Below are 230,686 nucleotides of genomic sequence, written 5' to 3'. Positions count from 1 at the left end.
AAGTAGATGGAGAGCCACGCCTGAGACGATTGTCCATCCTCGCGAAGACTCTCTCGCCTTGCCCTGGGGATCTATGACATCAGCTGGACCTTGCCGCTTGCCAGATCATAGACGGCTCCCTCTACCCTTACCTTCCCCGAACGGACCGTCGGCGCAATGACAGGTTCGAGCGTACGAAGGCGTTCCACGGATCGCCGCACGTTAGCGCGAATAGCATTCTCAAGCCCATCTCCGGGCTTGTCCTTGCTCTCAAGGACAGCGGGCTTTATGGTGTTCACAAGGTCATTGATTGCTCCGGGAAGAGCATCGTTGTCGTGAAGGTGCTGAATGGCAGCCTTGACCGCTCCACACTGGCTGTGACCAAGAACCAGCAGGAGCGTGACGCCAAGCTCGGCAACAGCGTACTCCAGCGAACCCTTCACCGAGGCGCCGGCGCCACTCACGTAGTTCCCCGCAACACGAATGATGAAGAGATCGCCCACCCCCTGGTCGAAAAGAATCTCTGGAGGCACACGAGAGTCGGCACAGCCAAGAACCGCGGCAACAGGATTTTGTCCCAGTGCAAGAGCAGTGAAGTCTTTCGGCGATCGGCCAGAATGCGTCAGAGTCCCCGCGACGAAATGCCGATTGCCCTCGACGAGTCGGTTGAGAATAGCATCTGGCCGGCGATCGGATGGTCCATGCGACTGACCATCCAGGGGAGTATCGAAGAACGCCGGAGCAACAAAGGCCGCACCGGCAGAGAGCAGAAAACGACGGCGGGATGAATAGTCCACGGCGGGATTCCCCTTTGCTTTTTGCTCGCAAATTTCCTGTGAAAGAGCATAGCCCTTCCACCGCAAGACGCAATAAGGAAAAGGCACCTTATAGTGCGTCGCAGTCTCAGTAACCAGCGGCTTTGCCGAAGTCTCTGCGCGAATCATGGCCTCCCAGCAGCTCGCCTGTCTTCAGGTCGACCTCGATCAGCTCACTGTCGCCCCATACACCGGGGTTCTTCTCGTCGGCTACGGCAAGACGGTTGATGGTATAGCCCATCGCCTTGAGCTCCTCGGCAGGAGGTACCGGAAACTTCTTTTCCAGATCGAGCCGATCCGGAAGGTACTGGTGGTGGAAGCGCGGCGCGTCAGCCACCTGCTGGATGTTGAGGCCATTATCAATGGCGCTGATAATGTCGTTGGCAACCGTGGTGATAATGGTGGAGCCGCCCGGCGTTCCCATCACGTACGCAAGCTTGCCACGCCTGAACCAGTGACCACGCGTGGTGATGATGGTGGGCGTCATGGCCGAGAGAGGACGCTTGCCCGGTGCGATGGCGTTGGCCGAGCTCTGAATGAGTCCATAAACGTTAGGCACGCCGACCTTCGAGGTGAAGTCGTCCATCTCGTTGTTCATCAGGAAGCCCAGGCCCTCGATCGTAACCCCCGACCCGAAACCGCCGTTCAGCGTGTAGGTGCTCGAGACCGCAGTTCCGTCCTTATCGACAATCGAGAAATGCGTTGTCTGGGTCGACTCCTTTACAGACGCAGCCTGCGGGGGCGGAGGCATGAAGTCTGCCGGACGTACCAGTGACGCGGAAGGAGTGGGTTTCACCGGATCAATCGAGCTGCGCCAGGCCGCAGCATACTTCTCGTTCGCCATCTGCTTCAGCGGAAGTGTGTTGAAATCCGGATCGCCGAGATAATCGCCGCGGTCCATGTAGGCGCGACGGAAGGCTTCAGTGATGATGTGGACCTGCGCCGCGCTTCGATCTGCACCTATCCTGGGAAGGTCAAACCCGGAGAGGATGTTCAGAATCTCAACCAGGACGATCCCTCCTGAAGACGGTGGTGGAGCTGTAACGATGTCGTAGCCGTGATACCTGCCTTTGATCGGCTTCCGTTCCTTCACCTGGTAGGCCGCGAGATCCTCCGCCGTGATCAGGCCGCCACCCGCCTTCTCAAAGTCGGCAATCTGCTTCGCCATCGCACCCTTGTAGAAATCCGTCGGATCCTTGGCAATGCGGCGCAGCGTTTCGGCCAGCTCTGGCTGCTTGAAGGTGTCGCCTTCTTTGTAGAAGTTTCCATCGCGCTGAAAGATCCTTGCGGACGAGGGAAATCGCGTCAGATTCTTGCTCTCGAGCGCGCGTGCCTCGGCAACGGAGAGCACGTAACCCTCGCTCGCAAGCCGGATCGCCGGAGCCATATCCTGCGCCAGGCTCAGCTTGCCATAGTGCTTCTGGGCATAGGTCAGCCCAGCCACCGATCCAGGCACGCCCGACGCCTTGTACCCCACCAATGACATACCCGGAATCACATTGCCCTTCGCGTCGAGATACATATCGCGAGAGGCTCCCGCCGGGGCCTTCTCCCGGTAGTCGAGAAAGTGTGTCCTGCCATGCCTGTCACGAATCAGCATGAAGCCGCCGCCGCCGATGTTTCCCGCAAACGGGTAGACCACGGCAAGTGAGAAGCCGACCGCAACCGCCGCATCCACGGCGTTTCCGCCTTGCTTCAGAATCTCCACGCCGGCGTCCGAGGCATCGTGGTGGATCGTCACGACCATCGCATGAGCCGCGCGTGTCGGCTCCAATCCAGGCTGTTGCGCCTGTGTCGACGCGCCGAGTAGCGCCGTCACCGCAACAAAGGCGGCCACACAAAGACAGCTCGGGGAGAAGGTATTCGACGACGGGGGCCTGACTGCAAGGCGGAACAAGGTCAAGAAAGTTGTCTCCACGGGTGGCGGTGGAGTGATGATAAATGCCTTTTCCGCAGGTCCGCGAACAATTCGCCGCGCAGACGATCTACGGATGCTCGTGCTTGCCGGAAGGTGGCGGCGGAGGCGACTGCGGCACCTTCGCTGTCGTCTTCAAGAGCTCCGCCCTGACCTCGGACCCATCCGGATTCCGGAAATAAAACTCCGTTCCATCGATGGCGTACTCCACCTTTGCTCCAACATCTGCCTTTGGCTTATTCACCGAAGGCACACTAGCCGGGATCCGAACCAGGTAGAGCTTCGTGCCCGAAGAGATGGTGTAGTACATCCAGCTCGAGCGCGGGCTTGAGCGTCCAGCCGGGGCGTCTGTGGGCGAGCCGTCCCTTTCAGGGTTGCCGTCGCTTTCGGTATAACTCCGTGGCGGCTGCGCAACGTTTCCTGGGTCATCTTTGCGCTCCAAAGAGACGAGGATGCCCGTCTCCCATTTGCGCTCTACAGAGAATCCGGTGAGTGGAAGACTCAGCAGAACCAGCAGGACAGCGACAACACGTCTTACGACCATGGCACGCCCCCAAAGGTTGGCGATGGCAAGCCATGATACGCCTGATCGAAGACATGAGGCCGAAGAGGCGAAGGCATCCGCCACCTGATCCACGTAGAATCGAACTCGCATGTCTACGCGCGTCCGCTCCTATTCCAAGATCAACCTGGGGCTTGCCATCGGTCCCTCTAGGCCCGACGGCTTCCATGGGCTGACGACGTTTTACCAGACTCTCGAGCTGCACGATCTTGTAACCGTCGAAGCGAAACGCGCCAGTGCAACCACGATCACACTCGCCTCCAACGACGAACGAGTTCCACTTGATAACAGAAATACAGCATGGCGAATGGTGGAAGGAGCACTCAGCCGGCTGGAGATGACTGCCGCCGTCTCTATCCATATAGAGAAGCTCCTGCCCGTACAGGGAGGCATGGGTGCAGGAAGTGCAAACGCTGCAGCCGCACTGATCGGACTCGAGCGCGAGCTGGATACCTCGCTGCCTGGAGCCGACCGCTTGCGTCTGGCTGCGGAGGTCGGCTCGGACGTGCCTCTTTTTCTTCTCGGCGGTTCTGTTTTGGGCCTTGGGCGAGGGGAACAGGTCTATCCTTTACCGGATATGCCCTGCGTTTTCTGCGTTGTATCGGTTCCTGAGGTAGGAGTTTCGACACCCCAGGCCTTCCGGGACTGGGACGCGCTCGCATTGACGCAGCACGGGAAATCCGATAGACTAAGGGAGTTGAGTCTCGCTTACGCATCTATTTCTGCGGAGCCAGGCACTTCCGGTATCATCCGTGGCTCGAACCCTGGAAACCAGCAGGGAGGTTCTGACAAAGGTCAGAGCGGCCAAGTGGATGATCTGGCGGAGAATACCCTTCTCTCGCTTGTCCGCACCGGGGTAGAAAACGACTTTGAACAGGTCGTCTTTCCTGCTTATCCCTCCTTGCGTGAAATCAAGCGTCAATTGATGGGTACCGGCTCCGAGGCAGCGCTCTATGCTGCGCTCTCGGGTTCGGGTTCGGCTCTGTTTGGACTTTACCGGTCTGAAGCGGATGCACGAGCGGCTCAACAGCGCGTTCAGAACGCGGGAGTCAAGGCGCTGATGACGAAGACCTTGCCCCGCAGCATGTACTGGACGACAATGTTCGCAGGGTGACCGGCCGGGTAAACGAAACGCGGCTGATTTTATGGTTTCACTGGGCGATCGACTAACGGTAGGTCAAGTGCCTTTGACGCACTTTGTCTAGGTTCGAATCCTAGTCGCCCAACCAAAGTCTTTCGCCACGCGAAGTGAGTGAGTTTTAGGGATTTTGCGGCAGCAACTTGCCGCCGAAGTGAAACGAGATGAGTTCCTGCGGCCCGCAGAAAAAACAACGAAATGGGCCGGCACGAGGAACCAGGAAGTTTTGAAGGACAGTCTTACGTAGTTTCAGGGATTCGCAACAAGGATTTTTGAGCAGTACGGAACCGCAACAAGGTTCCGATAGACAACGCAGCAGGAACTATTCAAGGTCAACCAGCCTGGAGGTTTCATCGTGAACGAACAAGACGCGACTGCAGTTCTTTCCCCTATTGAAGGTCAGGTTGAGGAGGCGGAAACCAGCTCCCAACCTGCACCGGCGCTCTCCGACAAGAATCATTCCGGCGGACAGCAGAAGGCAGCGGAGAAAAAGCGCGCTCCGCGGCAGAGTGAGAATAAGCGCATGAAGATTTTTTGCGGATCGTCCAACATCGCCTTGTGCGAGGAGATCTGCAGGTTCGTTGGAGTGCCGATGGGCGAGAGCCGCCTGCAACGGTTCTCCGACGGAGAGGTTCACTTTCAGCTGCTCGAGAACGTTCGCGGTGCGGACGTCTTTCTCGTGCAGCCCACATGTTTTCCTGTTGACCAGCATCTTGTCGAGCTGCTGATCATGATGGACGCGCTGAAGCGCGCATCCGCCGGCCGTATTACGGTCGTGGTTCCGTACTACGGCTACGCCCGGCAGGACCGCAAGGACCGGCCCCGCGTTGCGATTACGTCGAAGCTGGTTGCCGATCTGCTTACCACCGCCGGTGCAAACCGCGCGCTGCTGGTCGATCTGCACGCAGCGCAGATTCAAGGGTTTTTCAATATCCCGGTGGATCACCTATTTGCCAGCCCGGTGCTGGTGAGCTACTTCCGGGAGATGAACCTGCCGGACCTGACGGTGGTCTCACCCGATGCCGGCGGCGTGGAAAGGGCGAGATTCTTCGCCAAGAAGCTGGATGTACCGTTGGCCATCGTCGACAAGCGGCGGACCGACATCAATATCACCGAGGTGATGAACGTCATCGGCGATGTACGCGGCCGGACGTGCCTGATCCTCGACGACATCATCGATACGGCTGGAACGCTAGTGAAGACGGCCGATGCCCTGCTCGAACAGGGGGCGAAGAAGGTTTACGCGTGCGCGACACATCCGGTGCTCTCGGGTCCGGCGATCGAGCGCATTGCGGAGTCACGGTTGGAGCAGGTCATCGTGACCAACACCATCCCTCTGCGCGAAGAGGCGCAGAAGGTGGGCAAGATCAAGGTGCTCTCCATTGCCGGGCTTTTGGGCAGGGCGATTGAAAGCATTCACATGGAGACGAGCGTCAGCTCGCTCTTCAACTAAAGTTTGGTTCCGCAGAGGTCGGGCGAAGCCAGCAGGTAGCAGGCGCTGTACAAATCACGCGGCTTGAGCCGCAAAGGGAGCGGAGACAAAAGTTCTTCGTGCCCGAAAGGAAAGCAGACATGGCAGTAGCAACGTTCGATGCAGTGGTCGCCACGCCCCGCGAGGGCAAGTTCAACAAGAATGCGGCCCGCCGCGTTCGCGTCGCCGGCAAGATTCCCGCAGTCGTTTATGGAGCGGGTCAGGATGCGGTCGCCGTTACGGTCGATCCCAAGATCATCACCAAGATCCTGCACTCCGAGTCAGGCCACAACACCATCTTCGACCTCAATGTCGAGGGAAGCCCTGCCGCTAAGGCGATGATTGTCGATTGGCAGAATGAGCCTATCAAGGGCCGCCTGCTGCACATCGACCTCAAGCGCATCGCCATGGACAAGGCTATGCGTGTCTCGGTTCCCGTTCAGCTCATCGGCGTTCCGACCGGCGTGAAGACTCAGGGTGGAATCCTTGACCACGTTCTGCGTGAGGTCGAGATCGAGTGCCTCCCCGCCGACATTCCGAGCCACATCGACGTCGATGTCAACGGCCTCGAGCTGCACGGCGCAATTCACATCTCCGACCTGCCGCACTCCGGCTCGATCAAGTACCTCGGCGAAGAGACGGCGACGGTCGCACACGTAACCGTGATCAAGGAAGAGGCTGCACCGGCCGACGCGCTGGTTGCTGCACCGGCCGAGCCTGAGGTTGCGAAGAAGGGCAAGACTGAAACCGCAGCCGCTCCGGCAGCTGACACGAAGAAGAAGTAACTTGGTGGCGGTCCTGATTGGATTCAGGACTGCCGCTCATTTGTACGGAAGGAAACGTTCGAGTGAAGCTGATCGTCGGGCTTGGAAATCCAGGGATCGAATATCAGTTCACACCGCACAACGCCGGGTTTCTGGCCGTCGATCGCATCGCAGAAGATTGCGGCGTGGTGGTCACCAACCGGCGAGGCAAGGCGCTCACGGCAAAGGCAAGGCTTGCAGGACAGGATGTTCTGCTGGCCAAACCCGAGACCTTTATGAACCTGAGCGGGCTTTCGGTAGCCGCGCTGGTTCGGGAGCTTGAGATCGAGCAAGTCTCCGAGGATGTCATCGTCCTCTACGACGAGCTGGCATTTCCGCTGGGCCAGTTCCGAATCTCCCAGCGTGGTTCGGCGAACGGGCACAACGGAGTGAAGTCGGTCTCCGGCGCGCTGGGAACGGAAGAATGGATTCGCATCCGCATCGGCATTGGCAAGCCGCCGCTTGAGGATGGCAGAGAGATCAAGGCGGGAGGCAGGGACTACCTGCTGACGCCGATGCGCAAGCTGGAGCTTGCGGTGCTGGATGAAGTGCTCGACCGCGTGAAAGTCGCAGTCGAAACGGTGCTGACCAAGGGTGTCAGCGCCGCGATGAACGAGTTCAACCGTCGTCCGGACCCTGAAAATGGCTCGGGCGAAGGGAAGTAGCACGGGCAGTTGATTCCATACCGGACCGGCAGACCAGCGCCGGGCGGTGCGAAGCAGAACTTCGCAGAAAGAAGTGAAACGCATGAGCCGCACTTATGAAGTGATGTACATCGTCCGTCCGGACGCGGAAGAGGCAGACCTCGACAAGCTGGTCGAAGGTTTCGAGAAGAACGTCACCGACGGTGGCGGAGAGATCAAGTCGACCGAGAAGATGGGCCGCCGCCGCCTCGCCTACACGGTTCGCAAGTTCAACGACGGCATCTATGTCCTGATGACGATCATCGCCGACGGCTCCCTGGTTGGCGAGATCGAACGCCGCCTTCGCGTCTCCGAGCAGGTGATCAAGTTCATCACCGTCCGGATCGACGAAGAGGAGAAGCGTCTGGCCAAGATCAAGGCTATCCGCGATACCAAGGTGAAGCGCAGCGCACTGCCGGTTGCGAGCAACGTAGAGGCTCCAATAGCCGAGATTCCCGCGACTGAGGCTCCTGCGGCTGAAGCCGCCGCGGTCTAGCGATCTTCCCATGGAATAAGATCTGCGGCGCCTGAAACCGGGCACCGCATAACGCACCACCAATCGCTTGAACCCGCTTCCATGCAGCTCTTCCGGGGCGCATGTCCAGAGACTCCACCGCGTGTCTGGAGCGGCAAGGGCCACCAACGAGGAAAGAGGAAATCAATCATGGCTGATGAGACGACCAGCACGCAATCCACTGAGCACCACCATGCTCCCGCATCCCGCCCCGCTTCGGCAGGCCCCGGCGGCCCGCGCCCACCCCGTCCCGCAGGCGGACCTGGTGGCGGACGCAAGTTCTTCCGTCGCAAGAAGGTTTGCAAGTTCTGCACCGAGAAGATCGATGCCATCTCCTATCGCGACGTTCGCCTGTTGCAGGGCTTTGTCGCTGAGCGTGGCAAGATCGTTCCGCGCCGCCTGACGGGCGTCTGCACCCGCCACCAGCGCCGCCTCTCGCTGGCCATCAAGCAGTCGCGCAACATCGCCCTGCTTGCGTTCGCCACGCGCTACTAACTATCGCTTATCGCCAGGCTGCTGCCCTTGCTGCGCGGCCTGAGAACGGAGACATTGCAATGGAAGTTATTCTGAAGGAAGACGTCAACAAGCTTGGACACCGCGGCGACGTTGTTAAGGTCGCCGACGGCTACGGGCGTAATTACCTGCTGCCGCAGAAGCTCGCCATCGAGGCGACTCAGGCGAACAAGGCCGTCATCGACCAGATGAAGGCATCGGCGGTCCGCAAGTCCGCCAAGGAGAAGGTCGAGGCCGAGGCGTTCTCGACCCAGCTCAGCGAAGTCGAGCTGGTCTTCGAGCGCAAGGTCGGTGAGAACGATCACCTCTTCGGGTCCGTCACCTCGGGCGATATCGCGCACGAGCTGGAAGCGAAGGGTTACACCATCGACCGCCGCAAGATCGCGCTCGACGAGCCTCTCAAGTCTCTCGGCGAGTATCACGTACCCGTGAAGCTCCACCGCGAAATCACCAGCCACGTAAAGGTCACCGTCAAGAGCGATCAGCCCGAGTCAGAGACCGTTCCCGCAGCTGCGGTATAACCGCACGCATCAGTAGTTCCAAGGCATCCAGCCCTCCAGGCTGGATGCCTTTTTTTGATCTACCGCCCCTCCCCCACATTCCGCGCAAAATATTCAAAACAAATATCTTAGCCTGTAACCCCTTGCGCGAAACCAAAAGGGTCCTAGGTCGCCTATCCGCGGGGAGAGTAAGCGGGCACTCCTTCCATTCGGATGGATATGTCTTTTCTTTCGCGGAGTTCTGCGAGAGTGCGATCAACTTGCGAGGATTCTTCGCTGCGTTCAGAATGACGTGGAGATACGCCGTTTTTAGAACTGTTCCAGAGCTTGTACTTTAATTTTAGACAATTCCCCTGAACTGATCGGCACTCCTGGCGCATCTTATCTTCGTCGGCTAAATCGCTTTCTTTGTGCCGTTTGCACGACATCCGCCGGCATTCTGCCGGCTCGGGCCCCTTGACAACATTTTTTCCGAGAGACACGAGCGAAGCGCTCTACGTTTGCTGCTGCCTTCCCTGGCGTGGGGTACCAGCATGGAGAGGGCGTCTTCCAGATGGAGGATATGTGAGTACACAAGCGAGTGGTCCGACACCAGACCACATCATGCAGACTGGTCTCGCGTTCTGGGCGTCGAAGACGCTTCTGAGCGCGGTTGAGATGGGAGTCTTTACCGAGCTGGCCGACGGCCCGGGGGAGTTCGACGACCTGAGCGGAAGGCTTGGCCTTCATCCTCGTTCCGCGCGGGATTTCCTCGATACCCTGGTCGCCCTCGGCTTCCTGCAGCGCACCGGCGACATCTATTGCAACACGCCGGAGACGGACCTGTTCCTCGATCGCCGAAAACCGAGTTACCGAGGAGGCATCCTTGAGATGGCCAACTCCCGGCTCTATGGGTTCTGGAATCACCTGACTGAGGCGCTCATGACGGGCCTGCAACAGAACGAAGCCAGGAATGGCTCCATGGCACCTACGTTCGAGGCACTGTATGCGGACCCCGCCCGATTGCGGGGATTTCTCGCGGCAATGTCGGGCATAAGCCACGGAGCAAACATCGCAATTGCGAAGCAGGCGCCGTGGGCGAAGTACATGAGCTTCGCAGACCTGGGAACAGCACAGGGCGATCTCGCGGTACAGATCGCACTTGCGAATCCACATCTGAAGGGCATCGGGTTCGATCTTGCCGAATGTGGTCCTATCTTCGAGGAGTACGTTGCGGCCAACAAGGTAAGCGCTCGCGTGAGATTTCAGCCCGGCAATTTCTTCAAAGATCCGGTGCCGCAGGTGGATGTCATCACGATGGGACACATTCTTCACGACTGGAATCTTGAAGAGAAGAAGATGCTGGTGAAGAAGACGTTCGATGCCCTGACGCCGGGAGGCGCTCTGGTGGTCTACGACTCCATCATCGACGATGACAGATCGCAGAACTCCTTCGGTCTGATGATGAGCCTTAACATGCTGATCGAGACCCAGGGTGGCTTCGATTACACGGGAGCCGAGTGCATCGGCTGGATGAAAGAGGCTGGCTTCCGCGAAGCCTACGTCGAACACCTCGTGGGACCGGACTCCATGGTAGTTGGAATCAAGTAGCCGTTCCAGGTTCTCATCGCGAGCGTAGACTGGTGCCGATCTCGGTTGGCTCTGGTGCTCGCGATGAGACTTGCCCCGACACGGAAGAACATCCGCTTTTACCAGCGGCGAATGCGCCAGGCGCGCATGGTCGCACGTGCGCTTCAGTCGAAGCACCATCCTGTGCTCGCGCACATTATCCCCATGCGACGCTGCAACCTGTCGTGCGCCTACTGTAACGAGTACGACAAGGTCTCGGCTCCGGTATCAACGCAGGAGATGTTGCGCCGCATCGATCTGCTTGCACGCCTTGGGACGCAGATCATCACCATCAGCGGAGGCGAGCCTCTGCTGCATCCCGATCTCGACGAGATTCTTCGCGCGATTCGTTCGCATGACATCATCGCCACCATCATCACGAACGGATACCTGCTCACCCCAGAGAGGATCGAGCGACTAAACAAAGCGGGCCTGGAGCATCTGCAGATCTCGATCGACAACGTGAACCCCGATGATGTCTCGAAGAAGAGCCTGAAGGTTCTCGATAAAAAGCTCGAGTGGCTGAAGGAGCATGGCGACTTCGATATCAATATCAACTCCGTGCTGGGCGGCGGAATTGCTCATCCCGAAGACGCTCTGACGATCACGCGCCGCGCCCTCGATCTGGGGTTCGAGACGACGGTCGGCGTCATCCACGATCATGGCGGACAACTGCAACCTCTCAGGGGCGAGGAGCGAAGAGTCTACGATCAGATTCTCTCCGAACGACGGCCGGGCCTCTTCGCATTCGCTTACGACAATCTCTTTCACAAAAACCTGACGATGGGGCAGCCGAACGAATGGCAGTGCGGAGCCGGCAGCCGTTACCTCTACATCTGCGAAGACGGCCTCGTTCACTACTGCTCGCAGCAGCGCGGGTATCCGGCGATCCCTCTCGAGAAGTACACCGTGGAGGACATCGATCGCGAGTATTCGACGAAGAAGCCCTGCGCTCCTTTTTGCACGGTATCGTGCGTGCACCGTGTCGCCATGCTCGACATGATCCGCAACGATCCACGTGACTCCCTCTTCCGTCTCTTCCCTCCTCTAACACCCGGCGGCCCGCCCTCGTATCCGCCTATCGTGCGTGCACTCAGCTCGATCTTTCTTCCTGAACCGAACGGCAAGCCGCCCGGCCTTGCGCGTCGTCTTACGACCGGCATGGCCATGCGCGCCTTCGGCCTGAAGAGGACGGATAAGAGTCCCTTGCGCGACAACCTATAGATACTTGTAGCTGGCAAGGAAGACGATAAGTGCCGTGACCGCGCCCAGCAGCACATCGAGCGCGTAGTGGTACCGTCCAACGACCGCCCCTAACGAGATCAGGATAGCGATCACGAGAAAGATCAATCCGATCCATGGAGCGTAGTACAGCAGAGTAAACGCGATGGCAAAGGCAGAGGCGACGTGCGCGCTCGGAAAAGAGATGGCGTGGATGCTGCCGTGGTGGAGTATCCAACCGTTGAAGAGGCGGCCCTTGTTTGCCTTCTTCAGCGGTTCCTTCGCAGCTGGCTGATCACCGGTAACCGAGCGCGGAGGAAACGCGGGGACCAGCGGCGTGATTGCATAACAAAGATAGGTCGACACCAGCAGCACCAGCCAGAAACCATCGACCTTAGCGCGCAATCCGGCAAGGTAGACTGCCGCCAAAGCCAAAGGCACGAGTGGATAGCAGGAGAGATATGCCATCTCCAGAATGAAGCCGACGGAGTTGCGCTCCGTGCCCGACTTCGCTGCGATACCGGGCAGCAACCATCGATCGAAGGCCATCAGACGATCTTGAATCTGCGGGTTCGGTTTAAGAAAGAACTGCCCCGTCTGCCAATATGGCACCAGGAACAACGTGACCGTAAGGCCGTCGAGAAGAATGAGAAACTGTTCCGGCGAAAGATACGAAGCGCACAGATGGACAAGTGCGACGGCCACAACTGCGAACGCCGCGAGCCCCGTAACGATCCACCGCCGTCGCAAAGGGAGTGGACGTGAGGTAAATCCCGTAGCCCATGCGGCGATGGAAAAGACTACGGCAAAGCCGATTTGTATCCACTCGGAGGTCCGCAACGCAGGGTACTCCCTGATTCGATCTGGTCGACAGGTCCCGTGATGCGATCATTATCCCTTGTCTTCAGCAGGATAGGAACATCATCTTGCGGCTAAGTCCTGCGGATGCCCTCTTTAAACGCGGACTCGAATATTTTCATCTCCTCTCAAGATTTCCAACAAATCTTCTTCCCCTGAGAAAACTGTTAATCGACAGGGGTCCAACGCCACCGATTACGAGTGCAACGAGGCAAGCGAGGTACAACAGATCGCATTCGTAGCCGGGTGGTCCGAACTGCGCACCTGCAGCCGTAACGGCCTTCAGCTTGATCGAGCTGAAACCATACGGGAGATGCACGGTGAAGATAGCTGTCAGCAGAACGGCCGCCATCGGCACACTGGCAGCCGTCACGAAAGCTCCAACAAGAACCGCTAGTCCGCCGAATATCTCGGTCAGTAACGTGAGCCACGCCATCAGGTGCGGAAGGGGCACGCTCATCGCATGAAGAATTTCTGCGAAGGCGTCCGGACCTCTGCCCAGCTTGGCAAAGCCGTGCTGCATAAATCCCAGCCCGACCATCAGGCGCAATGGAATGGGCGCCCATCGCATCAAATGAAGTCTATTTTCGTTCATCGACTTATTGGAGTGCCGCACCTGAGGGTCGGTCACATCCTTCCCGTCGAAGGACCTGGGGCGGCGGCCCGACTGAAATCTCTCGTCTTGTCAGACAGCAGGGCTCGCCATCGCTACTGAACCACTTGGCGAGCCTGCATTGTCTTGCGCCGGCTTGAGGAACCGATGGGCAGAATCATCGGCACGCGGCGCCGATACTCCGCATACTCTCCATGAGCTCGAACCAGATCGCGCTCCTCAAATTGAATCGCTATCAGAATGTAGGCGGTCGTCGCGAGGGCGAAGACAAGATGCGCGATCGTCATTACGGGCGCAGACCAGAACACCATCAGCCAACCAACGTACAGCGGATGCCGCACCAGCCGGTAAGGCCCGGGCGTCCCGAAGGCGAGCTGCGTATAGGGCCGGCCTGTCAGATATAGCCATACCTGGCGTAGTCCGAACAGATCGAAGTGGTTGATGAGAAAGGTCGTCACCAGCACTGTCAGCCATCCCAGGCCATACAGAGCAATTAACGCCGCCCATGCGGAGATGCTTTCAACGCGCCATACAACGCCGCCCATTGGCTGCCACTTCCAGAACAGCAACAGCAACGCGAGGCTTGAAAACAGGACATAGGTGCTGCGCTCGACGGGCATGGGCACAAACCTCGTCCATGCCTTCTTGAACCACGGCCGCGCCATCACGCTGTGCTGAACCGCAAATAGACCCAGCAGCCCAAGATTGATTGCCAACGCGTACAGAAACGGCATCTGCGGACCGGAGTCAATCGACTTCGGAACCCAGAAGTTTCCTAGAAAGCCAATCGCGTAGAGAAATGACGCCAGGAAGGCGAGATAGCAAACAACACCATAAAGAAACGCTGTGATTCGACCGAACATATCTACTCCTTCACCTTTAGAGAATCTCCGGGCTGAAACACGAAGTCGGCAGACGAGCCATGCAGGAACGGGCGACGTTGTCCCATATCGATCGAGACGGGAAAGACGAACTCCCCGAGAAAGGCAAGAGCGCATAAGCCACCGCAGATCCCGAGATAGCAGGCGGTGCCCAACAAAAACCCATGGCCGCGATTCAGCATGTCTCTTTCAACTCCTCCTGTCGGTCGCATTCCGGGAAGCGGAACGCTGCCTGCAAACAGCTTCGGATGCATTCATTACGCGCTATCCAAAGCGTCGCCGTCCTTTGGCGGGACTGAGTTTTTTCTGCTATTTTTCTGACAGAGTGACCATCGACTCGACGAATATCGTCTACGAGTTTGGTCCCTTCCGCCTGGAGCTGAATGAGCACCGGCTACTCCGCGAGGGCCACTCCATTCCCCTCACCGGCAAGGCATTCGACACGCTACGTGTTTTGCTGGAGCGGCACGGAACCCTCGTCTCAAAACAGGACCTCATGACTGCGGTGTGGCCTTCCACGCAAGTGGAAGAGAACAATCTGGATCGCAACATCTCGGCACTTCGCAAGGCACTGGGCGGACAGGCAAGCGGCAAACCCTTCATCGAAACAGTTCCTCGCGCCGGCTACCGTTTTATCGCTCCGGTCGCGGGCATTCCTCTCACGGCCATGAACCGTCGTGCTGAGGATCGCGCCAAGGAGATGTCACCACGGCAGGAGATCCGCTTCTGCCTGACGCCGGATAATGTGCGCATCGCGTACGCCACGGTTGGCTCCGGTCACCCGATCGTGCGAGTCGCAAATTGCTTCAATCACCTCGACTTTGAGTGGGGCAGCCCCATCTGGCGTCACTGGGTCAGAGATCTCGCGAAGGGACACAGCATCGTGCGCTACGATGGGCGCGGGAATGGGCTCTCCGAACGCGACGTCGAAGACTTTTCGCTCGCAGCCTGGGTTCAGGATCTCGAGACCGTCGTCGACGCTGCCGGTCTCGACACCTTTGCCTTGATGGGACACTCGCAGGGCAGCGCTGTTGCCATCGTATACGCCGTCCGCCATCCGGAGCGCGTCAGCCACCTCATCCTGTGTGGCGCGTACTCTCGCGGAGCATGCCACCGCGAAAAACCCGACTTACTGGAAGCACGCCGCGCACTCGAAAAACTGGTCGAACTTAATTTCGGTGAGAGCAATCCATCTTTCTTCCAGCTCGTGACCAGTTTCTATATTCCGGAAGGAGCCACACCCGAAGAGCAGGACTGGTTCAAAGATCTGCAGCTCATCTCCGTCTCGTCCGCGAATCTCGTGAAGTTTATGCGGGCCTGCGATGAGATCGATGTGCGTGCGCTGCTACCGAAGGTGTCTGTACCGACGATCGTCTTTCACAGCGATGGCGATCGCGTGGCGCCGCCCGAAGAAGGCCGCATCGTCGCCACCGAGATCTCCAATGCCAGATTCGTCCCGCTCTCGAGCGGCAACCACTTCCTTCTCTCTGAAGAGCCCGCTTGGAAGAGTTTTCGGGAAGAGCTTGCTTCCTTCCTCAAATCGACAGACCTCTCCCGCACGGGAACCTGAACCACCGACTCTTGCAGACAGATTTCGACCCCGCAAGCCCCTCATCCGGACCGGTCGATTATCCTTGTCTCTGGCACAAGTCATGACCGAACCCACCAGCACCGCCCCCGAGCCCACCGTCGCCACCATCGCCTCGCTCTCGCAGCACGAAGGCCAGACCGTCACCCTGCGTGGCTGGCTCTACAACATCCGATCCTCGGGCAAGCTTTTGTTCCCCACCTTCCGCGACGGCACCGGCACCATCCAGGGCATCGTCCCCAAGGCGGCCGTGTCCGAGGAGGTCTTCGAGACCCTCAAGAACCTCCAGCTTGAGTCCTCCCTCACCGTCACCGGCAAGGTCCGGGCCGACTCTCGCGCCCCCTCAGGCTACGAGCTCGACGTCGAGAACATCCACGTCATCTCCGCCGTCTCCCCGAACGAGCCCTTCCCCATCACGCTCAAGGAGCATGGCGTCGACTTCCTCATGGAGCATCGCCACCTCTGGCTGCGCACCCCGCGCCAGTCCGCGATCCTGCGGGTCCGCGCCACCATCATGCGCGCGGCCTCTGAGTACTTCGACACCAACGGCTTCATCCGCACCGACCCGCCGATCTTGACCCCGAATGCGTGCGAGGGCACCAGCGAGCTCTTCGAGATGGACTACTTCGACGACGGCAAGGCCTACCTCACGCAGTCCGGTCAGCTCTACATCGAAGCCACCGCACTCGCCCTCGGCAAGGTCTACAGCTTCGGCCCCACCTTCCGCGCGGAGAAGTCGAAGACTCGCCGCCACCTCACCGAGTTCTGGATGATTGAACCCGAGGTCGCACACCTCGAGCTCGACGGCCTGCTCGAGCTGGCAGAAAACTTCATCTCGCACATCGTCATGCGCGTGCTCGAACAGCACCGCGCCGACCTGAAGGTCATCGGCCGCGATGTCTCCAAGCTAGAAACCATCAAGGCTCCCTTCCCTCGCGTCAGCTACGATGAGGCCCACGCCATGCTCGAAGACGCCTTCGCCAAGGGCCTCATCGAGAACCGCCACAAGGAAGGCGATGACTTCGGCAGCCCCGACGAGACCTACATCTCCTCGCAGTTCGACCGCCCCGTCATGATCCACCGCTACCCCGCGGCCATCAAGGCCTTCTACATGCAGCCCGACCCCGCCGACCCCACCAAGGCTCTATGCGTCGACGTCCTCGCCCCCGAGGGCTACGGCGAGATCATCGGCGGCTCCCAGCGCGTCGACAGCTACGACCTGCTCAAGCAGCGCATCGACGACCACAACCTCCCGCTGGCCGCCTTCCAGTGGTACCTCGACCTGCGCAAATACGGCAGCGTCCCCCACGCCGGCTTCGGCATGGGAATCGAACGAGCCGTAGCCTGGATCTGCGGCCTCGACCACGTCCGCGAAACCATCCCCTTCGCCAGAACTCTGAACCGTATTTATCCATAAGAACAGCAGTATGCTCGGCCATCGCGTTTTAGAACTAAGCGAAATTCGACGGGTTGACAAAAAGCAAGAGCAATCAATCCTGTATTTTGATGACAATTATCTAGCCTAACCTCTGCTACCATTCCGATGAATAAGTCGCAAAGCGGAGTTGCAGAACGTGGGAATGAACAAGTTCGTTCGGGGCACTTTTGTCTCGTTTTTCTGTCTGGGTTTTTCGGTTTTGCTCGGGTGCGGTGGCTCTCAGTTTACGGGTTCTCTTACGGGGCGTGATGGTGGTGATGGAACCGGGCCTCAACCAGCGAAAGGTCAGGCTCAGGTCACTTCGCTTAGCCCAAGCACAATCGCGGCTGCGGCCCCTTCTTTCACACTCACCGTAACCGGCTTAAACTTCGTGCCCACGACCACTGTTATGTGGGACACCACGCCCCTGACGACGACCTACGTCTCCTCGACGGTTCTGCAGGCACAGGTTCCCACCGCTTTGCTGGGTATACCTGGTAGTACTGAATCGATCACTCCTTCTCCGGTCGGAACATTCAACTACGGAGTGAACTTCGCGATTACAGCACCACAGCTGGATGGTAATAAATCCTTCACCGTCTCCAAGAGTGCAGTTCAGGCCAACGACATGGTCTGGTCTCCCTCCGATTCTCGGTTTTATCTTGCGGTGTCAAGCAGAGATACAAGCAAGCCAAACACAGTCACATCTCTCGATCCGCAGAGTGGTCTGTTCGGCTCCTCGATACCGACGGGAAGTAATCCGGCCAAGCTTGCCATATCCGCAGATGGAGCCTATCTCTATGCCAGCTTGAATGACTCCTCCGCTGTCCAGCGATATACTTTGCCGGCTTTGCAGTCCGACATCACTATTCCGCTGGGGGTAGGCTCCTCTCCGAACTACTTTGCAAGCGATTTGCAGGTTCAGCCAACAAATTCTCATGCACTCGCTGTCGCGCGAATGGCTTCCAATACGAATTATCCCGATCAAGGAGATGTCGTCATCTACGACGACACAACTCCTCGTGCACAAACAACCTCTTCCCCCACGAACCTCAAAATCAATGAGCTCCTTTGGAACACCAACGGACAAAATCTGTATGGCATCACCTCCATCGCCGCAATAAACCTATACATTATGTCGGTCGACAGCACTGGACTTCAGATAAAGACGAGTCCGGGAATTACCGCCTCTCTCAACGGAGGTCTCCACTTCGACTCGCCCACCGGGTATATCTACAGTGACGACGGCATTGTTCTTGATCCTCAAAATGCTGGTCTCGTCGCCAATTTTCCGCTAGGTGCTTTGCAGAGTGGATTAAACTCTGGTTCGCTTATGATTCCAGACAGCAAGCTGAATACTGCATATTTTCTTGGTCGTACGATCGATGGTCCCGGACCGGGCAACTATGTGATCGAGGCATTCGACCTTACCCATTTCAATCTTTTAGGCACCGCTTCCATTCCAAATGTATCGGGAACTCCCTACAGATTCGTTCGTTGGGGAAGCAATGGCCTCGCTTTTCTGACCACTGACTCCAACGGCACGGGTGCAGCTGGAGGTGTCTATTTAGTCAGCGGAGACTTCGTCACTTCTCCTGCACCCTAAGAACCACCAACCGTCGGGTGCCGGGTGCCCCATTCATGCAGTCTTATCGCATGAGTGGGCATTCGCGCCAAGCGCGAATCGCTCTTCAAAGCCTGTAAGAAATCGCACCCTCGAGTCCCCGCCGGAAAGTCCTTAGGCTGCACAAGAGCAAACTCCCACCTAAAACCTCGATCGAACCTGACCACGACCCCTTGAACTTCACCCATGCCGCTAAGCGCCGCAATATCAATGGGCCTGAGGTCAACGCCTTCCCTCTGCGTCACGATTCATACTTTTCAACACCCCACCCTAGGCATCTCCGCGCCGAAGAGAGTAATTTATCTCTGCACGCAACTACCTCGGATGAGGCACTCGGCAGCCTTCAACCCTTCTCTCAGGTTCCGGACTCACTCAAGAGCGACCGAACCATACCACCTGCCGCGTGCACGCCGTAAACCTCCACCTCCACCCACATTCTTGAGGTGAACATCATGGCAGACCAAGTCTCGTACATTCCCAAGGACTACAACTCCATCACGCCTTACCTGGTCGTCAGGGGCGCGTCGCAAGCCATCGATTACTACAAGAAGGTCTTCGGAGCCACCGAAATCATGCGTATGCCCGGCCCCGACGGCACGATCGGTCACGCCGAGCTCAAAATCGGCAACTCGCACATCATGCTGGCCGACGAAAATCCCAGCATGGGCGCGGGATATACCAGCGCCGCCACCATCGGTGGCAGCCCGGTGAGCCTCTACGTCTACCTCCCCGATGTCGACGACGTCGTGAAGCGCGCAACCGCAGAGGGCGCGAAGCTCCTCAAGCCGGTTCAGGATCAGTTCTATGGAGACCGCTCCGGCTTCATCCAGGATCCCTTCGGACACCTGTGGGGCGTCGCCACCCATATCGAAGATGTAGCACCCAAGGACATGGAAGAACGCATGAAGAAGTTCACGCAGGCAGCATAGCTCGATGCGGCAGGAGGCAGAGCAGCCACGCCCTGCCTCCGCCGGGTGCCCCATTCCTGTGAGGAGCGCTGATTCACCACGCGATGCGAGCACCGATCGAGCATTTGTAAGCGGGTCCAGAAAGCGAAAACAGCGCCGAGTCCCCGGAACGGCGGAATATTTCGTGCGAAGGGCAGCAACTCTTGTAACAGGCAAGCGCGTTTGAACCTGGTGACGGTTCATCTCTCGTAGAAGGCAGTTCACACTTGCGATCACGCCTTCGCTGCATGACTTGTATCATTTTTCTTCTGTTCCCCATCCTGCTCAGCAGCTGCTCTGATTCCGGGAATGCCGTTGCCTATATTGCCCCACCGCCGACGCCTCAGTGGGTCGTCGGCTGGGGGAGCTTTGCCGCAGAATGCATTGACAACATCAACGAATGAGGGAGGCAGCGAGCAGAGCTTCCGCTCATCGTTGTGCCCACCATCGGCGGCAACCGGGAGCGGGTGCGCTTCTCCAATTATTTCGGCGCCACAGCCATCACTATTGGCTCAGCGCGCCTAGCTATCGCCTCAGGCTCAGGTCCGGCAATTGATGGCGCACACGATGCGTCGCTCACCTTTTCCGGCAACCAATCGGTGACGATTCAGCCGAACCAGGAGGTGTATTCCGATCCTGTAGACATCACCTATACCTACGGCCAAAAGCTTGCCGTCTCCGTTTACATGCAGGGCTCGTTTCCAGCCTTGACGGAGCATGACTCGGAATCCGGAACGAGCTTCACAACCGCTGTTGGAGCGGGCAATACAACGAATGACTCCGCTGGCGCTTCTTTCACGGCGACCACCACGGAATGGTTCTTGATCACAAACGTGGACGTCTACGGGGAGTACGACGGCACGGTGGCCGTCTTCGGAAGCTCGTCTGTTGATGGTCATAATTCCAACTTCGGAGATACAAATTCCTATCCCACGGGTAACGCTCCAGTCGCGGGGCAGGACCACGAACGTCCGTCCGACTGGTTGGGCAAGTCCCTGAATGCAGCAGGCATTCCTGTAGGTGTTCTCAACGCCGGCATCCTGGCCGACCCCGCAGGCCAAAATGCGACTAACGCCTCAGGCGGTCTTGTTGCCACAGCTGGCATCGACCGCATCGATCATGACGTTCTGCAGCAGCCCGGGATCAAGGCCGTCGTGATCTATATTGGCGGCATCGACCTGCATTCCGACTGTCTGCCGGCCACCACGGTTGCGGGAAGTCTCACCACCATCGTGGCGAAGGCACACGCTGCCGGGGTGCGGGTCATCCTGGCGACGCTTCCTCCTTCCGAGTACTGTGTAACAGGATCTCCACTGCCGTCGTCCGCCGATCCTTACGCCGGTGACATCAATCCGGGCCCGGAGAACCCTGGTTCGACGCAACGCAGGGCGCTGAATGCCTGGATCCGCATCGCCGGATCGCAACTTCCAGGGGTTGTTCCATTGCTGATTTCGACGCTGCGCTCGCTGATCCTGCTCACCCTGACTTCATGATTCCGAACCTGAACTCCGGAGATAACTTTCACCCCAACGGGACTGGATATGGTGTGCAGAACAGTGCGATTGATATAACGGCAATCCTGGGAAAGTAGATTCGGCAGGATAGCTACATGCGGCAGCGATCTGTGGGGCTTGAAAGGCACTCCGGTTAGAATCTGTGACGGGTGGCCCATACATCAAACTCACACTTCGGATGCTGGGTGTCCCATTCATGCAGTCTCATCGCATGAGTGGGACATTCGCGCAAAAAGCGTGAGCCGCTTTTGCGCTGATCCCCCAAAAACATGACAAACCGCCCGCAAAAGCGTCTCATAGTGTTGGAGCACTTGCACCACCGGAGCAAACCATGGCAATGAACGACTACCGCATGAATAGCTACAACAGCTACCCCACCACCATCGACGTCCCCCGCGAGGAGACCACCTCGCTGCTGGCCAAGGTGCTCGGCATTACCTCGCTCGGCTTCTTCATTACTGCCGTCGGTGTGGCTACCTCGCCCCCATGGGGAACTCTGCCCGGCCTGATCATCGTCCTGGGCCTCGTCTTCGCCATCAGCTTCGCCCGCAAGGCCAGCCCTGCCCTCGCGCTTGGACTCTTCCTCACCCTCACCTACTTCATGGGCTGGGAGATCGGCCCGCTCATCCAGCGCTACATCCGCACCTTCGGCACCGGCATGGTCTTCAACGCCGCCGCCACCACCGGCGCCGGTATGGCCGTCATGGGCTGCGTCGCCTATCTCTTCAACATCAATTATCGCCGCATCGCCGGAATCGGCTTTGCCGCGCTGCTGCTGCTGATCATCGCCGGAATCGCCAGCATGTTCTTCCACTTCCTCACGCCGGACACCTACTCCTGGCTCACCCTCGGTGTCTTTACCCTGCTCACCGTGGGCGACTTCGCCCGCATCCGCGCCGGCGGAGACGGCCGCTCTGCCGTCTCGCTCTCCCTCTCCATCTATCTGGACGCCATCAACATCTTCCTCGCCGTGCTTCAGCTGATGGGCGGCCGCCGCAGAAACTAAGACGGGCGCATGGGCGGCATCGGACTCACGCTGAGCACGGTGCCGTCCCGTGAGTCTTCCTGTCTCGGGGCTCGAGGTGAATCCATTTTTCGCTTTGAGACGATTTCCTCAAACCCGCCTCAAAGTGTCATGCTGAAGACATGAAGCGTGAAACCTTGCTACGAACCTTCGCGGGATTGCTCCTGACCTGTTGCCTGACGACAACACATGCGGAGGAGAGGGGCTACTGGCGAGCGGCAAGCTCATCGGCCCGAAATATTACCGGCGACCTCACAGTCGCCGAAGAAAAGCTCACCATCAACTTCTACAGCACCACGATGTCCCGCATCCGCGCCCTCGAAGCCGCAGAGGTCAGCGCCGTCTTCGATACGGATTCAAGCGCCGGAGGCACAGGGAGCCTCTATCGCCTGAACATCCCCGCCGCAAAAAAATTCCAGCACAAGAACAGTCTCTGCGGCTCTGAGAATGTCCAGTGGATGGCCGCTTACGCCGCGGGAAACTCCTTGCAGCTGGCCTTCTTCTCCGGAGATAAACCTCCTGTATTTACCTTCGACGCCATCGCGAGTTCAACGGACCGATGCGGCACATTTTCCTATGTAAGGTAAATCGGGTTGCCGAGTCCCTACTTCTGTTTCATCGCACGGACGACACTTTCCCTGTGAAACGATTTTCTCTTCCCACCACTTACCGAGGGAAACCTACTTTCCTCCGCGTAGCCGTCCTCAGCGCAATCCATTCAAAAATCAGCGAGTAAGCAGCGTCTGCACTGGTTGGCACGTCGATTGCATCTATGGAATGCATATGCAAACTCCGTAATCGGCGTGAGAAAGTAGGTAGCCATGGCGGCAACCGCAACATTTACCTGCGTTTGTGGGGTCCAGAAAAAGGTGAGCAACCACTGGATCCTCGCAAAATGCACTACAGCTCGTCTTGAACTGATGCCCTGGGACCACTACCTCGCTTTAGAGGATGACATCATTGTCCTTTGCGGCGAGAGATGTGCAACGGCCCTCCTAAGCCGCTGCCTGGGCGACTGGAAGCAAGCCGACTCCGTCAGTGTCGCGAATGAGCCCATGTTGGTGGGAGCGTAGCGGAGATACAGCCCTCCGAATTGTGGCGAGTGCCCGTCGGCCGTTTCTCTGGCACTCGCTTTCAAGGCACTACTCAAGGAGCCCTCGTCCTAGTATCGTGGTCTGTCATGTCCACTCGAACCACGCTTCTCGCCACCTTGATTCTGACGATTACGACCGCCGCCATCGCGCAAGCGCCTAACACCCTGACCGCGAAAGAAAAGGCTCAGGGCTGGCATCTGCTCTTCGATGGAAAGACTTCCAATGGCTGGCGCGGCGACCATAGCGCCACGTTCCCCACCACCGGCTGGGAGGTCAATGACGGCATGATCTCCGTCACCGAGCATGGCGGCGAAGAGGGAGGCAACGCCGGCGACATCATCACCACGCGCACGTACGCGAACTTCGAATTGGAGGTCGACTTTCGCATCACGCCCGGAGCCAACAGCGGCATCAAATACTTTGTCGATCCCGACCTGAACAAAGGCAAGGGCTCGGCTATCGGCTTCGAGTACCAGATCCTCGACGACGCCGTTCATCCCGACGCCAAGAAGGGCGCGAACGGCGACCGTACAATGGCCTCGCTCTACGACATGATTCCGGCGGCGAAGAATAAGCCGGTCCGTCCTATCGGCGAGTGGAATACCGCCCGCATCGTTATTCAAGGAGCCCACGGTGAGCACTGGCTGAATGGTGTGAAGGTGGTCGAGTACGATCGCTTCACCCCGCAGTTCCGCAAGATGGTCGCGGACAGCAAGTATCACGTGTGGCCTAACTTCGGCGAGGCCCACGATGGGTATATCCTGCTGCAGGACCACGGCTTTCCCGTCTCCTTCCGCAACGTCAAGATCCGCGAACTGCCGCCGGTGAAATAGCGAAATCATTGTTGAACGGTTAGGCCGGAGCTCCTGTATCTAGCTGGCGGAGCAATCGATGCACAAAGGCTCGCATCTAAACCTCGCATGGTAGACATCGATCTGATCGTCAAGCAACTTCGCGAGAACGGCCACACCGTTGAAGATGTTCACGTGGTGCCACCCGATGCCGGCGAATATGCATTCACCGTGGACGGCGAGGCCGTCAACCTTGAGGGGGCACGCCTCATTCTGGAGCGGGACGCAGCGAGGTCGCAGCGTCCCGCGTGATTCTCACGTCGACGCTTTCGCTTTAAAGACCGACGGCTATTTCCCAGGGTGTGGCCGTGTCCACCATCGGGCTTAATGGCAGTGCGAAACACCGCATCGAGATGAGCCGGGTCGAACTTCGCAATATCAGGTCGCAGCAGCGCGGCTAACGGTATCTTCTGTTCCCCAGGGACTCAATACGCATCTCGCCAGCTCATATGCCCCGCAGCTATTGAAGTGCGTATTGTCCTTCAGCTCCTCGGTCTGACCGAGAAGCCTTTTCGCCGGATAATAGAGTTGATTCACCGAGCAATCTAACAAATATTTTCCAATGGGAATGAAATCGGGAACTCTTGATTGCGCTTCCGGGCAAAGTAAGCTTGTTCTATGAATCCTCTTGTCTCCGTCTCGTGGTTGGCTGGCCGTCTCGATGATCCGCAAGTGGTTGTGCTCGACGCTACACTTCCCCCGGTGGGCGTGGTTCCTGCGGTCGACACGCGTGGGCGCTATCTCGAAGCCCACATTCCGGGAGCGGTCTTCTTCGATATCGATGAGCTTTCTGACCACTCCACCCCATTGCCGCACATGCTGCCCAATGAGGAAGAGTTCTCGCGGAAGATGGCGGAGATGGGGGTGGGAGATGGAATGACCCTCGTCGTGTATGAACAGGCCGGCGTCTTTTCGGCTCCGAGGGCATGGTGGATGCTGCGCGGCTTTGGCGTGCGCGAGGTTTATGTTCTCGATGGCGGACTGGAGGCATGGAGCAAGGCGGGGATGCGCGTAGAAGCAGGGCCAGTGCAACGCAGCAAGGCAGGCTTCACCGCCAGGCTCGATGCCGGAGGGGTGAAGGACTTCGAGCAGGTCCAGCAAAGGATTGCGGCCCGGGATCAGATTCTGGACGCGCGTTCGGCGGCCCGGTTTGCAGGCACTGCGCCGGAGCCCCGGCCCGGGATCAGCTCTGGTCACATGCCCGGCGCAACCTCGGTTCCATTCACAGAGCTGGTTGCCGACGGGCGCCTGAAGGACGCCGAGAGCTTACGCGAGATCTTCACGGCGAAGAGGGTCGACCTCGATAAGCCGATCACGACGACCTGCGGGTCGGGCGTAACAGCGGCCGTGATTGCACTGGGACTGGAGATTGCGGGGGCGAAGCAGGTCAGCCTTTACGACGGCTCGTGGGCCGAATATGCGCAAAAGCCAGAGGCCGTGATCGAGAAGGCACAGTAACGCTCGAGGACGAGCTAGAAGATTTCGGATATCAGGCAGGGACCGTGACGAAGTAACGGTTGCGCAGCCAGAAAGCCACGTTGACGAGCGCAATCAGCGCGGGCACCTCGACGAGCGGTCCGACAACTCCGACGAAAGCCTCGCCCGAGTTGAGGCCGAAGACGGCAACAGCGACGGCGATTGCCAGCTCGAAGTTGTTGCCGGCAGCCGTAAAGGAGAGCGTTGCCGATTGCGCGTAGTTTGCTCCAAGACGCTTGCCCATCCAGAAACTCAGCAGAAACATCGCTGCAAAGTAGATGACAAGCGGGATTGCGATTCGGACCACGTCGAGCGGCAGACGTACGATGAGGTCGCCCTTGAGGGAGAACATGACCAGAATCGTAAACAACAGCGCCACGAGGGTGAGCGGGCTAATCCGCGGAATAAATCGCGTTCGATACCACTCTTCTCCCTTTGTCCGGAGCAGGATCGCCCTCGTCAAAACGCCGGCGGCAAAGGGCACTCCCAGGTAGATGCCAACGCTCTTCGCCAACTCGCGTATACCGACATGGACGACTGTGCCCTGCATTCCAAACCACACGGGAAGCACAGTAAGGAAGAGCCACGCGTAGAAGCTGTAAAAGAGCACCTGAAAGAGGCTGTTCAACGCGACCAGTCCAGCCACATAATCGGTGTCCCCTTCGGCGAGCTCGTTCCAGACGAGTACCATCGCGATGCAGCGGGCGATGCCGATGAGGATGAGGCCTCGCATGTAAGCCGGTGTGCCGTGCAGAAATACGATGGCGAGCAGGAACATCAGCGCAGGGCCTATCAGCCAGTTTTGCAGCAGCGACAGACCAAGCACCTTCTTGTTCCGAAAGACTCCTCCCAGTGCCTCATAACGCACCTTCGCCAGCGGCGGATACATCATGACGATGAGCCCGATGGCGATTGGGAGGTTGGTGGTTCCGACCTGAAAACGATTCACGAACCCAGCCGAGGCAGGCACGAAATGACCGATCGCAACTCCGATGGCCATCGCCAGGAAGATCCACAGTGTAAGGAAGCGGTCAAGAAACGAGAGTTTCTTCCGTGCCGCTGGCGAACATATCGGCGCTTGCGACAACGACGTTGGCGACATCAGCAAGCCTCGCCGCAGGGCTCTTCAATCGCGACAGGTAAAGGTGCACCCTCGAGAGCCGCAGGCTTTTTCGGAGCACAGCATGCCTTGGTGAGACGAGCACGATCTGCCTGCATGGCCTTCTCCTCTTTCAGCGCCGAGAGTGTCTGGCGAAGAATCTGTGTCGCCCCAATGTGGGGTGGCATCACAATCCGGTAGTGCATCCACTTCCCTTCGCGCCGGGCGGATACGATCTCCGCACGCCGGAGGTAGGCAAGGTGGCGCGAGATCTTCGGCTGCGGTTGGTCCAGGATCTCCACAAAATAGCAGACGCAAATCTCCTGCTCCCCCATCAGATTGAGCAACCGCAGTCGCGTTTTGTCCCCAAGTGCCTGAAAGAAGCGTTCGAGATCGAAGCTGGATTTTGCCGCCATGCATACATATTCGCATTGACGCATGTACACGTCAAGAATATATTCGCTTAAGCAGATGCATGGCGTGGTCGCTCCAGTGGAAGGACCCTGCCGCAAAAGCCAGTCTGCTGAAGATTGAGGATAGCGAATGAGGACTTTCATCTTTGCATGCGTTCACAACGCCGGGCGATCTCAAATGGCCGCGGCCTTTTTCAACCGGCTCGCCGATCCTCGCCTGGCTCACGCCATCTCCGCAGGGACACAACCGGGCGAGCGCGTTCACCCTGTAGTGGTCGAAGTGATGGGTGAGGTTGGCATCGATCTGTCGCAGGCCATACCGCAAAAGCTGACACCCAAAGTAGCGAACGGAGCCGAGATGCTGATTACGATGGGTTGCGGTGAGGAATGTCCTTTTGTTCCGGGGGTCCAACGCGATGACTGGCCCCTGCCAGACCCGAAAGGTAAGGCTCTTGAGCAGGTTCGGTCGATCCGCGATGAGATTACGGCGCGTGTTCAAACGTTGATGCAGGACAAGGGTATCGTTCCTGTACCGACGGCGGCCGCACACTGAGCGGCAGTTGGCTGCGGCGCTGAAGATGTGGCGTTGAAGCGGAAGCGGTTTCCAAGGCGTCCGTCCTCCGCGCAGCCGCGGCTATCTTGTGACGGCCAGCTCGGGCTCGATTGGGGAGGCCTGCTTCCATTCTCCGAGGGAACGGCTCAGCAGGGAGGCTGCGCAGCCTTCTCCGCAGAGGACGATGATGTCGTCGCTCTGCGCGAGTCTCCAGTCCCAGGGCATGAAGCTGATTCCAGATGGAGTAACCGAGGCGAGAACCCAGTGATTCGTGGACTTCTTCTGAATTCCGCAGAGGCATGTAAACACAGGCGTGACTGCCATGGCCGTCCTCCTTTCCTCGCCGGTCGTGAGACAAAACTCTACATCCGCCAGATCGAGGAGAGATCGGATCCTTAGTGATTTTGCTGTCATTGGTCCTGACCCGATATCTATGGGACGCAGGAAAGTGGGGATGGGTTCACTGTGAAAATGAAATCTTTTTGTTAATAGAAGGTGATAGGGCGTATACCGGAAGCGGCGACCTACTTTGGGTCGTGCGGAAGGCGGATGGAGTGCCGGAATGGCTTACCCGGAGGGGGATCGACGGGAGCAGCAGTGGCGAATATGGCGAGGCCGGTGAAGGATTCGAGGCGTTGCAAAAGGTAAGAGACCTCGATGTTGGCGTAACGGTCGTGGCTCTCCCTGACCTCGGAGCGCTTTCCAAAGAGGGCATCCGCCTCATCGAAGAAGAGGATCGAACGGGAAGAATCGGCGGTCGCAAAGATGCGGTCGAGGTTCTTTTCGGTCTCGCCGACGTATTTGGAGGCGACGGCTGCAAGATCGATCCGGAGGAGTGTGCGGTCTGTGTCGTGGGCGATGGCCTCGGCGGCTGCGGCGGAGCTGGAAGGGTTGCCTGTGAGCAGGACGCGGTTCGCGGTAGTGCCGATGCTGATTGAGGCGGCGATGTTCTGGAGCTTTCCCAGGGTTTCAGGCGGAAGAGTAAGAGCAGAGAGCGGCTGGGCGGGCTTGATGGGGCGGGGGAAGGTCATTACGGCCTCCTTGTGGGCTGGAGACAAGATAGTGGAGGTCCTGGGCTGATAGTGGATTTCTTTTGGGAGTCGTGGCTGTGCAGGCGAATACTGGGATTCTTCGCCTTACGGCTCAGAATGACGGTTGAGGGGATTTGAAGGATAAAAGGAAGAAGCCCCGAACTTTGCCGGGGCTTCTTCCTTGCTGCGGGTGTGCGATTAGTTCTTTGCTGCGAGCTGACGGAGGACGTACTGCAGGATGCCACCGTTCTGGTAGTAGAGGATCTCCTGTGGGGTGTCGATTCGGACGGTCGCGGAGAACTCGATCGTCTTGCCAAGGTCGGAGTCGGCAAAGACGGTGATGGTCTTGCCGTTCGCGAATTTGCCGTCGAGCATGGCCTTCAGCTCGCCGGGCTGACCGACGCGGAAGACCTCTTCGCCGGTGAGGTGTAGGGATTCGACGTTCTGCCCCGGCAGGAACTGGAGCGGGAGGATTCCCATGCCGACGAGGTTGGAGCGGTGGATGCGCTCGTAGCTCTCGGCGACGACGAAGCGGATACCGAGCAGCCGCGGTCCCTTGGCTGCCCAGTCACGCGAGGAGCCGGAGCCATACTCCTTGCCTGCGAGGATAGCTAGAGGTGTGCTGCGTTGCGCGTAGGCGACGGAGGCATCGTAGATCGACATCGGGATGTCGTCCGGAAGCAGGCGGGTCACGCCGCCCTCGGTACCGGGGGCGAGTTTATTCCGCAGTCGTACGTTTGCGAACGTCCCGCGCACCATGACCTCGTGGTTGCCGCGGCGCGAGCCGTAGCTGTTGAAGTCGGCAGGCTTGACGCCGTTGTCGGTGAGGTACTTGCCTGCGGGTCCGTTGAGCTTGATGGAGCCAGCGGGAGAGATGTGGTCGGTGGTGACGGAGTCGCCGAGGACAGCCAGAACGCGGGCTCCGGCGATATCTTCAATGGGCGAGGGCTGGGCCTTCATGCCGTCGAAGTAAGGAGCCTTGCGGATGTAGGTGGAGTCGGGCTCCCAGCCGTAGGTCTTGCCCTCGGGGAATTTGAGTCCTCGCCAGTTCTGGTCGCCCTGGGTGACGCGGCTGTACTCGTCTTTGAACATCTCGGAGTCGATCGAGGCTCCGACGGCGTCGGAGACCTCCTGCTGGGTAGGCCAGATGTCGCGGAGAAAGACCGGCTTGCCGTCCTTGCCTTTGCCGATCGGGTCGCTGTCGAAGTTGTGGGCGATGTGGCCGGCGAGAGCGTAGGCGACGACCAGCGGCGGGCTCATCAGGTAATTGGCGCGAACGTCGGGAGAGATACGGCCCTCGAAGTTGCGGTTTCCGGAGAGCACGGAGACGGCGACCAGGCCGTGATCCTCGATAGCCTTCGAGACGTCGGTGGGCAGCGGGCCGGAGTTGCCGATGCAGGTGGTGCAGCCATAGCCGACGGTCTGGAAGCCGAGCTTGTCGAGGTACGGCATGAGGCCGGCCTTCTCGTAGTAGTCGGTGACGACGCGAGAGCCGGGAGCGAGCGAAGTCTTCACCCAGGGCGGCGTGCTGAGGCCCTTCTCGACGGCTTTTTTGGCCAGCAGGCCAGCGGCGAGCATGACGTAGGGGTTAGAGGTGTTGGTGCAGGAGGTGATAGCCGCAATCACGATAGAGCCGTGGTCGAGATAGGGCTCCGGATTGATGCCGTAGCGGCCCTGGATGGAGACTGCCGGGGCTTCAATGGTCGCAACCGCGGAACCGGCGGAACCCGCCTCCGGAGCGCCGGCGCTGCTGGCGAGATCGCCGCCGAGTGAAGCGTGGCCACCCTCTCCTTCCCAGCGCAGCATCTGGCGGACCTCGTTGCGATTGGCATTGGGGCCAAGCAGTGCGGGAAGCTGCTGCTTGAAGCTAGGCCCTGCCTGCGAGAGCGGAACGCGGTCCTGCGGGCGCTTGGGGCCGGCGACGGAGGGCTCGACGGTCGAGAGATCGAGAGCGATCGTGGTCGAGTACTCGGCTTCAGCCGCGCTCGCGGTGTGGAACATGCCCTGCTCGCGGTAGTAAGCCTCGACCAGAGCGATCTGGTCTTCGCTACGGCCCGTAAGGCGGAGGTAGCGAAGCGTCTCGGTGTCGACCGGGAAGATGCCGCAGGTGGCGCCGTATTCAGGGGCCATGTTAGCGATGGTGGCGCGGTCGGCCAGTGGAAGCTCGGAGACGCCGGGGCCGTAGAACTCGACGAACTTGCCGACGACGCCGAGTTTGCGGAGCATCTCGGTGACGGTGAGGACGAGGTCGGTGGCGGTGGTGCCTTCCTTGAGCCTGCCGGTGAGCTTGAAGCCGACGACCTGCGGAACGAGCATGGAGACGGGCTGGCCGAGCATGGCAGCCTCGGCCTCGATGCCTCCGACGCCCCAACCGAGGACGCCCAGACCGTTGATCATCGTGGTGTGGGAGTCGGTTCCGACGAGGGTGTCGGGGTAGGCGAGGTTGTCGTCGGTCGTGAAGACGACGCGGGCGAGGTGCTCGAGGTTGACCTGGTGGCAGATGCCCATGCCGGGAGGAACGGCGGAGAAGTTGCGGAAGGCGGTCTGGCCCCACTTAAGGAAGGCGTAGCGCTCGCGGTTGCGCTGGAACTCGAGCGCGGCGTTGATGTCGTAGGATCCGGAGGTGCCGAACTGGTCGACCTGGACGGAGTGGTCGATGACGAGCTCGGCAGGCTGGAGCGGGTTGATGCGCTCGGGGTCTCCGCCGAGGGCGCTCATGGCATCGCGCATGGCGGCAAGGTCGACGACGGCGGGAACGCCGGTAAAGTCCTGCATGAGGACACGGGCGGGCATGTAGGCGATCTCGCGGGAGGGCTCGGCCTTGGGGTCCCAGGTGGCGAGGAACTTGATGTCGTCGGCGGTGACGGTGCGGCCGTCTTCGTGGCGCAGCAGATTCTCGAGCAGAATGCGGAGTGAGAAGGGTAGCCGGGTGAGGTCGACGCCGGCAGACTTTAGCGCCTCTAGGCGGAAGATGGTGTAGTTCTTCGAGCCGGACTTGAGGGTGGACTTGCTTTTGAAGGAGTCAGGATTATTGGGCGAGCTGGACATCTCTTTTATCTCCGAGGGGAGCGCGCCGGGCGCGCTGGTTGAAAGGCCTGGGGCTGGCCAAAGCAGCCCCGGTCCGACGGGAAAAGCGTATCAAAAATTGGAGAGCGTCGGAGTAAACGCTGGTTCAGCGTCCACGATCGGGACGGCCGTGACGGAAACGCTTGAGAATGGGACGACGTTCTGCCATCGCGTCCATTCTACGACTACGGTTCCGGCTGTCTCAAGTCGCTTGCTTAGCGAGGGAAACGGCGAGGCGGAACGGCTAATTTCGCGGAGGATTTCTTTCGCCCACATGAAGACTGACCGTCTGGCCCGGGTCCACAGAGAGGAGGAACGTCGCGACGGTTCCGCTGACTTTGCCGGGAGCCGGGTCGGAGTCAACCTGCCATCCCCTGGGAACCGTTTGGTCGAGAACGAACGTCGTCGGCTCTTGGGTGGGATTATGGAACGTGAAGGTGTGTTCCCGGATGGCTACGGAGACGCGCTTGCGTTGGGAGTTGACGATGTCGGTTTCGGGACGGGAGGAAAAGTGTTCCGTGTCGACAGCGCAGATGCCACGGTCCCGGTAGCTGTGCGGCTGGATTCCTTGAGCACCTGCAATCGTATCGTGGATCCGGCAACCGCCGTCCACGTGAAACTCTCCGGGAGAGGCCACGTTTTGAGACGCCAGAGGTGCGGAGACAGAAGACTTTTGACTGTAACCGTTCCCTGGATTGCCAAAGGAGAGAACTAGAAAGAAGATCGTAGAAACAATCCCGTCACGCATGCGGCAATCCTCTCAGGGGCCCAGCGCGGAGACAAGATCCGGCGCAAAAAAATTTATCTTCTTGAAACGAAGCAGGATGTTCGGCAAAAGGATAGAGGGTTCCTATCCATCCGCATCTCACTTGGAGGAACGGTGTTTATACAGTACGAGGAGCTAACGATTGCACGTGAATAAACAAGTTAAAAGTCGTATCCGGGCCTCAGCTTCACGATTTTTCCCGGCCTTTTTTTTGAGCTCCACGCTTTTTGTGGGAGCAGGGTTCCTGGGCTGTCACTCTTCGTCGGCAAGTGCCCAGTCGGGATCGGTCTCCGATCAAGGCCCCGATCCCGCGGACGCCAATATGGCGCCGGAGGCCGGCGATCCGTACGCGCAGGCCGCGCGGCAACCGGGCGAAGTGCAGCCGTCGACACAGGCTCAACCGCAGCAGACGGCCCCTCCGCCCGCTTCGGGAGTGCAAAATGAGAGCATTCAGCGGGCACAGGAATATCAACGGACTGGGGCACAAGAGGGGGCGCCGCCGCCAGACCAGCAGCAAGACCAACAGCCAGACCAGCAGCAAGACCAACAGCAAGACCAACAGCAAGATCAGCAGCAAGACCAGCAGGCACAGCAGCCAGAGCAACAACAGGCTCCCGTTTCGGCACAGGGCGCATACGGCGGCGCGCAGGCAAATCCTGACGACGAGGCCGGCTATGACGAGTTGGAGGCACAGCAGCCGCCCCCAGCTATGCCAACCTATGACCAGCCTCTCGCGCCCGAACCGAACTACATGTGGACTCCGGGTTACTGGGGTTACGCTCCGGCAGGCTATTACTGGGTTCCCGGCGTCTGGGTAGCATCCCCATGGCCCGGTGCTCTGTGGACCCCTGGATATTGGGGCTTCTATGGCGGCCGCTACCGTTACCATCGCGGTTACTGGGGCCGGTACATCGGCTTCTACGGCGGGATCAACTATGGCTTTGGATATCCCGGCTATGGCTTCTACGGTGGTTACTGGAGGGGAAACAGCTTCTTCTATAACCGCGCCGTGACACGTGTGAATGTCATGCGCATCACAAATGTGTACAGCCGCACCGTGGTGGTCAATCGCACCTACATCAACAACACCCGGGTCGCGTACAACGGCGGTCGTGGAGGCATCCAGGTTCGACCGCGGCCTGCGGAGATCTCGGCGCAACGCCAGCCCCGGCTCCCTCCGATGAACACACAGCTACAGGTGCGCCAGCAGGCGGCACAGAACCGGCAGCAGTTCTACAGCGCGAATCGCGGCAGGCCGGCGATGGTGGCCGCGCCAGGTCCGATTCAGGCTGACCGTGGCATTCAGCGTCCGGTGGGGCAGCCGCAGGTTCGGCCGGGCCAGTTTCAGGTGCGGTCGGTGCAGCCTCAGCAGCAGATGCGGTCCTCTCCAGAATCGATGCAGAGGCCGACACAGCAGGCGCAGCCGAGGCCAATGCCACAACAGGCTCCCCGTCCTGCTCCTATGCAGCAACCGCGAGCCATGCCACAACAGGCGCCCCGGCCAACGCCACAGCAGGCTCCGCGCCCGGCCCCTATGCAGCAACCGCGAGCCACGCCGCAAATGGCGCCACGTTCTGCCCCTATGCAACAGCCTCGACCGGCTCCCACGCCGCAGCAGGCTCCAAGGTCTCATGAGGGTGGAGGAAATCACGGGGGCGGAGGACACGGACGGTAACCTGCCTCAGGGGTCGCACATGCGGCCCCTGACTTCTTCTACGCCTGCTCCCGGTTTGACTTCACCCGCTGCCATGCCTAGCCTCGAAGGTGCCAATCAAATATCAGCGGGAGCATAGACAGAGCAATTATGAAGGTTTTGGTCATCGGTGGTGGAGGGCGCGAGCACGCCCTGGTGTGGGCGTTGCACAAATCTCCTTCGGTGACTGAGATTGTCGCCGCTCCGGGCAACGGCGGGATGGGTGAGCTTGCGCGCTGCCTTCCTGTCGATGTCAACAATCTGCATACGATGGTGGATCTCGTTGCGGTGGAAAGACCCGATCTGACGGTGATCGGCCCGGAGGTTCCGCTTGCGCTTGGGCTGGTCGATGAGCTGGAGAGCCGGCGTTACCGCGTCTTCGGCCCGACGAAAGATGCGGCACAGCTTGAATCGAGCAAGGCCTTTGCGAAGACGTTCATGCAGCGACACGGTATCCCGACGGCGGAGCATGCGCTCTGCACGACCCTCGATGAAGTTCGGGAGTCGTTGCTCCGCTTCTCTGTGCCCGTAGTGGTGAAGGCCTCAGGGCTGGCAGCAGGCAAGGGCGTGGTGATCTGCAATACACGCCTCGAGGCCGAGAGGACTGCGGCGCAGATGTTCTCGGGCGTGCTGCTGGGTGCGGCTGAGACCGAGGTCGTCCTCGAGGAGTTCCTTACCGGCGAGGAGGTTTCGTTCTTTGCCCTGTGCGATGGCAAACACGCTGTGCCTATTGCAGCCGCGCAGGACCACAAGCGTGTGGGAGAAGGCGACACGGGGCCGAATACCGGCGGGATGGGAGCGTACTCTACCGATGGGCTGCTCACGCCCGCGATGCGGCAATGGATCATGCACAATGTCGCGCAAAAGGTTGTGGATGGCATGGCGTCAGAGGGGACGCCGTTCAAGGGCATCCTGTTTATCGGCCTGATGATGACGCCGCGCGGGCCGATGGTGCTGGAGTTCAATACGCGCTGGGGCGACCCGGAGACCGAGGCGATTGTGTTACGTCTGGAGACGGACATCCTCGACCTGTTCAATGCATCGATCGACGGCACCGCAAACACGGTCGTCATCCGCATGAAGCCGGGGGCCAGCGCCACGGTGATTGCGGCCAGCGGAGGCTATCCGGGGAAGTATGTCTCGGGCCTGCCGATTACGGGGCTCGATCAAAGCGACGACGATGGCGTGATCGTCTTTCATGCAGGAACGGCCATCAAAGACGGCCAACTGGTCACTGCGGGCGGACGGGTTCTGGCCGTGACGGCTGAGTCTGCCGATCTGCGCGATGCACTTAACAAAATTTATGAGCGACTGAAGACGATCTCATTCGATGGAATGCAATATCGAAGAGACATCGGCCACAGAGCGTTGCGGAGTTGATTCCCCGGTCGATCAAGGAGCAATTGGATGGATCGCGAACACGGTCTGACAGCAATTCTTCCCTCGAACGATCTCGAGGCTTCCGAGGCTTTTTACAAACGTCTCGGCTTTCAACGGCCGGACGAGGACCGTCCTGCAAATCCCATTGATGACGGCTACCGCATTTTGAGCGATGGCAAGGGTGGCCACCTTCACCTGACGAATGCGGTCGAGGGATGGCTGATTCCGGGGCGGAATACCTTCGGACTCTATCTCTACACCGAGAACGTCGATGAGCTGGCAGAGAAGTTTCCCGGTGAGATCCTGGGCAGGGAGAGCGTTCCTGAGGACAAGCCCTGGGGCATGTACGAATTTTCCCTGAGCGATCCTGATGGAACACTCGTGCGCATTGGCTGGCCTACGAGGTTGCGCATTACCCTCGCGCAGCCAGCCGCAATTGAGGAGAAGTGACGATGAACGAACCGATGTTGACCGCGACAGAGGCTCTCAATTGGAACCAGACGACAAGCGCGAGCTGGCGCAAGCTGCTGGCCGCACATCCTGAGATTCTTGCGCTGCCATGCGACATCGCGCGCACGGCGACCGTGGCTCAGCTTCTGCAGCATATCGTTGCGGTGGAGCTGCGGTATGCGGAGCGTATCGTTGGCCTGCCTGAGACGGACTACGCTAATGTTCCGTACGATTCAGTAGAGGCGATCTACGCGACCCATGATCGAGCCATGGAGTTCTATCGGCAGGCGCTCGATTCTGAGACAGCTTGGGCAGAGCAGATCGAGTTTCAGACCCGAAGTGTCGGCGTCCTTCTTACTTCACGCAAGACCGTGCTGTTTCACGCTGTCTTTCACGGCATTCGCCACTATGCGCAGCTGGGCACTCTGGTCAGGCAGCATGGTTACAAGACCGACTGGTATGGAGATTATCTGTTCATGGGTGCTACCCGTGCGCCGTCCGCGGGTTGAGCGCGTGGAGTCGTGAACTCTAGACCACGCGGGAGTAGACGTACCCACCTGCATCCAGGACCGCGAGAAGCTCGTCGACCTGTTCGCGGCCGCGAGTCTCAAGGGTGATGTCGATAGTCGTGTCACCAAGATTCACACCATAGTAGGCGCGGTTGTAGAGCGTATCGACGATGTTGACGCGATGATGCGCGATCAACTTCGTCAGCTCGGCCAGCGCTCCGGGCTTGTCCAGCAGATGGATGCGCAGACGAATCATACGGCCGTCCTGCACAAGACCACGCTCGATGATCCGGCTGAGCAGCGTGACGTCGATGTTGCCGCCGCCTATGATCACCGCCGTGCGCGCGCCCTTCAAAGACGTCCGCTTCTGGAGCAGCGCCGCAAGTCCCGCAGCTCCCGCGCCTTCGGCGAGGGTCTTCTCGCGCTCCAGGAGAACCAGGATGGCGGAGGCGATCTCGTCCTCGTCGACGGTTACGATCTCGTCGACGTAGCGCTCGACGACGGGAAGCGTAACCTCGCCTGCGCGTCGTACCGCGATGCCATCGGCAATGGTGGTCGCGGGCGGAATGGTGACCGGATGGTGGTGCTCGACCGCAACTGCCATCGATGGCAGCCGTGAGGTCTGTGCGCCGATGACCTTGATCTCGGGACGAGACTCCTTGATCGCGCATGCTATGCCACCAATGAGGCCGCCTCCACCGATGGGCACGACTACGGCTTCAAGATCCGGAATCTGCTCGAGCAACTCGAGCCCGATGGTTCCCTGACCGGCCATCACCGCCGGATCATCGAAGGGGTGGATGAAGGTCATGTTCTGCGCGGTGCAGATGCGGCGAGCCTCTTCATAGGCCTCGTCGTAGTTGGCGCCATGCAGCACAACCTCGGCGCCAAAGCCTCGCGTGGCCGTGACTTTGACGAGTGGAGTCGCCAGCGGCATAACGATGATCGCTTGGATTCCACGCGAGGTCGCGTGATAGGCAACGCCCTGCGCGTGATTTCCCGCGCTTGCGGCGACGACTCCGCGCGACGCCTGCTCCTGTGTCAGAAGCGCGATGCGGTTCAGCGCTCCGCGTTCTTTGAAGGAGCCGGTCATCTGCAGGTTCTCAAGCTTGAGAAAGACCTGCTGGTCGGTCAGCGCCGAAAGCACCTTCGAGTGCGCGCACGGAGTGTAATAGATTGCGTCGCGCAGCCGCGCCCGCGCAGCCATCACGTCAGCGAGGCTGATGTTCAAACTGCTCCGTGCTGCCTGTTCGGTCGGACTCAAGATGCCACTCCTTGCCTTGAAAGGCTGAAAATCTAACGCCGCACGCGGAACTGATTGGCCAGGGCGAACTCGTCGCGCAGCTCCGGCGTGCGCAGGTTCTCCCGTACATGACCGAGACGCTGCTCGAGCGCAAGTAAGGTTTCGGCGATGGGGGCGGTGTTGGTCATGGCGACGTCGCGCCACATGCTGTAAGGGCTCGCTCCGAGGCGGGTGGTCTCGCGAAGAGCGCGTCCGCCGATCGCCGCGATCTCGGGCGCGTCGCCGAACTTTTCCTCCAGCAGCGCCGCCAGAGCGGTCGAGAGCATCTGCGGAAGATGGCTTACCCAGGCACACATCTCGTCGTGACGCTTCGGGTCCATATCGAGCGTCCGCGTTCCAAAGAAGCCGACCCAGCTCCGCCACTCCTTCTCCATCTCCGTTGGAGTCTGGGAGGCAGGAGTAAACAGCCACATCGCGCCCTGAAACAGGCTGGCTTCAGCCAGCAGCGCTCCCCCGGACTCCTTGCCGGCCATCGGATGTCCTGCAAGGAAGGCGGCCTGATTCTCGCTGCCGAAGAGAGAACACGCCAGCTCGGTGATCTCGAGCTTGGTGCTGCCTACATCGGTGATCAGCTGGCCCGGACCTGTGGCTGCCGCCAGCTGCTGCATCCAGTCCTTGATGGCAAGCACGGGCACGGCGAGCACGATGACGTCGGCCTGACGTGCCAGCTCCAGCGCGCCCCACTGATTGCCGGCGACGCCATCGACCGCCCCCATCTCGAGGGCGGCGCGCAGCTCCAGCAGGCTCTGGTCCCATCCATCAATGCGTCCGCCAAAACCGGCGGCACGCAGGGCCAGGCCGGTCGATGCGCCGATCAGCCCCGTTCCGATGATGAGTACCCGTTCCATCATGCCAGCAGCCATTCCCTTATGCGACCGTACGCCCGACGACGGGAGCAAGCTGCCGCAACTGCGCAACCAGCTTCTCCAGCTGTTCGGGATACATACTCTGCGCGCCGTCGCTCATCGCCTTGTCCGGATTGGGATGCATCTCCATCAACAGACCATCGGCTCCCGCGGCCACGGAGGCCAGCGCCATGGGAGGAACGAGGTCGCGGATGCCTACGCCGTGTGACGGATCGCCGAGCACGGGAAGGTGGGTCAGCTTCTTGAGCACCGGGATCGCGGAGATGTCCATCGTGTTGCGGGTCGCAGTCTCGTAGGTGCGAATGCCGCGCTCGCAGAGCATCAGGTCGTAGTTGCCGCCGGAGAGGATGTACTCGGCGCTTAACAGGACCTCTTCAATCGTGGCCGAGATGCCGCGCTTCAGCAGACACGGCTTGCGCACATGGCCAAGCTCGCGCAGAAGGTTGAAGTTCTGCATGTTGCGCGCGCCAATCTGGAAGACGTCGATGTACGGAAGCATCACCTCGATTTGCGAGATCTCCATCACCTCGGTGATCACCAGCAGGCCAGTCTCGTCAGCTACCTCCCGCAGCAGCTTCAGGCCCTCGACGCCCATGCCCTGGAAGCTGTACGGCGAGCTGCGTGGCTTGTACGCTCCTCCGCGCAGGAACTTCGCTCCTGCTGCGGCAACCTTCTTCGCGCTGTCGAGAATCTGCTCCCGCGATTCGACCGAGCACGGGCCAGCCATGATGACCACCTCTTTGCCACCGACGACCACACCGTTGGGGAAGGTAATCTTTGTGCCCTCGGGGCGGAAGTTGCGACCAGCCAGCTTATAAGGCGAAGAGATGCGGTAAGCGTCGTGAACGCCCGCCAGCACCTTGAACTCGGCGACGTCGAAGTGCTCCGGGGTGCCCACGCCGGCCAGAATCGTCTGCGCGGCTCCGGTGGTGCGGTGGACTCTGAAACCGAGCTCGACCATTCGCTCGATCACAAGCTGTATATGTTCTTCGGTTGCCGTGTCCTGCATTGCTACGATCATCGTCTTCGTTTCGCTTTCTTGAGATGGAACGGAATAAGTTACAAACTGTAAAAAAGGTTTCTAGTCTGGGTTTTTCTGAAGAGCGCGCATCACATCGATGATGCGCTCGAAGATGTCGACCACCTCGTTGTCAGAGAGAGGTCCGGGGTTCGAGCGGCGGACATGCTCGAAGACAACCTGCTCCCGCTTCGGTTCATAGACCGGAAGGCTGGACTCCTGCTTAAGCCGACCGATCGCCTTTGCAGCCTCAGCACGCTGGTTGATAAGGCGAACGATCTGCTCGTCGAGCTCGTCGATCTTTTGCCGCCAGTCAGAGATCTCCATCGATATTCCTCACGCAGCATTCGCTGCTGGTTATGTTGGTACGACTGATGATAAATGGACGATTCTTCCCGCCCGAGTTCATCCTGGAGTGTCACGTTCATGCGCGCAGCTCCGATATCAGAGTTCCTACAGCCGCTGCAGCTTCTTCGGGTGGGGTTCTTTCAATCAGTTGTACCAGTGCGCTGCCCACAACTGCGGCATCGGCAAATTCGCCCACGGCACGGACATGCTGTGCGTTGGAGATGCCAAAGCCCACTGCGATGGGAAGCTTCGTAAACTGCCGCAGGCGACTCACCACCTGCGAGGCATCTTCGGTGAGGCTCGACTGCGTCCCCGTAATTCCGACACGGGAGATGGCGTAGACGAACCCCTGCGAGCACTCGGCGATAGCCTTCAATCGCGCATCGGGGCTTGTAGGCGCCGCAAGAAACACCGGGGCAAGTTTGTTCGCGTGCATCGCGTCAAGATATTCGGCGGCCTCTTCGACGATCATGTCGGTCAGCAGAACGCCATCTGCGCCTGCCTCGGAGGCCCGCGCACAGAACTCCTGCATACCCAACCGGAGGACGGGATTTAAGTACGAGAAGAGGATGATTCCGGCCTGAGGGCGTGCGGAGCGAAGCTCTTTGGCGAGAGCGAGTACATCGGTCAGCCGCGTGCCTTTCGCTACGGCGCGCTCGCTGGCTCGCTGGATGACGGGGCCGTCGGCGAGCGGATCGCTGAACGGGACGCCCAGCTCGATCACATCTGCGCCATTGTCGATTGCGGCAAGCGCGATGTCGCGTGTGGTCGCCAGGTCAGGATCGCCAGCGGTGAGATAAATCACCAGGCCGGGCTTCGTCTTGAACTCAATCGCCATCGTCTCTTATCCCTTCACCGATACGCTCTGGAGATCGAGCTCTCTTGCCAGAATTCCCATGTCCTTATCGCCTCTTCCCGACAGGTTCACCATCAGCACGTCCGTCTTCGCCATCGTCGGTGCCAGTCGGATCGCCTCTGCGACCGCATGCGCACTCTCGAGCGCCGGAAGAATGCCTTCGGTGCGCGCCAGTGTGACCGTCGCCTTGAGGGCTTCATCGTCGGTGGCCATGGTGTAGGTGGCGCGGCCGGAGTCGTGCAGCATGGCGTGCTCGGGGCCGACGCTGGCGTAATCGAGCCCCGCGCTGACCGAGTGTGTCGCGGCGATCTGTCCGGCATTGTCCTGCAGGACGTAACTGTAGGTTCCCTGCAGCACACCGGGAACACCGCCGCCTGTCTTCATAAAGCGAGCGGCATGCTCGCCGAGTGCGGTTCCGCGTCCGCCCGCTTCGACTCCGATGAGCTGCACGTTCGTGTCGTTCAAGAACTCGTAGAAGGCTCCGATAGCATTCGACCCGCCGCCTACACAGGCAACGATCGCGGTGGGCAGTTTGCCCTCCTGCTCCAGGATCTGGCGCTTGGCCTCTTTGCTGATCACGCGATGAAAGTCACGCACGATGGTGGGGTACGGGTGCGCACCGAGCGCCGAGCCGAGAATGTAGAAGGTCGTGCGAACGTTGGTGACCCAGTCGCGCATGGCCTCCGAGATCGCGTCCTTCAGCGTCGCAGAACCCGCCGAGACGCCGCGCACCTCCGCGCCCAGAAGGCGCATGCGCAGAACGTTCAGCTCCTGCCGCCGCATGTCCTCTTCGCCCATATAGACGACGCATTCCATGCCCAGCAGTGCGCAGACGGTGGCGGTGGCCACGCCATGCTGGCCGGCTCCAGTCTCCGCGATGATGCGCTGCTTGCCCATGCGCTTCGCCAGCAGGCCCTGGCCCAGCGCATTGTTGATCTTGTGCGCGCCGGTGTGGAGCAGGTCTTCCCGCTTCAGGTAGATCTTCGCTCCGCCGAGGGTCTCGGAGAGGCGCTTTGCGAAGTAGAGCGGCGTTGGCCGCCCGCAGTAGTGGTGCAGCAGGTCGGCCAGTTCTGCCTGAAACGCCGCGTCCTTCTGTGCGTCTGCATAGGCTGCTTCCAGCTCTTCGAGCGCGGCCATCAGGGTCTCGGGAACGTATCTGCCGCCGTAGACTCCAAACCGGCCCACTCCCGACCTCACGGGTCCTGCCGGACTCACCATCGCCGCTGTCGTGCCACCTGTCGCCTCGCCCATCGTGTACTCCCTTCAGCGCAAAACAAAAGCCGCAACCTTGGTCGGTCGCGGCTCGTGTGGATGTCGATCTTGTCTGAACTCAGCTTGCTTTCTTCAGCTAATCCGTCAGAAGACCCTACTCCGCCGATGCCGCTACCGGATACCAGTAGCGGTAAATAAAGCTGATAAATCGGCTGGAATAAGAAATCATCTTGTCTTCAAAGATACATGGCATCACAAGCGGCTGCAAGGTGTTTGCCGGACAGTTAACCGGATTTGGTGGCCGAAACCCTTTTAACACGACCGCTTACGGCTCCAACACGAACTTGCGAATGGCAATCTGTGCACCGGTTCTTGCGCGGGCTGGCGCGGTCTTTACGACAACGGTGATCTCGTCGAACAGAACGCCGTCCATCGCCGCGGGAACGGGGAACTTCAGCCTTTCTTCGGTCGGGTTGGAGGTTCCCTGGCCCCGGAGGATCAGCGGCTGCTCGCTGGATGGGATCGCCGCCGTGCCGAGGTAATGGATGGGCTCTGCGACGCGGAAACTGCCCTTCTGCGGTGCCGTGGACCTCTTCCTGACCCACAGCTCCAGCGCGATCGCGCCTTCGTTCCTGTCGGCGTTCTCGACCACAAGCTCCATCCCGCTGCAGCAGCCAAGATCGATGGGGGTATCGAGCTTCTGGTGGGCCTCCATCAGCAGCGGGTAGCGGTCCGACGAGCGGATCTGCGTCTTCGTCGAGCTCCCACGCACAACGTGAGCCGTGGGTCGCGGCTGTTTGTCGGGAGCCTTGAAGTACCAGTACGCCCCGGTAAACGGAATCTCAAACGGCTCCGCTATCCTCCCGCTGAAGCTCGGGACGAGCTCCCGCTTTACCGGCGCGACGATCTTCTTTTGCTCATCGCTGAGCGGTAAAAGAATGATGCCGATGTAGCCGTCGCTACTTGCAGCCTGTCCTTTCTGAGTACTGGCGGCAGCCTTCGAAACCTTTTGCGTTCGGCTGAAGATACCCAGTCCCTTTGAGAATGGAGAAACCTTCAGGAAGGGCAACAACGCGATCACAGTAAAGACGAAGGCCGCAGCAACGACCGCTGTCTGCCTGGGAGCCGAGAGCACAACCCGCTGCCCGGCGACTGGCCTGGCCTTCGATGCTGCGCGCCAGCCGAGAATGGCGACGCACGTTCCGCACAGAATGGAGGCCGTCGTGAACCACCGTGCGCCTACCAGAATCACCGAAGCCTCCACTAGCAGCGCCAGCAGAAGCGACGGCAAAATCATCCGGCGAAAGGCCCCCGGCTCAAACTGGAAGGGCATCCACGATGAGTTATGCGGGGCTGACGGTACCGTTACAGTGGTATCGACCGTGCATCGCTTCATCAGGATTCCAAGGCTTGCCAGGCATAGGCATCCAGCGAGAAGCATCAGCAGCGACCACGTCTCGACGAAGAGCACCCATGCGGGAATCCACAGCGCCGTCAGGCAGGCAGCCCGCACCACCGGTGTGATGACCCTCTGACCGCGGGGTACGAGCCGGAGATAGATCGTCCGTACGACAAAGCCGCACACCATGACCGCGGTGAATAGAAGCAATACTGCGACGACGAGCAAGCCGAATCGTGGAAGGGTTCCTGGGTGCAGCAGCCACGGGCTGACGAAGTCCAGAGCGAAGGCTGCAGCCACGACGCCAGCAACCATCGGCCACACGGGCAACTCGCGAGACAGCGAATCCTCCGTGAGGACAGCTTCCTGATCGGTCCTTCCCTGCTGCCAGCTCTCTTGCGGCATCGGTGCCTCAGGATGTTCGGCTGAGAGAATAGCAGAGGCCCAACAAAAGGCAATCCAAAATTAAGCGGGGTTACGCACGAAATTCTCCGACAACTTTTTAGTTCACCGCAGCCAACTTTTCTCCAGATTGTCGAAATTAATCTTTGCTCGAACGAGCGATTCTCCCGGAAGGAAGGGACGGGCCCGGCATCCAACGGTTCTGGAACAGCGAAAGCTTCAGGAGGATAAGGATGAACCTGAACCGTATCGTCGGAGTTGCTGTACTGAGTTCGATCATGAGTGTCCCGGCTACTCTCGCATACGCTGGCCCTCAGGAGACCTCGCAGGCTGCCCACGATCGTGCCGAACGGGAACAGACGGAAAAGGATCATCGCAAACACACCGGAGCTAAAGTGGTTGGTGGAACCGCCGCAGGAGGCGCAGTCGTGGGCGCCCTTGCCGGAGGAGGAAAGGGCGCGCTGATCGGCGGCGCAGCAGGAGCAGGTGCAGGCGCAATTGCCAACAAGGTACGCAAAGACAAGGCCGTCAAAAAGCGCGAGCAACAGGAGCAGCGCGAAGATCCGCGCTGAAGCATCTACTCCACAGGAGAGGGCTTGCCCCAGTTGAAGCGCCGGCCGACGATCGCCTTCACGATGAGGTGATCGGTGGACGCCGTGGAACCCATGCCGACCCCGAAATTAAGCTCCCACTTCGGCGAGACGTTCAGGTCGGTGACCGCGAAGATCTGCTGCTGTTGATCGTGCAGTGGACTGAAGGACCACACGCGCCCGAAGTTGCCGTAGTACTCAAAGCCGCCACTCACCTTCCGGGAGAAGTCGTACCCGACCTTCGCCCCTGGCGCGAAGCCGACTCCCTGGGAGGTATCGGGCCCGTGCCATGTCCGCTCCAGGGCAGGATTGACGGCGAGATACCACCGACCGATCGATTTATCGACGATGGGCCGGATCTCCCACGTCCAGGTGTCGGGCGAGTACTGGGAGCGTTGATAGCCAACCTCGGTCGAGAGACTCACGCCCACCGGCCAGTGCCACGAGTCCGGCACGCGGACACGGGGGCGGATGTGGTCACCGACCCATTGCACGCCGTGACCGTCCTGCCAGCTGGTAAAGAGATAGAATCCGACCTCCGACCAGCTATTGAGGCCCTGCGTAATTTCGAGGGTTTCGTGAAGTTGATGATTTGTTGGATAGGTTCCGTCGTCTGTCGACGTCGACCCCTTTGGAGTGAAGTTGGAATGCAGCTCCACCATCGTGCTCTTCGGGGCGACGGTGTCCGATCCGTAGACCTGGACCTCGTAGTTGCCTTGCGCCTTCGCATCGAGCACTCCTGCGCTCAGTAACGCGAAGAATACGAATAGATACAGCAGTCTCTTTGGGTTTCCCAAAACGAGTTTCCCGTATTCAAGCAAAGGGTTCAGGAGCACAGGAAGAGCATCATGAAGCCCATGTCCATGTGGTCCTGTTGGTGGCAGTGAAAGAGCGTCAGACCCGGGCGGTTTGCGGTGAACTCAACCTCCGCCTCTGTACCTGCGCTCACCAGGAGTGTGTCTTTCAAAATACCCTGTGTCTCTCGCCCAGCCAGTCGCCGAAGCTCAAACGTTTGACGGTGCAGATGCACGGGATGGTCATCCATACTTTTGTTCTTCAGCACCAGCCGATAACGCTGGCCCTGCTTCAGCGCCACCGTCTCGGTGTCGGGAAACGATCTTCCGTTAATCAACCAGCGATCCATGGCTCCGTGCCCTACGAACTTGGACTGAAAGACCAATGGAATCACAGTGACATTAATCTCCGCTGAAGGTTCGCCGCGTGCAGATTCGATTGGCCCGGGGGCAGAGAACCACAGGTAGTCCCACTCGAGAGTTTGCGGCTGCTGCCAGACGGGCTTTCCGGAACGGTCCGCGTATTCGACTACGATGCCCATGCCGGCGGCCATCACGTGTTTGCGGACCTCACCCAGAACCCATACTCCGGGATGATTCATCTCTACTTCGGCGGTAACCCGTTCGGCGGGGGAGAGGCGCACCATCGAGACCGCCTTCGGTGCGGGTACCGGGTTGCCATCGAGTGCGACCACACGCAGTTGGTGGCCGGCCAGGGCCAGCCAGTGCACATCGGTAGCGCTGGTGTTGACGATGTGCAGCAGAACGCGCTGACCCTGCTTCACCCGCAGCGGCTCGCCGAAGCCGAGGGTCTTTCCATTGATGGTCGAGGAGTCGTAGACCGCGCTCATCGAGCCATCGTCGCTCCCCACCATGCTTGCTCCCCAGTCGTGCAGGGCGAGAAAGAACTCCTGATCGTATCGCGCCGGATTCTCGCGCGGTTCCACCATCAGAAAGCCATGTTGGCCGGAGTAAAGGCCTTTCTTCAGGTCGCGGCCGGCAAAGGTGTGGGTGTGGTACCAGCGAAATCCCGGAGGAGTCGGGGTAAAGGTATAACTCGCGGAGCTACCGGCAGGGATATGAGGTGTTCCCTCCTCCATTGCGCCGTCCACCTCGGGCGGAAGAAACAGACCGTGCCAGTGCACGATCTCGTCATCGCTGCTGCGGTTGGTTACGCCGATCGTGACGGGCACGCCCTCCCTGAGACGCAGCAGTGGCCCCGGAACCTGTCCGTTGTACGCGATCGTTTTGATGAAGCGGCGCGCCGAGATTTCGAGCGAATAAGGAGCGATGGTAAGGGTGTGATCGGGTCCGGCTTCCGCCATAGCCGGAACTGTTTCGAGGGCCGATGCGATTGCAGTCATCCCTGTAAGTTTCAGAACCCTTCGTCGAGTGAGCGAACCGAGCATTTCAGACAAACGCGAACAACCTCCGTCAGATCTTCTGCACGCGTTGGACTTCGCGGACGCCGGAAACGCGTCGCAGACGTTCCACCAGGCGATTCAGATGACGCACGTCCACGGTCTCGATCACAAAGTCCACCACGGCCATGCCGTCCGGAAGCGGCTTTGTATCCACACTCCGAATGTTGGTGCCGTCGTCGGAGATAATGGCGGTGAACTCCTTCAACATGCCGGTCCGATCTTCGCAGATGACCGTCAGCTTTACTGGATATGTCTGAGCCTTCATAGACCCCCGTTCTGCTGGCGTCGGCGCCCACTCCACCTGAATTCTGCGATCGGATTCGTAAAGCAGATTCTGTACGTTTGGACAGCTCCTCGCGTGGACCGCCACGCCCTTGCCGCGCGTGACATAACCGATGATCTCTTCGCCGCGGATCGGGTTACAACATCGTGCCCGGTAGACTAGCAGATCGTCCTGACCTTCTACCTGTAGCGACTCCGAGCCTTTTCCGAAGAAGACGCGCTTCACCGCGTCGGACATCTGCCCGATCGCATTGCCAACCGTTCCATGCTCCGGTTGCGCAGGCTCGGGAGTCATGCTCGATCCCGGCTCCAACTTGTTGAGCACCTGCCGGGAGGAGAACTTGCCGAAACCAATCCCCGCGAGCAACTCGGCTTCGGAGGTCAGGCCATACTCGGTGGCAACGCGATCGTAATCTGCGGTCCCGTACTTGTTGAGCGCGAGCTTGTACTTGCGCGCTTCGCGGTCCAGCAGCTTGCGCCCGATCTCCATGGCGCGCTGGCGCTGATGTTCGTTCAGCCAGTGCTTGATCTTGTTGCGTGCCTTGGAGCTCTTGGTAAAGCTCAACCAGTCCCGACTGGGAGTATGTCCGGTCTGGGTCGAGATCTCGACGATGTCGCCGTTCTTGAGCCTGGTGCGCAGCGGAACGATGCGCCCGTTTACCTTTGCTCCCACCGTCGTATTTCCAACCTCGGTATGGATGGCATAGGCGAAGTCGATGGGACTGGCGTCCTTGGGAAGAACGACCACCTTGCCCTTGGGAGTGAAGGTGTAGACCTCCTCCGGGTACAGGTCGATCTTCAAGGTCGACATGAACTCGTTGGGATCGCTCATCTCGCGCTGCCACTCCATCAGCTGACGAACCCAGGCGAGTCGCTGCTCGTCCTTGGCGCTGACGTTGTCGTCGGCCTTGTACTTCCAGTGCGCGGCGATGCCCTCTTCGGCCACACGGTGCATGTCCTCGGTGCGGATCTGTACCTCGAACTGATGTCCCCCGTCGGCGATCAGCGTGGTGTGCAAGGACTGGTAGAGATTCGGTCGCGGCATCGCGATGAAGTCCTTGATGCGGCCCGGCACCGGTCGCCAGATGGAGTGCAGCAGACCCAGCAGGGCGTAGCAGTCCTGAACCGTGTGCGTGATCACGCGGATGGCGAGCAGATCAAAGACCTGGTCGACCGGAATCTTCTGGTCCTGCAGCTTTTGCTGGATGGAGTAGAGACGCTTGATGCGCCACTCCACGCGGCCTTCGATCTTGAACTCGCGCAGCTTCTCTTCGAGCCGGGTGACGATCTTCTTGAGGAACTCTTCGCCGGCCCCGCGTAGCGCGTCCACTTCGTTCGAGACCTGCTCGTAGGCAAATGGATCGGTATAGCGGAAGGCGAGGTCTTCAAGCTCGCCGCGCAGCTTGCCCATGCCGAGCCGGTGCGCAAGAGGAGCGTAGATCTCCAGCGTCTCCCGCGCGATCTTCTGCTGCTTTTCCGGCTTCAGGTGCTCGAGCGTGCGCATGTTGTGCAGGCGGTCCGCGAGCTTGATGATGACCACACGAACGTCGGTGACCATCGCCAGAAGCATCTTGCGGATGTTCTCCGCCTGATGGTCTTCGCGGTTGGCGAACTTGATCTTGTCGAGCTTGGTGACGCCTTCGACGATGTGCGCGACCTGCTCGCCGAAGCGCTTGGCGATCTCAGCCGACGTCACGTCCGTATCCTCGACTGCGTCGTGCAGCAGACCCGCGGCAATGGCGGTCGAGTCCATCTTGAGCTCCGCCAGAACTTGCCCAACTTCGAGCGGGTGAACCACATATGGCTCTCCGCTGGCGCGCTTCTGCCCCTCGTGCTGCTGCAGGCAGAACCCCCATGCCTTGCGGATGATCTCGAGGTCGTCCCCGGGCCGGTTCTCGTGAACGGTGTCGAGCAGCTTCTGAAATTTGTCGTCGATGATCTTGATGTCGCCTGTCGACAGCCCCGCAAGGTGCGATGCGGAGGACTCCTCCCCGCCAGCAGCCGGGACCATCCCGGGAGGAGCAGACGCACCCATGGTCAGCGGAGTCGCATTCGACTCGACGCTGGCATCGATCTCGGAATTCTCCGATTGACCCTTAGCTTCTTTGTGCGGATCTGGCTCGGAGCCGACCTGCTGAGAGGCCGGATTTGCGATTGCCATAGGCCATTATAGGCTGTAACGGTAACCTTTCCCAGATGTTTGGCAGACCGGAAGGGGAACGGGAGGGAGGGTCTTGGCGGCCTGTATTCCAACCCGGAAATCGGCGAAAAAATAGTCCCCAAATTGCCGAGACTGAATATCTAAACGGAGCGTATACTTTTTTCGCCTCCCGGTACTGTGGCGGAATGACAGACCGGAAGATAGAAGGGCCGGTGCTTTATGAAGACGGTCTCGATTATTGCAGTAGCGAGTTTGATGGTCGTGCTGGCGGGCGGGCGGGCGGTGGCTCAGGATCAAAGTTCGGCTGCGGCGAATGCGCAACAGCCCGACCCTACGAGCCTCAAGCCTGTACCCCACGCGAGTGTGATTGAATCGCCTGTCGTCGCCAGGGAAAGTGACGGAGCTGGACCAGGCGATTCGCACGTGCGGATCGTGCGGCTAAGCCAGGCCCAAGGGAAGCTGGGGCTCGATCGCGGCACCGGCACGATCGAGGCCACAATGCAGAACATGCCAATTGTCGAGGGCTCGCGGCTGGCAACCTCCGAGGGCTATGCCGAGGTCGAGTTTGAAGACGGAAGCACCCTGCGCCTGGCTCCAGAATCGCAGGTCGACTTTCCGCAGCTGATTCTGCGCAGCACCGGAGTAAAGGCCTCGACCGTGAAGCTGGTAAAAGGCACGGCCTACGTGAATCTCGAAAAGACCAGGGACAATGAGTTCACCGTGAAGGCCGGTGATGCCGTTATGAAGGTCACGCCGGGAACCCACCTGCGTCTGGAACTGGACGGCAAGAAGGCCGTTCTCGCGGTCTTCAATGGCGAAGTGGAGATGAACGCAGGCGCGGCGTCGGCGATAGTCTCGAAGAAGCGCACGGCGACGCTGGACGACACGACCGCCTCCACCGCTGGCAGGATCGACGTAAAGAAGGACATCGAAGAAGCCGACTACGACGAGTGGGATGAGAACTCGCAGGACTACCGACATCGCTATGCCAGCGCGAAGCCCTACGGAAGTTCGCTCTACTCCTATGGCATCTCAGACCTGAACTACTACGGCGGTTTCGTGAATGCGGGCGGCTGCGGTTCGATGTGGAGACCGTATCTGGCAAGCAGCGCCTGGGACCCATATGGCAATGGAGTATGGGCGTGGTATCAGGGTGCGGGCTATTCATGGGTCTCTCCTTATCCGTGGGGCTGGCTGCCCTATCACTCCGGAGCATGGTCGTTCTGCCCGGGCGTCGGATGGGGCTGGCGTCCCGGTTCGGCATGGATGGGCCTCGCCAATGGGTTCCCCATCATGCAGGGAAGACCCATTCCAGACAAGCCGGGAGTTCCAGTACAGGGATTCGCACGCGGCGGAGTGACTCTTCGGCCTCCAGGACCGGAACGTCCCACGGGAGTGCCCCACTCCACCCTGCTGCTGTCGAATCGCACACCGCTCGTCTTTTCAAAGGTCGACCGGCCCGGAAACTTCGTCTTTCAGAAGAACTCGGCAGGCCTCGGTGTTCCTCGTGGTGCACTGGGAAATCTGCATGGAATCTCGAACCATGTAGACCGGAGCGGATTCGTAAACCGCCAGATCTATACACAGCCCTCGATGCCTGCGGGTGTCGCGAGTGAGCGAGGCGCTTCCATGGCCTCCCGGTCGGGAACCCTGAATAATAACCGTTCCGGGAGCTTCAACCCTCAGTCGGGCATCAATGCGCAGTCGTTCCGCCGAGGAGCCGATGGCCAGGCTGGCTCATTCCAGGGAAGTCCGGGCGGCAACGCGGCGGCGACAGCGTTCCGTCAGAGCCAGAGCAGCGGCGGCGCGGGCGCATCCGGCGGATTCCATAGTGTCGGCCCTGGCGCCTCCGGATCAATGGGCGGCGGCGGAGGAGGAGGAGGAGGTTCTTCCCGCGGCGGTGGAGGAGGTGGGAGCGGCTCGATGGCCGGTGGTGGCGGTGGTGGTACTGCTGGCGGCGGTGGTGGATCAGGCGCATCCAGTGGCGGTGGCGGACGCAGATAGAACAGCCGAAATCTCCTGAGGAGCGACCTTCTCCACTCGGGAGATTTCTGCCCCGACAACGATGGATGTGGATACAGTCTTCCGCGTCAGGCTCACAGTCGTACACACGATGGAGAAACCAGAAACGAAGTTTCTCCAGAGCGTGTCCGGAGGCTGGCCTCCGATCCTATCGAGCTTAAGAGCCTGCTTGAGATGGGCGAATCGATCGAAGCCACAAGGTATTGGCCGAAGGGCATGTGAACGCCAGGGACCTGCATGCTGGATCACGCAGATCCTCTCTTTGCGAGACACGCAAACGATTCCGTCGGCTCAGCGAGACGCCACAGTTCTGCTGTTTCTTGCCTTGCAGGCAAGGGGAACATTCGTCATCTGCTTCGCTAAGAGGCGATAATCCATGTTTCCAGACCGCAACGTGGACCAATAGCCAGAATTGGACAACAGTGGCTTGTGCTGATCGATGATCTGGTTCTCAAGAATCTTCACGCCGCATTCGAGATTGTTCTTCGGTTGCAGAATTGTCTTGTCCGGGTCGTCGTGCTTCATCGTTTTATCGTGATCCCAGTCGAAGTCGCATCCGTACCGCCGCTGATCTTCGTAGGTCAGCTGCAGAAGTCCCTCGCTCCGCACCGCGCGTCCGCTCACCTTGTCGATCACGGCTACCTCTGGCTCCGTATGTCGTACTCGGGTGGTCGGATCGAGCCCTGCCTCGGCACCGGCCAACGCCTGAAAGAAGTACGCCCAGAAGGCGCGCTTATCAACCTCAGCCATCTCGTAAAACCGTGGACAGAAACGCTGTACATCGCGAGGAACCTGGCGCGTGAGCATCGCTGGAGGCAGCGCCAGCTCGACGATCTTGTCCCATTCCGGATCCCACGTCTCACCACCCAGCTCGATCCGTTCGGTGTGGATGGGAGTCGCAGGTGCAGGCTTCATCTCCGGTACCTTCACTGGGGCTACGGGTGCAGTTGCATGCGCCTCTTCGCGTTTGCCGCAACCCACTAAGGTCATCACGCAGCCCAGCGTAATCGCTATAGCAACAGCATTCCTTACGCGCTGTGCTCCGCTGGCCATGGACGTGCGTGCTCCTTGTACCTCTGTTAGAGCCGCTGCACCGTCCCCGGGTCTTCTCTGCCCGAAAAATATTTATCGAGAGCCTGACTGAAGATCAGGTCCTCTTCAGAGATCGTCGCTGCCTGTGCAAACAATGTCATACTCGAATGAAATTTCAGGTTGTCGGGATAGCCAAAGATCTGTTCCGCCGTCCGGCCTTCGAGAGCAATCACGATGCTTGTGCATTCGCGTATCCTTTGGCCCAGCACAGGATGCTCAAGATAGGCGTGTGCTTCCTCGATCGAGGAGATAGCGTAACGAACCGCCATCTCGCTCGATCCCAGGCCGTGAATCTGGGGAAAGATGAACCACATCCAGTGGCTCTGCTTCATTCCGGCGCGAAGCTCGGCGCAGGCCCGTTCGTAGACACCGGCCTGCGCTTCGAGGAACCGCTCCAGATCGTACTCGCCTTTTGCTGAAGCCATGCGGGCTCCTTGTTGAACTACTTCTCGCTGCTCGGTGGAGCGATCCCCTTCAACCTTAGATAGAGCGCCAGCGTCGCGTACTGCTCGTTGTCATGCGAGACCGTTCCCCACACAACTCCGATGCGCGAACGCTTGCCCTGTCCCACCGTCACCATCTCCAGCAGGATCGCGTCCGTCAGGGAGGCGAAGGCTTTGTCGCACTCCGCAAAGGACGCCTTGAGTGCGGTTACGACCGCATCTTTGTCCGCGGTCTCCGGTGGAACCTTCGCCAGCTTATCGGCGGGCGTTCCATTCAGCGCACCACAGCTACGCAGCTGTGCCTCACTGATGTGGTTCACAACGCGGGCGTATGTGCGGACATCCGGAACCGGTTTGTAGGTGTAGTCACCCGCAGGCATCTTATCGGCCGACTTCAGAATGTTGGCCTTCACACCTTCATAGCTGTGTTGTACTTCGGCCACAGCACCCGCCGGCGCCTGGGCCAATGCTCCGCCGCACATCATCACCCATGCCACCGCACAGCCTGCAACGCTTCGACGCATCGTTTCTCCTCGTGCCCAGTGTCACCAGACTAGCTGCTGCATGGTGAGCGTCACAAGCTCGTGACAATTAATTTGCAAGGCAATTAGAACTTCTAATCGTCCATAAGAATCTTTATAGCGTCTTCGAGACCATGCCCCACGTCTAACGGGGAACAAGGAGAGTCATGGAACCCCGTACGACAGCTCGTACCCTGTCCTATCTGATCGTTATTGCGCTTGTCGGTTTTGTTGCAATTCAGTTTGTGAGGCCACGGCTCGATAACCCTCCCGTCACCGCGGAGATTCAGGCACCCCCGGAGGTAAAACGGGTTCTCAAAAACTCCTGCTACGACTGCCACTCCAACGAGACCAGGCTTCCCTGGTTCGATCATGTGGCGCCTGCCTATTGGCTGGTCACTGCCGACGTGGAGGAGGCCAGGAAGCACGTCAACTTCTCGGAGATCGGTAAGCTTCCTGCCGCTCAGCAGAAGGGCATACTCTACGAAGCGGTCAACCAGGCGCAGATGGGGGCGATGCCTCTGCCTCGTTACACCATGATTCATCCGCACGCGCGCATCACGGCGGAAGACCTCGCGGTCCTCAAGAACTACCTCAACCCGCCCGCACCTGCGCCTGCACCGGACGACGCCGCGAAGGTGGCCGCCGACACCCAGTACGACAAGTGGATTCATGCCAGCAGCGCCATGCTGAACGTGCAGCCCGAACTCAATGGCATCCGGTACTTCCCGGACTATCGCAACTGGAAGGTCCTCAGCACAACCGACCGATTCGACAACCACACGCTTCGCATCATCTTCGGCAATGACATTGCCATGCGCGCCATCGCCGAGCACCACATCAATCCCTGGCCCAAAGGCACGGTCTTCGCCAAAGCCGCGTGGGCCCAGCAGGTGGATGCCAATGGCGACACGAAGACCGGCAGCTTTATTCAGGTGGAGTTCATGATCAAGGACAGCGAGAAGTACGCCTCCACCAAGGGCTGGGGGTACGCCCGCTGGCGCGGTACCGACCTGAAGCCCTATGGCAAGGATGCGGACTTCGCCAACGAGTGCGTCGGTTGCCACAATCCTGTCCGCCACAACGACTATGTCTATAGCTTCCCGCTCGCGGGGCAACAGTGAGTCCTGTCATGAAAGCTCTCCTCCTGACCATCTCGTCGCTGTTCGTACTTACGGGCTGCCAATCCACCAACAAGCCTGAGCCTGCCTCAATCAATCAGCAGGCAGCACTCACGGGAAAGCTTCCCTATAACCCGCTGGCGTGGCGTGTGGTTACCTCCTGGACGAATCAGCGTCAGGGCACAATGTCCACTCTCTACGGCAACGACGTCGCGGTCGAGCACGCGCGGTCCAGCCCCGATCCCACCTATCCTGCGGGCGCGGTTCTTGCTTTGGTGACGTGGTCGCAACGGGAGGATCCACACTGGTTCGGTGCAAGGATTCCGTCCACGCCACAGTCCGTGGAGTTTGTCACGATGCCTTCTGCCGCTGGGCAAGGTCCCGCCTACGAGCGATTCCAGGGTGCGCCCCTTGCCCGCGCAGGTAACGTCGATGCCGATACAGCCTCAAAGCGCATCGACTATGTGCTCTCGCAACGGGCAGCGGTTATGCCTTAGCACGCTTGCGATTCGTGCGCAGAATCAGGTAGACACTGACGAGGACCAGAGCCGCGCCCATCACAACGTGTGTGGTAATGGGCTCGCCGGCTGCGAAGTAGCCCAGCGCTACGGCGACCACCGGGTTCACATAGGCGTAACTTGATACCTTGCTCGCGGGCATTCTGCCCAGCAGCCATACATACGCGGTAAATGCCAACACTGAACCAAAGAGAATCAGGTATGCCAGCGCCAGTGCAGCACTTCGCGAGACGTGGGGCCACCGATGCAGCTCGCCGAAGGCTGCGGACAACATCAGCAAAACTGCGCCGCCGATCATCATGGAGCCGCCGGAGGTCACCGGTCGCGACTCCGGCAAGACAAGCTTTTTGCTCAGCACCGTGCCGAGACACCACCCGGAGGTTCCCAGCAGGATCGCCACGCAGGGAACGATCGGCAGGGACTGGTGTGGATCGGGCAATAGCAGCACGCCCACTCCGCAGAAGCCCAGCAGGACAGCGCCCACGAGGCTCCAGCGGAACGGCTGCATGCGAAAGGCAAGCATCTCGAGCGAAATCGTCATCAGTGGCACCGTGGCCGACAGTACTGCAGCAATGCCCGAAGGCACGTACTTCTCCGCCCAGAAGAGCAGGCCATAGTCCAACACGAACATCAACGACCCAAGGATCGCCAGATTGCGCCACTGGAGCGCCGTCGGCCGCGAAGCGCCGCGAAGCCACATGAAGCTGAAGAGAATCACTCCGGCCAGAAACATCCGCGTTCCGGCCGCAAACAGCGGCGGTACTTCGCGCACCGCAATCCGGATGGCGAGGAAGGTTGTTCCCCAAAGAATGTAGATGGAGAGGAACGCCAGGATCACACGCAGATCGAAAGATCCTCGTTCGCTTGCTCGCTCTCTGCTAACCACTGTACTCGTCATAGCTGGTTACCACTTTACAGATCCACCGCTAACCTGTAAAGATGTTTTTGGCGGTTAGCAGGAGAAAATGTGACGAAATCCTTCGAACTCATTGCGGGCCAGCCGGTGCTCGATCTGGTGAACACGCTCGACTGGCGTTTCCGCGAATCCGGCCCGGAGGAGTTGCTGGACTCCTACGACGATCTTCTTGGATTCGCTGAGCAGAGTGGACTTCTCAGCCAGCGTGTGGGCCGAAGCCTGCGCCGCGCAGAGGCTGCGAGCGCTGCGCGTGCGCTGCAGCAGGCAAAGGATCTGCGGGAGTGCGCGGCGCAGATTCTCTATGCCCTCGTGGATGATCTGGAGCCGCCCGTTGAGGCGGTCCTGAAGCTGGAGCGGCACCTGCACACGGCCGAGGCGAACCGCACGCTCCGATGGACCTCGTCGCGGATCAGGTTCCTGTGGCCTTCCGAGGATGATCCCCGGCTTCCACTGTGGATGCTGACGCAGTCTGCCGTGAATCTCATCACCTCTGCGGGCGCGCTCTCCGTCCGCGCCTGCGCGGCCCCTGACTGTCGCTGGCTCTTTCTTGACACCAGCAAGAATCACACCCGCCGCTGGTGCGATATGAAGGTCTGCGGCAATCGCATGAAGGTTCGCAGATTCAAAGTCCAGCACCGCGCCGGCTGATGCCGCTCTCCGCGAAGGCGGGTGCATCGACTATCCTGTAAGAGACAGCTTTTTTTAGAGCCCGAACGAGCTCGAACATACAGAGGAACTTCCCTTGCCATTGAACTGCGGAATCGTCGGCCTGCCCAACGTGGGCAAGTCCACCATCTTCAACGCCCTTACCTCGGCCAAGGCCCAGGCGGCGAACTATCCCTTCTGCACCATCGATCCCAACACCGGCACGGTTACGGTTCCCGATGAGCGGCTCGATCAGATCACGAAGCTGGTGGTGCCGAACCGCACCGTCCCGACGACGATGGAGTTTATCGATATCGCCGGACTGGTCGAGGGAGCGAGCAAGGGTGAAGGACTCGGGAATCAGTTCCTCGGACACATCCGCGCTACCGATGCTATCTGCCATGTCGTCCGCTGCTTCGACGACCCCGAGGTGGTTCATGTGGCCGGTGGAGTGAACCCGCTGCACGACATCGACATCATCAACACGGAGCTGCTGCTGGCCGATCTCGATACGGTCGACAAGCGCGCGCAGCGCGTCGAGAAGCTGGCCCGCAATACCCAGGACGCGAAGATCAAGGCCGAGGCGTCGGCTGTGGCGAAGCTGAAGGCGGTTCTGGACGCAGGAAGGCCTGCGCGTACCGCGGACCTCACCGATGACGAGCGCATCGCCGCACGCGATCTCTTCCTCATCACCGCCAAGCCGCAGCTGTATGTTGCCAATGTGGACGAGGCCGCACTCACCGTGGGCAACGCCTACACCGAGGCGGTTGAGAAGCGAGCCGAAGAAGAAGGCGCGCAGGTCGTTCGCATCTGCGGGGCGCTCGAGAGCGAGATTGCACAGCTCGAACCGGCCGAGCGCACGGAGTTTCTTGAGTCCGTCGGTCTGAAGGAGCCCGGTCTGAACCGGCTGATTCACTCCGCTTATCGTCTGCTCGATCTGATCACTTACTTCACCGCCGGTGTGCAGGAGGTTCGTGCGTGGACGATTCGCCGCGGCACGAAGGGGCCTGGAGCTGCGGGGGTGATTCACTCCGACTTCGAGCGTGGCTTCATCAAGGCCGATTGCTACTCGTGCGACGACCTGTTCAAGTATGGAAGCGAACAGGCGGTGAAGGAAAAAGGCCTGCTTCGTTCGGAAGGCAAGGAGTATGTCGTGAAGGACGGCGACATTCTCTTCTTCAAGTTCAACGTTTAGAGATCAGAGCCCTTCGCGGAAGCCTTGTCTCCAACTGCTCCACTTTGGGGTCCAGTTGAGTTCCTTGCGCGCCTTTGCGTTGGAGACTCCGCGAATATCGTTCATCAGGGCGACAGCATGCTCGCCGACGGCCGCTGTCGCCAGCCAGTTGGGGATATGCATGGGTGGCTTTGCGTTGACGCACTGGGCCAAGAATGGGAGCCATTCGAGGACAGGAGCCGGGTCGTCGTCGACGATGTTGTAGATGCCATGCTGCGCATGGGTGAGCGCGGCGACGGTTGCGGTGGCGGCGTCGTGCAGATGTAGAAACGACCAGACTCCGGTTCCCTGTCCGATGAGCGGGATCTTGTGCATCCGAAGGTCTTCGACCATGGTGCCGTCGGAGGCGATGGAGCTGTGCGGGCCGTAGAGGGGACCATAGCGCAGGACGATGCCGGTGAATCCCCGCTCACGAAGGACGGTGTGCTCGAGGGCTTCTATGGCGTCGAGCATGGCTTTCATTTTGGGTGGCGGTGTGGGGTCGAGATCGTCTTCTTCGGTCTTAAGGATGATTCCGCGGCGAGCATAGGGCCAACCGGCGAAGCTCTGGGCAATGAACTTCTCTACACCTGCGTGAACCGCAGCAGTGGCGAGGTTGCGGGTTCCTTCGGTGCGGAGGCGGTTGGTGGGCTCGAAGTCGCGATCGATGTGGCGAAGATCGAGATGCGCAGGGATCGCGGTGAGCTGGTGAATGACGACTTGCGGCTGGATCTCGCCGAGGATGTGGTTAACGGCCTGTCCATCGAGGGCGTCGAGGACGACCGGGGTGGCGCCAAGAGATTGGACACGTTCTTGATGCGCGGGATTACGGAAAGCCCCGTAGACTTCGTGCTGCTCTTGAACGAGGAGGGGGACGAGGGTTCGACCGATGGCTCCGGATGCGCCTGCCAGGAAGATTCTCATGGGCAACCATTTTCCCACGGTTTGGGATCAGGCCCAAGCTCTATGAATGACAGGTAGTGGATCAGTTTGAACACCAGGGCATCCAAAGTCACCTATAACCCCGTTTTTACGTGCACTACAAAAAGTTAGTCCGTGCAGAGCGTTTTTTCGGGACTAACCGCGACGCTGGCGAGTGCGTGAAGAATGGACTTCGGCAACTTGCAGCGCGGATTCATAGCAAGAAAGGTATGGTAAACCTGCATGTGCGCCACACGGTCGCGAAGCTCTACTTATTGTTTAGGCACAGTCCAGTGAAATCCGAACGTCGGTTTCCTTGGATGGAGGAATCTAACCTTGCAGGCTTGCTCACGAAACGGCCTTACGGAGATGTCGTGAATTGGTAAAACTTTTTTGGAGTCTTGCAGCCGTCTTATTTGCTTCCTCTCCCGAGCTTGGGTTTGGGCAGAGCACACCTCCGCTTCGCGGTGCAGAAAAGTCTTCCTGGTACATGTATTTTGGGGACCATCCGATCACAAAAAACTATGGTGTTCACCTAGAGGGTCAGTATCGGGCGCAAGGTGTTGGACAAGAACCAACTCAGCTCCTGCTGCGTCCCGGCGTTGTCCGGTACTTTCCGAAAAACATCATGGTGTCTGTGCTGTATGCGTATGTACGCGATTACCCTTTCCAGGGTGGACCGCTTGCCGACCCTCGACGCACCGGGCCTCAACCGGAGCATCGGTTAGCCGAGGAGTTTCGCTGGACACACACATTGGCGAAGTACGCAGGCAAGCGGGCGACGTTGCAGCATCGGTTTCGACTGGAGCAGCGTTGGCTTGGTCAGAGTAGCGAAGGACAGGGAGTATACGATTGGCATTTCGGCGAGCGTGCCCGCTATCGCCTCTACACACAGCTCCCACTGCCTTTCAACACGAAGAACGCCTGGCCCGATTATATTGCGGCATACAACGAGGTGTTTGTTCGTTTCGGACCTCATGGTGGGACATCTGCAATCGATCAGAACCGGACGTACGGTGCCTTGGGGTGGAGACTTTCACCTGAATTCAATCTTGAAGTCGGATACATGCACCAATACTTTCCGAGGCCAAATGGATTCGTTGGCGAACATAACAACACTTTTCAGTTTTCCATAACTTCTACCGCGCCGCTACGAAAGTTATTTGGTCGATAAAAGGTATCGCCCGCAGCGTGCCGCGAGACGATCGTAATGAGGAAAGGACATGTGCGTCCTGAACGGCATTTCACGCACCAGACTTATTCGGCCTAAACCTTTTTCAATGTGTAGAAGATCTCTCCGTTGAGGAACTTGTCCCACAGCTACGAGTTGTGTCGTCCGAAGAGCAGCAGGTAGGTTTCACTAACTGCTGCAGGAAGGGCAAGAGGATCAGTAACAGGAGGTCGCCTTGTGGGAAGTAATTTCAAAGCGCCCGCAATGTTTGGATGGATAAGTCGGCTTTTCTGAAACTTCAGTCATTCAGTCCAAAAATGACCAACTACCGAATGACCCATTTCCTTGGCTTCGTCCGGGTCGAGAAGCCAAATTTGCGCGGCTTGAAGGTTCCAATGGTTCGATGGACCTGATGTTGTGGTGTAATGTCGGTCGCGGGCCCGGCGTGAGAGTTTCTCCATTTGAAGCAAGAGGTGCGGATTATGAAGCATTTTCTGTTGAGCGCAATCCTGTTTTCGATTTCGGGCGTGGGGCTTTCGGGGCAGGCTCCAGCGACGCCACCGCCTGCCAAGCCTGGGCTGACGTTGACGACCTCGGCGTTTGAAGATGGCGGGATTATCCCCATCAAGTACACGCAGGCAGCAGCGCCGGCAACCCCGGTCTCTCCCGAGCTGGCCTGGGCGCATGTGCCGGAGGGCACCGTGAGCTTCGCTTTGGTTCTGGATGATCCGGACACATCTTTGAATCGCACGACGGAAGAGGTTCTGCACTGGCTGGTGTTCAACATCCCGGGAACGGCGAAGAGCCTTCCGGAGAATGTCGGCGACCAGGCTCAGCTTCCCGATGGTTCGATCCAGGCATTGAACCGGCAAAAGAAGGTGGGCTATCTGGGGATGGGGGCGCCCGCTGCCGGACCTTATCACCACTACACGTTTCAGTTGTACGCACTGGATACCAAGCTGAGCCTGGGACCGGATGCGACACGCGCCGACGTGATGAAGGCGATGGATGGCCACATTCTGGGCAAGGGCGTGGTGGTGGGACGGTTCCATCGACCTTAGCCGGCTTCGCAATCCTGAATAGGGGGCGTACCCCCCCATATTCCCTGGCGAAGATCGGCCTCCCGGACGTGCGCGCCTTGCCTCAAACTGAAAGGACAATGAAGAAAAAGCAGCGTATCGGAATCCTCTTCGGCGGGCGCTCCGGAGAACACGAAGTCTCGCTCCTCTCCGCAGCATCGATCCTCAAGGCCATCGACAAAAAGAAGTACGATGTCGTTCCCATCGGAATCACCAAGCAGGGCCAGTGGGTCACGGCCTCCGATGCGGAGGCGCTACTGACCGGCAAGCAGGCTCCGGAGAATCCGCGCCTCGCCGGAGACCCCGCGACGACTGCAACCGCTGCCGTTCTCAAACGCGGCGAGGCCATTATCATCCCACCGGTTCCAGCGCAGTCGCTTCAGCCGCTGCAGCTCAGCGCCGGCAGCGAATTGGCCGCGTCGAGGCAGGTGCTCGATCTCGACGTGATCTTTCCTGTGCTGCATGGGACCTTCGGCGAAGACGGAACCATCCAGGGATTATTCGAGCTGGCCGATATCGCCTACGTCGGCTCGGGCGTTCTGGGCTCGGCCGCCGGGATGGACAAGGCCGTGATGAAGAAGCTCTTCGCTGCCGCGGGGCTTCCGCAGACACCGTGGATCTCGGTGCTCCGGAGTGAGTGGCGTACGAAACCAAAGGCCTGCACGAAGAAGATCGAAGCAACGCTGAGGTATCCCGTCTTCGTAAAGCCCGCCAACCTCGGCTCCTCGGTGGGGATCAGCAAGGTTCACGACCGCTCGGAGCTTGCCGCTGCGATGGACGAGGCCGCGAGCTTCGACCGCAAGCTGGTGATCGAGCAGGGGGTGGGAGGCAAGGGCGCGAAGCCGCGCGAGCTTGAGGTGGCGGTGCTCGGCAACGACACGCCCGAGGCGAGTGTAGTCGGCGAGATCGTTCCCGGAGCCGAGTTCTACGACTACGAGGCGAAGTACCTCTCCGATGCGAGCGTTCCCATTATTCCTGCAAAGCTGACCGCGGCAGAATCGAAACAGATTCGCCAGATGGCGATTGAAGCCTTCAAAGCCTGCGACTGCGCTGGACTGGCGCGCGTCGACTTCCTGATGGAGCCGCCCCCGCCCGCGAGGAAGGGGAAACCCGGAAAGAAGCCGCGCATCTTCCTCAACGAGATCAACACGCTTCCGGGCTTTACCAGCATCAGTATGTACCCGAAGCTGTGGGAGGCATCGGGACTGCCCTACAAGCAGCTTATCGACCGCCTCATCCAGCTTGCAGTGGAACGTCACAAGGAGAAGCAGCAGACTCAGTTCTCCCGCAGCTAACTACTCCGTCTCGTTGACTTTACGACGGCTCCCCGGTAAAGTGGCGCTCGATGAGAAGATCGTTCGCACTTGCACTTCTATTCGCTTTCGCTACTCTGGGCTGGTCGCAGCAGCGGCCCGCGATCACCGGCATTGCCTTCGTTCGCGTATATGCGAGCGACGCTGCCGCCTCGGCGGACTTCTATGGCAAGACGCTCGGTTTCAGCTCGAGCAAGGACGGCAAGGTGACCCGCTATCCGGTCAACGATCTGCAGTGGATTGAGGTAACGCCGCTTCCCTCACCTGCTCCGGCTTCGCGGCTTGAGGCGGTCGGTTTTATGACGCGGGATGCGCGAGCGCTTGAGAGCTACCTGAAGGCACACTCGGTCGAGATCGTCGATCCGCTTCGCAAAGGGCGGTTCAGCGTGCGCGATCCTGAGGGCAACCTGATCGTCTTTGTGCAGCAGGTGAAGGGAGCGGCGGTTCCACCGGCTGTGCCCGCGACCGCGGTTTCTCGGAGGATGATTCATGCGGGGTTGGTCGTGAAGGACCCCGCCGCAGAAAATCGGTTTTACCGGGAGATTCTTGGCTTCCGGCCCTACTGGCACGGTGGAATGAATGACACCACGACCAGCTGGGTGAGCCAGCAGGTTCCCGATGGGTCGGACTGGCTGGAGTACATGCTAAACGTCAGCCCCAATGCGACGCTGAAACAGATTGGCGTGATGGACCACATGTCGCTGGGGGTAGCGCACATGAACGACGCCATCGCCGCGCTTGAACGCAACCACTGCGAAGGACCGAACTGCACCGCGGCGAAGACCGGGCGGGACGGTAAGGTGCAGGTCAACCTTTACGATCCGGACCTGACGCGCGTGGAGATGATGGAGTTCGAGCCGGTGGAAAAGCCCTGCTGCTCGGAGTTCACCGCGAAGCATCCGACCGAACAGGAACCCCGGTAAAACAGGACGACGATGATGACGACACGCCGCGAATTTCTTCGCCTCTCCGCCATGGCCGCAGCAGCAGGTTGCACCCTGCGCGCCTCGAATGCATTCGCAGGAAACCACGATGGCATGGCCTATGGAGTGCAACTCTATATGGTGCGGAAGGAGGCGCCGGCCGATCTCGCCGGCGTGCTCAAAAAGATTCGCGCGACGGGCTTCACGCAGGTAGAGCTGTATCCGATTGCCTACACGCACCACGCGTCTGAGCTGAAGAAGATGGTTGAGGACGCGGGCCTCGGCCACGACTCCGGCCACTTCGACTACGACAGCATTCCGGACAGGATCGGCTACGCCAAGGAGCTCGGCCTGAAGTACATGGTGTGCAGCATACTGCCGGAGAATCACTGGGGCTCACCGGGAGGATTCAAGTCCGCAGCGTACAACCTGAACCAGTGGGGCAGGCTGGTGCGCAACGCCGACATGCAGCTCGTCTTTCACAATCACAACTACGAGTTCAAGCAGTTACCTGACGGAGAGACAGGCTTTGACGTGCTGATGAAGAACACGGACTCCGATCTGGTTAAGCTTGAGCTCGATCTCTATTGGCTGGTGCAGGGAGGACAGGACCCTGCGGCCATGATGAAGAAGTACAAGGATCGCCTGGTGATGATCCACCTGAAGGATCGCGTTGCAAACTCTCCGGTGAACTACTCGCCGCACGACGAGCAGCACATCGTGGAGCTGGGCAAGGGGAGCATCGACTGGAAGCCGCTGATCTCGCAGGCACGCGCGCAGGGCGTGAAGCTGGCGCTGCTTGACCAGGACGAGACGAAGCTTCCCGTCTTCGAGAGCATGAAGATGAACTTCGATTATTTGAGCAGCCTGAAGCTGAGTTAGCCCACGCTTGTGGTTGCGGGAAGAATTTCGTCGACATCGACCCACTGGGTGGGATAGTCGCCGGTGTAGCAGGCAGTGCAGAAGTCGCCGGGCTCCAGACCGTGGAGCGGCTCGCCTTTCGTGCATGAGTGCGTCAGGCCGACGAGCGAAAGGTAGGCAAGCGTGTCTGCTTCGATGAACTGACAGATCTCGGCAACAGACTGATTGGCTGCGATCAGGTCCTTCTTGCTCGGGGTATCGACACCATAAAAACACGGTGAGATGGTCGGCGGACACGAGATGCGGAGATGGACTTCCGTTGCACCGGCTGCACGCACCATGCGAACAATCTTGCGCGAGGTGGTTCCGCGGATAATCGAGTCGTCGATCAGGATGACGCGCTTGCCCTCAAGCAACGAACGTACCGGATTGAGCTTCATGCGGACGCCGAAGTCGCGGACGCGCTGCTCAGGCTGAATGAAGGTGCGGCCGACGTAGTGGTTGCGGATGAGGCCGAGGTTGAAGGGGATGCCTGATTCGGCTGCGTAGCCGAGTGCAGCGGTCACGCCGGAGTCGGGTACGGGGACGACGAGGTCCGCGTCGACGTGGGACTCGCGCGCGAGCTGGCGGCCCATCTCCTCGCGGCTCTTCTGGACCCAGCGACCGAAGATGCGGGAGTCGGGACGTGCGAAGTAGACGTGCTCGAAGATGCAGCTGGCCTGACGGGTCTTGGTGTCGAAGTAGCGGCTGGTCACGCCGTCTTCGGAGACCATGACGAGCTCACCGGGCTTCACGTCGCGCTCGTACTTGGCATGCAGAAGGTCGAAGGCACAGGTCTCCGAGGCAAAGACGAAGGTGTCGGGCGCGCCATCAACTCCGGGGATGCGGCCCATCGAGAGCGGACGGAAGCCGTGCGGGTCGCGCGCGGCGAAGATGCGGTTGCGCGTCATCATGACGATGGAGAAGGCGCCGTCGACCTGCGAGAGCGAATCGGCGATGCAATCGACCAGCGTGGAGGCCTTGGAGTGCGCGATGAGCTGGATGATGATCTCGGAGTCGGAGGTGGTCTGGAAGACCGCGCCGTCGCGCTCGAGGCGCTCGCGGGAGTTGCCGAGGTTGACGAGGTTGCCGTTGTGCGCGATGGCGATGAGGCCCCTGATGCTCTCGACCGAGATGGGCTGCGCGTTCAGCAGAGCGGAGTCACCGGTAGTGGAGTAGCGGGTGTGGCCGATGGCCATGTGGCCGGGAAGCTTGGCGAGGACTTCGTCGGTGAAGATCTCGGAGACCAGGCCCATGCCCTTGATGTCGTTCACGTTCTGGCCGTCGGCCGAGGCGATGCCTGCGGACTCCTGCCCGCGATGCTGCAGCGAGTAGAGCCCCCAATAGGTCATGCGCGCAGCGTCGGGGTGGTTGTAGATGGCCATCACGCCACACTCTTCGCGCAGCTTGTCGAAATGCTCGTCGGCTTCGCGGGGAGTCGCGTCGTCGTCTTCGTCAAACGATGGGCCACTGTTTCTCTGCAATGCAGCGTTGGAAGCTGACACTCCAAGTTCGTTCGTTACGAGTTCGTCTTGCAACAGGAGATCGCTCATGCCGTCACCACCTCACCGGCCAACTGCTCCTCCAGAGCCCCAGCCCACACCGACTTCAAGTCCGATATCTCCGAGTCGATCAACTCGTTGTCGCCCGCGAAGATCTCGACCCTGCCTTCCATGGTTTCGCCCAGATCGAGCGGCCAGTACGATCCTTCTTCATCGAGAAGCATGCACACCTGGCCGTAGTCTTCGGGCGCACAGGTCACGATCACTTCCCCGGCATTCTCCATGAATAAAGCAGTAATCGAACCTTCTGCGCCTAGAGATCCGAGGTTCACATGCACACCGACATTCCTGCGGAAACAGCTTTCGGCAAGCGCCACCGCGAGGCCCCCGTCGGATACATCTTTGGCCGAGCGAATGAGACGGCGGTCGGCGAGTTTTCTAAGTGCCCTGTGCAAGGCAGCTTCGCTCTGGATGTCGATCCACGGAGGAGTTCCCCAAAGCTCGGAGTGAATCGCCTTCGCATAATCCGAGCTACCGAGCTCGCGGACTTCGGAGCCTTGCGTCTCCGTCGTTGATTGAAGAAGGAGCACCTTGAGGCCTGCTTCCTGAAAACTGCTCGGCACTGCCTTTGTGACGTCGTCAATAATGCCGACGATGCCGAGTACCGGGGTTGGATAGATTCCCACACCCTTGGTCTCGTTGTAGAGCGAGACGTTGCCACCGGTGATCGGGGTTCCGAGAGCGGTGCAGGCTTCGGCGATTCCGTCGATGGCGGCGGACAACTGCGCCATGATCTCCGGCTTCTCGGGGTTGCCGAAGTTCAGGCAGTTCGTGGCCGATACAGGAGTCGCGCCGGTACAGGCTACCTTGCGCGCGGCCTCCGCTACGGCGTGCATCGCGCCGAGTTTGGGGTCGAGGTATGTCCAGCGGCCGTTGCCTGCGAGCGCCATCGCGAGACCACGCTCCCCTTTGCGGGGAGGATTCGTTCCGGTGAATGCGTGCGAGGCATCGGGCGCTACCACTGGATTCGCGGCGTCCTGGTTACCGGTCGCGATGGTCGCTGCGCCCTGAGGGGTGGATTCGGCGATAGCGGTTGCAATCTTGCCGGTTACGCTGTGCTGGAAGGCGAGCGGATCGAGATCTGTGGTCGGTGAAGCATTCCTGACCGCAGATCCTTCGACTTCGCCTGCGGCTCCGCTCAGGATGACACTTTGATTGCCAGCGATGGAACCGCCGGTGCCCTTGATGCGCATGACGCCTGCCTCGCCGCCGGGGCCCTGCACCGTGTTGGTCTGGACCATCGAGTCGTACTGCTCGTAGACCCAGCGCTTGTCGCAGATGTTGGCGCTGGCCAGCAGTTTTTTGAGGTCGGCGGTGTAGTCGCGTGGCTTCTGCAACTCTGCGAGGACGTGCGCAGGGGGATCGAGCGGAACCGGAGCATTCCACGTGCCTACGGGACGGTGATAGACGGGTGCGTCGTCGGTGAGGGACTGGTTGGGGATGTCCGCCACCAGAACGCCGCGCTGGGTGATGCGCATGCGCGGCTCGGCGGTGACCTCGCCCACGATGGAGGCATCGAGGCCCCACTTAGAGAAGACGTCGAGCACCTCGACGGCGCGGTTCTTATCGGCGACCAGAAGCATGCGCTCCTGCGATTCGGAGAGCATGATCTCGTAGCTGGTCATGCCGGTCTCGCGCTGGGGAACGCGGTCGAGCTCGACGGTGAGGCCTAGGCCGCCGCGTGCGCCCATCTCGCAGGTGGAGCAGGTGAGGCCCGCCGCTCCCATGTCCTGAATCCCGAGGACGGCGCCCGTAGCCATGGCTTCGAGGCAGGCCTCGAGGAGGAGCTTCTCCATGAAGGGGTCGCCCATCTGTACATTGGGGCGCTTCTGCTCGGAGCCCTCGGTGAACTCTTCGGAGGCCATCGTGGCTCCGTGGATGCCGTCGCGTCCGGTCTTCGCGCCTACGTAGATCACTGGATTGCCGACGCCGACAGCCTTGGCGTAGAAGATCTCGTCCTTCTTCACGAGGCCGAGCGCAAAGGCGTTCAGCAGGGGGTTGCCGGAGTAGCAGGGCTCAAAGCGGGTCTCGCCGCCGAGGTTGGGGACGCCGAAGCAGTTGCCGTATCCAGCTACGCCGTGCACGACGCCTGTCGCGACCTGATGATTTTTGCGCCGCAGAGCCTCATCCGGCTCGGTTTCGTCGAGCGGGCCGAAGCGGAGAGAGTCCATGACGGCCAGCGGGCGGGCGTTCATGGTGAAGATGTCGCGCAGGATTCCGCCGACGCCCGTGGCCGCGCCCTGATAGGGCTCGATGTAGCTGGGATGGTTGTGGCTCTCGATCTTGAAGGCGCAGGCCCAGCCGTCGCCCACGTCGATGATGCCGGCGTTTTCTCCCGGTCCCTGCACGACGCTTCCGGGGCCGGACTTGCGCTCGCCCTTGGTGGGGAGGCGCTTCAAGTGGACACGCGAGGACTTGTAGGAGCAGTGCTCCGACCACATGACCGAAAAAATCCCCAGCTCCGTCAGGCTGGGGGTACGGCCAAGTGCCTCTTCGATTCGCTTGTACTCATCCGGGGTAATGCTGTGCTGCTTCAACAGCTCCGGAGTAATGGTCGCTGGGGAGGGTACGACTGTGGGATGTTCCTCTTGCAATTTGGCCATGGCTGCAAGGTTAATTGTACGTGACATGGCGGCCATCTGCGGATTCAGCGCATTTGACGCGAGTGGCGCGAAGTGACCATGGCGTGCAGCAGAGAAATGGGCAGTGCAACAGGGATAAGCAGTATGCTGCCAACGACTTCTAGACGCCGGTGCTGCCGAAGCCCCCGGCTCCGCGCGTAGCCTCACCCAGCTCTGCCACCTCTTCGAAGCCGGCCTCGATCCGCTGGACGATTCGGAGCTGGGCGATCCGGTCGCCAGGCTTGATCTCGACCGCCGCTGCCCCGAGGTTCGTTACGACCACACGAATTTCGCCGCGATATCCGGGGTCGATCACGCCGGCCAGAGTGGTTACGCCCTTGAGCGCGAGCCCGGAGCGGTCTTCGACGAGCGCGCCGTGGGTGGAGGGGAACTCCATTGCGATGCCTGTGGGAACCGCCACGGTAGAGCCGACCTCGAGGAGGAGACCTTCGGAGGCGTAGAGGTCCGCCGCCAGATCACCGTACTCGCCTACATGCGCATAGCACGGAAGCCGCGCCTCTTCCACCAGTTTTTTTACTTTGATCCGTACGGCCGAACTCATCCCTGAAAGGTCCCTCGTTCATGAAAAGTCTTTCAGCGATCATCGCCGGGCCGCTATCGAAAAGCAAATGCCGGAGGGTAAAGCCATGCGGGAAGCTAAAATCGAATCACGATGCTTCAACGCCTCTGGACGTGGATGAAAGCGGAGGACTCACGCGCAGAAGGCGATCCCCGGGCACCGTGGCGCCTCTTCTGGGTCGCCTTCGCGATACGCGTCTTGTACATGACGCTCGCGCACACCTACCGTATCCGTCCTTTTGCCGATCACTTTCAGTTCGGATGGGAGGCAGGGCGTATCGCGCGCGCTCTTGTCTCCGGGCATGGTTACGCCAATCCGTTTCAGATTACGTTTATGGGGCCGACTGGACCCACGGCGTGGGTTCCGCCTGCCTACCCGCTGCTTATCGCCGGAGTGTTCAAGTTCTTCGGTATCTATACGAGCGCGTCGGCATGGGTCCTGCTGTTCATCAACTGCATCCTGTCGGCGTTTACAGCCATGTTTGTCTGGGAGATCGCGTACCGCTGCTACTCACGTGCAAATGCAGTCTGGTCGGGCTGGCTTTGGGCGCTCTACCCCGCGGCGATGCAGTATGCGGTTCGCTGGATATGGGAGATGACCCTGACCACGTTTCTCTTCACCTTTGTGCTGGTCCTGGCGCTGCGTATGCGGAACGTCAATGCCAACGCGGCTGATAGCACAGGGCCGCCCAATTCCAGCCAGACCCGGCATTGGCTCCTGTTCGGACTGATGTGGGGCGTCATCGCTCTCTCTACCTCCACGCTGCTTCTCTTTCTTCCGGTATGCGGCCTGTGGATCCTGATAGGCACTTGGAACCGCCCTCACTCTCTCCGCAACGCGATTCTTGCCGGGGTCGTCTTCCTTGCCTGCCTGACGCCGTGGGAGATTCGCAACTACCGCGTCTTTCATGCCTTCGTACCGATTCGCGGGAACCTTGGCGTGGAGACTTATCTCGGCAACGGTCCCGGTTCGAATGGCTGGGTGATGGTGTACGACCACCCAAACATGGCCACGAATCAATTTGAGCTGTACAGGCAGATGGGTGAGGTGCGCTATGCGAAGATGCGTGGCGACCTGGCGAGGGCCTACATGCGCGCACATCCCGGACACTTCCTTGCCAACACGATCAAGCGCATCTATTTCTTCTGGGTCAGCGTGCCCTCCGATGCGCCGTGGGCCCTGGAGCTTCCGCGTGTGATCAGCTACAGCTTCATCAGCCTCGCGGGACTTCTCGGCCTGGGCCTTGCGCTCTCTCGCCGCGTTCCCGCCTCAGGACTCTTTGCCTGGATCTTCGTCCTTCTGCCGCTGCCTTACTACACGGTGTTCGTGCAGGCACGCTTTCGCCATCCGCTCGAACCGATCATTACCATTCTCGCCGTGTATCTCTTCCAGTCGGCGACACGGAGCAGATCACGTCTGCGAACCGCATGATCGGCGGGTGACATACCCGGCTCGATGGTCTAAGGGGCCGGAGATCTCACGGTCCGGCAGTTGGACAGATGGGATTTCACCGAAGCTACTGAGGAGTACTCCCGCCCCGGCTGCTGGCCTGTTCCACCTGGCTTTTGGAAGCGCTCAATCCATCCTCGTACTTCGCGACTCCTTTGTAGAGGCTCTCCGCAACCCGCTGCCGATACGCCGGCTGACGAAGCTGTCCCGCGTCTTTAGGATTGGTTACAAACGAAATCTCCGCCAGCACGGAGGGCATGTTCGCTCCAATCAACACCACAAACGGAGCCTTCTTTACACCGCGATTCTTCAGCCCTTCGTTCCCGCGCTGAAGTCCGGCGTACAGATTTGCCTCCACGTCTGATGCGAATTCGCGCGACTCGTCGATCTTCTCCTTGAGCGCGATCTTCTTCACCAGGTCGCTCAACTGGTAGATGGACTGATCGCTCACCGCGTTCTCACGAGCCGCGACCTGGAGAGCATCCGGCTGCGAAGTGAAGTTCAGATAGTACGTCTCGACGCCCCTCGCGCTCGAGTCGCTCGAAGAGTTCGCGTGTATGGAGAGAAACAAGTCGGCCTGCGCCTTATTTGCAATCGCCGTGCGTGTCTCCAGCGGAATGAATGTATCGTCCGAGCGCGTGTAGATAATCTCCGAGCCGAGGCGCTCGTGTAGGAGCTTGCCCAGCCGAAGCGCCACATCGAGCACAACGTCCTTCTCCTCGAGGCCATCGACACCGATGGTTCCCGAGTCGTGACCGCCGTGCCCCGCATCGATCACGATTCTCCCTATCTTCAGACCCAGAGCGCGCACCAGCGAGGTCTGTCCGTCGGCTGTCGGGGCCGCCGCACGTGCTGGCGCAGCGGGATCGGGCGCGGCAACTTTGCTCCGTCGATTGCGGGTTGCCGTGGTCCCCGAACTGCTGGGAGTCTTTCCGCCCGGCACCACTGCTGAGATTGGATTCGAGGTCGGAACCCGGGTCGCTTCTTCTTTGCCCGGCTGACTGCTTACCGCAGCTACGTCCGTCGTTGTGGCGGCACTGCTGGTGGCAACCGTGTTCGGAACCGGGTGACGCGACGACGTCTTCATCTCCGGCTCCGTTCTCGGTGCGGGAACATTCAACGAGCCTTGTTGCGAAGGTTCCTCCAGAGGTGCCGTTGCCCGGTTTCCCGCAACCTGCGAAGGAAGGCTGCTGCCGTGGATATCGATAATAAGGCGATAGGGATTCGGCAGGAGAAATGCCGAATACTCCGTGACGTCATTCACATCCAGCACCACACGCGTCACATCGTTGGAAAACTGTGCGGCGCGAACCTGCTTCAGGAATCCATCGTCGGTCACGGTGAAGCTCTTTCCCACCAGCGACTGCGCCAGACGAGTTCCGTGCAGGTCGAAGTAGATGCGATCGGGATTCGGGACCCGAGCTGCTTCGTAGGTCACATCATCGCCGAGATCAATGGCGACGCGCGTATAGTTCGGAGTCGACCAGTGCCGGATACCGGTTACCTGCGCGAGTTCTCCCCGCTTCTGCCCAGCGGTTGCGGCAACATGCAAGATGGATGCCTGGGGATCTGCCGGCTCGCCCGGCGTCAGGGAACTCCGCGTCGTGCCAGTGGACGGCGAAACGCCACGGCTCGTGGACCTTTGCATCGCATCGGATGCAGCGGCACCAGTCGTCGGCATCGGAGCTAACGAGCTTGTCTCCGAGTCAGACGGAGGCGTGATCGCCGTGCCTGGCACTCGATCGATCTTCGCGGTTCGCGGCTTGCTGCTCTTCGCTTCGTTCTTCACGGCTGATGCTGCCTGCGTTCGCGCGCTCTGATCCAGCGAAGCCAGTCCAGCCTTTGCCTCTTCGACGTGCGGGCTGCCGGGATACTGCTTCACAAACAGCGAATACTTCTCGCGCGCTGAAGCCGGATCGTGCAATGCGTTCTCGTAGAGCTGTGCTTCCGCCAGCAGTGCACTCACGCGCAACGAACTGCCCGGATACTGCTTACGAAGAAACTCGTACTGTCCCACCGCATCTTTCAGACTCTTCTCATCCTGGAGGTCGCGTCCCTGCTCGGCAAGTAGTTCCGCTGCGGCGTTGATCGCTGCGGCCGCATACTGGCTGCGAGGATTCTCGTGATAGATGTCGCGGAATCTGTCGAGAGCCCGGGCGTAGTCTTCGCGTGTGCGCCTGTCCGCAGGAATCGCCTCAAGCGTATCCCGGCCCTGCGTGGCCTTCTCCCACGGGGACAGAGGCGCGGCATGCCTGGTACCTGAGGGGTTCTTTGTCTTCGACGGAGTCGCCCCAGCAAATCCGACGCAGCTCAGCCCCGCCGCGCAAACGGCACACCAGACCCCGATACTCCGCAATTTGTTGCATGCCAACATTGCAGCTTCAGTTTAAGAGGCTCACCTGCCTGCCCTTACAGTGAAACGCGCACAGGTACTCCCAGCGATACCCCCACAATGGGACACCAAAAAGAAGTTGGATCCAATTACCGGATTTTCACATCGCCCGTCTAACCTGACTAATCCAAGCTACGTCACCGTATAGTCCGCCGTTCAAGGGAGTGCATTTCATGAAGGATCTAAAGGGTAAAGTCGCAATCGTCACCGGATCATCCAAGGGCATCGGTGCGGCCATCGCCGAACGCCTCGCCGCCGATGGAGCCTCCGTGGTGGTCAACTACTCACGCGCTGCAGCACCCGCAGAAGCGCTCGTTCAGCGCATCACCTCGGGCGGAGGCAAGGCGATCGCCGTCCAGGCTGACCTCTCCAAATCCTCGGAGATCGCAAAGCTCTTCTCCGAAACCAGCAAAGCCTTTGGACGCCTCGACATCCTCGTCAACAATGCCGGGATCTACAAGTTCCTACCGCTCGAAGCCGTCGACGAAGAGCACATCGACAAGCACTTCAATCTAAACGTGAAGGCTCTCCTGCTCGCCACCAAGGCGGCCGTTCCCCTCTTCGGACCAGAAGGCGGAGTCGTCATCAATATCAGCTCCGGTGTCGCGCTTACACCTGCGCCGGCCAGCTCCGTCTACAGCGGAACCAAAGCCGCCGTCGACGTTATCACCCGCGTGCTCGCAATGGAGCTAGGCGCAAAGAAGATCCGCGTTGTGGGAGTTTCGCCGGGGGTTACGGTGACCGAGGGTCTCGACGCAATGGAAGAGATGGACGAAGCCACGATGAACTACGCCATCTCCCGCACGCCGCTTGGACGTGTCGGTAAACCTGACGATATTGCCGGTGCGGTAGCCTTCATGGCATCTGCGGACTCCGGATGGATCACCGGCGAGACGCTACAGGTCGGCGGCGGACTGAAGTTCTGAATTAAAGCAGTCCGCCAACCACCTCTGAGGCCTTCCCTAACGCACCGTCGAGCGCGCCCGCGTCGCTTCCGCCGGCTTCGGCAAGATCCGGCCTGCCGCCGCCTTTACCGCCGACCAGCGCGGCAATCTGACCGACGATCTTGCCGGCCTGCACTTTGCCGGTAAGGTCCTTGGTGACTCCGACGATCAGAGAGACCTTGCCCTCGTTCGCCGCGCCCAGCACCACCACGCCCGATCCGAGCTTGCCACGAAGCTCGTCGACGAGATTCCGCATCTGGCTCTTATCCAACGCATCCACACGCTGCGCCAGCACCTTCACGCCCTTCACCTCGATCGCCGCCGAAGCTGCATCCGAGACGGCCGCCGAAGCGGATTTCATCCGCACCTGCTCCAGCTCGCGGCGCAGCTTCTTCATCTCTTCTTCCTGGGCAGCGATCCGCTGGCGCAAGGCATCCGCGGGAGCCGCATCGCTCGCCCCAACCATCTGCCCAACCACACGAACCACGTCGAACCCGCGACGGAACTCGTTCAGCGCGCCGGTTCCGCTCACCGCCTCCACGCGCCGCACGCCGCTCGAGACTGAACCTTCGCCGACAAGCTTTAACAAACCGATCTCCCCGGTCGCACCGGTATGGGTTCCCCCGCACAGCTCGGTGGAAAAATCTCCTATCTTCACCACGCGCACGCGCTCGCCGTACTTCTCGCCGAACAGCGCCATCGCTCCCAGCTCATTGACGGCAACGTCGATCGGAACATCCACCATGGTCTCGACCTTCGTGTTCACCAGAACCTCACGATTCACCAGGTCCTCGATCTGCTGCAGCTCTTCTTCGGCCACGCCGGTGAAGTGTGAGAAATCGAACCGCAGCCTCGACTGGTTCACCAGCGACCCCGCCTGCTTCACATGCTTGCCCAGAACCTCGCGCAGCGCCGCGTGCAGCAGATGCGTTCCCGTGTGGTTGCGCTCGGTGGCGCGCCGATTTTCACCATCGACCACTGTGTCCACAGTGTCTCCAACCGCAAGCGCCTCGCGCACCTTCACCTTATGTGCAAAGACTCCCTGGACCGGCTTGGTCGCGCCCAGCACATCGGCAACAACCGTGTTGTGGTCGTCCGAGTAGAGCCAGCCGATGTCGCCCACCTGTCCGCCCGAGTCCGCATAGAAACTGGTGGCATCGAGCACGACCTCGCCCTGCTCGCCTGCCTTCAACTCCGGAACACCGACGCCATCCTTTACCAGCGCCAGGATCTTCGCGCCCTCGACCTTCAGCGCCGAGTAGCCCTCGAACTCCGTCTTCGTCAGCTCGCGATAGACGGGAGCCGCCGACTTCTGCGAGCCGCCCTTCCACGAAGCACGTGCGCGAGCCTGCTCTTCTTCCTTGGCGCGTTCGAAGCCCTCCATGTCGAACGCAATCCCCGCATCGCGCGCCGCATCCGTCATGAAGTCCAGCGGCATGCCAAAGGTCTCGTACAACTGAAAGCACTGCCGACCAGATAGAACAGGAACAATATTCTTTGTCCGGAGTACGCCTAACTGAAGACTGCGTTGAACAATCTCGGGAATTTCCTCTTCACTTGTAACTACGACATCATTCGAAACAGCCGCATCAACAATAGTCTGAGCAATAAGGTCTTCTAGCTTTCTAGATCCCACTTCGACTGTTCTAATAAAGCGATCTTCTTCATGAATCACAACATTTTGGATTTTTTCTTGAAGATTGACGAGTTCTGGATAAGCTGTCCCCATCAACTCCACAACTGGTTTAACCATGAAAAAGAAGAATTGTTTATTCGCGCCCCGCAGTCGACCGTGGCGGATAGCTCTTCGAATGATCTTTCGTAAAACATATCCTCGCCCCTCATTCGCAGGAAGTACGCCATCCGCAATTAAAAATGTAGTTGCCCGTGCATGGTCAGCAATAACTCGATATGACGCTGGAAGTGAGGATCCATTCGCGATATCGACGGTTTCATCTAAACCACCCATCAGCATGACATAGTGTTTCGCAGCTGCTATCAACGGAGTAAATAGGTCTGTTTCGTAATTTGACAACACTCCCTGCAGCACGCAAGCAATACGCTCAAGCCCCATGCCCGTATCGATCGAGGGCTTCGGCAGCGGAGTCAGTAGCGGTCCGCCCGGCGTTACCGTACGGTCGAACTGCATGAAGACGAGATTCCAGATCTCTACATACCGCTGCTCGTCCTCCCCGAAGGGCTTATCGACAGAAGGATCTTCGCCCGCATCTTTTCCGAGATCGTAATAGATCTCGCTACACGGCCCACACGGCCCGGTCTCGCCCATCGCCCAGAAGTTGTCCTTCGCGCCCAACTCGAAGATGCGCTCCGCAGGCACGCCCACATCGAGCCAATATTGATACGCCTCCGAATCGCGCGGCACGGCGTCGTCGCCCTCGAAGATCGTGCAGTACAGCCGCAATGGATCGATTCCGAACCACTCCTTCGAGGTCAGAAGCTCCCACGCGTAGGCGATGGCGTCCTTCTTGAAGTAGTCGCCGAAGCTGAAGTTGCCCAGCATCTCGAAGAAGGTGTGATGGCGCCGCGTGAAGCCGACGTTCTCCAGATCGTTGTGCTTGCCACCGGCGCGGACGCACTTCTGCGACGTCGCGGCGCGCGAGTAGTCGCGCTTCTCCAGGCCCAGGAAGACGTCCTTGAACTGGTTCATGCCTGCGTTGGTAAACAGCAGCGTGGGGTCGTTCGCTGGGACAAGCGACGCCGAATGCACTCTCCGATGCCCTTTACCTTCAAAAAACCGCAGAAAATCTTCGCGAATCTGACTTCCAGACCTGTAGTTCATAGATTTTTAAGTCTATCAGCGCGCGGCAGATTCAAGATGGGCTTTGGCCGGGCGGCGTCTAGATGCTGCGGATGCTTCCGCCATCCACTCCCCAGACCGAAGACGTGACGTAAGACGCAAGATCGCTCGCAAGAAAGACGATCACGTTGGCCACCTCCTCCGGCTCGCCCAGTCGCTCAAGCGGAAGCTGGCGGAGCTTCATCTCGTGATCCACGGCCTGACGCGGCGGCATGTTGTGGATCGAAGCCAGGCCGTCGGCGAAGCCTCCCGGGCGAGACCAGAAGGTGCTCCATATAGGCCCCGGAGCCACCGCGTTGACGCGAAGGTGCGGCCCTTCAGCCCGGGCAAGACTCTTGGTCAGCGCCAACATCGCGGCCTTCATCGCCGCATAATCGGACGGAACCGCTTCTGGCTGACGCCCCAGGTCCGACGCGTTGTTGACGATTGCGCCCTTGCCTTTCCGCCGCAGCACCGGCAGAAGATGACGTGTCACACGAACCATCGACATCAGGTTGAGCTCGAAGGTCCTCTCCCATTGCTCGTCCGTTATCTCCAGAAAAGGCTTCGGATCACCCTTGCCTACGTTGTTGACGAGAACATCGATCCCTTCCGGGAGCTGCGCGAGGATGGCATCCAGGCCCGCTTGAACCCCCGAAGCGGTGCCGAGGTCTGCCTCGACGGCGAATGCATTTACGCCAAAGCCGCGAACAAGCTCGGCGGTCTCCGCAAGCTTCATCGCGTCGTGATCGAGCATCGCGACATGCGCCCCTTCTTTTGCGAAGGCCAGAGCGGTCGCACGGCCGATGCCGTTGGCGGCTCCCGTGATCAATACGGTCTTCCCGGCTAATCCAGTCTCCATCTCGCGTCGCCTTTCCAAGGTAGTAAGTTCAGATGGCCATAGCGGCGATCAACAGTATCTCAAGCAAAGCCGGTTACCCTCAGATACCCGGCCGCCACGTAATCCCCTCGAGTCCCAACACATCGTCCTTCGTCGCCTTCAGCTGCGCAAACTCATCGCGAAACCGTACCATCTCCATGCAGCACACCAGGGCATCAAAGGCGTCTTCGCTGCCAAGGGCCTTGGCCATCACGCCGCGCCCCAACCCTTCGTATCTTCTTTCAGCAAGATACTTCTTCCGCGCCTCTGCATTGCTCTTCTTCACCGCGCCGGTCAGCAGGCGCGTGTACATCTCCACCAGCAACGGCTGCGGTTTCGCGATCGCGAGTTTCGCCGACTCGAACGGCCACACCCGAAAACCTGCTTCATGCAGCCGCATCAGAAACGGCATGGCCCGCAGGCTTCCCGTACCCACGCTCCCCGACCCACCAATCTGAAACGGAGACTTTGGCGTGATCCCCCGCACCTTGGCCGCGCGTTCCGGATCACCCTCCAGGAGCTTCGGCGTGATCTTGTTATCCATATCGGTGATGCGCATCGAGCGATGCAGATTTTCGCCGCAAAACTCCTCCGGCCGCTTGTGCGGCTTGCCCCAGAAGCGCGCGTCCCTCTTCACCTCTTCGCACTCGCGTGCCAGCCAAAGCTCGCCCTGCCCCGTGGCTACTTTTCGCCAGAACTCGAAGACCGTCGCGCACCCATGTTCCGCGAGGAACCATGCCGGAAAGCTGAAGCAGCAGTCCAGGCTAACCACCATACGCGGCGTCTCGCGCGACATCGCGATGAGCCACTCCACCAGCTCCTCGCGGGTGCGCCCAGCCTCAAGCGTCACCCTGCCCGCAGTCCATATGCCTGCCCAGATGTGCCGGCGCTGCCCTGCCGCATCGAGCCGGCCCGACCAGTCCACCGCCACAATGCGGTCCAGATCTCCCATCCCATCATCATCCTACCGGCGAGGAACTTTCCGCGGGCGCTCGCGTATATCAAAAACAGGAGAGAACCACCGATGCTCAAACTGCTCCTCTTCTGCGTGCTCCTCGTCACCTGCTGGCCCGTGGCCATCATCGCCGTTCTGCTTTATCCGCTTATCTGGCTCCTGCTGCTGCCCTTCCGGCTGGTGGGGATCGTCGTTGGAGGGACATTCGACCTTATCGCAGCTCTGTTCTTTCTTCCGGGCCGCATTCTACGGACGATCTAGCTCACCTGAACCAGCCGCACCAGCGCAAAGCCGACCAGGGCAAGCGAGAGCCACGCGAACCAGTCCCCCAGAAGCTGGTAGAGCGTACTGTGGTGCTCCACAGGGACATCCGCCAGCAACGTAGCGAAGCGAGCCGAATCGCTTCGTGCCTCCGCGATAATCCTCCCTCGACTATCGCTCACCGTCAGGTAGCCGGTTTTAGCCGAGCGCGCAACGCTGAACCCATCCTCGACGCCGCGCATTACCGCAATATGCCCGTGCCATGAGCGATCAATCCTGAAGTCCCAGGCTGGCACCAGTAACATGCCCACACCCGCCAATCCATATCGTCGCGACAGTCGCGTGAAGTCCATATCTTTACAGATCGTCACACCCCATATCTCCTTCGACCTGGGCAATACCGTGAGTGTCGTTCCGGGCTTCAGGTTCGACTCAAATGGCGGAAGCATATGGTGCTTGTCGTAGCTCGCCACTTCCGTCTGCGGCGCATACACACGCGCCTCGTTGTACGTAAACGGAGCAGCTACATGTACCGCACCCACCACAACCGTCGCACCCGTTTTATTCGCAACTGGCTGAAAGATCTCATCCGACTTTTTCGTACTCGGATCGATAATCACACCCAGCTTCTCCGGCAACACAACCGCCTGGGCTCCCTGCCCGGCAAGTTTCTCCACCTCGATCGAGTAATCGCGGAACAATCGTTCCGTTGGCGCACCTTCGTCGCTCACTCCCAGGTACCCCGGCGCATCCGATGCGATCAGCCCTACCCGAACTGTCTTTCCCAGCGGCTGCGCAAGGCGAATCGCACCGAAGAGCAGCACCGCCACAATCACCCCCGCAGTCGCGCCCATGACGCGCAGGGCCAGAGAACGCTGTTTCTTCCAGAGGTGGATTCCGATTGCAAACGCAGAGGAGAACAACACCAGAAGAAAGCTCATCCCCCATGGCCCTGTAATCGATGCGACCTGCAGGAAGGGCAGAAATCCCAGCTGCGAATAGGCGAGACTTCCTGCTGTTCCGTGCGGCGTCGTCAGGTTCCGGATGTACTCGAAGGAGACCCACACTGCGGGCAATGCGAGCAGCCCGCTCCACACGGCACCACGGAGGAAAAGTGCGCGAAACAACAGCACTCCCAGCGCGAAGAACGCGCCTGCCATCAAATACACCGCGACCCACACTGAGATAGGAGCTCTCAGGACGCCATGAAAGTAATGAAACATGTTCAGGCCGGCCACCATCATCGAGAGTGCCGCTCCCAGGGCCGCACTCCACCACGGGGCGCGCAGCGCGAACCACAACACGGGCGCCATCGCGAACCACATCAACGGCCACACGGGATTCAGGCCATTCCCGAACCAGAGCAGCACCACCGTGCAGGCAACCGCGAGCGTCTCGATACCTGCCAACCTGTATTTATTTGCGTATTCCATGCATGTACCTCTCGAAGGACCTGCGACAGAAATCTCGAAACTCGGCCTGCGACATTGCCATACGTCCGCCCAGATAGAGCATGATCAAGCCCTGCAGCAGCGCTCCCATCTCGAAGACGATCTCCCACACATCGTCTTCACGCAGGACCCCCGCAGCCATACCCTCTTTCAACACCTCCGCAGTCGGGTTGGCAGTAGGAGATCGCCCCGCCCTGAAGTCCTGCGGAAACTGACGCGCGCCTTCCCGTGGCTCCAGAAACATCAGCTCGAACAAGCGAGGATTCTCGAGCGCGTGGTCGAGAAAGATATTCATCAGCTTCTCGAGCCTCTTCTCCGTTCCTCCGGAGAGCTTCGCGCCATGCAGCCTTCCTGCAAGATCGGCGAATCCCTCATCGGCGAGAGCGTTCAACAGTCCCGCCCGATTGGGATAGTGGCGATAGACCGACATTGCCGTAACTCCAACCTCGCCGGCGACCCGTCGCATGGTGACGGCCTCGACTCCCTCTCGATCCAGCAGGCGGCGCGCTGCGACGGCCATCTTCTCCGACGTCGATTTCTTCGCAGTCATGTCTACACTGTATACATGAAAATCGAGAAAAGGAACCTCTCACTCACTCGTTCTCTAAAAATTCCACTTTTTCTGGGACGAACAGCGGCTTCCGCTAGGCTTCGTCCTCAATCGAGAGCTCTTCCGCCTCGTCCACATCGACGTTCCACTCGCGCAGAAGTTTAAAGATCGCGCTGGCAGAAAACCCCGCACGCATCAGCCTGCCCATGACACGAGCGGCCTGCTTCTTTGCCTCTTCCCCCGCCGGCTGCTTCATCCGCTTCCGCGCAACATACTCACGCGCCAGCGCAACCTCATCCACGTCGTCGTACGCCTTGGCCAGGGTCGAAGCGATCAGCTCTTTGTGAATGCCCTTCTGCGCTAGGTCCTGCTGCACACGCCTTCGTCCAAACTTCTCGTTCTCCTTGCGCAGCCGCGTGTAATCGGCGGCGAAGCGGGTGTCGCTCAGATAGTTGAGATCCTTCAGCCGCGCCACAACGTGATCCATCGCGCGCTCGCCTGCCTCGCCCTCTTCGGCTCGCATCCGCATCAACCGCTTCAGATCGCGCACAGTGCGCATCTTCCGCGCCAAGGCACCGACCGCGTAGTCAAACAGCGCCGTCTCGCTGAGCGGCTCTCTTTTCTTAGGCCTTGCAAACGCCATTACTGCATCGACCCCGAATAGGTGTTCGACCGCGTCCACCGGTCGCACCACTCTCCTACTTCCTCATACCAGCGCTGAGAGTTCTGCGGCTTCAGCACCCAGTGTCCTTCATCGGGGAAGTAAAGCATCCGCGACGGTACATGGAGCTGCTGCAACGCGGTGAACAACTGAAGGCCCTCGCTCACGTCCAGCCTGTAGTCAAGCTGTCCATGAATCACCAGCGTCGGAGTCTTCGCATTTTTTATCGAGAGCAGCGGCGACCACTTTCTGAACGGGTCCATCGCCACGGGCTTTTCCGAGTATCTCCACGGCTGTCCCGGCTCCATGTCTCCAGGCGAGCGAAACTCCCATTCGTTGAACCACAGTTCTTCGGTTGTGCCATAGGCGCTCTGTGGATTGAACATTCCATCGTGCGTCACGATGCAGGCAAAGCGTGTCGTGTGCGTAAGAATCCAGTTCGTCATAAAGCCGCCATAGCTTCCGCCCAGCGCGCACTCCCGCGTCTTATCGACGAAGCTGTAATGCTGCTCGACGTAGTCCATGCCCTTCATCAGGTCGACATACGCCTTGCCTCCCCAGTCACCATTCACGCCATCGATGAACGCCTGCCCGTACCCCGTCGACCCGCGCGGATTGATCATCACCACCACGTATCCGCTCGCCGCCATCAACTCGGGATTCCAGCGATAGCTCCATGCATCTCCCCACGCTTCCTGCGGACCGCCGTGGATGAGGAACTTCACCGGATACTTATTTCCCTCGTCGAAACCCGGCGGCCGCAGCAAAAAACCCTGCACCGTCGTATTCTCCGCGCCCGGAAACATGAAGCTCTCCATGTGAGGAAGATCGAGCTGATTCAGCACAGCGTCGTTCCCGTGCGTCAGCCGAACCACCGGGGCTCCGCCGCGCCCCTCCGCATCCAGCGGAATCACCGAGATCGCCGCCGGAGTCCGGACCGTCATCATCGAGGTCACGATCATCCGGCCATCCTTCGCCACCTGCAACTCACCGTACTCTGCCCTGTTCGCAATCGCAGTCGCCTCCGGCAGGTCTACCCCCACCGACATCACGTTCGCCTCGCCCATCTCTTCGCTTACGAAGTAGATGGTCTTCGAATCCGGAGCCCACGCAAACTCATTGATCCAATGGTCGGAGCGGGGCAGCAGGTCTTTGAGAGGCCCCTCCACTTGCGCGGTGGGCCGGCGGAGCTGAGACTTCGCCGTACGCGTCCCGGCAGCTACTTCGCCGTCCGGCTGCGCTGCGGCACTCAAACCTGCGTGCCGATCAAACACCACCAGCCGGAACCGGTCACTCTCATATCCCGCGCGAGCCTGCGAACGAAACGCCAACCACCTTCCATCCTGCGAGTAAGCTGGCGCGTCGTCGCTCCCCTGCGAGGTCGAGATCTTCACGGGCCGTTCCCCCGCCTCATCGAGACGCAGGGTGAAGATGTCGTTGTTCGTGCTCGCCGCCCGAACCGCATCGAGGTTCGTCACAAAGGCGATCTCGTGGGAGTCGGGCGCCCATGCGTATCCCACCGGTCCGCCGAGCGAGAACACCGGCGCCTCTGCATCCCCGATCCATCGCCTCGGAGTAAGATCGCGCACCGCATTCCCATCCGTGGCACTGACGACCAGCACATGGCTTCGCCTGGGTCCGACGTATGAGTTCCAGTGCCGGTACAGCAGGTGGTCGAAGGTCATCGCCTTCACCTTGCTCTTCGCCGCAGCCTCATCTCTTCGACGATCGCAGTTCTCCTCGTCCAGCCAGGTCTCCTCGTCGCTGCACTCGGGATACACCCGGGACACAAACAGCATTCGCTTCGAATCCGGCGACCATACTGCGCCATCCGCCTCCGTGCTCACATGCGTCAGTTGCCTCGGGTTTCCCATTCTTCCATCGGCATCATTCCAATCGGCTACATATATCTGCGAAGACGCTCCACCATCTACTGAGACGAAGGAAACATGTTTCCCATCCGGGGAGAATCTTCCATTGCTCTCGCCTTCCTTCCAGAAGGTCACCTGCTGTTCGCGTCCGCCGCCCATCGGCACAACCCACAGATGCGAGAGCTTCGTATTCGCGGTCAGATCCACGGCCACCGAAGAGAACATCACCCATTTACCGGAAGGCGAGATCTGCGGGTCGCTCAGCCGTTTCATTCTTTGCAGATCGGCGAAGGTCATCGGCCTTCGCATGGAACCTTCGGCCGTGTCCTGCTCCACGGTTATACTCCCCGGCATCCTCTTTGCAGCCCCTGCACGGCCCGGACCCTCCACCTGCGCCAACGCTGCGGTTCCGGCGATCAGCCCGATCCATGCCCCTGCCAGAATCTTCATTGCACGGTGACTCCCGCGCCAGTCTATAACGGAGGACACCGCGTGCTACACACCGCGAGAGTCATCAGGACCACGGCAGGTACCCGCGCGCGGCCACCACTTCGTCTCCCCGCTTCACGCGATCACTCCCGTTGGGTTATCCCATCCGGGCAGGAGCAGCGGCACCATTCCGGAGACGCGTTGCGTTCGCCGCAACCACCTTCAGCGGGTAGCTCCGCGAAGATACAAGCTTTCCCGCCAATCTCTCGACACGGCGAGAACGATCGCTCGACTCAGTACTCTCCATCGCGCGGCCCAGCTTCGCCGCAAGTGCTTCCAGTCCCGCAACTGTCTCATCCGCCATGCGCCGCCGAACCTGCATGACGCTGTCGGCACATACCAGCAGGGCTCCGGCCATATGCTCGCCTGTCGTCGTTACCGGCACAAGAATGGCTCGACTGTTGCTCCCACGTTCGTCACTGCCGAGGGAGATCACCATGCTGCCGGCTCCGATCCGAACTCCCTCGCCCCACCGCCCCCCACGGATGCGCTCCTCTTCCCTCATTCGTCCCAGCCATCGCTCGACCATCCCGACCGTCGCGCTATCCAAGCCTTCGCTGGCCGCAATGTACAGGGGGCCCTCACCGTCGCGGGCGAGAAGCGCGACACGGCGGAAGGCGCTTCTGGCAGCGATCACCCCGCAGACTCGTCGTCCCAGCATCGCTAAGTCACTGTTGCGCATCATTCTTACGTCCAGACGGGTGTACGCCTCCATCTCTTCGCGTCCGCGGCGCTCCCGGTCTCGCTCCGCTCGGACAGCCCACAGCCGCGACCAGGTTACCCCCAGCGCACCCGCCAGCCCCAGTATTACGGTTCCGTATGCCAAACGCGGCCAAATTTCGTGCAACGCTGTCAGCATCAACTAACCTCCGCTTGTCGCGTCTATCCTGTATAAGGAGACGACCTGTAATCTTGAAGCCGCCGTTCTCCCGCATGGAGCAACCGATTCGATGAAGCCCGCCTCAGCGATCTCCGTCAGCATTCTCGCAGCGTCTCTCATTCCCGTATCGGTGAATTGCACGCGGGTCTTCGGGTTTGTCCCAAATTGGAACACTACTGTCTACGCCGCAGAAGACCAGGGCTTCGGCCCGCTCGACCCCGCACCCCCCTCGGGAATCACCGTCGACGAGATCATCAAGAAGTTCGGCGAACGTGAAAGCCAATTCAACCAGGCCAGGCAGAACTACATCTTTCGTCAGTCCGTGAAGGTCCAGACCCTCTCGGAGGACACCGGCAGGCCCGACGGCGAATACCAGCAGGTCACCGATATCACCTTTGACAAGCAGGGCCGCCGCGCCGAGCGCGTCGTCTTCGCTCCTCAGAACTCCCTCCAGCGTGTCCTGATGACCCCGGCAGACTTCGAAGAGATCGAGCATCGCCTCCCCTTCGTGCTCACCGCCGAGGAGATGCCCCAGTACGACATCAAGTACCTCGGTCGCCAGAAGGTCGACGAGCTCGACACCTACGTCTTCGAGGCCGGTCCCAAGACCCTCGAAAAGGGAAAACGCTACTTCCAGGGCAAGGTCTGGGTCGACCAGCAGGATTACCAGATCGTCCTCATCAACGGACAGACGGTCCCGCAGGATATGCGAAAGGGCCATGAGGACCTTCAGCCGCCCTTCACCACCTACTACGAGCAGATCGACGGCAAGTACTGGTTCCCGACCTACACGAAGGCCGAAGGCACCCTGCACTTCCCTGCCTCAAACGGCGCGGCGCGGCAGGACGTTCACATGCGCAACATCGTCCGCTACACCGACTATAAGCAGTTCCGTGCCACCAGCCGCATCATCTACAACGGGGAGGACATCACCAACAACCGCGCCCCCGAGGACGACAAGGATAAAGCTGCGCAGCCGGACAAAAACCAGCAGCAACCACCTGTAGCGAACCCGCCCCGGTAACCGATCCCCTGTCGCAATGCAACGCCCCGATCCCCCTCTTAGGGGTCGGAGCGTTTCCGCTAATCAATGAATCTCGAACGTATCTCGCGCTTCGAGTGGCCTGCTACGCTGTCTGACAATGGGCGTCCGGATCGGCGTGCTGCTCCATCATCCACCGATCCATCATGGTCCCCGCGCATCTGGCCCCGCATAGATGCTTCACTCCGTCCGAGTGTGCATGATACGTCTGCCATCGCGTCAGCTTTATCAGAGGCTGATCTTCCTCCGGCTTCTGGCCCGGGAAACAATCCACCCACGCCAGCCACCACCCATCCGATTCCTTCTTCTTCCCACACACATCACACGCGTAACTTTCGCTGTAAGCCATCTTTACTCTCCACCGCTAAGAACATTTTCTCGCACTGCACTAGCGCAGCGCCACCGGGTCCACGCGTCCCGAGTCGGCAAGCATCTGCCAATCCGATTCGTCGACTGCCTCGAAGTCCTCACCCTTCAGGGTCTTCAACCGCGCCAGGTCGTTGTCGCTCCAGCGCTTGTCCGGTTCGCCGATGATAAACCACGGGCCTCCATTGTCCGAAAGGATCATGCCGTACTTTTTAAACCCCTTCAGGATGACCTGGTTCTCCTTCGAAAACCTGGAGATGTCGTAGTCGGCCCGCAGGCGGAAGCGCTGGCCCATCGGGGGATAGGTCGGGTCTGTAATCCTCGAAGCAAAGTGCCGCGCCGGCCAGACATAGAGCCTCTGCGTCTTGGGAGTCGTAAATCGAATCGCGTGCTTGACCTCGCCGGCTGCCACCTCGTCATACCGCAGAAGGCCGGGGAGAACTGCCAGCCCGGCGGCGTCGGTCGAGGTCTTGTCCGGCGCGCGGAGCGCATTGCTGGTCAGGTCCATCTTGATGCCCGCACCGCCGCCCCAGCTTCCGTCCTTTTGCTTCACCATGCCGCCCACCTCCGTCAGCATGCAGCGCCCCTCGTCCACCATGATGACGTGCCGGTCCGAATCCTCCGGAGAGTTCCATCCACCCTCCACCAGCGCGCCTTCGGGGGTAGGGTAGTGTCCCGAATCGCTCTCTTCTCCATACATGAATGTGATGGGAATCCGTGGCCGGCCCGGCTTGATGATCGTGATGGGAATACCGTTCGTCGGGTCTGAACCAAAGTTGGGGTGCAACACAAGGGCCGGCCCCATCCGCTGGATGTAATCCTCCGAATGCTTGTCCTTCTTGAGGGTGTCGATCGGCGTGTTCCAGACACTATCCGCAGGAAATACCGGGCAACCGGCGATATGCGGACCCGAGCCCGAGTTGGGACCGGCAGCACCGGCCACTCCCGATCCCACCGCCGCCAGCTTCGATGCCGCCATCACTGCATCCGCTTCGGATGGGATCTTGGAGTGCCAGACAAGGATAACCACGGCTATGCCGAACAAAACTGCGCCCATCTGATTCTTCTTGCTGGACTTCATTCACCCTCCATAAACGAATCCCGCGGAAAGGGTCCGTTCGTCAGCACCCATCATAATCTGCAATTCCTGAGCAAACCGGAATTTATGGTTTGCATCTTATTCCACGTCGGTAACCAATTGCCCGTGAAGCGTCCACTCTAATTGTGTTCCCGTTCGCAGGCGCTTCGACCGCACTGTCCTCCCCGACCCGGCCCCTATCTCCATCGCACGAATTGCAGCGCTTGCGCCTGTGAAGGTTCGTTTTTCTGCCCTTTCTCCCCTATGGCAAAAGTACTCATTATCGGCGCCGGCGTTATGGGTCTCGCAGCTGCCTGGCAAGCGGTTCGCGATGGCCATGAGGTCGATCTGGTCGAGGCTGCCCCCGAGCCCGGAGGAATGGCCGCGCACTTCGACTTCGATGGCGATTCCATCGAGCGCTTCTACCACTTCGTCTGCCGCACCGACTTTCCCACCTTCGACCTTCTTCGCGAGCTGGGCATGGAAGACCGCCTCCGCTGGAGAAACACCTCGATGGGCTTCTACACCGATGGGCGGCTTCACCCCTGGGGCAATCCGCTCGCCCTCCTCCGCCTTCCCAACGCTCCTCTTCTCGCCAAGCTGCGCTACGGTCTGCTTGCCTACGTCAGTACCCGCCGCGACAGCTGGCCCGCGCTCGAGAATGAGTCCGCAAAGGATTGGATCATCCGCTGGTGCGGCGAAGAAGCCTATCGCCGTTTCTGGAAGACTTTGCTCGAGTTCAAGTTCTACGAGTACGCCGACAACATCTCCGCCGCATGGATATGGACCCGCATTCGCCGCATCGGCCGTTCGCGATCCAGCATCATGCAGGAGCAGCTCGGCTATATCGATGGAGGTTCCCAGACCCTCATCGACGCCCTCGTCCAGGCCATCGAATCCGCCGGTGGCCGCATCCATCTCGGCTCCCCCGTCCAGTTCGTCACCACAAGGGAGAACCGGGTCACCGGCGCCGAGACCTCGGCAAGGCACTTTTCCGCGGACTTCGTCATCTCCACCACGCCAACACCTTACGTCGCGGACATGGTTCCCGACCTCCCCGAAGATTGGAAGCAACGCTATCGGGCCATTCAGAACATCGGCGTCATCTGCGTCGTCTTCAAGCTGCGTCGCCAGGTTACCCCGCACTTCTGGGTCAACATCTCCGTACCCGATCTCACCATTCCCGGCGTCGTCGAGCTCACCAACCTCCGCAAGGAGATCGGCAGAACCATCGTCTACATCCCTTATTACATGCCGGTTACCAATGAAAAATTCTTCTGGCCCGACGAGCGCCTGCTGGCCGAAGGCTTCGGCTGTCTCCTGAGACTCAATCCCAGCCTGGTCCCCGACGACATCCTCGCTACGCGCGTGGCCCGCCTGCGATTCGGCCAGCCAGTGTGCGAGCCTGGCTTCGCCTCCAGAATCCCTCCGGTTCAGACTCCCATCGAAGGCCTTCAGATCGCCGATACCTGCTTCTACTACCCCGAGGATCGCGGGATCGCCGAGAGCATTCGGCTTGGCCGTGCCATGGCAGGCTCCATTCCCGCCCTGTTCCCCACGACAAGGCCCTCCCGCCGTGTGGAGACAACCGTTTGGACCCATTGACTTTCAAGAGCTCTCCCGCTGAGTCCGGGAAGACTGGATTGTCTTCGACGACCCAGACCGCCCTCAACCTCGGCGGCCTCTTCCTGCTCGCAGTCGTCGTTCAGATCATCGGATTCAAGCGCATCTCCGGCCCTTACGATGAGTTCCTCTCACTCTACGGCGCAGACCGCGTGCTGCACGGAGGCCTTCCCTATCGCGATTTCTGGACCATGTATGGTCCCGCTCAGTTCTACGCGATAGCGCTTTTCTTCAAGCTATTTGGAATCAGCGCGCTCACCGGACGTATCTACGACGCCTTGATCCGTGCCGGCATCGCCTGCGCCTGTTACTCCCTGGCCCGCCTGCTCACGGGGCCAAGGTGGGCGTTTGCCGCCTTTGCGGCGGTCATCCTCTGGCTGACGGGAATCTACTACCCTTCCTACAACTTCCCCGTCTACCCGGCCATGCTGGCCTCGCTGGTAAGCTGTCTCTTCTTCGCACGCTTTCTGCGCGAATCTTCCAACAAAAGATCTCTGTTTCTGGCAGGGCTCTTTGTAAGCGTGGCAGCCATCTTCCGCCATGACTCCGGCTTCTACATCTGCTTCGCCGAGCTGCTGATGCTCGTCTGGACAGCACGTCGTCGTCGGCCCGGCCAGACGCGCCAGAACCAGTTCGCTACGGTGGGCCGCCGTCTACTTCTCTATCTCACTGCGGTCGTCCTCATCGCTGGGCCCGTCTACGGCATCATCGTTTTCAAGGCAGGCGTTCAGAACGTCTTCTACGACCTCTTCTACGTTCCTGCCGTGATCTACCCCAAGGTCCGCCGTCTCCCCTTTTTAACTCCCGAGACATTGCAACTGCTCCGTCAACCTTTTTCCTGGGACGGTAGAACCGCCGTCGAATCGCTCATCGTCTTCTTCCCCATCTTTGCAATCCTTTCGGCCTTCCTCTCGCTCTTCACCTCCCGCCGGTCCCGTATCTTTCCCACGACCTGGCAGCGACAGACCTTCTCTCTCCTGCTTCTGCTGGCCTCGCTCTTCTTCGTGAAAGGCATGATCCGCGTCGGTCCCGTCCAACTCATCCAGAGCATCATCGTCTGCCTTACGGTTCTCGCGATCCTCTTCGGTCATCTTCGCCAGGTGAGCCGCCCGGTCGCTGTCTCTCTCTATGTGACAGCATTGTTCCTCGCTCTCTGCACAGCTCCGATGCTCTCCCACATCCTTACCTTCGGCCGCCGAAATCTCCGGGACACCATCCACCCGCAGGCATACGATTCCTTTTATCGCCGCTGCCATCCCCCCGCCGCTCTAAGCCGTGCGCGCTGCATCCTCATAGACCCCGATGACCTCCTCGCCGTTCAGGAGATTGAGAGACGCAGCACCCCCGACCAGCCCATCTACGTCGGCAACGGACGCCACGATCGCATCTTCTGGAACGACGTTCGCCTCTATTTCCTCGCCGGGCGCGGCTCCATTACCCGCTGGTACGATCTTCATCCCGGAGTGCAGACTACCCTGCCTATTCAGAACCAGATCATCGACGCCATGGGCCGCGAGAACCCACCAGTCATCGCGATCAACTCCACCTGGGACAACAACATCGAGCCCAACCAGAGCCGCTACTCCAGCGGAGTAACTGCCCTGGACGACTACATCCGCTCCCACTACACCGCACAGGCCGCCTACGGGAAGATCACCATCCTGACCCCCTCGCACTAAATTGATTTTTTCTTGAGTCGGAACGCTATCGGAGAAGAACCAGCAGCCGAGCCACGACCTCAGGCTGCCGGTTCATTGTGCTCGAAGTAGAGATACTTTCTCCACGCAGCATCCGCGCTTCCAATCATCCGCATGATGTGCCGGGAGGTGTGCAGCGAAAAGGGTCTCGGTTCCCGCTTCAGCTTCATGTCCGTCAACTCGTGAAGAAGCTGGTTGCCCTTCCTCCGATTGCAGGAGTGGCAACAGGCCACAAGGTTCTCCCAGGTCGACAATCCTCCACGCGACCGCGGAATCACATGATCGAGCGTGAGCTCCGACGCCGTGAGCACCATATCGCAGTACTGGCAGCTGTTCCGATCGCGCAGCAGGATGTTCTTGCGTGACAGCGCTCGCGTCTGGTGCGGAATCCTCCTGTACTCCAGCAGCCGGATCACGCTCGGCATCGGAACCCGCATCCGTGCCGCATGCAGCATCTGGCCCTGCTCTTCTTCCGTCCGCGCCACTCCCTTCAGCACCAGCACCAGGGCCCGCCGCGCGCCGCAGATGTTGATCGGTTCGTACGATGCGTTCAACACCAGCACCGGTGTCTGCATCGCCGACTGTCGAAACACGCCGGCCCGAACCTCCGTTCCCGTCAGCACACGCGCCGGGCTCCCTGGCAGATGTCCCGCGTGCCGCTTTCCAATTAGTACCTGCTTGCGCTTCTTCCCCGATTGCATCTTCCTGTCCTCCGGTCGAACACTCTCAGCTCCACAACCCGCTCAATCTCCCGCCACTGCTTCCATCTCGTCCTGCGCGCCCCACCTCGCGATCATCTCCTTTTGCGCACGCGCCACCGTCGCCACCCACACCTTCGAGGCTCCTGCGTGTCGCAGCACACGGGCACACTCCCGCGCCGTCGCTCCCGTCGTGTAAATGTCATCCACCAGCAGAACCTCGCAGCCGCTCACGGCCGCAGGATCCTTCACGGTAAAAGCCCCGCGAAGATTCCGCCGGCGTTCCCGCGAACTCAGGCCAAACTGGCTCTCTGTCTTCCGTGTGCGAATCAACGCTCCATGCGCCGCCCGCAGCCGCCAGCTCGCGCCGCTCCGTCCCAGCTTGCGAACCGCTTCCTCGGCCAGCAGCACCGACTGGTTATATCCGCGCTGCCTCTGCCAGGCTTGAAACAGCGGAACCGCAATCACCACCAGCTCCCGTCCCATTCCCTCAGCGCCCATCCTCTCGATGACCCGAGCCAGCAGCCTGCCCAGTGGCCGCGCCACACTCTCCGCGCGTTCGTACTTCAGCAGCTGGATCGCCTCGCGCATGCCATCCGCATAAACACCCCACGCCGCTGCCCGCTCGAACTCCGGGGGAACCATTCTGCATGGTCCGCACAACACACCCGCTCCCTCCATCTGCCGCTCGAATCGCACACCATCCAGATCGAGTGCCTCGCCGCACCGCGCGCACAGCTCCGCCAGCTGCTCTCGCAGCGCATCGACGCATTCATCGCATAAAGGGGAGAGCCCAGCGCCCGGCAACGGTCCCCCACAGACCCTGCAATCGGCTGGAAAAAAGGTTGTTACCAGATCGTCGACCATCGCCCGAACCAGTTGGCCCGGACTCTTCAGCACGCGGGACACAGCGCGCCACTCCTCCACTCCGCCCGGCGGTCCTCCCGGCGGAGCTCCATGAACAGTCCCGAGCGCATTGTCTATCCAGCGTTGGCTGAAGACGCACCTCACTCGCAGCAACGAACATCGTGCCGTTGCTCGAAGTATAGTCCTGCCCTGCTCCCCCACGTCAAGAATCACGCACCATGCCAGGTGCGGCTGTGCTAAACCTGAAACCATGCTTCGTGTTCTCACATGGTGCGCCAAGTGCCTCTTTCTCTATCTCCTCGTTGCGATGCTGGCCATCAAGTTCGCCTGGATCGTCGTTCTCCCCGTCTGGGCCATCGCCACCAGGATGCACTGGACCACGGTCAACCGTTTCGTCTTTCTTCTCAGTTACTTCCTCCCCATCTTCACAGCCACAGGCTTCCTCCTGGGTTTCGTCCCCTTCGGACGCCTTCGCAAGGCGGTACTTGAGCTTGCCCCCGGTCTCGCCCGCTTTGTCGAACCCGATAGGATTCCCGCGATTTACGTGGCCTGGCTGCCGGTCAGCATCGCCTTTTTGGTGCGCTTTTTTACCTGGCAGTCACGCAACGCCAGCGTTCTCGGCGGCAAAGACACCGCTGGCAGAGCGGCCCGCTTCTTCGGAACCCTCAACTCCCAGACTCCTGCTCTCTTCGACAATCGCTGGGCCCAGGACCGTTTCCTCTTCACCGGCCCCATGCTTTTCCTGATGGCCTGCGCGGTCGCCGTGCTCCTGCGACACGCCCTCTTCGGCCGACCCTCCGCCCCCAGCGAACTCCCCGAATCCGAGTCCCTGGACTAGGCAGCGTGCCAGAATCCCTTGTTGTTCGAGCTCTGATTTCGATCGCAAAAGGTCGATAATCCCGAACGACACCAGACGTTCGTCTCCAGCTTGCCGCGCCCCATCGCTGGTACACTCAACCAGCCGCAACGCCACGAGACGCGGAGACCTCTTTAGCTATGGCGACCACCACCACCAAGCCAGATTTCCAGTCCTTCGTTCCCGCCACCGAGTCGCGGCCCGAATTCACCCTCCGCGCCCTCCTGCTCGGCGCAATCTTCGGAGTCCTCTTCGGAGCCGTCACCGTCTACGTCGGCCTCCGCGCCGGTCTCACCGTAGCTGCTTCCATCCCCATCTCCGTCTTGTCGATCTCTATCTTGAGGGCCTTCGGCCGCGCCAGCATCCTTGAGAACAACATCGTCCAGACCACCGGAAACGCCGGCCAGTCCATCGCCTCGGGAGTCATCTTCACCCTCCCGGCCCTCATCTTCCTCGGCTTCGATCTCGAATCGACACGCATCTTCGCCTTGGCTCTCTTCGGAGGCTGGCTCGGCGTCCTCTTCATGATTCCCCTCCGCCGCCAGCTCATCGTCGAGGAGCACGGCACCCTTACCTACCCCGAAGGCACCGCCTGCGCCGACGTCCTCATGGCCGGCGAGCGCGGAGGCTCCTTCGCCTCCCGTGTCTTCCTCGGCCTCGGACTCGGCGGCCTCTACACCCTCTTCCAGAACGAGAACCTCTTCGGCCTCTTCCCCGGGACCCCGAACCGCTCCTTCGACATCGGCGAACAGCACCTCCTCAAGGGAGGAGCCATCCGCGCCGACGTTACCCCCGAGTATCTCGGCGTCGGCTACATCATCGGCATGCGCGTCGCCGCCGTCATGCTCGCGGGCGGCGTCTTCTCCTGGCTCGTCCTGATGCCCGCCATTTACTTCTTCGGCTCGCATCTCTCCACGCCGCTCTATCCGGGCACGACGCTCATCCGCGACATGAGCCCCTCGCAGCTCTGGTCCACCTACGTCCGCCCCATGGGCGCGGGAGCCGTCGCCTGCAGCGGCCTCATCACGCTGCTCCGCACCGCTCCCACGATCATCGCCGCCCTCGCCGAAGGCTTCCGCTCCATCTTCAAAAACACCGCAACAAAATCGGACTCGTCGAACCCGGCTGACGTAGGAAACCCCGCCCGCACAGAGCACGACCTCCCCTGGTCCGTCGTCATCGGGGGCTCCGTCCTTCTCATCGTCCTGCTTTGGGTCTTCCTCCAGTTCAAGCCCGTCCCGGGCGCGCAGGTGGGTGCGTTCGCCAACCTCGCTGCGGCGTTCCTCGTCGTCCTCTTCGGCTTCCTCTTCGTCACCGTCTCGGCGCGCATCGTTGGCATCGTCGGATCGTCAGCATCGCCAGTCTCCGGCATGACCATCGCCGCCCTGATGGCCACCGCCGCCATCTTCCTGGTCAAAGGCTGGACCGCCCCCGCCTTCGGTGCCCTTGCCATCACCATCGGGGGCATCGTCTGCATCGCCGCCGCCAACGCCGGAGACACCGCGCAGGATCTTAAGACCGGTTATCTGATCGGCGCCACGCCATGGAAGCAGCAGCTCGCCATCATGATCGGGGTCATCGTCTCCGTCCTCTCCATCGGCATCACGCTCAACGCCATGAACAAGGGACTCGAAAGCTTCCAGCGCATGCCTCGTCCTGTCGCGCTGAACCTCTCGCAGCTTCCCGACGGAGTGCAGAACCAGGGCAGCTTCACCCGCGATCGCATCCACCTTGCCGACAGCCAGGGTGCCCCATCCTCGCCGCCATCGGGTTCGCAGGATGCCGCCGGCGAGATCACCAACGCCCGCAGCTACATCCTGCTCAACGCAATCGGCTCCTCCACCCTCGCCGACGGCAAGTACCTCTACAACCCCGCAACCGGACAGATCGAAGTCCAGTGGACACAGGGCATAGGCAGTGAGAAAGCCGCCGCGCCCCAGGGCCGCCTGATGGCGACCGTCATCAACGGCATCCTCAGCCGCAAGCTCCCCTGGTCGCTCGTTCTTCTCGGCGTCGCTCTCGTCATCATGGTCGAGCTGCTCGGCGTCCGCTCCCTCACCCTCGCGGTCGGAGCCTACCTCTCCATCGGCACCACTCTCGCCATCTTCGTCGGCGGCGTCATGCGCTGGATGGTCGACCGCGCCGTCGAGAAGCAGTACGAGATCGGAGCCGAGACCGAACTCAAGGCCTCACTTGAACTCTGGAGTCGCGATCGAGAGGCGTGGCTGGCGCAACATCCTGACTTCAATCCTGCCGACCCGAAACATCTCGACACGGCCACCGGCCTGCCTGACCGGACCTTCTGCCTGCGCAGCCCCGAGATCGAATCCGAGATATCCTCAGGCTCTCTCTACGCCTCCGGCCTCATCGCCGCAGGCGGTATCGTCGGCCTGATCGGCGTCGCCGTCAAACTCTACGAATCCGCCACCGATCGCACCATCCCGCGCTTCAGCGATCACAACCTGCTCCACCACGACTGGGTCAGCGTCGTCATGTTCGCTCTGCTCGCCTACTCGCTCTACTACTTCGCGCGCAAGCCGCTCGACCAACTCGATAAGGTATCCAAATGAAGAATCGCTTCCTCGCCCTGCTGCTCTCCCTCGCCATCGCCCCGCTCGCCCACGCCGACGACGCCTCCAAGCGCGCCAAGGTCGAGGAGTTGATTCAGATCACCAAATTGAATCAGCTCATGGGCCAGATGACGAACCAGATGACAGCACGAATGAAGACCCTGGCGGACCAGCAGAGCGCCAATCGCAGCTTCACGCCCGCCCAGCAGAAGCTCGTCACCGACTACGTAACCCAGATTCAAACCATCACCCAGAATGCTGTCTCGTGGGAAAAAATCAAGCCCACGGTCGTCCAGGTCTACATCGACACCTATACCGACCAGGAACTCGACGGGATCCTCGCCTTTTACCACTCCCCCGCGGGCCAGGCCCTCATCGCCAAATCCCCTCAGCTCATGACCCGAACCATGCAGCTGGTGCAGACGCAGATGAACGAAGTCCAGCCCCAGATGCGGCAGGCGAATGAAGATTTCACTCGCAAGATGAAGGAACTCGGTCCTGTGGGTCCAGCGTCAAACCAGCCGACCGTTGCCCCGACATCGCACCCCTGAGCTCAAAGCTCTCAACTCAGCTTCTCTTTGCTCAACTCTTCATCGCGCTTTTCGATCTGTTCCGACTCGACCGGCTTCAGGCCGCGCAGGGTCTCCAGCAGCTTCGCGGGCTGAAACGACTCCACGCGAAAATCCGCGCTCGGACACTCTGGTCCTCCAACCACAGAGATCACAATGATTGGAACATCCGGCGTCACCGCTTTGAAGCTTCGGGCTAGATCCTCGGCCGAGATATCGTCCATCTCCCCATCCATCACGACGCCGTCGAGCGCCGGGTAGCGTCGGAAGGTTTCGAGCGCCTCGGAGCCGCTGTACGCCGTAAGGACATTGAACTTTGCGGTCTCAAGCACCAGCTTGCGGGTTGAGATACTTCCGGGGAACTCGCGGTCTATGACCAGAAAACACGGCCTTATCATTCGGGGATTATCTTTGATTCCGCATCTTCCTGTCACTCGACCGCAAAAGGTTCTTCCTTCGTGACAAGGACCTCTGCGGTCTTTCAATGTGGAAACAGTTTCTGGTCCTACCACTCCTCTGCTAGCATTAGCTCCGCCATGACCACCATCAACTCCGCCCGCCGCGAACTCCTCAAGCTTGGCGGCATGGGACTGGCGGCGACTGCCGCCGCTGCCGTGCCTTCCGCCTACGCCGCTCCCCGGTCCTCCTCAGCCGCCTTTCCCGCAGGTGCCATCTTCGACATTCGCTCCTTCGGTGCACTCGGCGACGGCAAGACCATCGACTCCCCCGCCATCAACAAAGCCATCGAGGCTGCAGCCGCGGCTGGCGGAGGCACCGTCTTCTTCCCCGCCGGAACCTGGCTCTCCTTCTCCATCCGGCTCAAGAGCCACGTCTCGCTCTATCTCTCGCAGGGTTGCGTGCTCCTCGCCGCCGACTCTCCCAAGCCCGGCGAGACCACCGGCTACAACGGCGGAACCTACGACGCCGCCGAGCCCAACACCGCCTGGGACGCCTATCAGGACTACGGCCACAATCACTGGAAGAACTCGCTCATATGGGGCATCGACATCCAGGACGTGTCCATCATCGGCCCCGGTTTGATCTACGGCAAAGGCCTCAGCTATGGCGCGGGCCCAGGGCGTCCGCCGAACCAGGCGCAGAACAACCGCGGCTTCGGCCCCGAGCGCCCCGCCAACGCTCCACCTCCGCGTCCTCCTCGCGGCAACTACGCCATGTTCCAGGCCGAGCAGCCCGGAGTCGGCAACAAGGCCATCGCTCTCAAGAACTGCCGCAACGTTCTCTTCCGCGACTTCTCCATCCTCAAGGGTGGACACTTCGGCCTTCTGCTCACCGGAGTCGATAACCTCACCATCGACAACCTCACCATCGACACCGACCGCGACGGCATGGACATCGACTGCTGCCGCAACGTCCGCGTCTCCAACTGCTACGTCAACTCGCCCTGGGACGACGCCATCTGCCCGAAGTCCAGTTACGCTCTCGGCTACGCGCGGGCTACCGAGAACATGACCATCACCAACTGCTACGTCGCCGGCTCCTACGAACTCGGAACCATGCTTGATGGCACCTACAAGAAATTTGCCGCCGATACCCCACGCCTCGCCCGCAACGGCCGCATCAAGTGCGGAACCGAATCCAACGGCGGCTTCAAAAACATCACCATCTCCAACTGCGTCTTCGACGCCTGCGAGGGTCTCGCGCTCGAGAGCGAAGACGGTGCCCTCTGCGAGGACATCGCCATCTCCAACATCACGATGCGCGACGTCGTCAATGCGCCGCTCTTCTTTCGCCTCGGCACCCGCCTTCGCGGCCCCAAGGAGAGCACGAAGGTCGGCACGCTGCAACGCATCGTCATCGACAACCTCGTCAGCTACAACACCGGCGCGCACATCTCATCCATCCTCAGCGGTATCCCCGGGCATGCCATCCAGGACATCAAGCTCTCCAACGTCTTCATCCAGCATCAGGGCGGAGGCTCCGCCGACGACGCAAAGATCGTCATGCCCGAGAACGAAGACAGTTACCCGGACCCCGGCATGTTCGGTCACACCACACCTTCGCAGGGCTTTTTCCTGCGTCACATCAAAAACCTCGAGATGAGCCACGTCGAAGTGCAGCCCGCACAGGCCGACCAGCGTCCCAGCTTCTACCTCGAAGACGTCAACCGCGCCGACTTCATAGCCGTCACCGCCCCCACCAACCCGTCTGCCTTCGCGCTGCACAAGGTCGGGGACCTCCGCATCGCCATCAGCCGCGCCGCAAAGGACACCCAGCTGGCCAACGCCGACAACCAGAGCCTCTAGAAGCAGGAAACGCAACGCCCCATCCTTCGCGAAGATCTCATCCTCGCGAAGGATGGGAGTGCACAATCCTCGCCACCGCCGGCTTAGTCTTTCGTCAACTGCTGAAAGACCTCCCACGAGCTCCGCTCTACCCAGTTGTGTAGAAGTTTTCCATCCTCGCGGATCGCCCAGATTGCAGTTCCTGTAAACGAGATTGGCTGCTGATCCGGCTCCGTTCCAAGGAATCCATTGTTCTTGCCCGTAATTTTCCACCGCGTCGCCACCCGACTGCCATCTATGTTTTGAAAGGTCTCGATCGCTTCGAAGTGGAAGTCCTTGATCTTCGCAAGAAACTGTTTTACCCAGGCGATAAACCTCTCCTTGCCTGCGATATCGACGCCGCCGGATGTGATCACAAAATCATCGACAACGAATCTGTGAACTGCCTCCGGGTTGCGCGCCTCCCAGACAGCCTCCCAAAACTCCTCTACAATTTTGACCGAATTCATCGCTTTCACCTCATCCTGTCCATCAGGGGAATCGATAAATTAGGATGGTTTCCCGCCGCAGAAGGATTCGCCCACGCCGCTTACAAATGACCGGCTCCCCTGGATGCGAAGCTTCTATTGAGGTTGCAGTCACGAGGATCTAGGAGCTTGTTGAAATAGGTTCTGGCTTCGTCTGATCTGGGTGTTGGTCCGTCTCTGTTGTATGCGTGGCGACGAGCGGGTTCAGGGTGAGATGTTCAGTTGTGTGACGTTGGAGCAGCGGGTTCCACAGGATCATCCTTTGCGCGAGATTCGCAAGTTGACGGATGCAGTTCTGGTGTCGCTGAACGAGGATTTCGATGCGCTATATTCGGCATCAGGCCGTCCTTCGATTGCGCCCGAGTATGTGCTGCGGGCGCTGTTGTTGCAGGCGTTTTATTCGGTGCGTTCGGAGCGCCAGTTAGTCGAGCAGCTGAACTACAACCTGCTGTTCCGCTGGTTCGTCGGCCTGGGCATGGACGACGCGGTGTGGAACCATGCCGTGTTTTCCAAGAACCGCGACCGGCTGCTGACGTCGGACGTGGCGCAGCGGTTCTTCGCCGAGGTGAACGTGCTGGCGAAGCGCTTCATGAGTGACGAGCACTTCACCGTGGACGGCACGCTGATCCAGGCCTGGGCATCGCAGAAGAGCTTCCGGCCGAAGGATGGCTCCGATGATGGCGACGGCACTAACTTCCGTGGGCAGAAGAGGTCGAACGAGACCCATCAATCGACTACCGATCCGGAGGCGCGGCTCTACAAGAAGAGCTATGGCAAGGAGTCGAAGCTCGCGTACCTGGGCCATGCGCTGGTGGAGAACCGCAACGGCCTGATCGCCGCCGCGATGGCGACCCAGGCCGACGGCCATGCCGAGCGCGACGCCGCCCTGCTGATGCTCGACGAGCGGCAGAAGAACAGCTCGCGGCGCATCACGGTTGGTGCCGACAAGGCCTACGACGCGAAGGACTTCATCGCCGGAGCCCGCGCCCTCAACGTCACCGCACATGTGCAGAAGAACGACAAGGGACGCCGCTCGAACCTCGATGGCAGGACCACCCGGCACGCCGGCTATGCGCTCAGCCTCAGCCGCCGCTGGCTCGTGGAGAAGACATTTGGCTGGTTGAAGCAGACCGGTCCGCTCGACCAGCTGAAGGTGCGAGGACTCGCCAAGGTCGACTGGATCTTCGTCTTCAGCTGCGCCGCACATAACCTGCTGCGTCTGCCAAGGCTCATCCAAAGCCATACTCAGCAGGACCCACAGCAGCAGTGCGCCTGAAGGCCGGTTGAGTCTTCAACCCGGCAAGAAAACATGCCGCAGAATCCGCCAGCCAGCCGTCATAAACAACCCAACTCCCCTGCATCAACCCAAAACCTCATCAGTAAAGGAGTCAGCTCTAGCTATTTCAACAAGCTCCTAGAAGAGTTATGTACCCTCGAATCAAGGACGTCCTTGGGACATCTGCCCTGGCAGACACGTTTATGCTGGAAGAATGCCCCGCCTTCCCGTTACCGAAGCCGAAATCGACGCCTTTCTCGCGGCGTTTGAAGGCTGCACTCTGCCCAAAACGGAGTGGACCCACAGCGCCCATCTGCTTACCGGCGCCTGCTATGTGCACGGCATGGGCCATGAGGCCGCTCTTGCGAAGATGCGCCACTGCGTACGGAGATACAACGAGTCCGTAGGCGGCCAGAACACCGCAACCAGCGGCTATCACGAGAGCATCACCGTCATGTGGATCCGCCTGCTGGATCGATTGCATCGCGAGAGTGCTCCCATGGATCGGGCGCAGTTTGCGGCCCTCGCTGTCGAACGATTTGCAGCACATCGCGATATCTTCCGGGAGTACTACGACTTCGATCTCACAGGTTCGACCGAGGCGCGACTCCGATGGGTTGAGCCTACCCTCAAACCTCTCGAGTAAACCACCCTTTTCCAGAACGCCTGCCGCTGTCTGCGCTCTCTATAATCTTCGCTATGGCGACTGCACTCACAGCCGAAGAACAGATCCAGACGCTGCGCGAAGAGATTCGCCACCACGAGCATCTCTACTACGTCCTCGACGCGCCCGAGATCACCGACGCGGAATACGACGCGCTGATGAACCGCCTGAAGAAGCTTGAGGAGGAAGATCCAAAGCTCATCACCTCCGACTCTCCGACCCAGCGTGTCGGTGGCAAGCCCCGCGAGGGCTTCGCCAAGGTGGGGCACTCTCGACCCATGCTGTCGCTCGACAACGCCTATAACGAAGAGGAACTGCGAGCCTGGGACCAGCGCGTGCGCGCCGGACTTCCCGCATCCGAGACAGTACGGTACGTCTGCGAGTTGAAGCTCGACGGCCTGTCCATGGCGCTTCAATACACGGCAGGCGCTCACGGCGCCGCGCATCTCGAGCGCGGCCTCACTCGTGGAGACGGCACAACCGGCGAAGATGTAACCACCAACGTAAGGACCATCCGCTCTGTGCCGCTGGGCGTCACAGCCAGAAAGCTCGACGCCGCCCACCTGCCGCAATCGTTCGAAGTGCGCGGCGAGGTTGTGCTGCCACAAGCCGCATTCGTCAAAATGAACGAGGAACGCGTCGCCCAGGGCATGAGCCCCGCGGCAAATCCTCGCAATGCCGCCGCCGGAACCATCCGCACCCTCGAACCCAACATCGTGGCGCAACGCCGGCTCGATCTCTATGCCTATTTTTTATTGCGCGACGGCGAAACACTTCTGCCTACACACACCCAGACCATTGAGGCTCTCAAGACTGCGGGCTTCCGAGTGAACCCGCACACCAAGACCGTCACAGACATCGATGCGGTCGTCGACTTTATTGCAAAGGCTGAGCCTCTGCGCGAGACCCTCGGCTATGAGATCGACGGTGTCGTCGTCAAGGTCGATGCAACGGCACAGCAGCGCCGGCTCGGCTTCACGGGCAAGGCGCCGCGATGGGCCATCGCCTATAAATTCGCCGCGCGCGCCGGAATCACAAAGCTCGAGGATGTCCTGTTCCAGGTGGGCCGGACCGGCAAGGTCACCCCCGTCGCGGCTCTTACCCCCGTGCTGATTGGAGGAACCACGGTCACGCGCGCTACCCTTCACAACGCCGACGAGATCGCCCGAGTCGGCGTGAAGATCGGCGATTTCGTCCAGGTCGAGCGCGGCGGCGACGTCATCCCCAAGATCGTCGAGGTCGTCGACGACAAACAGCACCCCCGCGGCAAGCGAGAGATCGTCTTCCCCTCCGTGTGTCCTGTCTGCGGAAGCGAGCTGATGCGAGTGGAGGGCGAGGTCGACTGGCGTTGCGTCAATAACTCCTGCCCTGCGCGTGTCCGCGAAGAGCTGCTGCATTGGGCAGCAAGGGGAGTGATGAACATCGAGGGTCTGGGCGATGCCATGGTTGCGCAGCTGCTCGGGCAAAGCATCTCCTTCAACGGCGACTCCGATGCAGTCACCGAAGAAGGCGCACCCATCACCACCCGTAAGCCACTCATCCATACCATCGCCGATCTTTACCGCCTCAAGCGCGAACAGCTGCTTGGCCTCGAGCGGGTCGGCGAAAAAACCGCCGACGCCTTGCTGGCGCAGATCGATCGCTCCAGAAGCGCTGGACTGGCTCGCGTCCTGCTCGGCCTCGGAATCCGGTTCGTCGGCGAACGCACCGGACAGCTTCTCGCGCAACACTTCGGCTCCATGAAGGCCCTTCGAGAGGCCTCTGCCGAAGAGCTGGAAGCCGTCAATGAGGTCGGACCTAAGGTCGCTCAGGCCATCGTGGAGTTTTTTGCCGTAGAGAAGAACCTTCAGCTCGTCGAGGAGCTCGAAGCTCTCGGCCTCAAAATGACTGCCGAGAAAAGGGTCGTAGGTACAACGTTCGGCGGCCTCACCTTCGTGCTCACCGGAACGCTTCCGAACCTCACGCGAGACGAGGCCAAGGACAGGATTGAAGGCGCCGGCGGCAAGGTCTCGGGCTCCGTCAGCAAGAAGACAAACTTCGTCGTCGCCGGAGAAGACGCAGGCTCCAAGCTCGATAAGGCGCGCTCCCTGGGAGTCAAGGTCCTCGACGAGGCAGGCCTGCTGGAGATGCTGAAAGGCTGATGGGCCGCCGCGCCGACGACGGCCCTGATCTTTACTTCGCTGCCTCTTCGATCTCTTTCCACTCTTCGGCGCTCAGCTCTACGTCGCCTGCCCCCACATTCTCCTCCAGGTGCTCTACCGATGTGGTTCCGGGAATCGGCAGCACCACCGGCGAGCGATGCAGCAACCATGCAAGCGACAGCTGCGAGACTGTCGCGTTATGGCGTTTCGCAACGGCATCGAGCACCCCACCGGGCTCCGCCAGCTTACCGGCGGCGACCGGAAACCATGGAATGAACGCAAGCTTGTTCTTCTCGCAATACTCAAGAACGTCCTCGTGCCTGCGATCAGAGATGTTGTACTGGTTCTGCACGCTGACGATATCAATCACCTTGCGCGCCTGATCGATCTCGTGCGGCTTAACCTCGCTCAACCCCACGTGATGAATCTTGCCCTGCTCCTGCAACCTCTTGATAACGCCGAGAGACTCTTCCACCGGGACCTTGGGATCGATGCGGTGAAGCTGCCACAGCTCGATACGCTCGACCTTCAATCGCCGCAGGCTCATCTCCACCTGCTGGTGAAGGTATTCCGGCCTGGCCACTGGAAGCCAGCCATCCGGCCCCTGCCGCGTAAGGCCAGCCTTCGTTGCGATTACGACGCCCTTCGCGTAGGGAGCCAGCGCCTCGCCGATCAGCCGCTCGCTCACCTCCGGGCCGTAGGAGTCAGCCGTGTCGATGAAGTTCACCCCCAGCTCTACGGCACGGCGCAAAACCTTCTTCGCGCCCTCAACATCTTTAGGTTCGCCCCAGATTCCCTTGCCCGTAATGCGCATCGCGCCATATCCCAGTCGATTAACCGGAAGGTCCCCGCCGATTGAGAACGTTCCACTCGCCTTCGCGTTTGCCGCAGCACTTCCTTGCGTAGTCATGTACCTTTCGATGCGCTACCCCGGCTACAGGATTGTGAAGAAATGGTGCCGCTGTGGAAGAAAAAACGGTGAGCGGATCCTGACTCAGATACGGAAGGTTTCTCCTTCGCTCAGCACTTTGATCTTGCTACCTATCCCGAGGCGATCCGCTTCGGCCCGAAGCCGTTTCACAGGCTCATCCATCGGCTCGCGTCCCAGCCGGAAGGTTCCATAATGCATGGGGACCATCCACTGGGCGCCGACCTCCATGAAGCCGCGTACCGCCTCCTCCGGTGAGGTATGGACGGCCCGATAACTATCAGGGAAGTAAGCTCCTATCGGCAGAAGCGCCACCTCTGGCGAAAGGCGCCGCCCGATCTCCGCAAATCCATCAAAGTACGCTGTATCCCCGGAGTGATAAACCGTCTGACCGCCCGAATCGATCACGTAACCCCCATAGCCCCGGTGCGTATCGCGGAACATCCGCGCACCCCAGTGCCGGCACGGTGTCATCGTTATCTGAAGACCTGCGGCTTCGACGCCCTGCCACCACTTCAGCGTGGAGACACGCCGAAAACCAAGCTGCGATACCAGGTCATTCACGCCGTGCGGCACAACGATCTCCGGCCCTCGCCCGCGAAGTCTCCGCGTGGCGCGAACGATACGGCGCAACGAAGGCAGGTTGAGATGATCCATGTGCGCATGCGTCACCAGCACTAGATCGATCGGCGGCATCTCCTCGATCAACACGCCGGGACGCCGTTGCCGCCGCAGCAGAATGAGCCGCTTGGCAAAGACCGGGTCCACGAGCACATTGCGGCCGCCGATCTGGAGAAGAAAGGAGGAATGACCGATGAAGGTGACGCCAAGCTCACCGGGGGAGACAAGCTCCGCGGCTCTCGACTCTCCCAATATCGGCTGCTCATGGCTCTCGCGCACCAGCCGCCAGAGCTGCCCCATCTTCCTTACGGCAAACGGTCTCCGCTGCCACAAGCTGCCAACCGAACCTTGCCGCGTTTCCACTGTTAAGTAGATGCCCTTCCACGGAGAAACGATGCGGCCTGCACAGTGGTGTTCGGCATCCTATCGATACGGAGACGTTAGCCGGCTCACGTCGAAACGGCCCAAAGGCCGTACGAGGAGTACGCGATGGCACACTCCAACCCCCTCCCCGCTCACCCCTCCGGCCCAGCCCAGCAGCGCGTCTGGGATTACGTATCCCGGTGGCCTCTCCGTTCGTTATGGAATCTCAAAGGAGTTCCACTCAGCACGGTCGCCAGACGTACATGGCGATCCCTCATCGCCGACAACCTGCTGGGGCGCGCCGCCGAGCTCGCATTCTTCTTCCTGTTTGCCCTCTTCCCCACCCTCTTTAGCGCCAGCTCTGTCCTCGGTCTGGCCGCACGCTCCGCCTCTTCCATCTATTACAGGCTGCTTGAGTACCTGGCCCTCGTCGTTCCCACCTCGGCCCTCGGCATGGTGCTCACCACCTTCAACGAAACGACCGCCAACGCCACATCGGGCAAGCTCACCTTCGGCTTGATCGCCGCCATCTGGTCCGCATCCGTCGGGGTCTCTGCTATTCAGGAGGCCCTGAACACCGTCTATAACGTCCGCGATAACCGCGGATACTTTCATGCGCGAGTGTCCGCAATTGGAGTAACGATCCTTCTCGCCCTCCTCGCAACCCTCACCCTCGCCGCGATGCTGGGAGGCGACTACTTCGCATCGATCGCTCACAGCCGCGTCGCAAACCACTTCGCTGCCGCATTCCTCGCACTCCTGTCGCGAATCTTCTTCTGGACCATCGCAACCGCCCTGCTCACCCTCTGCTTTGCGGTTATCTATTTCTGGGCTCCCGGAGTTCGCAAGCGGCGCTGGCGCTGGCTTACACCCGGAGCGACTATCGGCATCCTCGCCTGGGTCCTCGTCTCCCTTGGCTTCCGGGCCTATCTTCACTACTTCAACTTCTACTCCGTCACCTACGGTTCGCTTGGCGCCGTCATCATCCTGCTGATGTGGTTCTACATCACCGGCTTCACGCTCCTGTTGGGTGCCGAGATCAACAGCGAGATCGAGGCCGCAGCAGCCGAGCGAAATCTCTCCACCACCCCACCCGGCAGCCCTCCCAACTCGAGCCTGTCGCAGCCGCCCCTCGTTCCGCCTTCGTCTCCTCAGTCCATGGCTTCGTAGATTCAGTCCAGATCAGACGTCTTTCCTCGCCTGCCGTTCCTGCTCTGGCAATCATTCGATCCCCGCGTTCGACACCCGCCAGTTTGAGTACGCCTGAAACCCAAAGGCCGCCCCCCTCCCCACACTTCCTTCCAGATCGGGTCTGGATCGCCAATCGAGTAAGAATCGATCCACACAAGCGACTACAATCTCACCCATACGCATGAGTCTTTACGCATCGGTCATCGCAGCTATCGTCCTCATACTGCTTATCGTTTCCCTCGCCCGCCTGGGCAAGGTAAAGACCAGGGCAGACTACCTTGTCGCCGGGCGCTCCCTGCCGGCCTTCGTGCTCGTCTTCACGCTGCTGTCCTCCTGGATCGGTTCGGGCTCGTTACTCGGCGGAGCCGAAAACGCCTACCAGCATGGCTTCGTGGCTCTCTGGCAGGCCGGCGGCGGATGGGCCGGACTCCTGCTCATCTACTTCATCGCTCCGCGCGCCCGCAAGTTCGCTCAGTTCACCATCCCCGACCTGCTCGAGACCCGCTACAACCAGACCGCCCGTGTCCTCGGGGTCATCGCCATCCTGCTCACCTACACCGCCATCACCAGCTACCAGTTCATCGGCGGCGGCGACATTCTCCACCTCATCTTCCCCCAGTTCATCACTCCCATTCTTGGCCGCTACATCCTTGCGGCCTTCGTCATCCTCTTCACCGCCATCGCCGGCATGTCCTCGGTCGCCTACATGGACCTCTTCATCGGCCTGCTCGCAACCACGACGATGTGCATAGCCCTTCCCGTCCTCATTCACCGCGCCGGCGGCTGGCCCGCCGTCCATGCAGCCCTGCCCCAGAGCCACTTCCAGCTCTTCGGGGATCTCAGCTTCATTCAGTGTCTTGAGCTCTTCCTGCCCACCTGTCTTCTGCTGCTCGGAAACCAGTCCATGTACCAGAAGTTCTTCTCCGCCCGGTCCGAAAAGGATGCCAGCCGCGCCGTGGTGGGCTGGATCATCGGAACCATCATCCTCGAAACCGTGATCGTGGCCATCGCGGTGACCGGCTCGGCTCTCTTCCCCACCGGCGAGGTAAGCAAGGCTCCGCGCGAGATCCTCGCCTACTGCGGCCTCCACGGCTTCGGCGACGGCTCCCCCGCACTCCGCCTGCTCGGTGCCCTGCTCATGGGAGCCATCTTCGCCAAGATCATCTCTACGGCCAACAACTGGCTATTCTCTCCCGCAACCAACCTCGTCAACGATATCTACGTGCGTTACCTGTACCCCAAGGCGTCCAATAAGAAGATCCTGATGGTGAGCCGCCTCATGGTGGTTCTGCTGGGAATCTGGTCGCTCTTTCAGTCTCTCGGAACCGAATCGGTCCTCAAAAAGGCGCTGTATGCCTATACGATCTATTCGGCCGCGCTTACTCCTGTCATCCTCGCGGCGTTCTTCTGGCGCAGAGCCACGGCGGCGGCCGCGGTGGCAAGCATTGCCATCGGGACCGTGGTCACCGTCTCCTGGGAGTGGGTCGCGCCCCACCTGCCGCCGGCCATCGGCCACCGTGACGCCATCTTTCCCGCGCTGCTTGCCTCTCTTCTCGGGCTGGTCGTCATCAGCCTCATGACCGCTCCACCCAGCTCCCGGCAGCTGGCCTCTCTGGGTGAACAGTAGGAGTCGGCTCCGTGCTCTCCTATTGCACGCCGCTGCGTTATCGTTCACAATCGTTCGCATTCCCGTAACACTGTCGTCGTTTGTTTTCAACATTCGTTAGAGTCCAGAGATCCGAGAGTTCTCAATGACCAAAGAGATGCTGCGCCCGAAAGAGGGCCAATGAATATCGTTCTTCTGCCGGACCTCGTCGCAATGGTGATGCTGTTAACGATCCTCCATTTCCTACGCCGCCGGCACCTGCAGGAAGGCGTTGGACTCTGGATCATCGGCCTGTTGTTCATCTTCCTCGAGGCACTCGCCTACGCCTTTTACAAACCATCCGGCCCCCGCCACATCCCGATGCACGTCCTGGCGCTCGATTCCTACCTCGCCGCCGGGGTCATCTTTCTCTGGGCGGCCTCCAGCAAGCTCTTCCCGCGACGCGCCACGCTGATGTACCTCTGGCTGAACGCCCCCGCCCTCGCCGCCGTCGAGACAGCCTACGCCTTCGATCTTCGCGAACCCAAACCCTACCACCTGATCGCCGGATTTGGACTCGCTATCGGTCTCTTCACTCCGTTCCTGCTCACCCGAAGCGTCCAGCTGGGCAAGGCGTGGTCCCTGATTGCCGTTCAGATCGCGATCTGGGTACCGGTCTGGGTGTTCGCATCGGCCAACATGTTTCGGGATACGGCCTACTTCCCCCTCTTTGTGCTTTACCTGTCCACAGCCTTCGTCTTTGGCCTCAGCCTTCCACGCAATAGCTTGGGCAGAGTCGCGATCATCACCGGATTTACCACCGGGGCTCTCGTCTTTCTCGCCCATTCCTGGGTGTCCAGCCGGCCCCAGTACGCCGATCTCGCAAAGGAGGTCTGGGACTGGCAGAAATTCCTCGTCACCATCGGCATGCTTCTCGTCCTGCTCGAGCGTCAGGTCTCGACCAATGAGTGGTTCGCCCTGCACGACCAGCTCACCGGCCTGCCGAACCGTCGCTGCTTCGAAGACAAGATGGACGAAGCCATCAAACACGCCCAGCGTACAGGCTCCCGCGCTGCCGTCATCATGATCGATCTCAACGGTTTCAAGACCGTCAACGACACGCGAGGCCACGACACCGGCGATCTTCTGCTGCAAGATATCGCCCGAAACCTCAGGCAGGTGATCCGTTCCACCGATATCCTGGCACGGCTTGGCGGCGACGAATTCATCATCGTCGCAACCAACCTTCCCAACAGCCTGCCCGTCTCGCGCATCGTCGAGATCACCACCACCCGCGTCGTCGAAACTCTCGCAAGGCCCTTCTCACTGGGCGACGAGAGTTTCACCGTAGGCGGGAGCGTCGGAGTCGCCGTATACCCCGACGACACCACCGACGAGGTCCTCCTGCGAAGGCTGGCCGACCAGCGGATGTATCAGCAGAAGCGCCAGATTCCCCTCGCACACGCCTGACGCAGGCGATTGCAGCTAAATCTCCGGATAAAAATCAAAAAACGCGTCGAGGCTCATCCGAAGCTGGCCTTCGATCTCCTCCCGGCTGCCTTCGAGCACATGCATCGTCACATGCGCCTGGTTTCCATTCTTCAGATCGACCGGCGCATCTCCCACGCGAACGATCTCATCGGCGGGTAACAGCCTCATTCCATACACCAGCGTTAGATTTGCCATGATTCCATTGTAGATCCGCAAAACCCCTCCCCCGAAGGTCCCCAGGCCCGATGCATCTTTTTCTCCGGCCGCGCATTTACACTAAGGGAGCTTATGAGCGAAAACACGACACGCGACACTGTCATCCTGGGATCCGGATGCTCGGGCCTGACTGCTGCCATCTACACGGCAAGGGCAAACCTCAAGCCCCTGGTGCTGGAGGGCCACGAGCCGGGAGGACAGCTTTCGATCACCACCCTCGTCGAGAACTTTCCCGGATGGCCGGAAGGCATCCAGGGCCCCGAGCTGATCGAGAACATGAAGAAGCAGGCGGTTCGCTTCGGCACCGAGCTGCGGATGGCGCACCTCAATTCCATCGACCTTACCAGGCGGCCCTTTGCCCTCAATCTTGGCAAGGAGACCATCCACACCCGGACCCTCATCATCGCCTCGGGAGCAAGCGCGCGCTGGCTCAATCTCCCCAGCGAGCAGGCGCTCATCGGCCACGGAGTCAGCTCCTGCGCCACCTGCGACGGCTTCTTCTTCTCCGGCAAGGAGATCGCCGTCATCGGCGGAGGAGACTCGGCCATGGAAGAGGCGCTCTTCCTCACCCGCTTCGCCACCAAGGTGACCATCATCAATCGCAGTGAGCGATTCCGCGCCTCCAAAATCATGCTCGACCGCGCCATGGCGCACAAGCAGATCGAGTTCCTCCCGAATACGATCGTCGACGAGGTGCTTGGCGTCGAAGACAAGGATGTCAAGGGCCTGCGTCTCAAGAACAAGACCACCGGCGTAGAGTCCGTCCTTTCCGTCTCCGCCATGTTCCTCGGCATCGGCCATGAGCCCAACGCCAAGGCCTTTACCGGAATGATGGATCTCGACGAGGACGGCTATATCCTGACCAGGAACAACGTCTTCACCACCCTGAACGGCGAGATCATCCCCGGCGTCTTCGCCTGCGGAGACATCCAGGACCGCCGCTACCGCCAGGCGATCACCGCCGCAGGCTCCGGCTGCATGGCCGCCCTTGAAGTCGAAAAGTACCTCGAAGAACACGGCCGGTAATTCACCTGCCCTTTTTGATTTATTCTCGGGCCAGCCGCTCAAAGGCTGGCCTTTTCCATGCTCAAGAAGATCACCCTGCTGCGAGATCGCGTAGAAGACTGGAACACCTATCCGTTCTCTGTGCCAACGATTGCTTCGCTGACCGAGATCGATATCACCTCGCGCGTGATCTTCTTCGCCGGAGAAAACGGCACCGGCAAATCCACATTGCTGGAGGCGATTGCTGCGCATTACGGGTTTGGCCCAGAGGGCGGCAACCGAAACATCCACCACGACACGACCGAACACAATCACTCCACCGATACTCTGGTACGTGCCTTACGCCTCTCTTTCGACAGGCGCACCGGCGCAGGTTTTTTCCTCCGCGCCGAAAGTTTCTTTAATACCGCCTCACATCTCGATCAACTCGACAGCGAGGTCTACAGCTTTCCTGTTTATCCGGTACTTTCGGGGTACGGTGACCGGAGCCTGCACTCCCGTTCCCATGGCGAAACCTTCTTCACCCTCCTCAAACACAAGTTCCACCGCAACGGCCTCTTTCTCCTCGACGAGCCCGAAGCTGCTCTTTCGCCGCAGCGTCAGCTTGCCTTTCTCGTGCTCATGCACGACACCCTGAGGCAGTACAAGGACGCGCAGTTCATCATCTCCACGCACTCACCAGTCCTGCTCGGATACCCCGAGGCACAAATCCTATCCTTCGACAGCTCTCCTCTTCGATGGATCGACTATGAAGAGACGGCTCCGCTTCAGATCGTCCGCTACTTCCTGAACAACCGCGAAGACTTCCTGAAAGAATTGTTCGCAGAACCACTCTCGCTCTTCGATCAGAAGAAACCATAGCGAATCGCGAAGAACGAGAGCCGGGTCTAATACCGCCAGCTCTCCACATCCGCGCCCTTCGGAGCCGTCTCGATCATGTGACGCGCCATCAGCGGAAGCACTCGCTGATTCAGATCCGCTCCCTCGCTCTCATCCCAGTCCGGCCGCGCTCCCGTATAGCAGTGCGGCTGCCGCGGACCGAAATCAAACGTCGCGTCCGAGTGCGGATGACGTGTCTTCTTAAGATTCTCCTGCATCAGGTACACCGCGTTGTTGAGGAAGTAGGTGTCGCTGTCTCCCACGGCAATATGCAGCTTGCCCTCGAGCTTCAGTCCCAGCGTCGTCCAGTCACGCATCAAAATCGCATCCAGATCGTAATGATCGCGCCAGTACTCGACCACCTTCTTATCAACCTTGCCCGTCAGCTTGTCGTACACCGGCGCAGGATAACCATCCTCTCCCTGCGGTGAAAACACCGCCTGCCAGATGTCGTACTGCTCTCCCGAGCGACCATGGCTTCCAAGCGCAAGCTCGTAATGATTCACCTGCGCCATCTGTGCCGTAATATTGCCGTCCCCACGACGGTCCGAAGGAATCTCGATCGTCGCAAACGGCCCTTTGCGCACATAGGCGTTCTCGTCGTCGTAGAGATTCGTCACCTGGTACGCGTGGAAATCAACCGGATCGGGGCACAGGGCCCACGTGCCGTTGTAGAACTCCGGGTAGAAGACCTGCGATGCCAGCGCCTCCCATCCTCCCGTGCTTCCGCCATACGTCGCCCGCGCCCATCCCTGCCCGATCCCGCGAAACTGCTTCTCCACCGCGGGGATCAGCTCCTGCGTGATGGCATCGCCGTACGGACCGACATTTGCCGAGTTCACAGCGTACGAATCGTCATAGTAAGGATTCGCATGCTGTGGCTCAATAAGCAGAACGCGAGGAAGCGTCCCATTGGTCCACGCCTCATAAAAGGCATACTGCCACTTCGCGCGAAAGGCCTCGCGCCCCTTCAGCTCAGGCGTGGGAGGAGTCTCCCTCCACCCAACGGCAGAAAAGTTCGCATGAAAATGGTCCTGATAGACAACCGTCGGATAGTGCGCGGACGGATGCGTATCGAATCCGTCCGGAAGAATCACGATCGCCGACAGGTACATATCCCGTCCCCAGAAGCGCGAGAGCAGCTCACTCCGGATGCGAACGTGGCGAAGATACTTCGTATCCGGTTCCGGTGCCGCGACCGGAGGAATGACGTCCTTCACCTCGATGCGAAGATCGCTGTCCGGCGACCACTTCACCTTCACGGGCTTGCTCATCGGGTTGCCGGGCTTAAGGTTCCAGTGCTGTCCCTCGCCTTTATCCGGCGGCAACAGCACCGTTTTTCCATTCGCCAGCTGGAACCTCTCGTACCGATTGAAGACCGCCTGCACCGTATACTCCCCGGGCGGCAGGTCATGAAGATGCTGGATCGGAAACCCGAACGAGTTTGCATCGTCCAGCACAAGAGGAGTGCCCGGCTTCGCATTCGTAACATCCATCCCGAAGATCTGCTGTGACTGGTAGGACTCGTCGATCTGCATCCGGGGCTCATCTTTCGAATCCTTCGAATCCTTCGAGATCGCGACCATCAACCTGCCCGTCAGTTCGCCATCGCCCGCCGATCTCTGATCGATCGTCACCTGAATCTTCGGCACAGACGCAGTCTGTGCAGCCAGTGGGAGCGCAGTGAGCAGCAAAAAAACAGAGCGTAACATGAAGACGATGTTAGCAGCGGCTCCAGCTCCTAAAACTTGTGGAACATGAAGAACGCCCCGGCCACCAGGCAGCAGAAGGCCACGGCATGATTCCAGTGCAGCTTGTCGCCGAAATAAAACGTTGAAAACACTCCGAACACCGCCAGCGTAATCACCTCCTGCATCACCTTCAACTGATCCGGCGTAAACGTCCTCGAGCCGATCCGATTGGCCGGAACCTGCAGGCAGTACTCAAAGAATGCAATGCCCCAGCTCACGACGATGACCTTCCAAAGCGCCACCTCGCGGTACTTCAGATGGCCATACCAGGCGAAGGTCATAAAGATATTCGAGCCGATCAGCAGAAGGATGGTCCACATGCGTTTGTCTCTCTCCGGGAATTGATGGTTGCCAGCAAGTAAGATGCTGATGAGATGAGTATCGCGGACAACATCGCCACCCTGAAAGAAGAGATCGCCGCTGCCTGCCGACGGGCCAGTCGCAGCGAGCACGAAGTCACCCTCATGGCCGTCAGCAAAGTACATCCTGCCGAGGCGATTCTCGAAGCCTACGAAGCCGGTCAGCGCCTCTTTGGCGAGAACCGCGTCCAGGAATTTGAGCAGAAATTCGCCACGGTTGCGGGATTGGAAGGAGCGGCGTTCCACCTCATCGGACCGCTGCAATCGAACAAGACCAACAAGGCCGCCGAGCTCTTCGACGCCATCGACGCCGTTGACTCTCTCAAGATCGCCCAGCGCCTCGATGCCGCCGCAAAGACTCGCAACAAGCGTCTTCCCCTGCTCATCGAAGTGAAGCTGAGCCACGAGGAATCGAAGCACGGAATCGCCCCCGAAGATCTCTCCGTCCTTCTCAACTCCTTGCGCGAACTCACCTCCGTCGAAGCCGTCGGCCTGATGACCGTTCCGCCCTGGTCCGAAGACGCCGAGACCGCGCGGCCCTACTTCCGCCAACTGCGCCGCCTCCGCGACGAGGCCCTCAACTCCCACCCGAAGCTCACCCAGCTCTCCATGGGCATGTCGAACGACTTCCGCGTCGCCATCGAAGAGGGCAGCACCTGCGTCCGCGTCGGCACCGCGATCTTCGGCAAGCGAACCTATCCGGCAGCGCCATGAATTCTGATTTGAATCCCGAGGCCCAGTTCGCCCGCGACCTTCCCGACGGCTCGACCGTCACGGTGCGCATCCACCCCGGCGCGAAGAAAGACGCCGTAACCGGAACGCATGCCGGCGCCGTCAAGATCGCCCTCAGCGCTCCGCCCATAGACGGACGCGCCAACGAGGCGCTGATCGCCTTCGTCGCCGAGCAACTCCATCTGCCGCGATCGCGCGTCGCTCTCCTCTCCGGCGCATCCAGCCGAAGCAAGGTCCTTCGCATCGCAGGAAAAAGCGCGGCCGAGGTCCAGGCCGCGCTCTCCCCTTCCGTCGATTGTTGAAGCCTACTTGATCGCCACCTTCGCGCTGGGAGCGACCGTCATCGCCTCCCCGTTCGCAACCACAAGATGCACATTCGCGCCCGTCACTTCAGCGTAAGCGATGGTCATGCCCTTCTCCGCAGCGATGTTGATGTTCTTCAACACCACATTCTTTACCGGCGACTCCGGCAGCCCGACGATCACTCCAGCGGTACCGCTCTTCACCGACTTCACATTCTCGATGGTGATGTCATGGAAGAACGGCGTCAGCCGCGTCACCGGAGCCGCAGCCACATCGCCCTCAGGAAGAACCTTCGGGTAATACTCGCTGATCAGGATCGAGGTCCGGACATCCTCCATCGTGATGTCCTTGAAGGAGATGTTGAAGACCTGGTTGCCGCGGTCGCGATTGGCCTTGATGCGAATCCCCTGGTCGGTCCCCTTGAAGTGAATCCGCTCCGCGTGAATGTTGTTCGCTCCGCCCGCAATCTCCGAGCCGATGGAAAGCCCATGCCCATGCAGGAACTCGCAGTCCGTAATCGTGATGTTTTTGCTCGGCGCATCCGGTCCCGGCGAGTTGATGATTCCGCTCTTGATCGCGATATTGTCATCGCCCACATCGGCATACACGTGGTCGATCACCATGTTCGAGGAGCTGAACGGATCGATCGCATCCGTATTGGGCGAGTGCTGCGGCGCAAGAATCCGAACATTCCGGATCGTCATGTCGTCCGTGTAGTACGGCACAATCTGCCAGCTCGGCGAGTTCTGTACCGTCATACCCTCCATCCGCACATGCCTGCAGTGATCGAACACCACCAGCCGCGGTCGAAATTTCACCGCCCCCACTACTCCCGCATTTTGTGTCTTCCGCGCCTCCGCCCACCAGCTCTCGCCGTTGCCGTCGATCGTTCCCGCCCCGGTAATCGCGATGTTCTCGGCATTCGTCGCGCTCACCAGCGCCTGCGTCCCTTCTGCGCGAAACTCCATCTTCGCCGGATAATCCGCGTGATCCGGCGAGCCCAGCAGCGTCGTCCCCTTCTCGAGATCGAGCGTCACATGGCTCTTCAGCACAATCGGACCGGACAGAAACGTCCCTCCCGCGAGCTTGACGGTTCCGCCTCCGGCCTTCGAGCAGTCGTCAATCGCCGCCTGTATCGCCTTGGTGTTCTTGAAGACGCCGTCGGCCTTGGCGCCAAAGGCCTTTACGTCGCAGACCTTGGCGCTGGCGGGTAGTGCCGCAACTACAAGAAGGGCTGCGAGCGATAGCGAGATGCGAGTGTTCATGACTCCTCTTCCCTGCTGCTTCATAGATTTCCCGATGCCTTCGTAGATTTCTGCTGCTGTTGGCTCAGCGGAATCTTACACGAAATTGGTCCGACCACGCACTGGTCTCTTTTCCAGCCTCTTTGCTGCGGTTGGTGAGACCGTTTTCTGTAAACTCCCGCCATGAAGAGATCGTGTGTTCTGCTCGCTCTCCTGCTGAGCCCGTTTGCTCTTGCGCAACCTCGCTCTACCCCGCCCACAGTCGCCGAAGCGAAGGCCTTTCTCGAACGTGCCGAAGCCGACCTTCTGACGCTGGGCAATGAGGCTGCTCGTGCCGGTTGGGTGCAGGCAACATACATCACCGACGACACCGAGGCTCTCGCCGCGAAGGCCAACGAGCGGCTGCTGACGAAGACCAACGAGATCGTCATCGCCGCGCGCCGGTTCAACGGCATGAAGCTGCCTCCCGACATGGCACGGAAGTTCATGCTGCTGCGGCTGAACGGTTCGCCCACCGACCCTAAGCTCGTGGCCGAGCTGACCCAGGTAAGCACGGCGCTCGACGGCATGTACGGCAAGGGCAAGTACTGCCCGCCCGGCAAGAGCGGCGAGGACTGTCTCGGCATCGACCAGATCGACGTCCTGATGGCCAAATCGCGCGACCCCAAAGAACTTCAGGATCTTTGGGAGGGCTGGCATCGCATCTCGCCGCCCATGCGCGAGAAGTATGCGCGGCTGGTGGAGCTTTCCAACCAGGGGGCGAAGGAGTTCGGCTTCAAAGACACAGGCGACCTCTGGCGTTCCAATTACGATATGACGCCGGCCCAATTCTCCGCCGAGCTCGAACGCACATGGGCGCAGCTTGAGCCACTCTACAAAGAACTGCACGCCTACGTTCGCTTCAAACTGATCGAAAAATACGGCGCCGCTGCCGAGCGGCCCGACGGCATGATCCCCGCGTACCTGCTGGGCAACATGTGGGCGCAGGAGTGGGGCAACATCTACGACGTCGTCGCGCCAGCACCAACCGGCAACTACAAGATGTATAACCTTGAGGCCGCACTGAACCAGCAGATCGGTCAGGTCACTCCACTTGAAGCTGGCAAGAAGATGGCTCGCTACGGTGAGGGCTTCTTCACCTCGCTGGGCTTCGAGCCTCTGCCCGCCACCTTCTGGGAGCGCTCGCAGTTCATCAAACCGCGCGATCGCGACGTCGTATGCCATGCCAGCGCATGGGATGTGGACAACGACCAGGACCTTCGTATCAAGATGTGCATCAAGGTCAACGCGGACGACTTCACCACCGTGCATCACGAGGAGGGCCACAACTTCTACCAGCGCGCCTATCGCAAGCAGCCTTACATCTTCCGCGGCGGCGCGAATGATGGTTTCCACGAGGCAATCGGCGACTCGATCGCGCTTTCGATCACGCCGGACTATCTGAAAAAACTCAAGCTTATCGACGAGGTGCCTCCGGTTGAGGCCGATATCCCGCTACAGCTTCGCACCGCGCTCGACAAGATCGCCTTCCTTCCCTTCGGCCTGCTGATCGACAAGTGGCGCTGGCAGGTCTTCAGCGGCGAGACTAAATCAGCCGACTACAACAAGGCCTGGTGGGCGCTGCGCGAGAAGTATCAGGGTATCGCCCCGCCGACTCCTCGACCCGAGACAGACTTCGACCCTGGCGCGAAGTATCACATTCCGGGGAACGTTCCCTACGCTCGCTACTTTCTCGCGCGCATCTACCAGTTCCAGTTCTACAAGGCGATGTGCGATGCCTCGGGATACAAAGGCCCGTTGAACCGCTGCAGCTTCTACGGCAGCAAAGATGCCGGAGCGAAGCTGGAGGCAATGCTCGAGGCCGGGCAATCGAAGCCCTGGCAGGAGACGCTGAAGGCGATGACCGGCGAGGATCACCTGGACGCGGGGCCGATGCTCGAATATTTTGACCCGCTGTACAAATGGCTGAAAGAACAGAATGCCGCAAACAAGGTGAAGACGGGTTGGACGCCGGCTCCATAGCCGTATCGAGGCGATTTCGGCAACTCGTTTTTCACCCCAAAGTTAGCGATAAACTTATACATTGGCTCGTGGCTTCATAGCAGACTCCATCGGTTGTGAAGAAGGAGGTTGTTTGGCGGCAAAGCAATTCATCCTGGCCCTCGACCAGGGAACGACCAGTTCACGAGCGATGATCGTAGACGCATCCGGAGCCGTTCGCGCCATCGCCCAGCATCCCTTCCGGCAGATCTTCCCCCAGCCAGGCTGGGTCGAGCACTCACCCACCGAGATCTGGTCCTCGCAAAGCGGCGTGGCCACCGCAGCACTCGCCAACGCCGACCTTACCGACCGCGACATCGCCGCCATCGGAATCACCAACCAGCGCGAAACCACCATCGTCTGGGACCGCGAAACCGGGGAGCCGGTCTACAACGCCATCGTCTGGCAGGACCGTCGCACCGCCGAGTTCTGCGACGGCCTCCGCGCCCACTCCGGCGAGATCATCCAGCAGAAGACCGGCCTCATCCCCGACGCCTACTTCTCCGGCAGCAAGGTCAACTGGATTCTTGCCAACGTCGACGGCGCGCGCGCCCGCGCAGAGGCAGGCAGGCTTGCCTTCGGTACCGTCGACAGCTGGCTCATCTGGAAGCTCACCAATGGCACGAGGCATGTCACCGACGTCACCAACGCCTCGCGCACCATGCTCTTCAACATTCACACCATGGACTGGGACGACGAGCTGCTCAACCTGCTCGCCGTTCCCCGCTCCATGCTGCCCGAGGTCGTCGCGTCCAGCGGCGTCTGCGCCACCACCAGCGGACTCATTCATGGCGTACCCGTCGCTGGAATCGCCGGCGACCAGCAGGCTGCGTTGTTCGGCCAGATGTGCACCTCGCCCGGCATGGCGAAGTGCACCTACGGCACCGGCGCCTTCATGCTGCTGAACACCGGAACCACGCCCGTCGCCTCGAAGAATCGGCTCCTCACCACCGTCGCCTGGAAGATCGGCAATACCGTGGAATATGCCCTTGAAGGCAGCATGCTCGTGGCCGGTGCGGTCGTACAGTGGCTCCGCGACGAGTTGCAGATGATCCGAAGCTCTGCCGAAGTGGAGCAGCTTGCCGCTACGGTCAGCAACTCCAACGGCGTCGTCCTCGTCCCTGCCTTCGCCGGTCTCGGCGCACCGCACTGGGACCCCTACGCTCGCGGATCGCTGCTCGGCCTCACGCGGGGAACCTCGCGGGCGCACATCGCGCGAGCCGCCCTTGAAGGAATCGCCCTGCAGGCCACCGACGTCCTCGAGGCGATGCAGAACGACTCCGGCCTCCCGCTCGCGCAGCTCCGCGTCGATGGAGGAGCCGCCGCCAACAACCTCCTGATGCAGATCCAGGCCGACGTGCTTGGCATCGAAGTCGTGCGCCCGAAAAACGCCGAAGCGACCGTCCTCGGCGCAGCCTATCTCGCCGGGCTCGCGGTAGGATACTGGCCCGACAAGGAGACCATCGCCAGCCAGTGGCAGGTCGACCGCATCTTCCGTCCTGCCATCGAACCCCACGACCGCAGCAAAACACGCGCTACCTGGAAGCGTGCGCTCCAGCGCGTCAGCCAGTGGACGCGCGAGGAGGAGACCGCAGGTTGAGCGATCGCTCTCAGATCTTGCGCAGACTCGGCGAGCAGGTGGAGTGGGATGTGCTCGTCATCGGAGGCGGCGCCACCGGCCTCGGGGCCGCCGTCGAAGCCGCCTCCCGTGGCTACAGAACCGCCCTCATCGAGCGCGCCGACTTCGCCAAGGGAACCTCCAGCCGCAGCACCAAGCTCGTCCACGGAGGCGTGCGCTATCTCGAGCAGATGAACATCACCCTGGTCATAGATGCTCTGCGCGAGCGCGGCCTGATGCTTGAGAACGCTCCCCACATCGTCCACGATCTCTCCTTCGTCGTTCCCATCTTCGGCCTCTTCGACCTTCCCTATTACGGCCTCGGCCTCAAGGTCTATGAATGGCTCTCCGGAAGGCTTTCCCTCGGGCCCTCCCGCATGCTCTCGCCCAGCGAGACCCTCGTCATGCTCCCCGGAGTTCGATCCGAAGGCCTCCGCGGCGGTGTGCTCTATCACGACGGCCAGTTCGACGACGCAAGATACGCCATTACCCTCATGCGAACCTTCGAGGAGCTGGGTGGAACGGCCATCAACTACGTGCAAGCGACCGGGCTCATCGAGCACAACGGCAAGACCGTCGGAGTCCATGCCCGCGATCTCGAAACCGATACCCCTTTCGATCTGCGGGCAAAGGCCGTCCTCAACGCCACCGGCGTCTTCACGGAGCAGGTGCTGGCCATGGACGGCAATCGCGAAACCCTGCTCTCGGTGAGCCAGGGATCGCACTTCGTCCTGCCTCCTTCCTTTCTCCCCACCTCGAACGCCATGATGATCCCCAAAACCTCCGACGGCCGGGTTCTCTTCGCCATTCCCTGGCACGGTGCAACCGTCGTCGGAACCACCGACGAGGCCGTCGAGCGGGCCAGCCCCGAGCCTCACGCCATGGCCTCCGAGCGCAGCTTCCTCATGGAGCACATCGGCAGATACCTCGGCCAGAGACCTCGTCCCGACCAGGTCCTGAGCATGTGGTCCGGTCTCCGGCCCCTCGTTCGCAAGGGCGGAGGCGCAACCTCGAAGCTCTCCCGCGATCACACCATCCTGGTTCGCCCCTCCGGTCTCGTCACCGTCACCGGAGGCAAGTGGACCACCTATCGCCGTATGGGCGAAGATGCGATCGACCGCGCCGCTGAAGTCGGCAAGCTCCGCAAGGAGCCTTCACGCACCCGATCGCTGCGGCTGCATGGATGGACGCGCGAACCCGCAGCGGTTGAGTCCGATCGCGTCTACGGATCGGATCTTCCCCGCCTCGAACGGCTTTCGCTGGAAGATCCGCGGATGGACGAGCTCATCCATCCCCGCCTCCCCTACCGGATGCGCGAGGCCGTCTGGGCCGCCCGGCACGAGATGGCAAGAACCGTGGAGGATGTTCTGGCGCGTCGAACCCGAGCCTTGTTTCTCGATGCCCGCGCTGCCATCGAGGCCGCTCCACGAGTCGCCGAGGTGCTGGCGCGCGAGCTTGGCCGCACCGAGCAGTGGAAGACTCGCGACCTCGAGGCCTTCGCCTCTGTCGCGCGCGGTTATGTCTATGAGGGCGAATAATGATCGACTGGTCTGCTGTCGTCGGTGAGTTCTTTGGAACCTTCGTCTTGATCGTCCTCGGCAACGGTGTCGTCGCCGGCGCGCTGCTCAGCCAGTCCAAGGCCCGCAACGCGGGCTGGATCTCCATCACCGCCGGATGGGCCGTCGGCGTCTTCGCCGGGGTCGCGGTCAGCGCCGCCCTGGGCGATGCGGACGGTCATCTCAATCCGGCCTTTACCATCGCCTCCGTAATGATGACCGGCCACGCCGAGCGCCTTTTCACCTACATCCCGGCGCAGATTCTGGGCGCTCTCTGCGGAGCCGCCGTGGTCTGGCTCCACTACAAGCCTCACTGGCAGTTGACCGAAGACCCCGACGCCAAGTTCGCCTGCTTCGCCACCGCCCCCGCGGTCTATGCTCCAGGATGGAACCTGCTCAGCGAGATCATCGGAACCTTTGTGCTGGTTCTGGTGGCCACGGCTCTCTTCTCCAAGCGCATCGCTCCGGCGGGCGTCGCTCCCGGGCTGGGACCGCTGCTGGTAGGCGCGCTGGTCTGGGGGATCGGACTCTCGCTCGGTGGAACCACCGGCTACGCCATCAATCCGGCCCGAGACCTCGGACCTCGGCTCGCACACGCCCTTCTACCCATAGCAGGGAAGGGAAGTTCAGCCTGGGGATATGCCTGGATTCCGGTCCTCGGACCGGTCATCGGGGCTATCCTCGCAGTTGCGGTCATCCGGACCTTCAACGTCGCCTGATCCCGTCCGTACGCGGAAACCTGTCAACCCGAAACCCCTTCAACCAACTCATTCTAAGTGACATAAATTTGCCGTTTAGTTTTATCGGTTCTTCTAAAATAGAACTATCAGGAAAAACCATTCTGGCGTTGAATCGGAAATTCACACGACGAAATTGATCCAGCTCCGAAGACACAACGTCATCTGACGCCAATACCGATAGAGGAAAAGTATCATCCGAGCGGAGCGTAGCGGAGTCGAGGGACTGCAGAGGAAAAGTGTCATCCTGAGCGGAGCGTAGCCAAGTCGCGGGATCCGCAGAGGAAAAGTATCATCCGAGCGGAGTCGAGGGACTGCAGAGGAAAAGTGTCATCCTGAGCGGAGCGTAGCGGAGTCGAAGGATCTGCGGTTTGTACCGACTAGACCATGTCGAACACGCCAAGGCATGCCCTCCACCTCGCGGCACGATTTTATGGCGAATGGAATAAGCCGTTATTTATCAATATTTTAGTAGATAAACCACGTGGAATCAATATTTTGAGCCTACATCCCTCCGATAAGCACCTTAGTATCAATATTTTATGGGAAATAGGGGGGGGGGAGGGGCACACCCGCTTCCAACGCGTCACAGCAGGGATCCTGCGACGCCCGCCCCCGCGCGAGGTGGCGAGGCGAGCGTCGCTCCCAGGATTTACTCCTCGACGACTGCCTTCACCAGGTTGCGGGGATTGTCCACATCGATATCGCGCCCAATGGCCATGAAGTAAGCCAGGAGCTGCAACGGAACCACCTCGAACAGCGGCGAGATGTACTCGGCCGTGGCTGGAACCTGGATCGTGTGATCGCTCAGCTCGGCGATCCGCGTATCCCCTTCCGTCACGATCGAGAGAATCTGCGCTCCCTGCTTATGCATGTCGCGGACGAGGTTCAGCGTCTTCTCGTAACGGAGCACGGAGTCAGGCGCCTGCGGATCGCACGTAGCCAGCACGACCAGAGGGTTGTTGCGATTCACCAGTGCGTTCGGACCGTGCTTGAGCTCTCCCGTCGGATAGCCTTCGGCCTGGATGTATGCCGATTCCTTGAGCTTCAGCGCGCCTTCGCGGGCGATCGGATAGTGAACGCCACGGCCAAGGAACAGGAAGGTCTCCGCATCGCGGAGCGAGGAAGCAATCTGCGAAACCTGCTCCTCCCAGGCCGGAAGAGCGGCCTTCAGTGCGGCCGGAACCGCGAAGAGTCGCTCAAGGTGAGATTCGACCACCGCGCGGGTCATGCAGCCCCGAATCCGGGCCGTGTAAAGCGCAAGCAGCGAGACCACCGCCAGCTGCGTGGTAAAGCTCTTCGTCGCGGGAACGGCGCGCTCGATCCCGGCGTGCGTCGGAAGCGAGCAGCCGGCGAGCTTCGCCATCGACGATTCCGGCTTGTTGGTGATGGCAATCGTTGAGCTGCCACGTGCAATCGCCTCGCGAAGAGCCTCGGAGGTGTCGGCCGTCTCACCCGATTGCGAGATCACGACGAAGCACGGATTGTGAAGGGTCTGGGTAGAGCGATAGATATATTCGCTGGCATACTCCACGTCGACCGCGATTCCAGCCAGGTCTTCGAAGAGAATCTCGCCGGCAAGTCCGGCATGGCGGCTGGAACCCGAGGCGGCGATGAGGATGCTGTCGCGGCCCACGAGAGCCTGGCGGGCAGCCACGAAGACCTCTTCGCGGAGGCTTGCGCCGTCCGCATAGGCGGAGAGGGTCTCCGTGATGGCGCGAGGCTGGTCAAAGATCTCGCGGAGCATGGCGTGGGGAAAAGTGCGATTGGTCAAGTCCATGAAGTTGTCTATACCTGTATAGAAGTCTAACCGTTCCTCGCAGCCGAAGCGGCAACGGACGGTTGCCCAGCGTCAACTTACCCGATGCATGCCGTGTGTGTCACATCCATCGAAGCCGCCGGCAGACCGCGCGGTATCCTCGCCCGGCTAATCCGTTACACGCTCGCGGCTGCGACCCGGCAGCGAGGCTTTGTTCCCGCGATTCCGACGCAGCGCCGCGTAGTTTCAGCTGCATCTTGCAAGTCGTAAAAAAATAGCGGTGCGAGAGGCCACCCCCGCACCCGCCGTAGAGAATTCTAGTGAGTTCCCGCAACTGCAGGAGGGGCATCCTTGCCGAGCGCCAGGCCGGGATTCTTCCCCATGCTGAGGAGGTTCGCCATGATTCGGAAAGAACCCGGAACTCCATCGGGCATCTGGCGATAGAACGCGTAGGAGAGATAAACGTAAGCTCCCTTGCCATAACGCGCGTACAACAGTCCTCCCTTTTGAGGGTCCTGGTCGGTGTCGTGCATCTCGGTCAAAGCGATGTAGTGCGAATCCCACTCGCGCATGAAGCTATGGCCGCGCTCCTCCACCCAGTGATCGAAGTCCGTGGTCGTGATCTTGTTCGGCCAGTTGAGCACGGGATCGTTGGGAGCAAGGATGGAAACCTTGTTGTCCTCCTCCACCACCTTCTCCGGATCTCCGGAGAGAGTGAGCGGATAGGGACCGTAGTTGTGGTCGTACTCCTGGGTCTGGTATTGAACGACCACGGTTCCGCCGTTGTGAACGTACTCGAGCAGCCGATTGTTGAACGTCTTCAACTCGGGCCGGGCGGCGTAGGCGCGGATGCCGAGGATTATTGCGTCGTAGTGAGAGAGATCGGCGGAGGCGATCTCTCCGGCAGAGAGCATGTTCGGATGGATCCCGATGTCCTCGAGCGAGGTGGCGACGTCGTCGCCGGTTCCCATGACGTAACCGATGTTGAGATTCGGCGCAGTCTTCACGTCCACTCCCGTGGTGCGATAGGCAGCGGCGCGGTAGTGAGGATAGGGGCGCAGACCGGGATAGCCGACCGTCTGGAAGCCCTGGGTAAACTTCTCTCCGTTGAACTCAGCCACAGCGGTGATGGTGTAAGGCTTCGTCTGGACCTGCTGCGGCTGCACGTGGAAGATCAGATTCTGATCCTCTCCTTCCCGCATGGTGGCGAAGCTGGCCACCTCGGGAGTGGACCTCCAGCCGGCGGGAAGATCGAGCCGCACCGTTCCCTTGGCTGGACCTTTCACGCTGCTGTGCAGCTCCACATGGAGCTCGATTGCAGCGCTGTTGAGCGCAACGACTCCGGCATACGGAGTGACGGAGAGCGAGATGGCCGGCGCAATCAGCAAGGGCTCGAGGACAGGGCCTTCGCCATTGATGCGGTGCACGGTTTGGACGACACCGGTCAACTTAATCGCCACATCGTGGTATGTAACCGTTGCGGTGGCAAGAAGAGGATACGGCCGGGTTGGAAGGTTGAGATAACGGAGGTCGTTAATGTCGTAGTAAGACTGCTCAAGGCTCGGCCGGCTGAAATAAGGCTTTGTCAGCTCGGCGGTGCGGGGAACCGTGATATCGAAGGTCTGATCGCACGTTCCACCTGCAGCGAGCTTGGGCGCGGCAGAACCTTTGGGTGTGATGGTAAAACCTGTTCCCGCTTCAGAGACGACATCGACTGCGCTGAGAGCCACAGGATCGCTCCCCTGGTTGGCAATGTGAACCGCCACCGCAACCTTGTCGCCCGGCACCACGGTCTGCGAGGTAGGCACCTGCGTCGACATGTCGCCGAAGGGTCCCATGCGTCCCGGTGCGGCGCTGCCCTCGGTAGTGTTGGCCAGCAGAGCAAGACCAAGAGCCTGCTGGAGAGCGAGGTTGAACTGCTGCTGCTTTACGGTCAGCTCGTGCGTCATGTTGTAGCGAGCTTCGGCGGGCAGCTTGCTCTTGGCAACTTCCTCCAGCAACGCGTTGGTCTGCGTCAGCCCCCTGGCCAGAGCAGGTGCACTCGTTGCAGGGTTGGCGGCGTTGAACCCGCTGATGGCGGACTCGACCGTCGCATTGAGCGCGTTCAGCTTTTCGCGCCACGACTCCTGCTCGCCCTGAGGAGCGTAGGAGGCGATACCGGCAAGCGTGATATCGATGCCATCGAAGAAGGTCTTCTCCTTCGCGGCGGATGTCACGTGCGAGGCGTAGCGATGGTACGGCGTGGAGAAGGCACGAGGAAGCGGCACGGCAATTCCTCCGTTCTGGGTCTTCTGCTCGTTGAGACCCTCGCGGGAGAGCTGCATGTACGAGGTGCCGAGCATGGGGTTGTAGTTTCCGCTGGGAATCTCGAGCGTCGTTGAGGGAACACCCTCGATCCAGGTGTTGTCGACGTAGTTGCGGAAGCGCACGGGAGCGTAGCGGCCAGTGGCGTAGTCGTAGATTCCCTTGTCGGTGACGCGAGCGAAGGGAACGCGGCCGTAGACTTTGAGCGGCGACCAGGGTAGCAGGCCCGCTTTGATCTGATCGGGGAAGACTTTGGGATCGGCCGCCATGGCGTACACACGCTGCGCCATGTAACCCGCGACCTGATGATGACCGTGTCCGTCGGAGACGTTGCCGACGAAGACGCTGGTGACGACGAGCGGCCGCTGAATCCGAATGGCGCGAACGACGTCGTAGAGGACACGATCTTCGCCCCAGGTCTTGAGGGCCTCCTCGATGGTCTTGGAGAAGCCGAAATCGGCAACGCGCGTCCAGTACTGGTGAACGCCATAGTAGTTTCCGGCGGCGAGAAGCTCCTGGGTACGAAGCGTTCCAAGCTGATCCCAGTAGTCGCCTGTCATCACGTTCTGTCCGCCCTCGCCGCGGTTGAGCGTAAGCAGCGTGGTATCGACGCCCTGGCCACGGCTCTCGTAGGTGAGCATTCCACCGTCCTCATCGTCGGGGTGCGCGGTGACCATCGCCAGCGAGGCGCGGGTGTGAAGCTTTTGAAGTGTTTGCGCGAGACCTGTAGAACCACGATCGACGGAGAGCGGCCGGGCGTACGCGGACTGATACCGAGCGGGCTCAGACTGCTGGGCCACAGCGGCTGCTCCCTGCAAAGAGAGGGAGAGGGTAAGGATCGTGGCGATGGTTCCGCGACGGACTTCAGGTCTCATGAACGAACGGCTCCTGGAGGTACGACTCTTTACTACAGATGATCTTCTATTTGGTTGCGGTGCTGTTGAGAGGATAGATTCTTTCTTTGCTGGTAATGGATTATCAGACACTTTAAACTTTGTAAAGAGTATTAACAAATATAGGATATGATGCACGACAGACGACCTCATGCGATTCCAGTCCACTTCCTCAATTCAATATCCATCAGGCTCGGGGACGCAGCCTTCGCGTCCGTCGCATCTTCGCCAGGTGAACGCGCTTGGACTTCTGCGCCTTCTTCGAGAACACAATCCATGCTCGAAGGCCGATCTGGTGCGACTATCGGGGTTGAGCGCGCCAACGGTTTCGAGCGCGGTGGCTTATCTCGAATCGCTGGATCTTGTAGAAAATCTTGGTGATGGTGAATCGAGCGGCGGACGGCCACCCGAGATGCTGCGCTTTAATGCCAACCGTGGCTTTGTAGCAGGCGTCGATATTGGTGGGACGCGGCTGCGCATGGTTCTGGCGGATTTGAACGGTCGCGTGGTGACGCAGTGGGCTACGCAATTTACAGAACGGCAGAGAGCGCCAAAGGCCGTCTGCGCCTTGATTCACGATGGACTGAAGAGGATGTGCCAGGAGGCTTCCACCTCGCTGAAGAAGGTCCTGCACATCACGGTGGGGGCACCGGGAGTGACGAATGTCACCTCCGGCATAGTGCTTTCGGCTCCGAATCTGAAAGACTGGAACGATGTTCCGCTGCGCACGATGGTCGAGCGCGAGACTGGAATTGAAGCAACGGTAGACAACGATACGAATCTGGCCGCGGTCGGCGAGCACTGGCGAGGATCGGCCTCCGGGGTCGAGGATTTTCTCTTCATCGCGCTCGGAACCGGCGTGGGCGCGGGGATCTTTCTCCGCGGACGGCTGCACCATGGAGCGAACTGGAGCGCAGGGGAGATTGGCTATGCTGCCGTGAGTGGACGACCGAGGCAGGCGCTTGAGGTTCACTCGACAGGTCAAATGGAACGTGCGATCGGTGGCCTGGGTATCGAAGCAGAATGGCAAAGGTTGCTGGGGCGCGAGCGAGGCGCCAACGTAAGCGAGCTCGCAAAACTGCGCGCAACAGAGATCTTCGATCTTGCTGTGGACGGCGATCGGCTGGCTGCGCAGATCGTGCAATACGCCGCGCAGATACTGGCGGATTGCATCGTGGATATGTCGCTGACGCTGGACCCGGAGGTAGTGATTCTGGGCGGCGGCGTTGGCTCACATCCCGAGCTTTGTAGAAGCACCGAGAAGCTGCTGGCTCGCAACGAGTTCGCGAAACCGCAGGTGCGGTCGAGCTCTTTGGGAACGCAGGCGCAGCTTCACGGTGCAATTTCTCTCAGCCTGTCCGCCTCCGAAGCTCGCCTGCTGGACTAGGCGGCACACGAGAATTTTATTGACAGTCCGTCAATGTTTCACTAGTGTGAAGGCACCTTATCACTTCCTAAATAGGTTTTACTAAGTTTCCGTCTCAGGGCGGGCTTTCGCGATCCCAGCTAGCGTCTCGCGTTTCCAGATTGCAAAGATCCGTTTTTGGCGGCCCCAGGAGGCACACCTTGTCGACTCTTCGCAGTGTACGAAGCTCCATTCTCGGAGCCGCGCTTTTCGCGGCACTCCCTGTTTTGATTGCTCCTTTCCCCGTATGGGGTCAGTCGCAGTCGATCAACGGCACCATTCGCGGACACGTAACGGATGTGAGCGGGGCTTCCGTAGGCGGCGCCAGCGTGACGATAACCAACGCGGAGGTGGGCTACACGAGAACGATCCAGACGACATCGGATGGGTACTACGTGTTGGTCAACCTGCCGCTGGGAACCTACAGCGTCTCAATTACCAAAGAAGGTTTTTCCACGGCTCATTTCGATCAAATCCCATTATCTGCAGGTAAAGAGGCCACGCTGGACAGTTCGCTGGTGGTGGGAAGCACAAGTGAACAGGTTGAAGTGACAGCGTCGATTGCGAATATCGACCCTTCGACGCTGAATGTGCAGCGCACACTGGACTCGCGCGAGGTGGAGAATCTTCCGCTGACCTCACGCAATCCGTATAACTTTATTCTTTTTCAGCCTGGCGTCAGTGGACACCCCAATCCGGAGCTCGGAATTCCGCGCACGATCAACACCAACGGCCTTCTGGACCGCATCAACTACCAGATGGACGGCATGGTGAACACGCAGAGCGATCGCATTGGCCTGCGTCTGTTCCCGATCGGCAATATCTTCGTCAAAGAGGTGCAGACGGTCTCCAACAGCTTTGCCCCGGAGTTCGGGTGGACCTCGGGCAATGTCTATAACGTGATCTCCAACAGCGGCACCAACAACTATCACGGCTTGTTCCAGTGGCTCCGTCGCTGGCAGGACGCAACGGCGTATCCGTTCTTCGCCAACAAGTCGCAACCGAAGCCCAACCTGGAGTTGGAGGATTACTCGGCGAACATGGGCGGTCCTGCCATCAAGGACAAGCTGTTCTTCTTCGGGTCCTATGAACACCTGGTGCGCGGGCAGCCTGCACCAGTCACGATCACTCCGGCGAATATTCAGGCTCTCGGGCTACCACCCGATCAGGTTGCAGCAGCGCCCGGTCTGCTCCATGGCACCTTCGTACTGGGACGCGGTGACTGGACCATCAACCAGAAGAATTCTCTTTTCATCCGGTATAACTACTTCAAGAACGATTTCCCTTTCAACACGCAGGTCGGCGGGCTGAATACTCTCAGCACAGGAGTTGACTTCCTCGATCGCGCACACGTGATCGGCATGCAGCTCACCTCGACGATCAACGATCATCTCCTGAACGAGCTTCGCTTCTCCTGGCCCTTCCGTAACAACTCGCACTTCCCCGGACCGCAGGGCGGGACCGATCCAGCCATTATCATCACCAACATCGCGGCCCTGGGCGCATCAAACAGCGGCGGCGATCAATACACCGACAAAGTCCCCAGCGGAAGCGAAAACGTTACTTATGTTCGCGGAGCCCACACGATCAAGGGAGGATTCAGTCTGGCGCAATTGATCAATCGTCAGCGCCTCGTGAGTTTCAATACCTACACCTTCCGCAGCGTCGCAGATTATCTCGCAGCAAAGAATGGAACCAATCCTTACAGCTATAGCCAGTTTGCAAGCCAGCAGGACAAGAACGGGCTTGGGTATGCCTCGATGTTTTTTGGAGCTTACATTCAGGACACGTGGCAGCTGTCGCCGAAGCTCGTGGTGGTTTACGGTGGCCGCTATGATCGCTTCAAGGGACCGCAGGCTAATCCCAATGCACCCTTCGTAAACTCACAACGCTTCAACACGCCGAATACCAACTTTGCACCTCGGCTCGGCGCGACATACCGGCTGGACGATAAGACGGTTTTGAAAGCTTCGGCTGGCATGTTCTACCAGGCGACGCCAACGAACCTCTGGTTCAACGCGCTGAATCTTGACGGGTCGAATCGCACCAACAGCTTTACGATCACACAGCCTGCGGGCGCTACGAGCGGTGTACTGGCATTCCCGAATATTCCCGCAAGCGGTGTGGGAGCACGGCAGAACGTAACCACTGTTTCGCCGACGTTCAAGAATGAGTACACCTGGAACGCAACGATGCAGCTCTCGCATGAGTTCAGCCGCTACGATACGTTTATGGTTGGCTACATCATGACGAGTGGCCGCAATTTGATGTACCAGCACAACATCAACGTGAAAAACCCGATTCGGTTCCTTGCGGATGGTCGTCCAGTCTTCGATACGGCGGTCAATGCGAATACACGTATGGATACTCGGTTCGATCAGATCAACCAGGTCGAGTCCGGCGCGAATACAAGCTTCAATGCGCTGATTGTGAACTATACGCGTTCGCTTGCTCGCGGTATCCAGATCAATGGTAACTACACGTGGTCACACACGATCTCGGATGGCCCAGAGGTGAACACGTTCGAAGTAGCTCCAGCCTCTTCAGGCATCGAAGATCCGACCAATCTTAAACGCGACCGCGCTAACAGCAGCGTAAATCATCCGAATGCGTTCAACCTGACAGCGGTGATGGAGCCGACATTCACATTGAGCAACCGCTTCCTGAACTCGGCTGCCAATCACAACATGATTGCGCTGCTGGCCAATGTCAGCTCGGGCGACCAGGCAAGCGTTCTGACAGGCGTGACGCTCAATGGAGACTCCTCAACGCAGAGTGTGACACGGCCGGCGTTTGTGGGAAGAAACACCGTGCGTTCACCAAATGTCTATCAGATTGATGGACGCTACACACGCTCATTCCCGAAGCTGTTTGATCGCCTCTCGACGTCGTTCCTACTTGAAGCGAACAACATCTTCAACCATACCAACGTAACCGGCATAGCCACGACGCAGGCCGTCAATGCCACGACGGGCATTTCGACGGGGGCGGCACCGACCGTCGTTCGCAGCTCCGTGCTCGAGGCTCGCATCGTGCAGTTCGGCGTTGCTGCCCGCTGGTAGTCAATCGCGGTGGCGTAAACCGATAATGGTTTTGCGCCACCTATTTTTTGTCTTGAAACAGGAAGTGTAGAAGGAAGACGGATGAAGAACCCCGGCCAGAAGACGAAGTTTCCAGCTCCCATTTATCGCGATACCGTGCTGGCCCCGGTCTTCGCCGATGCGAAGCGATTTTTTCTGGAGCCTCTGCTCGAGATCGAATATGCCCACACGCTGATGCTTGCGCGCCAGGGCATCATGCCAAAGAACGAGGCCGCTGCCTGCATTCGCGCGGTGGAAGCGCTGGATCGTGCCGAAGTAGAGGCCACCCAGTACGACGGAAGCTTTGAAGATCTCTTCTTCTACCTGGAAAAGAAGTTTGCCGCCTCGTGCGGCGAAGAGGTAGCCGGAAAGATGCATACGGCGCGGAGCCGGAACGACATCGACCTTACGATGTATCGCATGGTGCTGCGTGGAAGGCTGATGCGGATCTTCGATTCGCTGCTGGAGCTGCGGCGTTTCCTGGTTGAGCTGGCCTGGACGCATCGAGTAGCTCTGATGCCTGCGTATACGCATAATCAGCCTGCGCAGCCAACAACGCTGGGCCACTACCTGATGGCGTATATCGAAGTGCTGGAGCGCGACGCGGAGCGCATTCGCGAGAGCTTTGTGCGGGTGAATCGCAGCCCGCTGGGAGCGTGCGCGATTACGACGACCGGGTTTCCGATCGATCGGGATTTCACGGCGAAGTTGCTGGGCTTCGATGGGCTGCAGATGAACTCGTACGGTGCGATCGCAGCGGTGGACTATCTGGTCGAGAGCTGCGGCGTGGTGGCGACCGCGATGCTAAGCCTGGGAAGATTTACGCAAGACCTGCTGCTGTGGAGCACGGTGGAGTTTGGATACCTGCGGCTGAGCGATGCCTATGTGCAGATTTCGAGCATCATGCCGCAGAAGCGGAATCCAGTTCCACTGGAGCATGTTCGCGTGCTTGCCAGCCGCGCACTCGTGGAGGCGCAAGGCGTAGTGGGGAGCCTGCACAACACCCCTTTCGCCGACATGAACGATGCCGAGGATGATCTGCAGCCGCTGGTGTATACCGCATTCGACGATGCGGAGCGGAGCATTCGTCTGCTGACTGGAGCACTCGAAGAGGCGGAGTTCAATACGGCGAAGATGGCGAAGGCAGCAGATGGAAATTTCCTGCCGGTCACGGAGCTTGCCGACACACTGGTGCGCACGACTGGCATGACCTTCCACGCCGCTCATACGATGGTGAGCGGTGCCGTCCGTGAGCTGCGAGGAGCATACGATGCCGATGCGATGACGGAGATTGTCGAACGTGAGCTGCAAGGACGATATACACTGTCCCGCGAAACCATTCGCGACGCGTTGCGAGCGGAGAACTTCGTCGCAGTTCGGAGGATTCCGGGTGGGCCCGCCGCGGAGGCACTGGGTCCTGAGATTCTTCGCGCTCGCGATGCAATCTCGATGGACGAAACCTGGTCAAGAGAGAGAAGGCAACGCATTGCGGAGGCGCAGGAAACGATGAGAGCCGAGTGCAACAGGTTGACAGGACGGACGGATGGACGCTGAACGCCTCGAGACCTCGCCCGTCAAGGTAAAGCCGCTGGAGTTGCAGCGGGGCCTTTCGACGTCCTCCGCGCTTGGATTGAACGTGATCGGCATGGTGGGGATAGGACCCTTCGTGACGCTGCCCCTGATCGTCGCTGCGATGGGCGGACCGCAGGCGATGCTGGGATGGATTCTGGGTGCAGCGCTCTCTCTGTGCGATGGGATGGTCTGGAGCGAGCTGGGGACGACGTATCCGGAGGCCGGAGGATCATACGCCTATTTGAAACATCTCTATGGCGAACGCGGTTTAGGGCGCGTCCTTTCCTTCCTTTACGCCTGGCAGATCCTTTTCAGCTCGCCGCTTTCAATTGCGTCAGGATGTATTGGATTTTCTCAGTACGTGTCTTTCTTTCTTCCAAATTCCGCTCGTCCCTTTTTCTCCACCAGGTTTCTCGGCGTTCCGATTGTGGTGAGCGGACAAACTCTGATTGCGATGGGGGCGTGCGCGCTTGCCCTCGCTGTTCTTTACCGCAGCATCGTGGCGATCGATAAGATCGTTCGCTGGCTGGGGATCGCGGTCGTGCTGACGCTGGTGTTCATCATCGTGGCGGGCTTTACTCATTTCGATTCAAGGATCGCTTTCGACTTTCCTGCCGGCGCTTTTCAACTGAACAGCGCGTTCTTTATGGGCCTTGGAGCAGGCCTGCTGATTGCAACATACGACTACGGCGGATATTACAGCGTCTGCTTTGTGGGTGCGGAGGTTCGAGATCCGCAGCGTACGATTCCGCGAGCTGTGCTCGGTTCGGTCATAATCGTCGGAACGCTATACCTATTGATGAACATCAGCGTACTGGGTGTGCTGCCGTGGCAAGAGATGATGCATGACAACGGCAGCCATGCGCGGATGTTCACGATGGCCGTGTTCATGGAGCGGATCTACGGACACGGAGCTGCAGGCGTAATCGTGGTCCTGATTGCCGTGGCCGCGTTGTGTTCCGTGTTTGCGCTCCTGCTCGGTCAGTCACGCATTCCCTTCGCAGCAGCGCGCGATGGCAACTTCCCTTCGTGGTTTGGCGCCATCCACCCAAAGCTGCGAATGCCACATCATGCGTTGCTGACACTGGGCACGATGACGATGATCTGCTGCATCTTCCGGCTGCAGGAGGTGATCACTGCCCTTGTCGTGATTCGGATCCTGTTTCAGTTTTTGCTGCAGGGACTGGCGGTGCTGCTGCCAAAACACAGACGAGAGCGCAAGGTGCGTGGATATCGGATGCCACTGTATCCGATCCCCGCTTTACTTGCGCTTGCAGGATTTCTCTTCATCCTGTTCTCGCGAACAAACTTTGTGCGGGAGATACGGACGGCAGGTGTAATCCTGCTAGTTGGGCTGGTGGTTTACGGGGTTCGCTTCATGGGTGGAAGCCGCGGAGACGACAAGATCGCTCAACCTGAAATTTAATTCTTCGCGCGGCTACTTCAACAGATCGCGATAGTCTTCGCGAGTGGGCGTGAAGACGTCCAGGACCTCGGAGGCTTCGAGGGCAGATGCCTGATGCTCTACGCCTCCATCGACGATGAAACTGTCGCCGGCGCGAGCATCGAAGACCTTGCCGTCAACATCGACCCGGATCGCTCCACTGATGACGTAGACGAGTTGGTGATGCGGGTGGCTGTGACGCCCGCCGACCCAGTCGGCGTCGAAAAAATGTCGAATGAGCATGAGTTGGTCGGTGTTGGCGAGCACCTGACGGCGCATTCCAGGTTCGGGAGTAAAGGTCTTGGGATCCTGATTGCGTACAAGGCTCATGCTGTTCTCCATTGCTTCAGTTTACGTCTCGAGTTGAGGGCTTATGGAGTAAGAGGGCAAGTCGCCTTTGCGACTCGCCCTCTCGCGTTTTCTTTGAAGGATTAGGGCTTCGACGGCTGCGGATAGTCGACGCGGATGGAAAGGATCTCGTACGGGCTGATATGCGCTGTCACCTTATCCCCGGAGAGCGCGAGCGGCGATCCCGTAGGCTTCTCCATCAGGTTGGTCTCGGTGGCGGCGCTGGCTCCAGCAGGCACCGTGAAGGTGACGTCGCCCTGCTTACCCGCCCATTCGAAGACACGGAAGATCAGACCGTTATCATCCTCGGCCTTCTTGACGGCGGTGAGAACGACGTTCTCCGGCGAGACCGATGCGTAGGAGTGTTCGAGCGGAAGCGGACCTGCGTGCGGCGCGACCTGTTGAGCGCGAAGCTCGTAGTTGTACTGGTAACCGTGGCGTTCCGTAAGGGCCTGCTTCCAGGTTCCGGCGTGAGGATAGAGCGCATAGCTGAAGTGCTGACGGCCTTGATCCGCATCGGGATCGGGCCATGTGGCGGAACGCAGCAACGTAAGCCGCAACGTATTGTCGACGGCATCGTAGCCGTACTTCGCCTCGTTCAGCAGACTGAAGCCGTGCCTGGAATCGCCAAGATCAGCCCAGCGCATTGCGGGGACCTCGAACCTTGCCTTCTCCCAGGAGTTGTTGCGAGTTGTAGGACGCTCGATGGTTCCGTAGGGGATCTCGTAGGTCGCCATGGGCCCGGACGCAGCGAGGGCGAAGGCTGCCTTGAGCAGAACGTGCTTCTCATGCCAGTCAATGTCGTTGATGACATCGACTGTGTCCGTATCGGCGTAGAGCTGGATGTCCTGAACGAACTTCGAACTCTGCCAGGTACGGGTTACACGGATGACTGCGCGCATCGGCCCCTTCTCAACCAGCTCGACGGAGTCGACCTTATCGATGGGAGTCATGTGGTCGAGTGTGCCGGGATCGATGTTCCAGGCATCGTAGTTCTTGGGAAGATCGGCAAAGGTCTGCAATTGATTACCGCATGAACCCTTAGCAAGAGATTCGAATTTGGCCTTCTTGTCATAGAGGCTGGTGATGCATCCTGTATTGGAATCAACTTCGAGGCGAAGGAATTCGTTCTCGATCGTTGTGCCGCTGGCCTTCAGGTCGGTTTTGAAAGACTTCTCGCCAGCCACAGCATGCAACACCTGATACCCGAGCGATGGAACATCGTGCGCCTGAACCAGCAGTTTGTAGCTTCCGTTCTTGGCATCGCTGGAAAGCAACTTCGCCGGCACCACCTTGTTGTGCTCGTCGAGCAGTGAGATCCCGTTGCTGGAAGCATTGGGCATCTGCACGTCCACCGTCGTTACGCCGGTATGCGACCATGCGAGCGGGTTGAAGACAAGAACAGGGACATCGCCTGCGGCCTTGGTATTTACGTTTGCGGCGAGGGTATGGAGTGAATTAGCGGAGATCTCGTTGGTCTCAAGCCGCACCTGGTCGAACTCGGCCTGGGCTTCTTTGTAGATAACGCCGATGCCGGAGCCGGCGGCAAGATCGTGGAAGCCGTTGAAGGCGATCTTCTTCCACGCATCCGTGAACTGATCGTTGGGATAGGCGTTCCCGTTGAGCCATGCGAGGGAGGCGTACTTCTCGGCGTTGATGGTCTGCTCTTCGCTCTCGCGCATGTTGCGCTTGTGTTGGGCCTGCGTGGTAAACACTCCACGGTGATATTCGAGATACATCTCGTCGTTCCAGGTGGGAATACCGATCTTGCCGGTGTCAGGCGTGGGAGCATTGTAGCCCTTGGCGATGGAGGTGTAATCCCATGTGGGTGAGTTGGACGAGACCTTTTGCTCGATGTCGGTGAAGTAGCTCTGCGCCGTGCCGAACTTCAGCTTGGGAACGATCATGCCGTCCTTCGCCCAGTGGTTGCCTTCATCGAGCATGGCGCGGGTGGGTCCGCCACCGTGGTCGCCAACGCCGTAGAGATCCATCATCTGCTCCATGCCGGGAGAACGCTGGCGAGCGACAGCGAGATCAGCGGAGAGGCGTACGGGGTTGAGGTTGTTATTTGCGTAGTCGTGCGGGAAGTAGGTGAGGACCTTGCTGCCGTCAGGTGACTCCCACCAGAAGAGCTTGAAGGGCATCTGGTTGGTATCGTTCCAGGTCATCTTCTGGGTGACGAAGTAGTCCATGCCGGAACGCTTGTAGATCTGCGGCAGCTGCCAGTTGTAGCCGAAGGAGTCGGGGTTCCAGCCGATGCGGACGTCGACGCCGTACTCTTTCTGGAACCAGCGCTTGCCGATGAGCAGCGAGCGGACCTGCGATTCGCCATCGGGCATGTTGAGATCGGGCTCGACCCACATGCCGCCGACTATCTCCCAGCGGCCTTCCTTGATGCGCTTCTTGATCTCGTTGTTGATGGTGGGATACTTCGTCGCCATCCACTCGTTGTAGGCAGCGGCGGACTGGGTGTAGGTATAGTCCGGATACTCGTTCATCAGCTGCAGCGCGGTGGAGAAGGTGCGCTTGACGGCATCGACAGTCTCGGAGACGGGCCAAAGCCACGCAGCATCGATGTGCGAGTTGCCGGTGAGATGGATGGTCGCCTGCTGAAGAGTTGGCTTAAGCGTTTCGAGTTTTTGGCGGGCAGTATCGAGCGAGGAGTCGAACTTCGGCTGATTGTTGGAGTCGAGCGCAGAGAGATCTACGGCAGCGATGGACTGCTCGAGCGTAGCCATGTCCTGCTTCGTCTGCTGCGAGAGCGAGGGCAGAAGTACGGCGGTCGAAAGGAACTCGAGTCTCAGGTCGGAGGGATTCGGGCGTCCCTTGGCGAATTCGATGCGTGTGGAGACAGATGCGAAGTTCTTGGTATCGACGGTCTGGAGCAGCTTCACGGCTACGAGAATTTTGTCGCCTGGCTTGGCCTGATCGAAGAGGACGATGGGCTCCAGATCATCGCCGAGTGCGACACGCCGTCCGTTGAAGTAAACAATCTCGGGGACGGGGCCGTTGGCGTTGGCGCGGAACTGAAACCAGATGCGCGAGCCGGTGAGATCGTAACCATTGAGAGTCTTCGGCACCTCGACCAGGCGGCGATACCAGACGGCCTCGACCGGAGCCTTGCTGTGCGGTTTGGCCTCGGGCCAGGAAGAATCGTTGAGCGCGGGGTCTTCGCCGTGCGCCAGATCGCCTACGTGGTAACGCCACTCATCTCCGGGAAGATTGTCGAACGTGGAGAGGCGCTCGAGAGTCTTCTGAGACTGCGGGGACAACGTTTGCAGAATGTCGGAGACCTCTTTTGCCGACTGTGCGTGGAGGGAGGGCGAGGCAAAAAGAGTTAAGGCAAGCAGTGCTTTTACCGTGGTGCGCAGCGCAGGAAGGCGGAGAGGGAGGATCAACGGGGTACGGCTCCTTGTTGGACTGTTCGGCGTCGGTTTTTCGACGAGGTTTAGCGGCAAGCCTGAACAGTGGGAGTCTAACGCACTTTCGCCCTCCGCGTGGGAGGGCGAGGGCAAGTGCTTGCGGATCTGGTCGGATTTATTGCTTGAGAACGGATTCGAGATAGGAAAGTGCGCGCGGATCGCCGGACTGGCCGAGCCAGAAGAAGGCGTCCTTACGAACCGCTGGGTTTGTGTTCGTCTGAGCGACATGAATGAGCTGCGGAATGCCTTCGTCTTTGGGGAGCTGGCTGAGCGCGAACACCGCTTTCTTCTTGACCTGCTGGTCGGGGTCGTTCTCGATAGCATTGGTAAGAGCCGCGCCTGCCTTCTTTCCCGCCTTCTGGGCGAGCCAGAAGATTGCCTGACTGCGGACGCCGGGATTGGTGTCGGACTTTGCAAGTGCCAGCAGATCGTCCGTTGCTGCAGGATCGTGATTGATGGAGAGATCAAATGCGAGCTTCTCACGAAGCTTTGGGTCCTGCTCGCTGCGAACGAGCTTTTCGAGAGCAAGCAGGCCTTCGTGGCCACGCTCGGCTCCAAGCCAGAATGCGGCCTTCTCGCGCAGACGGGTGGAGCTTGGCGGGCTCGCGAGTGTCGCAAGTTCGGTGGTTGCGACAGGAGTTGCATGTTGCGCCAGAGTAGCCAGCGCGCCCTCACCGACGCGATTCTCCGTCGTGGACTGGCCGGCGAGCTGAGCGAGGAAGTGGACGCTGTCCTCCGGTTGTACGCCCGTGAGCCAGGTGAAGGGGACGCCGCCGGCATTCATCCGACAACCTACGTTCGTGGACCGCACTTTGTTTACAGAACCGTGATCGAGACGAAGCAGAACATACATCCTGCCCGGCTCGGTCTTCTGAGCGGTGTCGGTCACATTGTCTCGCGAACCCTCGAGCTGAACTTCACCGCAGCATCCATCGTCAGACGATGATCCGTATGAATCGCCGCATGAAGATGAATGGTTTCGTGGAAGAGCTGGCACTTCATATCCAATCCATAGCTGCTGGTTGGAGTGCTGAAATCGCGTCACCGTCGCGGACAGTCCTGGGCCTACCGGCTCAGTGTTCAGCTGCGTGTTGGAGATGCGCGGCTGCTGACCCGAGAAGGCGACGGCAGACGCACTGAGGACGAGAGCAATAGCGAGATGGCTATTCACGGGACGTACCCTCCTTTTGGGGACGTTGCTACTTGTTGAGGATCTCCATCATGTAGTCGGTGGCTTCCTTGTTGTGCATGATGCTCAGCTTGGAGACGATTGCCTGTTTGAGCTCGGGGTTCTTCTCAGCACGAGCGAGAGCGATGAGATCGTGCGCGTCGCCGGAGAGAAAGAGTCCTTCGACGGCAGCCCTCTTCGATTCCGAATCGGGGCTGCTCTGATAAGTTGCCACCAGCGTCGGGGCTACGGCTGGGCCACCAGTCACTCCGAGATTGCGGATGGCCTTACGGCGAAGTTCGGGATCCTGCTCGGTCTTCACGATCTCACTGAGCGTCTCGACGCCTCTCGGCCCCGAAGCCACCAGCGCCCCGATGATCGCGGACTTGATCTGTGTATCTTTCGTGTCGTGGTAGAGCTGCGACAGCGCTGAGACGGCGGCCATGGCTCCAAGGGTCTGGACTGCGGTCTTCGAGAGCACGGGGTTCTGTTCGCTGCGTGCCGCCTCGACCAGCTTGTCCGGTGAGCCGGCGACCAGGTACGACTGAAGAATGGCGCGCTTTACGGCTTCGTCTGCCGTGTGTTGATAGACATCCGCAAGCGTTGCAGCCGACTGCTTGCCTTTGATAGCGGCGTACATACGAACCGCCCGAATCTGCAGCGCAGGATTCGACTGGCCACGCGCAATCTGTCCGATCAGGTTTTGAGCCTCAGGCGAGTTGCTGTTCGCCAACACGAAGAGAGCACGTTCCTTGAGCTTCTCCGAGCCATTGCCGTTGAGGATCTGCTGAATGGCCGGCATGGCCCGAGCTTCATCCTGCTGCATCAGAGCGTTGAGTGCCAGCAATTTCAATTCGTCATCGCCCGTCGACTGCGGCGAGACCGGCTGTCCGCTCCGGCCACGAATCTCGATGCGAAGCGCGTCGCACTCCGAGGTCCAGCGGCTCTGCGGGTAAGTATGGCCGAGGTCGGCGCAGGTCTCGAGCGCACGGCCCTGCTGGCCTTCCTTGTTTTGCGCATAGGCCTTCCAGTAGAGCGCAGCGTCAGAGCGGTCTCCGTGCTGAGCAGCTATCTTTGCGAAGATTGCCTCGGCGTCGGACCATCGGCCCTCGTTGATGGCGCGCGTGCCGTCGGCGTAGGGATTATTGCCACGATCGTCGGCAGGCATCTCGATGAGAGGATTGGCCTCTGCGAAGACGACCGGCTCCAGGCAGATTGCTGCGGGTGCAAAAAGTGTGGACGCCAGAAGTGCGACCGGGAAGATAAGTTTAGCGTTCATAAGATGGAGACCCCTTTCCCTGCTGCCGCGGTGTTCCCCTTCTGATCGACATCCTCCTGCACCCGGGAGCGGAGAACGCGAACTTCGAAGAGGAGGCCGTCGGTATTCATCTCTTTCTGTAGTTCATCGAGCTTTGCCTGCGAGAGACCGGCAGGCTCGTTCGAAACTTCAATCAGCACGCGCTCCAGGTGATCGAGCGCAGAGGAGAGCGCAGGATCGCCTGCCTGCTTCACGCTCTCGCGGTAGAGGCGATTCGCCGAGAGCAGGTCACGCGCTTCGGCCCGCAGAGGAGATTCCGTGGACGGCCCGGCGTGTTTTAGTTCCACAAGCAGGCGTTCGGAGCGGTCGAGGTGGTCGCTGAGAACTACGAGCACCACGCGCTGTCGCCCTTGATCGCCGCTTCCGTTGTTGGCTATGGGAGACGGTCCGTTGCGGTGCTCCCATTGCCGCCCCGCAAAGAATGCCGCAGCGATGAGCACACAAGCGGCGGCAACGGCAAGACCGCTGCTCCAGGAATTAAGCATGGGATGAAGCGCGAACCAACTGTGTCTCTTTCGCGGAGCCTCATAGACAGGCACGGAGCTCCGTATGGACTGCCATACCTGTGCTCCGTAATCGGCATCACGGATTGGAGTTGGAGAAGGCGCGATGGCCGAGAGATCGTTTGTAAGTGCGGCGTATTCCTTTGCGCAGTCCCTGCATTCGCGCAGGTGCGTGTCGATAGCGGCGGCCGCTTCGGATTCGCCGTAGTAGTAGTTGATGAGCTGTTCTTCGTTCAAGTGCTTCATGGGTTCACCCGGAGTGGAGCGAGGCTGCGGCGCAGCTTCTGTACAGCGCGAAAGACGGCCTGCTTTGCGGCGTTAGGAGCGATCTCGAGCGCAGTGGCGATCTCAGTAGTAGTGCGATCTTCCACGTGGCGGAGGATGAAGGCGGTCCGTTCGGTCGCGGTGAGATTTCGCATCGCGGCAGCCTGAAGAGACTCGATCTCGCGGCTGAGCAAGGTGCGCTCAGGACCGGCGGAGGTGTCGGCGACCTGCACCTGCTGTTGCGAGGGGTCGGTCTCTTCACCGATCTGGTACGTTGCTTCGACTTTGTGTTTGTTGATCATATTGAGTGCGCAATTTACGGCGATGCGGTAGATCCAGGTTCCAAATTCCGATCGTGACTCGAAGCTCTGAAGCCGCTGATAGCCGCGAAGGAAAGCCTCCTGCACGACCTCGTCGGCGTCCGCCTCGTCGCCGGTAATACGGAAGGCGACGCGGAAGACGTTTTGACTATGGCGAGCGACGAGCCTGCCATAAGCGTCTTTGTCTCCGGCCAGTACCTCCCGGACGATCGCGTGGTCGTTGACTTCCATTCAGCGCATTAGACAAGGAAATATGGCTGCGGTTATGAGGATTTTTTGTGGGATGCTGGGAGCAGGAGAAACCATTCTTTCGGTTGACAGCGCCAGCAACGGTCTATAGGGTTTAGCCCGGAGTTACCGCTTACGGATAAGAGCATGAAAACAATAGACGATCGCACCGGTTTGGCTCGTGCAACGAAGACTATCCTTACCGATAGCCACTTTCTGGTACCGTTTTTCGTTCTGCTGGCAGGCGTGGTGCTGCTGGTAGTCCTGCATTGAGATGAGGAGAGCTGGTGGCAAACGTGGTTGAGAAGGCAAAGCAGCATGGCCTGTCGCTGCACGGGCTGGGCGTTATCTGCGGATTGACCGCCGGTGTCTGGCTGGGGGCGGCCGAGGCGCCTACGAAGCTGGTGAACACGGGGCTCTCCCCGTTTGCCGTCTCCCTATGCATGGTCGCGGGAGTCTTCACGGCGCGGTGGACCTTTCCTACGCTTTTGAAGGGCACCGGATACGTCTTCACCGACCTGATGGAAAAGAAGCACCTGATTGTGTGGGCGTTGCTGGCCGGAGCCTTGTGGGCGGTAGCGAACACCCTGACCGTCTTCGCGATCCGCGACGTCGGGCTGGCGGTCGCTTTTCCTTTGTGGAATGCAAACTCTCTGATCGGGCTCTTCTGGGGACGCGTGCTGTTCAAAGAGCTCGAAGGGGCGAACGCAGGTAACATCAGCAAGGTGGTACTGGGAAGCGTGGCCATTGTCATCGCTGCGGTGATGCTGGGGTTCAGCACGATCCACGGTCAGACGGCTGCGGGACAGCACGCCGTACGGGGCATCCTGGCGGCTGCAGGCGCGAGCCTGATGTGGGGGACGATGTATGTTCCCTACCGCAAGGCATACATCAGCGGGATGAACCCGCTCTCGTTCGTCACAGCGTTTACCGTCGGTGAGCTGGGCACAGTGCTGGGCCTGACGCTCGCTCTGGACGGCGGCCTGCACTCGCCTGCATTCGCCTTGCTCCACCAGCCAGGGCTGGTTTTCTGGCTATTTCTGGGCGGGTTTGTGTGGGTGATCGGCGATCTGTTCCAGCAGTTCGCCGCGAAGTATCTGGGGATCGGACGTGGCATTCCTCTGTCGAACACGAACCAGCTGTGGGGGCTGGCGTGGGGCGCGCTGGTCTTCGGCGAACTTGCCGGGGCAGATACGCGCCATCGTCTGCTGGTCATCGCCGGATCGTTGATCATGATCCTGGGCGCGCTGGCGATTGGGACGGCTGTGGCTTCAGCACGAGAGCACACCTCGAACAACGAGGCGGTGTTACGGGAGTGCGAGCGCTATGGGCTGGACTACAACCGCACGCTGGCGGCACAGGCCGGGGACGAGTTTGGCGGCCGCGATGAGCGACGGCGCTGGTGGGACTACGCGATTGTAGCGGCGGCGACCGGCGTCTTCCTGTGGCTGGGCGCGCAGGCGGTTGTTCCTCCGCTGGAGATGGATATGCGGTGGGTCGCCGGGCTCGGCGTGGTTCTTGTCGTCAGCCTTGTAGCGGGCGGCTGGAGCCTGTGGCGCAGAACAAGGTTTTGTTAAAGAAGAGCGCTTTTCGCCAGGGAGATTGTCTCCGATCTGGTGAGGCGCTGTAGGATGATGCTTGCTATGGCAGTAAGGCTGAAAGATATTGCACGGGATCTTGGGGTCTCTGTTGTTACCGTCTCGAAGGTGTTGCGAGGGAACAGCGACATCGGCGAGGAGACTCGCAAGCGCGTTCTGAAGCGCATGAAGGAGCTGAATTATCAGCCCAACATGCTGGCGCGCGGTCTGGCGAGCGGAAAGACCTACACGGTGGGGCTGGTGGTCCCTGACCTGGTGCATCCGTTCTTCGCGGAGTTCGCGAAATCACTGAGCGGCGTGCTGCGAAAGAGCCATCGCGCCGTGATTCTGGCCTCCTCGGAGGAAGATCCGGAGATCGAGCGGCAGGAGATTCGCACGCTGCTGCGCCGCGGTATCGACGTTCTGCTGATCGCCTCGTGCCAGCCGAACCTGCGCAACTTCTATGAGCTGGGTGACGAGCGAACACCGTACCTGCTCTTCGATCGCAACTTCCCTCACCTGGCGGCGCACTTTGTCGGGTCGAACGACCTGATGGTGGGCGAGATGGCGACGAATCATCTCATCGGGATCGGGCGCAAACGGATCGGACATATCGCAGGCAGGAACACCAGCCCTTCGTACGACCGTCTGCGAGGTTTTCGCGACGCGATGGCCGAGCATCGGCTGCCGGTTCCTGAGGATTATGTGGTCGTATGCGATCACATGGAGGAACGAGGCGACAAGACGGGCTACGAAGCTATGCAGAAACTGCTGGCTCTGAAGGAGCGGCCAGACGCGGTCTTCTGCTACAACGACATGACGGCGATCGGTGCGATCGCGGCGACGACTGCTGCGGGGCTGCGGGTTCCTGAGGATATCGCCATCATCGGGTGCGGCAATATGCCTTACAACGATTACCTCAAGGTTCCGCTCAGCTCGATCGACCACGGCACGGCGGAGCTGGGGCGCATCGCCGGCGAACTGGCTCTCGAACTAACCAGCCATCCGGAACAGCCTCCGAAGAATATCCTGGTTCCGCCGACGCTGGTGGTGCGGGCGTCTACGCTGCCAAGGTAGGCCCCTCCCCCCAATATCGCGCAAAATATTCTATCCATTGGTGTTAGCCTGGGACCTCTCTTCACGCAGCGTTGATTTCCCGACTAGCACCACCTCCCGGAAGAGGCAATACCGTATCTCTCGATCCTGCTGTACTGACTTAATTTTAGCGAACGGCACGTAACTGATCGGCAACGCACATGTTGCTGATTTGGTTAGCGTTACAGGAAGATACCCCTTGACAGGCTTCTGCCTGGAGGCCAAGAGGTTCTACGGTTCGATCCGAGCGGGTCAGCTGGACTTGCCGGCGGCGTAACCGGGTTTGGCGGAGACGCCGAACCCAAAGCTGACGCCTGATTCTCCGGCGGAGACAGCAACCAGGGCCTTGCGATGGGGATCGACCTTGTACTGCTTCCCCGGTTCTACCGTGCCTGCAGGCACAGCGATCACGGCAATGTGTTCCGGTTCGACCTTCGCATGGTATTGCCTGGCGTGCTGGTGTGCGCTCTGAGCGACCTTTGCAAGGTCGTCGGCACCATGATGCGCGCTGAGTATCCGTCCGGAGCGGGTATCGAAAGCTATGTGTGTGGTCGCCATCTGTCGGTATCTCCTATCTGAAAATATTGACCTGTGCTATCGCCGCGACACGATCTCCCACGAGGACGAAGTGAATTCTGGCGCAGTTATCGAGACCGATTGCATTCTGCGCAAATCCCTGGCCCTGGATGGGAGTCGACTCGGTTCCATCCGCAAGGTACACAGTCCAGGAGTCGATGAAGGCGGTGGCGGCGAAGGTCGGGTCGTTGGGATTATTCCCGGAGAAGAGAGTATTGATCTCTGAGAGAGAGATGTTGGCGTACAGGCTGGTACCGGGTGGGAAGGGATCGGTCGTGAAGTTGATGACGAAAAAGTCAGAGGTGACGACTGAGAGCCAGTAACCCTCTATGATGTTTGCCATTTAGGCATCCTCCTGAATCCGAGAAGCGGGGCTGGATCACTTGAACGAGGCCTGAAGGCTTAGACAGTCTGTTCTCGTGAGGGGGTGTTGTCAAGCACCGTGGCGTGGGCGACACCCCCTTCGAGATTGTGGATTTACTTCACTCCTTTTTCCGGGTTCCAGGAGCCCTGTTCCTTGCGGACGAAGATGATCTGGCCGATGTGGTAGGCGTTGTGGGTGCCGATGTGGGCGATCAGCGAGGCACCCTTGGCCAAGGTCTTGTCGTCGGCGGCCTCGACGGCCTTCTCCCAGTCGGTCATGCCCTGATTGAACTCCTTGACGAGGGCGCTCCACTGCTCGGCGTTGAAGTTGTTGAAGGTCTCGTCGTTGTTGCCGCTGAAGGTCTTTACCTTCTCGTCCTTGAACTTTGCCAGCATCTCCTTGTTCCAGAAGACGAGGTGGTAGGTGAGTTGGCCGACGGAGTGATTGCCTTTGCCATCGGTCCACCTGGCCTGCTCGGCGGTGAGGCCTTCGACCGCGATGTTGCCGGGGACGAACCAGTCCTTGACGTCGTGCGTTGTGTGAAGCTGCTCGAGAAGAACGCCTTTGAGGGTGGAGGGCGGTGGCTTGGGTGCGGGCGTTTGGGCGGAAACGGCGTGGGGGTGAAGACAGAGGGTGAGGGCAAGGATAAAGACGATTCTTTTCACGTGAGAGGGACCTCCTCGGAAGATGACCTGCCGGACCTATAGGTGAACTGCAAAACCTGTAAACGAATGTGTCTGCCAGTTTAGGAGCGCGGACTGGCACTTCGCGATGGACCCGGTGCGTTTTTACACGGAGATTGTGACGAGTGACAGGGGAACCCAGAAGAACAATGGCCTGGACCCAAGTCCACAGAGAAATCCTCCGCAAGGGGTGCCATGCTTTGCGCATGACACGATCGCCCTGCTCGCACATGCTCTCTCGGCTTCTGCTGGTTCTTTTTGTTCTGGTGTCTCTTGCCGGCGTTCGGAGCAGAGCCCAGAACAATCCGGAGTGGACGGAGCCGTTTCCGGCGCACCGGATTGCCGGAAATCTCTACTACGTGGGAAGCAAGGACCTGGCGGCCTTCCTGGTGGTGACACCGGAGGGAAACATCCTGATCAACAGCAATCTGGAGAGCTCGGTTTCACAGATCAAGGCGAGCATCGAGAAGCTGGGGTTCCGGTTCAGCGATACGAAGATTCTGCTGATCAGCCACGCGCATCTGGATCATGCAGCCGGGAGCGCCACAATCAAGCGCCTGACTGGAGCCAGGTACATGGTGATGGACGCCGATGTTCCGGTAGTGGAAGACGGCGGAAAGACGGACTTCGCGTACGGGCGCGAGAAGGGTTGGAGCTATACGCCAGCCAAGGTGGACCGGGTGCTGCATGATGGCGACGAGGTAAAGCTGGGCGGCGCGGTGCTGGTGGCGCACAAGACGGCGGGCCATACCCGGGGATGCACGACGTGGACGATGAAGGTAACCGATAACGGGAAGACCTACGACGCTGTGATTATCGGCAGCCCCAATGTGAATCCGGGATACAGGCTGGCCGGCAAGCCAAGCTACCCGGGGATCGTGGCGGATTACGAACAAACCTTCAAGACTCTGAAGACATTGCACTGCGATATCTTTCTGGGCGCGCACGGAGGCTACTACGGGATGACCGCCAAGTACGCTCGCCTGAAGGGCGGCGATCGCCAGGCGTTTGTCGATCCAGCCGGATATGCGAGCTATGTTTCTGAAAGAGAAGGGGCTTTTCGTAAGGAGCTGGCCAGACAGCAGGGACAACGAGCTTCGGCCAAGGGGTTTTAGTGTCTGCCGGTCTGTGGCTGAAAATTCACACAAAATCGAGTTTTTAACTTGCCATTCGTCGGACGGGCGTCCTATAGTTACCGCTAACTTGAAGGTAGTGCCTGGAGGATACGATGGCCGCGACAACAATTGCACAGAATGCCCCGCTGAAGGATATGGACGAGTGGGATGACTTTCTTACGGGCCGCTATCAGGAAGGCAAGAGCGAAGAGGAGTTCCGGCAGTACGACGAGAAAGCTACTCCGGGCGTCGCGGAGTTCTACCGGCTGAACCATCAATACCAGAGCTTCGATTATGTGATGGCCAAGGAAAAGGAGTACTTCGGCCTGAACAAGGGCGATAAGACGATCTGGGAGGCGGCGGAGTTTCTAAATACGCTGGTGGATGACAGCGACCCGGATACGGATCTGACCCAGATCGAGCACCTGCTGCAGACGTCGGAGGCCATTCGCGCGGATGGGCACCCGCGCTGGTTTGTGCTGACGGGGTTCATCCACGACCTGGGCAAGGTGCTTTGCCTGTACGGCGAGCCGCAGTGGGGCGTGGTGGGAGATACCTTCCCTGTGGGATGCGCCTACTCGGACCAGATCGTGTTTCCGGAGTACTTCAAGGCGAACCCGGATATCAACCATCCGGTCTACAGCACGAAGTATGGGATCTACGAGCCGAATTGCGGGCTGGACAAGGTGCACATGTCGTTTGGGCATGACGGCTACATCTACGAGGTGATGAAGAAGTACATGCCCGAGGAGTCGCTGTACATGCTGCGGTATCACTCGTTCTATGCGGCGCACAAGCATGGAGCGTACCGGCACCTGATGAACGACCACGACGTGAAGATGTTTGCGTGGGTCAACAAGTTCAACCCGTATGACCTGTATTCGAAGGGCCATACGAAGCCAAACCTAAAAGAGTTGAAGCCTTACTACGACGATCTGTTTGCGGAGTTTTTTCCGGAGAAGATCGCCTGGTAAGGACAGTGCCCTAATCGTTGTCCGAGAAGGTGTTAAAGCCCTGAGGTCCGAAAAGGCCTCGGGGCTTTTTCTGCCTTGCGTCGATCACTTTGTGACGAGAGTTACCGCTTATTTATCAGGTTTTTACATGTCTTCGGCATGATGTATTGCATACGCCTATTTTCCTGAGCACGCGTGATTCCTGAGAGGGAGCGCGTTTTCGCTAACCATAGCCGCACATCAACCAGTAACTTCAGTGTTTTCTGTTTATTGGAGTGGCGGGATCGAGTTCTTACGTTATCGGTACCGCTGATGCATTTCGATTGACAGCACCAAAGCGCAGTAAGTAGTTTTTTTGCCGGTCCGAAAAGACAGGAATCGCACTCTTTGCGGAAGCAGAGAACAGGATACGTTGACGATCGGCAAGAGAAGAACTAACGGGGCGAACAGACGATGCAAGAGAGGTACATTTCATGAAGAACCTACCAGAGTATGCACACGCTGCTTTAAAGAGGCGTCGATTATCTCCCAGACGTTGTGAAGAAATAGCTAATGAAGGATCGATTGGCGCAAGAGTAAGAGGTTGGATTTCGCTGATGGCGGCCGTTCTGTTGATCCTGAGCGTCAGCCCTGCGTGGGCGCAGTTTGAATCGGCCGCGGTGCTGGGCTATGTCCATGACGCCTCGGGCGCGGCGCTCACGAACAGCACGGTGACTCTGACCAATACATTGACCGGAATTTCCCAGGCGAAGACGACGGATTCGGAGGGCAAGTACGAGTTTTCCAGCGTGCAGATCGGCAACTACCAGATTACGGCTGAAGCGGCTGGCTTCAGCACGGGACGCACGGAGACCTTCGCGGTGCAGACCAACGCCCGTCAGCGTGTAGATCTCTCGCTGAAGGCAGGCTCGGTCGCAGAGGAGGTCACTGTGACCTCGGCGGCGCAGCTGCTGGATACAGAGACGAGCTCGCACTCGACCGTGATCGGAACACGACAGGTTGAAGATCTTCCGCTGAATGGCCGCTCGTATGCGGACCTGGTGCTGCTGGTTCCGGGCGCGCGCAAGTCGGCGCTCGAGAACAGCACGACATCCAGCCGTGAAGGTTCGTTCAACATTAACGGCCAGCGCTCGGCCTTCAACAACTACATGCTGGACGGCCTGGACAACAACAACTACGGCACGTCGAACCAGGGCTTTGCGAACGAGAATATTCCTCCTTCGCCGGACGCGGTCAGCGAGTTCCGGGTGGAGACGAACAACTACTCGGCTGAGTATGGACGCGTCCCGGGAGCGGTGATCAACGTGTCGGTGCGTCGCGGAACGAACCAGTTCCACGGGCGCGCATGGAACTACGACCGCAATACGATGTTCAATGCGATCGGGCCGTTTCTGGCTCCCGGTGCAACGAAGCCGAAGTTTATCCAGAACCAGTTCGGCGGAACGTTCGGCGGGCCGATCTGGAAGGATCATACCTTCTTCTTCGCGGACTATGAGGGTCTCCGCCGTATCTTCAACAATGCCGCGACCGGATCGACGCTTCCGACGACAGCGCAACGCGCTGGCAGGTTCTTCGTGAATGGCGACCCGTCGCAGCCGATTCAGGTTACGAATCCTGTTACAGGCGTCACCTACAATGGCGTCGTTCCCACCTCGGCGATGACCCCGTTCGCACAAGCGGTACTGGGGGCGCTTCCTCAGCCCAACACGGGACTTGCCGATAACAACCCTGGCGCGTACTCCAACAACTACGTCATCTCTCCGCGCGGAACGATCAACGACGACAAGGGCGATGGGCGCGTGGATCACACCTTCAATGACCACTGGACCATCTTTGGACGGTACAGCGAGCATCGTCAGGCTCTGTTTGATCCTCCGGGAATTCCGGGACCCGCGGGCGGCAACTCCAACGGCAATGTGAATATTCAGAACCGCAACATCGCTGGCGGTACGACGTGGACGATCTCAGCCAACAAGCTGCTCGACATTCGCTTTGGATGGTCGCGCAACCTGGGCGGCAAGTTCCCGATCGGACAGGGTCAGCCCTCGCTGCTGGTGGCGAACGGCATCACGGACGGCCTTCCGACCGATCCGCTGGTAGTGCGCACGCTGAATGCGCAGTCGGTGACGGGCTACTCGCAGTTTGGAGCGCAGTCGTCGAACCCGCAGTTCCAGAACCCGACGATCTATAACCCGAAGGCGAACTTCACGTGGATCAAGAGCAAGCACTCGATGAAGTTCGGCTACGAGTGGCAGGCTGTGAACACCGAGTTGAATGACTTCAACCCGAGCTACGGTCAGGATAACTACGCCGGACAGTTCGCGCGTGGTTCGTTCACGGCGCCAACCTCCCAGGTCACACAGATCCAGCAGGCCAACAATCTTGCTGACTTCATGTTCGGCAACCGCTCCTCGTACTCGCTGACGACGTATGCGATTGTGCACCTGCGCCAGCGGTACAACTTCATGTACTTCCAGGATGACTTCAAGGTTTCGCCCAAGCTGACGATCAACGCCGGCCTGCGGTACGAGATCGTGACGCCGCAGTATGAGAAGGACAACCGGCTGGCCAACTTTGACCCCAACACCAACTCGCTCATCCAGGCCCGGAGCGGCGGAGTTTACAGCCGCTCGCTAGTCAACACACCTCTGAACAACTTTGCTCCGCGTTTAGGTTTTTCGTACTCTGCGACGGACAAGACCGTGCTGCGCGGCGGTTATGGAATCGTCTACAACCAGTGGAACCGGGCGGGCGGCGAGAACAACCTGACGTATAACGGTCCCAGCGTAGTCAATGCAAGCATTACGCAGGGTACTTCGGCAGCTCTGTTCCCCTCTGCCGGGAATGTTTGCGTAAACGATACCCAGGCGCAGTCCAGCTGCTTCCGCCAGACGCAGCAGGGATATGCAGCGAACCTGACGACGCCTGCATACTTCAACCCCCTGAACGTGCTGTCGCGCTATATTCCACGCAACTTCCAGACCGGCTATGTACAGCAGTACCAGGTCGGCGTTCAGCAGCAGTTGCCTTACGGTATTGTTGCGGACGTTGCGTATGTCGGAAACAAGTCGACGCATCTGCAGGTGCTGGCTGACTATAACCAGGCCACGCCTTGCGTTGCAGGTGCGGGCGTAACCTGCGGTAGCCTGCAGGCTCGGCGGCCGGTTTCAAACTTCGCCGGAATCGAGATCGCTTATGGCGCGGGCTCGGCGAACTACAACTCGTTGCAGTTCAAGCTGGAGAAGCGCGCTTCGCACGGCCTTTACCTTCTGAACTCGTTCACGTACAGCCGCTACTTCGACATCTCGTCGGGCCACCTGGAGACGTCTAACGGCGACAACTCGCGTGTGAACTACGCGAACCCGAGCCGCGACTACGGTCCGGGCGGATACGACCAGCCGCTGGCTGATACGCTCTCAATTGTGTATGACCTGCCTTATGGTCATGGACAGCGATGGGGTGGCTCGTCGGGCCGCCTGATGGATACCATCGTGGGCGGATGGCAGCTTACGCTGATCAATACGATGACAAGCGGGATGCCGGTGAATATCAACTATTCGCTGTCGTCGTCTTCACCGCTGTACGTATCCGACCTGGTGACGTATCGCCCTAACCGCGTGAACAATGCGAAGATCAGGAACCCTTCGTCAGCGCGCGTCAAGACGGCGACCTCACTGAACGGATACTTCAACGTTCAGAGCCTGCAGGCACCGACGACGTATCCGTGGGGATCGGTGACGCGCAACTCGGAGCGGTCGGATGCCTTCTACCAGGCCGACCTTGGTCTGCATAAGGCGTTCCCGCTGTGGAGCGACAGCTCGAAGTTCGACTTCCGTGCGGAGGCGTTCAACGTGCTGAATAAGGTGAACTACTACTCACCGAACAGCACCTGGGCGTTGGGAAGCACGGGCTTCGGCCAGATCACGCAGAACTTCCCAGCACGTCAACTGCAACTCGCCGCGAAGATCATCTTCTAAGCGACATTACACGCATGACTACGATCGGCGCCGTGTCTTTCCGAGCGGCGCCGTTGTTTTTTCGAAGCTAGACTTAAGCAAAGAGGAGCTGGAATGTTTCGAGGTGCAATTGGAATCGCGGCGGCAGCGGTGAGCGTTATCGCGGCCACAGGGCTGGCACAGCAGAGCGGGCAGGCGGCGCAGGACAAAGCGGTACGCCTGAACCAGATTCAGGTGATCGGGTCGCATAACAGCTATCACTCGGGATTTGCGCCGAGCGAGCGGAAGTATCTGGAGATGAAGAATCCGAAGGCACTGAGGGCTCTTGATTACAGCCATGCTCCGCTGCCGGTTCAGTTCGATGGTGGTGTGCGGCAGATCGAGATCGACGTGTTTGCGGATTCGAAGGGTGGACGATATGCGCATCTGCCGATCGATGACGCAGCGGCAAAGGCAGGGCTACCGGCCGATCCAAACTTCGATCCGGATCACGAGATGGATAAGCCCGGCTTCAAAGTGATGCATGTGCAGGGCGTCGATGAACGCAGCACATGCCACACCTTTGTTAAATGCCTCACCGTAGTGCGGACGTGGTCGAAACAGCATCCGCAGCATCTTCCGATCTTCATCCTGGTGGAGACGAAGGAGGACGGTGGAAAGCAAAGGCCGGACATGATCGCGACCGAGCCGTTCACGTCGCAGGTCTTCGACGCGCTGGATGCGGAGATCCGCTCTGTTTTTAAACCGGGAGAGTTCATTACTCCGGACGAAGTGCGCGGAAGTGCATCGACGCTGGATGCGGCAGTTCGCGCCGGTGGATGGCCTACCCTGGCGAAGGCGCGTGGACGCGTGGTCTTCCTGTTGGATCAGCGCAAGGTGGAGACGGTCTACACCGAAGGACATCCTTCGCTCAAGGGACGCGTCCTGTTCACCAACGCCGAGCCCGGCAGGCCCGATGCCGCCTTCACCGAGCAGAACGATGGAACCAAGGAGACCATCGACGGGCTGGTGAAGCAGGGCTACCTGGTCCGCACACGCACGGACGAGGGAACGGAACAGGCTCGCACAAACGATACGACGCGGCGCGATCTTGTTTTTTCGACCGGAGCGCAGATGATCAGCACGGACTATCCTCCGTCGGAGCCGTCGCAGTGGACATCGTTCGTAGTGAAGTTTCCGGATGGATTGGTGGCACGATGCAATCCAGTGAATAAACCGGCGGCATGTGTGGATAGCCTGCTGGAGCCCTCGGCGACTTCCACAGCAAAAAAGTAAGCGGTTCGAGCTTCGCTCGAATGAGCGTTGCGTTCAGAATGAAGAAGTGATGGAGAAGTGGGACAGCTGGCTGGGGCTTATCGCTCCAGCCAGTTTTTTATGCGGGACCGGTAGGTGCGGCTCATGGAAATCTTCTGACCGTTGAGCAGATGCACTCCGTATTCTCCGTCGACCTCGGGACGCACCTCTTTAACGTATTGCAGATTGACGATCGAAGAGCGATGGACCCTGAGGAAAGTATTGGGATCGAGCTTCTCTTCAAGATGCGTCATGGTCTCGCGCAGCAGATGGGTCTCGGAGTTCGTGCAGATGCGAACATAATTTTCTTCGGCTCCGATCCAGCAGATCTCCGAGACGGGGAGAAAGAGGATGCGCCCCTTGGACTTGAAGACGATGCGCGTGGTGTAGGGCGTACCGTTGGGGCTCTTCGAAGCGGCATCGGGATTCTGTTTGGCGGACCGGATGTGGTCGAGAGCCCGCTGGGTAGCGGAACGAAAGCGCTCAAGAGTGAAAGGCTTCAACAGATAGTCAACGGCGTGGATCTCGAAGGCGCGCAGAGCATAGCGATCGTAGGCGGTTGTAAAGATGATGCTGGGCATGACCGGAGCACCGGCTGCCGAAAGCTCGCCTACGACATCGAAGCCGTCCATGTCGGGCATACGAACATCAAGGAAGAGAAGATCGGGCTTGGTAGCGCGGACCAGAGAGATTGTTTCAGAAGCGGTTGCGCCTTCACCTACAACTTCGATCTCGGGAAACTCGCGTAGCAGCTGCCGGAGCTTCTGCCGTGCGAGAACTTCATCGTCTGCCAGGACTGCCTGAATCATCACGCACCATATCCTGTTGTTTGTTCTATTGGACGCTCTGAAAAGCGGAGAGGGAGCGTCATGACTACCTGCACCAGGCTGCCTTCAAGCTCGGAGATAGAGAAGGTGTGATCGACACCGTAGTGCATCCGAAGGCGGTCCTGCACATTGGCGAGGCCGACGCCGTTGCCTGTGGCCTTTTGCTTCGCGCCATTGAGACCGACGCCGGTATTCGTTACGCTGAGGCGAAGAGTCGATCCCTGACACGTGGCCTCGATGGAGAGGACGCCGTTTGAGCTAAGTCTTGAGAGACCATGCGCATAGGCATTTTCGACGATGGGCTGAAGGATCATGGTCGGAACGATTGCATCGTGCACATGCGGGTCGACACTCATCTGCTGTTGCACGCGTCCGGCATATCTTCGGTCCTGCATGGCCAAATACATCTCGATGAACTCCATCTCGTCGCTTAATGGGATGAACTGGGCTTCCCCACGATGCAGGGTTATACGTAACAGCCGACTTAGTTGTTCCAGCATTAAGTCCGCGGCGGCGACATCTGTCCGCATGAGGCTGGAGATACCGTTCATCGTGTTGAAAAGAAAGTGAGGATTGAGCTGCATGCGCAGTGCACGCATTTGTGCCTGTGCCAGTTGCGATTCTAGCTGGCAGGCGATGCGGTCCTTCTCACGGTAACTTTGGTAATAGCCCACACCACGGAAGAGAAAGAACGCGGACCAGAAGAGCACGAGGCTATCTACAAGTTCGGCATCCAGATGGAACGACAGCCGTTGCAAAAACGGCATGGGTGGTCTACCCATCGGAAGACGTGGAAAGAGAAGAACCCAGATGGTCTCTTCGAGGACGCTGGTAAGGATGCTGAGTGGGACGAAGAAAAGAAGGATGGTCTTGAGATTTGCAGTATTGATGCGGTATCTCAAGGTCCACCAAAGGATCCAGCAGAGAATGCCCCAGATGAAGTATTGCGCGCCCCACGCCTGAAGGAGCAAGGAGAGCGCCACATGCGGTTCATTCCAGAAACGGAGGCGACTGTTCCACTCCTGTAAGGCGAAAAGGAGCCCCAGCGAAGTTGCACCAGAGATGAAGATAAGGGGGTGCATCCATATGGGCTGTTGGGTTTCGTTTTTCCAACGAGTGAATGTCAGCTGCGTATTCCTCATCTTTCCGTGTGTTCGAGGTCACTGGATGACGCCCGCACACTTGTGTACCCCGCACACTTGGGTACTTAGTGAGACGCGAGAGAACAACCGTGCGAGATCGCGACTGGCGCTGAGTCCTGGCGGGAGTGATTCGAAGGAAGGTAGGCCACGGCTGCGAAGAGCAGAAGGGAGATAAGGATCTGTTGTTTCAGGAAAAGAGAGCGCATGGGGACGATTCCTCCAGACAGATTGCCCGTGCCGGCCCTGGTGACACGCAGAACAAAGAAAGTAGCTCTTTTGCTCAGGGAAGAAGGGGCCGGTCACAACATTGACGAAACAGGCGCGATTTCGTCATCCGCCAGCCGCTGAGAAGATTGCCTTCGGGAGAACACGGACGCACCTTGCACAGATTAAATGGCGGCCGATCCTGGTTTGTCATCGAGTTGTCGCCACTGGTCACAAATCTTCCCGATTTCCACGGGCGCTGAAGCAGCGACTACTGTCATGGCTGGGAGCCAGTGCCGCGCTCGGTGAGCTGCCGAATGAGGTCTACCTCTCGCTGGCGATAGGGAGTTCCATCGTGACGGAAGACCTCGTGAAACCAGATGGTGGGTTGGGAGAGGACATAAGGGTGCTGCCATGAGTCCCAGGGAAGATAGGTCTGGGTTTTGCCGGCGACGAGTCCCCAATTGATAGCTGCGACATGGAGCTGCTTCGCAAGGGGAAGGATGGTGTCGAAGGTGCTGCCGCTGCCGCGCGCCATGTATTCGGTACACAGGATGGGCCGGTGGAGGGGCTGGAGGGAGCGGACGCGAGCTTCGAACTCCTCGGGCCAACCATAGTTGTGGAAGGTGATGATGTCGCTCTCAGCCAACTGAATCTTCGTCACGGGATTTTCGCGGGCAGGATCGCTCCAGTCGCCATGCCAGACACCACTAGTGAGAGGCTGCGTGGGATGGGCAGATCGTGCCCATTGAAAGGCCTTAGGCAGAAGAGCTGCAACCAGTTCAGGCTTGTTTTTGGGCTCGTCGAAGCGATGGTCGTTGGTGTTGTCGGGCTCATTCCAGATGTCCCAGGCGAGGATGCGGTCGTCTTTCGCAAAGGCAGAGACGATGCCGACGACATATTCCCTGAGTTGAGGCTCGTAGGACGGGTCGGAGAGCTCGGCTGCGCCGGGACTCTGAACCCAGCCGGAGTTGTGGATGCCGGGGATGGGTGGATGCTGAGGGCCGAGGTGGGGATTTGATTCCCAGCAGGAGTCGAAGAGGACGAGGATGGGGCGAATGTGGTGACGGGAGGCGATGGCGAGAAAGGCGTCGAGGCGGCTGACGAAACCTTTGGGATCCTGCTTCCACAGCTGGTCCTGAAGGAAGACGCGCATGGTGTTCATGCCGATGGCTTCGGCGAGGCCCAGCTCGCGGTCGTTGATTGCGGGGTTAAAGGTCGCAGCCTGAAACATCTCGAGCTCGTTGATGGCATCGGAGGGAACGTAATTCGCGCCGACGAGCCAGGGCTGGCGGGCGTACCAGGCGTTCGCCGTTTCCTCGGTCCAGCGGGCGGAAGGGGCGACGGGCTGGGCACAAAGGGCGGGCGCGGCGAGAATAGCAAGGGCGAGAAAAATTGCTGGGATACGCATCGGCGTCATGATACTCGAAGGGTGGTAAGGGTACTTCTGGAAAAAACCCATGAAGCGTGACGGGGGCCCTTTCTTTTCTGCACCGCCAGGTCTCGACGGATCTCCTCGCGCCAGCGGAACAGAAGAAAGCACTATACGAAATGCCAAGGGAATGGAATTATCGGAGGACTGCAGGGCCGAAGAGGGTACATCGATTGCGGGATTACGCACCGTCCTGAGGCAGGGCATGATGGTAGAAGCGTGGGTTTTGAAAAATAAGAAATTATGAACCGTCTACAGAGATGGAAAGGACAGCAGCAAATGAGATGGCGGCAATGGGTGGGCGCGTTCGGCTTGGCTCTATGGCTGAGCGCAGCTAGCTGGGCACAGAGCCCCAAGGGGGTTGGGGAGAAGCTGAAGATTTATTTTGTCGATGTGGAGGGCGGTCAGTCGACCCTGTTTGTCACACCGGCAGGACAGTCGCTGCTGATCGACACAGGCTGGAGTGGCAACGACGGACGAGACGTCGAGCGGATTGCCGCAGCGATGAAGGATGCGGCAATTAAAAAGATCGACTATGTGCTGGTCACGCATTTCCATGAGGATCACGTGGGAGGAGTGGGACAGCTGCTTGAAAGGATTCCGGTAGGCGCATTTATCGACCATGGAGTCAATCGAGAAGACGACCCGGCCGCGGAGCGAGGATATGCCGCGTATGAGAAGGCAATCGCGGCAAACAAGGTGAAACGGATTCTCGCGAGACCGGGGGATGTGCTTCCTATCGTCGGGATGAAGGCGATCGTAGTGAGTGCGGATGGGAACCTCATTCCAAAACCGTTGGAGCAAGGCGAAGCACTGAATTCTTTTTGCAAGGGAGCGGAGACCAAGCCTGCGGATACGACAGAGAACGCTCGCTCCGTAGGCATACAGATTACGTTTGGCAAGCTCAAGTTGCTGGACCTGGGCGATCTGACCTGGGATAAGGAGATGGAGCTGGCATGCCCGACGAACAAGCTTGGCCGAGTGGACGTTTACATCGTGTCGCATCACGGGTGGGATCACAGCTCAAGCCCGGCGATGGTAAACGCGATCGGTGCACGGGTTGCCATTATGGATAACGGGGGGAAGAAGGGCGGATCGACATCGGTTCTGGATACGATCACCCACGCCCCGGGCCTCGAGACGCTGTGGCAGCTTCATCTTTCCGAAGAAGGTGGCGAAGAACATAATACGCATGAAGAGTACATCGCCAACCTGGAGGGACCGGAAGACGGCAACTTTCTCGAGCTAACGGGTGCAGGCGACGGTAGTTTTGACGTGTTGAATTCGCGAACCGGGCAGACCAAACACTACGCTGCACCTGCATTGCCTGCACGTTGACATAGAAATTTCGGCCCGGTTCAAGGAGCTTCGCAGGCGTGGGGTGAAATGTTCGACATGCCAGACTGCTTTTGTTACCTTGTGTGAGATGCGATCCGCTGCGCCTCGAACTGTGGCCGGAAAACCACAAGGGAAACGCTACTACCCTACACCCGCTCTCGAGAAGGGATTGGACATTCTCGAGCTGTTTGCGAGCACGCCGGAAGGAATGACGGTGAGCGAAGTGGCGCGCCGTCTGAACCGCACGATGTCGGAGATCTTTCGCATGCTGCTGTGCCTGGAGCAGCGGGGATATCTGGCACAGTCCGCCAATAAGGACCGGTACCATCTGACGCTGCGGCTCTTTCGCCTTGGCCAGGAACATCCTCCTACCAAGCGCATGGTGACCGAGGCCATGCCGGTGATGCACTGGCTGGCACATGAACTGCGGCAGTCGTGCCATCTGGGAGTACTCGATGGGGGGCACGTCGTGATCCTGGCCCAGGTCGATTCGCCGGAGTCGACGGGGTTCTACGTCAAGGTGGGGTCGAAGGTGGACCTGATGCATGCCGCGACCGGCCACGTGATTCTGGCCCACCAGACGAAGGACTCCTGTGAACGGGCGATCCAGGAGTGGGTGCGCGAGACCCAGAAGAAGAAGCCGGCGGACCTTGATGAGCACCTGGATAAGATCCGGGCCCGTGGATATGAACGGCGTGCGAGTTATGAGGTCACAGGGGTGATGAACATCAGCTTTCCTGTGCTCAATTCGCAGGGCGATGCCATCGCCGGCCTGACGGTTCCCTATGTGAAGCGAATTGAGGATACGATCGGGGTTCCTGAGATCGTCGAGGGACTGCGCAAGGCCAGCCTGCAGATCTCAGAGGCGATGGGGGCGCTGCCGGAAGGCGCGGATCAGCCAGTCGAGAGTACTCGAAAGAAGCACCCTGCTTCCAAGTCCAAAAAATAAGCCTTCATCGTGTACGGCGAGGTCTCCGACACGGAAAACACCGATGAGGTGTCCAGAAACGGACAGGCTGTTTTGTTTGTGGACAGGCAGGGAGAGCGTATCGCTCGCAAGATATTGATAACAGGGATCTAATTATGGCACGTCGCTTGCGTTTGTACATAACGCAATGGACATCCAGAGACCAGATATCAAACGGAAGAAGATTCGGCGGCAGTGGATTGCGGGTGGAGTTGGCTTGCTCGCGCTGACAGTGGCGGCGCTGTCTGTTTCGAAGCTGAAACCAGCGGCCCCTACGGTGGACCGCGCGACAGTATGGACCGATGTGGTGAAGCAAGGACCGCTGCTTCGGCAGGTTCGAGGACCGGGTTCTCTGGTTCCACGGGAAGACCGGATTCGGCTTATCCCTGCGGAGACCGAGGCGACCGTGGTGAGAATACGCGTACTTCCCGGCGCAAAGGTTGAGCCGAACACGGTATTGATGGACCTGGTCGACCCGACGGTCCAGCAGGAGCTGCTGGATGCCCAGCTGCAGTTGAAGGCAGCCCAGACCGAGCTGACGAACATCAAGGCGAAGCTCGAAAGCGACCTGATGACCCAGAAGGCCGGGGCTGCAACGGTAAGAGCGGACTATAACCAAGCGAAGCTGCAGGCTCAGACCGACAAGTCGCTGTATGACCTGGGGGTCATCAGCGGGTTGACCTACAACGCCTCGAAGGGCAAGGCGGACGAGCTGACGACGCGTGACGGCATTGAAAAGCAGCGGCTGGTCGTCAATGAGAAGGCGATCGAGACCCAGGTCGCGGTGCAGGAGACGAAGGTAGCCCAGTCGCAGGCGATGCTGGCGTTGAAACAGAGGCAGCAGGATGCTTTGAACGTGAAGGCGGGCATCAGCGGTGTGCTGTCGGACCTGCCGCACCAGGTGGGAGAGCATGTAGCTCCTGGAACGACTCTGGCGAAGGTCATTCAGCTGGACCAACTGAAGGCCAGCCTGAAGATTGCCGAGACGCAGGCGCGGGATATCCAGATAGGTCAGCCTTCGGAGGTGGATACGCACAATGGCGTCATCGAAGGCAAGGTGATGCGCATCGATCCAGCAGTTGTGAACGGAACTGTGACTGTGGACGTAGAACTACAAGGCGCATTGCCACTAGGCGCTCGACCTGACCTGAGCGTGGACGGGACGATCGACCTGGATCGCATGGCAAACGTGCTGTACGTGGGCAGACCGGCGTTTGGAAATGAGAACAGCACGATCAGCCTGTTCAAGCTGAGTCCGGATGGAAAGACGGCGGTACGGGTTCCAGTGAAGGTTGGAAAGGCCTCGGTCAATGCGATCCAGGTGATCGAGGGCCTGCAGAACGGAAACACGGTGATTTTGTCGGACATGAGCCGCTGGGACAGCACGGACAGGATTCGCCTGGAGTAGGACAGGGACAGCATACGGAAGCGAGACAAAGGAGATAGCGAATGACAGAGACGATTATCGACATCGAGCAGCTTACGAAGGTCTTTTACACCGATGAGATCGAGACACATGCGCTGTCGGGTGTGCATCTGCAGATTGAGCGCGGCGAGTATGTGGCAATGTCGGGGCCTTCCGGTTGCGGCAAGTCGACACTGCTTTCGATCATTGGCCTGCTGGATACGCCGACGAACGGGCGCTATCAGCTGAACGGGAAAGAGGTCGCGAATCTGGATTTTGGTGACCGTTCGCGGATCCGCAACCAGGAGATCGGATTCATCTTCCAGAGCTTTAACCTGATCGGCGATCTGAGCGTGGCCGAGAACGTGGAACTGCCTCTGACGTATCGCACGGGCATGCCTGCGGCGGAACGGAAGAGGAGAGTGCAGGAGTCGCTGGAGCGAGTGAATATGGCGCACCGGATGCGGCATTATCCTGCCCAGCTCTCGGGCGGTCAGCAGCAGAGGGTTGCGGTGGCGCGCGCACTGGCGGGATCGCCTTCGATCCTGCTGGCGGACGAGCCAACGGGAAACCTGGATTCGAAGAACGGTGAAGCGGTGATGAAGCTGCTGAAGGAGCTGCACGATGAAGGCGCGACGATCTGCATGGTGACCCACGATCCGCGCTTTGCCGCGCATGCAGAGCGGCAGATTCATCTCTTCGACGGCAAGGTGGTTGCAGAAGGAGAGCTGAGCCAGCTAATGGCGGAGGCATAGCGATGATGCGCGAAGTGATAGATGAAGCGAGACAGACTATGGACGAGATGCCGGCCTTCGTCGCGGCATTTCTTCTGCTCGTTGCGATGTGCGTTGGGGTTCGCTGCGCGGTTTTCTACGAGGCCGATGGCGAGCAGTTGAGGTTGACCACCGAAGGGGTGGACGCTGAAGCAATGTCGGAGAACGACGCGATCAGCAGGATGAGAGCTCACGCCGAATGCTCTGCGAAGGTGCCGGGATTCACCGTGATTGTAGGGGTGCGGCAATACAACATGGAGCTGAGTGTCCCGGTTCCGAGCGTGCGTGCACTATTCGAGAACGCACGGATCAGCATGTTGAGTGCTTTCCCGGTAGAGGTCAACGGAAGAGTCTGAGCAGGATAGTGGTGGGCGCGAAGATCGTGCAGAGACAGGAGTGAATGATGAATCGACTCATCCAGGATGTAAAGTTTGCCCTGCGGCAACTACGGAAGGCTCCAGGATTCACGTTGACGGCGATCTTGACGCTGGCTCTCGGGATCGGCGCGAACGCCGCCATATTCACGTTGGTTCATGCGGTGCTTCTGAAGAACCTGCCGGTCATCGATCCGAAGACGCTGGTGAGAGTTGGCGATACCGACGATTGCTGCGTCAATGGCGGAACACCGGATAAGAATGACTATTCGATCTTCGCTTACGAACTGTACACGCATCTTCGGGATAACACGCCGGAGTTCGAACACCTGGCGGCGATGCAGGCTGGTATTGGATATGGCTCGATCACGGCTCGCAGCGGACGAACCGACGCGCTACCGAAAGCGTCGCGGGGAGAGATGGTGTCGGGGAACTACTTCCAGGTCTTTGACCTGAAGCCCTATGTCGGCCGGCTGCTCGTTCCTTCGGACGATGTGATGGGAGCACCGATGGGAGTTGTGATGAGCTACCAGACCTGGCAGCGCGATTACGCCTCCGATCCATCCATCGTGGGCAGTACGTTCACACTGAATACCTATCCCGTAACGATCCTGGGCATCACGCCTCCTGGATTCTACGGAGATCGCATGACGGATACTCCTCCGGATTTCTATATACCGATGTCGATGGAACCCATCATGGGACCTGCTCATCCCACAAGCCTTCTGCATCGGCGCGGAGCGAACTGGCTTTATCTGTTGGGAAGAGTAAAGCCAGGGACGGACGTTCCACAGTTGCAGGCCAAGATGAGCGCTTCGCTTCGCAACTATCTGGCGCAGATTGAGCTTTATCAAAAGAAGGGTCAGGAGAAGAATCTCGCGCAGTCCCACGTTGTTTTGACGCCGGGCGGAGCAGGAATTGAAAACATGCAGCAGGAGTTCGGGACCGGCCTTCGGCTTTTGATCTCCATCTCCGCGCTGGTGCTTCTGATCGCGTGCGCAAACATCGCAAACCTGGTGCTGGTGCGTGGCATGGCGCGGCGAGCCGAGACCTCCATCCGCATGGCACTGGGAGCACAGAGAACGAGGCTCATCCTGCAGATGCTTACGGAGAGCGTTGTGCTCTCCTGCATCGGCGGTCTCGTGGGACTGATTGTTGCCTTCGTCGGTACCAGGCTTCTTCTGACGATGGCGTTTCCCGATGCGACCAATCTTCCGATTCATGCGAGCCCGTCGCTTCCGGTCCTTGGGTTTGCCTTCGGGATATCGCTTCTTACGGGCCTGATCTTCGGCATTGCACCCGCATGGGTGACCTCCCATTCAGAACCAGCTGAGGCGCTCCGCGGCTCGAACCGATCGACCAAGGATCATTCGGGATGGCTGCAGCGATCGCTGGTGATTCTGCAGGCAGCGTTATCACTCGTGCTGCTGGTCGGTGCAGGTCTTCTGGCGAAGAGTCTCAATAAGCTCGAAAACCAGGACTTTGGAGTAGAGACCGAAGATCGAGTCGTGGCACACTTCAGCCCCGAGAATGCCGGATACAAACCGGAACAGTTGCAGGGCCTTTACGACCGGATTGAACAGGGACTTCACGGCTTACCTGGATTAGAGCGGGTTGCGCTCTCCTTGTACACGCCTCTCGAAGGAAATAACTGGGGTGAAGGGGTCTTTCTTCAGGGACGGCCGGAACCTCGGGTGGGTGACGAGATCGGAGCTTCGTGGCTGCGGGTTGGTCCGGAGTTCTTCGACATCGTCGGCCACCGTATTCTTCGCGGGCGCGGTATTACGATCCACGACACGGCGACGTCCACTCCTGTTGTGGTCGTCAACCAGACCTTCGTCAAAAAATTCTTTCCAAAGGGAGAAGATCCCATCGGCGCTCACTTTGGCATTTCGGGAATGGAGAGTGCGGGAGATTTTGAAATCATAGGAGTCGTCTCCGATGTGAAGTATGTCGACGTGCGGCGTCCGGTGCGCGCAATGTACTTCCGTCCCCTGCTGCAGGTAGCGCATACGAAGCCAGAGGATGATATTCGCTCCCTGTATGCCGGAGCGATCATGCTGCAAACCAAAGGAACCATCGAGGGGTTGGAGTCACAGATGCGACGGACCCTCGCCAACATTGACCCTAATCTGACGATAACGCGCTATAACACGTTCTCTGGACAGATTCGTGGTCAGTTCAACCAGGATCGCCTGATTGCAAGGCTTACGCTGATGTTCGGCGTTCTCGCACTGGTGCTGGCCTCGGTTGGCCTGTATGGTGTGACGGCATATTCGGTAGCGCGACGCACGCCCGAGATCGGTGTCCGGATGGCACTTGGTGCAAATCGCTGGAGCGTAGTCGGCATGGTGCTGCGAGAGGCCATGCTGCAGGCAGGCATTGGACTGGCGATCGGAATCCCGGTGGCATGGATGAGTGCGCGCTTCGTGCAATCGCAACTCTACAACGTGGGTGGACACGACACGGTAGTGCTTGCCATGGCGGTTGCGGTACTGGCATTCGCGGCGTGCGCAGCCGGACTGATTCCGGCACAACGCGCCGCTTCCACCGATCCGGTGAAAGCACTTCGAACGGAATAGAAATCAAGGGGATCTCGATGAGAGCAATATTGCCTCGCCTGCTGGCGCAGGACCTTCGCTTTGCGTTGAGACAGCTATGATCGCGAGCGACTCGGGTATCTCCCGCGCCCTTCAAACAGCGGGATGGCGCTGGCGGCGGCAGTGGACGTGATGCTGATCTCCGCTGGAGCGGCGAGTTATCTTTCTGCGCGGCGCGCTTCCGCGATTGAGCCCAACACAAGCGCTGAGATCGGAGTGAGGGACCATGATTGAACTGAGAAACCTGGAACGCAGCTACAAGACCGGACATATGGAGACGTGGGTTCTTCGCCGGGTAAACCTGACGATTCAACCATGGGAGTTCATCACAATCATGGGTCCTTCCGGTGCGGGCAAGTCGTCGCTGCTCAACGTGCTGGGCATGCTCGATGACCAGTGGCGGGGTGAGTTTGAATTCGACGAAGAGACTGTGCACCGCATGAACCGCAAACAGCGTGCGGACCTTGCGCGGCGGCGGATTGGAATGGTCTTTCAGAGCTACCATCTGCTGGATGACCTCACGGTAGCAGAGAATATCGACCTTCCTCTCTCCTACAAGGACATTCCGCGTACAGACCGGCAGGGGCTGGTAGCCGACACACTCGATCGATTCAACATTGTGGGCAAGAAGGATCTGTATCCACATCAGCTTTCGGGTGGTCAACAACAGCTGGTGGGAATCGCGCGCGCGATGATTCACAAGCCGGCGCTGTTACTGGCCGATGAGCCGACGGGCAATCTGCAATCCAAACAGGCGAAGGAGATTATGGAGATGTTCCGGCAGTTGAATGAAGAGGGCACGACGATCGTACAGGTGACACATTCGGAGGCAAACGCTGCCTACGGTACACGTACGATCGAGCTGCGGGACGGATGGGTTCACTCCGATACGGCCGGCGAAGTGGCGGACACCGCTGAGGAGGTGCGCCCTTGAGGACTTCTCTTCCCCGATACGTGAGCGCGGTATTGCTGGTTACGTTGCCGACGTGGGCGCAAAATGTGCAGACCGCAAACGTGCAGGCTCCTGCGCTCAGGCTGGACATTCCGCATTCAAGCAATCCGCTGGACACCTATCGCGCAACGCTGGTTCCGCAACCGAATCTGGCAAATTCGCCACGAATCGATTCGCTGGTGCATGATGGCGTTCTGGAGCTGAGCCTGAAAGATGCGATTACGCTGTCGCTTGAGAATAACCTCGACCTCGCAATTGCACGATATAACATTCCTATCGCCGAGGCGGATATTCTTCGCACACGCGCAGGGGGATCGTTTCGCGGTGTGAACACAGGCGTGGTACAGAATACTCCTGGTGGAGGCGTGGGCGGCTTCGGATCGGGGGCGAGCGGTGCGGGAGCTGGTGGAACATCGGGAGGCGCGGGCGGTGCGGGATCGGGAGCCGCGGGCCTGGTGCAGTCCACGCTCGGCGCCGGGACCATCGTGCAATCGTATGATCCTGCGGTTACGGGAACATTCAGCAACGAGCATTACACCCAGCCGCTTTCGAATCTTCAAACCTATGGTGTTCCTCTGCTGCAACAGAACACGACGATTGGAAATGTCGGCTATTCTCAGTCTTTCCCGACCGGTACGACCCTCTCGGCGGCCTTTCAAAACAATCGCGTTGCAACGAACAGCTTTCGAACTTACCTGAATCCATCTTTAAATACGTACTATCAAGTTGCCCTGCAACAACAACTGCTGGCCGGGTTCGGATTCGGGCCAAACCTGCGATATCTGCGAATTGCGAAGAATAACCAGAAGATCTCCGATGAAGCCTTCAAGCTGCAGGTGATTACGACGATCACGCAGATCGCGAATATGTACTGGGACCTTGTAGCTGCCTATGAAGACGAAGGGGTGAAGAGCCGCGCACTCGACTTCGCCAGGCAAACGCTGGACAGTGGGCGCAAGCAACTTGAGCTACAGGCAATTCCCGCCATGGATGTTATGAAGGACGAGGCTGAGGTTGCCAACCGCGAGCAGGATCTTACCATTGCGAAGACGGCTTTGCAGTTCCAGGAGCTTCTGATCAAGAATGCGCTGACGAAGAACCTGGATGATCCGATTCTGGAAGCAATGCCGGTACGACCGACCGACTCCACTTCGGTGAGCAACACGGGAGTCACCGGATCGACCGAGGATACCATTGCGGAGGCTTTGAGAGACCGTATCGAGTTGAGCGAATCGACCATTGACCTCGAAAACCGACGGATAAGCCGCAGCGCTGCACGGAATGCACTTCTGCCGTCCGTTGCGCTGACGGCTTACTATGGTGGAACCGGGCTGGCGGGACCACCGAATCCCGCAGCGAATACCCCTTCGACCGCTCCCCCAGACTGGACGGGCTCGCTGCGGAATGCGTTCAACAATACAGCTCCGGATTATTATGTGGGCGTTACTTTGAATGTTCCGATTCGCAACCGGGTCGCAAAGTCTGACCAGTACCGATCGGAGCTGGAGGCAAGACAGGCGGAACTGCGCATGCAGCAATTGAAGAAACAGATCCGGATCGAAGTTCGCAATGCGGAGTATGCCCTGGAACAGAGCAAGGCGCGCGTGGAGTCGGCACGTAAGGCACGCGAGCTGGCACAGAAGACCTTCGATATTACGGCCAAGGAACAGGAGCTGGGGGCGGGGTCAAACTACCAGACTCTAACGGCACGGCGGGACCTCTCGGCAGCGGAGTCGGCCCTGGTGGCAGCGATGACGGCTTATCAGAAGGCTAAGATCGAACTGGAGCGGTCTGTAGGCACGACGCTGGACGCGAACCAGATTTCGATAGAATCGGCGAGAACGGGAATTGCAATCGGCGGCGATTAGCAAGGGAGAGGTTTCGATGGTGGAGGAGATGGCGGGAGCGGACACACGGTCGGCGAAGACAGACAAGCCGTGCAAACTGCTCGTCGCCGACGATCAACCTCATATCCTTGAGGCGATCCATCTTTTGCTCAAGCCGGAGGGCTATGAGCTGGAGATGGTGCGAACTCCAGCGCTGGCGGTCGAGGCGGTAGCGCGAGAGAGCTACGACGGCGTTCTCGTCGACCTGAACTACACACGCGATACAACTTCGGGTCAGGAAGGATTGGAGCTGGTCGCCCGCATCCGGGAGATCGATTCGCAGGTTCCGGTCGTCGTGATGACGGCATGGGGAAATATCGATCTCGCGGTAGAGGCGATGCGGCGCGGCGCAGGAGACTTTATTCAAAAGCCCTGGGAGAATGCGCGCCTGTTGAGCGTGCTGCGAACCCAGATGGAGCTTTATCGCAGCCAACGAAGAGCACAATGGCTGGAGGCTGAGAATCGGATACTGCGCGCACCGGGAGCGCCTGACTTCATCGCTTCCGCTGCGGCGATGCGGCCGATCGTCGAAATGATGGCCAGAATCGGGCCATCGGATGCAAATGTTCTCGTCACGGGCGAACATGGCACAGGCAAAGAAGTTGTTGCCCAAACCCTCCATCGACTTTCGACAAGGGCAGATCGTACCCTTGTCGCCGTTAATACAGGTGCGCTGCCCGAGGGCACATTTGAGAGCGAGCTTTTTGGACACGTAAAGGGCGCTTTCACGGACGCTCGTGCGGATCGCATAGGCCGTTTTGAATTAGCGAATCATGGCACGTTGTTCCTGGATGAGATCGCGAATATACCGGTGCGCCAACAGGCGAAACTATTGCGTGTGCTGGAGACGGGCGAGATGGAACGTGTGGGCACATCAAAGACACAACGGGTCGATGTGCGGATGATCTCGGCAACAAATGCGGATCTACGCGCAGAATGCGTAGCAGGACGTTTTCGTGAGGATCTGCTATTTCGCCTAAACACGGTGGAGATTGCTCTACCGGCTCTGCGCGACCGACGAGAGGATATTCCGACGCTGGCGGCGCATTTTCTGGCTCGTCACTCTGCACGGTATCGAAGGCCGCTGCAGGGTTTGGATTCCGCAGCGATGCAGCAAATGTTGCAATATGGATGGCCGGGAAACGTGCGCGAGCTCGACCATACGATTGAGCGGGCTGTGTTGATGGCGCGCGGAGAGCGCATTGAAGCCGCCGATCTGGGATTGAATGTGCAGCGTGGAGGAGCAGCTCAGAGCCTGGATGAGATGAGCCTTGAGACTGTAGAGGCAATCCTGATTCGTAAGGCACTGGCGCGCGCCAATGGAAACGTCAGTCACGCTGCCGATGCGCTTGGTTTGAGCCGCGGCGCGCTCTATCGGCGCATTGAGAAATATGGCCTTTGATCCTCAGCCGCGCTCGCGGCCTGTTACTCGGGTCGCGTTAGGTAGGACGCGACGAAAGCTAAGCTTCGAGCGGCGGTTGCGTCTGTGGCTTCTGCTGATGGGCGTGCCGGTCGTCGTCTTCACCTGGTTGGCGCTGCATAGAGCGATGGCAGACATGACGGTTCAATGGATCGTCGTACTGATCACCACTGGGGGGTGGGCGTTCTGCGTCTCTCTGGTGATGGAACAGGTAACCCGGCCCCTGCAGACTCTTGCGAATGTAGTAGCGGCATTGCGGGAGGACGACTATTCCTTTCGCGCGCGCGGCGCCTTGAGGAACGATGCGATGGGAGATCTCGCACTGGAGATCAATGCCCTTGCCAGCATGCTGCAGGCTCAACGAGCAGGGGCGCTGGAAGCTATGGCTCTTGTAGAACGCGTGCTCAATTCGATGCAATCTCCGGTGCTTGCCTTCGATCCGGAGGGCAGATTGAAGCTGATGAATGCTGCAGCGGAGCAGATGCTCGGCGTGGATGCAAAGAGAGCGCTTGGCCATCCTGCTGAAGATTTTGAGCTTGCGTACCTTATCGACGCCTCAGACGACGATCTGTTTTCGCCGGGGAATGGGCAACAGGCAGCGCGATGGATCGTCAAACGAACGAGCTTTCGTCTGAGTGGGATTCCGCACACACTGGTCGTTCTTTCCGACGTCAGTGCAGCTTTGCGGGAAGAAGAGCGGTTGGCGTGGGCACGCCTCATCCGAGTACTAGGTCATGAGATCAATAATTCGCTGGCACCGATTAAATCCATCGCTGAAAGCCTGCGCGGCCGCGTCGCAAGTTCCATTCCTGGAAGCCAGGGTGGGGACTTCGAGCGCGGCCTGGAGGTGATTGAGAATCGTGCGGAGTCGCTGAATCGCTTTCTACAAGCGTACCGACAGTTAATGGGCCTCCCCGCCCCACGACTCGAATTGATTCCCCTTTGCCCCTTGGTTGGTCGAGTCGCACAGTTGGAGACGCGTGTGAAAGTGAGCGTAGCAAGTGGTAGGGAGATTACGCTGCCAGCTGATCCAGACCAGATTCAGCAAGCGCTGATCAATCTTGTTCGAAATGCCGCAGAGGCCGCGCTGGGCCCGGATACGACCCACGACGGCACAGCCTGTGTGGAAATCGAATGGAAGAGCACAGGAAATGAGGTCGTCATCGGAATCACGGATAACGGGCCCGGACTCACGAATGCAAACAACCTCTTCGTTCCCTTCTACACAACAAAGCCAAATGGAACGGGGATCGGACTAGTATTGGCGCAACAGATAGCTCAGGCGCATCGTGGGAGCGTCGAACTACGCAACCGCTCCGACGGAACGAGCGGTTGCAGGGCCGAATTGCGGCTTCCGCTCACGAGCTCCGTACGCGAGCTGGTCTCGTGATCTATTTCGGTCAGATTCGTGCGACTGACCTTCACGACGAGCAAGCTCCGCGCTGAACTCCTCCCGCGTCATCTTCAAATTGTCGGGATGTTGATCGATCCGCTTTGCAAATGCCCGATACTTTGCTGGCGTCCATCCACCTTCGAACTCCGCTCCATTCTTGCCGGAGGAGTTCAATTCGAAGTTGAATGCATCCCTCTTTCGTCTCTCATCCACTTCTCCGAATCCTGCGTACTTTGGTTCAAAGAACAGACTTTTGGAAAAAGCCTCATACCTGTAGCGAATTCGAAGTCGATCGCGGCTTCGGGATCCTGGTCCAGATTCTCCCGGTGAGTTAGAGACTCTTCCTCTGGACGGCGTCTGAAACGTGCTAAACATGCTATGCTGCAGAGCCGCGCCTTACACCACAGGAGCGGTCGAAAAGATGGCGTTGTCTGCTAAAAGGACATCTGACCACAACCGCACGCATACGCACTCCAGGCGGGCCTCTATGCTCGAAGTGGAGCACACTGCGCCTTGTGTGCCATGGAACTCGGCGCGGCCCACGGAGTGGGATTCTCGTAAGCGAGAGCTACGGTGTGCAGTCGGAGCCGGGAACGCCACAGAGTTTTTTCAGCAGCTCCTGTCTTTGGCGATCGTCGGGTGTCTCGGCGACAGCCAGCTTCTGCTGCGTGATCGCGTCGGTGAGACGGTTCGTGGCGAGGTAGGCCTCGGCGCGTCCAGTTGCGGTGGCGGCGCGGAACTCACGCGCTGCGGCGCCCTGCTGTTGTGCGTATGGACTTGCCTGCGTCGCACGGTCGAAGTAGGCAAGCGATTGTGCGGGGTCGCGGCCGGCGAGCAGCATCTGCCCTGCGAGCAGGTAGCGGTCGTAGGGCTGCTGCGAGAGGTGTGCAGCGCGCTCGAGCGCGGCGACGGCTTCGTTGTAGCGCTGCTGGCTGGCGAGCAGCAGAGCAAGGTTGTACCAACTGGCGTCGCTTGGCTCTGCTGCGAGTGCCTGACGCAACAGCGCCTCGGCCACCTGCGGTGCGCCCATGGCGGCGGCGATCTGCGCTCTCACGAAGAGCAGCGAAGGGTCCGGCAGCATCGTGATCGCTTTAGCACGCCGCATTGCCTCCACTGCATCCTGCGTTCGGCCGAGCGCGGCATAGATTGCGGCTGTGTTGGCCATCTGCTGGTAGTTATTCATGCGCGCGAGCCGGCTCGGGTTCTCTGTCGCCATCTCGCGTAGCAGGTCGTGTGTGCGGCAGTCGATTGCAGTGCGCGCGATGAGGGCGGCGTTCTGCGGCGAGCGGCGCGCGAGGATGATCGCCGTCGAATCCATGTAGACTGCGGCCCATCCAGTGCTTACGCAGTCCTGGGCGAGCGGAGCCTCACCCAGCGCCATAAGTCGGGAGAGAGGAAAGATGGCCGCCTGAATGTTGTATCGCTGCGATGCCGCGGTCCACAACGGGTCGTCGAGTGGAGTTGCCGTGAGCCGCTGCTGCTCTTCGATCAACGCTCGTCCAAAAGGAACGGCGCGGCCGTCGGCGAAGTCCTTGTACTGATCGCCGACGCGAAAGACGAGATAGCTGCCGAGATCGAATGGAGCGAAGACGTTGCCTGCAGGATGCAGTTGCTCGAGCGCATCGACGGCCCTCTGCGGAATCCACCACGATGACCCCGTGCCGAAGAGCGTGATTTGGCCGTCGGCCAACGATGCACGGTTTGTGACGATGTCGTAGCTGCGCACGGCGACAAGCAGTGTCATGATCGCTGCGAGCGCGACACCGACAGCCTTTGCTGTGCGGTCTGTATTGGGTCGCTGAAACACACGCTCGCTTTCAAAGGAGTCGAGAGTCGCGCCGCCAATCAGGCATACGATCAACACGCACGCGCCTTCCATGCGGCTGTGTGCGATAAATGCTGACCATGCTCCCACAATGACAATCGCCGCTCCCCAGCGGCGATTGATCAGCAGCGCGATCGTCAGCGCAGCGGAGATCAGCAACAGCCACCACACAGCGCCGTCCGCGCTGCGCCAGCCGAGTTCGTTAATGGCCTGACTGAGCCGGACTGGCTGCCACTCTTCAAGGAGCACTGACTGCCACGTGATCGCTCGCTGCTGATCGAAGACAACACGCAGCATGCGTACACCGAACGGATTTACGAGCATCGCAGGAAGGCTTAGCAGCATCCACGGCGCAGCGGCGCGCAGCCTTGCCATTGCTGCAGCGCGACGTTCCGTTGCGATCATCTCGCCCAGCTCAACGACGCAGTAGCCAAGCATCATCGCCAGGCCTGCGACAAAGCCAGGATGCAGGTTGGTCCACAACACCATTCCGAGCGGAAGCAGCCACAGCGGGACTCGTCTGCCTTCGGCGTGGCTTACAAGCAGCCGGCCTACCGCGGCCACCAGCAGCATCGTGAAGAGGCTGGCACGCGGCATCGTCTCGGACGCGATGACCGGAACGGCGAGGAGCACCAGAACGCGAGCCAGCAGGCCTCGGCGGTAGATCAAGAGGAACACACAGGTTACGACCGCGCCGGCGCACAGCCACGAGATTGCGGCGTAGTCACCTGCACGAAAGAGAAGATAGAAGAGCACTCCGGGCAGCGGTGGATAGAACCAGCTTGCTCCAGCGATGGTGTAGGAGAAGATGTCGATGCGCGGGATGGCGTGGTGCTCGAGGACGTAACGCCCGGCTGCCATCTGCCAGCCGAGGTCGAAGTCGACCGTCGTGCGCATGCCAGCGATGAAGGCGTAGAGAAGAGCCAGCAGCCCAATCCACCAACTATATTGCCGCCTCCGTTCGATGTGCGGCTGACTTTCCTGCTCCATCCTTCAAGTATAGGATTCCCTGCTGCTACAGCAACCTGCCTGGCAGCGGCGAGATGCCCCAGAGCTCAGTGCCTCCTCGGCGATCATCTCCGGCATCTCCTCGGGAAAGAAGAGCTTCGCTCCTTTCACGCGACGGACCCCACACGATCCCGGCAGCGTGTGGTCGAGCCAGTCGGCCCGCTTCACGTCGACTTATTTTGCGTAGACAAGAGTAAATATTCTTTACGTTCGCACTTCCCTGTCATCTCAAAAATTCTCTCATGTGTTCTTAGGTGACAAGGCGAAAGGCGTTTGCGGTCACCACACCCTAACTGCTCTGAAGTCGGGAGGGTTAGTGATCGGTATGTAATCGGGGATGGTTCGGAATGGTTTTTGGTTGATGAGAAGATGCTTGATGTCGGGTGCGGGTATGGGCGCGGAAGTTGTCTGATGCAACTGGGTGAAGCCGCGAGTAGAAGCGCTCCGCCAGCCGCGCATAGGTGTTTTCGAAGCTTTGGGAACTGGACTCCCTCCTGAGAATTTCCAGGTTGGCCAATTGAGCGGATGACTTATTCGGAAGCATTTGACGATGTCGTGATCTGCAACTCCGTCTTGCACTTCGCACGAGACGACGATCATTTCAGAGCGGCATCGGTGGGATGACGATTCCTGGACAGACGAACAGGCGTGTCTGCCCCAATATTGTTAGCCTACGTTCAATAGGCATGAAGGAGTTCTACGGAAACCCCGCCTGCCGTGTCGGTATCCATGTAAGCGTATTGTCCTGAGTTTATTTGGCCTACGTCGCCCCATGCGCCTGATTGCTTCACGTGATAGCCAAGTTTTTCGTAAGTGCTTATGGCCTGACTCAGGTCTTTCGCGGGAAGACCGATGTGCTGAATGCCTTCCTGATGGGCTTTCAGGAAATCCGCATAGATATTCGGCGGCTCCATCGGCGGAATGATCCATTCGTAATTGAACTGCGTGTGGTGCTGATAGCCTACGTCGAACGTCAGCCAGAGTGGCTTACCGTGGTAGCGCGAATCTTCCCGCGGCGTTGCGTGCTCGATGTGGAATGCAGGAAAGCCTAGTTTCTGCCAGAAGGCAGAGACGGATGCAGACTCACGAATGACCGGAGCGATATGGGAGACCGTTATGCCGGGGTCTTGTGCATTTCGAGAAGAGCTATCAGGATTTTGGATCAACCCTAGAACGAACTTGCCTTGCGGTTCTGTGTCGAAGTATGTGAAATTAACCGGCGCGTTGTTTCTTTTGCCGGTTAATTGCTGAAGAACGCCGACACCTAACCCTTGCATACGCTCGATTTCGTCCTTCATCTCCTTTTGAGTGGAGACTTCGTGGACGATAGCGAAGATCCCATCTCCATGCTTGGAGAGGAAATCGTTGAATGCATTCAGTTGCCCTTCCGCAGGCTGAATCATCTCAATGTTTAAGTTGCCAAGGCGGCCGGTGATCTCCCAGGTGTAGATTGTGGTTGGCTTACCGTGATACTCGCCGGTGTACTCGATATTGGAATACTCCTTTACATCGGATAGTCCGATTGCGACCCAGGCAGGTTTGATCTTGTCGATATCCTGAACAAGCCAGATCACTCGATCGACGTGCTTGTACAAATCCGGCAGTTCTGCCACACACACATTGGTCAGCAGAAAAAATACGGCGAGAAGGCGTATAGGCTTCAGGGTGGTTTCTCCGTTTAAGAAGGTTCTTGATGCGAATCTGAGATGCTTTTGTAGTGATCCTTAGCCCCACATCGTAACCAAGGCGTTCCAGCAGGTCAATCCGAGACAGACATCAATCATGAGATAGAACAATAATGCTGCATCCGATATAGAGTGATTCCATGCGCCGGTCATATTCAGTCATAAAAACAGTTCTGCTGCTTCTTCTCGTTTGCTCCTCGTTCGCCTTCGCCCAAAGCGGGGCGCATCCCGTCAAGTTTCGCGTCGTAGCTATGGCTGAGACGGTACAGGGTGATCATCAGGGTTTTGTTGACGCAGCCAAGCAATATCTTTCGAAGCTAGCTGCTGAAAACGACTTTGCCGTGGATTACATCTCTTCCACGGATCCGATCGATGAAGCATTTCTTGCAAAATACCGGCTGTTCATTCAACTGAATTATCCACCCTATCGATGGACGCCCACTGCGCAAAAGGCCTTCGAGGATTACATCACGAACGGCAAGGGTGGATGGATAGGCTTTCACCATGCTGCACTGCTGGGCGACTTCGATGGGTATCCCATGTCACCGTGGTTTTCCAACTTTCTCGGCGGCATCCGTTTCACCAGCTACATTCCTAATTTCGCGAAGGCTACCGTAAGAATCGAGCCCGGTCCACATCCGGTTACGAAGGGACTGCCATCCTCCTTCGTCATCCAGAAGGAAGAGTGGTACACATGGAACCATTCACCCCGCTCCCAGGTGCACGTCCTCGCGACCGTCGATGAATCTACCTATGAGCCGAACAGTATGATCAAGATGGGCGGTGACCATCCCATCGTCTGGACAAATGAACACTACAAGGCCAGAAATGTTTACATCTTCATGGGCCATCATGCGGTATTGTTTGACGATCCAAACTTCGTACAGCTATTTCGCAACGCAATCTTTTGGGCAGCCAACCAATAGCGCGAAGCTTACCCAGGAAGACCCCGTCACTGCGCGCCGGAGATCTCACTTCGCCGAATCGAGTGCCAGACAAATAGCTCCTGCAAGCTGCGCATCGGTTCCGAGTTCACTGCGTCTGATCTCCACTTCGAACCGTCCACCCCATCTCTCCATAAACTGACGGGTCGCGACGCACAATCCCTCATGCATCGCAACGCTGCCACCAAGCACGACGAGAGGACAATTAAAAACAACGGAGAGGTTGTAGATCGTATAACCGAGTATGCGGGCGCATCTATCGAGCATCTTTTGGGCTAAAGTATCACCCTTGCCTGCACCATCGAAGATCTGAGTCGCACTGGCCTCTCGAGGAAGCGAAGTCTTGCCCTCCTCCCACTCAAGCTGCCACTGCTCTCTGATGCCTTCTCCTCCGATCAGGCTTTCGATAGGTCCCGGTTTGCCACGTTCCACCGGCTCTTCCGATACGCCGGGCACAAGCATGTAACCGACCTCTCCAGCTGACCAGTTCATTCCACGAAAGAGCTTTCCGTCGAGAATGATACCCGCGCCGATTCCCGTGCCTATCGCAAGAAAGACAAAGTCTCTGGTGTCCCTGGCTGCCCCCATACGGCCTTCACCAAACGCTGCCACATTGACATCGTTATCCACCACGGCCGGCACGCCTAACCTTGCTTCAAGCAACTCCCGTAGAGGGACGTCTCTCCATCCGAGCAGATAAGACGTCGCAATCACGAGTCCCGCATCGACATTCGTAACACCGGGAACACCTGCGCCAACTGCCTTCAACGCGCTCTTCGGCAATCCCGCCTGTTCCAGCACATGGTTTATACCGCTGCAGATCAGATCGACAATTGCCTCAGCGCCGCGGTGGCCCGTCGTCAGTGACGACCAGCGAGCGAGGATAGAGCCTCTGTCATCTGCGACAGCCAGGCGAAGGTTTGTCCCTCCGATGTCGATGCCAATAACATAATTGCCCACATTCAATCTCATTGCGTCATCACTCATAACAGCCATCATCCATCAGGCCCGATCTTCGGTCAGGCTGCATCCGCAGTTTTCAGGCTGCATCCGCAGTTTTCGTACTGATGCTCTCAAGTTCTCGGCCCTTCGTCTCCGGCACGATAAACCTGACGAAAAATAGGGTCACGATGCAGAAGAAGCCATAGGTCGCGAATGTAGCCGCATTGCCCGCAGATTTGATCAGTGACAGAAAGGTAGCGGACACTACAAAGTTCGAAGCGCCTGATCCAATTGTTGCTGCTGCTACGCCGCGAGCCCGCACCTGCAGGGGAAATACCTCAGAGACAAGAATCCATGCAATCGGTCCCATGCTGAAAGCGAAGCACGCGATATAAAACACGAGACAGGCTGTCGCAACAGCTCCCAGCGAAGCCCTAAAGAGTTCCTGATGGTGAAAGGCGTAGGCGAGCACAAACAAGGAGACGGTCATCCCGCCCACTCCGGCGTAGAGCAGAGGCTTCCTACCCAGACGATCGACCAGTACCATGGCGACGACAGTGAACACCATATTCGTGACCGCTACGATCAGTGTGGCAAAGATGGCACTTTTATCCGCAGTAATACCTGCGAGCGAGAATATCTGCGGACCGTAGTAGATGATCGTATTGATTCCCGTAACCTGCTGCAGAACGGTAAAACCAACTGCGACCACCAGCGCGCCGCGAGCCGCCGGACTCCAGAGTGAACTCCAGCGCTTATCAACCTTTGCCTGCAGAGCCGACTGGATATCCTCCAATAGCAATCGGCCGCCCGCCTCGTTGGTGTAGGTACGTAAAACAGAATGTGCCTGCTCCATGCGGCCCACGGAAAATAGCCACCGCGGACTTTCGGGCAGTGTGAGTACGAGGATAAGAAATAGTACGGCGGGCAACACGCCCAGGCCGAACATGGTTCGCCACGCCTGTCCAGCCGCCAGCCAATAGCCGACAACATTTGCCAAGGCGATGCCAAGTGTCAGCGCGAACTGATACAGACTGATCAAACGCCCTCGGGACTGCGGTGGAGACAGCTCCGAGATATACACCGGAGCCGTTACAGAGGTGAATCCAATAGCCAACCCCAGCAGGGCGCGAGCAGCCATCAGTGTCATAATGTTTGGCGATAACTGAGCAAGAATCGAGCCCACGACAAACAGGCACCCACCCCACAACAGCGTCGCACGTCTGCCGATGCGGTCTGCTACGCCGCCTCCGATGATTGCTCCCAGCATGGCTCCAATCAGAACGATGCTAACAACAAGCTCCTGCATCCTTGTCGAGAGAGCAAACGATCCTCGGATAAAGATGAGAGCCGCGGCGATGATGCCCATGTCATATCCGTAGAGGATTCCGCCTAATCCGGAGATAAACGAAACCCTCCAAAGAAAGCCACGGTTTACCTGGATATCTGAAGCGTTGATCGAATCTGCCACGTTCCTCCCTCAAGATTGAAGGTGCAACTCGTAACTATTGCTCCATCACACCATACTGGAAACGGGGGGGCAGACGGCATCCCATCCGCTCCACCATGGCCAGCGTAAGCGCCTGCGGCACCAGAAGAGAGGTGATTCCCTCCCAGGGCTCCGCGACGGCAGGCAGCTTGACCGGAAACAGAGTGTCAGTCGGCGTGTGATCTTCCGACGAGACAAGCACGACCTTTCCACCTCGCCGGTTGCACTCCTGTGCCAGCTTCACTCCCAGCGAAGCGACTCGACCCAACGCGAAGATGATCGCGACATGTGTTGGATCCACATCAAGATTTGGACCATGTTTAAATCCCGCGCCTGTGTGGGGCGCGGCCCGATAGCCGCTCATCTCGCGTATGCAGAGTGCGCTCATGATCGCTCCACCATAAGCGGCACCACGGCCGATAATTTCTATGTTCTTCGCATCGCAACAGAAGGCATCGAGTTCTCCGCGCAGGGCAAAGATCGGATCAAGGCTCGTCGCGAAAACCTCTGCTGCGTGTCTTGCCTCGTTCTCCCAACCGATATGGAGCATCTCGGACGCAAGGATGATCGAGGCCGCTGTGGCATTTGTATACGTCTTCGTGGCATTACCGTATTCAGGACCGGCCAGGATCGGCAGCCGATGTTCCGCTAACTGCCAGCATGTGCTTGCAGGGTTATTGCAGATGAGCCCAAGTGGCCTGCCATCAGCTCGCTTGAAGAGCTCAACCAGCTCTGCGCTCTCTCCCGACGTTGTCAGCAGCACGGAAAGTGCAGCATCTCCCCAGATGGGGAGCCCATAGTGCAGCCACTCCCCCGCATCTAGTGTGAACGACATCCTGCCATGAGACTGCAGCAGGATGGATCCGCTGATCGAAGAGCAAAACGATGCGCCCATGCCTATGAAAAAGACAGGGCCTGGTCTTGCAGCCAGCCCTGCGAGCTTCTTCAGCTCTGCGCGGATGGTTGCATCAGATCTGTACGCTTCAAGTAACTCTAAAAGGCGTGGAGGCTGCTCCCTGCACTCAAGCTCAAGGATTTCAGTTCCTGTCGCCGACAAAAGCTCTTTGGGTGGTTCGATGCCGGATATCCAGCGAGGCACGCCCTTTTTTTTCTCTTCCATTTGATGTTCTCTTGATTCCTGAAAGTAAAAGTGAAGCAGATCAAGGTTGGTTCGGCAACGTAAGCACCGGATTCTTGTCGAAGAAATTGGCCGGACGGATGAGAAAGTCGTGCCAGAGAACCGGCATGATCGGCCAATCCTCAAGCCGCACAACGTGGTGGAACCCGAGCGTATACCATCCGACGATGTCCTTATTCTCAATCGAACGATTCGCCTGGGTCCATGCCGGTAACCCATCGATCTCCTTGTTGCGCGTGACATATACTCCGGCAGCATAGAGCTCGTCGGGGTTGTACGGTGTCACCCACATCTGATGCTCCGAGAATGCTCCCTTCTGTTGCGCTGGATCACTCGATGAGACAAATGAAACCGCAGTCGGTCCGGGCATAATCTCATAGCCGGAAGGGTAGCCGGTTGGCCCTAGCCGCGTGGGATTAACGAAGTGCCACATGCCGGGCTTTCGAAGATCGATGTCGAGGATGCCATCCTTCTCGTTCTTTGCGGTTGAAGACTGAGCAGCCCATATGCTCTTCCGTCCCTGCCCGGAGATCGTCTCCGGCACCAGGCGGTCGACCATAAAGCTGTTTTCCGTCCCATCAACATCGAGATCGAGCCGGTAAGAGAAGTAGTGGTCATGATTAACGGCTACCAGGTTCGGCGCAACCATGGTCCCATGCTCCAGCGCACCCTCGTGCGCAGCGTGCGAGGCCGTCGTCTCCTTCACCGCCTTGGTCTCCACGATGCCGGTTGCACCCACTGCGACTCGGATCGTGCCATCCTGCTGAAAGATCCAGTCCAGAAGATAGTCGTAGTTGCCGGCAACCGCGGATGTTCGCAACACCAGCTCACGACTGGGCCTGACGCTGGTAAGGCCGTCTTCAAAGTGCCTCCAGGCGGGACCATCGGTGTTGTGCTCGAACATGCAGGCTAACTGCTTCTCCAGCACCGGAGTTCCTTTGTCAGAAGGGACGATGCCTGAGAAGTACTCCGCATGAGCCGGACAGTCTCCCGGACCAACCGGTTTGATCAGGCCTCCCAGCAGAAACTCGCCGGCATCCAAAAACGCCCTCGAGCTCCATCCCAGGTCGGGATCCATATACGGAACATACATCTCAGACAAGGAGCCCTCGTACATCACCGATCTCAGGCGATCGCCATCCTGGTAGCGGACGAGGTTAATGACCGGCCCCACACGCGCATCGAGCCGGAAACGGAACCGCCAGTTTTGCCAAAGGATCTCGCCGTGGTCGATGACGTAGCTCGGACCGAGAGGTTGTGTCACGACCAGAGGCTTCGTACCTTCACGCGGTAGCGCCTCAGCCTGTTCAAAGTTCATGTCGCCCTTTGGCATCGGCAACGGCCCATGGTCGATCACGTTGAGAATCTTCTCTTCCGTCATATCCACGACGACATAAAGACCTTCCACCGCGCGTCCCCACGAATGATAGACACCATGGCCGTCGGTGCAGTTTCCGTAACCGACGCGATGATTCGCCTGTTCCGGAAAGATCGTAAACGTCAACGGAATCATGTCGCAACGGACACTCGCGAGATTAACAACGCCGCGCGTCTTCAGCGCCGCAATCACCCGCGGATCTTTCTTAACGACATCGTTCATTGTATCCAGCTCGGTCAGCGTAATCGGTGCCTGAACACCCGCGACCTCCTTCCACGACTCCAGCTTGTGACCCGTAATGTCTACGCGGCCCTCGATGGTCTTACCCTCTGACTCCAGAATGACATCAGCCTCACGGCGTATCGCATCTCCGGGCTTCCACGCCAGAACATCTTTCTTATCCGGCTCATGGAGCAGAAGGCTGGCGACCAGCGTCTTGTCGCTCCAGTGCTCACTCGCATGCAGGATATCGTGCACGGTCCAGTACTCATCAGTCGTGAGGGCGTCGAGCGGATGGGTGACCTTCGTTTGAGCAAATGTGGATACCGCAAGCAACAAAAGGGCAACATTCAGCCGCAGAAAGGCTCTGACTAACATTCGACGTCCTCTTCGATTTCTGCACCGGTGGCAATCCGAAAGCCCATACAACTCCTATGCATTCCGCGGCATAAGACGTATCACGAGGGAACGGTTGCACAGAGTGAGTGTTTAGAGTGTCATAGCAGCAGGAAGATTAATCAAGTCATCTTTCGTTTCTCGCACTTTTGTTTCAGCAAAATTTGTTTCAGCAAAATTGGCCTGACCTCACCATGACCATGACTTCGTGAAATGGCAGGTCGCCGATGCTTGACAACAAATTCGCCAGAGTGCTCCATTGTTACCTAATCAGCATTCCAACCTCTATGAAACTTTTTCGTTGTGTCCTGATCCTTCTCTACGTGGCCACTGCATACGGCATTGCTCAGTCGCAAGTCAGCCCGAGGAAGCAGCTTCTCGTCATTGGCGAAGAGAAGGGTTATCGCCACGCCTCCATCTCTCACGCGATGAGCGTAATCGAACAACTTGGCAAGCAGAATGGCCTGTGGGACACGATCATCCGCACTGATACCGAGCCCTTGACCAAAAAGAAGCTCGAATACAACGCCAAGAATCTCACGAACTTCGATGCGGTTCTCTTTTTTACCGGTGGCGATCTTGAAATGGATCCACAGCAGAAGGTCGACCTTCTCTCCTTCGTTCACGACGACGGAAGAGGCTTCATCGGCGTCCACAGCGCAACGATTACCTTCACGCGATGGCCGGAGTTCGTCGAGATGGTGGGAGGCACCTTTGATGAGCATCCCTGGGGCACCTTTGACGCTCCAATCCTCGTCGAAGATCCAAAATTCCCAGGCATGAGCCAGTGGGGGAGGTCGTTCGTCCTACGGGACGAGATCTATCAAATGAAGTTGTTTTCACGCGATAAGGTGCACGTTCTGATGAGTCTCGATAGTGGCAAGCTGGACCTCTCCAATCCGAAAGTGCATCGAGCGGATCACGACTTCGCCGTTACGTGGGCCAAGATGTACGGCAAGGGACGCGTTTATTACTCCACCCTTGGGCACCCCGAAGAGAACTGGAACGACCCAAGACTGCAGCAGATGTATGTTGAGGCCACCAAATGGGCTATGGGACTCGTGGGGCCGGATCTCGCTCGCACCGAAGCCCAAGTCAAATCAGCTCAATAGCCTCAACGCGGGCGATGTAGGCCTTTCGTCCTATCACTCCGATTCACATACGGATACACTTCTAGCACTCTCGCGAGAGGAGAAACACGTGCCCAGAAAGCTCATCTATCTCTTCTGCCTGCTTGCGCCAATCGCGCTGTTCGGGCAGCAGACTCATCCTATTCTGCCTATCGGCTCAAGTGCTCCCAACTTCGAACTTCCCGGCGTAGACGGCAAGATCCATAAGCTCACTGACTACGCGGATAAACCGGTGCTGGCTGTGGTTTTCACCTGTAATCACTGTCCCATCGCGCAGATGTATGAGCGCCGCATCGAGCAGCTCTATGAGGACTACGGCAAACGCGGTGTGGCGGTCGTCGCCATACAGGGCAACGATCCGAAGGCCATCCGGATCGACGAGCTGGACTCCTCCGATGTGAGTGACACGCTCGATGATATGAGGATTCGCGTGCAATACAAGCATCTTCAATTTCCTTATCTCTACGGCGGCGACACACAGGAGGTGACCCGCGCCTTCGGTCCGCAGGCCACTCCGCACATCTTCATCTTCGATAAGGAACGGCGCCTTCGCTATGAAGGGCGGATCGACAACAGCTATCGCACGGAACAGGTAAAGACCAACGACGCTCGTGATGCGATCGAAGCTGTACTCGCCGGTCGCGAGGTTGCCGTTAAGCATACCGGCGTATTCGGCTGCTCCACGAAATGGTCCGAGAAATCTGCACAACGCGAGGAGGCTGAGCGCAAGATCGAGGCGCAGCCCGTCCACGTAGAAAAGGTGGACGCCGCGGGACTGAAAACACTTCGTGCCAACCCCAGTCATCATGTGACGCTCATCAGCTTCTGGGCGACGTGGTGCGGCTCTTGCGTGGCCGAGTTCGCTGACCTTCAGGACACCTACCGCATGTACAACAGCCGCGACTTCGATCTTGTGACCGTCTCTGCCAACATGCCGGATGAGGAGCCCGGTGTCCTGCGACTTCTGCAGAAGAAACATGCCACCAGCCGCAACCTTCTGTTCTCGTCAGACGACACGGAAAAGCTCCAGGCGGCGTTCGATACGGAATGGCAGTCAGCCGTTCCATATACGGTTGTCCTCGATCCGGAGGGTAAGATCATCTACAAGACGCTCGGCACCGTCGATCTGTTGGAGATGCGTCGAAAGATTCTTGCTGCCATGCCCTCCGATTACATCGGCTTCAACCGCTACTGGTCGGCTAACTGAATCTTCGAAAGACCGTATTGACTCAGGCCGGATGCTTTCCGTCCTATCCTGGTCGCTACGGCAGCGACGAAATCCCCAACCGCGCACCTATTGCCAGGATTGGATCAATCGCCTGATCCATCGTCGCGTTACCAACACAAAGATGGCTTCCTGCTTACTCAGATTTTTCCGAGATAGTCAGGATTGTTTGAATGCTAAGCACTGTTGTGTCATCACAGCTACAGCATCGGGGCATTCAGAAAGTTGGCGATGACAGCAGGTTGCGACGTGACGCGCGAACCGTTGTTCCGTACCGGAACCATCGTTGCGGGCTTTCCGGCAGGTTGAATGTGGAGGCGGGCCAGCACGGTGGGGTCAACCTCAAAGGGCGAGCGGCCATTCGTCGACATGATGGCGTGGCAGGTGTCGCAGGTCGCAGGTGCTACCTTGGCCTGATGACAGGCGATGCAACTGCCCATGTTCGTGTCTTTTTCCTGGGCGATGGCAGTCCGCTCGGCCACAGGGCCATGGCACTCTTCGCAGGTGTTGCCGGCGTGAGTCTTATGGCTGAAGGTCACAAACGAGGGCACACGATAGACGCGAACCCACAGAATGGGATCCTCGTTTTTAGCGGCTTCGGCGAGGCGCTTGATATCCGGCTTGTCGGTGGCGATGGAGGCATGGCAACTCATGCACTTGGGAGACTGCGGTAGGGCCAGTGTGGAACCGTCGCCGCGCGGCTCGTGGCAGTCGTTGCAGGTCATCTTTGCGGTCTGGATGTGTAACTTGTGGTTGAAGGAGATGGGCTGAGCGGGAGCCGTGGCGGAAGGCTCCGATGCAGAAGCAGGGGACTTCGAGGCAGTACCAGCGTCTTGCGCGTGGATGGCCAGGACCAAGCCGAACAGGATGGCAAGCATCAGCAGGAACTTCTGCACTCGGAACCTCTCCTTAGACCGAAGGTGCCTTTCTACTAGTAGACAAGGCACGTCGATGAGTTTCAGATTACGCCGGGAACATTAGACGTTGCCCTTGCGCATCTCCTCTGCCAGGTATTCGGATGCACGCATGGAAAGTGTGCACATCGTAATGGTTGGATTTTGCCATCCAGCACTTACAAAGACGCTGGCGTCCGCGACGAACAAGTTTTTCATGTCGTGGCTTTGGTTCCACTTATTCACGACGCCCTTCTTCGGGTCGTCGCTCATGCGTGCTGTCCCCTGCTCGTGGATGGAGTAACCGGGGGGATTGAACTCGTAGTTCTTCACCAGAATTTCGAAGCCGGCAGCTTCAGCCATTGCGGCCATCGTATCGACGTAGTCCTTCGTCATGTTGGTTTCGTTGCTGGTGTACTTCGTATAGATGTTCAGAGTTGGTATGCCCCAGGCGTCCACTACCTCTTTGTTCAGGGTGACGTGGTTTTCGTAGTGCCCGAGCGCCTCGCCCATGATGTTGGTGGAGAAGCCGCTGCCGTTGTAGCTCTGCAGCTTCTGTTCGAGCTCTTTGCCGTAGAAGGGTAGAGCGCGTCCATCAAACGGGCCATTACTGCAGGAGACGTTCACAGCATAGCCGCGAATGAAGCCGTCGGCTTTTGTGTCCAGATTGCGGAAGCGAGGGATAAGAGCGCCGCCTCCCATAAGATGCGGAGGCGCCTTGCCATCTCGTGCCTCCGGAACTGAGCAGATAATGCCGGCTCCGTAGGTCTGGTCGGACAGGTACCGACCGAGGGCGCCGCTGGAGTTACAGATGTCCGAGAGGAGCAGAAGACGGGTCGACTCCAGAGTGCCGGCAGCGAGGACGATGACGCGGGCCTTGAGGACCATCTCGCGGTGCGAGTGCCGGTCGATGAAGATGACGCCATTAGCGAGACCGCTGTTCTTGTCAACCGTGATCTTCCGGACGATCGCGTTCGGGATGGTCGTGAGCTTGCCTGTGGCGACTGCGTCGGGGATGAGCAGGTTGAGCGACGACGCCAAGCCGTCCTTGCCCAGCGATGAGCGGGGCTTGGTGACGGGAACGCCGAGCTTCTCGCCAGCATCGACAAAACGCTGCATGGCGCCCGACCATGGTGAATTGTCTTCAACAAAGTTGCCGTCTGGGTACTGCGGCAGGCCGTCCTTGTGGCCGGTCACGCGGAAGATCTCTTCTACACGGGAGTAGTATGGCGCCACGTCCTTCAGTGAAAGGGGCCAGTTTTCTCCGAAGCCGTCGTGGTCCTTGCACTTGAACTCGTAGTCGCTCAGGCGGAAGGACTGGCGGGCCCAAAAGGGCGAACGTCCACCCACGCTTCGCACGCGGACCCAGTTGTAAGGCTGCTCCGGCGGATGATAATACGGAATGACCTTCTCATCGACCCACTGGTTGGCGTTGAACTCGCTTGCCTGGAAGACATGCGGAAGACGACCCGGAGCGTCGAAGCCACGGTACGGTAGTTCGTGCACCGGCTTCATCTCGCGGTATTTTTCAAAATTGAGCATCGGACCTGCATCCAGCATTGTGCAGGAGATACCCTTTTCGGTCAGAATCTTTGCGGCCATTCCGCCTGTATGTCCCGACCCGATGATCAGGACGTCAACCTTCTTCTGTGCCATGCGGTCTCTGTGCTTCCTTCTCTGACGGGGATGTTCTAAGAGTGCTTATGTTTGGTAGTGGGTGTGGCCTGAGCGACACCGTGGTCCACCCAGGTCTGGATACCGGGATCGATAGGATGCCAGTAGAGACCCACTCCGGGGGTACGATCGCCCGATGCCTCAGCAGCGATGGCCCAGGCAGGTGAATTGATCGTGGCTGTGCGAATGTCGCGGTGTACCAGGTTGATGAAGCGGGCGTGGCCCTCCCGCGGCGGGTGGTCGTTCATCCATCCTTTCAGGTGGGGACGGATTACGGCGTCAGCCTGCTTTGCATCAGCCTTGGCAAACGGTACGTTGAATTGTTTTATGCAGTCGGCGTTCAGGCGATCGAGGCCATTGTTGTACATGGTTTGCTGCTCAGTTGGAGAAGCGCCGATATAAAAGTCCAGAAAATCCGGTGCGCCTGCCTTGGTGGCGCTGGGATGATCCTCGCCGGCGGGCATCATGATCTCGCACAGGTACACCAACGTGGCATAGCGGACGGGCGTGAAATAACGCGCCTCCGTCATGGCGACAACATCGGGCTGCGAGAGTGGGATGTTTGGGGTGTGGAATCGCGCCATCTGCTCCACACGAGACATCGCCCGCGGGCTCGATGCCGCGGAAGGCTGTACTGCCATAGTGCCCTGATCTGTCGCATTTGCGGCAGGAGGTGGGTTTTGCGCCTGAGGTGCAGTTTGTTGTCCCAGTGCAGTGCTCGCCGTGGCCGTGGCGACTGCAAGGCCCTTTACAAAATCACGCCGTCTCATGCGCGAAATGCTACGGGTTAACCATAGGTGCAGTCAATTACCCACGAGCGCCTTGACCGAAAAAGCTTTCCTGTCACGCTCGCTACTGCCACGAAAGAGAAATTCGGAAGGCATCCAGACTTTCCAAAATATGGATTCACGGTCACATGCAAATCCTGATACGTATCGATCCCGAAAACCCCTATTAAAGGGAAACGTGCCTGCCGCACAACGCAAGTCGCGAGTGAAGGCAGGCACGTGTTTCAAATCACTGTGAGGTGTGGATTAGAAGTGGTAATGGAGAGAGAACTGGATTGTACGCGGTATCCCACGCACGTTTGTTATCTGTCCGAAGTTGCTGTCTGTGATCCCGTTGTCTGGGTTCCCATAGCTGGCGATGTTGAAGGCATTGAAGAAGTCCGAACGGAACTCCAGCGCCTGTTCGTTGTAGATGTGGAATTCCTTCCCGGCGCTGAAGTCAAGCTGCTCGAAGCCGGGCGCGCGCTCGGTGCCGACAGCAGCTGAGCCGAACTGTTCGCCAATAGTAGGGCCATAGGCGCAGCCAAGGGACTGAGCCTGGGCAGTGGCGCAGCCATTGACCGTGGTTACAGTCGTAACACCGTTGACGGTGGTGCTCGACTGAATGGGGTGATAGACCGTGGATCCGGTACCAAACCAGTTACTGAGGGTCCGGTTTGTGATCTTCAGGTTCTGGTAGTGGTTGGCCCGCGAAGCTTTGTTATTGACGCTTGTGGTGTCTGGACCGTTGATGGTGACCGGCAAACCGGAGAACGCGATTGCCGTTCCAGTAATCTTCCAGCCGCCAATCGCTTCATTGACGATCCAGTTGGAGTTGCCTCCGAACATCTGTCCACGACCGAAGGGGAGCTGATAGACGGCAGTGGCGCTCAGGCTGTGACGGGTATCGGTTCCGCTTGGGCCGTAGTCGGCATGACCGTTGTAGGCATCCTGCCAATAGGGGCTTGCATTGCTGGTGTTAGGTGCACCAAAGAAGCCAGGGTTATTCGTCATTGCCTTGGCGAAGGTGTAGTTGATCTGGAACTCCAGCCCCTTGGATTGACGGCGGCGCATTTGGAGTTGTGCGGCATTGTAGTTCGACATCGCTTCCGATTCGGTTATAACGACGCTTCCTGTCTGCCCGACCAGATTGGCGTAGGGAGCGACCGTTCCAGGGGCGGTGAGCTGGTTGCCCGCGCGGGGATCAATTAAGTGTTGTCCAGTCTGACCCACATAACCGATAACAACTGAGGTCTTGTTATCGAGTTCGTATTCCGTTGAGAGCGTGAACTCCTGGATCAGGGCCGGCTTGATGTTACCCCATGCACGGTAGGTGTTGCTGATGAGCGAGCCCGTGACATTGGAAGGAATCGCATTCTGAACGGTTAAAGGAGTGCCCGCGCTTGTGGCGGAGGCAGCAACCGCCGTGTAGGAATAAACCGGGTGAAAGGGGGGATTGAAGTTGAGGCGCAGATTAGAACCCGTGCCCTCCAGATAGTTCGTGATGCCGTAGCCGCCTCGAACCACCAGGCGTGGCAGCGGCTGGTAGGAAAAGCCAACGCGCGGCTGGAAGTTGGTATAGGTGGGATGATAGAGCGCTCGGGAATCTCCAAAGATGGCGCCCGCACCAGCCTGCCCTGCAGTGTAGTAGGCGCCGGTAGCCAGATCGACGTTCCCCTGCTTGTTATTCACTTCATAGATCGGCTGATCGTATTCATAGCGAAGGCCGAGGTTGAGAGTCAGGTTCGAGGTAATCTTCCAGTCGTCCTGGACGAAGGCTGCGTCGCGGTATTGACGTTGACCCGAGCGGCCCACATTGGCGGAGATGCCGGCGTACCAGATGTTGTCTGTGACGAAGTCGGACATAGTGTCACCGGTGAAGGCGCTGGAGTACTGCATGCGCCCCATGACGCCATCGTTGCCGGGGTAGAAATCGTTCTGCTGGTAGCGAAGAATTTCGACGCCGGCCTTGATGCTGTGCTTATTCAGCTGAAGCGTCAGGGTGTCGCCGTAGGAAAAGGTGTTGTCGATCAGGCTGCTGCCTCCACCGAAGGTTCCAACGCCAGTGAGATAGGTCTGGTTGGAACCCGCGCCTATAGCGCCGAAGTCCTGCAGTGTGAAGCCGGGGTACGGTTGAGGTGCATTGATCCCGACGATCGAGTTTCCGCTCATGCCAAACGCACCCGTGGTGTCCTGAGGAATACCCTGGTCCCATCGGACGCGAGACCAGCCCGCACGAGCCTCGTTCACGATCGTGGGCGAGAAGGTGTGAATCCAGTTGAGCGCGATTCCTTTGAATGGATAGTCGTTGACGGGCGGGAAGGTGATGGCGAGCGGCGTCTGAGGCGTGGCGTCGGATGCTATGCCTTGCGAATATCGCCCCATAATCGTGTCGCGCGGACCCAGCGTGTAGTCGATCTTTACATCGCCCTGGTCGTTGCGCACCGTATTGCGGTAGCTCCCAATGTAATTGTTCTGCGCGATGCCGTCGGTCGGAGTCTGGTTTGGCAGCGGATAGAACTCAGGATGGGCGAAGAGGTACTGAGCAACAGGATTCGTGATGGGGACCTGGTTGTTGGGATAGGCTACCTGCCCCTGTCCGGGAACGAAGTGCGTGAGTTGAACGGGAAGGGACGAGAAGTCTCCCTTGCGGAAGGCCGCAGGGATAACGGATGCTGCCTGGCTTCCACCCATTTGGTAACGATTGGCCGAGTAGTCCACAAAGAAGAACAGCTTGTTCTTGAGGACCGGACCACCAAAGGTTCCGCCGAAGATCGTCTGCGTGAAGGGCTGGCGAGGAACCTTGGCGAATTTATTAGCCCAGGTATTGGCATCGAGGTTGTAGTTCTCGAGGAAGGCGAAGGCCGATCCGTGAAAGTGATTTGTACCGCTTTTCAGGACGGCAATGATGTCTCCGCCGTTGACGTTTCCATACTCTGCTCCGGCGTTCGAAGTGATGGCTGTCAGGTTCTCGATCGCGTCAGGACTGGGGTTATAGCCGATGGTGTTGTTGATGGTCTCGTTGATCTCGATGCCATCGAGAAGATAGTTGTTGCTCTGATTGCGATTTCCGTTAACCGAGACCTGACCATCGGGACCGGTGGCGCGTTCGATCGCATTCACCCCCGACATGCCGGCTGGCGAGGTGTCGACAGCACCGGGAAGAAACTGGGTGATAGAAGAGAAATTGCGCCCATTCAGCGGTACGTTCTGGAGTGTGTTCGCCGTAAAGGTTGTGGTGAGGGTGGAGTTATCGGTGTCCAAGATTGGCTGAAGCTCATCCGTGACAGTGACGCTCTCAGAAGCGTCACCGGTTTCGAGCTTACCGTCGATCTTGGCGACCTGATCGACCTCGAGCGTGAAGGGCTGGGTGCTGAGGCCCTTGAAGCCCGCAGCCTCAATCGTAATCTTGTACTGGCCGATCTGGAGAAAACGCAGGTAGTAAATTCCGTCACCGTTGGTAGTGGCGGTATTGGTGACTCCTGTGCTGCTGTTGATTGCGGTCACCTTGGCATCAGGAATGACAGCGCCGGTTGGATCGGTGACGACTCCTGTGATGGAGCCGGTAATAGTCTGCGCACAAGCAAGTCCGCTTGAAAGAATGAAGGGAGTACACAGGAAAACGATTTCTTTGATTCGCAAAAACTGATTCTCCTACAAGTAATGAACAATTGAGCTACGACCTCCATTCGGGCGCGACTTCTCTTGCGAGACCGAAGTCTACGAAAGGTCGATAAATTGGGCACCGATGGGGAGGTGTTCACTTGTGGTTTCCTGCGCCCTCGCTCAGAACATTCATGCTCAGGTCTACGGTTACCACATTATGAATTTTCAGTTGCTGAATCGTTAAAGTCAAATCTTCGATAGGAGTGATAAGCAAAAACAGACGATAGGATTCGTCATATCGAAGAGGACACACAGTTTCACAGCATGATTGCGAGAGCAACGGAAAACATGGAACTCTGCCGCATACTTGAAAGAATCCAGAATCAAATTTGGCTCTTCCGATGCAAGACCTACGATCTGTCTTCCAGTTCCGCACCCCAGACGCATACAGCACTCCTCAATGCGTTCGAGGAGCGAGACCGTTAGACGGGCCGTGGCCGCATGCGGAAGCATATAGGTCACGTTCGCCGACGTCTTATAGACTTTCCTTCAGCAGAGCGATCGTTCCAGTTAAAGTGGCGGCTCTCTTCCTCCTGGGTCAAACTCTTTTTGCCCCAGACTGATATCTCGCATGTGAATACAGAGGGCCTGCGCTATACTTTGCCTTCCTCCGAGTGGTGTCGCTGCCGTCGCCACAACGACAGACGTACATTCTTTCGCAGATTTCAGCAGCCTCTCAGCCGCTCTATCAACAGCTCTTCGCACTCTGCAACGCTGCCCCGGGAATCTCGCGTGCCGTACCGGTGACAACCGGAACGGATACGTTACAGGATGCCTCCGGCAATCTGGGTTGCGGAAACCAGACCTTTGGAACGGCAGCGCATGGGTCACAGTTTGGCAAGAGTGGCGGCGTTCCGTGCGCGATAGTCTTTGGGACCAATGCTCGAGCGTGAATACGGAGTATCTGGTTTCGGCGTTCACGAACTGCCATTGCCGCATCCGCAACTAGGATTCAAGCGGTTCCATGTCAACGGCGACTTTGAGGGTATGGGCTCCGCCCCCTAGGATCAGGCCACGGAGAGGACTTACGTCACTGTAGTCCCGGCCCCAAGCGAGCGTCACGTGACCATCTGATGGGACAACGTTGTTCGTGGGATCCATGTCGAGCCAGCCGATGTCCGGACAGTAAGCCGACACCCAGGCGTGGGATGCATCGGCGCCTTTCAGTCTCGGTTTCCCTGGAGGCGGATAGGTTCGAAGGTATCCGCTGATATAACGGGCGGCGAGATTAAGCGAGCGGAGGCAGGCGATCTGCAAGTGTGCGAAATCCTGACACACGCCTCGCCGCTTCTGAAAAACCTCCTCTGTTGGCGTCCGAACGTCGGTTACTTTTGAATCGAAGCGAAAGTCCACGTGGATGCGTGCGGTCAGATCCAGAAGCGCCTCCGCCATTGGGCGTCCAGGAGTAAACGACTGGAGCGCATAGGAGGCGAACTCCGGCCGTGTCCGGATACGCGGCGACTCAAATCCAAACTGGTAGGCTTCGAGCCCCTCGGGGCTCTGATCGTTGGGAAGCGAGATGGCTGCCTCTTCCCAAGGGAGCGACTGTTGTGGCCACGGCGTCGCACTTCCATCCACGATCACTTCGCTCCGCGCCTCCACTACCAATTCCTTGTGCGGTTCTTGAACGGTGAAAAAGCAGAGACGGTTTCCAAAATAGTCCACCCGCTCGGTACGCGTTGCCGGGGGCGGTTGGATATGCAGTTCGCTCCGCACCAACTCGTGGTGCAGCAGAGACCGCGGCTTCAGGCACGCCACGTGGTTTCCGACCGAGACCGGATACTTGTATTTGTACGTGGTTCGGTGAACGATTCTATAAATCATTGGCCTACGGTGATCGGTAAGGTGCGAGCGTGGCTAAAGTACCTGCTCGATATGTTATTCGACCAGGAAGGCAGCAATCGTTCCAACTCTCTAAGGAAACGCTCAAGCCGGGAGAGCCCCTCGGAATCATGCGCCACCGTCGCAGCACCTGGCAACGGGTACTTTAGCTCGCGCAGATCGAAGCTGCGTAACAAGGCCAGCGCGTTCCGCATCGCCTCCAAGTCATCTGGAAGATGCCGAGGAAGTTTTTGGTAGAGATCCATAAGATGGCTCAGTTGAAAGTCCAGCGACCGGGGATTCGACTCATCCGCCATGAGCACATCGAGTACAGCTAAGGGCTGCAGCGTTGTGTAATACCGTGTCCGGTAGGTCATGGAGCTGTCGGCGACCTCGAGCAGGCATTCCAAAAGCAACCAGTCCTCCTCAACAAGCGGCGTGGTGATCTCGCGCAGTTGCCTCGTCAGGTACATCGCTCGCTCGAGACGTCGGCCGAGTGTCAAGAAGAACCAGCCCAGTCCGCGGTTGATGTTTTCGCGCTCCATCCCGGAAAATGCGGAAAGCAGTTCAAGGCAAGCGGTCAGCATCGCCGGATATTCGAGAAACTGTGTGCCATGCCCGATCTGAATCGCATCCCGTAACTGACCGATGAGAGACATCATATCTGCCGACAATCGATCGCGAACATTGCCGCCAATCCGAGATACTTCTTCCAAAGTAGAAGCCAGACTGTCCGGCCGTTTGACATCGCTCATCAGCGAGATTATTTCCTGTTCGAGTTCAAGCGAAGTCGGTGGCCTCTTTTTAGTCTTTGGCAACTTGCTGTGCCGTGACTCGAGACAACTGTGCAGTCGGAGAAGGCAGCCGAGCTCTGTCTTGTCCGACTGCCGCACACGAGAGATCATAGGACGCAAGATTCGAGCTATGTTTTCCGCCCGTTCGGCATATCGGCCCAACCAGAAAACGTTATCGGCTACACTGCTCGACACAACCCGAGAGACACGGCGCAGTTCCACCGGCTCGTTGCGCGGGCGCAACATGCTGAACGTATCCACGGGACTGTCCCACAGGACCCACGCGTCCTTGGCGTGGCCGCCCCGCTGCATCGAGACCACCGATCCTTCCATCTCGGCAACACGTGTCAATCCTCCCGGAATTGCAATCCACCCGCTGCCTGTATTGAGCACGTAGGTGCGCAGCACCACACTGCGTGAGTTGAGATGTCCGTCTTCCCACACAGGTGCAGTGGACAACGCGATTTGCTCTTGCGCCACATACTCATGAGGGCGGGCGCGCAATTGCTGGGCAAACTTACTCCTTTCGGCGTCCGGGAGTTCGGCAGCGAAAACCGGCTCCATGCCGAGCGAAGGAAACGCTGGTTTCACTACGACGGAATCGAGATGGTCAAGTACCCAATCGAGCGTGTGCTGCTGCCCGCACCACCAGGTCGCGACGGATGGAAGTTTGAGCGTCTCGCCAAGTACGTGCCTGGAGAGCCCGGGAAGAAAGGGCATAACCGCGGCCGTCTCGATCAAACCGCTTCCCAATGCATTCACAACCTTTACGTTTCCCGCGACAATGGCGTCGACTAGGCCGGGTACACCCAAAAGCGAATCGCCGCGCAGTTCGAGAGGATCGCAAAAGCTATCGTCCACCCGGCGCAGGATGACATCGACTTGCTCCAATCTGTCGACGGTCTTTAGATACACGCACCGGTCACGCACCGTCAGATCCGCTCCTACGACCAGAGTAAGTCCAAGGTATCGGGCTAGATACGAGTGTTCGAAGTAGGTCTCGTTGTACGGTCCCGGGGTCAGCAGTACAATTCGCGGATCGTTGCGCGTCGAGAGGTTGGTAAGTACTTCGAGTTGTGAGCGGAAGAAATGAGAGAGGCGCAATACGTTCGAAGTACGGAAGATATCCGGCAGAACATCGGAGACAATCGTGCGGTTCTCCAGCGCATAGCCGCTGCCCGAAGGCGCTTGCGTGCGATCGGCGAGCACCCACCACTGGCCGTCCGGGGAGCGGGCAAGATCGACGGCCAGCATATGCAGATAAGTGTGCGCGGGAACACGCACGCCCACCAGCGGTCGAAGGAATGCTGGGTTGGCGTAGAGAAGTGCAGCGGGAAAGTGGCCTTGCGCCACGAGATCCTGTGCCCCGTATAGGTCCTCGAGAAGCAGACTCAGCAACTGGGCGCGCTGAACAATGCCGGCTTCGATGTAGCGCCACTCGTCTGCCGGGATCAGCAACGGAATGATATCGATCTTCCAGGGCCGATTTACTCCGAGCGGATCGCTGTAAATGTTGTATGTGATTCCGTTCTCCCGAATGCGTCGCTCGGCATGGCCCCAGCGTCGCCCCAACTCCTCGGGGCCGATCTCCCGAAGCGACTCCATCAGGTGTGCCCAATGCGGTCGAGGAGTTACGCCATCGGCTGACGATTCGTCATAGACGGCGCCGTAGCGGAGCGGAGTTTGATACAGATCGACAGTCATCGGGTAGGCTCTTCGTACTTCGATGTGGTTGTCTTGTCCGAGCAAGACAACCTTAGGTCCAGTGTCAAAGGAAAGATCGGATTGGTCTCTTCCACCGGTGCCCCCACCAGGCCGAGCGTATGGTCGGACTTTTGAAAGCGTTTCATGCGCCGGTCTTCGGCCTCCTTGGCGTTAGCCGGGCGGGTTGTGTAGATGCGACCGTCTGGCGGGTCCGCATGGTAGATGCATCGGCCAATAGAACGCTCCTTCCAGCGGTCGATGATATCGAAGACTAGCGGCGTGTGCACAGGGATCGTGGGATGCACTGCCGTCGACAGTCGTCGGGCGCGATACCGTACGCCCGCAACAGCCTCACCTGGTTCGCCAGTAGGATGGAGCGGTACCCCGCGCCCATTGCATGCAACGACGTAGCGGGAGTCCGTCGTGAACCCGGACACCTCTACCTGGACCCGCTCGAGCGATGAGTCCACGCTGCGAACCGTTCGGCCGGACGTAGTCTCTTCGGCGAGTACGTTCCAAGGCTCGAGGGCCTGACGCAGCTTCAGTTCGACTCCCTCTGCAGCGATCGATCCAATCTTCGGAAAGCGAAACTCCAGGTGCGAAGCAAACCATTTCTCCTCGAAGTTGTAGCCGGACCGACGCAACTGGGTGAGCACATCGAAGAAGTCGCGTCTGACAAAATATGGCAGCATAAAACGGTCATGGAGCGTTGAACCCCAACGTATGAGCTTGCCTTCAAGTGGCCGTTTCCAAAACGTAGAGACCAAAGCGCGGATGAGCAGCATCTCCACGAGACTCATTCTGACATGCGGACTCATTTCAAAGGCACGCAATTCGAGCAAGCCAAGGCGGCACCCGCGACCCTCGGGTGGATAAAGCTTGTCTATGCAGAACTCGGCGCGATGCGAGTTTCCTGTGACATCGACGAGCAGGTTGCGGAACAATCCATCCACAACGGACGGCGGGCAGTCGCTGGAAGGCAGATGACTAAAGGCGATCTCCAGCTCATACAATGCATCCATCCGCGCTTCGTCCACGCGTGGATACTGACTTGTCGGGCCGACATACATGCCGGAAAAGAGATAGGACAGCGACGGATGATTCTGCCAGTACGCCACCATGCTACGCAGTAGATCCGGGCGGCGCAGGAAGGGGCTGTCCAACACAGTCGCTCCGCCGAGCACGATATGGTTGCCGCCGCCGGTGGCGAGATGACTGCCGTCGTAGGCGAACTTTTCAGCGGTCAACCGATTGCGGCGCGCTTCCTCGAAGAGCAAAGTGCTGATCTGTTCCAGTTCGTCCCAATTGCTGACAGGTGGCAGGTTTACTTCAAGAACGCCGGGATCGGGAGTGATGCTGAACGACCGCAACCGTTGATCGGAAGGCGGAGGGTAGCCTTCCAGCCACACAGGCTTGTGCAGATACTCGCACGTATCCTCGACGGCTGCGACCAGATCGAGATAATCCGCGAGCTGGGGCGCATACGGCAGAAACACATGAAGGCGGCCCTCTCGAGCTTGCACGCATAGCGAGGGGCGGATCAGTTCAGTCGCGGTTTCGGACGTGGTGGAGAGCGCGGGCAGCGGATCGGATGGGGGCATTCTGTCGAAAAGATCCATGCGGCGAGTCGGGCTTGATGGCAGCTTGACCCGATTCCCGAAAGGCGCAGCCTCGAAATCGTATTCAAGCTCATCTGGCGCTACCCATGGCATCAACTCAGTAGGTATGCGATAGCCTATAGGCGAATCGCCTGGGGTCAGTAGCAGGCGTTCCGGGCGAGGAAACCACAACTGGCTCGACCAACGCAACTTGCCAGAAGGCTGTCGGCGGCGAATGGGCAAAATGTACCCGGCGGGCTCAGTCGACTCGGCTTCGGCGTTGTAGGCAGGCATCAGGTTTTCGGCGCTCACTTCAAGGCGGCGCGTGAGTGCTTCCATAAAGAGGAATGCATCGGCCGTATCGAGCCCGTAGGCCTGATCTTCCTTGGCGATGAGGTCGATATTCTCCCAGATAGCGACGCCGTCTTCGCGCCAGAAGAAGCTCAGTGCCCAACGCGGCAACAGCTCGCCCGGATACCATTTTCCTTGTCCGTAGTGAAGAAGCGCACCGGGCACTGTCCTTTTGCGGAGGCTCTGGATGAGAGCGAGACCGCGGGTGCGCTTCATTTCTCCCAGAGCCTCGATGTTCCATTGCGGACTCTCAGGCTCGTCGATGCCGACAAAGGTAGGCTCGCCGCCCATGGTCAAGCGTACATCCTGCGCATTCAAGTCCGCGTCGACCCTATGCGCAAGCTGTTCGACCTGCACCCAATCTTCCTCGGTGAAGGGCTTGGACGGCCGTGGTGCGTCATTCAGTCGGCGAATGGACATGGTGTAGCTGAAATCCACGCTCGCCTGCTCGACCGTACCCGTAATGGGCCCTGCCCTGGACGCGTTCGGGGTGCAGACCAGCGGAATGTGGCCCTCGCCAGCGAGCAGCCCCGAGGTCGGATCCATCCCAATCCAACCCGCACCCGGTAAAAACGCCTCTGCCCAGGCATGCAGCTCCGCAGAGTCGGTTTGCGAACCGCCCGAATCCTCCGACGCGCTCTCGTCCACTGCCATCTGAATGAGATACCCGGAGACAAAACGTGCCGCGATTCCCATATGCCGGAGACTTTGCACCAGTAGCCATGCAGAATCACGGCAGGAACCTGTGCGCGATTCGAGCGTCTGTTCGCATGTCTGGACGCCTGGATCCAACCGCGTTACATAGTCGATTTCATCTCGCACCCTTCGATTCAGGTCCACCAGGACGCTGATCGTTCCGCGCTTCTCATCCGAAATATTGTCAAGAAAAGCCTGGAGTAGAGGTCCGGCCGGATCAATCAAGCGATAGAGGTCGAGATCCTTGGCCAGCTCCGGCGCGTATTCGAAAGGGTAGTCTTCGACTCCCGGTTCCAGAAAGAACGCGAATGGATCGAAAGGGGACAGCTCCGCGACGAGATCAACCTCAACCACAAATTCTTTCGTCTTGCCCGGAAAAAGTAGACGCGCAATGTAATTGTTGTGCTGGTCGAGTTGCCAGTTGAGCAGATGCTCGGAAGGCGTGACGTTCAGCGAGTAGCTGAGGATCCGCGTTCGGCAATGCGGGGCGGGCCGCAACTGTATTACTTGTGGTCCGAGTGAGACCGCCTTGTCATATCGGTACTGTGTCCGGTGATTGAGAGCGACCTGCATGCTCATCGACCCCACGCGCCGCACGTCTGGAGTTCCTAGCTCCCCCTAACTGGGCGACAGGAAAGGGGCCAAGCGCCTCAGTGAGGTGCCGCTGTCAGAGTATCTTAGCCAAGACGTCAGCAGTGCTGCAAGCTTTGGATCATTGCCACCAACGTTACTTCCAGAGCAGTCAGCGCAACGTTCTGATCAGGAGGGATTCGTTGCTGACGGTTCCCGAGTCAAAGCCGGAACCTATTGTCAGACCATTCTCCCCAAAGTCGGCTACGGAATGAAGTTTTCTCAAAAGAAGCCCAATATGCAGTGATCGGACGCACGACATTTACTATGGATATATGGAGCCGATGAGCGGATTTGAACCGCTGACCTACTGATTACGAATTACGCGGTGCTCAACGCCTCTTTCTTTCATAAACACCAACATTTTCAATAACTTATTTATGATTTGCCCGCATGGATGGATGCTTTTTCGTTTGCTCGTTTTGCTCACTATTACCCACGTTGTTGCATGATGTTTCCCACATTCTTTCCTTTTGACCGGCAAGTGGTTCTTGACGATGATTCAATCGAACGATCCAAAGATCGAGGACGCTGATGCCTGCAAAGTCGCCTTCTCGGACACTTGTCCTCTGCGAAATCGGTTCCAGAAGCAGTGAACCGCCAGTTGTCCCGGTAGCCGGTTTTCAGGGCACTGCTGGAACCACTTGTCCGAGAAGGCGACTTTCGTCCAAGTGGAAAGTCACCCACCGGAAATTGTAAACACTGGCGCGTTTCCCATTACTAATCCTGGGAGCTGAACTCAACAGCATTCAATGAGTGCACTACCGTTGTTGCCAGCTGAGATTTGCGATAACCCGTTGGCCCACATCATGTTTCTGGCATCATTACCAACTTAGGGATGGATCGTCACCTCTTCCCTAACCCCTTACTAATCCATTGCTCGCTCCTCTGCGTCGGTATTTCTGCCAATGTCAACAAGGGCTGACTTCGTCATTGCGACGGAGAGGACCTTGACTTCGGATCGCCATGGTCGTGGTGTCTTCTCAACGCTCAAACGACGAACTTTGGGAAGGTGCACTTATCTTTTGTGTTACCGAGGCGCAGTCGCAAGTGTTCCGGAAACGAATGCGAGTGTGGCCGCAGCGGAAAGCGTGGAACTGTAGGCGTCGTCTGAGGCGAGTGTGGCCTGCAAGAGTTGGGTCTGGGCGGCAACGACGGCTGTAATGGTTCCTACATCATGCTTGTAGGCATCGAGAGCAGCGTCGTAGGAGATCTGTGAGGCGTCCTGCAAGGTGCGGGCAGCTTCATCGGCGGCGAGACTGGTCTCCAGCGCGTTTTGTGCGCCTACGATCTCGCGAATCGCCACAATTCGTGTCTGGTCCAGTGTTGCCGCGGCCTTGGCTGAGTTATTCTTTGCTTCGCTGATCGCGTTCGCTCTAGCGTGGCCGTCGAAGATCGGGACTGATAGTCCAAGAAGAACGGTCGAGTTCCAGTGATTGCCGGTGATGTTCAACGTCGGCAATTGCTGCTCGCCGATCGCGGGAATTGCTGTGAGTCCGAGTTGTCCGCTTACGTAGGCCCCTGTGCCAGCGAGGAAGATCTTTGGGCGGTAGGCGGTCTGTGCCGCCTTGACTGCTGCCTGGCTTGCCTGCTCTGACGCATAGGCGGCGAGAACGTCCGCGCGACGAGAGAGCGCGTCGGTGACGACCTGCTCGATTGCAGGGCGCGTGTCGTCGGTGAATGTGTGCCGCTCCAGCGGAGCAATTTTGATCTTTTCAAGAGCAGAAAAACCCATGGCTTCGAGGAGAGAGGCATAGGCATTCCGCTCTGCACCTTCGGCCTGGATTCTGACGAGCTTGGCCTGGGCAGTCACCTGACGGGTCTGGGTCGACTCCAGTACCGTCCCGATTCCACCGCGATACCGTTCTTCGGCAGCCTTCTGAATCTCCTGAGCATTCTGGAGCGCTTTTGCTGCGGTTACCGTGTGCCGGGAGGCGGCAAGATAGAGATAGTATGCGACGCATACGTCGTGAATGATCTTCTGATGGACTCCGGTAAAGAGGATGTTGGAGGCGAGCGAGACCTTCTGGGCAGCGTCCACGGCATTCCTGCGTGCACCGAAGTCGAATAACAGCCACGCGAGTGTGACTGAGGAGACAGAACCGGTAACAGACTCCGACCCCTGCGTGTTGACTCCAAAAGCGCTGCTACTGCCGGACGACGCTTGATGGCCTCCGATGACATTTGCGGACATGCGCGGGAGGTAGGTGCTTCTGGCGATGCCGGCGGTCAGAGCTGCGTTGCGCGCGGTCTCCCATGCGATTCGCGTTTCCGGATGTTCGCGTTCCGCGAGATCGATCAGCTCGGGGAGGGTGTATGGGTGCTCGGCGTCGAGATCGACGTGGGGTTTAGGCAGAACGGCGGCGGCGGGGTTTGGTGTCAAAGCATAGCTCTGTCCGACTGCGGGCGCTGCCTGCGGAGATTCCGTGGAGGGTTTTTGTTCGGAAGACACCAAAACCGAGGGGGCGATGGGCAAAGACGTGCTTTGCGCTTTCGCGGCGGTGGCGCATAGCGCAAGCAGCGCTGAGACCGTCTTAAGGTGGATGTTATGCATGTTCCTCCGACTGGTCGATTCTCGACAACGCAAGCTGGAACGAATGCGACCTGGCGTCTGACAATTCCGATAAAGCGGCGTTATCGGCTGCAGGTTCTTTCCCGGAGTCTTTCAGCTCAGAACGTGCGAAGAGGGCTATGTCCAGTCGCTGCGCGGCTCGCACCGCGTTCCTGCGCGCGCGCCGCCATGCCGTTGTGGGGCGAATGGAGGGAGGTTCATAACCAGCCAACTGAATATCGGTTTCGATCTTGTGGAGGAGGGCCTGCGTCTCTGCGGCGACGCGGCGACGCTGCCATGGATTGGAAAGTTGATAGATCTCTTGCAGTTGCTTCTGTGCTGTCTTCAGCCCTTCATCGATGTGCGGGGCGATGCTCGCCGGCCAGAGACGTGTCGAGATGAAATACGAGACCAGGATTCCCAGAAAGATTCCGATGACGCGATCGCGGGCGACGACCATGTTGAAGGCTGGGGATGATCCCTGAATAGCGCAAAGAAAGTAGGCGAAGGCAAACTGCAATCCCGCGTAGGAGATGCGTGGGCTTCCGGCAGCTATCCATGCGCCGATGAAAGCTCCTGCGAAGACAACCACCATCAAGTGTCCGATGTCCGTTGTCCTGGGAATGATGCCGATCATGACGCCGAGTCCAGCAACGGTTCCTACCATGCAGCCGAGGATTCGCAGCCGCAGCTTCTCTACGCTTTCTGCGACGGTTCCGAGCGACACGATGAAGCAGGTGATCAGGGCAGTGTGGATACCGGGCCAGTTCAGGACGGAGTAGATGAGGTAGCAGGTCATCGCTGCCAGGGTTGTCTTGAACGCATACTGCACGTGCTCTGGATTGGAAAAAGCATTGGGAAGGAAAAATCCTGACTTAGCTTTTTTCTCCTTCGAGGAGGGTCGGCGTTCTCCGAACTGGCTCAGGCCAGCGTTGAAGAACATAATGGAAGAACAAACGAGATCGGCGGAGCCGCCTTCTACTGGAATCGGTTCGACGAGGGCCGGATAGCCGCCCTTCTCGAAGATCGCGGCCATCTGGAGGAGGGTTGACTGCATTGCCGATCTTGTCTCCGTCGATGGAAGCGCGTCAGGTTCGGTGACCATGAGCTGGACGGCGGAGAGGATTGTAACTACGCCGTCGGATGAGGCCTTGAGGGCGTCGAGATCTTCTGGACGGCTGCTGTGTTCGATGGAGGAGAGCTTGAGTTCCTTCTGGGTTTCTTCGTCTCCTTCGGCGAGGAGCTGCTTCAATTCGCGGATCGATTCCTCGTCGGTTTGCAGAGCCTTTGCTGCTGTACAAAGCCTTGCTGCGAAGTCTTTTTGCGCGAGGCTGCGAGGGGCGGCTCCGAACAAGAGATTGATGACAATGGAGACTGCTGCGGGGATAGCGACGAATAGCAAGGTGTAGAGGAAGGCTCTCGTAACCAGTTCGCCAAGGGGAACAGAGCCTAGTAGATCCAAGGCGTATGCAATGATTAGCGTGAGAGTTGACCCGATCGGCTTGAGCTTGCTCGCAGATACCAAGAACAGGAGGGTGAATGAGATTGCCGCCATGGCTCCTACCCGCAGAGGAATGCTTGCGAGGACAGGCGATGCGATTACGAGCAGGAATCCGACGATGACGGTGATGATGATCGTGAACGCGATCGAGAGAACGATACTCTCTACACGGTCTGGTTTGTTGAGAAAGAAGACTACATAGGTGGTCAGAGCGATCTCGGGCGTTTTGTAGATCTCGGCAACCAAAGCGACGAGGGCACAGATAAGGGCGAGCCTCAGCGCGAACGAAAGCCGTTCCGGAGAGTAACGCGTAAGAAGGGTCCAGGCGTTATTTTGAGGCAATGCATCATCTACAGGCGGTGCCATGATCGACCTCCGCGATGGCGCTAGCGCCAATGCGTACGAGCTGCTCGGGCGGCTCCTGCAGATGAATTCGTACGGGGAATCGCTGCGCTACGCGCACCCAGTTGAGGGATGGCTCGACATAGGGAACCGACCTTGGAACATTGATGCGGTCCTCCGACAAGACTCCGAATCCGATGCTATCGACGATACCTTTCATCGGAGCATGGCGATCGATCATCGAGTAAACCGTCACGCAATCGCCCTGCTTCACCCGCTTGAGATCGATCTCGCGAAAATTGGCCGATACGAACCACTCCTCGGTATTGATGAGCGTGAAGAGCGACTGCGATGGTATGACCATCTCTCCTGTCGAAACAGAGAGACCAACAATGCGTCCTTCATGTGGAGCGCGCACCTCCGTATCTTCCAAGGCTCTGCGCGCATTCGTGAGCGCCGCCGCGGCGGCTCGTACGGCCGCTTCCGCGGCTGCGACATCATCGACCAGATGGTGAGCAGCAGTCTCCTGCTCTTTGGCTTCGGTGAGAGAACTTGTGGCGTTCTGCGTCGCGACCCCCGCCTGGTCGAGCTGCTGTTTCGGGACGTAGCCCTTCGCAGTGAGGGGCTTCAGGCGCTCCTCGGTGCGCATCGATAGCTCAAGGTTGGTTTGCGCCCTGCGGGTCTGTTCGCTTGCGATCTCGGCGTTCGAACGTTGCGCTGAGACGAGTCGTCGCTTGGATTCCAGCGTGGCGCGGGAGAGAGCGAGCTGCGCTTCTGCAGCGGCGACGTTGGTCTGGTAGGGCACCGGATCGATTCGTAAGAGAAGATCGCCCCGATGAATCAGTTCATTCTCATGGATGGGTAGTTCGATAATCCGGCCACCAACCGCAGAGGCAACATGAATGACCTCTGCATCGATGCTGGCGTCGTCTGTCGAGAGTTTTGTACGGGAGGCTACTTTTACAGCGAGTCCAACAGCGGCGCCCACGATCAGGAGGGCGATGAGAATACCCAGCGGTTTGCGTTGATTGACGCCCCGAGCTTCCATCGTTAGTGCACCGTCCAGAAGAGCCATACAGCCAGCGCGACCAAGACGCCGATAGCCGAGCACACTGCAAGCTGGAAAGGGATAATCGTGGTCAGATGGGTCGATGCCATAAGACCTCGTGCGATGACAGTTGTTATCACTCCGATGACAGCGCAGGCCAGCCATGCCGGAAAGTATGCGCCGGCTATGGTCAGCGAAGGGGCTCCGCTGCAACCGTTGAGCAGGGCTATTTTAGCGAGCAACAGCAGCAGCCGACCAGTGGTGGTGAGGACGGGCGAAACGGAAATCCGCCGGGAGATTGATTCCTCGCACCTCCAGCGCTTCTCAAGAGTCAGAATCTGCTCAGTCTTATCACTCATTCACTTTCCCATTTGGGTCAAATGTTCGCGGGATCTCTATTACCGCTTCGATAAGAACGGAAAATCCATGGAAATCGAGTTACGCGACTAAGAGAATACGAAGAGCGATGCAGTGTCGATAGAGTGCATCCTAACATAACAATTTGCTCGCTTTAATAGAAGTGATGGCGCTACGCTGGTGCTGGGCCCAGCTTGAAGCACGGTGCGGCCGAGAGCCTAGTACTCACCTTCGGGGAGCGGGACGCACACTGTCAATGCTTTAAGCGACGAGTTCAGGTCTGCCACTCCGGGCTCCAGTACGCCATAGGCTGTCTTGGATGAAGGATTTCCGGGCGTAGTCGCTACACCGAGGTCTTCATTCGGCGACGAGGAGCTGATCGGTTGAATTGGAGCGGAGCTCATAGATAACTTGATGGCCACTTCCCGGGAAGTCCGCCTTGCGGCCAGTTCGATTGAACTTGCCGGAATGTATGGTCCGCCGTGTGAATGCAAGGGAAAAGTTTCGAATGAAGGAAAGTCTGCGTCAATGTATCCGGCCTTTAGGTGGAGAGTTTTCTCCTGGCCTTGATGAGATACGCCGCGTACCTGTCCTTTGAAAACACGCCGGCCTCGTATGGGCCATTTCGGCAAGCAGGTTTCAGGTGCGCCGTTTTGACTGTTCTTTCATCTTCACTTATCCGGTGCAGACCTCGGTGGGGAGAACTTGATGTTGCTGGTTTCTAAGCTTGCTTATACCGTCACTGCCTTGGGTACTGCTCGATAGTCCTGGCCCGTTGAGAGCACTGCCCACGCGATCCGCGCCAGTTTGTGTGCTGTTGCCACGATCAATACGTTTCGTGGCGCCCTCGTCTCAAGCGAGGTCATCCAGGCGCCCATCGCGATTCGGTCTCGCTTGGATCGCAATACGACCGCGCGTGCTCCATGAATCAGGATCTTGCGCAGGTAAGAGTTGCCGCGCTTGCTGATTCCATACAGCCTCGCCTTGCCACCGGTCGAATGCTGCTTCGGCAGCAGCCCCATCCAGGCTGCGAACTCTCGTCCCTTGCGGAAGGCTGCGCCGTTACCGATGGAGGCCACGATCGCGGTTGCAACCAGCGGTCCGATGCCAGGGATCTGCCGCAGTCTCCGACACGCGGCATCGCTCGAAGCGATCCGTTCCACTTCGTCGTTCATCTGCACGATCTGAAGCTCCAGGTCCTTCCACTCGCTCCACAGCATGGCAACCAGGTTCCGCATCCTCGGGGTGAGGTTCTCGTTGACGTTCTCAAGCACCTCAGGCAGAGCTTCCCTCAGCCGAATCGGGCTCTTGGCGAACACTGTGCCTCGCACCAGCAGAAACGCACGAATCTGGTTGATCAGAGCGGTTCTTCGCGCCATGAGCCGGTCACGCACGCGATGGAGAGCTTGCAGGTCGAGCTGATCATCTGTCTTGATCGGCACGAAGCGCATGTTCTCGCGATCCACGGCCTCAGCAATCGCTTCAGCGTCGATGAAATCGTTCTTGTTCGACTTCACAAACGGCTTCACGAACTGGGCTGGAATCAACTTCACATCATGACCTTGTTCCCGTAAAAGCACGGCCGAGGAAGTGCGACCCCGAACATGCTTCCATCCCGATCAAGCAGGTCTGCATGTTCGCGGTGAAGGCAATCAACTGCTTCTGGGTAAACGTCTTCTTCAGCAGCACCTTGCCGTTATCACCAAGTGCCACCAGGTGAAAGGTCGTCTTGCCAAGGTCAATACCAACCGATCGAATCTGCATGTCGATGATCCTCCTTGAATCTGCCTACAAGATCTTCCGGGGAAGATCAAGCGGCGGACCATCTTAGTAACCCGGGCGGTCTCAACCGGTCGATGCAACACTGGCTTGAAGTTTACTCGCCGGGGTTTCAAAGCCCAAGGTTTTTCGGGGGCGTTGATTTAGGCGCAGAGCTACCTTGTTGAGATCGGCTTGAGAGTAACCGGATAAGTTGGTTTTCTTAGGGAAGTATTGTCTCAGCAGGCCGTTGGTATTTTCATTGGTGCCGCGCTGCCAGGGGCTCTGCGGATCACAGAAGTAGACTTTCACATTCGTGTCCACCGTGAAGCTCTTGTGTTTTGCCATCTCGTGCCCCCGGTCCCAGGTCAACGAGCGCCGCAGGGACGCGGGCAGTTTACGCACGTGCTTGCTCAGCGCGGCGACGACCGTCGCTGTATCTTTGCTGGGCACTTTGACCAGCATGGTAAACGCGAATGTCGTTCCACCAGGGTTGCGACATGACTATTGCTGCTGCCGCTAAGCGGGTCGCCCTCCCAATGACCGGGAATAGCGCGGTCTTCAACCTCCGCAGGTCTTTCCCTAATAGAGATGGCATCGACGATCTGACCTCGAGACTGTCCGTCAGCCCGCGAGTGCCGTGAGCGACGTATCAGCCGCTTGGACCTGAGGTGCTGAATCAGCTCTTTTTTCAGCACTGCCCGGGCCTGGATGAATAAGCTGCGGTAGATGGTTTCGTGGACACGCGCATGCTCTCGTTGCTGGGATAGTGGACCTTCAGCCATTTCGAAACCTGTTCCGGCGACCAGTCCAGGATCAGTTTACTGGCCACGATCGTCCGCAGCTTCTGGTCGATGGCAAGAAGGCACACCTTGGGTCGCAGAGCCGACTCCCAGGCCTGATGATCTGCTTCATTGGCTCGATAGAGTGGACGCCCGCCATGACGCGCCACCTCCCGGCTCACTGTCGACACAGCCCGTTGCAACCCGTTGGCTATCTCACGAATCGACAAACCGGAAGCAATTCCACGTGAGATGTCTTCCCGCTCGGCCAGCGTCAGCGTTCGCAGCGAGGGTCGACGAGCATCAGGAACTATCCCGCCGCGCTGCGTCAACAAGAACCGAATGGAACCATCGCCTTTACCGAAGGCGCGCCCAATCTCATGCAACGACTCGCCCGACTTCCAACGGCGCCACATGTCGATCCGCTGCTCGGTGGAAAGCCTGTCCCGTTTTCCTTGTGCCATAAACACCACCTTTAGAATATGAATTCATATCAGATGGTGTTGCATCGACCGGTTGAGACCGCCCGACTTTTCAGGCAGTTCGGTTTCACCTTTCCGGATAGACGATTATACAGCAACTTGCCGAAGACATACATCGATCTGAATAGGGTCAATGAGCGCTAAGCCCTGATATTACCAACTAAGACTCTACTTCCGATTTCTCCTCATTCGGGAGTAATGAGTTGTGACAGGGGAGTAGTGCTAAATCGACTGCACACTTCTACCAAAGGCACGCTTCCAGATCAAACCCCTCGCATTGAATGCATTATTGCGGCCAGCCGATTAGGTGGACCATAGCAAATGATCAAACAGCGATTGAACCAAGCTGCGCGTGCTCTTCTGAGACAGTTCTGCGCCGAGGATTCTCTGGGTGACTGCCAAACCATGAGCAAGATTGATGATGACCGTGATGAAATCATCCGGCATCAATTTCGAAGTGACTTCGGGAGATCGCAAGAGGTCTCTGACGAGCTCACCTCCGTCGCGAAGCTGCTGTCGATGCACTTCAACGAAGCTTTGCCGGATACGTTCGCTGCGAAGAGCCGCGACCTCGAACTCAGCACGAAGTACTATCCAATCGTGGTCCGTCATTAGGTCAGCAATGGCATCCCGAAATTTCTTCGCCCGCTTCTTCCCTGAAGGCTCGTCCTTCAACAGAGAACGGAAGAAATTCAGGTGGCGCGCCTGTTCCTCATGGATTACGGCGACAAACAACTCTTCTTTCCCGTCGAAGTTGGAATACAGAGCGCCCCGAGAAAAACCGGCATCCTCCGCGATCTTCTCCGCCACAGCGCCGCCGAGTCCGTAACGCAGGAAGTGCCTGCGTCCCACGGCGACCAGTGTGGCACGAGTCTGTGCTCTGCTCTCCTCGCGCGTGAGCCGCTTTCGTGGTTTTGTGCCGGTGGGTTTTGTGCTAGTCAGAGGCATTTGGATCCTAGCTTCTCCCAAATCGTTGCGGTAGCGATTCATTGACCGGCTCTACGACACGCTTGCAGATGCGCCCAATGAACACTCTGCATCCTGATACCAAGATAGCTTATTCCTTAGGAGGTTCCCGTCCGACAAATTCTTTACCTGACTTGCGGCACGGAGACCCAAGACTATCGCCTAGGGCCATCGGCCGTGCCCTTAAGCAAACGGACTTTCTCAGCAGCCTCTTCAGGCTTGCCTAAAACAATCGAATGACCAAATCACGGCTGTGACGGCAATGGCCGCGAATGCGAGAATCACATACCACAGGTATGCCAGGGGATGTCTTCGAGGTCCTCTTCCGTTTTGGTTTTCATGTTGGTCCCTTCCTCGTCGCGTGCGTAGACGAGAACATCCATATCCTCGGCCTGCTGAAAAACTGCAGCTCAGAGATGCGTCCACCCCCGGCGTATCAACACCACACCCATACCGAAGCACGCAACTGGCGTTGCCCGCAATGCAGGCATATGGAGCGATCCCAACCATGCAATGTATGCAGGAAGAGCGTCCTGTTCTGACCTCATACAAATTCCCCAGATTCCGAAGGCCATGCAGACGAAGCCCCATACGAAGCAGATCCACTGCTCGACGACAATCGACCTGGGTGGAGTGTCTTTTTGTTCCTTCTCTTCCCCCCTCCGCAACTTCCACACGGCACTCGATGCCGGCTCGCGGTCGAGGTATCCGACATCTCCGTGAAGACTGCCGGAGACTTGAACGGGATATCCGCCTTTGGTCGCCAATGCTCGCCCTGCGCCTGAATGAGCCATCGTGGCGCCCTCCTCACACACTTCTGCTATTAACATACAATACGATTTCAAATACAATTTGTATATATTCTGAATCCAGAAAGTTGTTGGATACATCCTGTATCGGTAAATAGAGCGTTTTCTTTTACCGGAGAGGAAGGTGGATGTCAGCGAAGGCGAGCACCAGCGAACAATGGAAGCCGAAGGCGAACCCATGGCTGATCGCGGCCACTGTTGCCCTCGCTGCCTTCATGGAGGTTCTCGATACCTCCATTGCCAATGTCGCCCTTCCCCACATTGCCGGTGATCTTGGCGCCAGCACCGATCAGGGAACTTGGGTTCTCACCAGCTATCTTGTCTCCAACGCGATCATTCTGCCAGTGGGCGCCTGGGCCTCAAGCGTAATCGGCCGCAGGAACTTCTTTATGCTGTGCATCACCATCTTCACCGCAGCAAGTTTTCTTTGCGGTATCGCCCCAACGCTCCCGATCTTGCTCTTGGCGCGTGTACTTCAGGGTGTCGGAGGTGGAGGCCTCCAGCCTATGGCGCAAGCTATCATGGCGGATTCCTTCGAAGAAAAAAAACGTGGCCAGGCCTTCGCGCTCTACGGTCTTGTGGCAGTGCTTGCGCCATCCCTCGGGCCGACGATCGGCGGTTGGATCACCGACAACTACTCCTGGCGATGGATCTTCTACATCAATCTTCCCATTGGCATCCTCGCATTTTTTCTGGTCAGCCGCCTGGTTCAGGACCCACCCTGGATCAAAGCCGATCGCGCTAACCTCAGGAAACTGGACTACATCGGCCTCGGGCTGCTGACGGTCGCCATGGGCGGCCTGCAGATCATGCTCGATAAGGGCGAAGAGAACGACTGGTTTGCCTCCAACTCCATTCGCATCTTCTGCGTTCTATTCGTTGTGGGTATGACCAGTCTGATCTGGTGGCAGTTGCGGGCTAAAAATCCCATCATGAATCTGCGGCTCTTCAAGTACAAGAACTTCGCCATCTGCTGTTTTCTCATGATTCTGGTGGGCGGTGTCCTGAATGCCGCAACCGTACTTGAGCCCCAGTTCCTGCAGCAGCTGATGGGGTACACGGCAACCCGCGCCGGAGAGGCACTCGCGGGCGGAGGACTCGCCCTGCTCGTCGTTATGCCCATGGCAGGAATAGCTACCGGCAGATTTCCGGCGAGAAATATGGCTGCATTCGGTTTCGCCTGCTTTGCCGGCGCGTTCTATTACACCTCCACGCACTTCACGCTCACCATGACCTTCGGTTTTGCCTCCTGGGTTCGAATTCTTCAGATGTTCGCGATTCCCTTCGCCTTCATCGCCATCACCACCGCGGCGTATGTCGGACTTCCGAAAGAGGCGAGCAATCAGGTCTCCGGGATCATCAACTTCGTTCGCAACGTTGGCGGCAGCATCTTCATCGCCGTCACTGGAGCGATCGTGACCAACCGTTCTCTCTTCCACCAGGCGCGCCTGCAGGAATCCATGCAGCCCGGCAATCCCGCCTTCGTCAACCATGTCAACGCGCTTACCTCTTACTTTGGCGGTAGCAGCAAAGGACCCGGACCCGGCCTCATGGCACGAGCTACTATTTATCAGCAACTCAATCAGCAGGCTGCTGCGCAGGCTTATCAGGACATCTACCGTCTGCTCTGTTGGATGGCGATGGGCATGGTGGTGTGCGCCTTCATTCTGAGCAAGAACAAGCCCGGTCAGGAGACCCCTGCCGGAGAAGCAATGCACTAGCAACATGCCTCGCCATCAGGCCAGTATCGTCAGACGGAATTGCACCCTAAAGGCCGAATGGTGTCTGAGGTCATAAATCTGACGGACGTTATTTCAATCAACAGATAGGTTCCATGTGCGATAAAAAAAACAACTCGATTTTTCACGCTCAGCAACCGTCTGTCGAACGAGTTGCGGAGTTTATGACGATAGCGGAGAGGGAGTTAGCCGCCTTTTACGAGGCAGTATTCAGACGATATGGCTTGAGGGAAGCAAGGAAGGCCGCGCAGGACTGGATCGAAGAACTGGAGACGATGGATTGGCCTACTGACTGGGCCCTCCCGAACTGGCGTCGTGTGACAATCGGCGCTGCCGATTGCCTTTCCTTCAGAATCATCGACCATTCTCCAAGCCCTTGAAGGCCAGCCGACCTCCCATCCGCACTTGGCGCGGTGGATGATGTCAATGCGGAATCTCAAGTAATCACTGAGATTGGTACTGAGAAGCGCCAATAATGTCGCTAGGTGCGATTCTCAGTTGATGACAAATCGCCAAAGCACTCACCGACAAATGAGAGCAATTCACTCGTCTGTATAGTCGCCTTGTCGGACAGGTGAACTAAGCGGAGCTTTACTCCCAAACCGCATCTTACCGGTTGCCTTCCGGTCCGAATCGGTCGGGGGGGGCCGCGGCGGGTTATTGACGAGTTGCCGACCATCCACCCGGAACACAAACAAATCGCTCCTCAATGAGCGCATTGCCCTGATATCGCCAGTCGAGAGCGGACAAAGGGGATGACCCCGCCTTCAAGTCCGTCATCGAAAGCCTTCGCGCACTCTCCGGATCTCAGCCCTGAGCACGGGTGCGCAGCCGCACCACCTGCAGCAGCACAAATGCCAGCAGCGCAATCGCAACCCACGCAAACCAGTCGCCCAGCACCTGATACACCGTGCTGCTGTGCGCCGTCAGCACATCCACCAGTAGCGTCGCAAACGGAGCAGAGCTGCTGCTCACCTCGCCCACGATCCGGCCGCGGTCGTCGCTCACCGTCAGGAAGCCGTTCTTCGCCGCGCGCTATGCTGAAGCCGTCTTCCACACCGCGCATCACTGCAATGTGTCCGTGCCAACTGCCGTCTACCTTGCCTTCTCGTCCGAGGTGATCAACCCCACACGCGCTGTCTCGGTCATCGGCATCGCCAGTCGCACCGCGCCAAACACCAGTACAGCCGCGACCACTCCAATCCCCGCACCCGCAACCTGCAGGGCGCGCTTCGGTGAGGTCTGCCTAAGATGCAGCCCAATCGCGATCGCAGCGGGAAACAGCAGCAGCACAAAGCTCATCCCCCACGGTCCCGTGATCGAAGCAAGCTGCAGAAACGGGAGGAAGCGCAGCTGCGAGTACGCCAGGCTTCCCGCAGACCCATGCGGCGTCGTCAAGTTGCGGACATACTCGCTCGTTACCCACACCGCGGGTAGCGCCACCAGTCCGCTCCGCACTGCGCCACGCAACACCAGCACACGAAAGAGAAGCACTCCCGCTGCAAAGACAACACTCGCAGCCAGGAAGATACCCACCCAGATACCGGCATCCCCAGCGTCTTCGTCAAGTAGCTCCACATGTTCAAATTGCCGAGCAGCATCGCAGCCACTGTCAACATCGCCGTGGCCCACCATTTGCTTCGCAACGCGAACACTAGCACCGGCAGCGGAGCAATCCACATGAGTGGCCACAACGGATTGAGACCGTTGCCGAAGTAAAACATCGCCCCTGTCGCGACGATTGCGAGAAATGCTTCCCCGACGCGGCGGTAATTAGCTGCGTATGCCATTCAGATACCTCCCAAACGATCAGTGACAAAAGGCACGAAAACTCTCTGGAGGCATCGCCACGCGGCCTCCCAGGTAAAGCATCACCAGGCCCTGCATCACATCGTCCTTGCGGAAGTACCCAGTCTCCATCGCACGCGCAATCACATCAGCCGAGACATTCGCCGTAGGAGACCCCCGTGCACGGAAGTCCTCCGGATACTGCCGCGCACCCTCGCGCTTCGTAAGAAACATCAGCGTGAAGAGACGCGGCTTCTCAAACGCATGGTCGAGAAAGACATCAAGTATCTTCAAGAGCTGTTCCTCGATCCCGCCCGTCAGCCGCACACTCGCAAGCTTCTCCGACAGTTCCACAAACCCTACATCTGCCAGCGCATTCAACAGTCCATCACAGTTTGGTAGTGTCGATACAGCGCCATCGGCGTAATGCCAACTGCAGACGCCACCCGCCGCATGGTCACGCTCTCCGCTCCTTCTTTATCGAGCAGCCTGCGGGCGGCTCTGGCAATCTTCTGGCTCGTAGTTGCTTTCATGTATACACTGTAGACCAATTTTAGTATACGGCGTACACACCGCTTCATGCTCTATATTGCGGATTGCGACTATGCGCAGCACTCGTTAACGACGGGAGTGCTCCTCAGGTGAAAATTAAATTGCGGGAGAATTTGCGGGACTTCTGAACATGTTTAGATAGATGCTCATCTCACTAAAAATAAGACAGTTAGGTCTAAGCGAGAATGACGCAAAATCAGTGGTCTGGCGCGTAAAGTCCTCTAAGTTATTGAAAATAATGGAGCCGATGAGCGGATTTGAACCGCTGACCTACTGATTACGAATCAGTTGCTCTACCAGCTGAGCTACATCGGCGCTTGGAAAGCCACAGGCCACCCGCCTGGTGAATCCGATACTTTTCCCTGCAATGCCAAGTTTACCGAGAATAACCAACCGGCGCAACGCCCGGGGTCTTGAATAAATTACCCTTTTTGCACGATGCGTCTGACTTTTCTTTGGTTCCGCCGGCTCATGTTTGCCCTTCTAGCTCTCTGCTGTGTGCCGGCACCCTGCTCCATGCCCGAATCCTCCGCTGTATCTGCAAACTCCGCACCAGCCTCTCGCGAGATCATCGCCTACATCTTTCCGCAGGATCGCATCCTGGAACCCAATGAGATCAATGCTCGTCGGCTGACACGCATCAACTATGCCTTCGCCAATATAAAAAATGGCGAGATTATCGAAGGCTTCCCTCACGACGCCGAGAACTTCGCTGTCCTTAATGTGCTTAAGCGCACAAATCCCGCGCTCAAGTTGCTCGTCTCCGTTGGCGGCTGGACCTGGTCGGGGGGGTTCTCCGACGCGGCCCTCACCCCTCGCTCGCGTGCACGCTTCATTGCCAGCGCTGTCAGCTTCATCGAGCGCTACAAACTCGACGGGCTGGACGTTGACTGGGAGTATCCAGATCAACCGGGGAATGGCAACACCTTCCGTCCCGAGGACAAACAAAACTACACCCTGCTGCTCGCCGAGCTTCGCCAGCGCTTCGACCGCGAACAGACTCGGCTGCATCGCCGGCTCTATATCTCCATCGCCACCGGTGCCTCCAGCAAATTCCTCCAGCATACCGAGATGGATAAGGTCCAACGGTACGTCGACACCGTCAACCTCATGACCTACGACTTTTATGTGGGCGGACCCAGTACCGGGCACGACGCTCCTCTCTTCCGAAACCCCGCCGACCCGAAGCACGTTTCCGTTGACCGCTCGGTAACCGAGTACATGCAGGCCGGCGTTCCCGAACGCAAGATTGTTCTCGGCGTTCCGTTCTATGGCCGCAGCTGGGGTGAAGTCCCCAATAAAAACCACGGCCTCTTTCAACCCGGTAAAGCCGCTCGGGGAGTTCACTTCTCCTATCCCGATCTTCCCAACCTTCTCGCCACTGGCTTTGTTCGTTACTGGGACGCCGAAGCCTCCGCACCGTACCTCTATAATCCTCAGAGCCACATCTTTGTTACCTACGAAGATCCTCAATCTCTCGCTGCCAAATGCTCCTACGTCACCCAACATAAGCTCGGCGGCATCATGTTCTGGGAGTACTCGAACGACTCTACCGGCATCCTCCTCAAAGCCGTGCATGCCGGACTCACTCCTGTCGCAACCGCGTCGTCGAAAGGCAACTAAGATGGCCACCGCTCAGCTTGGAACCCAGACCGCAGTCACTACCATTCAAGCGCCACGCGTCCTCTCCATCGACGTCTTTCGCGGACTCACCATGATCGTCATGATCTTCGTCAACGATCTCGCCGAGGTTAAAGGACTTCCCTGGTGGACCTATCACGCGCCCGGCAACGTCGATGCCATGACCTACGTCGACATGGTCTTTCCCGCCTTCCTCTTCATTCTCGGCATGGCCATTCCGATCGCGATTGAACAGCGCCTGCGCAAGATTCCCTCGCAGTCGCGTCTCTGGCTACACGTATTTCTTCGCTCGCTCTCCCTTCTCGTTCTCGGCCTCATTCTCACAAATGCTGGTGCAGGCGACCCCGCACTCATCCATATGCCCCCAGGCCTCTGGGCAATCCTTGCGCTTGTGGGAGCCATTCTCTTCTGGATGGTCTATCCCCGTGCCGATAGCCATAAAGCTCTGGTAAAAACTCTTCGCCTCACCGGCCTCACCCTCATGGTCGTCATGTTCGCCATCTTTCGACGCACCACGAAAGACGGCAGCATCGCGTGGATCAGAACCGCTTATCCCGAGATACTCGGACTGCTAGCCTTCGCCTATCTCACCACCTGCGTTCTCTACATTCCTACGCGCCGCTGGCGCTGGGCCCCCTTCGGATGGTTCGTTGCGCTCACTGCCTTTTGCGCCTTCTGCTCCGCTCACTGGATCGAGTTCCCTCGCCATGCGGGTATCTATCTCTGGCCCTTCGGCAACGGCTCCGACACTCTCATCGCAATGGCCGGAGTCGCAACCTCCACCATCTTCGTAAGCCCATACAGCGTGCGCTGGCCTGCCTTCCGCTCCAAAGCAGCGCTCGCCCTTTCCTTTTCCGCAATAACTCTTATCGCCGCATACTTGCTCACGCCCCTGGGAATCTCAAAGATCCGCGCCACACCCACTTGGTGCCTTTACAGCATCGGAACAAGCATAGCCATCTTCACCTTGCTCTACTGGATCTGCGACGTTCGGCACCATACACGATGGGCAGCATTCACCCGGCCCGCAGGGTCGAATACCCTGCTCACCTACCTGCTGCCAGATCTCTGGTACTTCTTCCTCGGTGCACTTGGAATCACCTGGTTTCGAACCCATCTTGCCTGGGGATTCCCCGGCGTGATCCGCTCCATCGTCTTCACTGGCTTCATCATCGCTGTCGCCTCCTTGCTCACTCGCTGGAAACTGCGCCTGCAGCTCTAGCGAGCGAAAGCAGTTTCGATTGGTGCTGGGACTGGAAACAGTGGTGAGATGATGGCTATAAGGTTCCAGGAATCTGGCGATGACAGGTCGTGCATTAGTCGAAGGAGTTATGACGGGTAGTGGACTTTCCGCCGCTGCTCTAGGCGGCGTCGTGGGATTGACCGCCGCCGTGGCAGGTGGCATGGCATGGGCAGCGCTATCGCCCGAGTCCCAGATCTTCGGCAAGACGCTCATTGCCCCCTCCCGACCAGGGGAGTTTGCGCTGACCTTCGACGATGGACCAAACCCTGCGGCCACGCCCCGGCTGTTGGATGTGTTGGCGCGAGGGGGAGTGCAGGTCACATTTTTTTTGATTGGCCAGTTTGTGCGGCAGTGTCCAGAGCTGGTGCGGGAGATTGCCGCCGCCGGACACCTCATCGGCAACCACACGATGACCCATCCTTGGCTTGCCTGGCAGACAGAGCGAAGGATTCGTGAGGAACTGACCGGCGCCAGCGCTGTGATCGAGGACGTTTTAGGAGAGAGGATACGGTACTTTCGGGCTCCCCATGGCGCCCGCAGGCCGGTGGTCCTGCGTCTGGCAAGAGAGATGGGAATGGTTCCCGTGCAGTGGAACGTAATCTGCCAGGACTGGAATCCAATCGGAGTGGACGGAATTCTCGCGCGTGCTATGCGGGGAGTGGAACGGAATAAAAGGCGCGGGGCAGCAACGAACATCGTCCTGCACGACGGCGGCCAAGAAGGACTGAATGCACCCCGACTGGATACGGTGCGAGCAACAGAGCTCCTGGTGGAGAGGTTCTCCGGAATGCGTTTTGTGAGGGTGGATGCCTGGGAGTAAACACCGCCACGCGTGGCAGACGTAAATGCGTAGAGCGCGCCAACAGAGCGGACGGTGATCCGGCTCGCGCGTCGAACTCTTCCTCTATGAGAGGAACCGAGGCCTCCGGCTAAATCTCGCAGGCTTCTAAAGCACTGGTGAATCATTGTGCAGCATAGCTTTGCGGATGACCTTGATCGGAGCGAACCCCTGGCGCATGAAACTGTCGTGAAAGGCCTGAAGATTGAAGGCGGCTCCCTGTTTCTTCTCCAGGTCTTCGCGCAGCTTCATAATCTCAAGCTTGCCTAGCGTGTAGTAGAGGTAGGTTGCATCTGCGGTTCCACGCTTGGTCTCGACCAGACCCACAGAGCGCGACTGATACCCTTCCTTCACAAAAAAATCGACCGATTGATCGACCGTCCATTGGCCGTTCGGCTCGCCGAGGCCGGTGTGCAGTTTGATGGAATTGACAAATCGGGCATCGCGCAGAAGAGCATCCTGCAATTGACCGAGACGAATCAGTTTCGCCTCGCGTACCTGCTCCGGTGTGGCGTTGGGCGGAGGCGCAGCATATCCCTCCTCCAGCATCATCTGTTCCGTGTAGTGAGCCCATCCTTCAATATTCGAGTTGGAGCCAATGAGTTTGCGAATCTTGGACGGGAACTGATTCTGCCATAGAAATTGCACGTAGTGGCCCGGATAGGCCTCGTGCACGCTCGTCGAGATGATCGTGCCGACGTTGAAGCTGGCCATATGCTCCGCGACATGGGCAGCCGTCCAATTCTTTTCAGGCAGGGTCACATTGAAGTAGGCCTTCGTGGATCGGGTTTCGAACGGCCCCGGAGGGTCCATAGACGCGAAGGTCGTGGCGCGCATGAAAGGCGGCGTCTCTTCAAGCGTCGGCTGCACGTCGCTGGGGATAGTGATGATGTTATGCGCGCGAATGAAGGCGATCAGCGAATCGAAGGTGCTGTGGAACGAATCGAGCAGTTTGTCAGATGCAGGATGAATCGTCGCCAACTCGGCAAGTACCTGCTGCGGCGTTTTATTGGGATCAACTTCTTTGGCAATGCGGGCGAACTCAGCCTGATTGCGGTGGAGATCATCAAAGGCAACCTGCAGCAGGCGATCGAGAGGGATATCGACCATCTCGTCATAGGAGAGTTTCTTTGCGAAGGTATCAGCGCCGAGGCGATAGTCGCCGTTGGAACGTGGTAGCAGGTCGCTCTTCATCCACACGCCGTAGTCTTTCAAGGCCTGGATGACAGCAGCGTTTGTGCGGGCGAAGTCGGCCTTCGCCTTCGCATCATCCGCTTCGAGGAAGGCCGCAGGCACATCTTTCTCGAAGAAGCTAACGAGGCCGTCAATCTGCTCGAGCGCGATCTCGGTGAAGATATGCGGAGGATTTTTAAGGTTTTTGCGGGCCTCTGCGAAGACCTGCGGAATCTGCTTCTCTCGTTCGACGACCGCGCGCAAGCGGGTGTTCGGCGGAGCGAAAGGCCGCTCCATCAGGACGAAGATAGAGTTGGTTACGCCACTCGAGTAGTTGTCAGGATTCTTCTCCCAGTTACGAATGACCTCAAGCGAGAGCAGCTGCGAGCGGATGCTGTTGAGAAGAATGTTGCGATCAGCCGCCACCGAAGCGTCCAGCGCGTCTGCCGGAATCTCCTCGACCTTCTTCTCGTAGACATGGAGCGCAGCAATCTGCTTCTGCACACTGGCAGCCGAGTAGTCCTCAAGCTGCGTGTCGTACTGGTGCAAACCGGCCTGTGTACCGTAGGTGGGAGCGAAATGGAAGAGGACGTCGGCGAAGTACTGATCAGAGACGAAGCCGAAGGTCTGCATTGCGCCATCGGCGGAGATCCTCTGGGCGTGTGCGGTAGGTGAGAGCATAGCAATTCCAAGCAGGGCGGTGAAAAGAGAACGGATGGCCATGTGAGTCTTCTGCAAGCAGTGTAAGCCACCGTCCCCGGCTCTGCCTTATCAAGTTAGTTCGCGGCCGGCAGTGTGTACTCGAAGTCGTAGCTGTGCTTGCCATCCGGCGCGATATTGATATTCATCTTTCCTGTGAGCCCAGTAAGTTGGCCTGTTCCGGAGTCCGGGACAACCGCGATGGAAAGCGAAGGTGTTCCCCGGTTCATCGTGGCACTGTGTTGCAGGGCAAACGTTCCGTTGCGCCCATCCAGCGAGCCACTGACGATTTCGATGGCAACGTAGCCGGCAGAACCCTTGACGGCAGTCATGGTGGAAAGCATCTGACCGCGGCTGGTCGCCTCGAGCTCGCCGTGAAACTGTTTGTCGATAATCATTCGCCCGAGCGCGGCATCGATCTTGTCTTCCTGCGGAGTCAGCTTCACATCGAACGGTCCGGTTGCGCGGGACATGGAGGCCTCATTTCGGGCCGGCGAGGTTGCCGGCGAAGTTTGGGCTTGCAGTGGGGTTAAGACAAGCGCGGAGCAGAGAGCCGTGACTGCGGCGGCAGAAAGACGAAAGATCATACAGACTCCAACGCGAAGAATTGCGTTCCCTCATCTTCCATTCGATAACCGATCGCGTCAACTTCCCTAACGGTTCATCAGCGGATCGACACCGTATCGGCACATCACATCGCCGATTCCAGCAAGGTCGGGTTCTTCCTGCCGATAGTGCCTCGCGATTTCGCGGTAGTACTCCGGCCCCATAACGCCGGGTGTCTGTAGACACATGACCCTCCCGATACCATCATGAACGTTGGCAAAGAAGTGCGGCGTTCCACGTGGAATGAAGAGGCTCTCGCCAGGATGAAGCAGGATGATATCGCCGTTCAGGGTCCAGGTGGTAATGCCGTTCATGCCAAAGACCCACTCGTCGTAGTTGCGGTGCGTATGCGGGACGACGACGCTGGTAGCGGAAGGAATCGTAAGCTCGAACATATCCAGAGCGTCAGCTGTCTCGTGGCGAGTCATGAGAAACGTGACACTCATTTCGCCCACGCGGATGGTTTCATGCATGCGTGGTCCTCCCTTAGGCTGAAGGGATGATACTGCGCTGATCGGGGTAATGGAGCAGAAAAGTGCAGAATTTTGCTCCTTTTGGCCACATTATTTTCCACAAGGGCCCTCGCGTGTCCTCTACATCAATCACTTCAAACAACAATGGCGCTGGTGGTATCCAGCGACTCCAACAGAGTCAGGGTTTCGACGAGTACGTCTTCAGCCTTTGCGCTGGTAAGAGGCCACCGCAAAATACCCTGGGGGGTGAACTGAGCGCCGCGTTTGGTATTGCGGCTGACCAGCTTCATTAGCACACCTGGATCAATGGCGTTGCTCGAAGTATCGCCCTCGCGGTCGGCAAATTTCACGTGCAGCATCTCCACGAACGTCTTGACCTTATTCAGCTCCAGCTGGGTGCGCTTGCGGTCGATCTGCGCGATGCCAAGCAATTGCGCGTGCAACCGAATCTCTCCCGCGGTAAGCAGGTTTTCGACCGAGTCCGGTAAGGGGCCATAGCGATCCTGCAGCTCGGCGCGAACATCTTTAAGGGCCGCATAGTCCTCAGCTCCAGCGATGCGCTTATACATCCGCAACCGCTGATTTTCCTCGGGGATGTAGTCGGAGTCGATGCGAACCGAGATGCCAAGATTAACGACGGTAGCTGCGTGGGCAGGTCTGTCTTCCTCACCTTTGATCTTTCGCACAGCTTCTTCGAGCATCGACGTATACATCTCAAAGCCGATCGCCTCGATGTGTCCACTCTGTTCGCCTCCCAGCATGTTCCCTGCGCCGCGCAGCTCGAGATCGAGCGCGGCAATCTTGAATCCGGCTCCCAGGTCAGAAAACTCCTTCAGCGCAGCAAGCCGGCGGCGCGCAATCTCTGTCAGCTCAGTCTCAGGCGGGATCAGGAGATACGCATAGGCGCGGCGATTCGATCGGCCCACACGGCCGCGAAGCTGGTAGAGCTCGCTGAGACCGTGACGATCCGCGCGGTTGATGATGATGGTGTTTGCGAGAGAGATATCGAGACCGTTCTCAATGATGGAGGTCGCAACCAACACATCGTATTCATGGTTCATGAAGGAGAGCATCACGCGCTCGAGTTCTGCCTCGGGAAGCTGTCCGTGACCAATGACGATGCGAGCCTGTGGCACGAGCTCACGGATCTTCGCGGCGATATCGTAGATCGACTCGACGCGGTTGTGCACAAAGTACACTTGCCCTCCGCGTTCGAGCTCCATCTCTACTGCCGTGCGCACCAGCTTCTCGTCGAACTTGGCGACAATGGTCTGGATGGCCATCCTGTCCTTCGGCGGCGTCTCGATAACGCTCATGTCGCGCAGACCGATCAGTGACATATGCAGAGTGCGCGGGATCGGCGTCGCCGACATGGAGAGCACGTCGATGGCTGCGCGCATCTGCTTCAAACGCTCCTTGTGGCGCACGCCGAAACGCTGTTCTTCATCGACAACCAGCAGACCGAGATCCTGAAACTTCAGGTCTTTTGAGAGGATGCGATGGGTTCCGATGAGAATATCGACCTTTCCGTCGGCGACCCGCTCGAGAATCTCCTTCTGCTCCTTTGACGTACGAAAACGCGAGATCATCTCAAGGTTCACGGGAAAATTCGCGAACCGGCGCTTGAAAGACTCGAAGTGCTGGAAGCTGAGGACGGTCGTCGGAGTAAGCACCGCCACCTGCTTTCCATCCTGCACGGCCTTGAAGGCCGCCCGCATCGCTACCTCGGTCTTGCCATAGCCCACATCGCCGCAGAGCAACCGGTCCATGGGCTGCGTCGATTCCATATCCGCCTTGATGTCGGCGATCGCGCTGAGCTGGTCATCGGTCTCACTGAAATCGAAGGCATCTTCAAACTCGCGCTGCATGTTAGTGTCTGGCGAAAAGGGGGTCCCCTGCGCGGCCTCTCGCTGCGCGTACAGCTTTATCAACTCCGCGGTCATGTCGGCCATCGCCTTCTTGACGCGAGCCTTGGTCTTCTGCCAGCCCTGTGATCCCAGTTTATTGAGCTGTGGCGCAGGTCCTGTCTCGGTAGAGCGATACTTTTGGATAAGATCGAGCCGCGTCAAAGGAACGTAAAGCTTCGCCTCGTCAGCAAACTCAAGGATCATCAGCTCGAGCGGCGGCGCATCATTCTCTTCGATGACACGCAAGCCCATGTAGCGCGCGATTCCGTGCTCGACGTGAACAACATAGTCACCGATGCGAAGATCACGAAAATCAGAGATGAACGCCGATGCCTTCGAACGGCCACGACGTACAGGACGGGCTGTTACATCCGCTTCGTCGGAGAGATCCTGCGCGCCAAAGAGAACAACCTGCCGTGCGGTTGTCTTATCCAGATCGAGAATCTGTACTCCCGTTGCGACAGGAGTCTTCACGATAACCGGCGTGCGAAGATCACCCGCCAGATAACTGGACTCTGAATAGACCGTGGCGGATCCCTGCTGATCCGCACGGGAGCCGAGCCGGTACGGCACCTGGTATTCCTGCAGCAAACCGGCTAGACGCTCGACCTCGCCCTGATTCGCGGCTGCCAGCAGAATGCGTGCCTCTTGCCGCATGAGGGCGTTGATCGCATCGATCAGGGCAGGAATCGAGCCGTGGAAACGCTGCGTGGGGCGCGTTGCGAATTCGATCTCTGACAGCTCGCTCCTGTCCGCGTCAAGAACATCAACCGCGCCCAGCTGATCGAGATCGCAGCCCGTCGTTCGGCGCAGGCGATCCTCCAGCTCCCATGGGGAAAGATAGATGTCCTCTGGCCGCACCAGCGAGCCAATTCCCGAGCGGTCATGTCTCTGCTCTACCTTGTTCCACCAGCGTTCGCCCTGGTTCTTGACCATCGCGGGCTCTTCGACGAAGACACGGGTTGAGGCACCGAGAAGATCGAGAAGAGTCTGCTTCGCTCCGGCCACAGGAGCAAAAAACTCCCATCCGGGAAAGATCGTGGCTTCCCCGGTACGTGTGGCCACATGGGTTTGTAGCTCGATCGGTTCTTCACCGCCTTCAAGAGCGGCCCCGGCCGCTCCGGCACGAGTCAAGCGGGCGTTGATCGCAGACAGCAACTTCTCGGTGACAGGCGTCTCGGTAAGCGGCAGAAGTAGAACTTCATCGAGCGCAGAACTCGACCGCTGCGTCTCGGGATCGAAACGACGGATCGATTCTATCTCGTCTCCGAAGAAATCGATTCGGACAGGACGTTCCTGCTCCGGCGGGTACACGTCAATAATGCCGCCTCGAATTGTCACCTGTCCCGGCATCTCGACAACATCGACGCGTGTGTAGCCGACGGAGAGCAGATGCTCCACGAGCATCTCGGGAATATGTTCTTCACCGGTGCGCAGGTGCAGCGCCAACGCTGCATAATAGTCACGACCGAAGAGACGCATGCAGGCCGATTCGACAGGAGCAATCACCAGCCGCGGCGTCCGGTGTCCGACGCAGATCTTCCAGAGCGCCGAAGCTCGCGTCTCCTGGATCTCAGAGTGGGGCGAAAGGTTTTCGAAGGGAAGAACATCGTGGGAGGCCAGCCGCAGCACCTGGGCCGGATCGAGTACGCCGGTGAGCTCGCACGCAGCCAGAACTGCTGCATGCAGTGCCTCGGCGGCCTTGTTGTCTGACACCACGACGAGCGCGGGTGCCTGCGCAGCGCGAACAAAATAAGGGAGATACAGGGCACGTGCAGTAGACGTAAGGCCAGAGACACGACGACGCCCCGATCCGCCGCTCAGATGGCGGCGTACACGCTCAAAGGCATCGGAGTGTTCCAAATCTGCGAGGAGCTCGCGGACAAACGGCAAAACCATGCTGCATCTAATTCTAGAAGAACCGGCTCGCCGGTGCATGTTGAACGCCCTGCATACGCCAGTCATGCATTAGGCGTATGATCAGGCCGCCGCGACTTGCAGCCTCGGTGCTGCCCGACAGATCGGGCCAAGTGATGTTCGGACAGCATGTCTCATTGGAGGACTTCCAGATGAGCATGTGGACCAGAAGAATGATCGTTGCGTTAATATGCGTGCTTCCTCTGCTTGAAGGATGCACACGACACAAAGACGAACATTACTACCTGATTACAGTGAATGTTGAGCTTCCATACTGGAAGAATGCAGGCGAAGGCTTCGCCAAGGCCGCGGCGGAATATGGAGTTACAGCGGAGATGCGCGGCCCGGCAAGGTTCGATCCGGAAGCCGAGGTACAGGAATTCCGCACAGTAGTTGCGCGGAAGCCCGCGGGAATTTTGGTCTCCGTAACAAATCCAGCGCTCCTTGGACCGGAGATCGATGCGGCAATTGCAGCCGGAATTCCGGTCATCACCATGGACTCCGATGCACCTTCAAGCAAACGGCTCTACTTCATCGGCACAAACAATCTGCAAGCTGGAAGACTCGGCGGTCAGCGGCTAGCCGCCCAACTCAACGGCAAGGGGAACGTTGTCTTCTTCACCATGCCCGGTCAGCCTAATCTGGATGAGCGACTCAAGGGGTACCAAGACGCGTTTTCCACCTATCCCGGCATCAAGGTGGTCGAAGTCTTCGATATGAAGGGTGACTCCGGTCTGGCGTTTGACAAGGCGACCGAATATTTAACGCGGAAGGGCAAAGACCGGATCGACGCATTCGTCAGCCTGCAGTCTTCCTCTGGCAGGGATGTCGGCGAAGCGCTGCGGCGTGCAAGTGCGAATGGCGAGCCCGGACGGCTGCTGGTGGCAATGGATACAGATGTGGCAACCCTCCAGCTGATCAAGGACGGCGTCGCCGACTCCACTATCTCGCAGAAACCCTACACCATGGCGTACATCGGGTTGAAAGCTCTCGACGAGATTCACCATCACCCTGCCGAAAATCCAATGAAAGGCGACTACGAACTGGACCCGTTCGCCCACTTCCCATCCTTTGTGGACACGGGGGTCTCGCTGGTTGATAAAAGCAACCTCGAAGCGATCATGACACGTAAGGAGGCGGGACCGCACTAGCCCCGCCTCTTGTTCCCAGCTTAGGCTGTCCCCTCTCGGGCTTCCTTCCAAAGATCCAGGTCGCCCTCTTTCGCGTGCTTGTCGATCGCCGCCAACTCCGCCTCCGTGAAATGGAGATTCTTGACCGCGTCAAGCGAATCGTTGAGTTGGTCCACGTTGCGCGCACCGATCAGGGCCGAAGTAACGCGTGAATCGCGCAGCACCCAGGCTATGGCCATCTGGGCAAGCGTCTGGTTTCGGCTCTGCGCGATCTCGTTGAGAGCACGAACGTTCTGGAGATTCTCTTCACTGAGAAAGTCCTTTCTGAGTGAACCCTCCTGGCTGGCGCGGGAGTTCTGCGGAACACCGCCAAGATACTTACTCGTCAGCAGCCCCTGCGCGAGAGGCGAAAACGCGATACAGCCCGCGCCAATCGTATCCAACGTCCCTAACAACTCGCGCTCGATCCAGCGGTTGAGCATGGAATAGGACGGCTGATGAATGAACAATGGAACACCTTCGCTGCGCAGGATATCAGCGGCCTCCAACGTGCGCTCCGGGCTATACGAGGAGATGCCGACATAAAGCGCCTTGCCCTGCCGAACCGCTTGGACCAGCGCACCCATGGTCTCCTCAAGCGGAGTATTCGTATCTGGCCGGTGCGAATAGAAGATATCGACGTAGTCGAGCCCCATACGGCGAAGGCTGTCGTCCAGCGAGGCGAGAAGGTACTTGCGCGAACCGCCGATGCCGTAGGGCCCAGGCCACATGTCCCAACCAGCCTTGGTGGAGACGATCAGCTCGTTGCGGTGCGGTTGGAGATCTTTGCGGAGGATCTGACCGAAGTTCTCCTCAGCCGAGCCATACGGCGGGCCGTAGTTGTTGGCGAGGTCGAAGTGAGTAACCCCGCGATCGAAGGCGCGGAGAACCATGGCACGTCCAGTCTCGAAGACGTCGGCTCCGCCGAAGTTCTGCCAAAGCCCGAGCGATACGGGAGGAAGAACGATACCGGACCTTCCACAGCGTCGGAACTCGGCTCGTTCGTATCGTTTGGCATCCGCAACGTAAGTCATTGAATTATCTCTCCTGGTCAGGCAAATGTGGGCGCTCTCTCGACAGGCGGGATTGGCCCGCGCCCAACTAACATTTTCATAGCTTACTGCTTCGATGTGCGGTATCTGTTACAGATATGCGTCTTACTGCTGCTCTGTTTGCCTTTGCCTTGGTGATGCCTACGATTTCGAGTATGGGTCAGGATGCCGGTGGGAGTTCCGCGACCCCCCAAAATGAAGCACATCTCAATCCTCAGGATGTGAGCCGACCATCGAACCCGAAGCCCGACTACTCGGCAGAATCCCTTGTCGTGGAACGGATGGATACCATCTACCGGTACGGTGAGAACGGAATTGGTTCTCGCGAAATCAGCGCGATCAACCTGGTTCAGTCCGACGCGACGGCACGCCAATACGGTGTACTGACAATTCCCTTTACTGGGAATAGCCAGCGTGTGGAAGTCGACTATGTGCGCGTCAGAAAGCCGGATGGTTCTCTGGTGGAAACCCCCGCGGCCGATGCGCAGGAGATGCCCCAGGAGGTTACACGTCAGGCTCCTTTCTACAGTGATTTAAAAGAGAAGCAGATCCCGGTTCGTAATCTGCAGGTCGGGGACCGGCTGGAGTACAAGGTCCGAATTCTGGACACGAAGGCTGAAGTTCCAGGGGAATTCTGGGGACAGGAGACCTTCGGAAGCTCGGCAGTTATCCTCAATCAGAGCGTGGAACTGCGCGTACCCAAGGCCACGTACGTGAAAGTCTGGAGCCCGGAACACCCTGCGACCAGGACAGAGACTGCAGACGAGGTGGTCTACCGGTGGACCGGCTCTCATCTGGAGCCTACCGTCGGCAAGGACGGCAAGGCAGTTCAGAGAGAGATTGACCCGAAAGGCGAACTGCCGACGATGGCATGGACGACCTTCAAAAGCTGGGAGGCCGTTGGCGCCTGGTATCGTGAGCTTGAAGCGGACCGCATTAGGCCCAATGAAACCATAAGAGCGAAGGTCTCGGAGCTCACTGCTGGAAAGCCCTCAGAGGCAGAGAAGGCGCAAGCACTCTACAGCTTCGTAGCTACCCAGATTCGCTACATCGGAGTCGCATTCGGAGTATGGCGCTACCAGCCGCACCCAGCAAGCGAAGTTCTGCGAAACCAGTACGGCGACTGCAAGGACAAGCACACGCTTCTCGCCGCAATGCTTTCCTCGGCCGGACTACATCCACAGGCAGCGCTGATCGGTGCCGGCATCAGGATGAACGAAGAAGTACCCTCACCGGCGGCATTCAATCACATGATTACGTTCCTTCCCACCGCTGGAACGCCGATCTGGCTGGATTCCACTTCGGAACTCGCCCCTTATCGGATGCTGGTCTCCCCGATTCGCGACAAGCAGGCACTGGTGGTTCCGGCGATGGGAACAGCCAGGATGGAAAGAACGCCGGTGGGGCTGCCGTTCCAATCGTTCTCGAAGTTCACTGCGAAAGGGACACTGACAAAGGACGGCACCATGAAGGCGCAGATCGAGCTCACGGAGCGCGGAGACGATGAGTTGATGATGCGAACTCTGCTGCGGCAGGTCCCCCGCGGACAATGGAATGAGCTGATTCAACGTCTATCGCAGGGACTCGGCTTTGGGGGCACCACGAGCAGCCCGGATGCCAGCCGCCCGGACCTGACGGCAGACCCCGTGAAGTTGACCTACAGCTACGAGCGCGAGAAGACGGGCGATTGGGATAACCACAGGATTGTTCCCCTCTTCCCAGTCGTCTTTCTGTCTTCGGTCGATGACAAGAACCCTCCGAAGAAGGTGCCCATCCAACTAGGAGAGCCGCGAGTGGAAACCTCGGTGTCCATCATCCAGCTTCCCGACGGCTGGGGCGTGGAGCTTCCGGCGGCGGTTCATCAAAAATCGTCCTTCGCGGCCTTTGACAAGACCTACAAGATTGAGGGCGAGACTCTGACGACGGAACGGAGAATAGAGGTCCTTCAGCGGGAGATTCCCGCTGCGGACTGGAAGAGCTACAAGAAATGGTTCGATGCGACCCTCGGCGATGGAGAATCCTTTATCCAGCTGATCGGCACTCCTCAAAACAAATCTTCTACCGCACAAGGTTCCGACGATGCGGCAAAACTCGTGCACGAGGCCTACGAGCAGGTGCAGCGGGGCGAACTCAACAGCGCCGAGGCGACACTGGACAAAGCCAAAAAGATTAATGAGAAGCAGCAGAGCCTCTGGAGCACCTATGGGTATATCAATTTCCAGCGGCACAACTGGGCCAATGCCATAGAGGCCTATAAAAAAGATATTGCCCTCAATCCGGACACACTGTGGGTTTACAACGCCATGGCACAGGCGCAGATGAATACTGCACATTTTGACGATGCGATAAAAACTCTGCGAGCTCTCAATCGACAGAACGGAGCAACAGACGACGACCGAAAACTCTTCGCAGCCGTGCTCACCTTCAGAGGACAGTATGACGAAGCGCTTCCTATAGTCGAATCGTTAGCCGTCAAATCGCCTGAAGACCTAAGGCTTCAGATCGAGTTCGGCGGAGTTCAGTTACGATCGGGACAAACCGCCGCTGGAGAGAAGACTATAGCCTCGGCGCTGGCTAAAACCTCCGACCCTTCTCTGTTAAATAATGGCGCAGACGAACTGGCGAACGCGGGAATCGATCTGGAACTGGCGGAGAAGAGCGCAAGGAAAGCTGTGGATGCGCTCACCGCAGATTCAAAAGAATGGAGACTTGACGCGACAGAAGAAGACGCGAAAAAGGTACAGGGGAAGCAAGCGTTATTGATCGCCGCCTGGGACACATTGGGGTGGACGCTTTACCGGGAAGGAAGACTCGATGAGTCCCAGAGCTACCTTCAAGCCTCATGGAACAACAGTCAGAGCGCGGAAGTAGGGCTTCACTGGGGAGAGCTCGCAGAGAAGCGAGGGCAAAAACAGGAGGCGCTGCATCGCTATACCCTTGCGTTTGCAACCACCCGCGACGCAATGCCCGAGGGAGCGCCGACGAAGGGACCAGACCTCATCAGCACAGAACTGCGAAAACGGATAGATATTCTGAAAAAACATGGCCTTACCAACTCCGTAAACATGCAGGGCGAACTCACGAAACAGAGGGCAATCCATGTTGGTTCCAGGGCGGGACAGAATCTCACGCTGGAGTATTCTTTCCTCATCGAGAAAGGAAGAGTCACACTGGTTAGTAGATCAGCTTCGGGCCAGTCGTCAGCAGACGAAGATGCGATGGTCAAGCGGGCAAACCTGGTGGGCTGGATCCCGCAGGATTCGGATGCGCATCTGCTCCGCAAAGGGTTTCTGAACTGTCATAGCGGGACCTGCGAGCTGATCGTTTATCCAATGTAACGAAGCAGACGCGTCGAATTTCGCTACACTGAAAGATAATGGCAACGATCAAGGCAGTACGCGGGACCAGGGACCTCCTCCCCCCGGACACCACACTTTGGAATCACGTAGAAGCCACGGCAAGAGCGGTCTTTGCGCGGTATGGTTTTGGCGAGATTCGCACACCTCTTTTTGAGGCGACGGAGTTGTTCGCCCGAGGCGTGGGCGAAGAGACCGACATCGTCTCCAAAGAGATGTACACGTGGGAGGATCGCGGGCGAGCCGAGAGCGACAAGGGCCAGAGCCTGACGCTGCGCCCGGAGAATACTGCCGGCGTCGTGCGTGCCTACATCGAGCACGGCATGGCCGACAGCGGAATGCTCGAGAAGCTGTTTTACATTGGCCCCCAATTCCGCCGCGAAAGGCCGCAGCGTGGCCGATATCGTCAGTTCTGGCAGATTGGCGCTGAAGTATTAGGACCGCCATGGTCGGGATCCGATTCAGCTCTACGCGACGCCGAGGTGCTGGAGATGCTCGCAACTCTGCTGGATGAGCTGGGCGTGAAGGGGTGGCGGCTGGCGCTGAATTCGGTCGGATCTGCCGAGGATAGAACGCGGTACAGCGCGGCGCTGCGCGAAGCACTTGCCCCTGTAAAGCACCTGATGTGTGAGGACAATCAGCGCCGCGCGGAGACCAATCCGCTACGCGTCCTCGACTCGAAGGAGCCCGGCGATCAGGAGATCATCAACGGCCTCCCCAAGATCGCCGACTTTCTCGGCGACGACTCACGTGCACACTTCGACCAGGTGAAGGCCGCGCTCGATGCGTGCGGCGTGCCGTACGTGATCGACCCGCGCCTTGTTCGCGGCCTCGATTACTACACCCGAACTACCTTCGAGTTCACCGTGCCTGACGGCAGCGGTCTCGGCACCCAGAACGCTCTGCTCGGCGGTGGCCGATACGACGGCCTGAGCGAAATGCTCGGCGGCCCGAAGGCTCCGGGCATCGGCTTCGCCATCGGCGAGGATCGGTTGATCCTGACGCTGCAGGCGCAGGCCGCAGAAAAGCAGCCAGCCAAGCTCGACGCCTTCGTTGCCCCCATGGGCGCGGCGCAGAATCCCGCGGCGCTGAAGCTTGCTCGCGAGCTACGCCGGGCCGGACTCACTATCGAAGTAGGTGACGGCAACTTCCGCCTCAAGAAGTCGTTCGAGGCCGCCGACAAACTGGCTCGCAAGATGGTGATCGTAGGCGAAGACGAGGTGAACTCCGGCCTGTTTACCGTGAAGAACTTCGCGGCAGGCGAACAGGAGAAGATTCCCCGCGAAGATCTGGCTACGGCGCTGAGCTCGTGATCCTGATTGCATAAGGAGGCCTGATGGAACGCAGAGGGTTCTTCAAAATGGCTGCGGCTGCTGGTCTCACCGGTGCTGCGCAGGCCGGTGCTCAGACCTCAGCAGCCCAGCCTGTCATCGAGCGAGCCAATGCCAACCAGCCCGGCCGAGGCAAGGTCTTCGCGTTGATTACGCCACACCTCGACGACGGGCCTATCTTCGCGGGAGGCACCGTGGCCAAGCTGCTCAACGAGGGCTACACCGGCTACTTCATCCGCGTCAGCAACGACGAGAAGGACTCCTACAACCTGACACTGGGTGAAACGGTGCTCGCAAACGAGCAGGACGCCGCACAGTTCGTCAAGGTCGCGGGCTTGAAAAAGTGCTACGACCTGAACTACCGCAACCATGGGCTCGACGACGTCTCGCGCATGGAGATCCGTGTGCGCCTCATCTTCCTCTTTCGCCCGCTGAAGGTCGATACCGTGCTTAGCTACGACCCCTGGGGACACTACGAGGAGAACCCCGACCACTACGTCACCGCGCAGGCCGTCGAGGCCGCTTGCTGGATGTCCGGCGACCATCTCGATTTCCCGGAGCAGTTCGAGGCCGGGCTGAAGGCCCACTCAGTCAGCGAGAAGTACTACTTCGCGCGCGGCCCGCAAATGGTTAACCGGGTCGTTGACATAGGCCCCACGCTGCAGCAGAAGATCACTTACATCCGCTCCTGCAAGAACATGATTACCAACATGGTCCGCAGCACGAATGAGTCGCTGGCCGGGCGTGGCCTGCGGGTAGCTGCCTTCACCGGCAGCCAGGACGCAGCCAGCGACGCTTACATTCAGGCCACCTTTATCGAGCGGGACAAGCGCGTGGGGGCCAGATATGGCCTCGAGTACGCCGAGGAGTTCCACTACATCGGCCCCGACCACTCGCTGGACGAATACATCCAGGCCCATGCCGAGCGTATTTAGCGATTCGGCCCGAAGCTTCGTACAATAGAGAGATTGTGACCCTCGACTTTTTAGGCAACTTGCAGCGCACCCACCGGTGCGGCGAGCTCCGTGTGGAGCAGGACGGACAGGATGTGGTTCTGATGGGCTGGGTGAACCGGCGTC

General features: G+C 58.9%; 187 protein-coding genes, 2 tRNA genes and 3 pseudogenes (1 of these 192 cut by a window edge). 95 read left to right on the top strand and 97 right to left on the bottom strand.

Translation table 11 applies throughout. From position 1 onward, the window contains the following. Positions 1-71 precede the first annotated feature (71 nt). From BDD14_RS17170 to BDD14_RS17160, 3 genes are all read right to left on the bottom strand, one after another. Positions 72-923, bottom strand: a complete 852-nt coding sequence (locus tag BDD14_RS17170; protein WP_130419869.1) for a carbonic anhydrase — start codon at positions 921-923, stop codon at positions 72-74. Continuing rightward, entirely contained in the window at positions 883-2,613 is a 1,731-nt protein-coding gene (gene ggt, locus BDD14_RS17165; protein WP_423201800.1) for a gamma-glutamyltransferase, read from the bottom strand. Before ggt ends, BDD14_RS17170 begins: the two co-directional genes overlap by 41 nt. Before the next feature lie 166 nt (positions 2,614-2,779). Beyond that, positions 2,780-3,364, bottom strand: a complete 585-nt coding sequence (locus tag BDD14_RS17160) for a hypothetical protein (RefSeq protein WP_130419868.1) — start codon at positions 3,362-3,364, stop codon at positions 2,780-2,782. Between BDD14_RS17160 and ispE the strand changes: the two genes are divergently transcribed. From ispE to BDD14_RS17110, 10 genes are all read left to right on the top strand, one after another. After that, positions 3,363-4,385 (top strand): 4-(cytidine 5'-diphospho)-2-C-methyl-D-erythritol kinase, encoded by a 1,023-nt coding sequence (gene ispE, locus BDD14_RS17155; RefSeq protein ID WP_130419867.1) that lies wholly within the window; start codon positions 3,363-3,365, stop codon positions 4,383-4,385. The two genes, BDD14_RS17160 and ispE, sit on opposite strands and share 2 nt — an antisense overlap. Positions 4,386-4,426: 41 nt before the next feature. Then, positions 4,427-4,500: transfer RNA gene (locus BDD14_RS17150), tRNA-Gln, on the top strand. A 264-nt stretch (positions 4,501-4,764) separates the two neighbouring features. Further along, on the top strand, positions 4,765-5,862 hold the full coding sequence (locus BDD14_RS17145; protein WP_423201758.1) for a ribose-phosphate diphosphokinase: 1,098 nt from the start codon (positions 4,765-4,767) through the stop codon (positions 5,860-5,862). Between the two features lie 119 nt (positions 5,863-5,981). Then, complete coding sequence (locus tag BDD14_RS17140) at positions 5,982-6,665, top strand: 50S ribosomal protein L25 (RefSeq protein ID WP_130419866.1); 684 nt, start codon at positions 5,982-5,984, stop codon at positions 6,663-6,665. 62 nt (positions 6,666-6,727) lie between these two features. After that, positions 6,728-7,348 carry an aminoacyl-tRNA hydrolase gene (gene pth, locus BDD14_RS17135; RefSeq protein WP_130419865.1) on the top strand — a complete coding sequence of 207 codons (621 nt, stop codon included), beginning with the start codon at positions 6,728-6,730 and terminating at the stop codon, positions 7,346-7,348. Between the two features lie 82 nt (positions 7,349-7,430). Further along, positions 7,431-7,862, top strand: a complete 432-nt coding sequence (rpsF, locus tag BDD14_RS17130; RefSeq protein ID WP_130419864.1) for a 30S ribosomal protein S6 — start codon at positions 7,431-7,433, stop codon at positions 7,860-7,862. A gap of 168 nt (positions 7,863-8,030) precedes the next feature. Beyond that, the gene (gene rpsR, locus BDD14_RS33755) at positions 8,031-8,375 is read left to right on the top strand and encodes a 30S ribosomal protein S18 (protein ID WP_130419863.1); all 345 of its coding nucleotides are present in this window, start codon (positions 8,031-8,033) and stop codon (positions 8,373-8,375) included. Positions 8,376-8,434: 59 nt separating this feature from the next. Beyond that, entirely contained in the window at positions 8,435-8,914 is a 480-nt protein-coding gene (gene rplI / locus BDD14_RS17120; RefSeq protein WP_130419862.1) for a 50S ribosomal protein L9, read from the top strand. A 543-nt stretch (positions 8,915-9,457) separates the two neighbouring features. Next, positions 9,458-10,483 (top strand): methyltransferase, encoded by a 1,026-nt coding sequence (locus BDD14_RS17115; RefSeq protein WP_207231761.1) that lies wholly within the window; start codon positions 9,458-9,460, stop codon positions 10,481-10,483. 63 nt (positions 10,484-10,546) lie between these two features. Further along, entirely contained in the window at positions 10,547-11,725 is a 1,179-nt protein-coding gene (locus tag BDD14_RS17110; RefSeq protein ID WP_207231760.1) for a radical SAM protein, read from the top strand. On the opposite strand, the gene BDD14_RS17105 is transcribed toward BDD14_RS17110, so the two are convergent. From BDD14_RS17105 to BDD14_RS31895, 4 genes are all read right to left on the bottom strand, one after another. Continuing rightward, entirely contained in the window at positions 11,720-12,562 is an 843-nt protein-coding gene (locus BDD14_RS17105) for a phosphatase PAP2 family protein (RefSeq protein ID WP_130419861.1), read from the bottom strand. The two genes, BDD14_RS17110 and BDD14_RS17105, sit on opposite strands and share 6 nt — an antisense overlap. A 136-nt stretch (positions 12,563-12,698) precedes the next feature. After that, positions 12,699-13,175, bottom strand: a complete 477-nt coding sequence (locus BDD14_RS17100) for a DoxX family protein (RefSeq protein ID WP_130419860.1) — start codon at positions 13,173-13,175, stop codon at positions 12,699-12,701. Between the two features lie 113 nt (positions 13,176-13,288). Next, complete coding sequence (gene mddA / locus BDD14_RS17095) at positions 13,289-14,056, bottom strand: methanethiol S-methyltransferase (protein ID WP_130419859.1); 768 nt, start codon at positions 14,054-14,056, stop codon at positions 13,289-13,291. 2 nt (positions 14,057-14,058) lie between these two features. Next, on the bottom strand, positions 14,059-14,328 hold the full coding sequence (locus tag BDD14_RS31895; RefSeq protein ID WP_165420118.1) for a hypothetical protein: 270 nt from the start codon (positions 14,326-14,328) through the stop codon (positions 14,059-14,061). A gap of 71 nt (positions 14,329-14,399) precedes the next feature. Here BDD14_RS31895 and BDD14_RS17090 point away from each other — a divergent pair, with 71 nt between their 5' ends. From BDD14_RS17090 to sseA, 10 genes are all read left to right on the top strand, one after another. Continuing rightward, entirely contained in the window at positions 14,400-15,644 is a 1,245-nt protein-coding gene (locus tag BDD14_RS17090) for an alpha/beta hydrolase (RefSeq protein ID WP_165420117.1), read from the top strand. Positions 15,645-15,726: 82 nt separating this feature from the next. Then, positions 15,727-17,079, top strand: coding sequence for an asparagine--tRNA ligase (asnS, locus tag BDD14_RS17085; RefSeq protein ID WP_130423265.1), 1,353 nt, complete (start codon positions 15,727-15,729; stop codon positions 17,077-17,079). A gap of 163 nt (positions 17,080-17,242) precedes the next feature. Next, positions 17,243-18,685 carry a YncE family protein gene (locus BDD14_RS17080; RefSeq protein ID WP_130419857.1) on the top strand — a complete coding sequence of 481 codons (1,443 nt, stop codon included), beginning with the start codon at positions 17,243-17,245 and terminating at the stop codon, positions 18,683-18,685. A 470-nt stretch (positions 18,686-19,155) separates the two neighbouring features. After that, positions 19,156-19,632: a VOC family protein gene (locus BDD14_RS17075; protein WP_130419856.1), complete on the top strand. Its 477-nt coding sequence runs from the start codon at positions 19,156-19,158 to the stop codon at positions 19,630-19,632. Between the two features lie 455 nt (positions 19,633-20,087). Continuing rightward, positions 20,088-21,143 (top strand): GDSL-type esterase/lipase family protein, encoded by a 1,056-nt coding sequence (locus BDD14_RS17070; protein ID WP_130419855.1) that lies wholly within the window; start codon positions 20,088-20,090, stop codon positions 21,141-21,143. 352 nt (positions 21,144-21,495) lie between these two features. After that, complete coding sequence (locus BDD14_RS17065) at positions 21,496-22,170, top strand: Bax inhibitor-1/YccA family protein (protein WP_242618019.1); 675 nt, start codon at positions 21,496-21,498, stop codon at positions 22,168-22,170. Between the two features lie 140 nt (positions 22,171-22,310). Continuing rightward, positions 22,311-22,775 carry a hypothetical protein gene (locus BDD14_RS17060; RefSeq protein WP_242618018.1) on the top strand — a complete coding sequence of 155 codons (465 nt, stop codon included), beginning with the start codon at positions 22,311-22,313 and terminating at the stop codon, positions 22,773-22,775. Positions 22,776-23,368: 593 nt separating this feature from the next. Next, positions 23,369-24,115, top strand: coding sequence for a 3-keto-disaccharide hydrolase (locus BDD14_RS17055; protein ID WP_130419854.1), 747 nt, complete (start codon positions 23,369-23,371; stop codon positions 24,113-24,115). 87 nt (positions 24,116-24,202) lie between these two features. Further along, positions 24,203-24,385 carry a hypothetical protein gene (locus BDD14_RS17050; protein WP_130419853.1) on the top strand — a complete coding sequence of 61 codons (183 nt, stop codon included), beginning with the start codon at positions 24,203-24,205 and terminating at the stop codon, positions 24,383-24,385. Between the two features lie 366 nt (positions 24,386-24,751). Then, on the top strand, positions 24,752-25,591 hold the full coding sequence (sseA, locus tag BDD14_RS17045) for a 3-mercaptopyruvate sulfurtransferase (protein WP_130419852.1): 840 nt from the start codon (positions 24,752-24,754) through the stop codon (positions 25,589-25,591). Between the two features lie 31 nt (positions 25,592-25,622). Here the strand turns inward: sseA and arsB are convergent, their stop codons facing one another. Continuing rightward, positions 25,623-26,711 carry an ACR3 family arsenite efflux transporter gene (arsB, locus tag BDD14_RS17040; RefSeq protein WP_130419851.1) on the bottom strand — a complete coding sequence of 363 codons (1,089 nt, stop codon included), beginning with the start codon at positions 26,709-26,711 and terminating at the stop codon, positions 25,623-25,625. After that, entirely contained in the window at positions 26,711-27,124 is a 414-nt protein-coding gene (locus BDD14_RS17035; protein ID WP_130419850.1) for an ArsR/SmtB family transcription factor, read from the bottom strand. Before BDD14_RS17035 ends, arsB begins: the two co-directional genes overlap by 1 nt. Before the next feature lie 127 nt (positions 27,125-27,251). On the opposite strand from BDD14_RS17035, the gene BDD14_RS17030 reads away from it, so the two are divergent. Then, positions 27,252-27,674 (top strand): arsenate reductase/protein-tyrosine-phosphatase family protein, encoded by a 423-nt coding sequence (locus BDD14_RS17030; protein WP_130419849.1) that lies wholly within the window; start codon positions 27,252-27,254, stop codon positions 27,672-27,674. An 81-nt stretch (positions 27,675-27,755) separates the two neighbouring features. Here the strand turns inward: BDD14_RS17030 and BDD14_RS17025 are convergent, their stop codons facing one another. The 4 genes from BDD14_RS17025 to BDD14_RS17010 form a co-directional block, all read right to left on the bottom strand. Next, on the bottom strand, positions 27,756-27,998 hold the full coding sequence (locus BDD14_RS17025) for a hypothetical protein (RefSeq protein WP_130419848.1): 243 nt from the start codon (positions 27,996-27,998) through the stop codon (positions 27,756-27,758). 200 nt (positions 27,999-28,198) lie between these two features. After that, positions 28,199-28,705 (bottom strand): AAA family ATPase, encoded by a 507-nt coding sequence (locus BDD14_RS17020; RefSeq protein ID WP_130419847.1) that lies wholly within the window; start codon positions 28,703-28,705, stop codon positions 28,199-28,201. Between the two features lie 198 nt (positions 28,706-28,903). Next, positions 28,904-31,753, bottom strand: coding sequence for an aconitate hydratase (acnA, locus tag BDD14_RS17015; RefSeq protein ID WP_130419846.1), 2,850 nt, complete (start codon positions 31,751-31,753; stop codon positions 28,904-28,906). Positions 31,754-32,015: 262 nt separating this feature from the next. After that, positions 32,016-32,519, bottom strand: coding sequence for a hypothetical protein (locus BDD14_RS17010; RefSeq protein WP_130419845.1), 504 nt, complete (start codon positions 32,517-32,519; stop codon positions 32,016-32,018). Positions 32,520-32,766: 247 nt separating this feature from the next. Here BDD14_RS17010 and BDD14_RS32450 point away from each other — a divergent pair, with 247 nt between their 5' ends. From BDD14_RS32450 to BDD14_RS16990, 4 genes are all read left to right on the top strand, one after another. Beyond that, entirely contained in the window at positions 32,767-34,212 is a 1,446-nt protein-coding gene (locus tag BDD14_RS32450; protein ID WP_242618017.1) for a YXWGXW repeat-containing protein, read from the top strand. A gap of 129 nt (positions 34,213-34,341) precedes the next feature. After that, positions 34,342-35,610, top strand: a complete 1,269-nt coding sequence (gene purD / locus BDD14_RS17000) for a phosphoribosylamine--glycine ligase (protein ID WP_130419844.1) — start codon at positions 34,342-34,344, stop codon at positions 35,608-35,610. Positions 35,611-35,637: 27 nt separating this feature from the next. After that, positions 35,638-36,060: a VOC family protein gene (locus BDD14_RS16995; protein ID WP_130419843.1), complete on the top strand. Its 423-nt coding sequence runs from the start codon at positions 35,638-35,640 to the stop codon at positions 36,058-36,060. A gap of 2 nt (positions 36,061-36,062) precedes the next feature. Beyond that, positions 36,063-36,569, top strand: coding sequence for a DinB family protein (locus tag BDD14_RS16990; RefSeq protein WP_130419842.1), 507 nt, complete (start codon positions 36,063-36,065; stop codon positions 36,567-36,569). 19 nt (positions 36,570-36,588) lie between these two features. Here BDD14_RS16990 and BDD14_RS16985 read toward each other — a convergent pair whose 3' ends face one another. From BDD14_RS16985 to BDD14_RS16955, 7 genes are all read right to left on the bottom strand, one after another. Then, complete coding sequence (locus BDD14_RS16985; RefSeq protein WP_278045488.1) at positions 36,589-37,833, bottom strand: threonine ammonia-lyase; 1,245 nt, start codon at positions 37,831-37,833, stop codon at positions 36,589-36,591. Positions 37,834-37,865: 32 nt separating this feature from the next. Further along, positions 37,866-38,735, bottom strand: coding sequence for a prephenate dehydrogenase (locus BDD14_RS16980; protein ID WP_242618016.1), 870 nt, complete (start codon positions 38,733-38,735; stop codon positions 37,866-37,868). Between the two features lie 4 nt (positions 38,736-38,739). After that, positions 38,740-39,759, bottom strand: coding sequence for a 3-deoxy-7-phosphoheptulonate synthase (gene aroF / locus BDD14_RS16975; RefSeq protein WP_130419840.1), 1,020 nt, complete (start codon positions 39,757-39,759; stop codon positions 38,740-38,742). 60 nt (positions 39,760-39,819) lie between these two features. Continuing rightward, a complete protein-coding gene (gene pheA, locus BDD14_RS16970; protein WP_130419839.1) occupies positions 39,820-40,083 on the bottom strand; it encodes a chorismate mutase in 264 nt (87 codons plus the stop codon). 97 nt (positions 40,084-40,180) lie between these two features. After that, positions 40,181-40,942 (bottom strand): tryptophan synthase subunit alpha, encoded by a 762-nt coding sequence (trpA, locus tag BDD14_RS16965; protein WP_130419838.1) that lies wholly within the window; start codon positions 40,940-40,942, stop codon positions 40,181-40,183. A gap of 6 nt (positions 40,943-40,948) precedes the next feature. Then, a complete protein-coding gene (gene trpB, locus BDD14_RS16960) occupies positions 40,949-42,178 on the bottom strand; it encodes a tryptophan synthase subunit beta (protein ID WP_130423257.1) in 1,230 nt (409 codons plus the stop codon). Between the two features lie 319 nt (positions 42,179-42,497). After that, positions 42,498-43,976, bottom strand: a complete 1,479-nt coding sequence (locus BDD14_RS16955; protein ID WP_130419837.1) for a hypothetical protein — start codon at positions 43,974-43,976, stop codon at positions 42,498-42,500. Positions 43,977-44,206: 230 nt separating this feature from the next. On the opposite strand from BDD14_RS16955, the gene BDD14_RS16950 reads away from it, so the two are divergent. Further along, positions 44,207-44,545 carry a hypothetical protein gene (locus BDD14_RS16950; protein WP_130419836.1) on the top strand — a complete coding sequence of 113 codons (339 nt, stop codon included), beginning with the start codon at positions 44,207-44,209 and terminating at the stop codon, positions 44,543-44,545. A 5-nt stretch (positions 44,546-44,550) separates the two neighbouring features. Here BDD14_RS16950 and BDD14_RS16945 read toward each other — a convergent pair whose 3' ends face one another. From BDD14_RS16945 to BDD14_RS16935, 3 genes are all read right to left on the bottom strand, one after another. Beyond that, complete coding sequence (locus tag BDD14_RS16945; protein ID WP_207231759.1) at positions 44,551-45,360, bottom strand: hypothetical protein; 810 nt, start codon at positions 45,358-45,360, stop codon at positions 44,551-44,553. Between the two features lie 29 nt (positions 45,361-45,389). Next, positions 45,390-46,721, bottom strand: a complete 1,332-nt coding sequence (locus tag BDD14_RS16940) for a multicopper oxidase family protein (protein WP_242618015.1) — start codon at positions 46,719-46,721, stop codon at positions 45,390-45,392. Positions 46,722-46,791: 70 nt separating this feature from the next. Next, positions 46,792-49,224, bottom strand: coding sequence for a RelA/SpoT family protein (locus BDD14_RS16935; protein ID WP_130419835.1), 2,433 nt, complete (start codon positions 49,222-49,224; stop codon positions 46,792-46,794). 219 nt (positions 49,225-49,443) lie between these two features. Here BDD14_RS16935 and BDD14_RS16930 point away from each other — a divergent pair, with 219 nt between their 5' ends. After that, on the top strand, positions 49,444-51,228 hold the full coding sequence (locus tag BDD14_RS16930) for a FecR family protein (RefSeq protein WP_130419834.1): 1,785 nt from the start codon (positions 49,444-49,446) through the stop codon (positions 51,226-51,228). Between the two features lie 309 nt (positions 51,229-51,537). Here BDD14_RS16930 and BDD14_RS16925 read toward each other — a convergent pair whose 3' ends face one another. From BDD14_RS16925 to BDD14_RS16915, 3 genes are read right to left on the bottom strand one after another with little or no spacing between them, the layout of a single operon-like run. Then, on the bottom strand, positions 51,538-52,299 hold the full coding sequence (locus BDD14_RS16925) for a hypothetical protein (protein ID WP_130419833.1): 762 nt from the start codon (positions 52,297-52,299) through the stop codon (positions 51,538-51,540). A gap of 26 nt (positions 52,300-52,325) precedes the next feature. Continuing rightward, entirely contained in the window at positions 52,326-52,763 is a 438-nt protein-coding gene (locus BDD14_RS16920; protein WP_130419832.1) for a DUF1810 domain-containing protein, read from the bottom strand. A 17-nt stretch (positions 52,764-52,780) separates the two neighbouring features. Further along, complete coding sequence (locus BDD14_RS16915) at positions 52,781-53,305, bottom strand: DinB family protein (RefSeq protein ID WP_130419831.1); 525 nt, start codon at positions 53,303-53,305, stop codon at positions 52,781-52,783. Between the two features lie 164 nt (positions 53,306-53,469). On the opposite strand from BDD14_RS16915, the gene BDD14_RS16910 reads away from it, so the two are divergent. Both BDD14_RS16910 and BDD14_RS16905 read left to right on the top strand, forming a co-directional pair. Next, on the top strand, positions 53,470-54,426 hold the full coding sequence (locus tag BDD14_RS16910) for a heme-binding domain-containing protein (RefSeq protein ID WP_130419830.1): 957 nt from the start codon (positions 53,470-53,472) through the stop codon (positions 54,424-54,426). 8 nt (positions 54,427-54,434) lie between these two features. Next, entirely contained in the window at positions 54,435-54,920 is a 486-nt protein-coding gene (locus BDD14_RS16905; RefSeq protein WP_130419829.1) for a cytochrome P460 family protein, read from the top strand. Here the strand turns inward: BDD14_RS16905 and BDD14_RS16900 are convergent. Then, entirely contained in the window at positions 54,910-55,839 is a 930-nt protein-coding gene (locus BDD14_RS16900; protein WP_130419828.1) for an EamA family transporter, read from the bottom strand. The two genes, BDD14_RS16905 and BDD14_RS16900, sit on opposite strands and share 11 nt — an antisense overlap. A 69-nt stretch (positions 55,840-55,908) precedes the next feature. On the opposite strand from BDD14_RS16900, the gene BDD14_RS16895 reads away from it, so the two are divergent. Then, a complete protein-coding gene (locus BDD14_RS16895) occupies positions 55,909-56,505 on the top strand; it encodes a CGNR zinc finger domain-containing protein (protein WP_130419827.1) in 597 nt (198 codons plus the stop codon). A 94-nt stretch (positions 56,506-56,599) separates the two neighbouring features. After that, positions 56,600-57,697, top strand: a complete 1,098-nt coding sequence (gene ychF, locus BDD14_RS16890; RefSeq protein WP_130419826.1) for a redox-regulated ATPase YchF — start codon at positions 56,600-56,602, stop codon at positions 57,695-57,697. A gap of 3 nt (positions 57,698-57,700) precedes the next feature. On the opposite strand, the gene BDD14_RS16885 is transcribed toward ychF, so the two are convergent. Further along, entirely contained in the window at positions 57,701-58,639 is a 939-nt protein-coding gene (locus BDD14_RS16885; RefSeq protein ID WP_130419825.1) for an NAD-dependent epimerase/dehydratase family protein, read from the bottom strand. A 376-nt stretch (positions 58,640-59,015) separates the two neighbouring features. Between BDD14_RS16885 and BDD14_RS16880 the strand changes: the two genes are divergently transcribed. The 5 genes from BDD14_RS16880 (at position 59,016) to BDD14_RS16860 (ending at position 64,004) form a co-directional block, all read left to right on the top strand. Further along, on the top strand, positions 59,016-59,810 hold the full coding sequence (locus BDD14_RS16880; RefSeq protein WP_130419824.1) for a DUF2490 domain-containing protein: 795 nt from the start codon (positions 59,016-59,018) through the stop codon (positions 59,808-59,810). Between the two features lie 479 nt (positions 59,811-60,289). Continuing rightward, on the top strand, positions 60,290-60,868 hold the full coding sequence (locus BDD14_RS16875; RefSeq protein WP_130419823.1) for a YbhB/YbcL family Raf kinase inhibitor-like protein: 579 nt from the start codon (positions 60,290-60,292) through the stop codon (positions 60,866-60,868). 98 nt (positions 60,869-60,966) lie between these two features. Then, entirely contained in the window at positions 60,967-62,181 is a 1,215-nt protein-coding gene (locus BDD14_RS16870) for a D-alanine--D-alanine ligase family protein (RefSeq protein WP_130419822.1), read from the top strand. 50 nt (positions 62,182-62,231) lie between these two features. Beyond that, a complete protein-coding gene (locus tag BDD14_RS16865; protein WP_130419821.1) occupies positions 62,232-63,122 on the top strand; it encodes a VOC family protein in 891 nt (296 codons plus the stop codon). Positions 63,123-63,134: 12 nt separating this feature from the next. Next, positions 63,135-64,004: a sugar phosphate isomerase/epimerase family protein gene (locus tag BDD14_RS16860; protein WP_130419820.1), complete on the top strand. Its 870-nt coding sequence runs from the start codon at positions 63,135-63,137 to the stop codon at positions 64,002-64,004. On the opposite strand, the gene purF is transcribed toward BDD14_RS16860, so the two are convergent. From purF to dut, 3 genes are all read right to left on the bottom strand, one after another. After that, positions 64,001-65,407 carry an amidophosphoribosyltransferase gene (purF, locus tag BDD14_RS16855; protein WP_242618253.1) on the bottom strand — a complete coding sequence of 469 codons (1,407 nt, stop codon included), beginning with the start codon at positions 65,405-65,407 and terminating at the stop codon, positions 64,001-64,003. The two genes, BDD14_RS16860 and purF, sit on opposite strands and share 4 nt — an antisense overlap. Positions 65,408-65,571: 164 nt before the next feature. Then, the gene (gene purL, locus BDD14_RS16850) at positions 65,572-68,214 is read right to left on the bottom strand and encodes a phosphoribosylformylglycinamidine synthase subunit PurL (protein WP_423201757.1); all 2,643 of its coding nucleotides are present in this window, start codon (positions 68,212-68,214) and stop codon (positions 65,572-65,574) included. 112 nt (positions 68,215-68,326) lie between these two features. After that, entirely contained in the window at positions 68,327-68,767 is a 441-nt protein-coding gene (gene dut / locus BDD14_RS16845) for a dUTP diphosphatase (protein ID WP_130419819.1), read from the bottom strand. Positions 68,768-68,878: 111 nt separating this feature from the next. On the opposite strand from dut, the gene BDD14_RS16840 reads away from it, so the two are divergent. Then, positions 68,879-70,216, top strand: coding sequence for an ArnT family glycosyltransferase (locus BDD14_RS16840; RefSeq protein ID WP_130419818.1), 1,338 nt, complete (start codon positions 68,879-68,881; stop codon positions 70,214-70,216). 85 nt (positions 70,217-70,301) lie between these two features. Here the strand turns inward: BDD14_RS16840 and BDD14_RS16835 are convergent, their stop codons facing one another. After that, complete coding sequence (locus BDD14_RS16835; protein ID WP_130419817.1) at positions 70,302-72,608, bottom strand: N-acetylmuramoyl-L-alanine amidase; 2,307 nt, start codon at positions 72,606-72,608, stop codon at positions 70,302-70,304. 191 nt (positions 72,609-72,799) lie between these two features. On the opposite strand from BDD14_RS16835, the gene BDD14_RS16830 reads away from it, so the two are divergent. After that, positions 72,800-73,552: an SDR family NAD(P)-dependent oxidoreductase gene (locus BDD14_RS16830; RefSeq protein WP_130419816.1), complete on the top strand. Its 753-nt coding sequence runs from the start codon at positions 72,800-72,802 to the stop codon at positions 73,550-73,552. Between the two features lies 1 nt (position 73,553). Here the strand turns inward: BDD14_RS16830 and alaS are convergent, their stop codons facing one another. The 3 genes from alaS to BDD14_RS16815 all read right to left on the bottom strand — a co-directional run bounded on the left by alaS (position 73,554) and on the right by BDD14_RS16815 (position 78,199). After that, positions 73,554-76,370 (bottom strand): alanine--tRNA ligase, encoded by a 2,817-nt coding sequence (gene alaS / locus BDD14_RS16825; protein ID WP_130419815.1) that lies wholly within the window; start codon positions 76,368-76,370, stop codon positions 73,554-73,556. 58 nt (positions 76,371-76,428) lie between these two features. Then, entirely contained in the window at positions 76,429-77,229 is an 801-nt protein-coding gene (locus BDD14_RS16820) for an SDR family NAD(P)-dependent oxidoreductase (RefSeq protein ID WP_130419814.1), read from the bottom strand. A gap of 79 nt (positions 77,230-77,308) precedes the next feature. Next, positions 77,309-78,199: a hypothetical protein gene (locus BDD14_RS16815; protein ID WP_130419813.1), complete on the bottom strand. Its 891-nt coding sequence runs from the start codon at positions 78,197-78,199 to the stop codon at positions 77,309-77,311. 72 nt (positions 78,200-78,271) lie between these two features. Here BDD14_RS16815 and BDD14_RS16810 point away from each other — a divergent pair, with 72 nt between their 5' ends. Further along, entirely contained in the window at positions 78,272-78,463 is a 192-nt protein-coding gene (locus tag BDD14_RS16810) for a hypothetical protein (RefSeq protein WP_130419812.1), read from the top strand. On the opposite strand, the gene BDD14_RS16805 is transcribed toward BDD14_RS16810, so the two are convergent. The 5 genes from BDD14_RS16805 to BDD14_RS16785 all read right to left on the bottom strand — a co-directional run bounded on the left by BDD14_RS16805 (position 78,460) and on the right by BDD14_RS16785 (position 84,344). After that, positions 78,460-79,896 (bottom strand): apolipoprotein N-acyltransferase, encoded by a 1,437-nt coding sequence (locus BDD14_RS16805; RefSeq protein WP_130419811.1) that lies wholly within the window; start codon positions 79,894-79,896, stop codon positions 78,460-78,462. The two genes, BDD14_RS16810 and BDD14_RS16805, sit on opposite strands and share 4 nt — an antisense overlap. After that, on the bottom strand, positions 79,880-80,464 hold the full coding sequence (locus BDD14_RS16800; RefSeq protein WP_130419810.1) for a TetR/AcrR family transcriptional regulator: 585 nt from the start codon (positions 80,462-80,464) through the stop codon (positions 79,880-79,882). The genes BDD14_RS16805 and BDD14_RS16800 overlap by 17 nt, the downstream gene beginning before the upstream one ends. A gap of 94 nt (positions 80,465-80,558) precedes the next feature. Then, entirely contained in the window at positions 80,559-81,107 is a 549-nt protein-coding gene (locus BDD14_RS16795; protein ID WP_130419809.1) for a regulatory protein RecX, read from the bottom strand. Further along, a complete protein-coding gene (locus tag BDD14_RS16790) occupies positions 81,107-83,446 on the bottom strand; it encodes a S9 family peptidase (protein ID WP_242618014.1) in 2,340 nt (779 codons plus the stop codon). The genes BDD14_RS16795 and BDD14_RS16790 overlap by 1 nt, the downstream gene beginning before the upstream one ends. A 136-nt stretch (positions 83,447-83,582) precedes the next feature. Beyond that, positions 83,583-84,344 (bottom strand): hypothetical protein, encoded by a 762-nt coding sequence (locus tag BDD14_RS16785; protein WP_130419808.1) that lies wholly within the window; start codon positions 84,342-84,344, stop codon positions 83,583-83,585. 91 nt (positions 84,345-84,435) lie between these two features. On the opposite strand from BDD14_RS16785, the gene BDD14_RS16780 reads away from it, so the two are divergent. Beyond that, positions 84,436-85,389 (top strand): hypothetical protein, encoded by a 954-nt coding sequence (locus tag BDD14_RS16780; protein ID WP_130419807.1) that lies wholly within the window; start codon positions 84,436-84,438, stop codon positions 85,387-85,389. Positions 85,390-85,492: 103 nt separating this feature from the next. On the opposite strand, the gene BDD14_RS16775 is transcribed toward BDD14_RS16780, so the two are convergent. Together BDD14_RS16775 and BDD14_RS16770 are read right to left on the bottom strand one after the other, a co-directional pair. Beyond that, the gene (locus BDD14_RS16775) at positions 85,493-85,756 is read right to left on the bottom strand and encodes a hypothetical protein (RefSeq protein WP_130419806.1); all 264 of its coding nucleotides are present in this window, start codon (positions 85,754-85,756) and stop codon (positions 85,493-85,495) included. A gap of 39 nt (positions 85,757-85,795) precedes the next feature. After that, positions 85,796-86,854: a hypothetical protein gene (locus BDD14_RS16770; protein ID WP_130419805.1), complete on the bottom strand. Its 1,059-nt coding sequence runs from the start codon at positions 86,852-86,854 to the stop codon at positions 85,796-85,798. A 261-nt stretch (positions 86,855-87,115) separates the two neighbouring features. Between BDD14_RS16770 and BDD14_RS16765 the strand changes: the two genes are divergently transcribed. After that, positions 87,116-88,456 carry an NAD(P)/FAD-dependent oxidoreductase gene (locus BDD14_RS16765; protein ID WP_130419804.1) on the top strand — a complete coding sequence of 447 codons (1,341 nt, stop codon included), beginning with the start codon at positions 87,116-87,118 and terminating at the stop codon, positions 88,454-88,456. After that, positions 88,444-90,153, top strand: a complete 1,710-nt coding sequence (locus tag BDD14_RS16760; protein ID WP_130419803.1) for an ArnT family glycosyltransferase — start codon at positions 88,444-88,446, stop codon at positions 90,151-90,153. Before BDD14_RS16765 ends, BDD14_RS16760 begins: the two co-directional genes overlap by 13 nt. Before the next feature lie 59 nt (positions 90,154-90,212). Here BDD14_RS16760 and BDD14_RS16755 read toward each other — a convergent pair whose 3' ends face one another. Together BDD14_RS16755 and BDD14_RS16750 are read right to left on the bottom strand one after the other, a co-directional pair. Further along, positions 90,213-90,872 (bottom strand): HNH endonuclease, encoded by a 660-nt coding sequence (locus tag BDD14_RS16755; RefSeq protein WP_130419802.1) that lies wholly within the window; start codon positions 90,870-90,872, stop codon positions 90,213-90,215. A 42-nt stretch (positions 90,873-90,914) separates the two neighbouring features. Then, positions 90,915-91,988, bottom strand: coding sequence for a ComF family protein (locus BDD14_RS16750; RefSeq protein ID WP_130419801.1), 1,074 nt, complete (start codon positions 91,986-91,988; stop codon positions 90,915-90,917). Here BDD14_RS16750 and BDD14_RS16745 point away from each other — a divergent pair. The 3 genes from BDD14_RS16745 (at position 91,987) to BDD14_RS16735 (ending at position 95,713) form a co-directional block, all read left to right on the top strand. Continuing rightward, on the top strand, positions 91,987-92,574 hold the full coding sequence (locus tag BDD14_RS16745; protein ID WP_130419800.1) for a hypothetical protein: 588 nt from the start codon (positions 91,987-91,989) through the stop codon (positions 92,572-92,574). The two genes, BDD14_RS16750 and BDD14_RS16745, sit on opposite strands and share 2 nt — an antisense overlap. Before the next feature lie 158 nt (positions 92,575-92,732). Next, positions 92,733-95,162, top strand: a complete 2,430-nt coding sequence (locus BDD14_RS16740; RefSeq protein WP_130419799.1) for an OPT family oligopeptide transporter — start codon at positions 92,733-92,735, stop codon at positions 95,160-95,162. Further along, positions 95,159-95,713, top strand: a complete 555-nt coding sequence (locus BDD14_RS16735; protein WP_130419798.1) for a DUF2059 domain-containing protein — start codon at positions 95,159-95,161, stop codon at positions 95,711-95,713. Before BDD14_RS16740 ends, BDD14_RS16735 begins: the two co-directional genes overlap by 4 nt. 11 nt (positions 95,714-95,724) lie before the next feature. Here the strand turns inward: BDD14_RS16735 and BDD14_RS16730 are convergent, their stop codons facing one another. After that, the gene (locus BDD14_RS16730) at positions 95,725-96,129 is read right to left on the bottom strand and encodes a response regulator (protein ID WP_130419797.1); all 405 of its coding nucleotides are present in this window, start codon (positions 96,127-96,129) and stop codon (positions 95,725-95,727) included. A 138-nt stretch (positions 96,130-96,267) separates the two neighbouring features. On the opposite strand from BDD14_RS16730, the gene BDD14_RS16725 reads away from it, so the two are divergent. Further along, complete coding sequence (locus tag BDD14_RS16725) at positions 96,268-97,995, top strand: rhamnogalacturonidase (RefSeq protein WP_130419796.1); 1,728 nt, start codon at positions 96,268-96,270, stop codon at positions 97,993-97,995. 83 nt (positions 97,996-98,078) lie between these two features. Here the strand turns inward: BDD14_RS16725 and BDD14_RS16720 are convergent, their stop codons facing one another. Further along, positions 98,079-98,483: an ester cyclase gene (locus BDD14_RS16720; protein ID WP_130419795.1), complete on the bottom strand. Its 405-nt coding sequence runs from the start codon at positions 98,481-98,483 to the stop codon at positions 98,079-98,081. A 202-nt stretch (positions 98,484-98,685) separates the two neighbouring features. Between BDD14_RS16720 and BDD14_RS16715 the strand changes: the two genes are divergently transcribed. From BDD14_RS16715 to ligA, 3 genes are all read left to right on the top strand, one after another. Next, positions 98,686-99,777, top strand: a complete 1,092-nt coding sequence (locus tag BDD14_RS16715) for an IS5 family transposase (protein WP_130417184.1) — start codon at positions 98,686-98,688, stop codon at positions 99,775-99,777. 214 nt (positions 99,778-99,991) lie between these two features. Then, the gene (locus tag BDD14_RS16710) at positions 99,992-100,423 is read left to right on the top strand and encodes a hypothetical protein (RefSeq protein WP_130419794.1); all 432 of its coding nucleotides are present in this window, start codon (positions 99,992-99,994) and stop codon (positions 100,421-100,423) included. Positions 100,424-100,476: 53 nt separating this feature from the next. Beyond that, positions 100,477-102,582, top strand: coding sequence for an NAD-dependent DNA ligase LigA (gene ligA, locus BDD14_RS16705; protein WP_130419793.1), 2,106 nt, complete (start codon positions 100,477-100,479; stop codon positions 102,580-102,582). 31 nt (positions 102,583-102,613) lie between these two features. Here ligA and BDD14_RS16700 read toward each other — a convergent pair whose 3' ends face one another. Together BDD14_RS16700 and BDD14_RS16695 are read right to left on the bottom strand one after the other, a co-directional pair. Further along, positions 102,614-103,492, bottom strand: coding sequence for an aldo/keto reductase (locus tag BDD14_RS16700; protein WP_130419792.1), 879 nt, complete (start codon positions 103,490-103,492; stop codon positions 102,614-102,616). Between the two features lie 84 nt (positions 103,493-103,576). Beyond that, complete coding sequence (locus tag BDD14_RS16695; protein WP_130419791.1) at positions 103,577-104,431, bottom strand: MBL fold metallo-hydrolase; 855 nt, start codon at positions 104,429-104,431, stop codon at positions 103,577-103,579. A gap of 189 nt (positions 104,432-104,620) precedes the next feature. On the opposite strand from BDD14_RS16695, the gene BDD14_RS16690 reads away from it, so the two are divergent. The 3 genes from BDD14_RS16690 to BDD14_RS16680 all read left to right on the top strand — a co-directional run bounded on the left by BDD14_RS16690 (position 104,621) and on the right by BDD14_RS16680 (position 108,740). Beyond that, positions 104,621-105,664: a YihY/virulence factor BrkB family protein gene (locus BDD14_RS16690; RefSeq protein ID WP_130419790.1), complete on the top strand. Its 1,044-nt coding sequence runs from the start codon at positions 104,621-104,623 to the stop codon at positions 105,662-105,664. A gap of 202 nt (positions 105,665-105,866) precedes the next feature. Further along, entirely contained in the window at positions 105,867-107,312 is a 1,446-nt protein-coding gene (locus tag BDD14_RS16685; RefSeq protein ID WP_130419789.1) for a sodium:solute symporter family protein, read from the top strand. Between the two features lie 159 nt (positions 107,313-107,471). Continuing rightward, the gene (locus BDD14_RS16680; RefSeq protein WP_130419788.1) at positions 107,472-108,740 is read left to right on the top strand and encodes a diguanylate cyclase; all 1,269 of its coding nucleotides are present in this window, start codon (positions 107,472-107,474) and stop codon (positions 108,738-108,740) included. A 15-nt stretch (positions 108,741-108,755) separates the two neighbouring features. Here BDD14_RS16680 and BDD14_RS16675 read toward each other — a convergent pair whose 3' ends face one another. Beyond that, entirely contained in the window at positions 108,756-108,956 is a 201-nt protein-coding gene (locus BDD14_RS16675; protein WP_130419787.1) for an allantoinase, read from the bottom strand. A 93-nt stretch (positions 108,957-109,049) separates the two neighbouring features. Between BDD14_RS16675 and trxB the strand changes: the two genes are divergently transcribed. Together trxB and BDD14_RS16665 are read left to right on the top strand one after the other, a co-directional pair. After that, positions 109,050-110,003 (top strand): thioredoxin-disulfide reductase, encoded by a 954-nt coding sequence (gene trxB / locus BDD14_RS16670; protein WP_130419786.1) that lies wholly within the window; start codon positions 109,050-109,052, stop codon positions 110,001-110,003. A gap of 57 nt (positions 110,004-110,060) precedes the next feature. After that, entirely contained in the window at positions 110,061-110,843 is a 783-nt protein-coding gene (locus BDD14_RS16665; RefSeq protein ID WP_130419785.1) for an AAA family ATPase, read from the top strand. 26 nt (positions 110,844-110,869) lie between these two features. Here the strand turns inward: BDD14_RS16665 and BDD14_RS16660 are convergent, their stop codons facing one another. Both BDD14_RS16660 and BDD14_RS16655 read right to left on the bottom strand, forming a co-directional pair. Beyond that, positions 110,870-112,573 carry an alpha/beta hydrolase-fold protein gene (locus BDD14_RS16660; RefSeq protein WP_130419784.1) on the bottom strand — a complete coding sequence of 568 codons (1,704 nt, stop codon included), beginning with the start codon at positions 112,571-112,573 and terminating at the stop codon, positions 110,870-110,872. A gap of 29 nt (positions 112,574-112,602) precedes the next feature. Continuing rightward, on the bottom strand, positions 112,603-112,932 hold the full coding sequence (locus BDD14_RS16655; RefSeq protein WP_130419783.1) for a DMT family protein: 330 nt from the start codon (positions 112,930-112,932) through the stop codon (positions 112,603-112,605). Positions 112,933-112,986: 54 nt separating this feature from the next. Here BDD14_RS16655 and BDD14_RS16650 point away from each other — a divergent pair, with 54 nt between their 5' ends. Beyond that, positions 112,987-113,685 carry a YggS family pyridoxal phosphate-dependent enzyme gene (locus tag BDD14_RS16650; RefSeq protein ID WP_130419782.1) on the top strand — a complete coding sequence of 233 codons (699 nt, stop codon included), beginning with the start codon at positions 112,987-112,989 and terminating at the stop codon, positions 113,683-113,685. Then, positions 113,682-114,005 carry a DUF167 domain-containing protein gene (locus tag BDD14_RS16645; protein ID WP_130419781.1) on the top strand — a complete coding sequence of 108 codons (324 nt, stop codon included), beginning with the start codon at positions 113,682-113,684 and terminating at the stop codon, positions 114,003-114,005. The genes BDD14_RS16650 and BDD14_RS16645 overlap by 4 nt, the downstream gene beginning before the upstream one ends. 3 nt (positions 114,006-114,008) lie before the next feature. On the opposite strand, the gene BDD14_RS16640 is transcribed toward BDD14_RS16645, so the two are convergent. Beyond that, positions 114,009-115,271 carry a glycoside hydrolase family 28 protein gene (locus tag BDD14_RS16640; RefSeq protein WP_165420116.1) on the bottom strand — a complete coding sequence of 421 codons (1,263 nt, stop codon included), beginning with the start codon at positions 115,269-115,271 and terminating at the stop codon, positions 114,009-114,011. A gap of 162 nt (positions 115,272-115,433) precedes the next feature. Here BDD14_RS16640 and BDD14_RS16635 point away from each other — a divergent pair, with 162 nt between their 5' ends. The 4 genes from BDD14_RS16635 to BDD14_RS16620 all read left to right on the top strand — a co-directional run bounded on the left by BDD14_RS16635 (position 115,434) and on the right by BDD14_RS16620 (position 121,183). Beyond that, on the top strand, positions 115,434-117,272 hold the full coding sequence (locus tag BDD14_RS16635; RefSeq protein ID WP_130419779.1) for a M2 family metallopeptidase: 1,839 nt from the start codon (positions 115,434-115,436) through the stop codon (positions 117,270-117,272). 112 nt (positions 117,273-117,384) lie between these two features. Next, positions 117,385-118,890, top strand: a complete 1,506-nt coding sequence (glpK, locus tag BDD14_RS16630; RefSeq protein ID WP_130419778.1) for a glycerol kinase GlpK — start codon at positions 117,385-117,387, stop codon at positions 118,888-118,890. Next, the gene (locus BDD14_RS16625; protein ID WP_130419777.1) at positions 118,887-120,446 is read left to right on the top strand and encodes a glycerol-3-phosphate dehydrogenase/oxidase; all 1,560 of its coding nucleotides are present in this window, start codon (positions 118,887-118,889) and stop codon (positions 120,444-120,446) included. The genes glpK and BDD14_RS16625 overlap by 4 nt, the downstream gene beginning before the upstream one ends. Further along, positions 120,446-121,183: an MIP/aquaporin family protein gene (locus tag BDD14_RS16620; protein WP_130419776.1), complete on the top strand. Its 738-nt coding sequence runs from the start codon at positions 120,446-120,448 to the stop codon at positions 121,181-121,183. The genes BDD14_RS16625 and BDD14_RS16620 overlap by 1 nt, the downstream gene beginning before the upstream one ends. 670 nt (positions 121,184-121,853) lie before the next feature. On the opposite strand, the gene BDD14_RS16615 is transcribed toward BDD14_RS16620, so the two are convergent. Both BDD14_RS16615 and BDD14_RS16610 read right to left on the bottom strand, forming a co-directional pair. Next, the gene (locus BDD14_RS16615) at positions 121,854-122,981 is read right to left on the bottom strand and encodes an SIS domain-containing protein (protein WP_130419775.1); all 1,128 of its coding nucleotides are present in this window, start codon (positions 122,979-122,981) and stop codon (positions 121,854-121,856) included. Positions 122,982-123,277: 296 nt separating this feature from the next. After that, positions 123,278-126,139: a PIG-L family deacetylase gene (locus BDD14_RS16610; RefSeq protein WP_130419774.1), complete on the bottom strand. Its 2,862-nt coding sequence runs from the start codon at positions 126,137-126,139 to the stop codon at positions 123,278-123,280. 169 nt (positions 126,140-126,308) lie between these two features. Here BDD14_RS16610 and BDD14_RS16605 point away from each other — a divergent pair, with 169 nt between their 5' ends. The 4 genes from BDD14_RS16605 (at position 126,309) to BDD14_RS16590 (ending at position 133,640) form a co-directional block, all read left to right on the top strand. Then, positions 126,309-127,544: an ROK family transcriptional regulator gene (locus BDD14_RS16605; protein WP_130419773.1), complete on the top strand. Its 1,236-nt coding sequence runs from the start codon at positions 126,309-126,311 to the stop codon at positions 127,542-127,544. Positions 127,545-127,723: 179 nt separating this feature from the next. Next, the gene (locus BDD14_RS16600; protein WP_165420115.1) at positions 127,724-130,624 is read left to right on the top strand and encodes a TonB-dependent receptor; all 2,901 of its coding nucleotides are present in this window, start codon (positions 127,724-127,726) and stop codon (positions 130,622-130,624) included. Positions 130,625-130,705: 81 nt separating this feature from the next. Then, entirely contained in the window at positions 130,706-132,196 is a 1,491-nt protein-coding gene (gene argH, locus BDD14_RS16595) for an argininosuccinate lyase (protein WP_130419771.1), read from the top strand. Further along, positions 132,186-133,640, top strand: coding sequence for an APC family permease (locus tag BDD14_RS16590; RefSeq protein ID WP_130419770.1), 1,455 nt, complete (start codon positions 132,186-132,188; stop codon positions 133,638-133,640). Before argH ends, BDD14_RS16590 begins: the two co-directional genes overlap by 11 nt. A gap of 12 nt (positions 133,641-133,652) precedes the next feature. On the opposite strand, the gene BDD14_RS16585 is transcribed toward BDD14_RS16590, so the two are convergent. The 6 genes from BDD14_RS16585 to BDD14_RS16560 all read right to left on the bottom strand — a co-directional run bounded on the left by BDD14_RS16585 (position 133,653) and on the right by BDD14_RS16560 (position 141,232). Continuing rightward, positions 133,653-133,988, bottom strand: coding sequence for a cupin domain-containing protein (locus BDD14_RS16585; protein WP_242618012.1), 336 nt, complete (start codon positions 133,986-133,988; stop codon positions 133,653-133,655). Positions 133,989-134,089: 101 nt separating this feature from the next. After that, complete coding sequence (locus tag BDD14_RS16580) at positions 134,090-137,404, bottom strand: alpha-mannosidase (protein ID WP_242618011.1); 3,315 nt, start codon at positions 137,402-137,404, stop codon at positions 134,090-134,092. A gap of 139 nt (positions 137,405-137,543) precedes the next feature. Then, positions 137,544-138,599, bottom strand: coding sequence for a HEAT repeat domain-containing protein (locus tag BDD14_RS16575; RefSeq protein WP_130419767.1), 1,056 nt, complete (start codon positions 138,597-138,599; stop codon positions 137,544-137,546). Between the two features lie 28 nt (positions 138,600-138,627). Then, on the bottom strand, positions 138,628-139,875 hold the full coding sequence (locus BDD14_RS16570) for a HEAT repeat domain-containing protein (RefSeq protein WP_130419766.1): 1,248 nt from the start codon (positions 139,873-139,875) through the stop codon (positions 138,628-138,630). Next, positions 139,872-140,663: a hypothetical protein gene (locus BDD14_RS16565; protein WP_130419765.1), complete on the bottom strand. Its 792-nt coding sequence runs from the start codon at positions 140,661-140,663 to the stop codon at positions 139,872-139,874. The genes BDD14_RS16570 and BDD14_RS16565 overlap by 4 nt, the downstream gene beginning before the upstream one ends. Beyond that, positions 140,660-141,232: an RNA polymerase sigma factor gene (locus BDD14_RS16560; RefSeq protein ID WP_130419764.1), complete on the bottom strand. Its 573-nt coding sequence runs from the start codon at positions 141,230-141,232 to the stop codon at positions 140,660-140,662. Before BDD14_RS16560 ends, BDD14_RS16565 begins: the two co-directional genes overlap by 4 nt. A gap of 144 nt (positions 141,233-141,376) precedes the next feature. Between BDD14_RS16560 and BDD14_RS32445 the strand changes: the two genes are divergently transcribed. The 3 genes from BDD14_RS32445 to BDD14_RS16550 all read left to right on the top strand — a co-directional run bounded on the left by BDD14_RS32445 (position 141,377) and on the right by BDD14_RS16550 (position 143,883). Beyond that, entirely contained in the window at positions 141,377-141,502 is a 126-nt protein-coding gene (locus BDD14_RS32445; protein ID WP_207231758.1) for a translocated intimin receptor Tir, read from the top strand. A gap of 14 nt (positions 141,503-141,516) precedes the next feature. After that, the gene (locus BDD14_RS16555) at positions 141,517-142,806 is read left to right on the top strand and encodes an EamA family transporter (protein WP_130419763.1); all 1,290 of its coding nucleotides are present in this window, start codon (positions 141,517-141,519) and stop codon (positions 142,804-142,806) included. Between the two features lie 66 nt (positions 142,807-142,872). Continuing rightward, entirely contained in the window at positions 142,873-143,883 is a 1,011-nt protein-coding gene (locus BDD14_RS16550) for a LacI family DNA-binding transcriptional regulator (RefSeq protein ID WP_130419762.1), read from the top strand. A gap of 270 nt (positions 143,884-144,153) precedes the next feature. Here BDD14_RS16550 and BDD14_RS16545 read toward each other — a convergent pair whose 3' ends face one another. From BDD14_RS16545 to BDD14_RS16535, 3 genes are all read right to left on the bottom strand, one after another. Continuing rightward, entirely contained in the window at positions 144,154-144,459 is a 306-nt protein-coding gene (locus BDD14_RS16545; RefSeq protein ID WP_130419761.1) for a hypothetical protein, read from the bottom strand. Positions 144,460-144,472: 13 nt separating this feature from the next. Further along, entirely contained in the window at positions 144,473-144,820 is a 348-nt protein-coding gene (locus tag BDD14_RS16540) for a hypothetical protein (RefSeq protein WP_130419760.1), read from the bottom strand. A gap of 134 nt (positions 144,821-144,954) precedes the next feature. Continuing rightward, entirely contained in the window at positions 144,955-145,506 is a 552-nt protein-coding gene (locus tag BDD14_RS16535) for a DinB family protein (RefSeq protein ID WP_130419759.1), read from the bottom strand. Between the two features lie 248 nt (positions 145,507-145,754). On the opposite strand from BDD14_RS16535, the gene bla reads away from it, so the two are divergent. The 4 genes from bla to BDD14_RS16515 all read left to right on the top strand — a co-directional run bounded on the left by bla (position 145,755) and on the right by BDD14_RS16515 (position 152,823). Then, positions 145,755-146,639 carry a subclass B3 metallo-beta-lactamase gene (bla, locus tag BDD14_RS16530; RefSeq protein WP_130423245.1) on the top strand — a complete coding sequence of 295 codons (885 nt, stop codon included), beginning with the start codon at positions 145,755-145,757 and terminating at the stop codon, positions 146,637-146,639. 113 nt (positions 146,640-146,752) lie between these two features. Then, on the top strand, positions 146,753-147,613 hold the full coding sequence (locus BDD14_RS16525) for an inositol oxygenase (RefSeq protein WP_242618009.1): 861 nt from the start codon (positions 146,753-146,755) through the stop codon (positions 147,611-147,613). Positions 147,614-148,188: 575 nt separating this feature from the next. Continuing rightward, complete coding sequence (locus BDD14_RS16520) at positions 148,189-151,569, top strand: TonB-dependent receptor (protein WP_130419758.1); 3,381 nt, start codon at positions 148,189-148,191, stop codon at positions 151,567-151,569. 93 nt (positions 151,570-151,662) lie between these two features. Continuing rightward, entirely contained in the window at positions 151,663-152,823 is a 1,161-nt protein-coding gene (locus BDD14_RS16515) for a phosphatidylinositol-specific phospholipase C1-like protein (protein ID WP_130419757.1), read from the top strand. 77 nt (positions 152,824-152,900) lie between these two features. Here BDD14_RS16515 and BDD14_RS16510 read toward each other — a convergent pair whose 3' ends face one another. From BDD14_RS16510 to BDD14_RS16500, 3 genes are all read right to left on the bottom strand, one after another. After that, on the bottom strand, positions 152,901-153,650 hold the full coding sequence (locus BDD14_RS16510) for a LytR/AlgR family response regulator transcription factor (protein ID WP_242618251.1): 750 nt from the start codon (positions 153,648-153,650) through the stop codon (positions 152,901-152,903). Then, positions 153,650-154,810: a sensor histidine kinase gene (locus BDD14_RS16505; RefSeq protein ID WP_130419755.1), complete on the bottom strand. Its 1,161-nt coding sequence runs from the start codon at positions 154,808-154,810 to the stop codon at positions 153,650-153,652. The genes BDD14_RS16510 and BDD14_RS16505 overlap by 1 nt, the downstream gene beginning before the upstream one ends. Before the next feature lie 481 nt (positions 154,811-155,291). Next, positions 155,292-156,434 (bottom strand): cellulase family glycosylhydrolase, encoded by a 1,143-nt coding sequence (locus tag BDD14_RS16500; protein ID WP_242618008.1) that lies wholly within the window; start codon positions 156,432-156,434, stop codon positions 155,292-155,294. Between the two features lie 291 nt (positions 156,435-156,725). Here BDD14_RS16500 and BDD14_RS16495 point away from each other — a divergent pair, with 291 nt between their 5' ends. The 10 genes from BDD14_RS16495 (at position 156,726) to BDD14_RS16450 (ending at position 169,551) form a co-directional block, all read left to right on the top strand. Next, positions 156,726-157,784 (top strand): ComEC/Rec2 family competence protein, encoded by a 1,059-nt coding sequence (locus BDD14_RS16495; RefSeq protein WP_130419754.1) that lies wholly within the window; start codon positions 156,726-156,728, stop codon positions 157,782-157,784. 88 nt (positions 157,785-157,872) lie between these two features. Continuing rightward, the gene (locus tag BDD14_RS16490) at positions 157,873-158,733 is read left to right on the top strand and encodes an IclR family transcriptional regulator (protein WP_130419753.1); all 861 of its coding nucleotides are present in this window, start codon (positions 157,873-157,875) and stop codon (positions 158,731-158,733) included. A 166-nt stretch (positions 158,734-158,899) separates the two neighbouring features. Continuing rightward, positions 158,900-160,159 (top strand): HlyD family secretion protein, encoded by a 1,260-nt coding sequence (locus BDD14_RS16485; protein ID WP_130419752.1) that lies wholly within the window; start codon positions 158,900-158,902, stop codon positions 160,157-160,159. A 41-nt stretch (positions 160,160-160,200) separates the two neighbouring features. Beyond that, positions 160,201-160,911 (top strand): ABC transporter ATP-binding protein, encoded by a 711-nt coding sequence (locus BDD14_RS16480; RefSeq protein WP_130419751.1) that lies wholly within the window; start codon positions 160,201-160,203, stop codon positions 160,909-160,911. Positions 160,912-160,913: 2 nt separating this feature from the next. After that, a complete protein-coding gene (locus BDD14_RS16475; RefSeq protein WP_130419750.1) occupies positions 160,914-161,285 on the top strand; it encodes a hypothetical protein in 372 nt (123 codons plus the stop codon). Between the two features lie 44 nt (positions 161,286-161,329). Then, entirely contained in the window at positions 161,330-163,885 is a 2,556-nt protein-coding gene (locus BDD14_RS16470) for an ABC transporter permease (RefSeq protein WP_242618006.1), read from the top strand. A gap of 244 nt (positions 163,886-164,129) precedes the next feature. After that, a complete protein-coding gene (locus BDD14_RS16465; RefSeq protein WP_130419749.1) occupies positions 164,130-164,837 on the top strand; it encodes an ABC transporter ATP-binding protein in 708 nt (235 codons plus the stop codon). Beyond that, positions 164,834-166,723, top strand: coding sequence for a TolC family protein (locus tag BDD14_RS16460; protein WP_341273311.1), 1,890 nt, complete (start codon positions 164,834-164,836; stop codon positions 166,721-166,723). Before BDD14_RS16465 ends, BDD14_RS16460 begins: the two co-directional genes overlap by 4 nt. Before the next feature lie 16 nt (positions 166,724-166,739). Beyond that, positions 166,740-168,143 carry a sigma-54-dependent transcriptional regulator gene (locus tag BDD14_RS16455; protein ID WP_130419748.1) on the top strand — a complete coding sequence of 468 codons (1,404 nt, stop codon included), beginning with the start codon at positions 166,740-166,742 and terminating at the stop codon, positions 168,141-168,143. Further along, on the top strand, positions 168,133-169,551 hold the full coding sequence (locus BDD14_RS16450) for a sensor histidine kinase (protein WP_130419747.1): 1,419 nt from the start codon (positions 168,133-168,135) through the stop codon (positions 169,549-169,551). Before BDD14_RS16455 ends, BDD14_RS16450 begins: the two co-directional genes overlap by 11 nt. A gap of 571 nt (positions 169,552-170,122) precedes the next feature. On the opposite strand, the gene BDD14_RS16440 is transcribed toward BDD14_RS16450, so the two are convergent. Both BDD14_RS16440 and BDD14_RS16435 read right to left on the bottom strand, forming a co-directional pair. Continuing rightward, the gene (locus BDD14_RS16440) at positions 170,123-172,369 is read right to left on the bottom strand and encodes a tetratricopeptide repeat protein (protein ID WP_130419746.1); all 2,247 of its coding nucleotides are present in this window, start codon (positions 172,367-172,369) and stop codon (positions 170,123-170,125) included. 695 nt (positions 172,370-173,064) lie between these two features. Next, positions 173,065-174,000, bottom strand: coding sequence for a VOC family protein (locus tag BDD14_RS16435; RefSeq protein WP_130419745.1), 936 nt, complete (start codon positions 173,998-174,000; stop codon positions 173,065-173,067). Between the two features lie 212 nt (positions 174,001-174,212). Between BDD14_RS16435 and BDD14_RS16430 the strand changes: the two genes are divergently transcribed. Next, a complete protein-coding gene (locus tag BDD14_RS16430; protein WP_130419744.1) occupies positions 174,213-174,998 on the top strand; it encodes a ThuA domain-containing protein in 786 nt (261 codons plus the stop codon). A gap of 45 nt (positions 174,999-175,043) precedes the next feature. Here the strand turns inward: BDD14_RS16430 and BDD14_RS16425 are convergent, their stop codons facing one another. Genes BDD14_RS16425 through BDD14_RS16410 form a run of 4 tightly spaced genes read right to left on the bottom strand, consistent with a single transcriptional unit; the run spans position 175,044 to position 180,560 of the window. Continuing rightward, positions 175,044-176,003 (bottom strand): ROK family protein, encoded by a 960-nt coding sequence (locus BDD14_RS16425; RefSeq protein WP_242618005.1) that lies wholly within the window; start codon positions 176,001-176,003, stop codon positions 175,044-175,046. Between the two features lie 52 nt (positions 176,004-176,055). Further along, on the bottom strand, positions 176,056-177,429 hold the full coding sequence (locus BDD14_RS16420) for a sugar porter family MFS transporter (RefSeq protein ID WP_130419743.1): 1,374 nt from the start codon (positions 177,427-177,429) through the stop codon (positions 176,056-176,058). Positions 177,430-177,463: 34 nt separating this feature from the next. After that, entirely contained in the window at positions 177,464-178,567 is a 1,104-nt protein-coding gene (locus tag BDD14_RS16415) for an SIS domain-containing protein (protein ID WP_130419742.1), read from the bottom strand. Positions 178,568-178,607: 40 nt separating this feature from the next. Further along, positions 178,608-180,560 carry a copper amine oxidase gene (locus BDD14_RS16410; protein WP_130419741.1) on the bottom strand — a complete coding sequence of 651 codons (1,953 nt, stop codon included), beginning with the start codon at positions 180,558-180,560 and terminating at the stop codon, positions 178,608-178,610. A gap of 305 nt (positions 180,561-180,865) precedes the next feature. On the opposite strand from BDD14_RS16410, the gene BDD14_RS16405 reads away from it, so the two are divergent. Both BDD14_RS16405 and BDD14_RS16400 read left to right on the top strand, forming a co-directional pair. Next, positions 180,866-181,690, top strand: coding sequence for a ThuA domain-containing protein (locus tag BDD14_RS16405; RefSeq protein WP_130419740.1), 825 nt, complete (start codon positions 180,866-180,868; stop codon positions 181,688-181,690). An 88-nt stretch (positions 181,691-181,778) separates the two neighbouring features. Continuing rightward, positions 181,779-182,915 carry a redoxin domain-containing protein gene (locus BDD14_RS16400; RefSeq protein WP_242618004.1) on the top strand — a complete coding sequence of 379 codons (1,137 nt, stop codon included), beginning with the start codon at positions 181,779-181,781 and terminating at the stop codon, positions 182,913-182,915. 218 nt (positions 182,916-183,133) lie between these two features. On the opposite strand, the gene BDD14_RS16395 is transcribed toward BDD14_RS16400, so the two are convergent. The 4 genes from BDD14_RS16395 to BDD14_RS16380 form a co-directional block, all read right to left on the bottom strand. Next, positions 183,134-183,829, bottom strand: a complete 696-nt coding sequence (locus BDD14_RS16395; protein WP_207231757.1) for a cytochrome c3 family protein — start codon at positions 183,827-183,829, stop codon at positions 183,134-183,136. Positions 183,830-183,910: 81 nt separating this feature from the next. Next, positions 183,911-185,482 (bottom strand): GMC oxidoreductase, encoded by a 1,572-nt coding sequence (locus BDD14_RS16390; protein WP_130419738.1) that lies wholly within the window; start codon positions 185,480-185,482, stop codon positions 183,911-183,913. 35 nt (positions 185,483-185,517) lie between these two features. Continuing rightward, the gene (locus BDD14_RS16385) at positions 185,518-186,270 is read right to left on the bottom strand and encodes a gluconate 2-dehydrogenase subunit 3 family protein (protein ID WP_130423230.1); all 753 of its coding nucleotides are present in this window, start codon (positions 186,268-186,270) and stop codon (positions 185,518-185,520) included. 264 nt (positions 186,271-186,534) lie between these two features. Next, on the bottom strand, positions 186,535-189,909 hold the full coding sequence (locus BDD14_RS16380; protein ID WP_242618003.1) for a TonB-dependent receptor: 3,375 nt from the start codon (positions 189,907-189,909) through the stop codon (positions 186,535-186,537). Between the two features lie 249 nt (positions 189,910-190,158). Between BDD14_RS16380 and BDD14_RS34530 the strand changes: the two are divergent. Next, positions 190,159-190,359: pseudogene (locus BDD14_RS34530) on the top strand (FCD domain-containing protein); the annotation flags it as partial. 191 nt (positions 190,360-190,550) lie between these two features. Then, positions 190,551-190,826 (top strand): hypothetical protein, encoded by a 276-nt coding sequence (locus BDD14_RS31890; RefSeq protein WP_165420114.1) that lies wholly within the window; start codon positions 190,551-190,553, stop codon positions 190,824-190,826. A 52-nt stretch (positions 190,827-190,878) separates the two neighbouring features. On the opposite strand, the gene BDD14_RS16370 is transcribed toward BDD14_RS31890, so the two are convergent. From BDD14_RS16370 to BDD14_RS16315, 11 genes and pseudogenes are all read right to left on the bottom strand, one after another. Next, positions 190,879-191,757, bottom strand: coding sequence for a transglutaminase family protein (locus BDD14_RS16370; RefSeq protein ID WP_130419736.1), 879 nt, complete (start codon positions 191,755-191,757; stop codon positions 190,879-190,881). Continuing rightward, entirely contained in the window at positions 191,754-194,252 is a 2,499-nt protein-coding gene (locus BDD14_RS16365) for a circularly permuted type 2 ATP-grasp protein (RefSeq protein WP_130419735.1), read from the bottom strand. The genes BDD14_RS16370 and BDD14_RS16365 overlap by 4 nt, the downstream gene beginning before the upstream one ends. Beyond that, positions 194,249-197,476 (bottom strand): transglutaminase family protein, encoded by a 3,228-nt coding sequence (locus BDD14_RS16360; protein ID WP_130419734.1) that lies wholly within the window; start codon positions 197,474-197,476, stop codon positions 194,249-194,251. The genes BDD14_RS16365 and BDD14_RS16360 overlap by 4 nt, the downstream gene beginning before the upstream one ends. A gap of 1,081 nt (positions 197,477-198,557) precedes the next feature. Further along, positions 198,558-200,081 carry a TolC family protein gene (locus BDD14_RS16355; RefSeq protein WP_130419733.1) on the bottom strand — a complete coding sequence of 508 codons (1,524 nt, stop codon included), beginning with the start codon at positions 200,079-200,081 and terminating at the stop codon, positions 198,558-198,560. Further along, positions 200,074-201,945 carry an FUSC family protein gene (locus tag BDD14_RS16350; protein WP_130419732.1) on the bottom strand — a complete coding sequence of 624 codons (1,872 nt, stop codon included), beginning with the start codon at positions 201,943-201,945 and terminating at the stop codon, positions 200,074-200,076. The genes BDD14_RS16355 and BDD14_RS16350 overlap by 8 nt, the downstream gene beginning before the upstream one ends. Further along, positions 201,926-202,969, bottom strand: a complete 1,044-nt coding sequence (gene mdtN, locus BDD14_RS16345; protein ID WP_130419731.1) for a multidrug transporter subunit MdtN — start codon at positions 202,967-202,969, stop codon at positions 201,926-201,928. The genes BDD14_RS16350 and mdtN overlap by 20 nt, the downstream gene beginning before the upstream one ends. Before the next feature lie 2 nt (positions 202,970-202,971). Continuing rightward, a complete protein-coding gene (locus tag BDD14_RS16340) occupies positions 202,972-203,328 on the bottom strand; it encodes a YtcA family lipoprotein (RefSeq protein WP_130419730.1) in 357 nt (118 codons plus the stop codon). A 729-nt stretch (positions 203,329-204,057) separates the two neighbouring features. Then, a pseudogene (locus BDD14_RS16330) lies at positions 204,058-205,090 on the bottom strand (IS110 family RNA-guided transposase). Between the two features lie 81 nt (positions 205,091-205,171). Then, positions 205,172-206,330, bottom strand: a pseudogene (locus BDD14_RS16325) (IS30 family transposase). A 321-nt stretch (positions 206,331-206,651) separates the two neighbouring features. Continuing rightward, positions 206,652-207,296, bottom strand: coding sequence for a TetR/AcrR family transcriptional regulator (locus tag BDD14_RS16320; protein WP_165420113.1), 645 nt, complete (start codon positions 207,294-207,296; stop codon positions 206,652-206,654). 428 nt (positions 207,297-207,724) lie between these two features. Next, entirely contained in the window at positions 207,725-208,108 is a 384-nt protein-coding gene (locus BDD14_RS16315) for a hypothetical protein (RefSeq protein WP_130419727.1), read from the bottom strand. A 143-nt stretch (positions 208,109-208,251) separates the two neighbouring features. On the opposite strand from BDD14_RS16315, the gene BDD14_RS16310 reads away from it, so the two are divergent. Next, entirely contained in the window at positions 208,252-209,844 is a 1,593-nt protein-coding gene (locus tag BDD14_RS16310) for a DHA2 family efflux MFS transporter permease subunit (RefSeq protein ID WP_130419726.1), read from the top strand. Between the two features lie 825 nt (positions 209,845-210,669). On the opposite strand, the gene BDD14_RS33060 is transcribed toward BDD14_RS16310, so the two are convergent. The 5 genes from BDD14_RS33060 to BDD14_RS16295 form a co-directional block, all read right to left on the bottom strand. Next, positions 210,670-210,837, bottom strand: coding sequence for a hypothetical protein (locus BDD14_RS33060; RefSeq protein ID WP_242618000.1), 168 nt, complete (start codon positions 210,835-210,837; stop codon positions 210,670-210,672). 120 nt (positions 210,838-210,957) lie between these two features. After that, positions 210,958-211,440, bottom strand: coding sequence for a hypothetical protein (locus tag BDD14_RS33055; protein ID WP_242617999.1), 483 nt, complete (start codon positions 211,438-211,440; stop codon positions 210,958-210,960). 231 nt (positions 211,441-211,671) lie between these two features. Beyond that, on the bottom strand, positions 211,672-212,031 hold the full coding sequence (locus BDD14_RS16300; RefSeq protein WP_242617998.1) for a TetR/AcrR family transcriptional regulator: 360 nt from the start codon (positions 212,029-212,031) through the stop codon (positions 211,672-211,674). Continuing rightward, a complete protein-coding gene (locus BDD14_RS33050) occupies positions 212,028-212,183 on the bottom strand; it encodes a TetR/AcrR family transcriptional regulator (protein ID WP_242617997.1) in 156 nt (51 codons plus the stop codon). The genes BDD14_RS16300 and BDD14_RS33050 overlap by 4 nt, the downstream gene beginning before the upstream one ends. Before the next feature lie 258 nt (positions 212,184-212,441). Further along, positions 212,442-212,517, bottom strand: a tRNA-Thr gene (locus BDD14_RS16295). Positions 212,518-212,718: 201 nt separating this feature from the next. Between BDD14_RS16295 and BDD14_RS16290 the strand changes: the two genes are divergently transcribed. From BDD14_RS16290 to BDD14_RS16280, 3 genes are all read left to right on the top strand, one after another. Further along, positions 212,719-213,825 (top strand): glycoside hydrolase family 18 protein, encoded by a 1,107-nt coding sequence (locus BDD14_RS16290; protein WP_242617996.1) that lies wholly within the window; start codon positions 212,719-212,721, stop codon positions 213,823-213,825. 1 nt (position 213,826) lies between these two features. Further along, positions 213,827-215,065 (top strand): DUF5009 domain-containing protein, encoded by a 1,239-nt coding sequence (locus BDD14_RS16285; RefSeq protein WP_130419724.1) that lies wholly within the window; start codon positions 213,827-213,829, stop codon positions 215,063-215,065. 79 nt (positions 215,066-215,144) lie between these two features. Further along, positions 215,145-215,906, top strand: coding sequence for a polysaccharide deacetylase family protein (locus tag BDD14_RS16280; RefSeq protein ID WP_242617995.1), 762 nt, complete (start codon positions 215,145-215,147; stop codon positions 215,904-215,906). A gap of 126 nt (positions 215,907-216,032) precedes the next feature. Here the strand turns inward: BDD14_RS16280 and BDD14_RS16275 are convergent, their stop codons facing one another. The 4 genes from BDD14_RS16275 to mfd all read right to left on the bottom strand — a co-directional run bounded on the left by BDD14_RS16275 (position 216,033) and on the right by mfd (position 222,681). Further along, entirely contained in the window at positions 216,033-217,820 is a 1,788-nt protein-coding gene (locus tag BDD14_RS16275; protein ID WP_242617994.1) for a DUF885 domain-containing protein, read from the bottom strand. A gap of 53 nt (positions 217,821-217,873) precedes the next feature. Continuing rightward, entirely contained in the window at positions 217,874-218,383 is a 510-nt protein-coding gene (locus tag BDD14_RS16270) for a DUF3224 domain-containing protein (protein ID WP_242617993.1), read from the bottom strand. Between the two features lie 66 nt (positions 218,384-218,449). After that, positions 218,450-218,875: a cupin domain-containing protein gene (locus BDD14_RS16265; protein ID WP_130419723.1), complete on the bottom strand. Its 426-nt coding sequence runs from the start codon at positions 218,873-218,875 to the stop codon at positions 218,450-218,452. A gap of 134 nt (positions 218,876-219,009) precedes the next feature. Beyond that, positions 219,010-222,681, bottom strand: a complete 3,672-nt coding sequence (gene mfd / locus BDD14_RS16260) for a transcription-repair coupling factor (RefSeq protein WP_130419722.1) — start codon at positions 222,679-222,681, stop codon at positions 219,010-219,012. Between the two features lie 170 nt (positions 222,682-222,851). Between mfd and BDD14_RS16255 the strand changes: the two genes are divergently transcribed. Beyond that, entirely contained in the window at positions 222,852-223,850 is a 999-nt protein-coding gene (locus BDD14_RS16255; RefSeq protein ID WP_242617992.1) for a substrate-binding domain-containing protein, read from the top strand. 20 nt (positions 223,851-223,870) lie between these two features. On the opposite strand, the gene mgrA is transcribed toward BDD14_RS16255, so the two are convergent. Next, positions 223,871-224,902 carry an L-glyceraldehyde 3-phosphate reductase gene (gene mgrA / locus BDD14_RS16250; protein WP_130419721.1) on the bottom strand — a complete coding sequence of 344 codons (1,032 nt, stop codon included), beginning with the start codon at positions 224,900-224,902 and terminating at the stop codon, positions 223,871-223,873. Positions 224,903-225,018: 116 nt separating this feature from the next. On the opposite strand from mgrA, the gene BDD14_RS16245 reads away from it, so the two are divergent. The 4 genes in view from BDD14_RS16245 to aspS are tightly spaced (at most 38 nt apart) and all read left to right on the top strand, a layout consistent with a single transcriptional unit that may run on beyond the window. After that, positions 225,019-228,258: a DUF3857 domain-containing protein gene (locus tag BDD14_RS16245; RefSeq protein WP_130419720.1), complete on the top strand. Its 3,240-nt coding sequence runs from the start codon at positions 225,019-225,021 to the stop codon at positions 228,256-228,258. Between the two features lie 38 nt (positions 228,259-228,296). After that, a complete protein-coding gene (gene hisS, locus BDD14_RS16240) occupies positions 228,297-229,589 on the top strand; it encodes a histidine--tRNA ligase (protein WP_130419719.1) in 1,293 nt (430 codons plus the stop codon). 23 nt (positions 229,590-229,612) lie between these two features. Continuing rightward, complete coding sequence (locus BDD14_RS16235) at positions 229,613-230,542, top strand: PIG-L deacetylase family protein (protein WP_130419718.1); 930 nt, start codon at positions 229,613-229,615, stop codon at positions 230,540-230,542. A 35-nt stretch (positions 230,543-230,577) separates the two neighbouring features. After that, a protein-coding gene (aspS, locus tag BDD14_RS16230; protein ID WP_130419717.1) for an aspartate--tRNA ligase crosses the window boundary here: on the top strand, positions 230,578-230,686 show its 5' end (the start). It continues 1,715 nt past the right edge of the window; only the first 109 of its 1,824 coding nucleotides appear in the window; its start codon is at positions 230,578-230,580; its stop codon lies beyond the right edge, outside the window.

Origin of the sequence: Edaphobacter modestus (genome assembly GCF_004217555.1) — a bacterium.
Taxonomy (GTDB): Bacteria; Acidobacteriota; Terriglobia; order Terriglobales; family Acidobacteriaceae; genus Edaphobacter; species Edaphobacter modestus.
This window is presented reverse-complemented; position numbering and strand designations above follow the sequence as displayed.

Coding starts and splice junctions, on each gene's coding strand:
- BDD14_RS17170 (WP_130419869.1), bottom strand. CDS start 923: ATGATTCGCGCAGAGACTTCGGCAAAGCCGCTGGTTACTGAGACTGCG.
- ispE (WP_130419867.1), top strand. CDS start 3,363: ATGTCTACGCGCGTCCGCTCCTATTCCAAGATCAACCTGGGGCTTGCC.
- BDD14_RS17160 (WP_130419868.1), bottom strand. CDS start 3,364: ATGCGAGTTCGATTCTACGTGGATCAGGTGGCGGATGCCTTCGCCTCT.
- BDD14_RS17140 (WP_130419866.1), top strand. CDS start 5,982: ATGGCAGTAGCAACGTTCGATGCAGTGGTCGCCACGCCCCGCGAGGGC.
- rpsF (WP_130419864.1), top strand. CDS start 7,431: ATGAGCCGCACTTATGAAGTGATGTACATCGTCCGTCCGGACGCGGAA.
- rpsR (WP_130419863.1), top strand. CDS start 8,031: ATGGCTGATGAGACGACCAGCACGCAATCCACTGAGCACCACCATGCT.
- rplI (WP_130419862.1), top strand. CDS start 8,435: ATGGAAGTTATTCTGAAGGAAGACGTCAACAAGCTTGGACACCGCGGC.
- BDD14_RS17110 (WP_207231760.1), top strand. CDS start 10,547: ATGAGACTTGCCCCGACACGGAAGAACATCCGCTTTTACCAGCGGCGA.
- BDD14_RS17100 (WP_130419860.1), bottom strand. CDS start 13,175: ATGAACGAAAATAGACTTCATTTGATGCGATGGGCGCCCATTCCATTG.
- mddA (WP_130419859.1), bottom strand. CDS start 14,056: ATGTTCGGTCGAATCACAGCGTTTCTTTATGGTGTTGTTTGCTATCTC.
- BDD14_RS31895 (WP_165420118.1), bottom strand. CDS start 14,328: ATGCATCCGAAGCTGTTTGCAGGCAGCGTTCCGCTTCCCGGAATGCGA.
- asnS (WP_130423265.1), top strand. CDS start 15,727: ATGACCGAACCCACCAGCACCGCCCCCGAGCCCACCGTCGCCACCATC.
- BDD14_RS17080 (WP_130419857.1), top strand. CDS start 17,243: ATGAACAAGTTCGTTCGGGGCACTTTTGTCTCGTTTTTCTGTCTGGGT.
- BDD14_RS17075 (WP_130419856.1), top strand. CDS start 19,156: ATGGCAGACCAAGTCTCGTACATTCCCAAGGACTACAACTCCATCACG.
- BDD14_RS17065 (WP_242618019.1), top strand. CDS start 21,496: ATGGCAATGAACGACTACCGCATGAATAGCTACAACAGCTACCCCACC.
- BDD14_RS17060 (WP_242618018.1), top strand. CDS start 22,311: ATGAAGCGTGAAACCTTGCTACGAACCTTCGCGGGATTGCTCCTGACC.
- BDD14_RS17055 (WP_130419854.1), top strand. CDS start 23,369: ATGTCCACTCGAACCACGCTTCTCGCCACCTTGATTCTGACGATTACG.
- BDD14_RS17050 (WP_130419853.1), top strand. CDS start 24,203: ATGGTAGACATCGATCTGATCGTCAAGCAACTTCGCGAGAACGGCCAC.
- sseA (WP_130419852.1), top strand. CDS start 24,752: ATGAATCCTCTTGTCTCCGTCTCGTGGTTGGCTGGCCGTCTCGATGAT.
- arsB (WP_130419851.1), bottom strand. CDS start 26,711: ATGTCGCCAACGTCGTTGTCGCAAGCGCCGATATGTTCGCCAGCGGCA.
- BDD14_RS17035 (WP_130419850.1), bottom strand. CDS start 27,124: ATGGCGGCAAAATCCAGCTTCGATCTCGAACGCTTCTTTCAGGCACTT.
- BDD14_RS17030 (WP_130419849.1), top strand. CDS start 27,252: ATGAGGACTTTCATCTTTGCATGCGTTCACAACGCCGGGCGATCTCAA.
- BDD14_RS17025 (WP_130419848.1), bottom strand. CDS start 27,998: ATGGCAGTCACGCCTGTGTTTACATGCCTCTGCGGAATTCAGAAGAAG.
- BDD14_RS17020 (WP_130419847.1), bottom strand. CDS start 28,705: ATGACCTTCCCCCGCCCCATCAAGCCCGCCCAGCCGCTCTCTGCTCTT.
- acnA (WP_130419846.1), bottom strand. CDS start 31,753: ATGTCCAGCTCGCCCAATAATCCTGACTCCTTCAAAAGCAAGTCCACC.
- BDD14_RS17010 (WP_130419845.1), bottom strand. CDS start 32,519: ATGCGTGACGGGATTGTTTCTACGATCTTCTTTCTAGTTCTCTCCTTT.
- purD (WP_130419844.1), top strand. CDS start 34,342: ATGAAGGTTTTGGTCATCGGTGGTGGAGGGCGCGAGCACGCCCTGGTG.
- BDD14_RS16995 (WP_130419843.1), top strand. CDS start 35,638: ATGGATCGCGAACACGGTCTGACAGCAATTCTTCCCTCGAACGATCTC.
- BDD14_RS16990 (WP_130419842.1), top strand. CDS start 36,063: ATGAACGAACCGATGTTGACCGCGACAGAGGCTCTCAATTGGAACCAG.
- BDD14_RS16980 (WP_242618016.1), bottom strand. CDS start 38,735: ATGGCTGCTGGCATGATGGAACGGGTACTCATCATCGGAACGGGGCTG.
- aroF (WP_130419840.1), bottom strand. CDS start 39,759: ATGATCGTAGCAATGCAGGACACGGCAACCGAAGAACATATACAGCTT.
- pheA (WP_130419839.1), bottom strand. CDS start 40,083: ATGGAGATCTCTGACTGGCGGCAAAAGATCGACGAGCTCGACGAGCAG.
- trpA (WP_130419838.1), bottom strand. CDS start 40,942: ATGGCGATTGAGTTCAAGACGAAGCCCGGCCTGGTGATTTATCTCACC.
- trpB (WP_130423257.1), bottom strand. CDS start 42,178: ATGGTGAGTCCGGCAGGACCCGTGAGGTCGGGAGTGGGCCGGTTTGGA.
- BDD14_RS16955 (WP_130419837.1), bottom strand. CDS start 43,976: ATGCCGCAAGAGAGCTGGCAGCAGGGAAGGACCGATCAGGAAGCTGTC.
- BDD14_RS16950 (WP_130419836.1), top strand. CDS start 44,207: ATGAACCTGAACCGTATCGTCGGAGTTGCTGTACTGAGTTCGATCATG.
- BDD14_RS16940 (WP_242618015.1), bottom strand. CDS start 46,721: ATGACTGCAATCGCATCGGCCCTCGAAACAGTTCCGGCTATGGCGGAA.
- BDD14_RS16935 (WP_130419835.1), bottom strand. CDS start 49,224: ATGGCAATCGCAAATCCGGCCTCTCAGCAGGTCGGCTCCGAGCCAGAT.
- BDD14_RS16930 (WP_130419834.1), top strand. CDS start 49,444: ATGAAGACGGTCTCGATTATTGCAGTAGCGAGTTTGATGGTCGTGCTG.
- BDD14_RS16925 (WP_130419833.1), bottom strand. CDS start 52,299: ATGGCCAGCGGAGCACAGCGCGTAAGGAATGCTGTTGCTATAGCGATT.
- BDD14_RS16920 (WP_130419832.1), bottom strand. CDS start 52,763: ATGGCTTCAGCAAAAGGCGAGTACGATCTGGAGCGGTTCCTCGAAGCG.
- BDD14_RS16915 (WP_130419831.1), bottom strand. CDS start 53,305: ATGCGTCGAAGCGTTGCAGGCTGTGCGGTGGCATGGGTGATGATGTGC.
- BDD14_RS16910 (WP_130419830.1), top strand. CDS start 53,470: ATGGAACCCCGTACGACAGCTCGTACCCTGTCCTATCTGATCGTTATT.
- BDD14_RS16905 (WP_130419829.1), top strand. CDS start 54,435: ATGAAAGCTCTCCTCCTGACCATCTCGTCGCTGTTCGTACTTACGGGC.
- BDD14_RS16900 (WP_130419828.1), bottom strand. CDS start 55,839: ATGACGAGTACAGTGGTTAGCAGAGAGCGAGCAAGCGAACGAGGATCT.
- BDD14_RS16885 (WP_130419825.1), bottom strand. CDS start 58,639: ATGAGAATCTTCCTGGCAGGCGCATCCGGAGCCATCGGTCGAACCCTC.
- BDD14_RS16875 (WP_130419823.1), top strand. CDS start 60,290: ATGAAGCATTTTCTGTTGAGCGCAATCCTGTTTTCGATTTCGGGCGTG.
- BDD14_RS16870 (WP_130419822.1), top strand. CDS start 60,967: ATGAAGAAAAAGCAGCGTATCGGAATCCTCTTCGGCGGGCGCTCCGGA.
- BDD14_RS16865 (WP_130419821.1), top strand. CDS start 62,232: ATGAGAAGATCGTTCGCACTTGCACTTCTATTCGCTTTCGCTACTCTG.
- BDD14_RS16860 (WP_130419820.1), top strand. CDS start 63,135: ATGATGACGACACGCCGCGAATTTCTTCGCCTCTCCGCCATGGCCGCA.
- purF (WP_242618253.1), bottom strand. CDS start 65,407: ATGGCCATCTACAACCACCCCGACGCTGCGCGCATGACCTATTGGGGG.
- purL (WP_423201757.1), bottom strand. CDS start 68,214: ATGTCACGTACAATTAACCTTGCAGCCATGGCCAAATTGCAAGAGGAA.
- dut (WP_130419819.1), bottom strand. CDS start 68,767: ATGAGTTCGGCCGTACGGATCAAAGTAAAAAAACTGGTGGAAGAGGCG.
- BDD14_RS16840 (WP_130419818.1), top strand. CDS start 68,879: ATGCTTCAACGCCTCTGGACGTGGATGAAAGCGGAGGACTCACGCGCA.
- BDD14_RS16835 (WP_130419817.1), bottom strand. CDS start 72,608: ATGTTGGCATGCAACAAATTGCGGAGTATCGGGGTCTGGTGTGCCGTT.
- BDD14_RS16830 (WP_130419816.1), top strand. CDS start 72,800: ATGAAGGATCTAAAGGGTAAAGTCGCAATCGTCACCGGATCATCCAAG.
- alaS (WP_130419815.1), bottom strand. CDS start 76,370: ATGAACTACAGGTCTGGAAGTCAGATTCGCGAAGATTTTCTGCGGTTT.
- BDD14_RS16820 (WP_130419814.1), bottom strand. CDS start 77,229: ATGGAGACTGGATTAGCCGGGAAGACCGTATTGATCACGGGAGCCGCC.
- BDD14_RS16815 (WP_130419813.1), bottom strand. CDS start 78,199: ATGGGAGATCTGGACCGCATTGTGGCGGTGGACTGGTCGGGCCGGCTC.
- BDD14_RS16810 (WP_130419812.1), top strand. CDS start 78,272: ATGCTCAAACTGCTCCTCTTCTGCGTGCTCCTCGTCACCTGCTGGCCC.
- BDD14_RS16805 (WP_130419811.1), bottom strand. CDS start 79,896: ATGGAATACGCAAATAAATACAGGTTGGCAGGTATCGAGACGCTCGCG.
- BDD14_RS16800 (WP_130419810.1), bottom strand. CDS start 80,464: ATGACTGCGAAGAAATCGACGTCGGAGAAGATGGCCGTCGCAGCGCGC.
- BDD14_RS16795 (WP_130419809.1), bottom strand. CDS start 81,107: ATGGCGTTTGCAAGGCCTAAGAAAAGAGAGCCGCTCAGCGAGACGGCG.
- BDD14_RS16790 (WP_242618014.1), bottom strand. CDS start 83,446: ATGAAGATTCTGGCAGGGGCATGGATCGGGCTGATCGCCGGAACCGCA.
- BDD14_RS16785 (WP_130419808.1), bottom strand. CDS start 84,344: ATGCTGACAGCGTTGCACGAAATTTGGCCGCGTTTGGCATACGGAACC.
- BDD14_RS16780 (WP_130419807.1), top strand. CDS start 84,436: ATGAAGCCCGCCTCAGCGATCTCCGTCAGCATTCTCGCAGCGTCTCTC.
- BDD14_RS16775 (WP_130419806.1), bottom strand. CDS start 85,756: ATGGCTTACAGCGAAAGTTACGCGTGTGATGTGTGTGGGAAGAAGAAG.
- BDD14_RS16770 (WP_130419805.1), bottom strand. CDS start 86,854: ATGAAGTCCAGCAAGAAGAATCAGATGGGCGCAGTTTTGTTCGGCATA.
- BDD14_RS16765 (WP_130419804.1), top strand. CDS start 87,116: ATGGCAAAAGTACTCATTATCGGCGCCGGCGTTATGGGTCTCGCAGCT.
- BDD14_RS16755 (WP_130419802.1), bottom strand. CDS start 90,872: ATGCAATCGGGGAAGAAGCGCAAGCAGGTACTAATTGGAAAGCGGCAC.
- BDD14_RS16745 (WP_130419800.1), top strand. CDS start 91,987: ATGCTTCGTGTTCTCACATGGTGCGCCAAGTGCCTCTTTCTCTATCTC.
- BDD14_RS16750 (WP_130419801.1), bottom strand. CDS start 91,988: ATGGTTTCAGGTTTAGCACAGCCGCACCTGGCATGGTGCGTGATTCTT.
- BDD14_RS16740 (WP_130419799.1), top strand. CDS start 92,733: ATGGCGACCACCACCACCAAGCCAGATTTCCAGTCCTTCGTTCCCGCC.
- BDD14_RS16735 (WP_130419798.1), top strand. CDS start 95,159: ATGAAGAATCGCTTCCTCGCCCTGCTGCTCTCCCTCGCCATCGCCCCG.
- BDD14_RS16730 (WP_130419797.1), bottom strand. CDS start 96,129: ATGATAAGGCCGTGTTTTCTGGTCATAGACCGCGAGTTCCCCGGAAGT.
- BDD14_RS16725 (WP_130419796.1), top strand. CDS start 96,268: ATGACCACCATCAACTCCGCCCGCCGCGAACTCCTCAAGCTTGGCGGC.
- BDD14_RS16720 (WP_130419795.1), bottom strand. CDS start 98,483: ATGAATTCGGTCAAAATTGTAGAGGAGTTTTGGGAGGCTGTCTGGGAG.
- BDD14_RS16715 (WP_130417184.1), top strand. CDS start 98,686: ATGCGTGGCGACGAGCGGGTTCAGGGTGAGATGTTCAGTTGTGTGACG.
- BDD14_RS16710 (WP_130419794.1), top strand. CDS start 99,992: ATGCCCCGCCTTCCCGTTACCGAAGCCGAAATCGACGCCTTTCTCGCG.
- ligA (WP_130419793.1), top strand. CDS start 100,477: ATGGCGACTGCACTCACAGCCGAAGAACAGATCCAGACGCTGCGCGAA.
- BDD14_RS16700 (WP_130419792.1), bottom strand. CDS start 103,492: ATGACTACGCAAGGAAGTGCTGCGGCAAACGCGAAGGCGAGTGGAACG.
- BDD14_RS16695 (WP_130419791.1), bottom strand. CDS start 104,431: ATGGGGCAGCTCTGGCGGCTGGTGCGCGAGAGCCATGAGCAGCCGATA.
- BDD14_RS16690 (WP_130419790.1), top strand. CDS start 104,621: ATGGCACACTCCAACCCCCTCCCCGCTCACCCCTCCGGCCCAGCCCAG.
- BDD14_RS16685 (WP_130419789.1), top strand. CDS start 105,867: ATGAGTCTTTACGCATCGGTCATCGCAGCTATCGTCCTCATACTGCTT.
- BDD14_RS16680 (WP_130419788.1), top strand. CDS start 107,472: ATGAATATCGTTCTTCTGCCGGACCTCGTCGCAATGGTGATGCTGTTA.
- BDD14_RS16675 (WP_130419787.1), bottom strand. CDS start 108,956: ATGGCAAATCTAACGCTGGTGTATGGAATGAGGCTGTTACCCGCCGAT.
- trxB (WP_130419786.1), top strand. CDS start 109,050: ATGAGCGAAAACACGACACGCGACACTGTCATCCTGGGATCCGGATGC.
- BDD14_RS16665 (WP_130419785.1), top strand. CDS start 110,061: ATGCTCAAGAAGATCACCCTGCTGCGAGATCGCGTAGAAGACTGGAAC.
- BDD14_RS16660 (WP_130419784.1), bottom strand. CDS start 112,573: ATGTTACGCTCTGTTTTTTTGCTGCTCACTGCGCTCCCACTGGCTGCA.
- BDD14_RS16655 (WP_130419783.1), bottom strand. CDS start 112,932: ATGTGGACCATCCTTCTGCTGATCGGCTCGAATATCTTTATGACCTTC.
- BDD14_RS16650 (WP_130419782.1), top strand. CDS start 112,987: ATGAGTATCGCGGACAACATCGCCACCCTGAAAGAAGAGATCGCCGCT.
- BDD14_RS16645 (WP_130419781.1), top strand. CDS start 113,682: ATGAATTCTGATTTGAATCCCGAGGCCCAGTTCGCCCGCGACCTTCCC.
- BDD14_RS16640 (WP_165420116.1), bottom strand. CDS start 115,271: ATGAACACTCGCATCTCGCTATCGCTCGCAGCCCTTCTTGTAGTTGCG.
- BDD14_RS16635 (WP_130419779.1), top strand. CDS start 115,434: ATGAAGAGATCGTGTGTTCTGCTCGCTCTCCTGCTGAGCCCGTTTGCT.
- BDD14_RS16620 (WP_130419776.1), top strand. CDS start 120,446: ATGATCGACTGGTCTGCTGTCGTCGGTGAGTTCTTTGGAACCTTCGTC.
- BDD14_RS16615 (WP_130419775.1), bottom strand. CDS start 122,981: ATGGACTTGACCAATCGCACTTTTCCCCACGCCATGCTCCGCGAGATC.
- BDD14_RS16610 (WP_130419774.1), bottom strand. CDS start 126,139: ATGAGACCTGAAGTCCGTCGCGGAACCATCGCCACGATCCTTACCCTC.
- BDD14_RS16605 (WP_130419773.1), top strand. CDS start 126,309: ATGCGATTCCAGTCCACTTCCTCAATTCAATATCCATCAGGCTCGGGG.
- argH (WP_130419771.1), top strand. CDS start 130,706: ATGAAGAACCCCGGCCAGAAGACGAAGTTTCCAGCTCCCATTTATCGC.
- BDD14_RS16590 (WP_130419770.1), top strand. CDS start 132,186: ATGGACGCTGAACGCCTCGAGACCTCGCCCGTCAAGGTAAAGCCGCTG.
- BDD14_RS16585 (WP_242618012.1), bottom strand. CDS start 133,988: ATGAGCCTTGTACGCAATCAGGATCCCAAGACCTTTACTCCCGAACCT.
- BDD14_RS16570 (WP_130419766.1), bottom strand. CDS start 139,875: ATGAACGCTAAACTTATCTTCCCGGTCGCACTTCTGGCGTCCACACTT.
- BDD14_RS16565 (WP_130419765.1), bottom strand. CDS start 140,663: ATGAAGCACTTGAACGAAGAACAGCTCATCAACTACTACTACGGCGAA.
- BDD14_RS16560 (WP_130419764.1), bottom strand. CDS start 141,232: ATGGAAGTCAACGACCACGCGATCGTCCGGGAGGTACTGGCCGGAGAC.
- BDD14_RS32445 (WP_207231758.1), top strand. CDS start 141,377: ATGAAAACAATAGACGATCGCACCGGTTTGGCTCGTGCAACGAAGACT.
- BDD14_RS16550 (WP_130419762.1), top strand. CDS start 142,873: ATGGCAGTAAGGCTGAAAGATATTGCACGGGATCTTGGGGTCTCTGTT.
- BDD14_RS16545 (WP_130419761.1), bottom strand. CDS start 144,459: ATGGCGACCACACACATAGCTTTCGATACCCGCTCCGGACGGATACTC.
- BDD14_RS16540 (WP_130419760.1), bottom strand. CDS start 144,820: ATGGCAAACATCATAGAGGGTTACTGGCTCTCAGTCGTCACCTCTGAC.
- bla (WP_130423245.1), top strand. CDS start 145,755: ATGCTCTCTCGGCTTCTGCTGGTTCTTTTTGTTCTGGTGTCTCTTGCC.
- BDD14_RS16525 (WP_242618009.1), top strand. CDS start 146,753: ATGGCCGCGACAACAATTGCACAGAATGCCCCGCTGAAGGATATGGAC.
- BDD14_RS16520 (WP_130419758.1), top strand. CDS start 148,189: ATGGCGGCCGTTCTGTTGATCCTGAGCGTCAGCCCTGCGTGGGCGCAG.
- BDD14_RS16515 (WP_130419757.1), top strand. CDS start 151,663: ATGTTTCGAGGTGCAATTGGAATCGCGGCGGCAGCGGTGAGCGTTATC.
- BDD14_RS16510 (WP_242618251.1), bottom strand. CDS start 153,650: ATGATTCAGGCAGTCCTGGCAGACGATGAAGTTCTCGCACGGCAGAAG.
- BDD14_RS16505 (WP_130419755.1), bottom strand. CDS start 154,810: ATGAGGAATACGCAGCTGACATTCACTCGTTGGAAAAACGAAACCCAA.
- BDD14_RS16500 (WP_242618008.1), bottom strand. CDS start 156,434: ATGACGCCGATGCGTATCCCAGCAATTTTTCTCGCCCTTGCTATTCTC.
- BDD14_RS16495 (WP_130419754.1), top strand. CDS start 156,726: ATGAGATGGCGGCAATGGGTGGGCGCGTTCGGCTTGGCTCTATGGCTG.
- BDD14_RS16490 (WP_130419753.1), top strand. CDS start 157,873: ATGCGATCCGCTGCGCCTCGAACTGTGGCCGGAAAACCACAAGGGAAA.
- BDD14_RS16485 (WP_130419752.1), top strand. CDS start 158,900: ATGGACATCCAGAGACCAGATATCAAACGGAAGAAGATTCGGCGGCAG.
- BDD14_RS16480 (WP_130419751.1), top strand. CDS start 160,201: ATGACAGAGACGATTATCGACATCGAGCAGCTTACGAAGGTCTTTTAC.
- BDD14_RS16475 (WP_130419750.1), top strand. CDS start 160,914: ATGATGCGCGAAGTGATAGATGAAGCGAGACAGACTATGGACGAGATG.
- BDD14_RS16470 (WP_242618006.1), top strand. CDS start 161,330: ATGATGAATCGACTCATCCAGGATGTAAAGTTTGCCCTGCGGCAACTA.
- BDD14_RS16465 (WP_130419749.1), top strand. CDS start 164,130: ATGATTGAACTGAGAAACCTGGAACGCAGCTACAAGACCGGACATATG.
- BDD14_RS16455 (WP_130419748.1), top strand. CDS start 166,740: ATGGTGGAGGAGATGGCGGGAGCGGACACACGGTCGGCGAAGACAGAC.
- BDD14_RS16450 (WP_130419747.1), top strand. CDS start 168,133: ATGGCCTTTGATCCTCAGCCGCGCTCGCGGCCTGTTACTCGGGTCGCG.
- BDD14_RS16440 (WP_130419746.1), bottom strand. CDS start 172,369: ATGGAGCAGGAAAGTCAGCCGCACATCGAACGGAGGCGGCAATATAGT.
- BDD14_RS16430 (WP_130419744.1), top strand. CDS start 174,213: ATGCGCCGGTCATATTCAGTCATAAAAACAGTTCTGCTGCTTCTTCTC.
- BDD14_RS16425 (WP_242618005.1), bottom strand. CDS start 176,003: ATGAGTGATGACGCAATGAGATTGAATGTGGGCAATTATGTTATTGGC.
- BDD14_RS16415 (WP_130419742.1), bottom strand. CDS start 178,567: ATGGAAGAGAAAAAAAAGGGCGTGCCTCGCTGGATATCCGGCATCGAA.
- BDD14_RS16410 (WP_130419741.1), bottom strand. CDS start 180,560: ATGTTAGTCAGAGCCTTTCTGCGGCTGAATGTTGCCCTTTTGTTGCTT.
- BDD14_RS16405 (WP_130419740.1), top strand. CDS start 180,866: ATGAAACTTTTTCGTTGTGTCCTGATCCTTCTCTACGTGGCCACTGCA.
- BDD14_RS16390 (WP_130419738.1), bottom strand. CDS start 185,482: ATGGCACAGAAGAAGGTTGACGTCCTGATCATCGGGTCGGGACATACA.
- BDD14_RS16385 (WP_130423230.1), bottom strand. CDS start 186,270: ATGAGACGGCGTGATTTTGTAAAGGGCCTTGCAGTCGCCACGGCCACG.
- BDD14_RS16370 (WP_130419736.1), bottom strand. CDS start 191,757: ATGATTTATAGAATCGTTCACCGAACCACGTACAAATACAAGTATCCG.
- BDD14_RS16365 (WP_130419735.1), bottom strand. CDS start 194,252: ATGACTGTCGATCTGTATCAAACTCCGCTCCGCTACGGCGCCGTCTAT.
- BDD14_RS16360 (WP_130419734.1), bottom strand. CDS start 197,476: ATGAGCATGCAGGTCGCTCTCAATCACCGGACACAGTACCGATATGAC.
- BDD14_RS16355 (WP_130419733.1), bottom strand. CDS start 200,081: ATGCATAACATCCACCTTAAGACGGTCTCAGCGCTGCTTGCGCTATGC.
- BDD14_RS16350 (WP_130419732.1), bottom strand. CDS start 201,945: ATGGCACCGCCTGTAGATGATGCATTGCCTCAAAATAACGCCTGGACC.
- mdtN (WP_130419731.1), bottom strand. CDS start 202,969: ATGGAAGCTCGGGGCGTCAATCAACGCAAACCGCTGGGTATTCTCATC.
- BDD14_RS16340 (WP_130419730.1), bottom strand. CDS start 203,328: ATGAGTGATAAGACTGAGCAGATTCTGACTCTTGAGAAGCGCTGGAGG.
- BDD14_RS16320 (WP_165420113.1), bottom strand. CDS start 207,296: ATGCCTCTGACTAGCACAAAACCCACCGGCACAAAACCACGAAAGCGG.
- BDD14_RS16315 (WP_130419727.1), bottom strand. CDS start 208,108: ATGGCTCATTCAGGCGCAGGGCGAGCATTGGCGACCAAAGGCGGATAT.
- BDD14_RS16310 (WP_130419726.1), top strand. CDS start 208,252: ATGTCAGCGAAGGCGAGCACCAGCGAACAATGGAAGCCGAAGGCGAAC.
- BDD14_RS33050 (WP_242617997.1), bottom strand. CDS start 212,183: ATGAAAGCAACTACGAGCCAGAAGATTGCCAGAGCCGCCCGCAGGCTG.
- BDD14_RS16290 (WP_242617996.1), top strand. CDS start 212,719: ATGCCCGAATCCTCCGCTGTATCTGCAAACTCCGCACCAGCCTCTCGC.
- BDD14_RS16285 (WP_130419724.1), top strand. CDS start 213,827: ATGGCCACCGCTCAGCTTGGAACCCAGACCGCAGTCACTACCATTCAA.
- BDD14_RS16280 (WP_242617995.1), top strand. CDS start 215,145: ATGACAGGTCGTGCATTAGTCGAAGGAGTTATGACGGGTAGTGGACTT.
- BDD14_RS16275 (WP_242617994.1), bottom strand. CDS start 217,820: ATGGCCATCCGTTCTCTTTTCACCGCCCTGCTTGGAATTGCTATGCTC.
- BDD14_RS16270 (WP_242617993.1), bottom strand. CDS start 218,383: ATGATCTTTCGTCTTTCTGCCGCCGCAGTCACGGCTCTCTGCTCCGCG.
- BDD14_RS16265 (WP_130419723.1), bottom strand. CDS start 218,875: ATGCATGAAACCATCCGCGTGGGCGAAATGAGTGTCACGTTTCTCATG.
- mfd (WP_130419722.1), bottom strand. CDS start 222,681: ATGGTTTTGCCGTTTGTCCGCGAGCTCCTCGCAGATTTGGAACACTCC.
- BDD14_RS16255 (WP_242617992.1), top strand. CDS start 222,852: ATGAGCATGTGGACCAGAAGAATGATCGTTGCGTTAATATGCGTGCTT.
- mgrA (WP_130419721.1), bottom strand. CDS start 224,902: ATGACTTACGTTGCGGATGCCAAACGATACGAACGAGCCGAGTTCCGA.
- BDD14_RS16245 (WP_130419720.1), top strand. CDS start 225,019: ATGCGTCTTACTGCTGCTCTGTTTGCCTTTGCCTTGGTGATGCCTACG.
- hisS (WP_130419719.1), top strand. CDS start 228,297: ATGGCAACGATCAAGGCAGTACGCGGGACCAGGGACCTCCTCCCCCCG.
- BDD14_RS16235 (WP_130419718.1), top strand. CDS start 229,613: ATGGAACGCAGAGGGTTCTTCAAAATGGCTGCGGCTGCTGGTCTCACC.